The sequence below is a fragment of the Streptomyces sp. NBC_00775 genome (assembly GCF_036347135.1).
GTDB classification, from domain to species: Bacteria; Actinomycetota; Actinomycetes; order Streptomycetales; family Streptomycetaceae; genus Streptomyces; species Streptomyces lutosisoli.
In genome coordinates this window covers 1884677-2113580 of record NZ_CP108938.1, presented here as the reverse complement: position 1 = coordinate 2113580, position 228904 = coordinate 1884677, and the positions used below count along the sequence as shown (strand labels likewise).

Annotated in this window: 203 protein-coding genes and 16 pseudogenes (2 of these 219 cut by a window edge); 116 read left to right on the top strand and 103 right to left on the bottom strand. The window is 70.3% G+C overall.

The genetic code is table 11. From position 1 onward, the window contains the following. Both OIC96_RS09600 and OIC96_RS09595 read right to left on the bottom strand, forming a co-directional pair. Positions 1–98, bottom strand: partial view of an efflux RND transporter periplasmic adaptor subunit gene (locus tag OIC96_RS09600; protein ID WP_330308283.1) — the beginning only. 1054 nt of this gene lie to the left of the window's left edge; only the first 98 of its 1152 coding nucleotides appear in the window; it begins with the start codon at positions 96–98; the stop codon falls past the left edge of the window. Next, positions 95–607, bottom strand: a complete 513-nt coding sequence (locus tag OIC96_RS09595) for a hypothetical protein (protein WP_330308284.1) — start codon at positions 605–607, stop codon at positions 95–97. Before OIC96_RS09595 ends, OIC96_RS09600 begins: the two co-directional genes overlap by 4 nt. Before the next feature lie 211 nt (positions 608–818). Here OIC96_RS09595 and OIC96_RS09590 point away from each other — a divergent pair, with 211 nt between their 5' ends. Together OIC96_RS09590 and OIC96_RS09585 are read left to right on the top strand one after the other, a co-directional pair. Next, positions 819–1475: a response regulator transcription factor gene (locus tag OIC96_RS09590; protein WP_330310336.1), complete on the top strand. Its 657-nt coding sequence runs from the start codon at positions 819–821 to the stop codon at positions 1473–1475. Between the two features lie 401 nt (positions 1476–1876). Further along, positions 1877–3157, top strand: coding sequence for a sensor histidine kinase (locus OIC96_RS09585; protein WP_330308285.1), 1281 nt, complete (start codon positions 1877–1879; stop codon positions 3155–3157). On the opposite strand, the gene OIC96_RS09580 is transcribed toward OIC96_RS09585, so the two are convergent. The 4 genes from OIC96_RS09580 to OIC96_RS09565 all read right to left on the bottom strand — a co-directional run bounded on the left by OIC96_RS09580 (position 3117) and on the right by OIC96_RS09565 (position 5533). Continuing rightward, positions 3117–3539 (bottom strand): acyl-CoA thioesterase, encoded by a 423-nt coding sequence (locus tag OIC96_RS09580; protein WP_330308286.1) that lies wholly within the window; start codon positions 3537–3539, stop codon positions 3117–3119. The genes OIC96_RS09585 and OIC96_RS09580 overlap by 41 nt on opposite strands. Before the next feature lie 122 nt (positions 3540–3661). Beyond that, on the bottom strand, positions 3662–4291 hold the full coding sequence (locus OIC96_RS09575; protein WP_330308287.1) for a hypothetical protein: 630 nt from the start codon (positions 4289–4291) through the stop codon (positions 3662–3664). A gap of 42 nt (positions 4292–4333) precedes the next feature. Beyond that, positions 4334–4996 carry a histidine phosphatase family protein gene (locus tag OIC96_RS09570; RefSeq protein WP_330308288.1) on the bottom strand — a complete coding sequence of 221 codons (663 nt, stop codon included), beginning with the start codon at positions 4994–4996 and terminating at the stop codon, positions 4334–4336. Positions 4997–4999: 3 nt separating this feature from the next. Next, entirely contained in the window at positions 5000–5533 is a 534-nt protein-coding gene (locus OIC96_RS09565) for an HAD domain-containing protein (protein ID WP_330308289.1), read from the bottom strand. A gap of 161 nt (positions 5534–5694) precedes the next feature. Here OIC96_RS09565 and OIC96_RS09560 point away from each other — a divergent pair, with 161 nt between their 5' ends. Beyond that, positions 5695–6471 carry a hypothetical protein gene (locus OIC96_RS09560; RefSeq protein WP_330308290.1) on the top strand — a complete coding sequence of 259 codons (777 nt, stop codon included), beginning with the start codon at positions 5695–5697 and terminating at the stop codon, positions 6469–6471. 61 nt (positions 6472–6532) lie between these two features. Here OIC96_RS09560 and OIC96_RS09555 read toward each other — a convergent pair whose 3' ends face one another. Further along, positions 6533–7741, bottom strand: coding sequence for a pyridoxal phosphate-dependent aminotransferase (locus tag OIC96_RS09555; protein ID WP_330308291.1), 1209 nt, complete (start codon positions 7739–7741; stop codon positions 6533–6535). 85 nt (positions 7742–7826) lie between these two features. Between OIC96_RS09555 and OIC96_RS09550 the strand changes: the two genes are divergently transcribed. Further along, a complete protein-coding gene (locus OIC96_RS09550; RefSeq protein ID WP_330308292.1) occupies positions 7827–8465 on the top strand; it encodes a winged helix-turn-helix transcriptional regulator in 639 nt (212 codons plus the stop codon). A gap of 237 nt (positions 8466–8702) precedes the next feature. On the opposite strand, the gene OIC96_RS09545 is transcribed toward OIC96_RS09550, so the two are convergent. The 3 genes from OIC96_RS09545 to OIC96_RS09535 are packed head-to-tail and all read right to left on the bottom strand — an operon-like array spanning position 8703 to position 12363. Next, entirely contained in the window at positions 8703–9509 is an 807-nt protein-coding gene (locus OIC96_RS09545; protein WP_406502289.1) for a hypothetical protein, read from the bottom strand. Between the two features lie 53 nt (positions 9510–9562). Continuing rightward, complete coding sequence (locus tag OIC96_RS09540) at positions 9563–10825, bottom strand: VWA domain-containing protein (RefSeq protein WP_330308294.1); 1263 nt, start codon at positions 10823–10825, stop codon at positions 9563–9565. Positions 10826–10857: 32 nt separating this feature from the next. Beyond that, positions 10858–12363 carry an IucA/IucC family protein gene (locus OIC96_RS09535; RefSeq protein ID WP_330308295.1) on the bottom strand — a complete coding sequence of 502 codons (1506 nt, stop codon included), beginning with the start codon at positions 12361–12363 and terminating at the stop codon, positions 10858–10860. A 125-nt stretch (positions 12364–12488) separates the two neighbouring features. On the opposite strand from OIC96_RS09535, the gene OIC96_RS09530 reads away from it, so the two are divergent. The 3 genes from OIC96_RS09530 to OIC96_RS09520 all read left to right on the top strand — a co-directional run bounded on the left by OIC96_RS09530 (position 12489) and on the right by OIC96_RS09520 (position 15313). Next, positions 12489–14003, top strand: coding sequence for an IucA/IucC family protein (locus tag OIC96_RS09530; RefSeq protein WP_330308296.1), 1515 nt, complete (start codon positions 12489–12491; stop codon positions 14001–14003). 75 nt (positions 14004–14078) lie between these two features. Further along, positions 14079–14993 carry a HipA family kinase gene (locus OIC96_RS09525; RefSeq protein WP_330308297.1) on the top strand — a complete coding sequence of 305 codons (915 nt, stop codon included), beginning with the start codon at positions 14079–14081 and terminating at the stop codon, positions 14991–14993. A 38-nt stretch (positions 14994–15031) separates the two neighbouring features. Further along, the gene (locus OIC96_RS09520) at positions 15032–15313 is read left to right on the top strand and encodes a SelT/SelW/SelH family protein (protein WP_327432879.1); all 282 of its coding nucleotides are present in this window, start codon (positions 15032–15034) and stop codon (positions 15311–15313) included. A gap of 12 nt (positions 15314–15325) precedes the next feature. On the opposite strand, the gene aceB is transcribed toward OIC96_RS09520, so the two are convergent. Both aceB and OIC96_RS09510 read right to left on the bottom strand, forming a co-directional pair. Then, the gene (gene aceB, locus OIC96_RS09515) at positions 15326–16960 is read right to left on the bottom strand and encodes a malate synthase A (protein ID WP_330308298.1); all 1635 of its coding nucleotides are present in this window, start codon (positions 16958–16960) and stop codon (positions 15326–15328) included. Positions 16961–17156: 196 nt separating this feature from the next. Beyond that, the gene (locus OIC96_RS09510) at positions 17157–17756 is read right to left on the bottom strand and encodes a nucleotidyltransferase family protein (protein WP_330308299.1); all 600 of its coding nucleotides are present in this window, start codon (positions 17754–17756) and stop codon (positions 17157–17159) included. Between the two features lie 211 nt (positions 17757–17967). On the opposite strand from OIC96_RS09510, the gene OIC96_RS09505 reads away from it, so the two are divergent. Beyond that, complete coding sequence (locus OIC96_RS09505; RefSeq protein WP_330308300.1) at positions 17968–18282, top strand: DUF5955 family protein; 315 nt, start codon at positions 17968–17970, stop codon at positions 18280–18282. 10 nt (positions 18283–18292) lie between these two features. Here OIC96_RS09505 and OIC96_RS09500 read toward each other — a convergent pair whose 3' ends face one another. Both OIC96_RS09500 and OIC96_RS09495 read right to left on the bottom strand, forming a co-directional pair. After that, positions 18293–18925, bottom strand: coding sequence for a response regulator transcription factor (locus tag OIC96_RS09500; protein WP_327432883.1), 633 nt, complete (start codon positions 18923–18925; stop codon positions 18293–18295). After that, complete coding sequence (locus OIC96_RS09495) at positions 18922–20280, bottom strand: sensor histidine kinase (protein ID WP_330308301.1); 1359 nt, start codon at positions 20278–20280, stop codon at positions 18922–18924. The genes OIC96_RS09500 and OIC96_RS09495 overlap by 4 nt, the downstream gene beginning before the upstream one ends. Positions 20281–20480: 200 nt before the next feature. On the opposite strand from OIC96_RS09495, the gene OIC96_RS09490 reads away from it, so the two are divergent. Next, complete coding sequence (locus OIC96_RS09490) at positions 20481–21518, top strand: ABC transporter permease (RefSeq protein ID WP_330308302.1); 1038 nt, start codon at positions 20481–20483, stop codon at positions 21516–21518. A 31-nt stretch (positions 21519–21549) separates the two neighbouring features. Further along, positions 21550–22218 carry an ABC transporter ATP-binding protein gene (locus OIC96_RS09485; RefSeq protein WP_330310337.1) on the top strand — a complete coding sequence of 223 codons (669 nt, stop codon included), beginning with the start codon at positions 21550–21552 and terminating at the stop codon, positions 22216–22218. A 67-nt stretch (positions 22219–22285) separates the two neighbouring features. Here the strand turns inward: OIC96_RS09485 and OIC96_RS09480 are convergent, their stop codons facing one another. Beyond that, positions 22286–23089 carry an IclR family transcriptional regulator gene (locus OIC96_RS09480; protein WP_330308303.1) on the bottom strand — a complete coding sequence of 268 codons (804 nt, stop codon included), beginning with the start codon at positions 23087–23089 and terminating at the stop codon, positions 22286–22288. Positions 23090–23388: 299 nt separating this feature from the next. Between OIC96_RS09480 and allB the strand changes: the two genes are divergently transcribed. Beyond that, a complete protein-coding gene (gene allB, locus OIC96_RS09475; RefSeq protein WP_330310338.1) occupies positions 23389–24711 on the top strand; it encodes an allantoinase AllB in 1323 nt (440 codons plus the stop codon). A 72-nt stretch (positions 24712–24783) separates the two neighbouring features. Further along, positions 24784–25899 (top strand): allantoicase, encoded by a 1116-nt coding sequence (alc, locus tag OIC96_RS09470; RefSeq protein ID WP_330308304.1) that lies wholly within the window; start codon positions 24784–24786, stop codon positions 25897–25899. Positions 25900–26056: 157 nt separating this feature from the next. On the opposite strand, the gene OIC96_RS09465 is transcribed toward alc, so the two are convergent. Further along, positions 26057–26806 carry an SDR family oxidoreductase gene (locus OIC96_RS09465; RefSeq protein ID WP_330308305.1) on the bottom strand — a complete coding sequence of 250 codons (750 nt, stop codon included), beginning with the start codon at positions 26804–26806 and terminating at the stop codon, positions 26057–26059. A gap of 137 nt (positions 26807–26943) precedes the next feature. On the opposite strand from OIC96_RS09465, the gene OIC96_RS09460 reads away from it, so the two are divergent. The 3 genes from OIC96_RS09460 to OIC96_RS09450 all read left to right on the top strand — a co-directional run bounded on the left by OIC96_RS09460 (position 26944) and on the right by OIC96_RS09450 (position 29093). Next, positions 26944–27552, top strand: coding sequence for a dihydrofolate reductase family protein (locus tag OIC96_RS09460; RefSeq protein WP_330308306.1), 609 nt, complete (start codon positions 26944–26946; stop codon positions 27550–27552). Between the two features lie 156 nt (positions 27553–27708). Then, complete coding sequence (locus OIC96_RS09455) at positions 27709–28614, top strand: DMT family transporter (RefSeq protein ID WP_330308307.1); 906 nt, start codon at positions 27709–27711, stop codon at positions 28612–28614. An 86-nt stretch (positions 28615–28700) separates the two neighbouring features. Further along, positions 28701–29093 (top strand): ribonuclease, encoded by a 393-nt coding sequence (locus tag OIC96_RS09450; RefSeq protein ID WP_330308308.1) that lies wholly within the window; start codon positions 28701–28703, stop codon positions 29091–29093. A gap of 92 nt (positions 29094–29185) precedes the next feature. On the opposite strand, the pseudogene OIC96_RS09445 reads toward OIC96_RS09450, so the two are convergent. After that, positions 29186–29394 (bottom strand): annotated as a pseudogene (locus OIC96_RS09445) (hypothetical protein). Between the two features lie 226 nt (positions 29395–29620). Between OIC96_RS09445 and OIC96_RS09440 the strand changes: the two are divergent. Then, positions 29621–30877: a sensor histidine kinase gene (locus OIC96_RS09440; protein ID WP_330310339.1), complete on the top strand. Its 1257-nt coding sequence runs from the start codon at positions 29621–29623 to the stop codon at positions 30875–30877. A gap of 281 nt (positions 30878–31158) precedes the next feature. Here the strand turns inward: OIC96_RS09440 and OIC96_RS09435 are convergent, their stop codons facing one another. Next, the gene (locus OIC96_RS09435; protein ID WP_330308309.1) at positions 31159–32130 is read right to left on the bottom strand and encodes an NADPH:quinone reductase; all 972 of its coding nucleotides are present in this window, start codon (positions 32128–32130) and stop codon (positions 31159–31161) included. 212 nt (positions 32131–32342) lie between these two features. Between OIC96_RS09435 and OIC96_RS09430 the strand changes: the two genes are divergently transcribed. From OIC96_RS09430 to OIC96_RS09410, 5 genes are read left to right on the top strand one after another with little or no spacing between them, the layout of a single operon-like run. Then, on the top strand, positions 32343–32894 hold the full coding sequence (locus tag OIC96_RS09430) for an SRPBCC family protein (protein WP_330308310.1): 552 nt from the start codon (positions 32343–32345) through the stop codon (positions 32892–32894). A 40-nt stretch (positions 32895–32934) separates the two neighbouring features. Beyond that, positions 32935–34503 carry a class I adenylate-forming enzyme family protein gene (locus OIC96_RS09425; RefSeq protein ID WP_330308311.1) on the top strand — a complete coding sequence of 523 codons (1569 nt, stop codon included), beginning with the start codon at positions 32935–32937 and terminating at the stop codon, positions 34501–34503. A gap of 4 nt (positions 34504–34507) precedes the next feature. Beyond that, a complete protein-coding gene (locus tag OIC96_RS09420) occupies positions 34508–35746 on the top strand; it encodes an FAD-dependent monooxygenase (protein ID WP_330308312.1) in 1239 nt (412 codons plus the stop codon). Beyond that, positions 35743–37722 carry an FAD/NAD(P)-binding protein gene (locus tag OIC96_RS09415; RefSeq protein ID WP_330308313.1) on the top strand — a complete coding sequence of 660 codons (1980 nt, stop codon included), beginning with the start codon at positions 35743–35745 and terminating at the stop codon, positions 37720–37722. The genes OIC96_RS09420 and OIC96_RS09415 overlap by 4 nt, the downstream gene beginning before the upstream one ends. After that, a complete protein-coding gene (locus tag OIC96_RS09410) occupies positions 37719–39221 on the top strand; it encodes a class-II fumarase/aspartase family protein (RefSeq protein WP_330308314.1) in 1503 nt (500 codons plus the stop codon). The genes OIC96_RS09415 and OIC96_RS09410 overlap by 4 nt, the downstream gene beginning before the upstream one ends. Positions 39222–39647: 426 nt before the next feature. Here OIC96_RS09410 and OIC96_RS09405 read toward each other — a convergent pair whose 3' ends face one another. Genes OIC96_RS09405 through OIC96_RS09390 form a run of 4 tightly spaced genes read right to left on the bottom strand, consistent with a single transcriptional unit; the run spans position 39648 to position 44203 of the window. After that, entirely contained in the window at positions 39648–41522 is a 1875-nt protein-coding gene (locus OIC96_RS09405; RefSeq protein ID WP_330308315.1) for an anthranilate synthase family protein, read from the bottom strand. Beyond that, positions 41519–42145 (bottom strand): isochorismatase family protein, encoded by a 627-nt coding sequence (locus OIC96_RS09400; protein ID WP_327433002.1) that lies wholly within the window; start codon positions 42143–42145, stop codon positions 41519–41521. The genes OIC96_RS09405 and OIC96_RS09400 overlap by 4 nt, the downstream gene beginning before the upstream one ends. A gap of 47 nt (positions 42146–42192) precedes the next feature. After that, positions 42193–43008: a 2,3-dihydro-2,3-dihydroxybenzoate dehydrogenase gene (locus OIC96_RS09395; RefSeq protein ID WP_330308316.1), complete on the bottom strand. Its 816-nt coding sequence runs from the start codon at positions 43006–43008 to the stop codon at positions 42193–42195. A 22-nt stretch (positions 43009–43030) separates the two neighbouring features. Further along, positions 43031–44203 (bottom strand): 3-deoxy-7-phosphoheptulonate synthase, encoded by a 1173-nt coding sequence (locus OIC96_RS09390; RefSeq protein ID WP_330308317.1) that lies wholly within the window; start codon positions 44201–44203, stop codon positions 43031–43033. Positions 44204–44443: 240 nt separating this feature from the next. Between OIC96_RS09390 and OIC96_RS09385 the strand changes: the two genes are divergently transcribed. Together OIC96_RS09385 and OIC96_RS09380 are read left to right on the top strand one after the other, a co-directional pair. Further along, positions 44444–45553 (top strand): transaldolase family protein, encoded by a 1110-nt coding sequence (locus OIC96_RS09385; RefSeq protein WP_330308318.1) that lies wholly within the window; start codon positions 44444–44446, stop codon positions 45551–45553. 40 nt (positions 45554–45593) lie between these two features. After that, positions 45594–47534 carry a helix-turn-helix domain-containing protein gene (locus OIC96_RS09380; RefSeq protein ID WP_330308319.1) on the top strand — a complete coding sequence of 647 codons (1941 nt, stop codon included), beginning with the start codon at positions 45594–45596 and terminating at the stop codon, positions 47532–47534. On the opposite strand, the gene OIC96_RS09375 is transcribed toward OIC96_RS09380, so the two are convergent. Beyond that, on the bottom strand, positions 47531–48694 hold the full coding sequence (locus OIC96_RS09375) for an IS701 family transposase (RefSeq protein WP_443058532.1): 1164 nt from the start codon (positions 48692–48694) through the stop codon (positions 47531–47533). The two genes, OIC96_RS09380 and OIC96_RS09375, sit on opposite strands and share 4 nt — an antisense overlap. A gap of 404 nt (positions 48695–49098) precedes the next feature. Here OIC96_RS09375 and OIC96_RS09370 point away from each other — a divergent pair, with 404 nt between their 5' ends. The 7 genes from OIC96_RS09370 to OIC96_RS09340 all read left to right on the top strand — a co-directional run bounded on the left by OIC96_RS09370 (position 49099) and on the right by OIC96_RS09340 (position 58327). Next, complete coding sequence (locus OIC96_RS09370; RefSeq protein ID WP_330308321.1) at positions 49099–50433, top strand: sugar phosphate nucleotidyltransferase; 1335 nt, start codon at positions 49099–49101, stop codon at positions 50431–50433. 61 nt (positions 50434–50494) lie between these two features. Further along, the gene (locus OIC96_RS09365) at positions 50495–51181 is read left to right on the top strand and encodes an NAD(P)H-binding protein (protein WP_330308322.1); all 687 of its coding nucleotides are present in this window, start codon (positions 50495–50497) and stop codon (positions 51179–51181) included. A gap of 131 nt (positions 51182–51312) precedes the next feature. Beyond that, a complete protein-coding gene (locus OIC96_RS09360; RefSeq protein ID WP_330308323.1) occupies positions 51313–53472 on the top strand; it encodes an AGE family epimerase/isomerase in 2160 nt (719 codons plus the stop codon). Positions 53473–53575: 103 nt separating this feature from the next. Continuing rightward, positions 53576–54514, top strand: coding sequence for an NAD(P)/FAD-dependent oxidoreductase (locus tag OIC96_RS09355; RefSeq protein WP_330308324.1), 939 nt, complete (start codon positions 53576–53578; stop codon positions 54512–54514). Positions 54515–54604: 90 nt separating this feature from the next. Next, on the top strand, positions 54605–55555 hold the full coding sequence (locus OIC96_RS09350) for an alpha/beta hydrolase (RefSeq protein ID WP_330308325.1): 951 nt from the start codon (positions 54605–54607) through the stop codon (positions 55553–55555). Between the two features lies 1 nt (position 55556). Further along, on the top strand, positions 55557–56753 hold the full coding sequence (locus OIC96_RS09345) for a low temperature requirement protein A (protein ID WP_330308326.1): 1197 nt from the start codon (positions 55557–55559) through the stop codon (positions 56751–56753). Next, positions 56750–58327: a Na+/H+ antiporter gene (locus tag OIC96_RS09340; protein ID WP_330308327.1), complete on the top strand. Its 1578-nt coding sequence runs from the start codon at positions 56750–56752 to the stop codon at positions 58325–58327. Before OIC96_RS09345 ends, OIC96_RS09340 begins: the two co-directional genes overlap by 4 nt. 110 nt (positions 58328–58437) lie before the next feature. Here the strand turns inward: OIC96_RS09340 and OIC96_RS09335 are convergent, their stop codons facing one another. After that, on the bottom strand, positions 58438–59529 hold the full coding sequence (locus tag OIC96_RS09335) for an AMP-binding protein (protein WP_330308328.1): 1092 nt from the start codon (positions 59527–59529) through the stop codon (positions 58438–58440). Then, entirely contained in the window at positions 59526–61511 is a 1986-nt protein-coding gene (locus OIC96_RS09330; protein WP_330308329.1) for an MFS transporter, read from the bottom strand. The genes OIC96_RS09335 and OIC96_RS09330 overlap by 4 nt, the downstream gene beginning before the upstream one ends. Positions 61512–61877: 366 nt before the next feature. Here OIC96_RS09330 and OIC96_RS09325 point away from each other — a divergent pair, with 366 nt between their 5' ends. The 7 genes from OIC96_RS09325 (at position 61878) to OIC96_RS09295 (ending at position 67312) form a co-directional block, all read left to right on the top strand. Continuing rightward, the gene (locus tag OIC96_RS09325) at positions 61878–62300 is read left to right on the top strand and encodes a nuclear transport factor 2 family protein (protein WP_327433017.1); all 423 of its coding nucleotides are present in this window, start codon (positions 61878–61880) and stop codon (positions 62298–62300) included. A gap of 22 nt (positions 62301–62322) precedes the next feature. Then, a complete protein-coding gene (locus OIC96_RS09320) occupies positions 62323–62697 on the top strand; it encodes a nuclear transport factor 2 family protein (RefSeq protein ID WP_327433018.1) in 375 nt (124 codons plus the stop codon). Positions 62698–62711: 14 nt separating this feature from the next. After that, positions 62712–64304: a GMC family oxidoreductase gene (locus OIC96_RS09315; protein ID WP_330308330.1), complete on the top strand. Its 1593-nt coding sequence runs from the start codon at positions 62712–62714 to the stop codon at positions 64302–64304. Then, positions 64301–64714, top strand: a complete 414-nt coding sequence (locus tag OIC96_RS09310; RefSeq protein ID WP_327433020.1) for a VOC family protein — start codon at positions 64301–64303, stop codon at positions 64712–64714. The genes OIC96_RS09315 and OIC96_RS09310 overlap by 4 nt, the downstream gene beginning before the upstream one ends. 38 nt (positions 64715–64752) lie before the next feature. After that, on the top strand, positions 64753–65208 hold the full coding sequence (locus OIC96_RS09305; protein ID WP_330308331.1) for a nuclear transport factor 2 family protein: 456 nt from the start codon (positions 64753–64755) through the stop codon (positions 65206–65208). Between the two features lie 152 nt (positions 65209–65360). After that, positions 65361–66623, top strand: a complete 1263-nt coding sequence (locus OIC96_RS09300) for an IS701 family transposase (protein WP_330308332.1) — start codon at positions 65361–65363, stop codon at positions 66621–66623. Between the two features lie 251 nt (positions 66624–66874). Further along, positions 66875–67312 (top strand): TIGR03618 family F420-dependent PPOX class oxidoreductase, encoded by a 438-nt coding sequence (locus tag OIC96_RS09295; protein WP_330308333.1) that lies wholly within the window; start codon positions 66875–66877, stop codon positions 67310–67312. A 328-nt stretch (positions 67313–67640) separates the two neighbouring features. On the opposite strand, the gene OIC96_RS09290 is transcribed toward OIC96_RS09295, so the two are convergent. Next, positions 67641–68138 carry a cupin domain-containing protein gene (locus tag OIC96_RS09290; RefSeq protein ID WP_330308334.1) on the bottom strand — a complete coding sequence of 166 codons (498 nt, stop codon included), beginning with the start codon at positions 68136–68138 and terminating at the stop codon, positions 67641–67643. Between the two features lie 215 nt (positions 68139–68353). Between OIC96_RS09290 and OIC96_RS09285 the strand changes: the two genes are divergently transcribed. Next, on the top strand, positions 68354–69835 hold the full coding sequence (locus OIC96_RS09285; protein ID WP_330308335.1) for a flavin monoamine oxidase family protein: 1482 nt from the start codon (positions 68354–68356) through the stop codon (positions 69833–69835). 82 nt (positions 69836–69917) lie between these two features. On the opposite strand, the gene OIC96_RS09280 is transcribed toward OIC96_RS09285, so the two are convergent. Further along, the gene (locus OIC96_RS09280; RefSeq protein WP_330308336.1) at positions 69918–71366 is read right to left on the bottom strand and encodes a helix-turn-helix domain-containing protein; all 1449 of its coding nucleotides are present in this window, start codon (positions 71364–71366) and stop codon (positions 69918–69920) included. 284 nt (positions 71367–71650) lie between these two features. Between OIC96_RS09280 and OIC96_RS09275 the strand changes: the two genes are divergently transcribed. After that, positions 71651–72514, top strand: a complete 864-nt coding sequence (locus OIC96_RS09275; RefSeq protein ID WP_330308337.1) for a thioesterase II family protein — start codon at positions 71651–71653, stop codon at positions 72512–72514. 14 nt (positions 72515–72528) lie between these two features. Next, complete coding sequence (locus OIC96_RS09270) at positions 72529–73482, top strand: NAD-dependent epimerase/dehydratase family protein (protein ID WP_330308338.1); 954 nt, start codon at positions 72529–72531, stop codon at positions 73480–73482. Between the two features lie 72 nt (positions 73483–73554). Here OIC96_RS09270 and OIC96_RS09265 read toward each other — a convergent pair whose 3' ends face one another. The 8 genes from OIC96_RS09265 to OIC96_RS09230 all read right to left on the bottom strand — a co-directional run bounded on the left by OIC96_RS09265 (position 73555) and on the right by OIC96_RS09230 (position 81924). Then, complete coding sequence (locus tag OIC96_RS09265; protein ID WP_330308339.1) at positions 73555–74316, bottom strand: SDR family NAD(P)-dependent oxidoreductase; 762 nt, start codon at positions 74314–74316, stop codon at positions 73555–73557. 108 nt (positions 74317–74424) lie between these two features. Further along, a complete protein-coding gene (locus OIC96_RS09260; RefSeq protein WP_330308340.1) occupies positions 74425–75246 on the bottom strand; it encodes an enoyl-CoA hydratase/isomerase family protein in 822 nt (273 codons plus the stop codon). Between the two features lies 1 nt (position 75247). Continuing rightward, positions 75248–76285 carry a 3-oxoacyl-ACP synthase III family protein gene (locus OIC96_RS09255; RefSeq protein ID WP_330308341.1) on the bottom strand — a complete coding sequence of 346 codons (1038 nt, stop codon included), beginning with the start codon at positions 76283–76285 and terminating at the stop codon, positions 75248–75250. 310 nt (positions 76286–76595) lie between these two features. Next, the gene (locus tag OIC96_RS09250; RefSeq protein ID WP_330308342.1) at positions 76596–77240 is read right to left on the bottom strand and encodes a response regulator transcription factor; all 645 of its coding nucleotides are present in this window, start codon (positions 77238–77240) and stop codon (positions 76596–76598) included. Further along, positions 77237–77812: a flavodoxin family protein gene (locus tag OIC96_RS09245; RefSeq protein ID WP_330308343.1), complete on the bottom strand. Its 576-nt coding sequence runs from the start codon at positions 77810–77812 to the stop codon at positions 77237–77239. The genes OIC96_RS09250 and OIC96_RS09245 overlap by 4 nt, the downstream gene beginning before the upstream one ends. A 47-nt stretch (positions 77813–77859) precedes the next feature. Next, the gene (locus OIC96_RS09240) at positions 77860–79410 is read right to left on the bottom strand and encodes an FAD-dependent monooxygenase (protein ID WP_330308344.1); all 1551 of its coding nucleotides are present in this window, start codon (positions 79408–79410) and stop codon (positions 77860–77862) included. Continuing rightward, on the bottom strand, positions 79407–80969 hold the full coding sequence (locus OIC96_RS09235) for a class I adenylate-forming enzyme family protein (protein WP_330308345.1): 1563 nt from the start codon (positions 80967–80969) through the stop codon (positions 79407–79409). Before OIC96_RS09235 ends, OIC96_RS09240 begins: the two co-directional genes overlap by 4 nt. A 49-nt stretch (positions 80970–81018) precedes the next feature. Continuing rightward, on the bottom strand, positions 81019–81924 hold the full coding sequence (locus OIC96_RS09230) for an arylamine N-acetyltransferase family protein (protein WP_330308346.1): 906 nt from the start codon (positions 81922–81924) through the stop codon (positions 81019–81021). A 275-nt stretch (positions 81925–82199) separates the two neighbouring features. Between OIC96_RS09230 and OIC96_RS09225 the strand changes: the two genes are divergently transcribed. Both OIC96_RS09225 and OIC96_RS09220 read left to right on the top strand, forming a co-directional pair. Next, complete coding sequence (locus OIC96_RS09225; protein ID WP_330308347.1) at positions 82200–82871, top strand: response regulator transcription factor; 672 nt, start codon at positions 82200–82202, stop codon at positions 82869–82871. 42 nt (positions 82872–82913) lie between these two features. After that, on the top strand, positions 82914–84086 hold the full coding sequence (locus OIC96_RS09220) for a cytochrome P450 family protein (protein ID WP_330308348.1): 1173 nt from the start codon (positions 82914–82916) through the stop codon (positions 84084–84086). A gap of 143 nt (positions 84087–84229) precedes the next feature. Here OIC96_RS09220 and OIC96_RS09215 read toward each other — a convergent pair whose 3' ends face one another. Beyond that, positions 84230–85243, bottom strand: coding sequence for a Gfo/Idh/MocA family protein (locus OIC96_RS09215; protein WP_330308349.1), 1014 nt, complete (start codon positions 85241–85243; stop codon positions 84230–84232). 126 nt (positions 85244–85369) lie between these two features. On the opposite strand from OIC96_RS09215, the gene OIC96_RS09210 reads away from it, so the two are divergent. From OIC96_RS09210 to OIC96_RS09180, 7 genes are all read left to right on the top strand, one after another. Further along, entirely contained in the window at positions 85370–86107 is a 738-nt protein-coding gene (locus OIC96_RS09210) for a GntR family transcriptional regulator (protein ID WP_330310340.1), read from the top strand. A 289-nt stretch (positions 86108–86396) separates the two neighbouring features. Then, a complete protein-coding gene (locus tag OIC96_RS09205; protein WP_330308350.1) occupies positions 86397–87401 on the top strand; it encodes a sugar ABC transporter substrate-binding protein in 1005 nt (334 codons plus the stop codon). Beyond that, positions 87398–88465, top strand: coding sequence for an ABC transporter permease (locus OIC96_RS09200; RefSeq protein ID WP_330308351.1), 1068 nt, complete (start codon positions 87398–87400; stop codon positions 88463–88465). The genes OIC96_RS09205 and OIC96_RS09200 overlap by 4 nt, the downstream gene beginning before the upstream one ends. 14 nt (positions 88466–88479) lie before the next feature. After that, on the top strand, positions 88480–89280 hold the full coding sequence (locus tag OIC96_RS09195) for an ATP-binding cassette domain-containing protein (RefSeq protein ID WP_330310341.1): 801 nt from the start codon (positions 88480–88482) through the stop codon (positions 89278–89280). 169 nt (positions 89281–89449) lie between these two features. Continuing rightward, positions 89450–90592, top strand: a complete 1143-nt coding sequence (locus OIC96_RS09190) for an ROK family glucokinase (protein ID WP_330308352.1) — start codon at positions 89450–89452, stop codon at positions 90590–90592. Continuing rightward, complete coding sequence (locus OIC96_RS09185; protein ID WP_330308353.1) at positions 90589–91170, top strand: sugar kinase; 582 nt, start codon at positions 90589–90591, stop codon at positions 91168–91170. The genes OIC96_RS09190 and OIC96_RS09185 overlap by 4 nt, the downstream gene beginning before the upstream one ends. A gap of 101 nt (positions 91171–91271) precedes the next feature. After that, positions 91272–94121: a DEAD/DEAH box helicase gene (locus OIC96_RS09180; RefSeq protein ID WP_330308354.1), complete on the top strand. Its 2850-nt coding sequence runs from the start codon at positions 91272–91274 to the stop codon at positions 94119–94121. A 1070-nt stretch (positions 94122–95191) separates the two neighbouring features. On the opposite strand, the gene OIC96_RS49870 is transcribed toward OIC96_RS09180, so the two are convergent. Beyond that, positions 95192–95341, bottom strand: a complete 150-nt coding sequence (locus OIC96_RS49870) for a hypothetical protein (protein ID WP_443058606.1) — start codon at positions 95339–95341, stop codon at positions 95192–95194. 66 nt (positions 95342–95407) lie between these two features. On the opposite strand from OIC96_RS49870, the pseudogene OIC96_RS49865 reads away from it, so the two are divergent. Beyond that, positions 95408–96685, top strand: a pseudogene (locus OIC96_RS49865) (SWIM zinc finger family protein); the annotation flags it as partial. Positions 96686–96758: 73 nt separating this feature from the next. On the opposite strand, the gene OIC96_RS09170 reads toward OIC96_RS49865, so the two are convergent. From OIC96_RS09170 to OIC96_RS09150, 5 genes are all read right to left on the bottom strand, one after another. Next, positions 96759–97829: a LacI family DNA-binding transcriptional regulator gene (locus tag OIC96_RS09170; RefSeq protein WP_330308356.1), complete on the bottom strand. Its 1071-nt coding sequence runs from the start codon at positions 97827–97829 to the stop codon at positions 96759–96761. A gap of 47 nt (positions 97830–97876) precedes the next feature. Further along, the gene (locus tag OIC96_RS09165; RefSeq protein WP_330308357.1) at positions 97877–98824 is read right to left on the bottom strand and encodes a carbohydrate ABC transporter permease; all 948 of its coding nucleotides are present in this window, start codon (positions 98822–98824) and stop codon (positions 97877–97879) included. 11 nt (positions 98825–98835) lie between these two features. Beyond that, positions 98836–99744 (bottom strand): carbohydrate ABC transporter permease, encoded by a 909-nt coding sequence (locus OIC96_RS09160; protein WP_330308358.1) that lies wholly within the window; start codon positions 99742–99744, stop codon positions 98836–98838. A 96-nt stretch (positions 99745–99840) separates the two neighbouring features. Beyond that, the gene (ngcE, locus tag OIC96_RS09155) at positions 99841–101265 is read right to left on the bottom strand and encodes an N-acetylglucosamine/diacetylchitobiose ABC transporter substrate-binding protein (protein ID WP_330308359.1); all 1425 of its coding nucleotides are present in this window, start codon (positions 101263–101265) and stop codon (positions 99841–99843) included. Positions 101266–101326: 61 nt separating this feature from the next. After that, a complete protein-coding gene (locus OIC96_RS09150) occupies positions 101327–102337 on the bottom strand; it encodes a hydroxyacid dehydrogenase (protein WP_330308360.1) in 1011 nt (336 codons plus the stop codon). A 270-nt stretch (positions 102338–102607) separates the two neighbouring features. On the opposite strand from OIC96_RS09150, the gene OIC96_RS09145 reads away from it, so the two are divergent. The 4 genes from OIC96_RS09145 (at position 102608) to OIC96_RS09130 (ending at position 108936) form a co-directional block, all read left to right on the top strand. Beyond that, positions 102608–105502, top strand: a complete 2895-nt coding sequence (locus OIC96_RS09145; protein ID WP_330308361.1) for a polysaccharide lyase family 8 super-sandwich domain-containing protein — start codon at positions 102608–102610, stop codon at positions 105500–105502. A 65-nt stretch (positions 105503–105567) separates the two neighbouring features. Continuing rightward, positions 105568–107319, top strand: coding sequence for a DUF2264 domain-containing protein (locus OIC96_RS09140; protein ID WP_330308362.1), 1752 nt, complete (start codon positions 105568–105570; stop codon positions 107317–107319). 25 nt (positions 107320–107344) lie between these two features. Further along, entirely contained in the window at positions 107345–108022 is a 678-nt protein-coding gene (locus OIC96_RS09135; RefSeq protein ID WP_330308363.1) for a ThuA domain-containing protein, read from the top strand. Between the two features lie 704 nt (positions 108023–108726). Beyond that, positions 108727–108936 carry a DUF6243 family protein gene (locus OIC96_RS09130; RefSeq protein ID WP_075032920.1) on the top strand — a complete coding sequence of 70 codons (210 nt, stop codon included), beginning with the start codon at positions 108727–108729 and terminating at the stop codon, positions 108934–108936. A gap of 300 nt (positions 108937–109236) precedes the next feature. Here the strand turns inward: OIC96_RS09130 and OIC96_RS09125 are convergent, their stop codons facing one another. From OIC96_RS09125 to OIC96_RS09115, 3 genes are all read right to left on the bottom strand, one after another. Further along, positions 109237–109896 carry an NADPH-dependent F420 reductase gene (locus OIC96_RS09125; RefSeq protein WP_330310342.1) on the bottom strand — a complete coding sequence of 220 codons (660 nt, stop codon included), beginning with the start codon at positions 109894–109896 and terminating at the stop codon, positions 109237–109239. Between the two features lie 78 nt (positions 109897–109974). Beyond that, positions 109975–110910 (bottom strand): SDR family oxidoreductase, encoded by a 936-nt coding sequence (locus tag OIC96_RS09120; RefSeq protein ID WP_330308364.1) that lies wholly within the window; start codon positions 110908–110910, stop codon positions 109975–109977. Between the two features lie 91 nt (positions 110911–111001). Further along, the gene (locus tag OIC96_RS09115) at positions 111002–111634 is read right to left on the bottom strand and encodes an NADPH-dependent F420 reductase (protein ID WP_330308365.1); all 633 of its coding nucleotides are present in this window, start codon (positions 111632–111634) and stop codon (positions 111002–111004) included. Between the two features lie 180 nt (positions 111635–111814). Between OIC96_RS09115 and OIC96_RS09110 the strand changes: the two genes are divergently transcribed. Continuing rightward, positions 111815–112726 (top strand): LysR family transcriptional regulator, encoded by a 912-nt coding sequence (locus OIC96_RS09110; RefSeq protein WP_330308366.1) that lies wholly within the window; start codon positions 111815–111817, stop codon positions 112724–112726. 649 nt (positions 112727–113375) lie between these two features. On the opposite strand, the gene OIC96_RS09105 is transcribed toward OIC96_RS09110, so the two are convergent. Continuing rightward, positions 113376–113987: a TetR/AcrR family transcriptional regulator gene (locus OIC96_RS09105; protein WP_330308367.1), complete on the bottom strand. Its 612-nt coding sequence runs from the start codon at positions 113985–113987 to the stop codon at positions 113376–113378. Between the two features lie 144 nt (positions 113988–114131). Between OIC96_RS09105 and OIC96_RS09100 the strand changes: the two genes are divergently transcribed. Both OIC96_RS09100 and OIC96_RS09095 read left to right on the top strand, forming a co-directional pair. Continuing rightward, a complete protein-coding gene (locus OIC96_RS09100; RefSeq protein WP_330308368.1) occupies positions 114132–114866 on the top strand; it encodes an SDR family NAD(P)-dependent oxidoreductase in 735 nt (244 codons plus the stop codon). A 32-nt stretch (positions 114867–114898) separates the two neighbouring features. Further along, complete coding sequence (locus OIC96_RS09095) at positions 114899–115522, top strand: NADPH-dependent F420 reductase (protein ID WP_330308369.1); 624 nt, start codon at positions 114899–114901, stop codon at positions 115520–115522. A gap of 500 nt (positions 115523–116022) precedes the next feature. Here OIC96_RS09095 and OIC96_RS09090 read toward each other — a convergent pair whose 3' ends face one another. From OIC96_RS09090 to OIC96_RS09065, 6 genes are all read right to left on the bottom strand, one after another. Beyond that, on the bottom strand, positions 116023–116160 hold the full coding sequence (locus OIC96_RS09090; RefSeq protein ID WP_330308370.1) for a hypothetical protein: 138 nt from the start codon (positions 116158–116160) through the stop codon (positions 116023–116025). A 114-nt stretch (positions 116161–116274) separates the two neighbouring features. After that, positions 116275–117081: an ABC transporter permease gene (locus OIC96_RS09085; RefSeq protein ID WP_330308371.1), complete on the bottom strand. Its 807-nt coding sequence runs from the start codon at positions 117079–117081 to the stop codon at positions 116275–116277. Next, positions 117078–117818, bottom strand: coding sequence for an ABC transporter ATP-binding protein (locus OIC96_RS09080; RefSeq protein ID WP_330310343.1), 741 nt, complete (start codon positions 117816–117818; stop codon positions 117078–117080). Before OIC96_RS09080 ends, OIC96_RS09085 begins: the two co-directional genes overlap by 4 nt. A gap of 7 nt (positions 117819–117825) precedes the next feature. Next, positions 117826–119022, bottom strand: coding sequence for a hypothetical protein (locus OIC96_RS09075; protein WP_330308372.1), 1197 nt, complete (start codon positions 119020–119022; stop codon positions 117826–117828). Positions 119023–119048: 26 nt separating this feature from the next. Further along, positions 119049–119687: a flavin reductase family protein gene (locus tag OIC96_RS09070; protein WP_330308373.1), complete on the bottom strand. Its 639-nt coding sequence runs from the start codon at positions 119685–119687 to the stop codon at positions 119049–119051. A 55-nt stretch (positions 119688–119742) separates the two neighbouring features. After that, entirely contained in the window at positions 119743–120834 is a 1092-nt protein-coding gene (locus tag OIC96_RS09065) for an urea carboxylase-associated family protein (protein ID WP_330308374.1), read from the bottom strand. 196 nt (positions 120835–121030) lie between these two features. On the opposite strand from OIC96_RS09065, the gene OIC96_RS09060 reads away from it, so the two are divergent. Together OIC96_RS09060 and OIC96_RS49860 are read left to right on the top strand one after the other, a co-directional pair. After that, positions 121031–121723, top strand: a complete 693-nt coding sequence (locus OIC96_RS09060) for a GntR family transcriptional regulator (protein ID WP_330308375.1) — start codon at positions 121031–121033, stop codon at positions 121721–121723. A 183-nt stretch (positions 121724–121906) separates the two neighbouring features. Beyond that, positions 121907–122064: pseudogene (locus tag OIC96_RS49860) on the top strand (IS5/IS1182 family transposase); the annotation flags it as partial. A gap of 26 nt (positions 122065–122090) precedes the next feature. Here OIC96_RS49860 and OIC96_RS09055 read toward each other — a convergent pair. Continuing rightward, positions 122091–123095, bottom strand: a pseudogene (locus OIC96_RS09055) (IS110 family transposase); the annotation flags it as partial. 310 nt (positions 123096–123405) lie between these two features. On the opposite strand from OIC96_RS09055, the gene OIC96_RS09050 reads away from it, so the two are divergent. Continuing rightward, positions 123406–124095: a haloacid dehalogenase type II gene (locus OIC96_RS09050; RefSeq protein ID WP_330308377.1), complete on the top strand. Its 690-nt coding sequence runs from the start codon at positions 123406–123408 to the stop codon at positions 124093–124095. Between the two features lie 103 nt (positions 124096–124198). On the opposite strand, the gene OIC96_RS09045 is transcribed toward OIC96_RS09050, so the two are convergent. Continuing rightward, positions 124199–124804 carry an ArsR/SmtB family transcription factor gene (locus tag OIC96_RS09045; protein ID WP_330308378.1) on the bottom strand — a complete coding sequence of 202 codons (606 nt, stop codon included), beginning with the start codon at positions 124802–124804 and terminating at the stop codon, positions 124199–124201. Between the two features lie 56 nt (positions 124805–124860). Here OIC96_RS09045 and OIC96_RS09040 point away from each other — a divergent pair, with 56 nt between their 5' ends. Further along, a complete protein-coding gene (locus tag OIC96_RS09040; RefSeq protein ID WP_330308379.1) occupies positions 124861–125430 on the top strand; it encodes a dienelactone hydrolase family protein in 570 nt (189 codons plus the stop codon). Between the two features lie 12 nt (positions 125431–125442). On the opposite strand, the pseudogene OIC96_RS09035 reads toward OIC96_RS09040, so the two are convergent. The 5 genes and pseudogenes from OIC96_RS09035 to OIC96_RS09015 all read right to left on the bottom strand — a co-directional run. Then, a pseudogene (locus OIC96_RS09035) lies at positions 125443–125673 on the bottom strand (IS5/IS1182 family transposase); the annotation flags it as partial. Positions 125674–126054: 381 nt separating this feature from the next. Next, positions 126055–126552 (bottom strand): winged helix-turn-helix transcriptional regulator, encoded by a 498-nt coding sequence (locus OIC96_RS09030; protein WP_330308380.1) that lies wholly within the window; start codon positions 126550–126552, stop codon positions 126055–126057. A 132-nt stretch (positions 126553–126684) separates the two neighbouring features. Further along, on the bottom strand, positions 126685–127746 hold the full coding sequence (locus OIC96_RS09025; protein ID WP_330308381.1) for an LLM class flavin-dependent oxidoreductase: 1062 nt from the start codon (positions 127744–127746) through the stop codon (positions 126685–126687). After that, positions 127746–128270, bottom strand: coding sequence for an SRPBCC family protein (locus OIC96_RS09020; protein ID WP_330308382.1), 525 nt, complete (start codon positions 128268–128270; stop codon positions 127746–127748). Before OIC96_RS09020 ends, OIC96_RS09025 begins: the two co-directional genes overlap by 1 nt. 96 nt (positions 128271–128366) lie before the next feature. After that, positions 128367–129473 carry an acyl-CoA dehydrogenase family protein gene (locus OIC96_RS09015; RefSeq protein WP_330308383.1) on the bottom strand — a complete coding sequence of 369 codons (1107 nt, stop codon included), beginning with the start codon at positions 129471–129473 and terminating at the stop codon, positions 128367–128369. A 50-nt stretch (positions 129474–129523) separates the two neighbouring features. On the opposite strand from OIC96_RS09015, the pseudogene OIC96_RS09010 reads away from it, so the two are divergent. Continuing rightward, positions 129524–130588, top strand: a pseudogene (locus OIC96_RS09010) (acyl-CoA dehydrogenase family protein); the annotation flags it as partial. A gap of 99 nt (positions 130589–130687) precedes the next feature. On the opposite strand, the pseudogene OIC96_RS09005 reads toward OIC96_RS09010, so the two are convergent. The 3 genes and pseudogenes from OIC96_RS09005 to OIC96_RS08995 all read right to left on the bottom strand — a co-directional run. After that, positions 130688–130795, bottom strand: a pseudogene (locus OIC96_RS09005) (IS5 family transposase); the annotation flags it as partial. A gap of 274 nt (positions 130796–131069) precedes the next feature. Further along, positions 131070–133859 carry a GH32 C-terminal domain-containing protein gene (locus OIC96_RS09000; protein ID WP_330308384.1) on the bottom strand — a complete coding sequence of 930 codons (2790 nt, stop codon included), beginning with the start codon at positions 133857–133859 and terminating at the stop codon, positions 131070–131072. 208 nt (positions 133860–134067) lie between these two features. Continuing rightward, the gene (locus OIC96_RS08995) at positions 134068–137001 is read right to left on the bottom strand and encodes a GH32 C-terminal domain-containing protein (protein WP_330308385.1); all 2934 of its coding nucleotides are present in this window, start codon (positions 136999–137001) and stop codon (positions 134068–134070) included. A gap of 264 nt (positions 137002–137265) precedes the next feature. On the opposite strand from OIC96_RS08995, the gene OIC96_RS08990 reads away from it, so the two are divergent. The 5 genes from OIC96_RS08990 to OIC96_RS08970 all read left to right on the top strand — a co-directional run bounded on the left by OIC96_RS08990 (position 137266) and on the right by OIC96_RS08970 (position 143181). Then, positions 137266–138300: a LacI family DNA-binding transcriptional regulator gene (locus tag OIC96_RS08990; RefSeq protein ID WP_330308386.1), complete on the top strand. Its 1035-nt coding sequence runs from the start codon at positions 137266–137268 to the stop codon at positions 138298–138300. A gap of 169 nt (positions 138301–138469) precedes the next feature. Next, the gene (locus OIC96_RS08985) at positions 138470–139747 is read left to right on the top strand and encodes an extracellular solute-binding protein (protein WP_330308387.1); all 1278 of its coding nucleotides are present in this window, start codon (positions 138470–138472) and stop codon (positions 139745–139747) included. Between the two features lie 95 nt (positions 139748–139842). Further along, positions 139843–140769 (top strand): carbohydrate ABC transporter permease, encoded by a 927-nt coding sequence (locus tag OIC96_RS08980; protein ID WP_330308388.1) that lies wholly within the window; start codon positions 139843–139845, stop codon positions 140767–140769. 1 nt (position 140770) lies between these two features. Then, a complete protein-coding gene (locus tag OIC96_RS08975; RefSeq protein ID WP_330308389.1) occupies positions 140771–141643 on the top strand; it encodes a carbohydrate ABC transporter permease in 873 nt (290 codons plus the stop codon). A gap of 47 nt (positions 141644–141690) precedes the next feature. Then, the gene (locus tag OIC96_RS08970) at positions 141691–143181 is read left to right on the top strand and encodes a glycoside hydrolase family 32 protein (RefSeq protein WP_330310344.1); all 1491 of its coding nucleotides are present in this window, start codon (positions 141691–141693) and stop codon (positions 143179–143181) included. A 236-nt stretch (positions 143182–143417) separates the two neighbouring features. On the opposite strand, the pseudogene OIC96_RS49855 reads toward OIC96_RS08970, so the two are convergent. The 7 genes and pseudogenes from OIC96_RS49855 to OIC96_RS08940 all read right to left on the bottom strand — a co-directional run. Then, positions 143418–143495: pseudogene (locus tag OIC96_RS49855) on the bottom strand (hypothetical protein); the annotation flags it as partial. Positions 143496–144017: 522 nt separating this feature from the next. Beyond that, entirely contained in the window at positions 144018–144992 is a 975-nt protein-coding gene (locus OIC96_RS08965) for an NmrA family NAD(P)-binding protein (RefSeq protein ID WP_261691482.1), read from the bottom strand. 313 nt (positions 144993–145305) lie between these two features. After that, positions 145306–146340, bottom strand: coding sequence for an alpha/beta fold hydrolase (locus tag OIC96_RS08960; RefSeq protein WP_330308390.1), 1035 nt, complete (start codon positions 146338–146340; stop codon positions 145306–145308). A 30-nt stretch (positions 146341–146370) separates the two neighbouring features. Continuing rightward, positions 146371–147072, bottom strand: a complete 702-nt coding sequence (locus OIC96_RS08955) for an SDR family oxidoreductase (RefSeq protein ID WP_330308391.1) — start codon at positions 147070–147072, stop codon at positions 146371–146373. Between the two features lie 241 nt (positions 147073–147313). Then, on the bottom strand, positions 147314–148072 hold the full coding sequence (locus OIC96_RS08950) for a CocE/NonD family hydrolase (protein ID WP_330308392.1): 759 nt from the start codon (positions 148070–148072) through the stop codon (positions 147314–147316). Continuing rightward, a pseudogene (locus OIC96_RS08945) lies at positions 147970–148827 on the bottom strand (CocE/NonD family hydrolase); the annotation flags it as partial. The gene OIC96_RS08950 and the pseudogene OIC96_RS08945, both read right to left, overlap by 103 nt. A 67-nt stretch (positions 148828–148894) precedes the next feature. Next, entirely contained in the window at positions 148895–149710 is an 816-nt protein-coding gene (locus tag OIC96_RS08940; RefSeq protein ID WP_330310345.1) for an oxidoreductase, read from the bottom strand. A gap of 303 nt (positions 149711–150013) precedes the next feature. Between OIC96_RS08940 and OIC96_RS08935 the strand changes: the two genes are divergently transcribed. After that, complete coding sequence (locus tag OIC96_RS08935) at positions 150014–150547, top strand: TetR/AcrR family transcriptional regulator (protein ID WP_330308393.1); 534 nt, start codon at positions 150014–150016, stop codon at positions 150545–150547. Positions 150548–150634: 87 nt separating this feature from the next. Here the strand turns inward: OIC96_RS08935 and OIC96_RS08930 are convergent, their stop codons facing one another. From OIC96_RS08930 to OIC96_RS08920, 3 genes are all read right to left on the bottom strand, one after another. Continuing rightward, positions 150635–151204: a TetR/AcrR family transcriptional regulator gene (locus OIC96_RS08930; protein ID WP_330308394.1), complete on the bottom strand. Its 570-nt coding sequence runs from the start codon at positions 151202–151204 to the stop codon at positions 150635–150637. A gap of 233 nt (positions 151205–151437) precedes the next feature. Next, positions 151438–152736, bottom strand: coding sequence for an SNG1 family protein (locus OIC96_RS08925; RefSeq protein WP_330308395.1), 1299 nt, complete (start codon positions 152734–152736; stop codon positions 151438–151440). 165 nt (positions 152737–152901) lie between these two features. Continuing rightward, positions 152902–153234, bottom strand: a complete 333-nt coding sequence (locus OIC96_RS08920) for a hypothetical protein (RefSeq protein ID WP_330308396.1) — start codon at positions 153232–153234, stop codon at positions 152902–152904. A 92-nt stretch (positions 153235–153326) separates the two neighbouring features. On the opposite strand from OIC96_RS08920, the pseudogene OIC96_RS49850 reads away from it, so the two are divergent. Beyond that, a pseudogene (locus tag OIC96_RS49850) lies at positions 153327–153508 on the top strand (transposase); the annotation flags it as partial. Positions 153509–153564: 56 nt separating this feature from the next. On the opposite strand, the gene lipB reads toward OIC96_RS49850, so the two are convergent. From lipB to OIC96_RS08900, 4 genes are all read right to left on the bottom strand, one after another. Further along, positions 153565–154233, bottom strand: coding sequence for a lipoyl(octanoyl) transferase LipB (gene lipB, locus OIC96_RS08915; protein WP_330308397.1), 669 nt, complete (start codon positions 154231–154233; stop codon positions 153565–153567). 164 nt (positions 154234–154397) lie between these two features. Next, on the bottom strand, positions 154398–154841 hold the full coding sequence (locus tag OIC96_RS08910) for a hypothetical protein (RefSeq protein WP_330308398.1): 444 nt from the start codon (positions 154839–154841) through the stop codon (positions 154398–154400). Positions 154842–155607: 766 nt separating this feature from the next. Next, the gene (locus OIC96_RS08905) at positions 155608–156096 is read right to left on the bottom strand and encodes a DUF6114 domain-containing protein (protein WP_330308399.1); all 489 of its coding nucleotides are present in this window, start codon (positions 156094–156096) and stop codon (positions 155608–155610) included. Between the two features lie 117 nt (positions 156097–156213). Beyond that, a complete protein-coding gene (locus OIC96_RS08900) occupies positions 156214–156828 on the bottom strand; it encodes a DUF6230 family protein (protein WP_330308400.1) in 615 nt (204 codons plus the stop codon). Between the two features lie 274 nt (positions 156829–157102). Between OIC96_RS08900 and OIC96_RS08895 the strand changes: the two genes are divergently transcribed. Next, positions 157103–157807, top strand: coding sequence for a MerR family transcriptional regulator (locus OIC96_RS08895; RefSeq protein ID WP_330308401.1), 705 nt, complete (start codon positions 157103–157105; stop codon positions 157805–157807). A gap of 93 nt (positions 157808–157900) precedes the next feature. Here the strand turns inward: OIC96_RS08895 and OIC96_RS08890 are convergent, their stop codons facing one another. Beyond that, positions 157901–160078 (bottom strand): MMPL family transporter, encoded by a 2178-nt coding sequence (locus OIC96_RS08890; protein ID WP_330308402.1) that lies wholly within the window; start codon positions 160076–160078, stop codon positions 157901–157903. Between the two features lie 265 nt (positions 160079–160343). On the opposite strand from OIC96_RS08890, the gene OIC96_RS08885 reads away from it, so the two are divergent. From OIC96_RS08885 to OIC96_RS49845, 3 genes and pseudogenes are all read left to right on the top strand, one after another. Beyond that, positions 160344–160979, top strand: a complete 636-nt coding sequence (locus OIC96_RS08885) for a TetR/AcrR family transcriptional regulator (RefSeq protein WP_330308403.1) — start codon at positions 160344–160346, stop codon at positions 160977–160979. 286 nt (positions 160980–161265) lie between these two features. Further along, positions 161266–162099 (top strand): PIG-L family deacetylase, encoded by an 834-nt coding sequence (locus OIC96_RS08880; protein WP_330308404.1) that lies wholly within the window; start codon positions 161266–161268, stop codon positions 162097–162099. Positions 162100–162168: 69 nt separating this feature from the next. Further along, positions 162169–162306, top strand: a pseudogene (locus OIC96_RS49845) (tyrosine-type recombinase/integrase); the annotation flags it as partial. A 39-nt stretch (positions 162307–162345) separates the two neighbouring features. Here the strand turns inward: OIC96_RS49845 and OIC96_RS08875 are convergent. The 4 genes and pseudogenes from OIC96_RS08875 to OIC96_RS08860 form a co-directional block, all read right to left on the bottom strand. Further along, positions 162346–163017, bottom strand: a pseudogene (locus OIC96_RS08875) (reverse transcriptase/maturase family protein); the annotation flags it as partial. A 128-nt stretch (positions 163018–163145) separates the two neighbouring features. Beyond that, entirely contained in the window at positions 163146–164303 is a 1158-nt protein-coding gene (locus OIC96_RS08870) for an L-dopachrome tautomerase-related protein (RefSeq protein WP_330308405.1), read from the bottom strand. A gap of 292 nt (positions 164304–164595) precedes the next feature. Continuing rightward, positions 164596–165114, bottom strand: a complete 519-nt coding sequence (locus OIC96_RS08865; RefSeq protein WP_330308406.1) for a nuclear transport factor 2 family protein — start codon at positions 165112–165114, stop codon at positions 164596–164598. Positions 165115–165177: 63 nt separating this feature from the next. Next, positions 165178–165990: an oxidoreductase gene (locus OIC96_RS08860; protein ID WP_330308407.1), complete on the bottom strand. Its 813-nt coding sequence runs from the start codon at positions 165988–165990 to the stop codon at positions 165178–165180. Between the two features lie 260 nt (positions 165991–166250). Between OIC96_RS08860 and OIC96_RS08855 the strand changes: the two genes are divergently transcribed. After that, the gene (locus tag OIC96_RS08855; RefSeq protein WP_330310346.1) at positions 166251–166517 is read left to right on the top strand and encodes a hypothetical protein; all 267 of its coding nucleotides are present in this window, start codon (positions 166251–166253) and stop codon (positions 166515–166517) included. Between the two features lie 516 nt (positions 166518–167033). Here the strand turns inward: OIC96_RS08855 and OIC96_RS08850 are convergent. Further along, positions 167034–167675 carry a TetR/AcrR family transcriptional regulator gene (locus OIC96_RS08850; protein WP_330308408.1) on the bottom strand — a complete coding sequence of 214 codons (642 nt, stop codon included), beginning with the start codon at positions 167673–167675 and terminating at the stop codon, positions 167034–167036. Between the two features lie 152 nt (positions 167676–167827). Here OIC96_RS08850 and OIC96_RS08845 point away from each other — a divergent pair, with 152 nt between their 5' ends. From OIC96_RS08845 to OIC96_RS08820, 6 genes are all read left to right on the top strand, one after another. Continuing rightward, positions 167828–168739, top strand: coding sequence for an SDR family oxidoreductase (locus tag OIC96_RS08845; RefSeq protein ID WP_330308409.1), 912 nt, complete (start codon positions 167828–167830; stop codon positions 168737–168739). Positions 168740–168743: 4 nt separating this feature from the next. After that, a complete protein-coding gene (locus OIC96_RS08840; protein ID WP_330308410.1) occupies positions 168744–169880 on the top strand; it encodes a hypothetical protein in 1137 nt (378 codons plus the stop codon). Further along, positions 169877–170800 (top strand): alpha/beta fold hydrolase, encoded by a 924-nt coding sequence (locus OIC96_RS08835; RefSeq protein ID WP_330308411.1) that lies wholly within the window; start codon positions 169877–169879, stop codon positions 170798–170800. Before OIC96_RS08840 ends, OIC96_RS08835 begins: the two co-directional genes overlap by 4 nt. An 82-nt stretch (positions 170801–170882) precedes the next feature. Continuing rightward, positions 170883–171794 carry a metal-dependent hydrolase gene (locus tag OIC96_RS08830; protein WP_330308412.1) on the top strand — a complete coding sequence of 304 codons (912 nt, stop codon included), beginning with the start codon at positions 170883–170885 and terminating at the stop codon, positions 171792–171794. A gap of 23 nt (positions 171795–171817) precedes the next feature. Next, on the top strand, positions 171818–172918 hold the full coding sequence (locus OIC96_RS08825) for a PDR/VanB family oxidoreductase (RefSeq protein ID WP_330308413.1): 1101 nt from the start codon (positions 171818–171820) through the stop codon (positions 172916–172918). Positions 172919–173231: 313 nt separating this feature from the next. Beyond that, complete coding sequence (locus OIC96_RS08820; protein ID WP_330308414.1) at positions 173232–173915, top strand: IS5 family transposase; 684 nt, start codon at positions 173232–173234, stop codon at positions 173913–173915. A 554-nt stretch (positions 173916–174469) separates the two neighbouring features. On the opposite strand, the pseudogene OIC96_RS08815 reads toward OIC96_RS08820, so the two are convergent. Then, positions 174470–174953: pseudogene (locus OIC96_RS08815) on the bottom strand (helix-turn-helix domain-containing protein); the annotation flags it as partial. A 61-nt stretch (positions 174954–175014) separates the two neighbouring features. Then, positions 175015–175692, bottom strand: a complete 678-nt coding sequence (locus tag OIC96_RS08810) for an SDR family NAD(P)-dependent oxidoreductase (RefSeq protein WP_330308415.1) — start codon at positions 175690–175692, stop codon at positions 175015–175017. Positions 175693–175820: 128 nt separating this feature from the next. Between OIC96_RS08810 and OIC96_RS08805 the strand changes: the two genes are divergently transcribed. Continuing rightward, positions 175821–176534: a TetR/AcrR family transcriptional regulator gene (locus OIC96_RS08805; protein ID WP_330308416.1), complete on the top strand. Its 714-nt coding sequence runs from the start codon at positions 175821–175823 to the stop codon at positions 176532–176534. A gap of 14 nt (positions 176535–176548) precedes the next feature. On the opposite strand, the gene OIC96_RS08800 is transcribed toward OIC96_RS08805, so the two are convergent. From OIC96_RS08800 to OIC96_RS08790, 3 genes are all read right to left on the bottom strand, one after another. Then, positions 176549–177262, bottom strand: coding sequence for an SDR family NAD(P)-dependent oxidoreductase (locus OIC96_RS08800; RefSeq protein ID WP_143628778.1), 714 nt, complete (start codon positions 177260–177262; stop codon positions 176549–176551). 62 nt (positions 177263–177324) lie between these two features. After that, a complete protein-coding gene (locus OIC96_RS08795; protein ID WP_330308417.1) occupies positions 177325–178347 on the bottom strand; it encodes a zinc-dependent alcohol dehydrogenase family protein in 1023 nt (340 codons plus the stop codon). Between the two features lie 113 nt (positions 178348–178460). Continuing rightward, positions 178461–179729: an MFS transporter gene (locus tag OIC96_RS08790; RefSeq protein ID WP_330308418.1), complete on the bottom strand. Its 1269-nt coding sequence runs from the start codon at positions 179727–179729 to the stop codon at positions 178461–178463. A gap of 137 nt (positions 179730–179866) precedes the next feature. Between OIC96_RS08790 and OIC96_RS08785 the strand changes: the two genes are divergently transcribed. After that, complete coding sequence (locus OIC96_RS08785; protein WP_330308419.1) at positions 179867–180775, top strand: helix-turn-helix domain-containing protein; 909 nt, start codon at positions 179867–179869, stop codon at positions 180773–180775. 222 nt (positions 180776–180997) lie between these two features. On the opposite strand, the gene OIC96_RS08780 is transcribed toward OIC96_RS08785, so the two are convergent. Further along, on the bottom strand, positions 180998–181396 hold the full coding sequence (locus OIC96_RS08780) for a DDE-type integrase/transposase/recombinase (RefSeq protein WP_330308420.1): 399 nt from the start codon (positions 181394–181396) through the stop codon (positions 180998–181000). A gap of 508 nt (positions 181397–181904) precedes the next feature. Between OIC96_RS08780 and OIC96_RS08775 the strand changes: the two are divergent. Both OIC96_RS08775 and OIC96_RS08760 read left to right on the top strand, forming a co-directional pair. After that, positions 181905–182912: pseudogene (locus tag OIC96_RS08775) on the top strand (IS110 family transposase); the annotation flags it as partial. A gap of 602 nt (positions 182913–183514) precedes the next feature. Next, positions 183515–184614: pseudogene (locus tag OIC96_RS08760) on the top strand (IS110 family transposase). Positions 184615–184739: 125 nt separating this feature from the next. Here the strand turns inward: OIC96_RS08760 and OIC96_RS08755 are convergent. Continuing rightward, positions 184740–185510: pseudogene (locus tag OIC96_RS08755) on the bottom strand (metallophosphoesterase); the annotation flags it as partial. Positions 185511–187118: 1608 nt separating this feature from the next. Between OIC96_RS08755 and OIC96_RS08750 the strand changes: the two are divergent. Together OIC96_RS08750 and OIC96_RS08745 are read left to right on the top strand one after the other, a co-directional pair. Next, positions 187119–187520 (top strand): hypothetical protein, encoded by a 402-nt coding sequence (locus tag OIC96_RS08750; protein WP_330462121.1) that lies wholly within the window; start codon positions 187119–187121, stop codon positions 187518–187520. Positions 187521–187579: 59 nt separating this feature from the next. After that, positions 187580–190348 carry a Pls/PosA family non-ribosomal peptide synthetase gene (locus OIC96_RS08745; RefSeq protein ID WP_330310347.1) on the top strand — a complete coding sequence of 923 codons (2769 nt, stop codon included), beginning with the start codon at positions 187580–187582 and terminating at the stop codon, positions 190346–190348. Between the two features lie 638 nt (positions 190349–190986). Here the strand turns inward: OIC96_RS08745 and OIC96_RS08740 are convergent. Next, entirely contained in the window at positions 190987–192111 is a 1125-nt protein-coding gene (locus tag OIC96_RS08740; RefSeq protein ID WP_330308425.1) for a sensor histidine kinase, read from the bottom strand. Further along, complete coding sequence (locus OIC96_RS08735) at positions 192108–192776, bottom strand: response regulator transcription factor (protein WP_330308426.1); 669 nt, start codon at positions 192774–192776, stop codon at positions 192108–192110. The genes OIC96_RS08740 and OIC96_RS08735 overlap by 4 nt, the downstream gene beginning before the upstream one ends. A 198-nt stretch (positions 192777–192974) precedes the next feature. Here OIC96_RS08735 and OIC96_RS08730 point away from each other — a divergent pair, with 198 nt between their 5' ends. Then, positions 192975–194237, top strand: a complete 1263-nt coding sequence (locus OIC96_RS08730; RefSeq protein WP_330308427.1) for a DUF418 domain-containing protein — start codon at positions 192975–192977, stop codon at positions 194235–194237. 169 nt (positions 194238–194406) lie between these two features. Here OIC96_RS08730 and OIC96_RS08725 read toward each other — a convergent pair whose 3' ends face one another. Beyond that, the gene (locus tag OIC96_RS08725) at positions 194407–195078 is read right to left on the bottom strand and encodes a TetR/AcrR family transcriptional regulator (protein WP_330308428.1); all 672 of its coding nucleotides are present in this window, start codon (positions 195076–195078) and stop codon (positions 194407–194409) included. Between the two features lie 142 nt (positions 195079–195220). On the opposite strand from OIC96_RS08725, the gene OIC96_RS08720 reads away from it, so the two are divergent. From OIC96_RS08720 to OIC96_RS08685, 8 genes are all read left to right on the top strand, one after another. Then, a complete protein-coding gene (locus OIC96_RS08720; RefSeq protein ID WP_330308429.1) occupies positions 195221–195859 on the top strand; it encodes a class I SAM-dependent methyltransferase in 639 nt (212 codons plus the stop codon). A 282-nt stretch (positions 195860–196141) separates the two neighbouring features. Beyond that, positions 196142–197137 (top strand): permease, encoded by a 996-nt coding sequence (locus OIC96_RS08715; RefSeq protein ID WP_330310348.1) that lies wholly within the window; start codon positions 196142–196144, stop codon positions 197135–197137. Continuing rightward, positions 197134–197880, top strand: coding sequence for a TIGR03943 family putative permease subunit (locus tag OIC96_RS08710; RefSeq protein WP_330308430.1), 747 nt, complete (start codon positions 197134–197136; stop codon positions 197878–197880). Before OIC96_RS08715 ends, OIC96_RS08710 begins: the two co-directional genes overlap by 4 nt. 71 nt (positions 197881–197951) lie before the next feature. Beyond that, positions 197952–198566: a hypothetical protein gene (locus OIC96_RS08705; RefSeq protein WP_330308431.1), complete on the top strand. Its 615-nt coding sequence runs from the start codon at positions 197952–197954 to the stop codon at positions 198564–198566. Positions 198567–198670: 104 nt separating this feature from the next. Continuing rightward, complete coding sequence (locus OIC96_RS08700) at positions 198671–199846, top strand: FAD-dependent oxidoreductase (RefSeq protein WP_330308432.1); 1176 nt, start codon at positions 198671–198673, stop codon at positions 199844–199846. A 98-nt stretch (positions 199847–199944) separates the two neighbouring features. Next, the gene (locus OIC96_RS08695; RefSeq protein ID WP_330308433.1) at positions 199945–200373 is read left to right on the top strand and encodes a hypothetical protein; all 429 of its coding nucleotides are present in this window, start codon (positions 199945–199947) and stop codon (positions 200371–200373) included. 112 nt (positions 200374–200485) lie between these two features. Next, positions 200486–201622, top strand: a complete 1137-nt coding sequence (locus OIC96_RS08690) for a PLP-dependent cysteine synthase family protein (RefSeq protein WP_330308434.1) — start codon at positions 200486–200488, stop codon at positions 201620–201622. Continuing rightward, positions 201619–202872, top strand: a complete 1254-nt coding sequence (locus tag OIC96_RS08685) for an MDR family MFS transporter (RefSeq protein ID WP_330308435.1) — start codon at positions 201619–201621, stop codon at positions 202870–202872. The genes OIC96_RS08690 and OIC96_RS08685 overlap by 4 nt, the downstream gene beginning before the upstream one ends. A gap of 21 nt (positions 202873–202893) precedes the next feature. On the opposite strand, the gene OIC96_RS08680 is transcribed toward OIC96_RS08685, so the two are convergent. Then, positions 202894–203283: an ArsR/SmtB family transcription factor gene (locus tag OIC96_RS08680; RefSeq protein ID WP_330308436.1), complete on the bottom strand. Its 390-nt coding sequence runs from the start codon at positions 203281–203283 to the stop codon at positions 202894–202896. A 134-nt stretch (positions 203284–203417) separates the two neighbouring features. Between OIC96_RS08680 and OIC96_RS08675 the strand changes: the two genes are divergently transcribed. Both OIC96_RS08675 and OIC96_RS08670 read left to right on the top strand, forming a co-directional pair. Continuing rightward, entirely contained in the window at positions 203418–205397 is a 1980-nt protein-coding gene (locus OIC96_RS08675) for a heavy metal translocating P-type ATPase (RefSeq protein ID WP_330308437.1), read from the top strand. Beyond that, a complete protein-coding gene (locus tag OIC96_RS08670) occupies positions 205394–205795 on the top strand; it encodes a (2Fe-2S) ferredoxin domain-containing protein (RefSeq protein WP_330308438.1) in 402 nt (133 codons plus the stop codon). The genes OIC96_RS08675 and OIC96_RS08670 overlap by 4 nt, the downstream gene beginning before the upstream one ends. 37 nt (positions 205796–205832) lie before the next feature. Here OIC96_RS08670 and OIC96_RS08665 read toward each other — a convergent pair whose 3' ends face one another. Then, complete coding sequence (locus OIC96_RS08665; RefSeq protein WP_330308439.1) at positions 205833–207173, bottom strand: MFS transporter; 1341 nt, start codon at positions 207171–207173, stop codon at positions 205833–205835. 127 nt (positions 207174–207300) lie between these two features. Here OIC96_RS08665 and OIC96_RS08660 point away from each other — a divergent pair, with 127 nt between their 5' ends. Continuing rightward, positions 207301–207660 carry an ArsR/SmtB family transcription factor gene (locus OIC96_RS08660; protein WP_330308440.1) on the top strand — a complete coding sequence of 120 codons (360 nt, stop codon included), beginning with the start codon at positions 207301–207303 and terminating at the stop codon, positions 207658–207660. Between the two features lie 70 nt (positions 207661–207730). Here the strand turns inward: OIC96_RS08660 and OIC96_RS08655 are convergent, their stop codons facing one another. The 7 genes from OIC96_RS08655 to OIC96_RS08625 all read right to left on the bottom strand — a co-directional run bounded on the left by OIC96_RS08655 (position 207731) and on the right by OIC96_RS08625 (position 213443). Next, on the bottom strand, positions 207731–208444 hold the full coding sequence (locus tag OIC96_RS08655) for a DUF1775 domain-containing protein (RefSeq protein ID WP_330308441.1): 714 nt from the start codon (positions 208442–208444) through the stop codon (positions 207731–207733). Positions 208445–208499: 55 nt separating this feature from the next. Then, complete coding sequence (locus tag OIC96_RS08650; protein ID WP_330308442.1) at positions 208500–209156, bottom strand: hypothetical protein; 657 nt, start codon at positions 209154–209156, stop codon at positions 208500–208502. Positions 209157–209263: 107 nt separating this feature from the next. Next, positions 209264–210658 carry a chromate efflux transporter gene (chrA, locus tag OIC96_RS08645; protein ID WP_330308443.1) on the bottom strand — a complete coding sequence of 465 codons (1395 nt, stop codon included), beginning with the start codon at positions 210656–210658 and terminating at the stop codon, positions 209264–209266. After that, on the bottom strand, positions 210655–211086 hold the full coding sequence (locus OIC96_RS08640) for a chromate resistance protein ChrB domain-containing protein (RefSeq protein ID WP_330308444.1): 432 nt from the start codon (positions 211084–211086) through the stop codon (positions 210655–210657). Before OIC96_RS08640 ends, chrA begins: the two co-directional genes overlap by 4 nt. Then, on the bottom strand, positions 211083–211598 hold the full coding sequence (locus tag OIC96_RS08635; protein ID WP_330308445.1) for a Chromate resistance protein ChrB: 516 nt from the start codon (positions 211596–211598) through the stop codon (positions 211083–211085). Before OIC96_RS08635 ends, OIC96_RS08640 begins: the two co-directional genes overlap by 4 nt. A 58-nt stretch (positions 211599–211656) precedes the next feature. Further along, complete coding sequence (locus OIC96_RS08630) at positions 211657–212724, bottom strand: sensor histidine kinase (RefSeq protein ID WP_330308446.1); 1068 nt, start codon at positions 212722–212724, stop codon at positions 211657–211659. Beyond that, complete coding sequence (locus OIC96_RS08625) at positions 212721–213443, bottom strand: response regulator transcription factor (protein ID WP_330308447.1); 723 nt, start codon at positions 213441–213443, stop codon at positions 212721–212723. Before OIC96_RS08625 ends, OIC96_RS08630 begins: the two co-directional genes overlap by 4 nt. Before the next feature lie 272 nt (positions 213444–213715). Between OIC96_RS08625 and OIC96_RS08620 the strand changes: the two genes are divergently transcribed. The 13 genes from OIC96_RS08620 to OIC96_RS08560 all read left to right on the top strand — a co-directional run bounded on the left by OIC96_RS08620 (position 213716) and on the right by OIC96_RS08560 (position 223115). Further along, complete coding sequence (locus OIC96_RS08620) at positions 213716–214663, top strand: DUF1259 domain-containing protein (protein WP_330308448.1); 948 nt, start codon at positions 213716–213718, stop codon at positions 214661–214663. Next, positions 214660–215025 carry a hypothetical protein gene (locus tag OIC96_RS08615; protein ID WP_330308449.1) on the top strand — a complete coding sequence of 122 codons (366 nt, stop codon included), beginning with the start codon at positions 214660–214662 and terminating at the stop codon, positions 215023–215025. The genes OIC96_RS08620 and OIC96_RS08615 overlap by 4 nt, the downstream gene beginning before the upstream one ends. Positions 215026–215115: 90 nt before the next feature. Continuing rightward, positions 215116–216159 carry a YncE family protein gene (locus OIC96_RS08610; protein WP_330308450.1) on the top strand — a complete coding sequence of 348 codons (1044 nt, stop codon included), beginning with the start codon at positions 215116–215118 and terminating at the stop codon, positions 216157–216159. A gap of 75 nt (positions 216160–216234) precedes the next feature. Continuing rightward, positions 216235–216912 (top strand): ABC transporter ATP-binding protein, encoded by a 678-nt coding sequence (locus OIC96_RS08605; protein ID WP_330308451.1) that lies wholly within the window; start codon positions 216235–216237, stop codon positions 216910–216912. Continuing rightward, positions 216909–217694, top strand: coding sequence for an ABC transporter permease (locus OIC96_RS08600; RefSeq protein WP_330308452.1), 786 nt, complete (start codon positions 216909–216911; stop codon positions 217692–217694). The genes OIC96_RS08605 and OIC96_RS08600 overlap by 4 nt, the downstream gene beginning before the upstream one ends. An 88-nt stretch (positions 217695–217782) precedes the next feature. After that, the gene (locus OIC96_RS08595) at positions 217783–218382 is read left to right on the top strand and encodes a hypothetical protein (protein WP_330308453.1); all 600 of its coding nucleotides are present in this window, start codon (positions 217783–217785) and stop codon (positions 218380–218382) included. Between the two features lie 80 nt (positions 218383–218462). Then, on the top strand, positions 218463–218732 hold the full coding sequence (locus OIC96_RS08590) for a hypothetical protein (RefSeq protein WP_330308454.1): 270 nt from the start codon (positions 218463–218465) through the stop codon (positions 218730–218732). Positions 218733–219033: 301 nt separating this feature from the next. Further along, positions 219034–219444, top strand: a complete 411-nt coding sequence (locus OIC96_RS08585; protein ID WP_330308455.1) for an acyltransferase family protein — start codon at positions 219034–219036, stop codon at positions 219442–219444. Beyond that, positions 219339–219752 carry a hypothetical protein gene (locus OIC96_RS08580; RefSeq protein ID WP_330308456.1) on the top strand — a complete coding sequence of 138 codons (414 nt, stop codon included), beginning with the start codon at positions 219339–219341 and terminating at the stop codon, positions 219750–219752. The genes OIC96_RS08585 and OIC96_RS08580 overlap by 106 nt, the downstream gene beginning before the upstream one ends. 430 nt (positions 219753–220182) lie before the next feature. Continuing rightward, entirely contained in the window at positions 220183–220773 is a 591-nt protein-coding gene (locus OIC96_RS08575) for a hypothetical protein (protein ID WP_330308457.1), read from the top strand. Positions 220774–220902: 129 nt separating this feature from the next. Beyond that, the gene (locus OIC96_RS08570; RefSeq protein ID WP_330308458.1) at positions 220903–221247 is read left to right on the top strand and encodes an FAD-dependent oxidoreductase; all 345 of its coding nucleotides are present in this window, start codon (positions 220903–220905) and stop codon (positions 221245–221247) included. Then, the gene (locus tag OIC96_RS08565) at positions 221244–222014 is read left to right on the top strand and encodes a class I SAM-dependent methyltransferase (RefSeq protein ID WP_330308459.1); all 771 of its coding nucleotides are present in this window, start codon (positions 221244–221246) and stop codon (positions 222012–222014) included. The genes OIC96_RS08570 and OIC96_RS08565 overlap by 4 nt, the downstream gene beginning before the upstream one ends. Before the next feature lie 399 nt (positions 222015–222413). Next, positions 222414–223115: a methyltransferase domain-containing protein gene (locus tag OIC96_RS08560; protein WP_330308460.1), complete on the top strand. Its 702-nt coding sequence runs from the start codon at positions 222414–222416 to the stop codon at positions 223113–223115. A 241-nt stretch (positions 223116–223356) separates the two neighbouring features. On the opposite strand, the gene OIC96_RS08555 is transcribed toward OIC96_RS08560, so the two are convergent. Together OIC96_RS08555 and OIC96_RS08550 are read right to left on the bottom strand one after the other, a co-directional pair. Continuing rightward, positions 223357–224097: a hypothetical protein gene (locus OIC96_RS08555; RefSeq protein ID WP_330308461.1), complete on the bottom strand. Its 741-nt coding sequence runs from the start codon at positions 224095–224097 to the stop codon at positions 223357–223359. Positions 224098–224115: 18 nt separating this feature from the next. Beyond that, on the bottom strand, positions 224116–224859 hold the full coding sequence (locus OIC96_RS08550) for an ABC transporter ATP-binding protein (RefSeq protein WP_330308462.1): 744 nt from the start codon (positions 224857–224859) through the stop codon (positions 224116–224118). Between the two features lie 290 nt (positions 224860–225149). Between OIC96_RS08550 and OIC96_RS08545 the strand changes: the two genes are divergently transcribed. The 5 genes from OIC96_RS08545 to OIC96_RS08525 all read left to right on the top strand — a co-directional run. Beyond that, the gene (locus OIC96_RS08545; protein WP_330308463.1) at positions 225150–226358 is read left to right on the top strand and encodes a sensor histidine kinase; all 1209 of its coding nucleotides are present in this window, start codon (positions 225150–225152) and stop codon (positions 226356–226358) included. Then, the gene (locus tag OIC96_RS08540) at positions 226355–227029 is read left to right on the top strand and encodes a response regulator transcription factor (RefSeq protein ID WP_330308464.1); all 675 of its coding nucleotides are present in this window, start codon (positions 226355–226357) and stop codon (positions 227027–227029) included. Before OIC96_RS08545 ends, OIC96_RS08540 begins: the two co-directional genes overlap by 4 nt. Positions 227030–227153: 124 nt before the next feature. Beyond that, positions 227154–227540, top strand: a complete 387-nt coding sequence (locus OIC96_RS08535; protein ID WP_330308465.1) for a hypothetical protein — start codon at positions 227154–227156, stop codon at positions 227538–227540. 142 nt (positions 227541–227682) lie between these two features. After that, positions 227683–228297, top strand: coding sequence for a carbonic anhydrase (locus OIC96_RS08530; RefSeq protein WP_330308466.1), 615 nt, complete (start codon positions 227683–227685; stop codon positions 228295–228297). Between the two features lie 78 nt (positions 228298–228375). After that, positions 228376–228904, top strand: the 5' end (the start) of a protein-coding gene (locus OIC96_RS08525) for a SulP family inorganic anion transporter (protein ID WP_330308467.1). Its footprint extends 944 nt past the window's final position; 529 of the gene's 1473 nt are visible here — the first part of the coding sequence; the start codon lies at positions 228376–228378; its stop codon lies beyond the right edge, outside the window.

Genomic DNA, 228904 nt, shown 5'->3' with positions numbered 1-228904 from the left:
TTACGTCCGCGCCGCCGGTGGCGGCGGGGGCGGTCCGGCTCGGACGGAGGGTGAAGTTCTGTCGAGGTGTCCTCGGGCACGACCGTCGTCTCACTCATTTGCCGGCCTGGTCGTTGGCGGGGCCGCTGCCCGAAGGGGCGTACTTGTCACACTTCTTCTGGGCCTTCGCGAAGTCGGGGTCGTCGGCGATGTCCTTCGTGATCTGGATGCCGCCGTTCTCGGGGTCGGGGAAGTCCTCGACGCCGTTGTCGCGCATGCACTGGGCGAGCTTGCGTACCTTCTGCTCCATCTCGGGGTCGGCACTGGCGTCCCCGTTCTGCACGGGGTCGTACTTGCGGCAGTCCTCCATGGCCTTGTCGATCTGGCTCTTGGGCAGATGGCCGGTGATCCGGATGCCCTTTCCGGGCTCCGGGTCCTCCACGTCCACGCCGTGCTCACGCAGGCACTGCGCGAACTTGACGCCCTGGTCCTCGCGCGAGCTCTTGCTCGCCGTCGCCGCCGCACCGGTCTTCACGGTGTCGTCGCCGGAGCCGCAACCCGAAAGCGCCAGCGCCAGGGCCAGCGCGGTGGGGAGGGCGGCCAGTGTTCCGCGGGTCCGCGTCCGCATCGCGTCGTCTCCTCGTATCGGGGCCGGAGGGGCTCTCCGGCCGCACGTCAGGAGGCAACAGGAGCGGGTGTTTCCCCAGCGTTTCCACGGCACTTGAGTGCTCGTACGAGGACTGTCGGCGAGCACTGGACGATCACTAACGGAAAAGAAACACGGCTCCCGGCACTCTGGGCCCTGCTGAGCGCTCTCCCCGGAGAAAGGCGTGACCCGAATGCGGGTACTGGTGGTCGAGGACGAACCGATGCTCGCCGACGCGATCACGGAATGGCTGCGCGGTCACGCCCACGCGGTCGACACGGCGTACGACGGCGCGGCGGCACTGGAACGTGCGACGGTCGTCGACTACGACGTGGTCGTCCTCGACCGGGACCTGCCGCGCGTGCATGGCGACGACGTGTGCCGCGAGCTGGTCGCCTCCGAGTCGACCGCGCGGGTGCTGATGCTCACCGCGGCGGCCGAGGTCACCGACCGGGTCATCGGCCTCGGTCTCGGCGCCGACGACTACCTCGTCAAACCCTTCGCCTTCGCCGAACTCACCGCCCGTGTCCTGGCGTTGGGGAGACGGTCGCGGCCGGCCGCACCTCCCGTGCTGCGCCGGGCGGGGCTCACCCTCGATCCAGCCCGGGGCGAGGTGTTCCGGGGCAGCCGATACGTCCCCCTGTCGAAGAAGGAGTTCGCCGTGCTGGCCGAGCTGCTGCGCGCCGAGGGGGCCCCGGTCTCCGCCGAGCAACTCCTGGAGAAGGCCTGGGACGAACACGCCGACCCCTTCACCGGCGCCGTCCGGCTCGCGGTGCTCAAGCTGCGCCGCAAGCTCGGAGACCCGCCCGTCGTGGAGACCGTGACGGGCGTCGGATACCGGATCCCGTGAGCGGGCCCGAGCCACGCGCCGTAGCACGTGTCCGACTGACGCGGGCCACGGAGGGATCCGATCCGCCGCGGTCGGCGGATCGGTGCGGGCCGGCGCCTGCGGCGGAGTGGTCTGGATCGGCGTCTGCGGCGGAGTGGTCTGGATCGGCGTCCGCGGGGGAGCGAGCGGCAATGGCGTCTGCGGCGGAGCGGTCCGTGCTGTCGCGTGCGCGGAAACGGTCCGGAGGGTCGTCTGCGACGAAGCCACCCGGAGTGTCGCCTGCGGCGAAGCCGTCCGCGTGTTCGCCCGCGGAGGGGCGATCCGGGCCTCCGCCCGCCGCGAAGCGACCGGGATCATCGCCCGCCTCGGCGCGGACCCGGCCGTCGCGCGGGCGCCGTCGGCTCCTTCCGCGCCGGACCACCTTGCGTGCCCGTCTCACCCTGGTCTACGGCGGCCTCTTCTTCGCGGGCGGCGTCGTGCTGCTCGGCGTCACCTACGCGCTGCTCACCCAGCAGCTCGACCACTCCGGGCAGAAGGTCATCTCCCAGACGCACGCGACGGGGAGCCCACCGTCCACCGCGCCGGCCGGCGCCGGGCAGGATTCACCCGCGCCGACCACCGAACCCCACGACGAGCGGACCCTCGTCTCCGCCGACGGCAGAACCCCTCCGCCCGGCGTCAGCGACCTCGAGAAGTGGATGGACGCCGAGCGCGACAGGCTCCGGGAGGCCGCCACTTCCTCGCTCCTCACCCAGGGCGGCCTCGCGCTGCTCGTCGTCGGCGGCGCCGCGGCCGGGTTCGGCTGGCTGATCGCGGGCCGCGTCCTCGCCCCACTGCACCGGGTCACGGACACCGCGCACCGGATCGCCAGTGCCCCCGCAGCCGACCGCGGCCTGCACGAGCGCATCGCGCTGCGCGGCCCCGACGACGAGGTCAAGGATCTCGCCGACACCTTCGACACCATGGTCGAGCGGCTCCACCGCTCCTTCGACGGCCAGCGCCGCTTCGTCGCCAACGCCTCCCACGAACTGCGCACCCCGCTGACGCTGGGCCGCGCCCTGGTCGAGGTCGCCATGCACCGTGCGACGGCCTCCGAGGACGTCAGACAGCTCGGTGAGAACCTGCTGGAGATCAATACGCGGCACGAGCGACTCATCACCGGCCTCCTGCTGCTCGCCCGCTCGGAGAACGAGATCGCCGAACGGCTGCCCGTGGACCTCGCCGACGTGCTGACCCATGTGACCGGCCAGATCCAGGGGGAGGCGGAGCGCGCCGGAGTCACCGTCCAGGAGAAGGCCGAGGAGGCGCCCACGCTCGGCGACGCACTGCTCCTCGAACGCCTCGTCCACAACCTGGTCGAGAACGGCATCCGGCACAACACCGGGGACGGGGGATGGGTCGAGGTGGTCAGCCGTACGGGTGACGAGGGCCGGGTGGAGGTGGAGGTCACCAACTCCGGTCCCGCCGTGCCGCCGTACGAACTGCCAGCCCTCTTCGAACCCTTCCGCCGCCTCGGCGCCGACCGTGTGGTCACCTCGAAGGGCGCGGGCCTCGGCCTGTCCATCGTCCGCTCCATCGCCCGCGCCCACGGCGGCGAGGTCGTCGCGCACCCGCGCGAGGGTGGCGGGCTGACGGTGACGGTGTCACTTCCGGCGGAGGAGCTCAGAGCCCGAACGCCACCGGATCGGAGGCCAGCGACTTGAAGACCGCTCGGGGGTCGGCGACAAGCCTGCGCTTCTCGAGGTTCAGCAGCCCGCCGACCGCCGTCACCTCGGCGGCCACCGTGCCGTCCGTCTTCCGTATCGTCTGCTCGATCCGGAACGACTTGCCCTCACCCCAGACGAACGCGCACGTCACCTCGACCTCCTCCCCGGCGCGCAGCTCCCGTAGGTAGCGGATGGTGGTCTCCAGGGCCACTGGGCCCACGCCGCTGCCTATCAGCTCGGTCTGGCTGATGCCGGCCGCGTGCAGTAGCGACCAGCGGGCGTGCTCCGCGTACTGCAAGTAGACGCTCTGGTTCAGGTGCCCCTGCACATCGGTCTCGTACCCACGGACGGTCACTGCGACGGAGAACGGCTCTGCCACGACTTCCCCTTCTACGGCGTTCAGGACGAGCCAAGACTACTGGGAACACCTGTGCGGGCGGTGTTCAACTCCCGTGCCCTGTAGGGCATTTCAGAACGTCCGCAGCGCGCTGGAGGGAGACTTCACACCCGCCGCGGCGAAGCCAGCACATACCGCGCCCCCGTGCGCGGCTCGGTGTGCTCGCCGACCTGCCAGCCCGCCTTCTCCAGCGTGGCCGCGCAGGCGCGCAGCGCCCCGGGGTCCGGCTCGCGCACGGCGACGGCCTCCGGCTGCGGCGTGGCCCGCACCCGGTAGCCGCCGCCCTCCGCCCCCGCGGGCCGGTGCCCCGCGGCCTCCAGCGCGAGCGCGGCGGCCCGCACCAGATGCGTACGCTCCCATCCGCACGGACGGTCGACGGCACCGTCCGGGTTGGTCATCCGGCGCAGCTCCAGGAGCCCCTGCCAGGCGCCGCGCACCTCACGTATGCGCGCCGGGCCGGGGTCGGCCGTCTCCTCGCCGCCGATCCGTGCGGCGAACACACCGGCCTCGGCCACGACGGGGGCGGCCTCCACGGCGGCGACCGGCTCCGGCGTCTCCCGTATGCGATGTCCGGCGGGCGTCAGGAAGTGGTCGTGCGGCGGCCGGGGGTGCCGGAAGGCGAGTCCGCGCCTCACCAGCGCGGCGAGCTGGGCCTCCGTGCCCTTCAGCCGCCCGGTGACGGGATCGGCGGCCTCGATGACGCGCCGCTGTGCCGCGGTCGGCGGTCGTGTCACGGCGCGCTCCCTCCCGCCGCCGGTCGGGTCCCGGCGGCTCCCTCAGCCGCCCGTCAGTTGCTCCCCGGGAGTCTGTCCTGCCGAGGGGAGCGGCTCATGGGAACAGTACGTGTCGGGTCTGACATTCCAGCCGGCCACCACATGCCGCCGGTGCTCCGTGCTCAGCCGGCTCATCGTCCCGGTGCCCAGCTGGAAAAGGGCGCCGGCCCCGGCGGGCAGCCCCAGCCGCCGCGCGGTCAGCACCCGCAGGAAGTGCCCGTGCGACACGACCACCACACTGCCCTCCGCCTCCGCGAGCGCCGCGTCGATCCTGGCCAGCATCCGCTCCGCGCGCGCCCCGACCTCGTCCGGGCTCTCCCCGGGATGCTCGGGCGGGCCTGCCGCGACGCCGTCCGTGAACAGGAACCAGTCGGGCCTGCTCCGGTGGATCTCGAGGGTCGTGATCCCCTCGTACCCGCCGTAGTCCCACTCGGACAGGTCCGCGTCCACGCGCGCCCCGGCGACCCCGGCCAGCCGTGCCGTCTCCTGGGCCCGCTGCATCGGGCTGACGAACGCCGCCGCGATGTGGTGCCGGGCGATCAGCGGAGCCAGCCTGCGCGCCTGTTCCCGGCCGTTCTCGGTCAGCGGGACGTCGGTCGACCCCGTATGCCGTCCGGACATCGACCACTCGGTCTCACCGTGCCGTACGAGAAGAAGATCACCCATGCTTCACAGGCTACGAGCCCAGGCCTCCAGGCGCGCGAACTCATGCTCCCGGAGTCCCTTGCGCGGATCGACCCGCAGGAGCAGCGCCGCCGCCTCGTGGTGCTCGGCGACATGCCGTATGTCCAGGTCGGTGATCATGTCGTCGACCCAGACGAAGGGCCTCCCCGCCGCCGACGCCACGACGTGGCGGGTCTTCCAGTACAGCCCATCGGGGTCCTTGGCGAACAGCTCGGGCCACTCGATGACCGGCAGGTCGCCCGGCAGCCCGATCACCGGGGCGATCATCTCGTTGGCCTGGTGCATCCAGGTGGTGGCCCACACCAGTTCGTACGGAAGGGTGAGCAGCCGGGCCCCATGTCCCGGGTGCAACCGCACCCGCAGCCCGCGCCGGAGCCGGCGGGACCCCGTTCTCTGCCGTGCGGACCAGATCGCGGGGCGCATCCGGCGGGTCACATAGCCACGGTGACGGAGGAGCAGGGCGCGGTACGGGTTGAGGGGGCCGTCGACGTCGAGAAGCAGCAGCGGGCGATCGCTCATGCGGAAGGACTACCCGTGGGGGCGCGCGTCCATCTGCCGCGGGGGCCGCAGGGGCTGGTCCGGTTCCGGGCCCGGTCGGTACGGTCGTCATCCATTGCGGACAGGCCCCAGGGCCGTCGGCGGTGGTGGGTTCCGGTGAATGCCTGCGTGGGAGTGTCGACTTGCTCGCTTTCGTTGGGTCGCTGTGGGTCGTTGGTGTGGTGCTGCTGGTCGGAGCCGTGATCGGGCGGTCCGTGACGCTGGGCGGGACGGAGCTTCCCGCTCTCACCACGCCGAAGGTGCGGGTGGCGGTGGCCGGCATCGGAGTGTTCGCGCTGGTGCTCGGCATGTTGCTCTACGTGCCGACCCTGACGGGTACGGGGTCGGGGGCCGCCGCCACGGGGCGGGCCGGTGGTCCGCCGTCGAGCGCCTCCGCCGAGGCGCCGCAGCCGACCGGTACGGAGGGATCGTCGCGGTCCGCCACACCCAGCGCCACACCCACCCCCACACCGAGCCCGTCCCCGGACACACCGTCCCCGGAAGAGGACTCGACGCCCACCGCGTCGTCGTCCACGACGGAGCCCAAGCCCTCGGCACCCACCGTGAGAGTGCGCTGGCAAGGCACGTTGCTCCTCTACAGCAACGGGGCTCCCACCGGATGGTGGCTGGACAACGTGCCGCCCACCCCGGCGACGATCGGTGATCTCGGCCTCGAGTGCGACTGCCACCCCGGCGAAGTGGTCGCCAACGCCATCGCGGCATGGGACGGTTCTTCACCGCCGAAATACCAGCAGTGCTCCGCGCTGAGCGGCCAGTTGGCGCGGCGGGCGCTGGCCGTTCAGGAGGGGGCCATGGCCTGTCTGAAGACCTGGGACGGCCGCCTGGGCTACTTCACCGTGACGAGCATGCCGGGCCCGTCCGAACTGAACGTGGCGGCGACCATCTGGGATCGCCGGTGAAGCGGGTCCCCCGGGCGCCCCTGAAAGTCCGCCGCCGCACCGGCGGGGCCCGCGTTCGGGGCTACTGCCGATAGCCGCTCAGGAACCGCCCGATCCGGCTGATCGCCGCGTCCAGGTCGTCGGCGTGCGGAAGGGTGAGGATGCGGAAGTGGTCGGGACGGGGCCAGTTGAAGCCGGTGCCCTGGACGACCTGGATCTTCTCGCGCAGCAGCAGGTCCAGGACGAACTTCTCGTCGTCGTGGATCTTGTGCACCTCGGGGTCGATGCGCGGGAACGCGTACAGCGCGCCCTTCGGCTTCACGCACGAGACGCCGGGGATCTCGTTGAGCTTCTCCCAGGCACGGTTGCGCTGTTCGTGGAGGCGGCCGCCGGGCGCGGTCAGCTCGTGGATGGACTGGCGGCCGCCGAGCGCCGCCTGGATGGCGTACTGGGCGGGGGCGTTGGCGCACAGCCGCATGGAGGCGAGCATCGTCAGGCCCTCCAGGTAGTTGCGCGCGTGCTGCTTCGGGCCCGTGACGACCAGCCAGCCGGAGCGGAATCCGGCGACGCGGTACGTCTTCGACAGGCCGCAGAAGGTGAGGACCACCAGGTCGGGGGCGAGCGCGGCGGCCGAGTGGTGCACGGCGTCGTCGTACAGGATCTGGTCGTAGATCTCGTCCGCGAACACCATCAGGCCGTGCCGGCGGGCGAGGTCGAGGATGCCCTCGACGATCTCCTTCGGATAGACCGCGCCCGTCGGGTTGTTGGGGTTGATGATGACGACGGCACGCGTCCGGTCGGTGATCTTCGCGGCCATGTCGTCCAGGTCCGGGTTCCAGTCGGACTGTTCGTCGCAGAGGTAGTGCACCGCCTTGCCGCCCGCGAGGGTGGTCACGGCCGTCCAGAGGGGGAAGTCCGGGGCGGGGATGAGGACTTCGTCGCCGTCCTCGATGAGGGCCTGGACCGCCATCGAGACGAGCTCGGAGACGCCGTTGCCGAGGAAGACGTCGTCGACGTCGACCTTCAGGCCCAGGTCCTGGTAGCGCTGGGCGACGGCGCGGCGGGCGGAGAGGACGCCGCGCGAGTCCGTGTAGCCGTGCGCCTGGGGCAGCATCCGGATCATGTCCTGGAGGATCTCCTCCGGCGCCTCGAAGCCGAAGGCCGCGGGGTTGCCGGTGTTGAGGCGCAGCACGCTGTGGCCCGCCGCCTCCAGTGCGTCGGCGTGCTCGATCACCGGGCCGCGGATCTCGTAACAGACCTCGCTGAGCTTGCTGGACTGCCGGAACTCCATGCGCTGCGCCCTCCGGTTCGATGTGTTGCTTGGTTTTACCAAGTAGCTGCTTGGAAAGTCCAACAAGATAGCTAGACTGCGTCGCATGTCACCTCGCCGAAGCTACGACCAGTACTGTTCCGCCGCCCGGGCCCTCGACGCCGTCGGTGACCGGTGGACCCTCCTGATCGTCCGCGAGCTGCTCGGCGGACCGCGCCGCTACACCGATCTGCACGCCGACCTGCCCGGCGTGAGCACCGACGTCCTCGCCTCCCGGCTCAAGGACATGGAGCGCGACGGGCTGACCACGCGGCGGCGTCTTCCGCCGCCGGGTGCGGCGTACGTCTACGAACTCACCGGACGTGGGCGGGAGTTGCTCCCCGTGCTCCAGGCGCTCGGGGAGTGGGGTGCGCCCGCGCTGGGTGAGCGGCGGCCCACTGATGCCGTGCGGGCGCACTGGTTCGCGTTGCCGCTGCTGCGGGGACTGCGGGGGGAGGGGGCGGGGGAGGGACTTGTCGAAGTCCGGCTGGACGAGGGGACGTTCCATGTGTGGCTCGGGGCCGGGGAGGGGCCGCTCTATGGGGACGGGGCCGCTCCGGAGGAGCCGGATGCCCGGCTGGCGCTCGATACGGAGACGTGTGAGGCCGTGAGCCGGGGGGTGTTGGGGCTGCTGGACGCGGTGCGTGCGGGGCGTGTTGAGGTGGCGGGGGAGGGTGCCGTGGCCAAGGTGCTGCGGGAGGGGTGACGCAGGGGGTTCTTCGCCCCCGCCGCCCCTACCCGTCCCATCCCCAGGGGCTCTGCCCCTTCGACCCCGTTCGGTTGTGTGTCGGGTGCGGGTGGGTGGGGGCTGGTGCAAAAGATTGCGCAGTTCCCCGCGCCCCTTCTGGGGGCTGCGCCCCCAGACCCCCCTTCGGCCTGAACGGCCTCGTCCTCAAACGCCGGACGGGCTGAAAGATCAGCCCGTCCGGCGTTCACTGAAGAGTCAGGCGCCCGGCGGTATGCGCGAAGGCCTTCCCGAACCCCGTGTCAGTGCGTACCCGCCGATGCCCGCGAGTGCCGCGAGGATGCCGCCGATCGCGGTCCACACCCAGCGGTCGGACCACCAGCCGGAGGCCCAGCCGTCGTCGGGTTCGAGCGAGGACAGTGCGGCTGTCGTCGAGTCGGAGTCCGAGTCGGACTGCTCGGCGGTTGTCGCGATGCCCGGGACGAGCGGCTTGGCGAGCGAGCCGTCGACCGCCGCCGCGCCGCCGATGTCCTTGGAGTCGACCTTGACCTCGGTGCTCACCGGCAGGCCCAGGTCGGAGGAGCCAAGACCCGTGGCGGTCAGCCGGATGTAGTACGTGCCCGGCAGCGGGTCGTTGGCCCAGGTGTCCGACCAGGCGCGGACGGTGCGCAGGGTGCAGGACAGGTCCACGGAGGCCGCGTCGCTCGCCGCCGTCCGCGTCTGGGCCCCGTACTGGCACGCCTGGCGGCGCCGCAGGCCGTCGTACACGTCGATCTGCCAGGTCTCGGTGGCCTTGCGCGTCGAGGCCTCGGGCAGCTTCACCGTCGCCTTCACGGTGGGCCGCTGCCCGGCGTCCGCGGGGAACGACCAGTACAGGTAGTCACCCGTGGACCCGCTCGCGGTGGCCTGCTGGCCCTGCTCGATCTCGGTCGCCGTACGGAACGACGTACCGGCCTCGGTGGGCGCGCCGCCGTCGTCCGACGGGCTCGCCGAGGGTGAGGAGTCGGCGACGGCGGGGGAAGCGGACACCCCGAGCAGTGCGGGGGTCGCGGCGACGCCCAGCATGAGCAGCGTCTTCGCCGTCATCGTCGTCCTGGTCAACATACGTCGGACACGCATCAGTTGGTCCTCCAGACCGCGAACCGCCAGCGCGAGATCCAGCCCCACAGCACACCCGCGAGGAAGCCGGTGAGCACGAGGGCGCCGAGCAGCCACCAGCCGCGCCCGAGGCCGAACGAGGCCACGTCGCCTGCCTGGTCGGGCCCGTCGACGACGTCGACCGTCAGCTCCAGCGGCATACCGGGCGTGGTCTTCACACCACTCGCCGCCGAGAAGGAGTTGGACACTTGCAGACACACGGTCTCGGCCGCGGCGTTCTCGTCGTCGCTCTCGGCCTTCGGGTAGCGCAGACCGGTCGAGATCACATCGGTACGGCCGTTGCCCGCCGCCTCGCCCCGCACGATCTCACGACCGTGCACGGTGACCGCCCGCAGCAACACCCCGTAGTCCTGGTTGACCTGACGGTCGGCGGCGATGCTCACCGAGGCGCGCAGCTCCTGGCCCGGCTTGACGTCCACCCGGTAGTAGCGGTGCTGACCGAACTCCTCGCGGTCCGTGTACAGCCCGGACTTCAGCGTCGGGGCACTCGGGCAGGATCCGGCACCGTCCACGGCGACCGGCGTCACCACCGGATCGGCGGCCCGTTCCACCAACTGGCCGACCCGGTCGGAGAGTTCCTCCTTGTGCTGCACCGAGGTGTAGGTGCCGCCGGTCGCCTCCGCGATGCAGCTGAGCTGGTCGCGGGTCTTGGCGTCCGGTACCAGACCGAGGGTGTCGATGGTCAGGCCGATGCCCTTGGCCGCGATCTCGCGGGCCACCTCGCACGGGTCGAGCGGCTGGCAGGTGTCCTCGCCGTCGCTGATCAGCACGATGCGGCGGGTGCCGTCACCGCCGTCGAGGTCGTCGGCCGCCTTCAGCAGCGCGGGACCGATGGGCGTCCAGCCGGTGGGTGAGAGGGTCGCGACGGCGGTCTTCGCCTCGGTGCGGTCCAGGGTCCCCACCGGGTACAGCTGTGCGGTGTCCTTGCAGCCCGTCTTCCGGTCGTTGCCGCGGTAGTTGGCGCCGAGGGTGCGGATGCCGAGCTGCACCTCCTCGGGTGTCGCGTCGAGCACCTCGTTGAACGCCTGCTTGGCCGCGGCCATCCGCGACCCGCCGTCGATGTCCTTGGCCCGCATCGAACCGCTGACGTCCAGTACGAGTTCGACCTTGGGGGCGGCCGCCGCCGTTTCGTCGGCGACCGCTCCGGCCGGGAAGGCGATCCCGGCCGTCAGGGCGGCGAGCAGGGCGCAGACTCCTGCTGCCAGCCGTTGTCTTGTGATCATCGGCGGATCCTATTGATCAAACGTGCCGCGCTTCAAAACGAGCGGGTGACGAGCGGGTTGGGAAGCCGCGTCCAGATGTCGCCGGAGACGTCCGGAGACAGCCGCATCAAGGTCAGTGCCTTGGTCGGAAGCGGTTCGTGAAGGAGGGCAGCGAGGTCCGCGGTGCGCGGCAGATCGGGTACGACGGACTCCAGGGCCTCGCGCAGCCCGTCGGACGATCCCGCGGTCGCACCCAGCGTGCCGCCCACCAGGGAGCCGAACAGCTTGCGCCGCAGGGCGGTTTCCTCGTCCGTGACAGTGCGCCCGGCCAGGGGCGGGACCGGAATGCCGTGACGGGCCAGGCGGGCCGGGCTGACCCGGATGTCGGCGAGGTCGCGGTAGACGAGCCGGAGCGGGGCGCCCGTGGGGGAGAGGACGACGAGGAGGTTCTGGCCGTGCGCCTCCAGAGCCACGCCCAGATCGAGCAGGCGGAGGCAGACGGTGACGGCGAGGCGGGTGAAGTCCGCCAGCCAGGAAGGCGATCGGGGGAGTTCCGTGGTCGCCAGGGCGGCCACCGGGAGCACCCGCTCGCCCGTACGCGCGTACACGTCCGGGGACTCGCGCAGCACCGCCCCCAGACCGGGGGAGCCGGACGTGGCGGCACCCAGGGTGTGGGTGATGTGCAGCAGGCCGTCGGTCCGGGCGGCCATGTCCTGCGCGAACGCCGAGACCGTCGCCGACGTCTCGATCGAGTAGACCGAGATGTCCCGGACCGAGGACGTCAGCCGGGCGCTCAGAGCCGTCTTGACGTGCGGGCCGTCGGGGAGGGCGAGAGTGCGCAGCGACATCAGCGGATGCGCGGCGACACTTCCCTGGGACGGGGCGCCGCTCAGGACATGGGCCGCCTGCCAGGGGTGGACCGGGATCAGGACGCGCTCCTCGTCCCGGAGCCACTTGGGCCACTCGCCCTTGACGAGGCAGTCCTCCACGGGCACCAGACCCAGCTCCACCACCGGCCGGTGCTCCGGCCCGTACGCGAGCTGTTCCGCCACCGAGAACCCGGGCCGGGAACGGCAGTTGGGGTGGAACGGATGCCCGTCGACCACCCGCTGCTCCCACTCCCAGCCGCTCTCCGGCTCCGGGCCGGACGCCGGCTGACCCGCCCGGGACAGCGCCAAGGAGGCCACGCTGTGGTCGAGTTCGGCCGCGAAGGCCAGGCCGTGCGGCACCGCGAGGGCGTCGACCAGCCGGGCCGGACGGTCGTACGACCGCTCGTCGAGCCGCACTTCGGTGACGTACGCGGCGGTGGCGTACGGGTCGGCGTGCGGGCCGTGCAGCCGCCGTCCGTCGGTCAGGTGCAGCGTGAGACCGTCGCGCCCCGGCTCGCGGCGCGCGATCCACGGCAGCGGCTCATGCGCCAGCGCCCGCCACAGCCGGGTCAGCACGGCCGCCCGGGCGCCGGGCAGCGCCCGCGCGTACGGCGCCGACAGGGCGGGGCGTACGACGCTCAGTTCGTCGGCGAGCGCGGCCTCCGCCTCGGGCGGGGAGGGACGGTGCACGGTCGGGCTCCTTGGGTACGGGGACTGCGTCGCGGTCGTCCGCGACGGCAGACATACTGATCACCAGTGCGCAGACATACTGATCACCAGTGCACCGTATGGAACGAATGGATCGCGTGGACTCCATGCCCCCCAGGCTCCCCCCGCTCGACAGGGGCACCATCGAAGAGACCGCAGACGCGTACGCCGCCGCGCCGCTGCTCAATTGTCTCCTGCGGGAGGTGGCGGAGCGCGCGCAAGAGCCCGGCGTGTACCGGCTCCCGTCCGACGGCCGGCTGCTGCGGGTGCGGGGCGCCCGGCGGCCCACGGAACCCGAGCTGTACGCCGACGGCGCCTGGCACCGGCTCACCCACACCGAGCTGGTCAAACTCACCGCCGAGGAACTGCGCCGCTGCACCGGCCTGTCCAGCTCCGAACTGCCCACCGAGATGACCGACAGCCGCGACGCGGTGGCCGCGCTGCTCACCGCACGTGCCCGCACCACCCCGCCCGACGACCTGTATCTGCGCTCGGAACAGTCCCTGATCACCGGGCACCCGTACCACCCCGCCCCCAAGGCCCGCGGCGGCGGCCCGGTCACCGGCTGGCTGCCGTACGCGCCCGAGGCGTACGCCCGCTTCCCGCTGGAACTGCTCGCCGTGCGCGAGGACGCGGTCGTCGAGGAGGGCGACACGACGGCGCTCGACGTCTTCGGGGAGGCCCCGCCCGGGTACCGGCTGCTCCCCGCCCACCCCTGGCAGCTCGACCTGGTGGGCGCGCGCCCGGAGATCCTGGACGCCTTCGCGGACGGCCGGCTCGTACGGCTGGGGCGCACCGCGCGCCCCCTGTGGCCGACGGCCGCCATCCGCACGCTGTACGCCCCCGACGACGACCTGTTCGTGAAGTTCAGCCTCGATGTGCGCATCACCAACGACATTCGCCGGCTGTGGCGGCACGACCTGCTGAAGATGCGCCGCACCGACGCGGTGACCGCCTCGGCGTTCGCCGCGTCGCGAGCTCCCGCCGCCTGGCTGAGCGACCGCGGCTACCGCACCGCCGACTTCGCCTTCGAGGAGCTCGCCGTCCTCGTCCGCGACGGACTGCGCGGTCACCTGGTGCCCGGCGCGACCCCGCTCCTCGCGGCCGCCCTCGTGGAGGGCTTCGACGGCAGCCCCCTCGACGCTCTCACCGACCCGTCCGCCTGGTGGGCGGCGTATCTGCGCCAGGTCGTGCCCCCGGTGCTGGAGGCGTTCGACCGCCACGGAGTCGTCATCGAGGCACATGTGCAGAACACGCTGGTGGCGGTCGACGCCGACGGCATGCCCGTACAGGCCCTGTTCCGGGACGCGGAAGGCGTGAAGGTGCTGCCGGGGGTGACGCGCGCGGCCGGCTGGGAACGCCTCGTGTACTGCCTGATCGTCAACCACCTCGTCGAACTCGCCGCGCTCCTCGCCGAACTCCACCCGAGCGTGGACCTGTGGCCCGCCGTACGCCGGGAGTTGATCCGTTACGACGCGGACCACGGCCTCCCCGAGATCGCCGGCCTGCTCGCCTCGCCCACCCTCCCCGGCAAGACGAACCTGCTGCTGCGGTGGACGGGCGCGGACGGCGCGGACGCGCGCTATGTGCCCCTGCCCAATCCGCTCCGGACCGCACCGTGAACAGCACCGTCCTGACCCCCGCCGCCGTCGGCTCCCGCTCAGGCATTCGCTGCCCGCTGCTTTACGCTGGCCAGTGTGCTGCGCGACGTGACTGCTGTTCGATACGTGAACCCGCTGAGGGCGGGCGGCTCCGTGCCCGGAATCGTCGAGGCCGACGACCTGGGGACGTACGTCGTGAAGTTCACGGGCTCCGCGCAGGGCCGCAAGGCGCTGGTCGCCGAGATCATCGTCGGTGAGCTGGCGCGCGCTCTCGGCCTGCGGTTCCCCGAGCTGGTCCTCGTGCACTTCGACCCGGCGGTCGGCGAGCACGAGCCCCACCAGGAGGTGCAGGACCTCCTGCGGGCCAGCGCCGGACTCAACCTCGGCATGGACTATCTGCCGGGCGCGAAGGACTTCACCCCGGAGATCGCCAAGACGTTCGCCGTCGACCCGCTGGAGGCGGGCAAGGTGATCTGGCTGGACGCCCTCACGGTCAACGTGGACCGCACGGTGCACAGCTCGAACCTGATGATCTGGCCCACCTTCGGCATCGCGCCCCCGCGACTGTGGCTCATCGACCACGGCGCGGCCCTCGTCTTCCACCACCGCTGGGACGCCTCGTCGCCGGAGAAGGCGTACGACTTCCGACGCCACGCGCTGGGCGGCTACACCCCCGACACACGGGCCGCGGACGCCGTACTCGCCCCTCTGGTGACCGAGGAGCTCCTGCGCGCGGTGCTGGCCGAGGTGCCCGACGGGTGGCTCACGGAAGAGCCCGGTTTCGCGACCCCCGACGAGGTCCGCGAGGCCTACGTCGGATATCTGCACGCCCGGGTGCGGGCGTCCGCGGCCTGGCTCCCCACGGACTTCCCCAGCCGGGAGGAGCTCGCCGCCGAGGACGCCCACCGCGCGGCGAAAACCCAGGAAGGCCGGCCGGACTGGCTGAAACGGGTCCCGGACCTGCACGGCAAACCGGCGGCGGAACAGGATTGGTCGGTGCACCTCGGATGACCACGGAGAACACTCGCTCGACCACGGAGAACACTCGCTTGAGCACGGAGAACAGCCACCGCGTCCAGATCGAGTACTGCACCCAGTGCCGCTGGCTGCCCCGCGCCGCCTGGCTCGCCCAGGAGCTCCTCACCACGTTCGAGACCGAGCTGACCGAGCTGTCCCTGAAGCCCGGTACCGGTGGTGTCTTCGTCGTACGCGTCGGCGACGAGGTCGTCTGGGACCGCCGTGAACAGGGCTTCCCGGAGCCCACGGCGGTGAAGAGGCTCGTACGCGACCGAGTGGCCCCGGAAAAGTCCCTGGGCCACTCGGAGAAGTGAGACGGGCTCGGCTCAGCTGGCCAGCTGCTCGTACGCGGGCAGGGTGAGGAAGTCCGCGTAGTCCTCGTCCAGCGCCACCGTGAGCAGCAGGTCGTGCGCCTGCTGCCAGTTGCCCGCCGCGAAGGCCTCCTCGCCGATCTCGGCGCGGATGTTCGCCAGCTCCTCGGCGGCGACCTCGCGGGCCAGCTCCGGAGTGGCCGCCACGGTCTTTCCATCGTGCTCGAAGACGACACCCGCGTTGATCCACTGCCAGATCTGCGAGCGGGAGATCTCGGCGGTCGCCGCGTCCTCCATCAGGTTGAAGATGGCGACCGCGCCGAGGCCGCGCAGCCAGGCCTCGATGTAGCGGATACCGACCTGGACGGCGTTGACCAGACCGTCGTACGTGGGCCTGGCGTCGAGCGAGTCGACGGCGATCAGGTCACCGGCGGCGACCGACACGTCCTCGCGCAGCCGGTCCTTCTGGTTCGGCTTGTCGCCGAGGACGGCGTCGAAGGAGGCCATCGCGATCGGCACCAGGTCCGGGTGCGCGACCCAGGAGCCGTCGAAGCCGTCGCCCGCCTCGCGGTCCTTGTCGGCCTTGACCTTCTCGAAGGCCACCTTGTTGACCTCTTCGTCGCGCCGCGACGGGATGAACGCCGCCATGCCGCCGATCGCGTGCGCGCCGCGCTTGTGGCAGGTGCGGACGAGGAGTTCGGTGTACGCCCGCATGAACGGGGCCGTCATCGTCACCGCGTTGCGGTCCGGCAGCACGAACTTCTGCCCGCCGTCACGGAAGTTCTTGACGATGGAGAAGAGGTAGTCCCAGCGGCCCGCGTTCAGGCCGGCGGCGTGGTCGCGGAGTTCGTAGAGGATCTCCTCCATCTCGTACGCGGCCGTGATCGTCTCGATCAGGACGGTCGCGCGGACGGTGCCCTGCGGGATGCCGACGTAGTCCTGCGCGAAGACGAAGACGTCGTTCCAGAGGCGGGCCTCCAGGTGCGACTCCGTCTTCGGGAGGTAGAAGTACGGGCCCTTGCCGAGGTCGAGCAGGCGCTGCGCGTTGTGGAAGAAGTACAGGCCGAAGTCGACGAGCGCGCCCGGGACGGGCTTGCCGTCCGCGTCGACGAGGTGGCGCTCGTTCAGGTGCCAGCCGCGCGGCCGCATCACCACGGTCGCGAGCTCGTCGTTCGCCTTGAGGGCGTACGACTTGCCGGACTTCGGGTCGGTGAAGTCGATGTTCCGCGTGTACGCGTCGATCAGGTTGAGCTGGCCGGTGACCACGTTCTCCCAGGTGGGCGCCGAGGCGTCCTCGAAGTCCGCGAGCCAGACCTTCGCGCCCGAGTTGAGGGCGTTGATGGTCATCTTGCGGTCGGTGGGGCCGGTGATCTCGACACGGCGGTCGTTCAGGGCGGCCGGAGCGGGGGCCACCTTCCAGGAGTCGTCCGCGCGGATGGCGGCGGTCTCCGGGAGGAAGTCGAGCGTGGAGGTGCGGGCGATCTCGGCGCGGCGCTCCGCGCGGCGGGCGAGGAGCTCGTCACGCCGGGGCGTGAACAGCCGGTGCAGCTCGGCCACGAAGGCGAGGGCCGCGTCGGTGAGGACCTCTTCCTGCCGGGGCAGGGGCTCGGCGTCGACGATGGCCAGCGAGGACGGCGCTGGTGCGGACATGAGCTGTCACTTCCTTCAGCGAGCTGCGTACATACGGCACTGGGTGCCACGGGCACCTGAAGCGGCTGACCGAGCCTGCGAGGCGGTCCAGCCCTTCTGAGCAGTGGATACTAGTTTCCTCATGGTGGAAGTTCAATGGTTTGTTGATATCGAGATTCTCCGGGTCGAGGCAAAGTGGCGCTCGGTGCCACCATGCTTACTCAAGGTGGATCAGATCGCCCTCCGTGTCGATGTCGTACGCCTGCGCCACATCCCCGCACTCGACGAGCGTGATCGCGTCCTCGTGGGCCTTCAGATAGGCGCGTGCCCCCCGGTCGCCCGTCGCGGTCGCCGCGATCCCGGCCCAGTGACCGGCGCCGAAGAGCACCGGATGGCCGCGTTCCCCGTCGTACGCCGCCGCCACGAGCGACAGCGGAGACTCGTACGCGGCCAGGACCCGGGCCACCGCCTCCCGCCCGATCCCGGGCTGATCGACGAGCGACACCAGCGCGGCCGGCGCCCCCGTGCCCGCCAGCGAGTCGAGCCCCGCCCGCAGCGAGGAACCCATCCCCTCCTCCCACTCGGGGTTGTCCACGAGGACACACCCGGGCAGCGAGGCCCGCTGTCGTACGACTTCGGCCTGGGCGCCCAGGACCACGTGCACGCGGGTGCAGCCGCCGGCGCGCAGGACCGCGACCGCGTGTTCGACAAGGGGCCGCCCCCGGTGGGACAGCAGTGCCTTGGGGCGCCCCCCGAGGCGCCGACCGCCGCCGGCCGCCAACAACAGCCCGGCCACCTGGTCTTTGTTCTCCGTCATGTCCCCTGCATACCCGACCCGGCCCGGGCGCGCCCCGGAACCCGGGCAGGCCCTGTGGTGTCCATGGGCTGAATTTCGGTCCGCGGAGTGGCGCCCGGCGCGCAGGTAGGCGTTTACTGGCCCGCGTCCCCCGGCGCCCGACCACCGCCATGGGGCGCTGGGGCGGACGTACGAGAGATGGGCGCACAACGGCGTGCGAGGGGGGAGAGCTGTGTTGCGGAGCTTGGGGCAGAGGCCAGTGACCGGCAGCGACGAGGACCCGAGGGTGGCGGAACTGCGTACCGCCGTCTCCCGGCTGCGCCGTGAACTCGCCGCGCATCCCGCCGAGTTCCCCGACCGGGGCATCGCCGAGGACGAACTCGCGGCGCTGGCCGCCATGGCCGTCAGCGGCATCCCCGAGATCCCCCGGCTGCGCCGCTCCCTGCTCCTGATCGCGGGCGCGATCGGCTCGGTCAGCGCCCTGGCGACGAGCCTCGGCCACGTCCGCAGCGCGGTGGAACTGTTCGGGGAACCGCCGCGCCGCTGACCGCCCGGCTCTAGCCTCTCCGCCGGATGACGCCCCGCTCGGTGGCCACCGCCACCGCCGCCGTGCGCGAGTCCACGCCCAGCTTGGCGTAGATGTGCACCAGGTGGGACTTCACCGTCGCCTGGCTCAGAAACAGACGCTTGCTGATCTGCTGGTTGGACAGGCCGTCCTTGACGAGTTCGAGCACTTCCAGTTCGCGGCGGCTCAGGGCGGCGGCCGGGGTGCGCATGCGGTCCATCAGGCGGTCGGCGACCGTGGGGGCGAGGGCCGAGTGGCCCGAGGCGGCGGTGCGCACCGCCGCGGAGAGCTCCTCGGGCGGGGCGTCCTTGAGGAGGTAGCCCGCCGCGCCCGCCTCGACCGCGGCCAGGATGTCCGCGTCGGTGTCGTACGTGGTCAGCACCAGGACGCGGGGTGCGCCGGCGCGAGCCGTGATCGCCGCCGTGGCCTCCGCGCCGTGCATACCGGGACCGAACTGCAGGTCCATGAGGACGACGTCGACGCCACCCGCCCCGGCGCGTTCGACCGCGGCCTCCGCCGTCGGTGCCTCCGCGACGATCTCGAAGTCCGGCTCGGCCGACAGGACGGCGCGCAGTCCGGCGCGTACGACGGGATGGTCGTCCGCGAGCAGCAGGCGGATGGTCATGCCCGGCTCCCGGCGGCACGCACGGGCGGGAGCCGGTCCGTGCCGGCGGACCGAGGAATCCGGTCCGCGTCGGCAGGCTGAGCAGTCCGGTCCGTGTCGGCAGGCTGAGCAGTTCGGTCCGTGTCGGCCGGCTGCCGGGCAAGCCGGCTGGTGTCGGCCGGCCGAGGAACCCGCTCCCCGGCGACGGGCAGCGGGAGCGTGACCGCCACCGCCGTGCCCTGCCCGGGCGCCGACTCGACGGCGAACGTCCCGCCCAGCGACTCCGCGCGCGTGCGCATCGCGGGCAGACCGAAACCGCCGTCCTCCCGGGCCCCCTCCGGGCGTACGGCGTCGGGGGCGAAGCCGACCCCGTCGTCCACGACGTCCAGGGCGACCGCCGTGTCCATGAAGCTGAGCGTGATCTCGGCGCGGCCGGCGCGCGCGTGCCGCAGTGTGTTGCCGAGCGCCGACTGGGCGATCCGCAGGAGGGCCACCTCGTACGGGGTCGGGAGTTCGGCCGGGGGGCCGCTCACCGAGAAGCGGATCGTCGGGGCGTCGACGGCGCGCGACCGGCACAGCCGCTCCAGGGCTCCGGCGAGCGAGCCGTGTTCCAGGTCGGGCGGGGTCAGGGCGCGGACGAAGCGGCGGGCCTCGGCGAGGTTGTCCTGGGCGGTCGAGCGGGCCTGTTCGATGTGCGGGGCCGCCGGGGAGTCCGCGGGCAGCAGGCGCTGGGCGGCGCGCAGCAGGAGCTGGATGCTGGACAGGCCCTGCGCGAGGGTGTCGTGGATCTCGTGGGCGAGCCGCTCCCGCTCGGCGAGCGTGCCCGCGGTGCGCTCGGCGTCGGCCAGCTCGGCACGGGTGGCGATGAGCTCCTCGATGAGCTCGCGGCGGCGCTCGCTCTCGCGGTACAGCGCCTCGTATCCGAGCACCGTGGCGACCGCTACCGCCGCCCCGAGGAGCGGGCCGATGAACGCGCCCGGCGTGGGGTGCGAGCCGTGCGCCAGGAAGCTCGCGATGGCCGCCGCGGCCGTCAGGGCGACCGCGGGCAGGCGCCCGCGCACGGGCAGCAGGTGCAACTGCAGGAAGTAGAGGGGGAACGCCGCCCACAGGCCGTCCGGCGAGAGGGTGAGGAGCACCAGCCAGCTCGCGCTCAGGGCGGCCAGCCACACCGCCGCCGCACCCCGTGAGCGGTGCACCGCCGGGGTGCAGACGCCCGCCGCGAACACCGTGCCCATGCCCAGGACCGACAGGACGACGGCCAGGGGGTGCGCGCTGTCCCCGGCACGGACCGCGGCCAGCACGAGAAGCCCCGCGAGCAGTGCGTACAGGCACAGGCGCAGGGTGGCGACGACGGGGGAGCGGCGGAGGACGTCCATGGTCGTTCCAGGGTAGGCGGACGCGAGCGGGCCCCGGTCAACCGAAAGTTTGAAAGAGGGCCCCGTACTTCGGCGGCGCGGGGTCCGCCCATCGGTGTCCCCGACTCCCCCATGCGACGACACGGCCTCCCTCCTTCGATTCGGGTGAACCGTGCCGTGGCGCGATGCCCCGGACGCCACCCGGGCCGCAGGGTGGGGGCATGTTCGTCGCATGGAGAGACCTCCGGTTCGCCAAGGGGCGGTTCACCCTCATGGGGGCCGTGGTCGTGTTGATCACCCTGCTCGTGGGGCTGCTGTCCGGGCTGACCGCCGGGCTCGCCAAGGAGAACACCTCGGCGGTCACCGGCCTGCCCGCCGACCACCTCGCCTTCGCCGCGCCGCCGGACGGCCAGTCGGTGTCCTTCACCAACTCGGCGGTCCGCGCGCGGGCGTGGCGGACATGGGCCCAGCGGCCGGGCGTCACCTCGGCGGAGCCGATCGGCATCCGCACGCTGAACGCGGCCGCCGGGGACCGTACGGCCGCGGTGTCGACGTTCGCCGTGCGGCCGGACTCCGGGATCGCCCCGCACGGCGTCGGCCCCGGCCGGATCGTGCTCTCGGAGAAGGCCGCCGCCGAGCTCCGCGTCGGAGCCGGAGACCGGGTACGGCTCGGCGGCTCCGAGCGGACCGTCGCGGCGGTCTCCGGCGACGCCTCGTACAGCCATACGCCGGTGGTGTGGACCGCCCTGTCCGGCGAAGCCACCGTGGTCGCCCTGCGCACCGACGGCGCCGACCTCGCGGCGGGCGACCGGGCCGCGGGCACCAGGACCCTCACCAAGGACGACGCCCGCACCGCCATCGGCTCCTACCGGGCGGAGAACGGCTCGCTCCAGCTGATGCGCGGCTTCCTCTTCGTCATCTCGGCGCTCGTCATAGGGGCGTTCTTCACGGTGTGGACGATCCAGCGGTCCGGCGACATCGCCGTGCTGAAGGCGCTGGGCGCCTCCACGCCGTATCTGCTGCGGGACGCGCTCGGCCAGGCGGTGCTGATGCTCACCGCCGGGACGCTCCTAGGCACCGGACTCGCCACCGCGATCGGCGGGCTGGTGCGGGGCGGCGACGTGCCGTTCGTCCTCGACGCGCCGACCGTCCTCGGGCCCGCCGCCGTGATGATCGCCCTCGGGGCGCTCGGCGCGGGCCTGTCCATCCGGCGGATCACCGCCGTCGACCCGCTGACCGCACTGGGGAGTGCCCGATGATCACACCGGAACGTGCCCGATGAGCCTGTCCTTGTGTCTGTCCCTGGCCGACGTCACCCTCACCTATCCGGACGGCGACGGACGGCTGACCGCCCTCGACCGGGTCGGCCTCGACGTCCCGGCCGGGACCATGACGGCGATCGTCGGCCCGTCCGGCTCCGGCAAGTCCAGTCTGCTCGCGGTCGCCGCGACCCTGGTCGCGCCGGACCGCGGACGCGTCCTCGTCGGCGGTACGGAGACGGGGACGCTGAGCCCCGCCGAACGGGCCGTGCTGCGGCGGCGTGAGATCGGCATCGTCTTCCAGCAGCCGAACCTGCTGCCCTCGCTGACGGCGCTGGAGCAGCTCCAGGTGATGGGCCACCTGGACGGACGGCGCCAAGTGGCGGACCGGGCGAGGGAGTTGCTGGCGGCGGTGGGGCTCGCCGACCTGGCGCACCGGCGTCCGCACCAGCTCTCCGGCGGTCAACGGCAGCGCGTGAACATCGCCCGCGCGCTGGTCAACGAACCGTCCGTGCTCCTCGTCGACGAACCGACCAGCGCGCTCGACCACGAGCGGGGCGCGGCCGTCCTCGACCTGCTGGCCCGGCTCACCCGCGAGCGTGCCACGGCCACCGTCCTCGTCACGCACGACCGCGCCCACCTCGGGGAGGCGGACGCGGTACGGGAGATGGCGGACGGGCGGCTTCGGGTACTCGTCTGATCAGGTCCGGGGCGCTGTGAGGGACGGGTCCGGCCTGGCCCCGAGGCGCTGTGCGGTACGGGCCCGATCAGGCCCCGGTGCCCGAGCTGGCCAGTGCCACCGACAGTTCTTCCGCGACCTGCTGCAGCACGGGCACGATCTTCTCGGTGGCCGCCTCGGTGACACGGCCGGCGGGCCCGGAGATCGAGATGGCGGCGGCGGTGGGGGAGTCGGGCACGGAGACGGCCAGGCAGCGGACGCCGATCTCCTGCTCGTTGTCGTCGACCGCGTAGCCGAGCCGGCGTACCTCGTCGAGCGCGGCGAGGAAGCCGTCCGGCGTGGTGATCGTCTTCTCCGTCGCGGCGGGCATGCCGGTACGGCCCAGCAGCGCGCGCACCTCGGCGTCCGGGGTGTGGGCGAGCAGTGCCTTGCCCACACCGGTGGAGTGCGGCAGCACGCGGCGGCCCACCTCGGTGAACATGCGCATGGAGTGCTTGGACGGCACCTGTGCGACGTAGACGATCTCGTCCCCGTCGAGCAGCGCCATGTTCGCGGTCTCGCCGGTCTCCTCGACGAGGCGTGCGAGGTAGGGGCGGGCCCAGGTGCCGAGCAGCCGGGAGGCGGATTCGCCGAGCCGGATCAGCCGGGGGCCGAGCGCGTACCGCCGGTTGGGCTGCTGACGTACATAACCGCAGACCACCAGCGTGCGCATGAGCCGGTGGATGGTGGGCAGCGGCAGCCCACTGCTCGCGGAGAGCTCGCTCAGGCCGACCTCGCCACCGGCGTCCGCCATACGCTCGAGCAGGTCGAAGGCGCGCTCGAGGGACTGGACGCCGCCACTTGGGGCGGGGGTCTTGGCGGCGTCTGTGGTGCTGGCGCTGGACGGCGGCACGAGGCGGTCCTTTCACGACTGGCAGGCGGTGATGCAGCCTACCTGTGACTCGGTTGACTCCTGGGTGGTGCGTAGCTACGTTCTGCTTGCTGGAATTCTACTTCCGCTTTGTGGAAACATCCAGAGGGGGCGCGTTGGGGGGAGAGTGGAGAGGTGAGCCCTTGACGGCGCGAGGGCCGGAGTGAAGACTCCTTCAACAGAACGTTGAATTTCGTTACGTGGAAGTAAACCCGCGGTATCGGGAGTCAACAGCGGCAGAGAGAGGGGTCCGGGTGTCCGACGTCGGATTGGTCGAACTGATGCTGCGCTCGACGCGCGTCATCACTCCCGAAGGGACGCGCGCCGCATCCGTCGCGGTCGCCGCGGGGAAGATCGCGGCGGTGCTCGCGCACGACGCCGAGGTACCGGCCGGTGCCCGTCTGGAGGACTTCGGCGACGACGTCCTGCTGCCCGGCCTCGTCGACACCCACGTGCATGTGAACGACCCGGGCCGCACGGAGTGGGAGGGCTTCTGGACGGCGACGCGCGCCGCGGCGGCGGGTGGCATCACCACGCTCGTCGACATGCCGCTCAACTCCCTCCCGCCGACGACGACGGTCGACAACCTCCGTACCAAGAAGGACGTCGCCCGCTCCAAGGCGCACATCGACGTCGGCTTCTGGGGCGGCGCGCTGCCCGACAACGTCAAGGACCTGCGGCCGCTGCACGACGCGGGCGTCTTCGGCTTCAAGGCGTTCCTGTCCCCGTCGGGCGTGGACGAGTTCCCGGAGCTCGACCAGGAGCAACTCGCCCAGTCCCTCGCCGAGATCGCCGGCTTCGGCGGCCTGCTGATCGTGCACGCCGAGGACCCGCACCACCTCGCCGCCGCCCCGCAGAAGGGCGGCCAGAAGTATGCCGACTTCCTCGCCTCGCGCCCCCGTGACGCCGAGGACACCGCCATCGAGAACCTCATCGCCCAGGCCAAGCGCCTCAACGCGCGCGTGCACGTGCTGCACCTGTCGTCCAGCGACGCGCTGCCGCTGATCGCCGCCGCGAAGGCCGAGGGCGTACGGCTCACGGTGGAGACCTGCCCGCACTACCTCACGCTCACCGCGGAGGAAGTCCCGGACGGCGCCAGCGAGTTCAAGTGCTGCCCGCCCATCCGTGAGTCCGCCAACCAGGACCTGTTGTGGCAGGCGCTCGCCGACGGCACCATCGACTGCGTCGTCACCGACCACTCGCCGTCCACGGCCGACCTGAAGACCGACGACTTCGCGACCGCGTGGGGCGGCATCTCCGGCCTCCAGCTCAGCCTGTCCGCCGTCTGGACCGAGGCCCGCAAGCGTGGATACGGCCTTGAGGACGTCGTCCGCTGGATGTCCTCCCGCACGGCACGGCTGGTCGGCCTCGACGATCGCAAGGGAGCCATCGAGGCGGGCCGCGACGCCGACTTCGCGGTCCTCGCGCCCGACGAGACCTTCACCGTGGACCCCGCCGCGCTCCAGCACCGCAACCGGGTCACGGCGTACGCGGGCAAGACCCTCAGCGGCGTCGTCAAGTCCACCTGGCTGCGCGGCGAACGCATCGTGGCCGAGGGCGAGTTCGGCGAGCCGACCGGTCAACTCCTGTCCCGCCACCCGTAGTCCCTGCCCCCCCGTAGCCCCTGAATGCCCCGCACCCGCAGCGGCCGACCCTCGAAAGGCAGATCGATCATCGTGACGGCGATACCTCACTTCACCGGCGACGCGAACCCCTACGGAGGCGGCGACCCGTACGCGGACTACCGCACCGCCGACTTCCCCTTCACCCAGTACGCCAACCTCGCCGACCGGCAGCTCGGCGCCGGTGTCATCGCCGCCAACGACGAGTTCTTCGCCCAGCGCGAGAACCTTCTCCTGCCCGGGGCCGCCGAGTTCGACCCGGAGCACTTCGGCCACAAGGGCAAGATCATGGACGGCTGGGAGACCCGGCGGCGCCGTGGCGTCTCGGCCGAGCACCCGTGGCCGACGGCCGAGGACCACGACTGGGCGCTGGTCCGGCTGGGCGCGCCCGGCGTCATCCGCGGGATCGTGATCGACACGGCCCACTTCCGTGGCAACTACCCGCAGGCGGTGTCGGTCGAGGGTGTCTCGGTCGCCGGCTCCCCCTCGCCGGAGGAGCTGCACGCGGACGACGTCAAGTGGACGACGCTCGTGCCGCGCACGGCGGTCGGCGGGCACGCGGCGAACGGTTTCGCCGTCTCCGTCGAGCAGCGCTTCACGCATCTGCGTGTCAACCAGCACCCCGACGGGGGTGTCGCCCGGCTGCGCGTGTACGGCGAGGTCGTGCCCGACCCGAAGTGGCTGTCCGTGCTCGGCACCTTCGACGTGGTCGCCCTGGAGAACGGTGGCCAGGTGGAGGACGCCTCCAACCTCTTCTACTCGCCCGCCACGAACACCATTCAGCCGGGGCGCTCCCGCAAGATGGACGACGGCTGGGAGACGCGTCGGCGTCGGGACCAGGGGAACGACTGGATTCGGTACCAGCTCGTGGCGCAGTCCGAGATCCGTGCGATCGAGATCGACACGGCGTATCTGAAGGGCAACTCGGCGGGCTGGGCGTCGGTGTCCGTCAAGAACGGCGACGACGCCGACTGGACCGAGATCCTTCCCCGGACCCGCCTGCAGCCCGACACCAACCACCGCTTCACCCTCGCCGCGCCCGCCACCGCCACCCACGCGCGCGTCGACATCTTCCCGGACGGCGGCATCTCCCGACTCCACCTGTTCGGCTCCCTGACGCCGGAGGGCACGTCCCACCTGTCCTCCCGCCACCAGGAACTCGGCGGCTGACAAGCGTTCCCCGCGCCCCTTTTAGGGGCGCGGGGAACTGCGCGAGCAACCCCCACCCACCCGCAGACGACTGTGGCGCAATCTTTGAGGGGGGTCTGGGGGTGCAGCCCCCAGGGATGGGACGGGTAAGGGCGGCGGGGGCGAGAACAACCCGGCTCTACGCCGCGTGCCCCCCGTCCACCGAGAACTCCGCCCCGGTGACGTACCCCGCCTCCACCCCCGCCAGATACGCCACCAACGACGCCACGTCATCCACCGCACCGAACCGCCCCAGCGCAGTCATCGAAGCCTGACCCGCCGCATACGGCCCACCCGCCGGATTCATGTCCGTGTCGATCGGCCCGGGATGGACGATGTTCGCGGTGATCCCCCGATCCCCCAGCTCCCGCGCCAGCGCCTTCGTGAGGCCGATCAGGGCGGACTTGCTGGTCGCGTAGAGGGTTCCGCCGGGCCCGGGCACTCGCTGTGTCATGCAGGTGCCGACCGTGACGATCCGCCCGCCGCGGTCCATGCGGGAGGCAGCCGCCTGGGACGCGAGGAAGACACCGCGTACGTTCACGGCGAGGACCCGGTCGACATCGGCGAGAGAGAGGCTGTCCAGCGGGGCGAGCACACCTACGCCCACGTTGTTCACGAGGACGTCGAGGCCGCCCAGCTCCTCCGCCGCGCGCCGCACGGCACCGGCGGCCTCCTCCGGCTCCGCGGAGTCCGCCCGCAGAGCCACCCCGCGCCGCCCGAGCGCCTCGACGGCGCGCACGACGTCGTCCGCGTCCTCCTTGCCGCGCACGTACGTGACGGCCACATCCGCGCCCTCCCGGGCGAGCCGTACCGCCGTCGCCGCCCCGATACCGCGGCTCCCGCCAGTCACCAGGGCCACTTTGCCGTTCATGGTTCGTTGTGAGGTCATGCGTCCATCTCAGCCGCCGCGGCACCGAGATACTGGCGGCGAACGGACACCGCGTTCCGGTGGACCGATGAGTTGCGGGTGCCCATGGGGTCTGCCCTGATGACAGCAGACCCCACCGAAGGAAGAAGGCACCCTCCATGGGCAAGCTCATCCTCACGAGTTTCGTCACCCTCGACGGCGTCATGCAGGCCCCGGGCGGTCCCGAGGAGGACCCGAGCGGCGGCTTCGAGCACGGCGGCTGGAGCGTTCCGTACGGGGACGAGGAGTTCGGACGCTTCATCACCGGTGTCATCTCCCGCGCGGACTCCTTCCTGCTGGGCCGGCGGACGTACGAGATCTTCGCGGGCTACTGGCCGAAAGTCACCGACCCGGACAACCCGATCGCCTCCCAGCTGAACTCCCTGCCCAAGTACGTCGCTTCGTCGAGCCTCACGCACGCCGACTGGAACGGTACGACGGTGATCGCCGGCGAGCTGGGCAAGGAGGTCACCTCCCTCAAGGAGCGCATCGACGGCGAACTCCAGGTCCACGGCAGCGGTGCCCTCGCCCAGTCCCTGTTCGCGCTCGGCCTGGTCGACACCCTGCACCTGCTGACCTTCCCGGTCGTACTCGGCACCGGCCGCCGCCTCTTCGGTGAGGGCGCCGTCCCCACCGCGTTCCGGCACGCCCGGGGCAGCATCACGAGCGCGGGCGTCGCCCTCCACACGTACGAGCGGGAGGGCCGCCCCACGTACGGGAGCTACTGAGCGCTGCCGGGGAAGTGCGGGCGCGTTCGCGGAACCGCTCAGCGGAAGAAAAGGGTGTAGCCCTCATCCACCCCCGCCTGTACGGTGATCGTCCCCCGTGGGAGCGCCGACGTCTCCGCGCTGCCTGTCCTGCGACAACCGCTGGAGACCGCTCCCATGTCCTCGATCGCCGTACCCGGCGCGCTCGCGCCCCGCCGTGCCTGGCTCACCGACCTGCCCGTGCTGCTCGTGGCGGTGGTGTGGGGTGCGAGCTATCTCGCCGCCAAGGACATCACCACCGCACGGACGGTGATCGCCGTGCTGGTGCTGCGCTTCGCGATCGTGCTGCCGGTGCTGGTGACGGCGGGATGGCGGTCGCTGCGGGCCCTGACGGCAGCGCAGTGGCGCGGGGCCGGAGTGCTCGGGCTCATCCTGAGCGGGATCTTCCTCCTGGAGACGTACGGCGTCGTCCACACCTCGGCGACCAACGCCGGCCTCATCATCAGCCTCACCATGATCTTCACGCCGCTCGCCGAAGCGGCGGTGACCCGTGTCCGGCCCTCGCGCGCGTTCCTCGCCGCGGCCGGTGTCTCCGTGCTCGGCGTCGTGCTGCTCACCCAGGGCGGCGGCTTCACCCGCCCCTCGCAGGGCGATCTGCTGATGCTCCTCGCGGCCCTCGTCCGGACCGTGCACGTGCTAGCCATGTCCCGTATCAAGTCCGTCCAGGGCGCCGACGCGCTGTCGCTCACCACTGCCCAACTGGGCGCCGCCGTGGCGGTGTTCGCCGTACTGTGCACCGGCTCCGACGCCACGCCGTGGAGCACGGCCGCGGGTTTCGGCGCGCGGGAGTGGGCCGGACTGCTCTTCCTCTCGGCGTTCTGCACGCTGTTCGCCTTCTTCGTGCAGATGTGGGCGGTACGCCGGACCTCGCCGTCCCGGGTCAGCCTGCTGCTCGGCACCGAGCCTCTGTGGGCCGCCGCCGCGGGGATCGCCCTCGGCGGTGAACGCCTTGGCGCATTGGGGCTGATGGGCGGCGTACTCGTCCTCGCGGGGACCGCGTGGGGACGCCGGTCGGCAGGTTAACTCCCGGAAAACTCATCGGACTTGGCGGGAGAAAACCCTTACCTTGACATTGACATGCCAGGGTCTACGCGCGTCATTCTATGTCCATGAGATTCCCCCCACGAACCACCCGCATCGGCGCTCTTGTCGCCCTCATGTCCGCCCTGCTCATCGGCGGCACCGCCGTGGTACCGGCCAACGCGGCGGCGACTGCCGTGGGCAGCATCTGTTACAGCGCGCTGCCGTCACAGGCGTACGACACGCTGGACCTGATCGATTCGGGAGGTCCCTTCCCGTACTCGCAGGACGGGGTCGTCTTCCAGAACCGGGAGGGCGTCCTGCCCTCCCAGTCCACCGGCTACTACCACGAGTACACGGTCATCACGCCCGGCTCCTCGACGCGTGGTGCCCGTCGCATCGTGACCGGTCAGAAGACGCAGGAGGACTACTACACCTCGGACCACTACGTCACCTTCAAGCTGATCAACTTCAGCTGCTGATCCGCTGCGATCGGCTCCTGATCGGCTCCTGATCGGATGGTGACCCGCCGGTGGTCCACCGGTGACCGGTCCGCCGGAAGCCCGGTCCGCGTTCAGCCGGGCTTCCGGCTCCCGGCGGCGGCGAACAGCGCGAACGCCAGTACGAGAAGTGCGACGCTCGCGCAGCTCTCGTAGCCGTCGAGGAAACCGAGCCGCTCTGCACGAGCCCCCACCCGTGCGGTCGGCCGGTGATCCCGTGCACCAGGCCCAGGGCGCCCTGAACCAGGGCGACACAACCGAACAGCTCCAGCATCCGCTTCATGTCATGGCCCTCGCCCCGCGGCTCCCCCACGTTCATCGGCCGCGGGGTGAGGCATGTCCGGCCGAAGTCGCGGGTCGTCGCGACGGGGCGGGACGAAAGTCTGAAGTGGTGCGACTTTGGTCGGCGATCCCGGTCGCGGGGAGGTGGCGGCGGGCGCGGCTGCGTAGATTTGTCGACCGTGAGTGGTGACCATCCGGCGCGTGAGACGGCGTCTTCGGCGGAGGGACTGGCCAGGCGGCCGGTGCCCGCTGGGCAGGCCCTGCCCGGGCGGCGATGGCTGCTGCCCTCGGCCGTGGTCGCCGAGCTGGACCCCGACGCCGAACACGCGGGCCGGGGCGGGCGGCCACGGCGCACCGTGCGCGACTGGTTCGTCGACTTCGGATGCTTCCTGCTGGCCGTCGTCATCGGGCTGGCGGCCGCGAACACGCTGAACCACGACCCGAACACCCCGCACGGTCTCGCCGTCGCCGACCAGTGGCTCGGCGCGCTCGCCTGCGCGGCGGTCTGGCTGCGGCGGCGCCGGCCGCTGGGGCTCGCGGTGGCGATGGTCTCGGTCGGGCTGGTCTCGAACACCGCGGGCGGCGCGGCCATGGTGGCTCTGTTCACGCTCGCCGTGCACCGGCCCTTCAAGTACGTGGGATGGCTCGCCGGTGTCTCGCTCGCGCTGACCCCGCTGTTCTTCTGGCTGCGCCCCGACCCCGACCTGTCGTACGCCGCCGCGGTCGCCGTCACCGCGCTGCTCACCGCGACGGTGGTCGGCTGGGGCATGTTCGTACGGTCCAAGCGCCAGCTCATGCTGAGTCTGCGGGACCGGGCGCGGCGGGCCGAGACGGAGGCGGAGCTGCGGGCCGAGCAGGCGCAGCGGCTCGCCCGCGAGGCCATCGCGCGCGAGATGCACGACGTGCTCGCGCATCGGCTCACCCTGCTGAGCGTGCACGCGGGGGCGCTGGAGTTCCGGCCGGACGCGCCGCGCGAGGAGGTCGCACGGGCGGCCGGGGTGATCCGGGAGAGCGCGCACGAGGCGTTGCAGGATCTGCGGGAGATCATCGGGGTGTTGCGGGCGGGGGACTCCGACGATGCGGGGCGGCCGCAGCCGACGCTCGGCGGGCTCGACGGGCTGGTCGCCGAGTCCCGCTCGGCCGGTATGAAGGTCGTCCTCGACAACCGTGTCGCCGATCCGGCCGTCGTTCCCGCGTCCGTTGGGCGTACCGCGTACCGGATCGCTCAGGAGGGGCTGACGAACGCGCGTAAGCACGCGCCGGGGGCCGAGGTCACGGTGACGCTCCGCGGGGCGCCCGGGGACGGCCTGACGGTGTCCGTCCACAATCCCGCGCCGCCGGGGGACGTTCCCCATGTCCCCGGGTCGGGGCAGGGGCTCATTGGGCTTACGGAGCGGGCGACGTTGGCGGGGGGCTGGTTGGAGCACGGGGGTGAGGGGGACGGGGGGTTTCTGGTCCGGGCGTGGCTGCCGTGGGGTGGGTGACGGCGGGATTTTCGCCCCCGCCGCCCCTACCCGTCCCATCCCGTTCCTGGGGGCTGCGCCCCCAGACCCCCCTAAAAGATTGCGCAGTTCCCCGCGCCCCTAAAGAACTGGGGGCGGGCGGGGGATCGCGGGGCGCAGCCCCGCGCCGTTAGGGGCGCGGGGAACTGCGCGACCAGCCCCCACCCACCCGCACCCGACACGCAACCGAACGGGGTCGAAGGGGCGGAGCCCCTGGGGATGGGACGGGTAGGGGCGGCGGGGGCGAGGAACCCGGCGGCGGTTCAGGAGTTGGTGTGCAGGACGATCCGTTTGCCGTGGAGTTCACCGCGTTCCATGCGGTGGTGGACGTCCGCGGCGGTGCTGAGGGGCAGCGGCTCCATGGCGCGGGGGTGCAACAGGCCCCGGGACAGCAGGTCGTTGATGGTGGTCGCCGCCGAGGCGAGTTCCGAGGGGGTGGCGTGGGATATGGCGAAGCCCCGCACGGAGGCGTCCTTCATGTAGAGGGGGCCGACCGGGAGGACGGGTTCGTCCTTGGCGCCGGCCAGCAGGACGATGCGGCCGCGGTGGGCGAGGAGGGCGACGGCGGAGGTGAGGTCGTTGCGGCCGGAGGTGTCGACGTGGACGTCGACTCCGGCGGGGGCCAGCTCCGCGAGGCGGCGAGTGAGGTCGAGGTCGCGGTAGTCCACGATCTCGGCCGCCCCCAGACTCCGGCAGTAGTCGTGGTCGCGAGCCGCCGCCGTCGCGATCACACGGGCACCCGCGCGCACCGCGAGGACCACCAGCGCGGCGCCCACGTTGCCCGCGGCCCCGGCGACCAGGACCGTCTCGCCCGGGCACAGACCGCCGTGGGTGAACAGGGCGAGATACGCGGTGGCGGCCGGGTGGACCACGGCCACCGCGATCTCGGGAGCCACGCCCGGCGGGAGCCGGTAGAGCCGGTCCACCGGCACCACCGCCTGCTCGGCCGCCGCCCCCTGACGGCCGCCGTGGCCGAGGCTGTTGCACCACACCGCGTCGCCGACGGCGAACCCGCCCCCGGGCGACGCGACCGTGCCCACCAGGTCGCGGCCTATGACGAAGGGGAACTCCAGCGGCGTACGGAAGACCCCTGAACGGACAAAGGTGTCCACGGGGTTGACCGTGGTGGCCCGTACGTCGACGAGGACCTCGTCGGGACCCGGCACGGGTGCGGCGAGCTGTCCGTAGCGAATGACGTCGGGTGGGCCGAGCTGTTCGGCATAGGCGGCACGCATGGCCCTGGATTCTTCCACCGGGGGAGGGCACTCGCGCGAAGCCCACGCATTCTTCGTCAAGTCCCGAGCCTCAAGCTCCAAGTCCCGCAGAAACGGTGACCGTTGGACTTGACGGACCCTCACAGGCCTTTTTGCTCACGCCTTCCAGCCGGCGCAGCATTCCGGCATCAGCGGAAAACACCGGGAGTGACAAGACCGTGGGTGACAAGACCGTGAGTGAAAACGTCGTTGAGGAAAGCTCTCTGTTCAAGGTCGCGGCCGACGTGCACATCGACGCCACGCCCCTTCAGGTCTACTCCGTCGTCAGCGACCTCGGCCGCAGCGGCGACTGGAGCGAGGAGTGTGTCGGCGGGGAGTGGGTGGAGGGCGAAGCCGCCACCGTGGGTGCCGTCTTCCGCGGTGACAACCACCGTGACGAGGACGTGGTCGCGTGGGCCCCCGTCGTGCGCGGTGCGTGGAGCACCCGTTCCGAGGTGGTCGCGGCCGAGGCCGGCGTCACCTTCTCCTGGGCGATCCAGGACTCGACGGGGCGGAAGCAGGAGAGCGTCTGGACCTTCGACATCGAGGCCGAGGGCGGCGGCAGCCGACTGGTCCATCACTTCAGGATGGGCGCCCCGACGGAGGGAATCCGGGGGATCACCGCGGAGATGGACGCGGAGCGGAAGCAGGCGTTCTTCGCCGACTGGGGAGCCAAGCTGGAAAAGGATCTGGCGGCGACCGTGGAGCGCATCAAGGACGTCATCGAAAGCGAATTCAAGAGCTGAATTCCGAGCCTGTGAAGCCTGGGTAGGAGAGGGCGAGCACGTGTTGCTGCAACGGATAGGAAACCGGGGAATCCGGCTCGGGACGCTCTTCGAGCGAGCGGCCGCCCGGCACCCCGCGAACATACTGATTCTCGACCATGATCTCGACATCGCGCCCGGCCTCGGCCGCCGCGCCACGGTCGCCGAAGTCGCCGACCTGGTCGACGACTTCGCGTCCCGGCTGTGGGCGGCACGGGTCAGGCCCGGCGACCGCGTGGTCATCTACAAGTCCGACGGATTCGACATCACCCTGCTGGCGTGTGCCACGGCCCGTGTCGGCGCCGTACCGGTGCTGCTGTCACCCAAGCTCGACGGGGAGACGGTCACCGAGCTGGTGCGGCGCACCGACCGGCCGTATCTCGTGACCGACCAGGCGAAGCTGGAGCAGGAGCTGCCCGGCTCGGTGGTCGGGCTGGCGTCCGGAGTGCTGCTGACCTCCGGCAGCCACCCTGCCGCCACCGCGCTGAGCGAGTTCGAGGGAGTCGAGCGCGTCGCCGCGGTGACCATGCCGCCCGAGCACCCGGCGCTCATCACGCACACGTCGGGCACCACCGGCACACCGAAGCTCGCCGTGCACACCGGGCGGACCCTGCAGGCGCGTTACCGGCCCCAGGCCTCCGTCGTCACGCCGCTCATCCGGGGGCGCGAGACGATCGCCATGCATGTGTCGTTCGTGCACTCCCGGCTGTTCACGGCGCTCGCGATCTCACTGCATCGCGGATTTCCCATCGTCGTACTCGCCGATTCCGACCCCGCTCATGTGGGGGAACTTTTCGCGCGGCTGCGGCCGGGAATTCTGGAGGCCCATCCCAACTCCTTCATGAAATGGGAGGAGTTGGCGGACGACCCGCGCCGGCCCCTGTCCAACGTCAAGCTCTACAGCAGTACGTTCGACGCCATCCACCCGCGGACCGTACAGCGGCTGCTGGGTGCGACGGACCGCCGGGCGGCCGTCTTCGGGCAGCTGTACGGGCAGAGCGAGATCGGGCCGGCCGTCGCGCGCTCCTTCAGCAGGCGGCGGGCCGCGGAGGCCGACGGGCGCTGTGTGGGGATGCCCTTCCCCGGTATGACGGACGTACGGGTCGTCAGCCGCAACGGGCAGCCGCCGTCCAAGGACAATCCCGGGTTCATCGAGGTGAAGAGCGACGGCCGCATCGTCACCTATCTCGGCGAACAGGCGCGTTACGACAAGCAGTTGTCGGAGGGCGGCTGGTGGCGCATGGGAGACGTGGGCTACCGCACCAAGTGGGGCTGTCTGCATCTGCTGGACCGCGAGGTCGACGTCATCGAGGGCTTCGGCTCCACGCTGGCCGCCGAGGACCGGCTGTTCGCCCGGCTCGACGACCTCGCCGAGGTCATCATCATCCCCGGCGCGGACGGCAGGGCCGTACCCGTGGTGTGCACCAAGGACGACGTACCGCTGGATCTCGAAGCGTGGCGGGCCGCGGCCGAGGGGCTGCCGGCCATGGCCGATCCCGTGCAGTGGCGGCTCGCCGATCTGCCGCAGACGGCCACCACGAAGATCAAGCGCCTGGAACTGGCCCGCGTGCTCACGAACCAGGGTGGGTGACGACATGATCAGGACAGTCATCACCGGCGGAGGCATCGGCGGGCTCGCCACCGCGCTCGCCCTGGCACAGCGCGGCCACCGGGCCGTCGTCCTGGAACGGGCGCCGGAGTTCGCCGAGATCGGCGCCGGCATCCAGCTGGCGCCCAACGGAATCCACGCCCTGGACCGGCTGGGCGTCGGCGGCGCGGCGCGCGCCCTGGCCGTCCGCATGGACGAACTGCGGTTCATGGACGGCGTGAGCGGCGAGCACGTGACCAGCCTGCCGCTCACCGAGGAGTACCGGCGCAGGTTCCGCAACCCCTATGTCGTCGTGCACCGGGCCGAGCTGCACGCCCTGCTGCTCGGCGCGTGCCGGGCCTTCGACACCATCGAACTGCGCGGCGGCAGCGCCGTCACCGGCTACGAACAAGGACGTACGAGCGCCTCCGCCGTGCTGGAAAGCGGTGAACGGGTCTCGGGCGACGCGCTGATCGGCGCCGACGGCATCAACTCCGCCGTCCGCGCCCAGCTCGTCGGCGACGGCGACCCGCGCGTCTCCGGGATCACCGTGTACCGCGCGGTCATCCCCATGGAGCGGGTGCCCGAGGAACTGCGCCGCAACACCTCCGTGGTGTGGTGGACGGGCCCCGGCTGCCACTTCGTGCACTATCCGATCGCCGGCGGCAAGCACCTCAACCTCGCGGGCAGCAAGGACGACGGCGGTACCCGTGCCTTCGCGGGCGTGCCGGCCGAAAAGGCCCATGTACGACGGCAGTTCGGCGCCCTCGGGCCGGACGCGCAGCGCCTCGTCGAGCTGGGCGAGGGCTGGCGGTCCTGGATGCTCGTGGACCGCGACCCGGTCGACACCTGGACCGACGGCCGCGTCACGCTCCTCGGCGACGCCGCCCACCCGATGCTGCACTACGCGGCCCAGGGCGCCTGCCAGGCCCTCGAAGACGCCGTCCACCTCGGCGACCTGCTGGAGGAGGGCAGCGGGGACGACGTGTCCCAGCGCTTCGAGAAGTACACCGCCGACCGCCGTGAGCGCACCGCCGCGATCCAGCTCGCCGCGCGCGAGAGCACCCAACTGTGGCACCCCTCCGGCGGTGCCGCGCTCGCCAGGAACGCACTCCTGTCCAAGCTCACCCCCGGCCAACTGCACGACCAAGTGGCCTGGATGCACGGTGCCCGGGACTTCGGCGCGACCACACCCGCACCGGCCTACCTCTCGACCCACCCGAATCTGAATGGAGTTCAGGAATGAGCAGCAGCCGTCTCCAGGTCGCCATCGTGGGCGCCGGACCGCGCGGTCTGTCCGTACTGGAGCGCCTGTGCGCGGGCGAGCGCAAGCGGCCCACGCACACGGACGTCACCGTGCACGTCGTGGACCCGTCCCCGGCCGGTGCCGGAGCGGTCTGGCGCGCCCAGCAGTCCCGGCATCTGCTCACCAACACGGTGGCCTCGCAGATCACCGTCTACACGGACGACAGCGCGCAGATCGAGGGCCCCATCGAGCCCGGGCCGAGCCTGTACGAATGGGCCCAGGGCCTGTCCCTGCTCGGCCAGTTCGGCGGCTACGACAACGACACCCTTGAGGAGGCCGAACGCCTCGGCCCCGACTCGTACCCCAGCCGCGCCTTCTACGGCCGCTATCTGCACGACGCGTTCAAGCGGGTTGTCGCCCGCGCCCCGAAGCACGTCACCGTGACGGTGCACTCCTCCCGCGCGGTGGCCATGGCCGACACGCACGGCGTCCCCGGCGGTCCGCAGGGCCTGCGCCTGGAGGACGGCACCCGGCTGAACCAGCTCGACGCGATCATCCTGGCGCAGGGTCACCTGCCGGCGCGCCTCACCCCGCGCGAGGCCCGCACCGCGAGCCTGGCCCGGATCCACTACCTGACCTACATCACGCCCTGCAACCCGGCCGACGCCGACCTCAGTTCCGTCGCCCCCGGCCAGAACGTTCTGATCCGCGGACTCGGCCTCAACTTCTTCGACCACATGGCCCTCTTCACCCTGGGCCGCGGCGGCAGCTTCGCCGAGGAGGACGGCAAGCTCGTCTACCACCCCTCGGGCCGCGAGCCCAAGCTGTACGCCTTCTCGCGGCGCGGCGTCCCGTACCACGCGCGCGGCGAGAACGAGAAGGGCGCGTACGGGCGTTACTACCCGAAACTGCTCACCGGCCAGTACATCGAGGACCTGCGCAAGCGCTCAGAGGACGGCGAACGCGTCAACTTCACCGCCGACCTGTGGCCGTACATCTCCCGTGAGGTGGAGAGCGTCTACTACGGAACGCTGCTCTCCGCGAAGGGCCGCGACGCCGACCGTGAGGCACTGGTGAGCGCCTACCTCGCCCTGGGGGAGGGCGAGAGCCCGGACGCGCTGCTCGACTCGTACGGCATCGACAGCGGCGAGCGCTGGGACTGGGAGAAGCTCTCCCGGCCCTACGGCAAGCGGAAGTTCGCCGACCGCGAGGACTTCCAGGAGTGGCTGGTCGGCTATCTGCGCCAGGACGTGGTGGAGGCCCGTTCGGGCAACGTCAGCGGACCGCTCAAGGCGGCCCTCGACGTCCTGCGCGACCTGCGCAACGAGATCCGGCTCGCCGTCGACCACGGCGGCCTGGAGGGCAACTCGCACCGCGACGACCTGGAGGGCTGGTACACGCCCCTCAACGCCTTCCTCTCCATCGGCCCGCCCGCCGCCCGCATCGAGCAGATGGTCGCGCTCATCGAGGCCGGCGTCCTGGAGATCACCGGCCCTGGCACCCAGGTCCGCCTGGACACCCTCAACCAGGTCTTCGTCGCCGACTCGACCTCCGTACCCGGTAAGCCGATCCGCGCCACCGCACTGATCGAGGCGCGGCTGCCCGAGCCCGACATCCGGCGCACCGACGACCCGCTGCTCAGCCACCTGATCAACACAGAGCAGGCGGGCCCGTTCCGGATCGACGGCTCCTGCGGCACGAGTTACGAGACCGGCGGCCTCGCCGTTACCGAGCGGCCCAACCGGCTCCTCGACGCCCGGGGGCGGGCGCACCCGCGCCGGTTCGCCTACGGCGTGCCCACCGAGTCCGTGCACTGGGTGACCGCGGCCGGTATCCGGCCCGGCGTCGACTCGGTGACCCTGGGCGACTCCGACGCGATCGCCCGCGCCGTCCTCGGACTGCCCCCGGCCGCCCAAGTACCCGCCGGGGTACGGCCGGTGACCGACGACACCGATCTGACAGGAGTGATCGTGTGACCCACGCACTGGACGCACACCAGGAGACGGACGTGCTGACCGACTCGGGTCTGCTGTCCCCCGTGCGTGCCGGTACCCCCGTCGAGGCGGCCGTCTGCGACCGGGCATGGCTTCAGGCCATGCTCGACGCGGAGGCCGCCTTGGCCCGTGCCCAGGCACGGCTCGGGACGGTGCCGAAGCCCGCGGCGGACATCATCACCCGGGCGGCACGCGCCGACCGCTTCGACGCACGCGCCCTCGCGCTGGCCTCCCGGGAGACCGCCAACCCCGTGGTCGGCCTGGTGCAGGCGCTCACCCGGGCCGTCGCGGCCCAGGACGAGGGCGCGGCGGAGTACGTACACCGGGGCTCCACCAGCCAGGACGTCCTGGACACCGGGGCGATGCTGGTCACCGCCAGGGCGCTGCGGCTGCTGCGCGCCGACCTGACCCGGATCGCCGACGCGCTGGGCGCCCTGGCCCTGGAGCACCGCGACACCCTGATGGCGGGCCGGACGCTGGCCCTCCAGGCCGTGCCGACGACCTTCGGGCTCAAGGCGGCGGGGTGGCGCGAGCTGGTCCTCGACGCCGTACGGCGGGTCGAGCGGGTGCTCGACGGAGGGCTGCCGGTGTCGCTGGGGGGTGCTGCGGGGACCCTGGCGGGTTATCTGGAGTACGCGGCGATCGCCGGCGCGGAGGGTATGGGCACGGTCGGTGACGTACGCCTGAACGGTGACGACGGTGTCGTCGGTGACTTCGGCGTGGATGGTGTGGCCGGCGATGCGGGCGACTATCTCGACCGGCTCGTCGAGGCGTTCGCCGCCGAGACGGGGCTCGCGCCGGCCGTGCTGCCCTGGCACGCGCTGCGCACGCCGATCGCGGACGTCGCCTCGGTGCTGGCCTTCACGGCCGGTGCGCTGGGGAAGATCGCGGTGGACGTGCAGTCGCTGACCCGGACGGAGGTCGGCGAGGTCACCGAGCCGACGGTGGCCGGCCGTGGCAGTTCGTCGGCGATGCCGCACAAGCGCAACCCGGTGCTCGCCACGCTGATGCGTGCCGCCGCGCTCCAAGTCCCGGTGATGGCCGCCGGGTTGACGCAGTGTCTGCTCTCCGAGGACGAGCGCTCCGCCGGTGCCTGGCATGCCGAGTGGCAGCTTCTGCGGGAGTGCCTGCGGCTGGTGGGCGGCTCTGCCCATACGGCTGTGGAGCTGGCCAAGGGGCTGGTGGTCAACCCCTGGCGCATGCGGGAGAACCTTGCGCACAGTGGGGCTCAGATCGTGTCCGAGCGCATCGCCGCCGTGCTCGCGCCGTGGCTGGGCAAGGTGCGGGCGAAGCAGGTGCTGACCGATGCGGTGGGGGTTGTGCGCGAGAGTGGGCGGGGGTTGCCCGAGGTGCTTGCGGAGGAGCCGTCGGTTGCTCGGCTCCTCAGTGCCGCGGAGTTGGTGGTGCTGTGCGATCCGGCCGGGTACACGGGGGGTGCGGGCCCTCTGGTCGACCGGGCGCTGCGTTCGTGGGCCGCGTAGACCGAGTTCGTACGGAGCGATGGATCCGCTCTCCCCGGTGCGCTGGGGGAGCGGATCCTTTTTGTTCGCCCCCGCCGCCCCTACCCGTCCCATCCTCCAGGGGCTCTGCCCCTTCGACCCCGTTCGGTTGTGTGTCGGGTGTGGGTGGGTGGGGGCTGGTGCAAAAGATTGCGCAGTTCCCCGCGCCCCTTAAAGGCGCCTGGGGCGGGCCGGCGGTTGTTTAGGGGCGCGGGGAACTGCGCGAGCAACCCCCGCCGGCCCGCAGACGACTGTCTCTTCAGGGGCGCGGGGAACTGCGCAATCTTTTAGGGGGGTCTGGGGGCGCAGCCCCCAGGGATGGGACGGGTAGGGGCGGCGGGGGCGAAAGAACGGCATGGTGAAGGCCCCGGCCCCTGGGGAAGGGGGCCGGGGCCTGTGGGGACGGGGTCAGATGGTCTGGAGGGGGGCGTGGAGGTGCTGGATCAGGGAGGCGAGGACGGTCGGGCCGTTCTGGGTGAGGACCGACTCCGGGTGGAACTGCATCGACGCGAAACCGGGTCCACGCAGGGCGTGGACCTCGCGGTTGCCGGGGTCCCGGCAGATCTCCACCACGCCCACGCCCGGCACGTCGACCGCGTCCGCGGCACTGCGCGCGGCGAACGTGTTGTAGAAGCCGACCCGTTCGTGGCGGCCGAAGAGGTCGATCTCGCGCTGGACTCCTTGGTTCGGCACGGCACGGCGGTTGAGGTCGAGTCCCAGTTCCAGGCTGAGGACCTGGTGGCTGAGGCAGACCGCGAGGAACGGCTTGCGCGTGTCCAGCAGCTCACGGACGGCCGAGTGCAGATGGGCGATCTTGGGGAGGGTGAGATCGCGCGGGTCGCCCGGGCCCGGGCCCATGACGACGAGGTCGTAGTCGTCGAAGGAGTACGGCTCATCGAACCGACGGACCGTCACCAGCGGGCCCATGGAACGCAGTTGGTGGGCGATCATGGCGGTGAAGGTGTCCTCGGCGTCCACGACCAGGACCCTGCGGGCGTCCGCCACCGGCGCACGCCGGTCACCCTCGGCCAGCCAGAACCCCGCGATCGTCGCGTTCCGTGCGGCCAACGCCCCCCGCACGCTGGGGTGTTCGGCGAACCGCGTCGGCTCCTCCGTGCCGAGCGCCGCGAGCAGGCCGGCCGCCTTCGCGCGCGTCTCGGCGACCTCGGAGTCCGGGTCGGAGTGGCGTACGAGCGTGGCGCCCACGCCGATGCTCAGGCGGCCCTCGGCGGAGATGTCGGCCGTACGGATCAGAATCGAGGAGTCCAGGGTTCGCCCGCCCTGCGCGTCGTGGCCGATCAGGGCCAGGACACCGCTGTAGTAGCCGCGGCCGTGCGGCTCGTGCCGGCGGATGACGCGCGCCGCGCTCTCCAGGGGAGAGCCGGTGACCGTCGGCGCGAACAGTGTCTCGCGCAGGATCTCGCGCGGATCGCGGTCCGTCTCGCCCTCGATGAAGTACTCGGTGTGCGCGAGCCGGGCCATCTCCCGCAGATACGGGCCGACCACCCGGCCGCCCGTCTCGCAGATCCGGGCCATCATCTTGAGTTCCTCGTCGACGACCATGTACAGCTCGTCGGCCTCCTTGCGGTCGGCGAGGAAGTCCATGACGTCGGGGAGGGTCGGGCCGGCGGCGGGATAGCGGTACGTGCCGCTGATCGGGTTCATGACCGCCGTACCGCCGTGGACGCTGATGTGCCGCTCGGGGCTCGCCCCCACGAGGGTGCGGGTCCCGGTGTGCACGAGGAAGGTCCAGTACGCTCCGGACTCCTGCTCCATCAGCCGGCGGAACAGCGTCAGCGCGCTCGCCGACGAGTAGCCGGTGATGTCGGCGGTGAACGACCGCTTGATGACGAAGTTCGCGCCCTCGCCCTCGCCGATCTCCTCCTTGATGATCCGGCGGACCGTGTCCGCGTAGGTCGCGTCGTCGATGTCGAAGTGGCCGCCGGCCAGCCGGATCGGCACATCGGGGACGCGCGCCAGTACGTCCGCCACCGGCAGGGTCTGCTGCCCGGTGACCGTCATGGCGAGCAGCGGCGTCCCGTCGTCGGCGACGTCGTATGCGCGCTCCTCGATCTGCCGGTACGGGACCAGCGCCAGCACCTGGTGACCGGGCGCGGCGGCGGCGGGGAGCGGAATGCCGGCCAGGGTCCCCGGCTCGTTCACCTCGCCGACGACGACCTCCAGTGCGGAGCGGCCGGTGGCCGCGGGCCGGTGCAGCAGGGCGTACGCGGGCGTGTGCCCGGACAGCACCTGGTCGAGCAGGTCGCGCGGGGCGCCGGTCATGCGAAGACCTCCTTTGCGGGGATGACGACGGCACAGCGCTGGGCCGCGTAGTGGAGTGCGGTGCGATGGTCCTTCGCCGAGAAGTCGGCGACCGCGTCGGCGACGACGAAGGGCTGGATGTCGTGCGAGAACGCCTCGGTCGCGGTGATCAGCACGCCGACGTGCGCGTACACACCGCAGATGATCAGCTGGTCGCGGCCCGCGGAACGCATCCGCTCCAGCAGGTCCGTACGGAAGAAGGCGCTGTAGCGCCACTTGGTGAGCAGCCAGTCGCCCTCCCGGGGCGCGAGCGGCTCGACGACCTCGCGGTCGACGGGGTCCACCCGCATGCCCGGGCCCCAGAAGTCGGCGAGCAGACCGCGCTGTCCGGCGGACATCCCTCCGGGCTGGGCGGTGTACGCGACCGGCACGCCGAGTTCGGCGCAGCGGTCCCGCAACAGCGCGGCGTTGCTGACGAGTTCGTCGCCCGGCCCCTGGTCGGGCAGGGGTTTGAGGAAGTAGCGCTGCATGTCGTGGACGAGCAGCACCGCGCGCTCCGGGTCCGCCGCCCAGGCCGCCGCGTTGGGCGGCAGCTCGCCCGGCGCGGGCATCGCGTACGGCTCGATGGTGGGTATGCCGGCCATGGAAGTCCCTTCGGATATACGTGAGTTCGGGCGGCCCCTGAGTGAGGTCAGGCGCCCAGCGACGCGCCGCCGTCGACGGTGAGCATGTGCAGGGTGATGTGCGCGGCGCGGTCGGAGAGCAGGAAGATCACGGCGTCGGCGATGTGCGAGGGCTGCGCGATCCGGCCCAGCGGGATGCCCACGCGGAAGGCGTCCGCGCGGCCCTCGACGGTGCCGCGCGGGCCCGACTCGTCGTGCCACATCGAGCTGAGCATCGGGGTGTCGGTGGAGCCGGGCGCCACGATGTTGCAGCGGATGCCGTGCTTGGCCACCTCCAGGCCCAGGCTCCGGGTGAACATGGTGGCCGCCGCCTTGGACGCGGCGTACGCGGCCATCTCGGTGCGCGGGGTCGCCGCGGCGTTCGAGGAGACCGTGACGATCGCCCCGCGCCCACGCGCCGCCATCCGGTCGACGACCGCGCGGCTGACGTGGAAGACGCCGTTCACATTGACCGCGAACGTGGTCTGCCAGTCCTCGTCGGTGAAGGTCCGCACCTCGCCGAGGCGCAGCACGCCTGCCGCGTTGACCAGGTACTCCACCGGGCCGAGGCGTCGTTCGACGGCGTCGACCGTCGCCTCGACCGCCGCGCCGCTGCTGACGTCGGTGGCGAACGCCTCGGCGCGCAGCCCGTCCGCGGTGAGTTTCTCCACGGACTCGCGCAGAGCTTCGGCGTTGTGGTCGACGGCCGCGACGAGCACGCCCTGCTCGGCGAGCGCGCGGCTCACAGCGGCTCCTATGCCGCCCGCCGCGCCCGTGACGAGGGCGACCTTGTTCTCCCTTGCCTGATGGTTCTGTATGTGCTCGGTGTGCTCCGTGTGCTCCATGTGCGGGACCTCCCTGGTCCGGTTATCCGCGCCAGGCCGAGACCACGGAGGCGGCCTGGACCGGGTTGAGGCGGGGGTCGCAGAAACTCGTGTACTTGTCGCCCACGTGAGCGATGTCGGCCACGCCCGTGACGCACTCCGTGACATGGTCCGGAGTCGTCTCCAGATGCAGTCCGCCGGCGATCCCGCCGGAGGTCCGCACCGCGCACTGGAAGCCCTCGACCTCGCGGACGATGGTCTCCACGAAGCGGGTCTTGAGCCCGTCGGGGGCTGTCACGGTGTTGCCGTGCATGGGATCGGTGAGCCAGATGACCGGGTGACCGGCCGCGCGCACCGCCCACACCAGCGACGGCAGCCGCTCGGAGACCAGGTCGGCCCCCATGCGGGCGATGAGCGTCAGCCGTCCGGGCTCCCGCTCCGGGTCGAGCTTCTCGCACAGTGTCAGCAGATCGCGTACGGACATATTGGGCCCGACCTTGCAGGCCACCGGGTTGACGACCTGGGACAGCAGGGCGACATGGGCGCCGTCCGGCTGCCGGGTGCGCTCGCCGATCCACGGCCAGTGGGTCGAGGTCAGCAGCAGCCCGCCCTCCTTGTCCCGGCGGACCATGGGGAGTTCGTAGTCCAGTAGCAGGGCCTCGTGGCTGGTGAACACCGGCGGGCAGATCACGGAGGGGCGGCCGTCGTCCAGCCATCCGAGATGCCGTACGGCCTCCTGGGCGGCCGCGTAGCCGTCCAGCAGGCGACGCGGGTCGGGCCGGCGGAGCTCCGGGTCGGGCTCCGGGCTGTTGACCATGTGCCCCCGGTAGACGGGGAGTTCGGTGCCTCCGATCACTTCGGTGGGCCGGGAGCGGGGCTTGGCGAACTGGCCTGCCATGCGGCCGACCCGGACCACGGGTGTATGGGTGATCATCTTCAGGGTGCCGGCGAGCACGTCCAGCAGACCGGCCTTGCGGGCGACATAGCCCGCGGTGCATTCGGTGGGGTCCTCGGCACAGTCACCGGCCTGGACCACATGGGCCTCGCCGATGGCCACCCGCGCGAGCAGTTCGCGCAGGGCCAGTACGTCGTCGAGGCCGACGAGTGCCTGACTGTTCGTCAACTCCCCTCTGACCGAACGGATCAATTCTGTCCTGTCCCAATCCGGCTGCTGCAGGGCAGTCCGCGATCGGACACTGGGCAGATCAATGTCCACGGTTGTCTCCAAGAGTTTTTCTTCGAGCTCCTTTGTGCCAAAGAGTGCGTTGGCGGTGGGAATCGGCCAACGACGCATCGCTGAGTACGTCAGGTGGGGCACATGTCCATCAGGTCGCGACTACGTTTCAACGGGCCTTCACCACCGGCGAGTTGACATTGTGTGCGGAGAGATTCCGCGCAGTGCGCCAGGACCGCGCATGCTGGTCCGTCGTCCTCGATCGCGACGCCGGGAGGGGTTATGCGGGGCGGAATTCTGCGTCGTCTTGTTTCGGAGGGCGTTTCCCCTTGGCTGAATGGATTTCACCGGGGATTTCTGCAGGCGCGGCGGCCGGCGGAACTGGCCGCACTGGAAGGTGTGCGGGGCATGACCGCACAGCCCGCCCTGCTTGCCGCTGCCCTCTCCGTCGACACCGCCTACCACCGGCAACTGGCCCAACTCGCCGGAGAGGGCACGGGCGTTGGCGAGGCGCTGCGGGCTCTCCAGGTCCAGGACATCCGCCGGGCCTGCGACGACCTCGGTCCTTCCTACGAGGCCACGGGCCGGCACGAGGGCCTGGTCTCCATGGACCTGGATCCGGGGCTCGGCCACGACGCCGACGCCACGGTCGCCGAGGCACGCTCGCTGGTCGCGGCCGTCGCCCGGCCGAACGCGCTGGTGAAGATCCCGGCCACCGTCGAAGGGCTGGCCGCCATCAGGGACTGCGTCGGCCGGGGCATCGGCGTGCACGCCACCGAGATCTACACGGCCCGGCGCCACAGCGAGGTCATGGACGCGTACTGCGGCGGACTCGAGATCGCCCGCCGCGCCGGTCGGCCGCTGCACGGCATCGCCTCGCTGGCGTCCGCGCCGGTGAGCCGCATCGACACCGAATGCGACGCCCGACTGGCCGAGTTGGGTACCTCCGAAGCCGGCGCGCTGCGCGGCGAGACCGCCCTGGCCCTCGCCCGGCTGATGTACCAGCAGTACGACGAGCAGCTGGGCGGCGCCCGCTGGCGGGACCTCGCCGCCGCCGGCGCCCGGCCGCAGCGCCTGATGTGGACGGTGGACGGCCCGCACACCCCTGACCAGGCCGGATACGCGGCCCGGCTGGTGGGCTGGCACACCGCCCTGGCCCTGCCGCTGCGCGCGCTGCTCGCCGCCGACCGCTGGGGAACGCCGCGCGGGGACACCCTCGGGGGCCGGCAACGGGACGCCCGGCGCGTGTTGGACGAATTCGAACGGACCGGCCTACGCTTCGAGGCGGTCGCCGGGAGGCTCGCGGCACATGGCGAGAAACGGTTGGTCCGCTCGTGGGAGGCGCTCCGAGGGACGGTGGGCACCCAACTGCGGCTGCGCGCCGGCCGGTAGCGACGTACGACAGCACACGCGCGGGGGAGCGGGAGGCAGTGTGTCCCAGGAGCCGACGCGGGACGCCAGTTCCGCCGTACTCGAACTGCTGGCGGCGGGAGCCCCCGCCGACCGGCTCACCTCGCTCGTCGACGAGGCCAGACACCGCGGTGCGGACGCCGCGGAACTCGCGGAGCTGGAGCGCGCCGCCCGGCTCGGCCTGAGCATCTCCTCGCGCTGGGAGCGTCACCGGCAGCGGGAGAGCGGACTGTCCACGCTCCTTGAGGCCGCCCGCGACCTCGGCGCCGTCCACCAGCCTGAGAGCACGCTCGTCCAGGCGATCGCCCGGCGGGCGCGGCTGCTGCTCGGGCTCGACATGGCGTACGTCTGCTTTCCCGACGAGGGCGGCCAGGCCGACGAGGGCGGTCAGCTCGGCCCAGGGGGTCCGGTCGGCCGGGACGGTCAGAGTGCGGCGCAGGTCCGCGTCCGTGCCTCCGACGGGCGGATCGCGACGCTCGACGTGGGCCTGACCCTGCCGGTCTGCCAGGGCCCCGGGAGCATGGCGATGACGGACCCGGTGCCGTTCTGGACCGCCGACTACCTCACCGACGAGCGGATCGAACGCAGTGCCGTCGTCGACGAGGTGATCAGGGCCGAGGGGCTGCACACCGTGATGGCGGTGCCGCTGAACCGGCAGACCCGGCCCTTCGGCGTGCTGCACATCGCCGCGCGGAGCGTACGGCACTTCACCGCGGACGAGGTGGCGCTGATGAGCGCGTACGGCGAACTCGCCGGCGCCACCGTGGAGCGGGCCCGGCTCCTCGACCGGACAGCGGCCCTGCGGGAGTCCGGCGACGCGCACGCGAAGATGCTCCAACTGGTGCTCGGCGGCGGCGACTTGAACGAGGTGGCGGAGGAGACCAGCAAGCTCCTCGACGGCGCCGTACGGATCTGCGGCTCCGACGGCGTGGTGCTCGCCACCGCCGGCGAGGTGCCGGAGGTCGAGTGGGAGCACGCCGCGGCGGGCGCCCTGGACGCCCACGGCGCCTGTCATCCCCTGCCGCTGGACGAGGACGACATGTGGGCCGCGCCGATCTGCACCGGCACCGTCGACCTCGGCACCGTCCTGGTGCACCCCAACAGGCCGCTCACCGACAACGGTGTCCAGCTGCTCGGCTTCGCGACCCAGGCCATGGCCGTGCTGCTGCTCCTGGAGAACAGCAGGGCGGCGATCGCCGAGGGCCAGGTGCGCGACGATCTGCTCGACGAGCTGCTCACCCATCCCGACCTGTCGCCGAAGAAGATACGGACCCGGGCCCGCAGGCTGGGCGTCGAACTGGACGGCCCGCATGTGGTCGTCGTCGCCCGGCCGGAGGAGGAGACACCGGCCAGGGCCTCGGTGTGGGCGGCCTCGTACGCGTACCGCAAGAGCGGTCTGAAGAGCATGCGGCACGGAACGGCGGTGTTCCTGCTGCCGGGCACCGACCCCGGCGCGGCGGCCCGCGCGCTGTCCGGCGAGCTCGCGCCGCTGCTGGGACATCCGGTGACGGTGGCCGCCTCGGGGCCCGTCGCCGACCCCGCCGGAGTGCGGCACGGCTACCAGGAGGCGGTGCGCTGTCTGGAGGCGATGACGGCGCTCGGCGCGGTGGGCCGGGCGGGCTCGGCGGGCGAACTCGGCTTCCTCGGACTGCTGTTGTCCGAAAGCCATGACGCCGAGGGCTATATCGAGTCCGTCCTCGGACCGCTTCTCGCGTACGACGAGCAGCGGCTCTCCGAGCTGACCCAGACGCTGGAGGCGTTCTTCGAGGCGGGCGCCAGTCCCACGTACGCCGCGCGGCGGCTGCACGTCCATCCCAACACGGTCGCCCGGCGGCTGGAACGGATCAGTGAACTGGTCGGCCACGACTGGCAGCAGCCCGGGCGCGCGCTCGAAGTGCAGCTGGCGCTGCGGCTGTTCAGGATCCGGAGCCACCTGGTGGGCCGTGAGCAGCCCAAGGCCTAGGCGGCGCGCCGTATGCCGGTGCCGGTCCGCAGCTCCTCGTCGTACGTCCCGTACGTCCCGTCGAGTGCCGCGACGGCATGGGCGGCCGAGGCGAGCGTGGCGTGCCGGTGCCAGCCGTTGAAGGAGCGGCCCGCGTAGTCGCGGATGCCCACCTGCTCGGAGATCTCCGAGAAGTCACGGTCGACCCGGCCGATGAGCCGGCTCAGCCGTAGCAGGGCGACGGGGCTCAGGTCCACCAGGTCGGTCAGCCACAGCTCGCTCGGCCACGCCTTTCCGCTGTCGCCGATACCGATGAGGAGCATGTCGCCGCCGCCCCGCATACCGGGGGCGCGGGAGGCGCCACGGATCCGTACGGCGGCCACCAGGCTGGTGCGCATGGCGTGTTCGGGGCTGTGGTCGCGCCACACCGCCGGGCGGCGGAGCAGCTTGGCGGCGGCCATGATCTGCTGGGCGGGCAGCGCCTCCGGCGTCCCGCGGCCGATCTGCGCGGGGTCCGCCGGGGTCAGCCGCAGCGAGCCGCTGATCCGGATCAGGTGCCGCAGACCGGAGGACCGGAAGCGGCGCACCACGGACATGGCGTCCATGTCACGGGCGTCCATCACCACCGGCCGGGCGGGCAGCCCCCAGTCCCGTACGGCGAGCATGGCCTCGACCGCCGACTCCTCGGGGGACTCCTCGCGCACGCTGTCCGGGATGGCGGCCTGCCGCCGGCGGAGTCCGTTGTCCAGCCAGTCCTGCGGGATGTCCAGCCGCCAGTTGACCGGAACGCTGGTCTCCTGAGCGGCCGCCCACACGCCCACGGCCTGCTGCACGCCCCGGATCTGGCCGAGCTCGGGGACATAACGCCGGTACACGCCCACCGAGTTGTCGCCCGCCTTGGGGATCACCATCGTGCGGATCACATAGGCCTCCGGGGCCACGGTGCGCGCGACGTACTGGGCGAGCGCCTCACGAACCGGCATCCAGTGCCAGGTTGAACTGGAAACGAAGTGATGCAGGCTCTGCTCACGGGCCGAACCGCCGGTCGGCGCCGCCATGTTGCGTATCGACTTGCGGCCCTCGGTCGCGAGGAGGCCACGGATGTACTCCTCGCCCTTCCTGCGCTGGTCGCTGCGCGGGAAGGTGGCGAACAACGTGGACGAGAGTTCAGTGCCGCTCATCGCGAGTTCGGTGCCGGTCATCGGAATCCCACCTCGGTTCGGAGTCGCTCGGTTGAGCTGGCTCCACAGTGCGCGGCACTCAGTGCCACGCCCAGGTGGTCCCGTCACACGGTTGGGACGAGTGATGGTGGCCGCACAACCGCCGCGGCCGGAGGTGGTGGCGCGGCCACCACGAGGGCCGGCCGGGTGGTGTCCGGACCACCGCGCACGGGCCCGTCGGGGCGCTCGAAGGGGTGTCGAACGCGGTGGCAATTCCCGCCCGAATGCCTCTCACATGAGCTTCGCGGCACCCGAGTTGACGAGGTCCGACCTGAATTTACAAGGCATTTGACAGGATTCGACACCGCGGGGTTCCATCTCGAACGGAGAGGCACGGAAAGGCTTCGACTAGCGGGGAGGCCTGCATGCCTGGGGCGACGAGCGAGACCGTGGCCGTCATGTTGGCCGGCGGGCGCGGGGAACGAGCGAAGCCGATCACCTTGGAATCGGCCGACTACATCCGCAGCAAGGCGGTCATCCCGTTCCTCGGGCGCCGCCTCGTCGAATGGGTCGTGGAACTCTGCAAGGACCAGGGCATACGGCGCTTCTACGTGATCGCCCAGGGCCTGGAGAACCGCAGCCAGATCAAGCTGCTGCTCGGCCACGGCCAGCGCCACGGCGTGGAGATCAGCTACTCGCGGGCCGGCTTCGACCCGTACAACGTGGGCTCGGGCTCGGCCTTCCTGCACAACCTCGAACAGTGGAAGCTGACCGGCCGGGCCCTGGTGCTGCCGGTCGACTCGGTCCTGGACTTCTCGCTGGAAGAACTGGAGCGCACCCACCAGGAGACAGCCGCCACGGTCACCGTGGCCACGGTCGGCAGGACCCGCCGGGAGGTCGCCGGAAAGTACGGCGTGCTGCGCACCGACCCGGCCGGACGCGTCCGGGGGTTCGCGGAGAAACCCAGCGCCCAGCAGCTGCGCACCCTCTTCCCCGGCCGCGGCGACGAGCCGCTGCCGACCAGTGCGGGCATGTACCTGGTCGACTGCGACCGGCTGCGCCGCGCGGCCCGCGACCCGCAGCTGATGCGGCTCGCCCAGCAGCGGCTCGACTGGGGCGGCGACCTGCTGCCCTGGCTGGTGGAGCACGACGAACCGGTCGCCGCCCACCGCATCGCCCGCCTCGGCGACCTGGGTAACGTGCCCGACTATCTGGCCGCGCTGCGCGACGTGCTCCGCGGCGCGTACCGCCGGCTGAACCGGCTGATGGGCCCACCGACGGCCGGCGCCGCCGACTGCTGGATCGACGAGACCAGTCTGCGCACCCGCGACCCGGTGTCCGGCACCACGCTCACCGAGAAGATCGCGGACGGCCGGGTGAAGATCGGCCCCGGCGTGCACATCGGCCGCCATGTCGAGGTCGGCGACGACGTCAGCCTGGAGTACGCGGACATCGGCGACGGCGTCGAACTCGGCGAGGGCGCACGGCTCAGCGGGGTCGCCGTGGGCGACTACTCGCTCGTCGGGCCCTACGCCGAACTCAGCGACTCGTACATCGGCCCCATGGCGGTGATCCGTTCGGAGCGGGGCAGACCCGTCCGCCTGGAGTCGCACACCGCGATCGGCGACGGGGTCAGCCTCCGGCCCGGCAGCCGGCTCTCCGGCGTCAGCGTCTATCCGCGGCTGCGCATCCCCGCACACTTCCACGTGCCCTCAGGCACGTGGCTGACCTGCTCGGACGACGTCCTGCAGTGGGTCTGAACCGGACCCGTACGAGTGCCCGCACGAATTCCCGTACGAGTCCCTAGACGAGGAGGAATCGATGGACAGCCCGGTGGTGGTGATCGGAGGCTCGGGCCGACTCGGGCGTCTGGTCGTGAACAGGCTGCTGGACCTGGGCGAGCGCGTCCATGTGGTCGGCCGCGGCACGCTCCAGGAGGCGCTGCCCGACGGAGTGGGCTACACGGCGGCCGACGTACGCGAACGGGGCTCCCTGGACGAGCCGTTGGCGCACTGCTCCGCACTGGTCTACTGCGTCTCGCCCGGCACCGACGACACCGGGCCCGACCGGCCCGAGACCACCATGTACCTGGGTGTGCGCAACGCGCTGCGGTCGGCCGTGGGAGCGGGCCGCCGCCCTCATGTCGTCCTGGTCAGCCAGATCCACGCCACGCACTACGGGCACCCGCTCAACGCCTACGGCAGAGTGCTGGACTGGCGCCGGGCCGGTGAGGACGAGGTCCGCGAATCAGGGCTCTCGCACACCGTGGTGCGCCCCGGCTGGCTCCTGGACGACCAGCGGGCCGGCTCCCGGGTACGCCTGGTGCAGGGCGACCGCGGGACCGGACAGGTCTCGCGGCAGGACGCGGCGGAGGCCTGCATCCAGGCCATGTACTGCCCTTCGGCGATCGGCGTGACCTTCGAGCTGTTCAACGAGTCCGGGCCCGCGGTCACCGACTGGGAGTCGTCCTTCGCCGCACTGGAGTGGGACCGCATTCCCGTGGGCTGAGTTCCCGTGCGCTGAGTTCCCGTGCGCCGAGCCGCGGCCGGGAGACCCCCGTCCGAGGCCACACCTTTCCACCCCCCATGGAAGCAGCCTCGTGCTGCTCATGGCACCCCCGATGATGGAGGCACCCTTCGATGAGTGCACCCGAGATACGCCGTACGTACAGCGACAGCATCGCCGGATATGTCACCGCCTACGAGCCCGCGCACCAGCGATTCGGTCTGCGGACCACCGACGGACGCGAGTTCACGATCCACCTGGACGGCCTCCTCGGCTCCCAGGTCGTGCGCAATCTCGCCGAAGGGCACCGCGACACCAGCGAAGCCACCCTCGACATGCTCGCCGAGGGCCGTTACGTCTTTGTCTACGGAATCTTCTACGAATGGGACGGCGGCGCCCGCATCGAGGCCCGCAACATCACCTTCCCGGAAGAGCACCGGGGCGCCTATGTCTTCGAGGATCCCAACTGGTGGGTCCAGCAGGCCCGGGAGATAGCCGACTTCTATCTGCGCGGCCAGTTCCCGGACGACGTGTACGACTGGCGCCGGTTCCGTACGCATCTGACGCTCAGCGGCACCCATGTGCCGGAATTCGCCGGACAGGACGTACGCCAGGAGACCGACACGATCTCCCGGCTGGTCTACGGGCTCGCCACGGCCTTCCTGCTGACCGGCGAGGACCGCTTCCTGGAGGCGGCCGAGTCGGGCACGGAGTATCTGCGCGAGCACATGCAGGTGGCCGACGACCGCGAGGGGATCGTCTACTGGTACCACGGGATCGACATCACCCAGGCCGGACAGCGCAAGGTGTTCGCCTCGGAGTTCGGCGACGACTTCGACGCGATCCCCATGTACGAGCAGATCTACGCGCTCGCCGGCCCGACCCAGACGTACCGGATCACCGGCGACCCGCGGATCGCCGCCGACATCGACCGCACGGTCGAGCTGTTCCACCGCTACTTCAAGGACTACGTCCGCGGCGGCTACTTCTCGCACCTGGACCCGATCACCATGGATCCGCGCGCGGACTCCCTCGGGCGCAACCGGGCGCGCAAGAACTGGAACTCGGTGGGCGACCACGCGCCCGCGTACCTGATCAACGCCTATCTGGCGACCGGCCGGGCGGACCTGGCCGACATGCTGGAGGAGACGGCCGACACCATCGTGCGGCACTTCCCGGACGAGCCCAACAGCCCCTTCGTTCAGGAACGTTTCCACGAGGACTGGAGCCCCGACCGCACCTGGGGCTGGCAGCAGGACCGCGCGGTCGTGGGCCACAACCTGAAGATCGCGTGGAACCTGATCCGCATCAACAGCCTGGTGGACAAACCCGAGTACGTGGCGCTCGCCGAGCGGATCGCGGAGATCATGCCCGCGGTCGGCAGCGACCAGCAGCGCGGCGGCTGGTACGACGTCGTCGAGCGGCGCGCCGATCCCCGCTTCGGCGACCACCGGCTCGTCTGGCACGACCGCAAGGCCTGGTGGCAGCAGGAGCAGTCGATCCTCGCCTACCTCATCCTGGCCGGCGTGACCGGCGACCCCGACCACCGGCGGCTGGCCCGGGAGGCCGCCTCGTTCTACAACGCCTTCTTCCTCGACTACGAGGACGGCGGCGTGTACTTCAACGTCCTGGCCAACGGCATCCCGTACCTGCTCGGCACCGAGCGGCTCAAGGGCAGCCACGCGATGGCCGGTTACCACTCGCTGGAGCTGTGCTATCTGGCCGCGACCTACGGCAACCTGCTGGTCGGCGACAACGCGCTCACGCTGCACTTCCGGCCGCTGCCCGAGTCCTTCCCGGGCCGCACGCTGCGGGTGGCGCCCGACCTGCTGCCCCGGGAGGCCGTCCGGCTCGCCCGGGTGTGGATCGACGGGGAGCGGTACGAGGACTTCGACCCGAAGAACCTCACCGTGCAGCTTCCGCAGTCCACCACGCGGTTGAAGGTCCGCGTCGAGATCGAGCCGACCGAGATGCCGATGCGCATCTCCAGCAGCTTCGACGGCAGGACCGCGCGGGTCTCCTGCGAGGGCGTCCTCGGCCGGGACTCGCTGGAGAAGCTGCGGCGCACGCTGGGCGAAGCGCTGGAGGCCGGGCCCGAGCGCGTGGAGTTCCACATGTGCCGGGTCACCGAGATCTCCCGCGAGCCCATCAACGAACTGCTGTTCCAGCGTACGAAGGCGGGTCTCGACGTCGACTTCGTCATCGTCGGCGAGGTCCCCCCGGAGGTGACCCGGGCGCTGGCCGCCACGGACGCCTTCCTCACGGACCCGCACGCGCGGTGCGACGACGAGTGACCGCCTGCGCGGCACCTGTGTGAGCTCCGGTCTTCGCCCCGCCCGCCCCGGCGGGGCGAAGACCGGCCGTCAAGTCACCCGCATGTCCTAGGAGTTGCCCCTCATGGCCCCCGTAGCCCCCTCGGCGCGCGACGCCGACACGCTGGTCGTCGGCGGCGGCCCGGCCGGGCTGTCCGCCGCCCTGTGTCTGGCCCGCTACAACCGCCGGGTGCTGGTCTTCGACACCGGACACGGCCGCTCGACCCATCACCAGGTCAACCGGAACTACCTCGGATTCCCGGGCGGCATCCCGACCGTCGAGCTGCGCGAGCTGGGCCGTGCGCAGCTGGCCGGATATCCGCAGGCGCGCGTCGTCCACCACGCGGTGCTGCACGCCGAGGGCGACGCCGAACGCGGCTTCACCGTGCACGCGCAGACCGGCTCCTGGACCGGCCGGACCCTGATCATCGCCACCGGGGTGCTCGACCACTTCCCGCACTTCCACGGCTGGGAGTCGTACGTGGGCCGGTCCATGTTCTGGTGCATCGCCTGCGACGGCTACGAGAACCGGGGCAAACGCATCCTGGTGGTGGGCCACACCGACGCGACGGCCGCCGAGGCGCTCCAGATGCACAGCCTCAGCGACGACATCCAGCTGCTCACCAACAGCCGTACGGACGAGATCGGTTCGCGCTGCCGGGAACGGCTGGAGGCGGCCGGCATCCCGGTCCTGCACGACCGGATCCGCTCCGTGGAGGGCGAGGACGGCATGCTGCACACCGTCGTCACCCGCGGCGGACAGCACCTGAAGGCCGACTCGCTCTTCAGCATCCAGGGCGCGACCCCGGAGATCGCCCTGGCCCGCGCCCTTAGCCTGCGGCTCGCGCCGAGCGGGCACATCGCCGTCGACACCGAGCAGAAGACCTCGGCCGCGGGGGTCTACGCGGCCGGCGACGTCTCCTCGCTCCACTCGCACCAGGTCAGCGCCGCCGTCCACGAGGGCTCCCAGGCGGCCTCCGCGGCCAACTACTTCCTTTACCCCGCCGAGTTGAAGGCGGGCTGACACGGGTCACGGACCGTGACTACAGGCAGTACGGCCGTTCCCCACCCCGACATTTGACTCGCCGTTTTACCGCTCGTGAGGATGACAGTCATGGAACTGGACCGCCCCGAGGAGACGCCCATGGTGCGCAGCGCGCGCGTGACCTTCGAGAGCGAGGGTGAGCAACTGGTGGGCACGCTCTACCAGTTGGCGCAAGCGGACGACGCGGAGCCGCGCCCCGCGGTGGTGGTCGCCGGATCCTGGACCACCGTCAAGGAACAGATGGCCGGGCTGTATGCCAGGCGGCTCGCGCAGCTCGGATACCTGGCCCTGGCGTTCGACTTCACCGGGCACGGCGAGTCCACCGGCCACCCCAGGGACACCGAACTGGTGGGCCGCAAGGTGGGCGACATGAGCAGCGCGGTCAGCCACCTCCTGGAGAACCCGATGGTCGACCCCGAGTCGGTCGGCCTGCTCGGCGTCTGCGCGGGCGGCGGCTACGCGGCGGTGGCCGCCGCCAACGACCCCCGGGTCCGTTCGCTCGCCCTCGTCGCGCCCTGGCTCCACGACGCCTCGCTGGTGCACCAGATCTACGGCGGCCAGGACGCCGTACGCCGCAAGCTCGACGAGGCGGCGCTCGCCCGCGAGGAGTACGCGCGCACCGGAACCGTCCGCTATGTGAAGGCGGTCAGCGAGACGGACCCCGAGGCCGCCATGTACGGGCCCTACGACTACTACCTCTCGCGCGCGCGGGGCGGCGTGCCCGAGTGGCCCAACCGCTTCGCGGTCATGGGCTGGTGGGACTGGCTCACCTTCAGCCCGATCCCCTCGGCGACCCGGATAAGCGTCCCCACCATCGTGGTGCACAGCGAGCAGGCCGCGCTCCCCGACGGCGTACGACGCTTCGCGACCCTGCTGCCGACGGCGACCCGGGTGCTGTGGCTGGAGGGCACGCAGTTCGACTTCTACGACCGGGACCCGCAGGTGGGCTCCGCGGTCGAGGCGGTCGACGCGCACTTCCGGCACAGCTTCGACCGGGTGAGGCCCACAGCCGGAGGCTGACATGGCGACCAGCCGCGTCGCACCGCTCATCGAGTCCAAACGCATCAACGTGGCGGAGCACTTCTACGACCTGGTGCTCGTCTTCGCGGTCAACAAGGTCACCCACACCCTCGCGGACGACATCTCCTGGACCGGACTGGTCAACGCCTGGGCCGTGTTCACCCCCTTCTGGTGGTCGTGGGTGGGCACCGGGATCCTGTCCAACCTGACGGACCTGCACGACGTGAAGAACCGGCTGCGGCTCCTCGCCATCACCCTGATCACCTCGATGATGACCATCGCCGCGCCCACCGCCCTGCACGGCCACGGCGTCTTCTTCGCCGTCGCCTATCTGCTGCTGCGCGCCCTGCTGCTGTGGTGGGCGGTGGACGTCTTCGGCGGGCTGCGCCTGAACCCCTTCTCCGTGTCGGCGTTCTGCACCGCCCCCCTGCTGCTGCTCACCGCGGGACTTCCGCACGAGCAGCAGCGGGTGGCCTGGGCGGTGCTGATGGCCGGGGAACTGTCCAGCACCTTCGTGCTGCGCAGACGGCTGAACCACATCCACGTCGACGTCCTGCATCTGCCCGAGCGGTTCGGCCTGGTCGTCATACTGGCGCTCGGAGTGCCGTTCGTGGACGCCGGCGGGAAGATTCCGCACGACTTCTCCGTCCGGCAGGCCCTGGCGCTGGCCCTGGCCTTCCTGCTCGTCGCCTCCCTGTGGTGGATCTACTTCCACTTCAGCAACAGCCGGATCGCCCACCAGCTGCGCACGGAGGACAACCAGAGCCGTGTGGTGCGGGAGCTGCTCGCGTACGGGCACTACTGCCTGCTCGGTTCCGTCTCCGCGATCGCCGTCGGCGTCTGGCTGGCCGTGGCGCACCCGCGGGAGGCTCTGGACGACTCCGCGCTGTGGCTGATGTGCGCCGGAGCCGTCGGCTTCCACGCGGTGTTCGCCTGGCCGCGCTGGGGGCTGCCGCGTTCCGTGGTCACCCTGCGCCTCGCGGTCGCCGCCGTCGCGCTGCTCGTGCCCCTCGTCGCGCGGGACCGGTCCGGGCTCTTCGCGCTCGCCCTGCTGACCGCGCCCGTGGCGGCGGCCGCGGTCGCCGAGACGGCGCTGGTGGGGATCGCGCCCAGCTGCCACTGCGGCTGCCGCCCGAAACCGCACCGGCTGGCCGGCCTCGGCCGGCATCTGCACCCGGCACCGGGCGATGCGAGGTGACCGAGGTCCTGCTGCTCGTCGTCCCCGTGACGCTGCTCGCCGTCGTCGTACGGCGGATACAGATCTCCGCGCCGGTCAGCCTGGTCCTCGCGGGCCTGCTGACCTCCTTCGTGCCGGGTGTGCCCGACTACCACCTCGACCCGCACCTCGTGCTGTTCCTTTTCATCCCGCCGATGGTGTACTCGGAGGCCTGCGAGAGCTCGTTCCTCAGCTTCCGTGTCAACGCGCGCCCCATCGCCCTGCTGTCCGTGGGACTCGTCCTGTTCACCATGGCTCTCGTGGCGCTGGTGGCGCACACCGTCGTCCCCGGCATGTCCTGGCCCGTCGCCTTCGTGCTGGGCGCGCTCCTCGGACCGACGGACGTGGTGGCCGCCGTGTCCGTGGCCCGCAAACTCGGGCTGCCGCGCAGACTCGTACGGATCATGGTGGCGGAGTCCCTCTTCAACGACTCGACCGGCCTCACCGCGTACCGCATCACGGTGGCGATCGTGGCGGGCGGCGGCTTCTCCCTCCTCGACGGCATCCGCGACTTCGTCCTCACCTGCTCGGGCGGGCTGGTCCTGGGCCTGCTCATCGCCTGGCCGGTGCGCCGGCTCCAGTGCTGGCTCGGCGACGCCGTCGCGCACACCGCGGTCTCCCTGCTGGTGCCGTTCGTCACCTACGCGCTCGCGGAGTATCTGCACGCCTCCGGTGTGCTCGCGGTCCTCGCCGCCGGGCTCTACCTCGGCCATCACTCCAACCGCGCCTCGCACGCGGCACGGTTGCAGGAGCAGGCCTCCTGGAAGCTGATCGTCTTCCTGCTGGAGTCCGTGGTGTTCGCCCTGATAGGGCTCCAACTACGGCCCGTCGTCAGGGCGTTGGACGACACCCCGCTGTGGTCCCTGCTCTGGTACGCGGTGGCCGTCTCCCTGACCGTGATGCTCGGCCGGTTCCTCTGGGTGTTCCCGGCGACCTATCTGCCCCGCTGGATCTCACCCCGGCTGCGTGCCCGCGACCCCTCGCCACCGTGGCAGCTGCCGGCCGCGCTGTCCTGGGCGGGCATCCGCGGAGTGGTGTCGCTGGCCGCGGCGTTCGCGCTGCCCGACGACATGCCGCACCGCGAACTCGTCCTCTTCCTCACCTTCTCGGTCACGCTGAGCACGCTCTTCGTGCAGGGGCTCGGCTTCCCGGCGTTCGTCCGCCGGCTCGGGCTCGCGGGCCGCGGCGGGGAGCACGACGACCACCTCGCCGAGGCCAAGGCGCAGGAGGAGGCCGCCCGGCACGCCCAGCACCGGCTGGAGGAGCTGGTCGCCGGCGAGCACCAGCACTGCCCGCAGCATGTGGTCCTGCGGCTGCGGGAGGTCGCCGAGTACCGGCGGGTCGCCGCCTGGGAACGGCTGCGCGACGGCGGCCGGCCCGGCACCCACTCACCGGCCGCCGCCTACCAGTTGCTGCGCCGGGAGATGCTGACCGCCGAGCGCGAGGCCTTCATCGCGATGCGCGACCAAGGCCGTCTCGACGACGAGGTGGTCCGCCAGGTCGTCCATCAGCTCGACTTCGAGGAGGCGGCACTCAGCCGCGATCTGCACCTGTGACCCGTACCGTACGGACAGGCCGGTGGTGCCCCGGCACATACGGCTGAGGGTGCCCCCGCCGCCGGACGACCGGCGGGGGCACCCTCGCATCCTCACCCTGTGCTGTGCGGTCAGGCTCCCGGCAGGGGCGGTGCGATCCCCGCGAACGTCTGCCGGCCGAGGTACTCGATCGTCGGTACGCCCAGCAGGACCGCGCAGGTCTCCGCCGTGTCCGGCGTCAGCTCGGGCCCCACGCAGATGACGCGCTCAAGGGAGCCCAGTTCGCCGGTGTCCTCCGGAGCCGACGCGACCAGGCTGTAGAGCACGGTCTGCGTGACGAAGGCGGTCCGCACCCGCTGCGCGCGGATCGCGTCGAGCAGTTCGGGCGCGTGCAGCAGCTCCGGCACCACGACCACGGTGGCGCCGCTGCGCAGCGCGTGCTGCGTCAGGAAGGCGAGGCCGTCCTGCTGGGCGAACGCCACCCCGGCGAGCACCCGTTCCCCGGGCTCCAGCGGATTGTCCGAGGCCAGCACCGCGAGGTCCGCCGCGATGTCGGAGTGGGTGAGCTGGGCGCGGCGCCGGGAGCCGACCGCGTGGTGCACCACGGCGATGTCGGTGACCGGCTCGATGTCCACCACCGGTTCCGGCGCGTCGACGGCGACGAGGTCCAGGACGGAGCGATAGCCGTCCACCGGCTCCAGAGTGAAGATCTCCTCGACCGGGCGCGGCCCCGCGCCGACGATCCGCTGCGCCTTGCGCACGAGGGGCAGCAGCGCGGGCGTGGTGAACAGCCACCGCGTCCCGCTCTCGGTCAACTGGGCCGCCAGTTCGGCCTCGTCGGCCTGGCTGTCCAGTACGCAGACGACCGCGCCGGCCCGGGCACAGGCGTGCAGGACGGGAGCGAACCAGAGGGTGTTGGTGCTGAACAGCGCGATGGCGTCGCCCTGTTCGACACCCGCGTCGGCGAGTCCCGCCGCGAGCCGCCGGGTGGCGAGTTCCAGCTCCTGGTAGCCGACGGTGCGGCCGGTCACGCCGTCGATCAGCGCCGGGCTCGCGCCGCGGGCGGCGGCGTCACCGAGCACGGTCTCGTACACGGGCAGATCGATGACGAGGTTCTCGTCGAACGGGTTGACCGGGTCGAACGAGTCCAGGGGATCGAACGAGCCCAGCGGGTCGATCGAGCTGAGCGGGTCGAGCGGGTCGAAGGGATCGATGGTCGTCATTCCTGTCCTCCGGAAGATGCGCTCGCGCGCGGTAGGGACGTGATGGGCGGGCCCGCGTGCAGCAGATCTCCCAGCTGCTGGAGGAACAGCTCCCAGCGCGCGGTGAACCCGGGGTCGTCCGGGCCGAGGCCCGTCGCCATCCGGGTGATCTGCGGCAGCAGGCGCGGATAGTTGGTGAGGGCGAAGGTCAGCAGCCGCAGCAGCTCGGGATCGAGCTCGGGGCGCAGCTCCCCGCCGGTCTGGCGCTGCCGGATCTCGTCCACCTGCGACTGGATGACGGCGCGCCGCTCCGCCTCGTGGGGCACGGGTCCGCCGCCGTAGGCGAGCGCCTCGCGCGTGAGATACGTCAGCCACGCGGCGTCGTGGTGCGCGGACTCGAAGTGGTAGACGAGGAACTCCCCGGCGGCCCGCGGCGCCTCGCGGATCTCCCGCTCCCGGCGCTCCGTGACCTGGCCGAGGATCTCGTGGAACAGCCGGTCCCCGATGCGGCCGCCGGTCATCAGATACATGGAGTACGCGAACCCCGTGGCATGCCCGGGCAGCCGCTCCAGCAGGGCGTTGCCCGACGCACCCGTGCCGCGCGGCAGCCGGGTGACCATGAACGCGGCGGTCAGCGCCACGAGCGCGGCGACCGGCAGCACCTGCGAGAAGGCGCTCGCGTAGGCGGCGTGCGAGGTGCCGTCGCCGAGCACCGTGAAGAACATCAGGCTCATCAGGGCGACCCCCAGCGCGTTGCCCACCTGGAGCGTGGTGGTCACCACGCCGGCCCCGGCCCCCGCGTCGCGCGGTGCGAGCGTGCCGATGATGGTGCCGATGAGCGGGGTCATCCCGAGCCCCTGGCCCAGGCCCGCGATGAACAGCGGCAGCGCGAGTTCCCAGCCGCCGAGGCCGGCACCCTGAGCGGCGCTCGTGGCGGCGACCGAGCAGAGCCCGACGGCCGCGACGAGATAGCCGAGCGTCAGCACATGGCGTCCCAGCAGCCGGGCGATCCGTGCCGCCAGCAGCGAAGTGATCAGGAACCCCAGGGCGTTGGGCGTGTAGACCAGCGCGGCCCGCAGCGCCGAGAAGCCCAGGCCGATCTGCAGATACATGGCCAGGACCAGCATGAAGCCGACGTAGGAGAAGCTGAACATCGCGGCGATCGGCACCCCGCCGGCGAAGCCGCGGTTGCGGAACAGCGTGAGCCGGATCAAGGGGTCGAGTCCGCGCTCGGCGACCCGGCGCTCGTGCCGCAGGAACAGGGCGGCGGCGAGGGGCGCGGCCGCGAGCGACAGCAGCATCCACGCCGGCCAGCCTGCGTCGCGGCCCATCAGCAGCGGCACGATGAACAGCACCAGGGTCAGCACGGACAGCACGGAGCCGCGCCAGTCGAGGTGGGGGCGCGGCTCCAGCGGTTCGTCCGGCGGCAGCAGCCGCAGGGTCGCCACCATGGTGGCCAGACCGATCGGCACATTGATCAGGAACGCGGGCCGCCAGTCCAGCCCCAGCGGGTTCCAGGCCAGCAGCAGCCCGCCGACGATCTGCCCCGCGATCGCGGCGACCCCCACCACACAGCCGAACACGCCGAGGGCACGGGCGCGTTCGGGCCCGTCGAACGTCACCTGGATGATCGCGAGGACCTGTGGATACAGGAGCGCCCCGCCCACCCCCTGAAGGGCACGCGCCGCGACCAGTATGTGAATGCCGGGAGCCAGACCGCAGAGGGCGGAAGCCGTCGTGAATACCGCGAGACCGGTGATGAACATCCTTTTGCGGCCGACGACATCACCCAGTCGGCCACCGGTCACCAGGAAACTCGCGTAGAGAAGTGTGTAGGAGGAAACCACCAATTCGACGGCACCGAAGCTCGTATGGAGATCGCTGTGGATCGAGGGCATCGCGACATTGACGACAGCCACATCCAGAATGGCCATGAAAGCACCGGCCAGGATCACCGCGAGACTCACCCAGCCGCGCCCGCCGCCCCGCTCTGTGCTCACCATGCCGGAAGTCTCGTGCGCGGAAGGCGGGTCCGTCGCCGACCTCCGACAGTGTGGGCGACGTAATTGCATGTTGTCGCAGGGGGAGAGGCGTCGCGGCTTCACTCGTACTCGGCGGTGCACTGCGGCAGAAGCTGAATTAGGCGTCAGTTGATCCCGCACTGCGTTGATTCCGCACTGCCGGGACAAAAGAATTCACTTTCCTTCGTACGACGCTGCTTCACCCGAGCCGGCCGGACCGCAGGCGCCGATCCCCCCTTCACGGCGCGCGGCGGGTCCCGCCGAGCAGCGGCCGGGCCCGGCACCGTGAACCCCCCGCCGGGCCCGGCCGCCGCTGTGAGACAACCACCACGATCCGAGGAGAGCGCTGTGTCGAACACCGACCTCGTACTGAAGATGTACGAGTACTTCAACTCCGGCCAGCTGGACCGCATCCAGGAAGAGCTGTTCCACCCGGAGATCTCCTGGAAGATGCCCGGCCACCACCCGCTGTCCGGCGACCACCGGGGCGCGGGTCAGGTCATGGCCTTCTTCGGCGAGCTGTTCAAGGCCGGAGTCAGCGTCGACAACGTCCACTTCGGCGAACTGGACGACGGCACCGTCGTCGAGAAGCACCTCGGGCACGCGAAGGCGGACACCGAGGAGTACCTGTTCCCGACGTCGACGACGTACGGGATCCGCGACGGGCGGATCGCCGACGTCCAGGTGCACACCGCGGACCAGCACAGCGTGGACCGCTTCATGTGGACCGTCTTCCAGCTCAAGCCGATCGACGAGCGCATCGCCGTCTGATCCCTGTCCGAGGGAGACACACGTGGACACCAGGCAAGTGGTGAACAGCTACTACGAGCTGGCCAACAAGGGTGACTGGGAGGCTTGGACGGATCTGTTCGCCGAGCGCCAGACCATGGACGAGCAGCTCGCCGGGCACGTCGAGGGGCGGGAGACCCTGCGCGCCATGATGAAGGGCTTCCCCGCGATGTACGCCGCGTTCACCAACACCCCGCGGCACATCGTGATCGAGGGCGAGCAGGCCGCCGTCGTCTCGCACATCTCGGCGGCCACGCACTCCGGCGAGCCGATCGAGGCCGACGTCGTCAACTACTTCCAGGTGGTCGACGGGCGGATCTCCTACATGTCGAACCACCACGACACCGTCCCGTTCCAGCCCGTACTCGGGACCGACTAGCGGCGGGAGCCGACATGGCGGAACACGAGGACCACAGCGACTACGACTACATCATCGTGGGCGCGGGAACCGCGGGCTCCGTGCTCGCCGCCCGCCTCACCGAGGACCCCGCGGTACGGGTCCTGCTCCTGGAGGCCGGCGGCAACCACATCCCGGCCAACGTCGACCAGGCACCGCTCTGGTTCACCTTGCTGGGCTCCGAGGTCGACTGGGGCTACACGAGCGTTCCGCAGCCGGCGCTGGGCGGACGGTCGACGTACGAACCGCGGGGCAAGATCCCCGGCGGCAGCAGCAACCTGTACATCATGATGCACGTCCGCGGGCACCCCTCGGACTTCGACGCCTGGGCGTACCAGGGCGCCGCGGGCTGGTCATACGAGGACCTGCTGCCGTACTTCCGCAGGATGGAGGACCAGGAGGACCCGCACGGACCCGAGACGGGCATCGGCGGACCCCAGGTCGTCACCAACGCGGGCGCGCACCACCCCAATCCGCTCTCGCGCACCTTCATCGACGCGTGCGTGGAGCTGGGCCACACCGAGCTGGACGACTTCAACGGCTCGCGGATGATCGGCGCGGGCTGGCACCATCTCGACGCCCGCGACGGCAGGCGGCGCGGCGCGCTGGTCTCGTACCTCGAACCCGCCCTGGACCGGCCGAACCTGACACTCCGTACGGGCGCCCAGGTGGCCCGGCTGGTGATCGAGGACGGCCGCTGCACCGGTGTCACCTACGTCCAGCAGGAGATCGCCTTCACCGGCGAGGGGCGTACGGTACGCAACGCCCGGCCCGGCGAGCCCGGTGAGCACACGGTACGGGCGGGCGCCGAGGTCCTGCTGTGCGCGGGCGCGATCGAGTCGCCCAAGATCCTGCTGCTGTCCGGCGTCGGTTCCCCCGAGCAGCTGCGGCCGCTGGGCATCGAGGTCACCGCGGGGCTGCCGGGCGTGGGCGAGAACTTCCACAACCATGTGCTCACCGGACTCATCGCCGAGACCGTGGAGCCGGTCGAGCAGGGCCACCAGAACCTCTCCGAGTCGGCGCTCTTCGCCACCTCGCGGCCCGGACTGATCGCGCCCGACCTGCAAATCGCCTTCGTGCATGTGCCGTTCGACATCATCGTGGGCCAGCAGCACCCCAACGCGGTGAGCATCCTGCCCGGTGTGGTGCGCCCCCAGTCCCGCGGCACCGTGCGGCTGGCGAGCGCGGACCCGTTCGCCAAGCCGCTGGTCGACCCCAACTACCTGGGGGACCGCTCCGACGTCGAGCGGCTGGTGCAGGCGGTGAAGCTGTCCCGTGACATCTTCGCCACCTCCGCCTTCAAGGAGCACCTCAAGGGGGAGCTGCTGCCCGGCCCGGACGTGCGCACCGACGCCGACATCGAACGGTTCGTGCGCGAGCGCGCGGACAGCTACCACCACCAGGCCGGCTCGTGCCGCATGGGCATCGACGATCTCTCCGTCGTCGACCCGGACCTGAAGGTGCACGGCGTGAGCGGGCTGCGCGTCGTCGACGCGAGCGTGATGCCCGCGGTGCCCTCGGGCAACTGCAACACGGCCATCGCGGCGATCGCCGAGCGGGCCGCCGACCTCATCAAGGGGGGCACATGAGCCTGCGGTGGTCCCATGTGGGGCTCAACTGCCGTGATCTGGGCGCGACGGAGGCCTTCTACGAGCGGTGGTTCGGCTTCAGCCGGGCGCGCACGGTGGAACTGGACGACGACCGGATCGTGTTCCTGCGGCAGGGCGACGTCTATCTGGAACTGTTCCACTCCGACACCGAGCCGCTGGTGAAGCCGGCCGGGGACGGTCCCGCCCAGCCGGGCGTGGCCCGTCATCTGGCCTTCCAGACGGACGACTTGGACGCCTTCCTCACCAAGGTGGGCGACGAGGTCCCGGTGACGCTGGGCCCGCTGCACTTCGACGACTTCATCCCCGGGTGGCAGAGCGTGTGGCTGACCGACCCGGACGGGGTGATCGTGGAGGTCAGCGAGGGCTATCGGGACGCCTCCATCGACTGAAGAGACCGATCACACGCGTACGAGGAAGAAGGCTTCCCATGACCGAATCCACCCTGCTCGGCGCCTCCTTGACCGAGCAGTCCATCCGTGACGCGGTCCGCGACTGGTACATCGCCCTGGACCAGCACGTCCCGCTGGAGCAGGTGCTGCCCTATCTCGTCCAGGACGGCCTGGAGATGCGCTTCCCCGAAGCGACGCTCACGACGCTGGACGAGTTCAAGGGCTGGTACGAGGCGGTGACCAACCGCTTCTTCGACGAGGTGCACGAGCTCAAGAGCGTCGAGGTGGAGCCCACCGCCCGCGGTGAGGCGCTTGTCAAGGTGGTTGTCAACTGGCAGGCCCACATCTGGAATCCGCCCGCGGCGCGCAGCCAGTGGCTGGGCTTCGACGCCTACCAGACCTGGATTGTCGTCGCAGGTGAGGACGGTAATCCGCTGGTGAAGACGTACATCGTGGACGACCTGGACCCCATGGAGGGCTCGGCGTCGCTGTAAACAACCACCACTGCCGCAACGGGCGGAGTCTCCAGGTCGGAGACTCCGCCCTTTGGCGTATGACAGCCCCCAAAACCGCTGATTTACTGGTGACTTGACAGATTTTCACAGCCGCAGTTAACTAGCATTGACGCTTCACGCAGGGGGTCTCCATGTCTTTGAACGCTGACCTGAACGCCACGCGGGAGCGGGGCCGGGGAGACGGTCTCTCCGAATACTGCGCGTATCTCTTCTCGCCGTTCGCCCGCTCCGACCAGCGCCGCTGGGGTGAGGTCTATGTGCGCGGACTGCTCGATGCCAGTGGCCGCAAGACTCCGGCCCGTATCTCCGAGCATGTCCTCGGCCGCCGCGCCTCCCAGTCACTGCAACAGTTCGTGAGCCAGAGTCCCTGGGAGGTGACGGATGTCCGTAAACGCCTCGCCGAACAGGTCTTCCTCGCAGCCGAACCCGATGCCTGGGTGGTGGACGAGGTGGTCTTCCCGAAGAACGGCAACCACTCGGCGGGCGTGGCCCGGCAGTTCGTGCCGGCCGAGGGCCGCACCGCCAACTGCCAACTGGGCCTGGCCGTGTCCCTCGCCACCGAGGACGCCAGCATCCCGGTGAACTGGCGGCTGCTGATGCCGCCGCACTGGGACGACGACGAGCGGCGGCGCGGCGCGGCCCGGGTGCCGGACGTCGAGCGCCACCAGCCCCGCTGGCGGCATGTGCTGCACAGCCTTGACGAGATGGTGCAGGAGTGGGACCTCAGGCCCGCTCCGATACTCGCCGACTGGCGGCACGAACCCGACGTCCTCCCGTTACTCGACGGGCTGGAGGCCCGCGGGCTCGGCTATCTCGTCGAAGTCGCCGGCGGCGCACCGCTGCTGGCGGCCCCGTCGGCGAACGGATCGCCCGTCGTGCTGGGCACGGCCGCCGACATGATGCACACGGCGGGCCGCCGCAGCGCACGCGTCACCCTCGCCTGGCGCGAAGGCGTCGAGAGCCGGGTGCGGCAGTCGCAGTTCCTCGCCGCGCAGATCCCGGCGGGCCCCGGCGGCCCGGCCGTCCGGCACGGCGAGCGCCGCTTCCGCAGGCCCCGCCAGCTCCTCGTCGAATGGCCGGCCGGGCGGCCGCAGCCGCGGACCTACTGGGTCACCAACCTCGGCTCGCGCCGGCTTCCCGATCTCGTCTCCACGGCGAAGCTGCGCTGGCGCTCCCGCTACGACCTCGGGCGGCTGCGCGAGGAGTGCGGCCTCGTCGACTTCGAGGGCCGCTCCTTCCGGGGCTGGCACCACCACGTGACGCTGGCCTCCGCGGCGCACGGTTTCCAGGCCCTGGAGCGGCTCGCGGCCCGCCGGGCGGCGGGCGCGATACGCCGGCACGGGACCGTGCCCGCCGTGCCCGCCGTGCCCGCCGTGTCCAGCGTCTCCTCATGAAGAATTCCGCGCCATATGACGCAGTACCGAACCGCGAACCGCCCGGGCGGAATTCTGAAGTTCGGCTTTGCTTGACTGACTAATGCTTGACCGAGGCGAGGGAATGCATGCGATCGATTTCCCTCCCCATGAATCCCCCACAGACCGGGGACGCTTTCCGAAGCGGTGTCCCCGCACAGCTCCCGCCGCCAGGGGTCGGGCGGCGGGAGCTGTTTCCCCTTCACCGGCCGGGCAGTGAGAGAGGAACCACTGTGAGCACCACAACGCGCTACCCGCTGACCGCACCGGTGCGCCGGGCTCTCACCTCCGGACATCTCGCGCACATGGTGACCCTGAACCCGGACGGCAGCCCGCAGGTGGCCTGTGTCTGGGTGGGACTCGACGAGGAGGACCGGGTCGTCTCCGGCCACCTCTACGAGCAGCAGAAGATCCGCAATCTGCGCCGCGACCCGCGGGTCGCCCTCTCCATGGCATCGGGGGTCAAGAGCCCCGACGGCATGGAGTACCACTTCGTGGCGCACGGCACCGCGGAGGTCCTGGAGGGCGGCGCCGTCGCCCTGCTCGGCCGGATCGCCGTGCCCTACCTGGACGCCGGAGCGTCCTGGCCCGCGGCCCGCTTCGCGAACGCCACCGGCTTCGTCGTCCGCGTCACCATCGACCGGGTGACCGGCTTCGGCCCCTGGGACTGAGCGGTTCCAGGCACATGCAGGCACGGACACGGGAAAGGCCCGCGGTCGCCCGGACCGGCAGTGAAGATCACCTGCCGGTCCGGATGCCACGGGCCTTCGCTAGGCCCTGTCGTCAAATTCCCGTCTGCCGGGCGACGCCTGGCACGCTCCCCCACTGCCTTAAGGGCGTGGGAGGTGCCCCCACTCGCCGCACCGGGCGAAAGCCCAAGTACGTCCAGTACGAGGGCTTCCGCCCAGCACGCCGAGAGCACGCACCAGACGCCGCCCGGCCCGCCCTCCGGGCGGACGACGGGAATTTGACGACAGGCCCTAGCCCTCCGAGGCGCCCTCAGGCCGCCTGCGGTGAACGCGCGGCCGCCCAGATCTCGCTGTGCACCGAGTGGCTGTCGAAGCTGTCCTCGACGGCCAGCAGATCCGAGTACGGGGCCTCGCCGTTGACGATCCGGCCGAGCAGCCGGAAGTAGTCGAAGCGGTCGACGCCCGGCGTGATGGTGATCAGCAGCTCTGCCTCCGATCCCGGTACCGCGGCGAAGGCGTGCGGCATGAACGGCGGTACGACCACCAGGTCGCCGCGGCCCGCCTCGACGACCTTGTCGCCGCCCAGCAACTGCACGGCGCCGGCGACGACATAGAACAGCTCCGACGAACGGGCGTGATAGTGCGGCGCGGAGCCGTCGGCGCCCGGGGCGAGCAGTACCCGGTGGCAGCTGAGCGCCCCCGCGGTGCTGCCCGCGTCGGTGAGCAGAAACGCCGCGCCGGTGGAGTGGCTGATGGTCTCGGCCTCAGCGCCCCGAACGAGTACGGGTTCATGGCGGAATGCAGACATCCTTTTACCCTTCCGAGAATTCCGGTGACTGCTGTTGTATCCGCAACGCATATTTCTGTCCACGGAACTTGACGCAGTGCGGCGACGACACCCGGACAATTCCCCGCGTGCGTACGTGATTTCGAAACACTCGCCCCAGTCTTGATAGGACGGGCTGTGTCGCACTTTCTTCGGCAACGCGCCGCGACCCACCGCAACGCATTCGAAGGGGAATCATGAGACCGCAACTGAACCGCAGAAGCCTCCTCGGCGCCGGTGTCGCCCTGGGGGCGGGCGCCGCCACCACGGCCGCCGTCGCGAGCCCGGCCCGGGCGCAGACCACCGAGGGCGCGGACGCCGTCGTCGACACCGTGGTCGTCGGCGCGGGCCTCGCGGGGCTGACCGCGGCCCGCAAGCTGGTCGCCGCCGGCAAGAAGGTGCTGGTTCTGGAGGCCCGGGACCGGGTGGGCGGCCGGGTCCACGACATAGGTCTCGCCAACGGCGGAACCATAGAGCGCGGCGGCCAGTTCACCGGCCCCACCCAGACCCGGCTGCAGGCGCTGGCCGACGAACTCGGCGTCAAGACGTTCACCGGCTACAACACCGGCGAGAGCATCTACTACACCGCCGACGGCACCCTGATCCGCTACAGCGGCGCGCTGCCGCCCATGGACAACGACTCCTACCAGGCCCTCGGCCAGGCCATCTACCAGCTCGACACCCTCGCCTCGACCATCCCGGTGGACGCGCCCTGGACCGCGCCCAAGGCCGAGGAGCTCGACGGGCAGACCTTCGCGAGCTGGATCGAGGGCAACGTCACCAACGCCAACGCGAAGACGATCCTGCATCTGATGTCCAACGGCGCGCTGTCCGCCGAGTCCCGCGACATCTCCCTGCTGTGGATCCTGAACTACATCGCGGTCGCCGGGAACGAGACCAACCCGGGCAACCTCACCCGGCTCATCAGCACCCTGGGCGGCGCCCGCGACTCGCGCTTCGTCGGCGGCCCCTACCAGCTCGTCACGAAGATGGCCGCGGCACTCGGCAGCAAGGTGGTGCTCAAGGCCCCGGTCCGGCGGATCGTCCAGTCGGGCAGCTCGGCCCTCGTCGTCGCCGACGGCCTCGCGGTGACGGCGAGTTCGGTCGTCGTCGCCCTCCCGCCCACCCTCGCCGGCCGCATCGTCTACAGCCCCGCGCTGCCCGCCACCCGCGACCAGCTCACCCAGCGCTTCCCGCTCTCCTCCATCGGCAAGGCGATCGCCGTCTACGACAAGCCGTTCTGGCGGGACGCCGGCCTCAACGGCCAGGTGGCGGCGCTGACCGGCACCACCCGCAGCACCTTCGACAACTCGCCTCCCGACGGCTCGTACGGCGCCCTGCTCGCCTTCCTCGACGGTGACCAGATGCGCGCGGTCGAGGACAAGAGCGACGCCACCATCAAGCAGCTGATCCTCGACGACCTGGCGCGCTACTTCGGCTCCCAGGCGGCCACGCCCACCGAGTTCGTGCTGGGGCGCTGGGACGCCGAGGAGTACACCCGTGGCGGCGCCCCCGGTTTCACGCCGCCCGGCGTCCTCACCCGTTTCGGCTCCTCCATCAGGAAGACCGCCGGAGTCATCCACTGGGCGGGCGCCGAGACCGCGACCTTCTGGAACGGGCACATGGAGGGCGCCGTCCGCTCCGGCGAGCAGGCCGCCGCGGACATCCTCAAGGGGTGAGGCGGACCTCCTCGCGGGTGAATCAGCCCTGCTCCACGGCCGTGCGGGCTCATCCCGGCCGACCGGGATGAGCCCGCACGACTCAGCGCTGCCGCTCGGTCAGCACCGGCTCGATCGCGGGCGCGTGTTCCGTCGGCACCGGCTCGGCCCCGGGCAGGTGTTCCGTCGGCACCGGCTCCATCGCGGGCAGGTGTTCCATCAGCACCGGCTCGGGCGCCGGCAGCGGATGCAGCCCGACCCCCGCCAGCGCCTGCTGATAGGCGCCCAGTGCCTCGGCCGACCGCCCCTGGTGCTGCCAGAAGTCGCCGAGCCTGCGCCACAGCTTCGACGTCTTCCTGGTCGGCGTGAGCCGGCCCAACTGCCGTACGGCCTCGTGGAACGCGGACTCGCCGCGCCCGCCCTCCCCGGTCGCGAAGAGCGCCTCACCGAGGATGAACCGCGCCTCGACGACCTCCACGGTGTCCTGCGCGCTGAACAGGCCCAGCGCCCGCTCGGCGAGCGTCACCGCCTCCTCGGCGCGACCGCACCTCAACGTGGCCCAGGCGACGCCCATTTCGGCGAGCGCGCGCTCCAGGGCGGTGCCGACTTCGGCCAGATCGCGCCGCGCCTCCTTGAGGAGCCGCAGTGCCCGCGCGGGCTCCGGCGTATGGGATTCGAGCAGCAGGATGCCGTACGAACCCTTGAGCATCGCCTGGTGCCGGACGTTGTCGGTCTGCGCCATGAGCACCAGGGCTCGCTCGATGAGGGCGAGCGCCTCACTGGTCCGGCCGCGGGAGTGGGCGACCAGGCCCGCGTTCCAGTACGCCGAGCCGCGCGTCGCCCGCGAACCCGTGGAGTCCGCGGTCTCGACCAGCCGGGCGGCCAGCATATGAGCCCGGGGCAGGTTGCCGCGCAGCTGGTAGCAGCCCATCAGGGCGGTGCCGAGCTGCACATGGTCGTCCGTCATCTCGAGCCCGAGATCGTCGAGAGTGCGGGTGGCCTTCTCGCCTATCTCGATGCTCATGTCCAGGTCACCGGCGGCGCGATAGCAACGGCACAGCGCGATCGCCAGCTGGGCCCACTCGGCGGAGCCCGGTGTGGTGTCGGGTGATTCGTAGAGGGCGTGCAGGAGGTGGAGAGCGGGCTCGGTGCGGCCCAGCCGTTCCATGGTCAGGGCCTGCCCGAGCTTCGCCCTGCGCAGCGCCGGCGCGTCGAGGAGCGGGGCAGACTCGAGGACTTCGGCGTAGGACTGGAGGGCCTCGCCGTACGCCCCGTTGCGCAGCGCGATGTCCGCGAACGCGAGTTTGAGCCGGAGCTCCTTGCCGCGGTTGTCGTCGCGTCCGGTGCGCAGATACTCCACGGAGCAGCCCACGCGGTCGGCGAGCGCTTCGAGGATCGCGGGCGACGGCATTCTCTTGCCCGTCTCGATCAGGGACACATAACTGACGGATATGTCTTCGGAGGCCAGGTCCTGTTGGTTGAGGCCGCGCCGCCGGCGCTGTTCACGCAGACGCCGGCCGATGCCGCTGGACACGCTCAGTGGCGGTTTCATGTTTCTCCAGGGGCTTACTGACATGCCCTTGCACAGCATGGGGGGTGGTTGCGGGCACGGTGCGACTTCTTGTTTACCGCCATTTGTCAGTGTGTCAATGAGGCTGCCGACTCAATGGCCGAAGTCTGTTCCTCTCCTATTGCCGTCGCACCCGCTCCGACGTGCTGTGCCGCAGCTGACCGCCACACTGTGTCAGATTTGATTGACTGTCCGATGTGCATGGACTTGACTACGGAAGTCAAATTCCCTCTGGGGAAGGGGTCGAACCATGCCCAGGATGCCCGATGGCCGGCGGCACCGCTGAGCCGCCCGCGCGGCCGAGGACCGAACCCTGGCTGTCCCGTACGCCCGCGCCGGACGCCACCGCCCGCCTGTTCTGCTTTCCGTACCCGGGCCTCGGTGCCTCGACCTACCGGCACTGGCCGGACCGCGTCGGCGGCGCCGAACTCTGCCGGGTCCAGCCGCCGGGCCGCGAGGCGCGCCGGGGCGAGGAGCACTACGGCACGTACGAGGCGTTCGCCGCACGGGCCGCCGACGCGCTGCTGCCCTGGCTCGACCGGCCCTTCGCCCTCCTCGGGCACAGCACCGGAGCGCTCCAGGCCTTCGCGCTCACCGTGCGGCTGGCCCGGCGGCAACTGCCGTTACCGGCAAGGCTCTTCGTCTCCTCCCAGGTGGCGCCCCACCACGGTCCATGGGGGCCGCTGCTGCGCATGACCGACGCGCAGCTCGTCACCGAGATCGGCAGACTCACCCGGGTCATGGGCGGCGCGGAGTCGCTCGCCACCCTCACCGCGGGGCTGCGCGTACTGCGGGCCGACGTCACCGCCGCCCAGCGCTACAGCGTCCAACTCCCGGTGCCCCTGCCCGTCGGTGTGCACGCCATCGGCTGGCGCGACGACGACCAGGTGGCGCCGGAGCGGATGGCGGGCTGGGCGGCCTGCTCGGCGCAGGGCGCCTTCCGCCGCGTCACCCTGCCCGGCGGGCACCACGCCTTCCTCGACGCACCACCGCCGCTGCTCGCCGAACTCGCCCACGAGCTCGGCGAGTTCACCGATGACAGTGACCGGCATCACATCGACGAGCTGTCGCAGCGGCGCACCGTCGCCCGTCCTGAAGTCACCCATCGTTCCCGGGCAGCCGGGGCCTGATTCCTGGAGTTGTCATGCAAGTTCTCGTCGCCGGCGGGACCGGCGTCATCGGTCGGCAGCTGGTGCCGCTGCTGCGCTCGGCGGGCCACGACGTGGTCGTGCTGTCCCGTCCCGGACGCAGCGCGACGGCCGCCGACCGGCTCGGCGCGAAGGTCGTCGAGGCCGACGCCCTGGACCGCGCGGCCGTCGCCAAGGCGCTGCGCTCCGCCGCGCCGCAGGCCGTCGTCAACATGCTCACGGCCATCCCGGCCGAGATCAATCCGCGCCGCCTGGCCAAGGACTTCGAACTGACCAACCGGCTGCGCACCGAAGGCACCCGCAACCTCCTCGAAGCCGCCCGCGACATCGGCGTACAACGGGTCGTCTCGCAGGGCCTCGCCTACGCGTACGACCCGAGCGGCACGGGCGCCGCCGACGAGGAGGCGCCGCTGTGGAAGAACCCGCCCAAGCAGTTCGTGCCGGTGCTCGGCGCCCTGCGTGACCTGGAGCGGCAGACGCTGCTCGCCGAAGGCGCCGTACTGCGTCTCGGGCACCTCTACGGGCCGGGCACGATCTACGCCCCCGACGGCTCGTTCGTCCAGCAGGTGAGGGCGGGCAAGGTGCCCCTGGTCGGCGGCGGTACCGCGACGTTCTCCTTCACCCACACCCGGGACGCCGCCGCCGCGGTGGTCGCGGCGCTGAAGTCCGACTACAGCGGCGTACTGAACGTGGTGGACGACGAGCCCGCGCCGATGAACGTCTGGCTGCCCGAACTCGCCGACATCCTCGGCGCGCGCAAGCCCAAGGGCGCGCCTGCCGCGCTCGCCCGGATGGCGGTCGGCGGCTGGGGCGTCGCCTTCATGACCCAGCTGCGCGGCGCGGACAACGCCCGCGCCAAGCTGCAGCTCGACTGGACCCCGCGGTACCCCACCTGGCGTACCGGGTTCACCGCGGAGCTGCGCAACACGGCCTCGCCGGCCGCTGCTTGAGAGGCGCGCGGCCCGGACCCGGCGGCTGCCTGAGCGGCTGACCCGAGCGCGGGAAGGCGGTGGCGGTGCGTCTCACGCGACACCGAGACGTACCGCCCCGTCCAGCCGGATGACCTCACCGTTGAGCATCGGGTTCTCCACGACATGGGTGACCAGCGAGGCGAACTCGTCGGGCCTGCCCATGCGCCCGGGGTGCGGAGTCTGCGCCACCAGCGAGGCCCGCATGTCGTCGCGCAGGCCCGCGACCATCGGAGTCTCGAACAGCCCCGGTGCCACGGTCACCACCCGGATCGCGTGCTTGGCCAGATCCCGTGCGAGCGGCAGCGTCATACCGGTGACGCCCGCCTTGGACGCCGCGTAGGCCGCCTGTCCCGCCATGCCGTCGAAGGCCGCGATGGACGCCGTGCACACCACCACACCCCGGTCGCCGTCCTGCGGCTCATTGCCGGCCATCGCCCCGGCCGCCAGTCGTACGACATTGAAGGTGCCGAGCAGATTGACGCGGACGACCTCCTCGAAGTCGGCGGCCGGCAGCGGGCCTCCACGGCCCAGGACCCGGCCCGTCCGGGCGGAGCCCGCGCAGTTGACCGCGATACCGAGGCGGCCCCTGCGCACCGCCTCGGCGACCGCGGCCTCGACGTCCTCCTCGCGGGAGACGTCGCCCCGCACGAAGCCGATGTCGTGGCCGAGTTCGGCCGCCGCCTTCGCGCCCCGCTCGGCGTCGCGGCCGGTCAGCACGACCTGGGCCCCCGCGGCGAGCAGCCGCCGGGCCAGGGCGAGTCCCAGGCCCGAGGTGCCGCCCGTGATGAGGGCGACGTTCCCTTCGATGTTCATGACTCCTCGTCTCTTCCGGTACGTGTCTCGGTGCCGTGGGGTCTCGGTGGCCCGGGCCCGCCCAGGCACGGGGGCCATGGGCTGTTGACCTCAGTGGGGCCGTTGGCGTCAGTGCCCTTGGAACGCGGCGGGCCTGCGTTCGACGAACGCCGCGATGCCCTCGGCCGCGTCCGTGGTGCGCGCGGTGGCCCGCAGCGTCGTCGACTCGTCCTCCAGATGCTCGGCGAGCGCCCGGCGTGACGCCGCGCGCAGCAGCCGTGCGCTCTCGCCGAAGGCGCGGGTGGGTCCCGCGGCGAGCTGCTCGGCGATCTGCCGGGCCCGCTCGGCGAGCCGCCCGGCCGGTACGACCTCGGTGCACAGCCCCCACTCGACGGCCTCCTCGGCCTTCAGTACATGGCCGAGCAGTGTCATCCGCTGGGCCCGGCGCAATCCGACGAGCTGGGGGAGCTGATGGCTGGTGGCCGCGTCCGGGGTGAGCCCGAGCGCCGCGTACGCCGATCGGAAGGTGGCGCCCTCCTCGGTGAGCAGCACGTCCGCGAGGCAGGCGACCCCGAGCCCGGCACCCGCGACATGGCCGCCGGCCGCCACCACGAGGGGGGCGTCGTTCGCGACCAGCCGGGCGAGCGCCGCGTGCAGATGGCTGGTCACCTCCAGGAGGTGACCGGGGATGTCCGGCTGTGCGCGGAAGCTCTTCAGGTCGCCGCCGACACAGAAGTGCGCGCCGGCGCCGGAGAGCAGCACGCACCGGGCCCGGGCCACCGGCTCCAGGTGCACCGCGTCCAGCAGTTCGCGGGCGAGCGTCAGATCGATGGCGTTCCGCCGCTCGGGGCGGTCGAGGAGGATGTGCGCCACCCCGCCGCCCCAGGTGACCCGGATCGTGCTGAACTCCCTGCTCCCGACCGGGAGTTCAGCGACCATGGCGAACGTCATCTCAGGAACCCAGCAGGAAGTCGTCTTCCGCGGCCCAGCGGATGACCGTACCGCCGTGGCTCATGCCGGCCCCGAAGGAGACGAGCACGACGTTGTCGCCCGGCTTGACGCGGCCCGCGTCGATCGCGTCGCGCAGGGCCAGCGGGACACCCGCGCCCGAGGTGTTGCCGTACCGCTCGACCGTCGTGAACGTACGCTCCCAGGGCAGCCCCACCTTCTCCATCAGGGCCTCGATCATGTGGTAGTTGGCCTGGTGGAAGATGATCAGGTCGATGTCCTCGACCGTCATCCCCTCCGCCTTGACCAGCTGCTCGACGAAGCCCGGGATGTGCTCCAGAGCGAAGTCACGGACCGAACGGCCGTGCATGTACGAGTAGTTGTTGCCGAACGCCGACAGCTTGGGGGTGCCGTCCGGCCAGGTCCGCTCCTCGCGCTTCACATACGCCGTGTGGTACGAGCTGGGGTCGCTGGCCAGCAGCGCCGAACCGACCCCGGTGCCGGGAGCGGTCGGCTCCAGCAGGTAGCAGGCGGCGCCGTCACCGAAGATGACGCCCACCGTGCGGTCCTCGGGGTCGAAGAGCTTGGTGTTGACGTCGGCGAGCACGACCGCGACGCGGCGGTAGTCACCGGACTTCACGAACTTGGCGCCCACGTCGAGGGCGAAGACCCCGCCGGGGCAGCCGCCGCTGTTCACGTCGAAGCCGGGCACCCCCTGGATGCCGGCCTTGCGCATGATGCCCACGGCCGCGGCCGGGATCATGTGGTCCGGCGTGTAGGTACCGCAGATGACCAGGTCGAGCGAGTCCGGGCTGACCCCCGCGCGCTCACAGGCGTCGAGGAGGGCGGCGGCGCCGAGGTCGGAGGTCCACTCGTCCGGGGCGGACCAGCGTCGTTCCTTGATGCCGATGAACTTGCTGATCCATTCGTCGGTGGTGTCGAGCAGCTCCTCCAGTTCGGCGTTGGTGACCACCCGGTCCGGGATGCGGCCGCCGACGGCCTTGATGCCGACACCGTGCGAGGTCTTCTTGGTGAGTTCCATCGGACGCGACTCCTGTTGTCGAGTTTCCTGGGCGGGACGGTGGGGGCCGGGGGCGGCTCGCGTGGAGCCGCCTCCCCTGCCCTGCGGAACAGCCGGGGCCTTCTGGGCTTTCGGCCTTCCGGCCCGTCCTTTTGGGAGTCGGTCCGGATTTCCTTGCCGCACAAATAGAATCGCGCATTTGGGAGTCGGCGGTAATGCACTTGTGGACTGCTCGGTCGGGGTACCCGAATGGGTAGGGTGTGCACCCCTGTCGGGAAAACCGAAGAATGGCGTGCCGCGAGTGCGGCACGCCATTCGGGAGATGTGCGGATCATGCTGGCTGTGCGGCCCTGATCAGCCCTTCTTGGAGGGCAAGGGCGACCGCCAGTGTCCGGTTGGGTGAATTGAGCTTGGCCAGTAGGTTGGTGACGTGACGTTTTATTCCGTGCTCGGAAATTCCGAGTCTCCGGGCTATCTGCTTATTGCTCAGACCTTCGGCGAGCAGATGAAGCACCTCTCCTTCCCGGGGGGTGAGGGAAATTCTGCGGGCGGGCCGCCGCGTCTGTCGCGACATGAGCGTGCGGGCCATTCCGGGTGGCAGTGGAATATCTCCGGAGTGCACCCGGTCCAGCGCTTCACGGAGCTTCTCGACGGTCACGTCCGCCTGCATCAGAAACCCGTGGGCGGCGAGCAGGGTGGCTTCGTCGACGGCGTCCGGGTCCGGGCCTTCGAGCAGCAGCAGGGCCTTGGCGCCGTGCTGGACGGCTCCCCGCACCAGAGCGGGGGTGTCGGGGCCCGAGCCCAGACAGAACACGATGTCGGGCCGCTGCGCGGGCAGCAGCGCGAGCGCCTCCGCCGCCTTGCCGCAGGCCCACACCGATCCCATGGTGGGGATGCTCTTCAGCATGGAGCGGACGCCGTGGCTGAGCAGTTCGTTGTCGAGGACGACGAGCGCGGTGATGCCGGGGGCGCTCAACGTGCCACCCCCGCGAAGGCCTTGGCCACCGTGGCGACCCGCCGGCCGAGATGCCGGGCGGTCTCCGCGTCGGCCTTGGTGACCGCCTCCGGGCCCTGGTCGGTGTTGGCCTGGGCGCCGGCGCCGAGCGTGATGCCGAGCCGGTTCAGATCGTGCTCGGAGCCGGTCGAGGAGCACCAGCCCGGCGTCAGGTCCAGGTTGACCCAGTGCATGCCGTGCTGCGAGGCGAGGATGGCGAAGTACTGCAGCGTGTGCAGCTTGTCCCCGTTCATCGCGCCCGCCACGGTGAAGCCCGAGGCCACTTTGTCCTTCCAGGCCCGCGCCGCCCACCGCTTCGACGTCGACTCGGCGAAGACGTGAAAGGCGGCGGACGCGGACCCCATGTACGTCGGGGAGCCGAAGACGATCGCGTCCGCGGCGTCCAGCGCGGCCCACTCCTCCTCGGTGATGCCGTCCACCGCGATCAGCACGGCGTCGGCACCCGCGTCGGCCACCCCGTCGCGCACCGCCTCGGCGAGGACCGTGGTGTGCCCGAATCCGGAGTGGTAGGCGATGGCGACCGTGGTACCCATGTGCGTACTCCAATGAGAGGTCAGTCCGGGGCGTAGGCCGACAGGGCCTAGGGCGTGAACGCGACGGCGAGTTCGGCACGCAGCCGGTCCAGGTCCCGCGCGTGGCCGTGCGCCGCCACGTGTCCGTCCGGTCGGATCAGGTGGTAGCCCGCCCGCCGGCAGCCGGTGAGCGGCGCGGCCCGCTCCTTGCGCAGCCGCACCACCCTCAACCGCGGGTGGCCTTCGGCGAATTGCTCCGCCTCTGCGAGTACGTCAGGTCCGCTGACCGCCAGCGTCCAGGCGTTCGGGTCCACTTCGGGGCCCGCGATCCCGTACGACACGGCGAGCGGCCGCGGGAAGACGGAACCGGGCTTCAGGGCGCGCGGACCGCAGCCGCGCCGGCCGGAGGGCACCTGGCTCTCCCGCTCGGGCCGGTAGGCCAGCCTGCGCCCCGCCATCACGGGCGCGTACAGCCGGGACACCAGTCCGGTGCGGTCGAGCAGCCGGAACGCGGCGTCCCGGGCCAGCACCTTCGGGCGGCTCCCCGCCATCCACGCCCGGGTCTGCAGATCCGTGTCGCGGACGATGCGACGGGTCGCCTCGGCGCGCTCGGGGCCGTAGCTCAGGAGCAGTTCGGCCGGGGAGCTGCCGTGGACGACCGCGGCCAGCTTCCAGGCGAGGTTGTGCGCGTCCTGGAGGCCGTTGTTCATGCCCTGCCCGCCGGCCGGGCTGTGGACGTGGGCCGCGTCGCCCATCAGGAAGACCCGGCCGCGCTGGAAGTCGGTGGCGTGCCGGGCGTGCACCCGGAAGACGGTCTGCCACACCGGCTCGGTGATCCGCACCCCGCGCGGGCCCCGCTCGTCCAGGATCCGCTGCATCATCGCGACGGTGACCTCGCCGCCGCCCTTCGGCATCACCGACAGGAACCGGAAGACACCGTCCGGCATCGGCACGATCACCAGCGTGCCCGTCGGCGCCTGGTAGTACAGCACCTGGTCCGTGGGCAGTTCGCCCTCGATCCGCGTGTCGATCAGCGCGAACGCCATCTCGTACGTACTGCCGTGAAAGCCGATGCCGAGCTGGCCGCGGACCGAACTGCCCGCCCCGTCGGCGCCGATCACCCACGGCACGTGCGTGCGCTCCAGGGTGCCGTCGGGATGCTCCAGCAGGGCGGTCACCCCGTCCGTGGCGTCGATCCGCCCGGAGAAGTCCACACCGTCGAGGCACAACAGCCGCACCCCACGCTCGACTTTGCCGCCCAGCTCGTGCAGCCGGGCCGTGAGCAGGCCCTCGGTCACGGGCTGCGGGAGGGTGCGCGAGGCCAGGTCCTCGGCGAAGCCGAAGGTGGCCAGCGGGCGGCCGCCGGAGAAGTAGGAGAAGGCGTTGATCCGGTTCGAGGACCCCTTCAACTCCTCGCCGACTCCGAGGTCTTCGAGGATGTCCATGGCGCGCGGCCACAGCGACAGCGCCTTCGGCACGGTCATGGGCTCCGCGGCCCGGTCGACGATCCGCACCCGCACCCCGCGCCTGAGCAGCTCACAGGCGGCCAGCAGACCGGTGGGGCCGCCGCCGACGACGAGCACGTCGACGTCGGCCCGCACCACGGGTCGCGCGCTCACGTCTGCTCCTGGAGCCGGCGCGCGAGCTCGATCCGCTGCACCTTCATCGTGGCCGTACGCGGCAGTTCGCTCAGCGACAGCTGCACCGGGGCGGCGAGCTGCGGGTAGTCCGCGGCGGCCGCGCGCCAGCGCTCGGGGTCCAGCGGCACGTCCTTGCGGGTGCTCACCACCGGCACCGGCTCCTGCCCGGGACCCGGTACGAGGACCAGTTCGGTCAGCTCCGGCAGCTTCGCCAGGACCGCGTCCTCCACCTCCAGGGTGCTGTGCACACCCGGTATGTGGTCGACCTCGCGGTCCAGTAGATGCAGACAGCCCCACTTGCTGCGGTAGCCGATGTCCATCCCGCGCCACCAGGTGCCGATCGCCTGCTTCTCGAAACGCTCCTTCTCTCCGTAGTACGTCACCGCACGGCCCGGCGTGTAGACGTCGATGTACCCGGGGTTGGCCCTCGACGGGCGCTTGCCCCCGCGCCCCACCAGCCGGAACTTGGTGATGCCCGGCATGGCGTAGCCCAGGCAGCGGCCGTTGGCCTTGTGGGCGTTCCTGCGCGTGTAGCCGCGGCCGACCAGCGGGCCGCACTCGCTCTGCCCGTAGATCTGGAAGAACAGCGGGGCGCGCCGCTCGGAGGCCTTCAGGAGACGGTCCATCGTGCCCGGGTGGATCGCGTCGAACGTACTGCTGAAGTACTTGACGTTGGCGAACGGCCTGCGCGGGTCGTCGGCGATCTCCTCCCACTCCAGGAAGGAGTTGGGGTGGGTCTCCAGGAATCCCGGCCGGGTCCGCGCGAACAGCTCGGCGGTCTTCTCCGGATCCCCGTCCTCCATGATCACCACCGGCATGGCCCGCGGCAGCAGCACCGCCATCGCCAGGAACATCCGCGAGTGCACGAACGACACGTGTACGGCGACGGTCTCCCGCCTGCGGATCAGCGCGGCGAGCCGGTTCTGCGGGCGGAACCGGCCGCGCAGCGTGCGCGCCGAGTGCACGACGAGCTTCGGCAGTCCCGTGGTGCCGGACGTGTGGGTCATCAGCGCCGGCCGGTCGGGGTCGTTGAACACCGGCTTCTGCCGGGGCGCGCCCGCGAGTGCGGTCAGCGAGACCGCGCCCTCGCGGTGTCCGGCGGCCAGCACGACCCGCTCGGTCAGCTCCGCCAGCGGGAAGTCCGCCAGCGAGCCGTCGAGCTTCGCGACGTCCGTCACCAGATAGGGCCGCTTCAGGCGGCCGAGGAGCGCGGCGACACTGTCCCCGGGCAACGCGGGGGACAGCATCACGGGCACGGCACCGATCCGGGACGCGCCGCTGGCCAGGATGTAGATGTCGAAGTTGGACGTCTTGTGGATGGCGACATGGGCGCCGGGCCGGACGCCGGCGGCCCACAGCCGGGCCGCCATGTCGTCCACGTGCTCAGCGAGTTGACGAACGGTCAGCTCCCGGCCGGTACCGGGCAGGACGTCCAGGTCGTGGTCGAGCGTCAGCGGTGTGGCGCCGTGCTTGGCCGCCGCATGCTCGGCGACCACGCCGAGATACAGCCCACTGCGCCGTACAGGAATCCGGGGCATTGCGTCTCTCTCCTCGATTGCCTCGATTGCCGGGCGGACCGCCCCGCGACTACTTGGCGGACTTCTGGGCGGACGTCCCGGCGGCGGGGTGCGCGGCGAAGCGCTCCCGCAGGAACTCCGCGTCCGCGGGCTGGATGGTGAGCTTGAAGGCGTCCCGCAGGGTCTCGACGATCTCGTCCGCGGTCAGCTCGACGTGCTCCAGACGGCCGTCCGGGTACTGCGTGGTGAGCACCTGGTTCTTCAGGACGAGCCGGGTCTTGTCGTCGCCGCGCTGCGCGATCAGATGGCTGAGTCCGCCCGGCGGCATGAACACCGACCGCGGGTCCGCGTACGAGAAGTGGTTCACCATGTCGAAGTCGAGGAAGTAGTGCGGCTCCAACTGCCAGGCGTACACGTCGAACCAGCCGTCGGAGTGCAGGCTCTGCAGCACCCAGTCGTCCTCGTCGCGCTGCAGCCGCCAGGTCCAGTCGCCGACGGTCACGGCGGCGTCGTGCCGGAACGGCAGGGGCTCCAGGGGGCTCTCGTCGCCGAAACCGGGGTCGGCGAACCAGAGTTCACCCTCCACCTCCACCAGCAGCACGGCGTGGGAGCGGGTACGGACGGTCTGTGTGCCCCGGCGCACCCGGGCGAGGTGGCGCACCAGCGGGAAGCCGAGCCGGTCGAGCGCAGCCGCGAACAGCAGGTTGCTCTCCAGGCAGCAGCCGCCCTGACCGCGGCCCACGATCTTCTCCTGCACGCTCTCGATGTCGAGCGCGATACGCCGGCCCACGGCCGAGTCCACGATCTCCCAGCTGATGGCGTCGGCGTGCGCGCGGTGCAGCCGGCGCAGGGTCTCCAGGGTGGGGGTGCGGGGCCCGTCGTATCCGATACGGGCCAAGTAGGCGTCGAGATCGAGCAGTTCCGTCTGCCACTCCGAGTCGGAACCGGGCGGCAAGGGAAGGACGCTGCGAGCCATCGGGCAAACCTCTCTTCAAAGCACGGGAAGGCATCGGCGAGCTCACCGGGGAGCTCTTGGACGCGTTGTCGGCCGACGACGCACTGGTGAGTGTGCGGCGGCCCGGAGGGGGCGGGGAGGACGGCCGGAGCAGTCCGTCAGATGGCCGGGAAGTCCGTCAGGTCGGCGGTGCGCGCGGGCCCGCGGCGAGCTGACCGGGGACGCCCGGTACGGGGGCGGGCGTCCTGATCGGGGGCTTCCTGTACGGGGGCCGACGACCTGGTTAGGTGGGTCCCATGACTGCGATCCGACTGCTCCTCGTCGACGACGATCCCCTGGTGAGAGCCGGCCTGTCCTTCATGATGGGCGGCGCCGACGACATCGAGATCGTCGGGGAGGCCGCCGACGGCAGCGAGGTGGAGGCGCTCGTCGACCGCACCCGGCCGGACGTCGTCCTCATGGACATCCGGATGCCGACGGTCGACGGACTCACCGCCACGGAGCGGCTGCGCGGCCGTCCGGAGGCCCCCCAGGTCGTGGTCCTGACCACCTTCCACGCCGACGACCAGGTGCTGCGGGCACTGCGCGCGGGAGCCGCCGGGTTCGTGCTGAAGGACACCCCGCCCGCGGAGATCCTGGCGGCGGTACGACGTGTCGCGGCCGGTGATCCCGTGCTGTCGCCCTCCGTCACCCGCCAGTTGATCGAGCACGCGGCCGGCGGCGCGCCCGACACCCGCCGTACCACCGCCCGCGACCGCGTCGCCGCCCTCAACGACCGCGAACGCGAGGTCGCCGTCGCGGTGGGGCAGGGCAGGTCGAACGCCGAGATCGCCGCCGAGCTGTTCATGAGCGTCGCCACCGTCAAGACCCACGTCTCCCGCATCCTCGCCAAGCTCGACCTCAACAACCGTGTGCAGATCGCCCTGTTGACGTACGACGCCGGGCTCCTGGAGGAGGACGGGCACTGATCGGGGGCCGCAGGCGTTGTTCGGGGCAACGGGAGGGGAACCATGATCGATCTGGGGGAGTACGGGACGGGGTTCACGAGAGACCCGTATCCGGTGTACGCGGCGCTGCGCGAGCGAGGTCCCGTCCACTGGGTGCGGACACCGCCCCCGGGCGAGTACGAGGGCTGGCTCGTCGTCGGGTACGAGGAGGCGCGGGCCGCGCTCGCCGACCCGAGGCTGTCCAAGGACATCACCAAGAGGGGGCTGAACTCACTCGACGAGGAGCTGATGGGCCGGTATGTGCTGATCACCGACCCGCCCGAGCACACCCGGCTGCGCTCGCTCGTCGCGGGCGCGTTCACCATGCGACGCGTGGAGGCGCTGCGCCCGCGCGTCCAGCAGATCACTGACGAACTCCTGGACGAGATGCTGCCGAAGGGCGGCGCCGACCTCGTGGACTCCTTCGCCTATCCGCTGCCCATGACGGTCATCTGCGAGCTCCTGGGCATCCCGGACATCGACCGGGTCGCCTTCCGCGCCCTGTCGAGCGAGATCGTGGCACCGTCCGGCGGAGGCAGCGAACTCGCCGCCATGCAGCAACTGGCCACGTATCTGGACGAGTTGATCGAGGACAAGCGCTGCACGGCACCGGCCGACGACCTGCTCAGCGCCCTCATCCGCACCCGCGCGGAGGACGGCGACCGGCTCTCCGGCGACGAGCTGCGCGCGATGGCCTTCATCCTGCTGGTCGCGGGCCATGAGACGACGGTCAACCTGATCACCACCGGGGTGCACACCCTGCTCACCCACCCGGACCAACTCGCCGCGCTGCGCGCCGACATGACCCTCCTGGACGGCGCGGTGGAGGAAATGCTGCGCTTCGAAGGACCCGTCGAGACGGCGACGTACCGCTACGCGGCCGAGCCGATGGAGATCGGCGGGAAGTCCATCGCGGAGGGTGACCCTGTCATGATCGGCCTCGACGCGGCCAACCGCGACGCGGCGTACTGCCCTGACCCGCACCGTTTCGACATCCACCGCGCCCCACAGGGCCATCTCGCCTTCGGCCACGGCATCCACTACTGCCTGGGCGCCCCGCTGGCCCGACTCGAAGCCCGTGTCGCGCTGCGCTCGCTGCTGGAGCGGTGCCCGGATCTCGCCCTCGACGGGCCGCCCGGGGACTGGCTGTCCGGCATGCTGATGCGCGGCCTGCGCCACCTGCCGCTCCGCTGGTAACAAATGGTTCGTCGTCTGCGGGCCGGTGGGGGTTGCTCGCGCAGTTCCCCGCGCCCCTTTCAGGGGCGCGGGGAACTGCGCAATCTTTTGGATCAGCCCCCACCCACCCGCACCCGACACACAACCCGTCCCGGGGTCAGAGATCAGTCGCGCGCGCCCGCGATCTCCGCGAGCCGCACCGGCCGCCGCTCCCTCCGAGACACCACACAGGCCTCGGCGATACGCAACGCCTCCAGCGCCTCACGCCCGTCGCACGGATTGCCCCGCTCACCACGCACGACCTCGACGAACGCCGAGAGCTCGGCCTCGTACGCGGGTCCGAACCGCTCCAGGAACCCCATCCACGGCTTGTCGGCAGGCGGCGGCCCGGCCGGTTCGGTGGACGCGATCGGTGTCCGGTCGTCGAGACCGACGGCGATCTGGTCCAGTTCTCCGGCGAGCTCCATCCGGACGTCGTAACCGGCACCGTTCAGCCGAGTCGCCGTAGCCGTGGCCAGCGTCCCGTCGTCAAGGGTGAGAACGGCCGCGGCGGTGTCGATGTCACCCGCCTCGCGGAACATCGCGGGCCCGGCGTCCGACCCGGTCGCGTACACCTCGGTGACCTCGTGACCGGTGACCCAGCGCAGTATGTCGAAGTCGTGGATCAGACAGTCCCGGTAGAGCCCACCGGAGAGCGGAAGGTAGTCGGCCGGGGGCGGCGACTGGTCGGACGTCATCGCCCGGACCGTGTGCAGCCGCCCGAGCCGTCCCGACCGCACCGCCTCGCGCGCCGCCGTGTAGCCCGTGTCGAAGCGGCGCTGGAAGCCCAGCTGCAGTACCGTCCCGGCGGCGTCGACCTCGGCGAGCGCGGCCAGCGTGCCCTGCAGATCGAGGGCGATGGGCTTCTCGCAGAAGACCGGGAGCCCGGACCGTGCTGCCCGACCGATCAGTTCGGAGTGGGCCGAAGTCGCCGCGGTGATGACCACCGCGTCCACACCCCAGGTGAAGATCTCGTCCACGCTGGGCGCCGCCGTCGCGCCCAGCCGGTCCGCCAGCCGATGGGCCCGCGCGGTGTCCGCGTCGGTGACGATGAGGGAGCCGCCGACCTCACGGTGACGGCTGAGAGTGGCCGCGTGAAATGTACCGATACGACCCGCTCCGATAAGTCCGATGCGCATGGGAACAGTGTGGGCGAACCTGGCACCGTGTCAATGGTTTGTCCGGACAATCGAACTTCACAACTTCCCGTCAACATCTCCCGGGGCTACGCTCGGCCCGTGCCGAAACCAGACGTCGATCCGACCGTGTCGCTCCAGCTCAGCGTCGACCGCAGCAGTCCGGTCCCGCTCTACTTCCAGTTGTCCCAACAGCTGGAGGCCGCGATCGAGCACGGGACGCTGACTCCGGGCAGCCTCCTGGGCAACGAGATCGAGCTCGCCGGGCGGCTCGGGCTGTCCCGGCCCACGGTCCGCCAGGCCATCCAGTCCCTCGTCGACAAGGGCCTGCTCGTACGGCGCCGAGGCGTGGGCACCCAGGTCGTACACAGCCAGGTCAAGCGCCCGATGGAGCTCAGCAGCCTCTACGACGACCTGGAATCGGCGGGCCAGCGTCCGGCGACCCAGGTGGTCCTCAACACCGTCGTACCGGCGTCCGCCGAGGTCGCGGCCGCGCTGGGCGTGGCCGAGGGCAGCGACGTACACCGTGTCGAGCGGCTGCGCCTCTCCCACGGGGAGCCGATGGCGTACCTCTGCAACTATCTGCCCCCCGACCTGCTGGAGCTGGACAGCGACCAGATGGAGGCCACCGGGCTGTACCGGCTGATGCGCGCGGCGGGCATCACCCTGCACAGCGCCCGGCAGTCCGTCGGAGCCCGCGCGGCCAGCGCGGAGGAGGGCGAGCGGCTCGGCGAACCGGCCGGCGCACCGCTGCTCACCATGCAGCGCACGACCTTCGACGACACGGGCCGGGCCGTCGAGTTCGGCACCCACATCTACCGGGCCTCGCGCTACTCCTTCGAGTTCCAGCTCCTCGTCCGTCCGTGACCCCTCCCCGTACGCCGGTGACTGCCCTGGTCCGTCCGTGACCCACTGACTCGCGCCCCGCGCGGGCCTCGCCGTGCCACCGAGGCCCGCAGTCGTCACCGAGAGGGACGTGCCGCCGGGGGAGAAGTCCACCGCGCGCGGGACCCGCTGGTGGGGTGGATGATCCCGGTGATTGATACTTGGGCGTTTGGGCCGGTGTCGACACCGGCCCGCGAGGGCCTACGGAACGGCCCTCCGGCCGGCCCGCAGGGCCCGGCGCACCAAGGAGCAGCAAGAAGGGCACGGCCTCGTGGCACGCACTCGAACCTGGGTAAGCATCGCACTCGCAGGGGCGCTGGGGGTGTCCCTCGCGGGATGCAGCAGCACCGGCGGGAAGCGGGCCGAGGACGCCCGCAAGGCGGCGGCAGCCCAGGGCAAGGCCGCGGTGAACACGCCCAGGTGGACCTTCGCGATGATCACCCACTCGGGCGACGGCGACACCTTCTGGGACATCGTGCAGAACGGCGCCAAGCAGGCCGCCGTCAAGGACAACATCAACTTCCTGTACTCGCACAACGCCGAGGCACAGCAGCAGGCGCAGCTCGTGGACGCCGCGGTCGACAAGCAGGTCGACGGCATCATCGTCACGCTCGCCAAGCCCGACGCCATGAAGGCGGCCGTCGCGCGCGCCGAGAAGGCCGGCATCCCGGTGATCACGGTGAACTCGGGCTCCGAGGAGTCCAAGGCGTTCGGCGCGCTCACCCACATCGGCCAGGACGAGGCGATCGCCGGCGAGGCCGTCGGCGAGGAGCTGAACAAGCGCGGCAGGAAGAAGACCGTGTGCGTCCTGCACGAGCAGGGCAACGTCGGCCACGAGCAGCGCTGCGCGGGCATCAAGAAGACCTTCCACGGCACCGTGGAGAACCTCTACGTCCAGGGCACCAGCATGCCGGACGTACAGGCCTCCATCGGCGCGAAGCTGCAGGCCGACAAGTCCATCGACTCGGTCGTCACGCTCGGCGCCCCCTTCGCCGACACCGCGGTCAAGGCCAAGCAGGACGCGGGCAGCAAGGCCGAGATCGACACCTTCGACCTGAACGAGAAGGTGGCCGCGGAGCTCAAGAACGGCACGCTCGGCTTCGCCGTCGACCAGCAGCCGTACCTCCAGGGGTACGAGGCCGTGGACCTGCTCTGGCTGTACAAGTACAACGCCGATGCCCTCGGCGGCGGCAAGCCGGTCCTCACCGGTCCGCAGATCATCACCAAGGACCAGGCCGCCGCGCTGGAGGACTACGCCAAGCGGGGGACCCGATGAGCACCACGGCACCCGCACCCGCCCCCGCGCCGTCGCCGGACACCAAGGCCGACGAGCGCCTCCTGAAGACCTCGCGGCTGCGCAAGCTGATGAGCCGCCCCGAGCTCGGCTCCGTGGTCGGCGCGATCGCCGTCTTCGTCTTCTTCGCGCTCTTCGCCGACAGCTTCGTACGGGCCGGGAGCCTGAGCACGGTGCTGTACGCCTCGTCGACCATCGGCATCATGGCCGTCCCGGTCGCGCTGCTGATGATCGGCGGCGAGTTCGACCTCTCCGCGGGCGTCATGGTGACCAGCTCCGCGCTGATCTCCTCGATGTTCAGCTACCAGATGACCGCGAACGTCTGGGTCGGTGTCTTCGTCTCGCTGCTGGTCACCCTGTCGATCGGCGTCTTCAACGGCGTCATGCTGACCCGCACCGACCCGCCGAGCTTCATCATCACGCTCGGTACGTTTCTGATGCTGACCGGCATGAACCTCGGCTTCACCAAGCTGATCAGCGGCACGGTCTCCACGAAGTCGATCTCCGACATGGAGGGCTTCTCCTCCGCCAAGGCCGTCTTCGCCTCGACGATCACCATCGGCGGCGTCGACTTCAAGATCACCATCCTGTGGTGGCTGGCCCTGGTCGTCGTCGCCACCTGGATCCTGCTGCGCACCCGCGTCGGCAACTGGATCTACGCCGTCGGCGGCGGCGAGGAAGCGGCCCGCGCGGTCGGCGTCCCGGTCGACAAGACCAAGATCGGCCTCTACATGGGCGTCTCCCTCGGCGCCTGGATCTCCGGCCAGCACCTGCTGTTCTCGTTCGACGTCGTGCAGTCCGGCGAGGGCGTCGGCAACGAGCTGATCTACATCATCGCGGCCGTCATCGGCGGCTGTCTGATCACCGGCGGCTACGGCTCCGCGGTCGGCGCGGCGGTCGGCGCGCTGATCTTCGGCATGGTGAGCAAGGGCATCGTGTTCGCCGAGTGGAACCCGGACTGGTTCAAGTTCTTCCTGGGAGTGATGCTGCTCCTGGCGACCCTGCTCAACCACTGGGTTCGCAAGCGCGCGGAGGCGACGAAGTGACCACGGACGCGGACATGACCACCGACTCGGCCGCCACGGACCGTACGGCGCTCGTCGAGCTCGACGACGTCAGCAAGTACTACGGCAACATCCGCGCCCTCGAAGGCGTCTCGCTGGAGGTCCACGCGGGGGAGATCTCCTGCGTGCTCGGCGACAACGGCGCGGGCAAGTCCACCCTCATCAAGATCATCGCGGGGCGGCACCAGCACGACGCGGGCACGCTGCGCATCGAGGGCGAGGAGACCCGGCTGTCCTCCCCGCGCGAAGCCCTGGACCGCGGAATCGCCACGGTCTACCAGGACCTCGCCGTCGTCCCGCTGATGCCGGTCTGGCGCAACTTCTTCCTCGGCTCCGAACCGACGAAGGGCGTCGCCCCCTTCAAGCGCATGGACATCGACCTCATGCGCAGGACCACCCATGCGGAGCTGCTGCGCATGGGCATCGACCTGCGCGACGTCGACCAGCCCATCGGCACCCTCTCCGGCGGTGAGCGCCAGTGCGTGGCGATCGCCCGCGCCGTCCACTTCGGCGCCAAGGTCCTCGTCCTCGACGAGCCCACCGCGGCCCTCGGCGTGAAGCAGTCCGGTGTGGTCCTCAAATACGTGGCCGCCGCACGGGACGCCGGCCTGGGTGTTGTGTTGATCACCCACAATCCGCACCACGCGTACCTGGTGGGTGACCGTTTCGTGCTCCTGAAGAGGGGTGAAATGTTCAGCAGCAACGCGCGTGAGGACATCACCCTCGACGAGCTGACGCGCCAGATGGCGGGCGGCAGCGAGCTGGAGGACCTGCGACACGAGCTGGAACGTACGTGACGCGGGGCGCTCCGTAACTGGAGCGCCCCGTAGGGGCGCGGGGAACTGCGCGACCAGCCACAACGGACCCGCAGCTCACAGACGACCCGCAGCTTTCGGAGCCAGCCCCAAGCGCAGCGAAGGGGCTCCGCCGTGCACCATCGCGGCAGCGTGCGGCAGAATCGGCTCGATGAGCACCTACCGCGACCTCGCACACCGCGGCTCCGCGCGGGCCACCGTCCTGCGGACCGTCGGGACGCGCGAGCGCCGTTCCCACCTGACGGCGCCCCGCGTCCCCACCGTCGGCATCGACATCGGCGGTACGAAGGTGATGGCGGGCGTCGTGGACGCCGACGGCAACATCCTGGAGAAGGTCCGCGCCGAGACGCCGGACAAGTCCAAGAGCCCCAAGGTCGTCGAGGACACCATCGTCGAGCTGGTCCTGGACCTCTCCGACCGGCACGACGTGCACGCGGTCGGCATCGGCGCCGCCGGCTGGGTCGACGCGGAGCGCAACCGCATCCTGTTCGCCCCCCACCTCTCGTGGCGCAACGAGCCCCTGCGCGATCGCCTCGCGGGGCGGCTCGCCGTCCCCGTCCTGGTCGACAACGACGCCAACGCCGCGGCATGGGCCGAGTGGCGCTTCGGCGCCGGCCGCGGCGAGGACCACCTCGTCATGATCACGCTCGGCACCGGAATCGGCGGCGCGATCCTGGAGGACGGCCAGGTCAAGCGCGGCAAGTTCGGTGTCGCCGGCGAGTTCGGCCATATGCAGGTCGTGCCCGGCGGCCACCGCTGCCCGTGCGGCAACCGCGGCTGCTGGGAGCAGTACAGCTCCGGCAACGCGCTGGTCCGCGAGGCCCGCGAGCTCGCCGCCGCGGACTCCCCGGTGGCGTACGGGATCATCGAGCACGTCAAGGGCAACATCGCCGACATCACCGGCCCGATGATCACCGAGCTGGCCCGCGAGGGCGACGCCATGTGCATCGAACTGCTCCAGGACATCGGCCAGTGGCTCGGCGTCGGCATCGCGAACCTGGCCGCCGCCCTGGACCCCTCCTGCTTCGTCATCGGCGGCGGCGTCAGCGCCGCCGACGACCTGCTGATCGGCCCCGCGCGGGACGCGTTCCGCAGACACCTCACGGGCCGCGGCTACCGCCCCGAGGCCCGGATCGCCCGCGCCCAGCTCGGCCCCGAGGCCGGCATGGTCGGCGCCGCCGACCTCGCCCGCCTCGTCGCCCGCCGCTTCCGCCGTGCCAATCGCCGCCGGGTGGAGCGCTACGAGCGCTACGAGCGGTACGTGGAGTCGCGCCGCACCCCGGAGTCGCTGTGACGGCCTCCCTGCCGCGCCAGGCGTCGCCGCCGGACGAGCCGCAGCGGCCGCCGGAGGACCCACGCCGCAAGTTCCGCCGCCGTGCCCTCACCCTGCTGATCATCGTGCTGCTCATCGGCGTCCCCGCCGGCTATCTGGTGATCTCCGCCAACCAGAGCCGCAACAGCGGCAAGCAGAAGGAGGAGAAGTACTCGGCGACCGGCCTCACCGAGGGCTGGCCGTCGCGCGTCCAGCGCCGCCTCTACCAGGTGCCCATTCCGGGGAAGTCCACGGACGTCGCCTACTACGAGACGAACAACTGGAAGACCAGCCGCCTGTACGTGCAGTTCGGCACCACCAACGCGGGCCTGGACAAGTTCCTCGCCAACGTCGGCACCAGCCGTGACGCCCTGCAGAAGGGCGACATCACCATCAGCGCCCGCGACCAGAAGGTCGTCGGCTGGGAGTTCACCGGCGCCGGCCCCTGGTGGGGGCTCGTCCACAAGCAGAAGGACCCGGCACCCACCCAGGACATCGTCGTGAACTGGTCCCAGCCCCAGCACCCCATGGTCTACGTGGTCTCGCGCACGATTCCCTGACCCGGCCCCGGCCCCGCGGGGTCGCCGAGGCCGATTGTCAGACCCCGCCCGTAGAGTCGAAGACAACTGATTCGACTGAGGGGCGGGAGGTGACCGGGCGTATGGGGGACGGCGTGTATTCGGCGGGCGCGGCGGTTGCCGAGCGCGAGCCGGTGGGGGCCGACACGGCGGTGTCCGTGCGCCTCGCCGCCGTCTTCCTGCCCGCGCCACTTCCCCGCGAGGGACGGGTCGCGTTCTGGGATCCGGACGGCGAGCGGCTCCCGCCGGGCAAGCGGACCGAACTGACGGTCGTACGGCCGCACGGCCCCGGAATCCGCAGAGGCACCGTCCCCGCGCTCACCCTGCCGGTCGCCGAGGCCCTGCCGCTGCTGGCCGGGGCGCGCCGGGACCCCGCCGCGCATCCCGCCACGGCCTGCTGGGGCGCGGCCGCGCTGCACGCGCTGCGGCTCGTCGCACGCGGGCGACTGCTGCCCGGGCTTACGGCCGACGGGCTCGACGCCTGGCGCGCGGGCCCGCTGGACCAGGACGACATCGCCCACCTCAGGGCGGTGGCCGCGGCCCTTCCGTACGAGGGACACGCCGTCCCGCTGCCCGGCAAGGGCCCGCTCCGGCTGCCCGAGCCGGAAGCGCTGATGCGGTCCTTCCTGGACGCGGTCGCCGACACACTGCCGCGCACCCCGGCCGCGCCCTACACCTCGGGGAAACCCTTCGCGGCGAGCGAGCCGCAGCGGCTGCCCGGTGCCCACGACTGGGCCGCCGAGGTCGCCGCGGGCATGGACGCGGGCGTACGGATCTCACTCCGCCTGGACCTGTCCGCGTACCAGCTCTTCGACGACGGCGAGGGAGCGCGGCGGGCGGGCGCGGCCGTCGTCCAGGTGCACAGCCTCGCCGACCCCACCCTCGTCGTGGACGCGACGGCCCTGTGGGCGGGGGAGGCCGACGCGGTCTTCGGCCCCCGCGCGCGCGTCGACGCGGCCCTCGCCGTCCGCCGCGCGGCCCGCGTCTGGCCGCCCCTGGACCGGCTGTCCGAGCAGGACGTGCCGGACGTACTCGCCCTCTCCGAGGAGGAGCTGTCCGACCTGCTCGGGATCGCGGCGACCCGGCTCGGCGCGGCCGGGGTCGCCGTGCACTGGCCCCGGGACCTCGCCCACGACCTGAGCGCGGCGGCGGTGGTGCGCCCCGCGCCCGGGTCGGCGACGGACGGCACCGGGTTCTTCGAGAGCGAGGAACTGCTCCAGTTCCGCTGGCAGTTGGCCCTCGGCGGTGACCCGCTCAGCGAGGCCGAGATGGACACCCTGGCCGAGGCCCACCGCCCGGTCGTCCGGCTGCGCGACCAATGGGTGCTCGTCGACCCGGCCCTCGTCCGCAAGGCCCGCAAGCGCGAGCTGGGACTGCTCGACCCGGTCGACGCGCTGTCCGTCGCGCTCACCGGCACCGCGGAGATCGACGGCGAGACGGTCGAGGCGGTACCGGTCGGCGCGCTGGCCGCGCTGCGCGACCGCCTGACGGCGGGCGTGGCTCCGGTGGAACCACCCCCAGGCCTTGAGGCCAAGCTCCGGGACTACCAACTCCGCGGCCTCGCCTGGCTCGACCTCATGACCTCCCTCGGCCTCGGCGGCTGCCTCGCCGACGACATGGGGCTCGGCAAGACCATCACGGTCATCGCCCTGCATCTGCGCCGGGCCCGCAGCGAGCCCACCCTGGTCGTCTGCCCGGCATCGCTGCTGGGCAACTGGCAGCGGGAGATCACCCGTTTCGCGCCCGGCGTCCCCGTCCGCCGCTTCCACGGCCCCGACCGCACCCTGGAAGACCTCGACAGCGGCTTCGTCCTCACCACGTACGGGACGATGCGGTCGGCCGCGTCACGGCTCGCCCAGCAGCCGTGGGGCATGGTCGTCGCGGACGAGGCACAGCACGTCAAGAACCCCTACTCGGCGACGGCGAAGGCCCTGCGGACGATTCCGTCCCCCGCGCGCGTGGCGCTCACCGGCACCCCCGTGGAGAACAACCTCTCCGAACTCTGGGCCCTGCTCGACTGGACGACCCCCGGCCTGCTCGGCCCCCTCAAGTCCTTCCGCGCCCGGCACGCGCGCGCCGTGGAGAACGGCGAGGACGAGGAGGCGGTGGCCCGCCTGGCCCGGCTGATCCGCCCGTTCCTGCTCCGCCGCAAGAAGTCCGACCCCGGAATCGTCCCCGAGCTCCCGCCCAAGACGGAGACGGACCACCCGGTCCCCTTGACCCGCGAACAGGCCTCCCTCTACGAGGCGGTGGTCCGCGAGTCCATGCTGGCGATCGAGACCGCCGGAGGCATCGCGCGCCGCGGCCTGGTCCTGAAGCTCCTCACCGCCCTCAAGCAGATCTGCAACCACCCGGCGCTGTATCTGAAGGAGGACGCCCGAGCCGCCGCCCACGGTCCCACCGCCCGCTCCGGCAAACTGGCCCTGCTCGACGAGCTGTTGGACACCCTGCTGGCCGAGGACGGTTCGGCACTGGTCTTCACGCAGTACGTGGGGATGGCCCGGCTGATCACGTCCCACCTCGCCGCCCGCGCCGTCCCCGTGGAGCTGCTGCACGGCGGCACACCGGTCGCCGACCGCGAACACATGGTGGACCGCTTCCAGAGCGGGGCGACCCCGGTTCTGGTGCTGTCCCTCAAGGCCGCCGGCACCGGTCTGAACCTCACCCGCGCCGGCCATGTCGTCCACTTCGACCGCTGGTGGAACCCCGCCGTCGAGGAACAGGCCACCGACCGCGCCTACCGCATCGGCCAGACCCAGCCCGTCCAGGTCCACCGCCTCATCACCGAGGGCACGGTCGAGGACCGCATCGCCGAGATGCTCGAAGCGAAGCGCGCGCTCGCCGACGCGATCCTCGGCTCCGGCGAGGCGTCCCTGACGGAACTGACCGACCGTGAGCTGTCGGACCTGGTGTCCCTTCGGAGGTCGGCGTGAAGGGTTCCGAGGGTGAGGACACCGAGCGGGCCGAGGACAGCGGCCAGGCCGAGGGAAGCGGCCGGGTTGAAGGCACCGAGCGGGCCGAGGACAGTGAGCGGCCACGCCCCGAGGCAGGGGCGCGACCGGCCGACGTGGCCCGGCGGGCTCTGCGGGCGGCGCGGGAGCGCGAGGGTCGGGAGGCCGACTCGGCTGACGACCAGCAGGATTCGCCTCCTGCGCGGGGCGCCACCGGTGCGCCGTCCCAGGGGGCGTTCTCCCCGGGAACACGGCCGGGCGACGTGGCGCGTGAGGCCTTGCGGCGGGCGACCGGGGCGGGGAGAGCGTTGGGTGCCGGTGCCGGTGCCGGTGCCGGTGCCGGTGCGGGCGTAAGTGCGGGTGCGGATTCCGGTGCGGGTGCGGATGTCGGGGCTTCTCCGGTCTGCGACGAGGCTGTGGCACCCGATTCGGTCGGACCCGCTGCCGGGGCGGAGACCACTGCGGTGGGTCGTTCCGCTGAGCGGGCCTCAGGAGGGGCGCGTCCGGGTGACATCGCGCGTGAGGCCTTGCGTGCCGCACGGGACGAGGCGAGGCGGGCGCGGACGGAAGGGGCGGACGCCGTACCCGAAGGGGCGACGGACGCCGGAACCAAGGGAGTCGAGGCCAGGCGCAGGCCCGCCGAGCCGGCGCCGACCGCTTCCCGGACTCGGCGGAACCCTCGGGGCCAGGAGCGGGGAACCAGGGCCCGGGACCTGCGGGGTCTGCTCGCCGGTGCCTTCCAGTTGCCAGGCGACGCGGAATCGGGCGACGCGCCTGCCGCCGGACACCCGGCGCGCGCCGACGACGCGGTGAGCGGGCACCCGGCAGGGCTCGCGAGCGAGCCGGGTGAGGCGATCTCGGACTCGCGTCCAGTGCGGCGTGGGGGCGCGGACGAAGGGACCTCGGACTCGCACGCTCGGGGGCTCGGGGGCGCGGGTGAGGCGGCCTCGGGTTCGCATGCCGCGGGGCCCCGGGACTCGCGCGAGGTGACCTCGGATCCGTCCCCCACACAGTCCGGCGCCCTTCGCGAGGTGACCTCGGATCCGTATCCCTCACAGCCCGGTGCCGTGCGCGAGGTGACTGCGGACCTGCCGTTCGTGCAGCCCGGTGAGGAAGGTGACGCGTCCCGCCGCCCTGCGCCCGCGCCATCCGGGCCCGCGCGTGAGCACCCCGGCCAACCCCCGGTGCCCCCTGGCAGGCACCGGGCACACCTCGGCACACTCCCGGAGAGCCCCGGGTCAGCGCCCCGGACCGCGCCCCCAGCGGGCCGCCTCCCTCGGTCCATGGCATCCCCCGGCCGCGACGGGGAGTTGCGCCGTACGTTCCCCGCGTTCCCCGCGCGGGTGTCGGACGCCGACGCCTTCGCGGAGACGTGGTGGGGGAACGCGTGGGTGACGGCCTTGGAGGAGGGGGCGTTGGACGCGGCGCGGTTGGCGCGCGGGCGGGCGTACGCCGGGCACGGGTACGTCGACGCCATCACGGTCACCCCGGGGCTGGTGCTCGCGTATGTGCACGGGAGCCGGCCGCGGCCGTATCGCGTGCAGGTCAGCGTGCGGACGTTGTCCGACGGCGACTGGGACCGTTTCCTGGAAGCGGCCGCCGAGCGGCCGGGGCACATCGCCGCGCTGCTCGACAAGGAGATGCCCAAGTCGCTCGCGGAGTGCGGGGTCGCGCTGCTCCCCGGCCCTGGCGAGCTCGAACCGCACTGCAGCTGCCCCGACTTCGGCCACCCCTGCAAGCACGCGGCAGCCCTCTGCTACCAGATGGCACGTCTGCTGGACGAAGACCCCTTCGTGCTGCTCCTGTTGCGCGGCCGCGGGGAACGCGAGCTGCTGGACGCGCTGTCCCGCCGCAACGCCGCCCGCGCGGCCCGCGCCGCCCAGGAGCAGGAACCGGCGCCCCTCCCCGGCGTTCGGGCCCGTGATGCCGTCGCCCGGCGGACGCTGCCACCTCTCCCGGCGCCGTTGCCACCGCCCGCGCATCCCGAGCAGCCGCCGACCTACCCGGGCGCGCCGGGCGGCCCGGACCCGTTCGCGCTGGACCAGTTGGCCACGGACGCGGCTGCCCGCGCGCATGCGCTGCTCACCGCCGGCCGCGATCCGGTCGCCGAGCTGACGCTCTGGCAGGACGCGGTGCGCCTGGCCGCCGCCCGACCGGGTTCCGGCCTCACCGCCGCCACTCGCGCGCTGTACTCCTCGCTGGCCTCGGCGACCGGGCGTACCCCGGCCGACCTGGCGCGGGCGGTCGCCGCGTGGCGACAGGGCGGATTCGAAGCGCTCAGCGTCCTCGAAGAACCCTGGGATCCACCGGCGGGCCGTTTCGACCGGGCCCGCCCGCTCCTCCTCGCCGCCGACCTCCCCGCCTTCCGCCCCTGGCGCAACCAGCTCACCCACCCCCGGGGCCACGCCCAACTCCGCCTCGGCCACAACGGCCTCTGGTACGCCTACGAGTCTGAACCGGGCCACGACGACTGGTGGCCCCGAGGCACCCCCGACCTCGACCCGGTCGGCGCCCTCACCGGCCTCGGCGCCCCCGGCGACCTCTGACAGGCCGAAGCGAGCCGTCCGAGCCGAATCCGCCGGTCCACCGACCGGCGACTCCAGGGACGTACCTGCCTGTCTATGGCCTCGCGCGGGCCGAGCGCACGCTCTGGCGCATGACGAGGTGCGTGCCCAGCATGACGTCCTGGTCGCTGTACATCGGATCGTCGCGGTGCAGGGCCATCCGCACCGCGGTGCGGCCCAGTTCGTCGAAGGGAACGTGCACCGAGTTCAGCGGCGGGTACAGGTCGGCGCAGATCGGCTCGTCGTTGTAGCCGATGAGCGACAGGTCGTCCGGGAGGGACAGACCTCCCTCACGGGCGGCGGCCATGGCCCCGGCCGCGAGGTAGTCGTCGAAACAGAAGGCCGCGGTGTACGGCAGGCGCCCGGCGGCCAGATGGGAGCGCACGGTCGTGTAGCCGAAGGTCCGGTCGGTTCCTCCGAGGAGGAGGAGTCCCGGGTCGGGAGTGATGCCGTGGTCCTCGTGCGCGCGGCGGTAGCCGGCGACGCGCAGGTCGGTCGTGGTGTGGTGGGGCGTGCCGCCGAGGAGGGCGATGCTCCGGTGGCCCAGGGACAGCAGGTGGCTGACGGCCGCGTGGGCGCCGCCCTCGTGGTCGTAGTTCACGACCGTGATCGGCAGGTCGGGCTCCGGGGCGGGGCGACCGCAGAGCACCAGCCTGGAGCCGCTGGCGTCGAGGACCCGGGCGAAGCGGGCGATGCGCTCGGCGTAGTGGGGGGTCACGACCGTCCCGCCGATGAGCACGACCGCCTCGGTGTTGTGCTGGCGCAGCGTCTCCAGCAGCGCGATCTCCCGGTCCGGGTTGCTTCTGGTGGAACAGACGACGCAGAGCCGGTCCTCGTTGATGGCCTGTTGTTCGATGCCGCTGGCCACCCGGTTGTGGAACTGCCAGGACAGCGCCGGAAGCAGGATCGCCACGGTGCGTGAGTGCGGGGCCGACAGGGCACGCGCCTGGGCGTTGACCACGTAGTCCAGCTCTTTGATGGCCCGCTGGATGCGTGCCTGCGCCGCGGAGGACACCGGGCGGCTGCCGGTCAGCACCCGGGAGACGGTCGCTGGGGAGACTCCTGCTCTTGCGGCGACGTCACGGATGGTTGCGGCTCTCGGAGGCCCGCCCTGAGGGTCGTGCATGCGTGAAGTATACGGTTGCCTGTCTGTTTCCTCTGGGGACAACGGGCTCACTTGAGCATCCCCACGGTCAGACCGGCCTGGATGCGTCGCTGGAGTACGAGATAGAGGCCGATCACGGGGACCGCCGCGATGACGAGTCCGGCGAACAGGGCACTCCAGTCCGCCTCGTAGCCCTGCTGGCTGGCCAGGTTCGCCAGGCCCTGCGACAGCACGTACTTGTCGCGGTCGGAGTTGAGCGCGACCGGCAGCAGGTACTGGTTCCACATGCCGAGGAAGTTGAAGATGCCGACCGACAGCAGGCCCGGCTTGGCCATGGGCAGCATGATCCGGAAGAAGATGGCCTCCTGCGAGGCGCCGTCGATGAGGGCGGCCTCGGCCACCGCCGTGGGCAGTGTGCGGAAGAAGCTGGTCAGGAAGAAGACGGTGAACGGCAGCGCGTACGCCGTGTAGACGAGGATCATGCCCTGGTAGCTGCCGAGCAGGCCGAGGTTCTTGACGACGAAGAAGAGCGGGACCAGGGCCAGCACGACGGGAAACGCCATTCCGGCGACGAACGCGTAGTAGATGAGCCGGCATCCGGGGAAGGTGAACCGGGCCAGCACGTAGGCGACCATGGAGCCCAGGATCATCGTGAGGACCAGCGAACCGAACACGACGATCAGGGTGTTGACGAAGTAGTCGCCGATGCTCGCCCTGGACCAGGCGCGGGCGAAGTTGTCGGCGTGCCAAGTACTCGGCAGTTGCCAGGGGTTGCCGAACAGCTCCCGGTTGTCCTTGAACGCGCTGATCAGGGCCCAGAGCAGGGGCACGGTGGCCAGCAGGGCCCAGAAGACGAGCAGGGCGTGGGTGGCTCCGGTGGCCGCGTGAGCGCCAACGTTCTGGATGCGACTCCGAGTTGGCCGCGTGGCGGGCTCCGGGACCCGATCGTGCACTTGGTGCGCGGCGGGGCGCGGAAGGCTCGTGGCCGTGTGCGTGGGGTGGGACGAAGTCTTCATGGTGGTGGGCCTCAGAACTCGATCGTGTTCTTGCCGCGGGAGCCGCGGAAGGTGAACGCCGTCAGCAGCAGGCTCAGCAGGCACAGCATCACGCCGATCGCCGTGGCGTAGCCGAACTTGCCGTTCCCGAACGCGGACAGGTACAGGTACTGGGAGAGCACCAGGGTGGAGTTGTCCGGGCCGCCGGTGGGCGTGAGAACCATGAACAGCGCGAACGCGTCGAGCGCGTGGATGCCCAGGTAGATCCAGGCGACCTGGACGGTCTCCCGCAGGAGCGGCAGGGTGATGCGGGTCAGCGTCTGGAAGCGTCCGGCACCGTCCAGGTCAGCGGCCTCGAAGATGTCCTTCGGGATGGACTGCATCGCGGCGCTGAACAGCACGACGTAGAAACCGACGCCTGCCCAGACCATCACCGCGATCAGCGACCACAGGGCGACGGCCGGGTCGCCGAGCCAGGTGTGGGCCAGTCCGCCCAGCCCGATCGCGTCCAGTCCGCCGTTGAGCAGCCCGATCTGCGGGTTGTAGATGAACTGCCACAGGATCGCCGTGATCACCACGGGGAGGATGTGCGGAAGGAAGTAGACCCGGCGGTAGAGCGCCGAGCCCCGGACTCCCGCCACCTTGCCGCCCGAGCCGCCCACGTTGAGCATGGCGGCGAAGAACAGCCCCAGCACGATCGTGACCAGCGGAACCACCAGCAGGAGCAGCCCGTTGTGGCCCAGGGCCCGCCAGAAGACCGGGTCCTGGAAGAGGCGTTGGAAGTTGTCGAGCCCGACGAAGGGCTTGTCGGCGGTGAACCCGGACCAGCTGGTCAGCGAGATCGAGAACGCCTGTGCGTAGGGGGAGACCACCAGCACCCCGTACAAGGTGAGCGGCACCACCAGGAAGAGAAGGACGATGCGGGCTTTTCCGTGGTTCACGAACGACTCCGGGAAAGGGGAAGGCAGGGTCCGCCGCCCCGGTTTGCCGGGAGCGGCGGATCCTCGGTGTCTGCGGCGTGAGCGGCCGGACAGGGCCTAGATCTTGAACTTCGTGATGGAGGAGTCGGCGGCGACGGCGTCTGCCTTGGCCTGCATCTTGGAGAGGAACTCACTCGCGTCGATGCGTCCGGCGAGCAGGTTGGCGACCTCGGACTTCAGCGTGGTGGCCATGTCGGCGTACCAGGTCATGAACCGGTAGTTGAACAGGTCGTCCCCGGCCGCGGTGACGGCCTTCAGCACCGAGCCCAGCGCGGTGGAACCGAAGTCCTTGTCGCCGGTGGCCCCCTTGACGACGGTGAGGGCATGGGTCGTTTCGGTGAAGTTGGACGCGGCCTTCTTGGAGAGCATGGTCCGCAGGAACTCCTTGCCGCCGCGGACGTTCTTGGCCTTGGCCGGGACGACGTAGATCTCCCCGGCGGTGGCGTGCAGCGCGCTCTGCGGCAGGGCACCGTCCGCCGAGAGCGGGGGGACCGGGCCGAAGACCATGTCGAACCCGTCCGGGGTGATCGCCTTCATCTCGTTCTCGATGAACGAACCGGAGTGGTACAGCGCGGCCTTGCCCTGGACCCACGCGGTCTGCGCCTGGGTGTGGTCCAGGCCCTCGCTGCCCTTGAGGAAGTACCCGGACGAGGCCAGCCCCGCGATCGCCGCGGCGGCGGCCTTGACCGGTGCGGCGTGCCACGCGTTGGCTTCCAGGTTGTCGATCGCCTTGATCACATCGACGCCGCCCTGCTTGGCCGCGAGTGCCATGAGCGGGCTGAAGAAGTAGTCGGGCGCCGTCGTGCCGCCGTACGCGAACGGGGCGATGCCCGCCTTCTTGATCTTGGCGGCCAGCTCGGTCAGGCCGTCCCAGGTGGTCGGCCAGGTCCAGCCGTGCTTGTCGAACAGCGTCTGGGAGTACCAGAAGCCGTTGACGGTGAAGACGTACGGAAGGCCCATCACCTTGCCGTCGAACGTGGCCGCGTCCAGCGCGCCCGGCAGGATCGTGTCCGCGACGGTGGTGTCCTGGTCGTCGGCCGAGGGGGCCTTCAGCAGGTCGGCCAGCTCGGCCAGCTGGCCGTCGGCGACCAGCGTGCCCATCGCGATCTTCTTGGCGCCGCTGTTGTCGATGACGTCCGGCGGATTGCCGGCGACGAACCGCGGCTGAAGCTCGGTCTGGACCTCGGTGATGCCGGAGTGGCTGATCTTCGCCTTCGGGTACTTCTTGGCGTACAGCTTCTCGTCGAACTTGGCGTAGTCGTCGCTGTAACCGCCCTTGAAGACGACGACGTCCAGCGGGGCGCTCTCGTCGATGCCGAACGGGTTGGTGGCGCTGGCCTTGCCCTTGGCCGAGCCGGCGTCGGTGTCACCGTCGGCGGAGGCACAGGCGGCCAGCAGGCCGGAGCCGGACACGGCGAAGGCGGCGACCGCTGTGGCCCTGAACAGGGATCGTCTGGAGAACTTCGGGGGCTGGGTGTTCACGGGTGCTCCTTTGTGCGGCGGGGTTCGCTGTGCGAAGGGGGGCGGGTAGGGGAGGGCCTGCTCAGGCGAGCTGCGCCAACTGGTCGGCGCGGATGCGCCCGTGCAGGGGCTCGTCGGCGGTGAGGCGTTCGATCTCGGTGACGGCGAACTCGCCGAGCCGGCGTATCTCGGTGCCCATCGCCCCGGCCACATGGGGCGTGACCGTCACGTTGGGCAGGGACAGCAGCGGGTGTCCGGCGGGCAGTGGCTCGGGGTCGGTGACGTCCAGGACCGCGTCGATCCGGCCGTCCGCGCAGTTCCGTAGCAGTGCCTCGGTGTCGATCAGGTGTCCGCGTGCGGTGTTGATCAGGACGGCACCGTCGCGCATCAGGGCGAGCCGGCGGTCGTCGAGCAGGTGGTGGGTCTCGGGCAGGGCCGGGGCGTGCAGGCTGACGATGTCGCTGCGGCGCAGCAGGTCGTCCAGGCCGACCAGCTCCACCTGTGCGGCCGGAGGCAGTCCGGCCGCCCCGTGAGCGTCCAGGGTCGGGTCGCTGACCAGCAGTTGGAAGCCGTGCGGGGCCAGCAGTTCCAGGACGAGACGTCCGGTGCGGGAGGCGCCGACGATCCCGACGACGCGCTCATGGTTGCCGGTGTCGCCGGCGAGCTTGTTTTTGTACTGGCCGCGTGCGTAGTCGCGGGCCAGCCGGAACGCGCGCTTGCCGGCGAGCAGGATCGCGCCGACGGTGTACTGCGCGACGGGGAGGGCGTTGGCGGAGGCCGCCGAGGAGACGAGGATCCCTCGCTGCCAGACCTCGGGGGTGAGGTGGTGTTTCACCGATCCCGCGGCGTGCACGATCGCGCGCAGCCGGGGTGCCGCGTCGAGGACGGCGTCGTCGACGAGGGGGCAGCCCCAGCCGGTGAGCAGCACGTCCGCGTCCGCCAGGTTCCGGCGGGCGGCGGGGTCCGTGAAGTCGACGATGACATCGGGCTGGACCTGCGCGTTCTTGTCGAGCCGAGCGATCAGCTCTTCGGTGAGGGCGAGGGCGGCGACCTCTGGCTGCATCGCGATCGCGACGGTCATGCGACGGCTCACCGATTCACTGCTCCTTGGGGCGTGGGACGATCGGTTGCTTCATGGCGTGCAACCGGTTTCATTCGAGGTGGCCGTCAAGCTATTGAGCATTGAGGCGATCCGTCAAGGGGATCTCCGATGAAAAGGACTCCCCATGGTCAGAAGGCTGTGAGTCCCAAGTGAGTTGAGGTCCAAGGGGTTGCCTCCTTGGATGAAACCGGTTTACCGTCCCCGCCCAACTGCCCCACACGTGATCGCGCGCCCCGCACGGGGTGCAGAGGGGATCCCCTGATGCTCACTCGCCGACAGTTGCTGCACCTCGCCACCGTCACGGCCGGTGCCACCCTGGGCGTGGCCGTGATCGGCTCACGGCCCGCCTTCGCCGCCGACGCGTACGACACCCTTCGCCTGCGCTGGATCGACAGAACCCTGCTGGGCACCGGCTACGACGCCACGGAGGAACCGTTCGCCACCCTGCTCGCCCTCACGGGCAGCACCGCGTCCGGCTTTCTGTCCGACATGAACCCGTCGACCGCCTCGCTCTGGGACGACCTGCCGATCGGCGCGGTCAGCGCCAACGTCACCTCCAGCTACGTACGCCTGAAGTGGATGGCCCAGGCATGGGCCTTCGACGGCACCGGACTGACCGGGGACGCCGACCTGCTCGCCGCCGTGCTGACCGGCCTCGACTGGATGTACGCCACCGCGTACACGCCGACGACCACCACCTACGACAACTGGTGGGACTGGCAGATCGGCGCCTCGCGTCTCTCGCTCGACATCGCCTGCCTGGTGTACGCCGAACTGACCAGCACCCAACTCGCCCACTACCTCGCGGCGATCGACGCCTTCGTGCCGGACTCCGCGGTCGCCTCCTACAGCGGGGTGAGCACCGGAGCCAACCGGGTCGACCTGTGCCGCGTGCTCATCCTGCGCGGCATCCTCGCCAAGAGCTCGGCGAAGATCGCCACGGGCGTCGCCGGTCTCTCCGCCGTGTTCCCGCTGGTCCGCAGCGGCGACGGACTCTACGCCGACGGATCGTTCGTCCAGCACACCAACGTGCCCTACACCGGGTCCTACGGCTCCGTCCTGATCAGCGGACTGGCCGGGCTGTTCTCGCTCCTCGCGGGATCGGCCTGGGAGGTGACCGACGGCAACCGGCAGCTCGTCCTCGACGCCGTCACCGACGCCTTCGCCCCGTTCCTGTTCAACGGGCTGATGATGGACGGCGTGTCCGGGCGGGCGATCAGCCGCGGCGTCAAGACCGTGGACAACCCGCTGGGCATCCAGCAGGACGACCACGTACGCGGCCATCTCATCGTCGGCAGCATCCTGATGCTGGCGGACGCCGCCTCGACCGAGGAGGCCGCCACCTGGAAGGCGATGGCCAAGGGCTGGCTGGAGCGCGACTACTGGGCCCCGTTCCTGGAGGACTCCTACCAGACGCTGCCCGTGCTGGCCCTCGGCAAGTCCGTACTCGACGACACCTCGATCACCGCGACCGCCGAACCTGTCGCCTCCCGGGTCTTCGGCAGCATGGACCGGGCCACCCACCGCCGCGCCTCCTGGGCCCTCGCCGTCTCCATGTGCTCCGCGAGAACCGCGTTCTACGAGTGCATCAACGGCGAGAACCTGCGCGGCTGGCACACCGGCTCCGGCATGACCTACTGGTGGGGCGGCACCTACGGCAACGGCCAGTACTCCGACGCCTATTGGCCGACCGTCGACCCCTACCGCCTGCCCGGCACCACCGTCTCCCGCATCCCGCTGACGGACGGTCAGGGAACCCCCCGGCCCACCCCGGCGGCGGCAGCCGTCTGGGCGGGCGGCGCCACCGACGGGACGTACAGCGCACTCGGCCAGGACACCCGCGGCCTCGGCTCCACCCTGGCCGCCAAGAAGTCCTGGTTCTGCCTCGACGACCAGGTCGTCTGCCTCGGCGCCGGGATCACCGCCACCGACGGCTACACGGTCGAGACAACCGTCGACAACCGCAACCTCGGCTCCACCGCCTCCAACGCGCTGACCGTCGATGGCACCGCCCAGTCGACCACGCTGGGCTGGTCCGGCAGCTTCACCAACGCCTCCTGGGCGTCGATCACCGGGGTCGGCGGCTACGTCTTCCCCGGCGGCGCCACCGTGAAGGCGCTGCGTGAGGCCCGCACCGGCGCCTGGAGCGACATCAACACCGAGAGCTCGACGACATCCCTGACCCGCCGCTATCTGACCCTGTGGGTCGACCACGGCACCAACCCCACCGGCGCCTCCTACAGCTACGTCCTCCTGCCCGGCGCCACGCCCAGCGTGACCGCCGCCCGCGCCGCCGCCCCGACGGTCACCGTCGTGGCCAACACCTCCTCCGTGCAGGCGGTCACGGACACCGCCACCGGCGTGACCGCCGCCAACTTCTTCGCCGCCGGCAGCGCGGGCCCGATCACCGTCTCGGCCCCGTGCTCCGTCCTCGTGCGGGAGTCCGGCGGCACGCTGTCGGTCAGCGTCGCCGACCCCACCCGCGCCGCCGCGACCGTCACCGTGACCATCAACCGCAGTGGATACACCACGGCCACCGCGGACGACGGCGTCAGCGTCATCGACCTCGATCCCCTCACCCTGGTCGTGGAGGTCGGCGGCGCCCAGGGCGCCTCGCGCACCATCACGTTCGGCTCCGGCACGACTGTCACCGCCGGCACGTACACCAAACTCGCCCCCACCGCCGACGCCTACGTCCGCGACGGCTCCTACGCCGACACCAACTACGGCAGCACCACCGACCTGGTCGTCAAGAACGCGAACACCGGCTACCACCGGCGGTCCTTCCTCAAGTTCGACGTCTCCGCCCTGGCGGGCACCCCCACACGCGCGGTGCTGTGGGTGTACGGGGCCACCTCCGACTCGACCGGTACCCAGGCCACCCTCACCGGATACCCGGTGAGCAGCGACAGCTGGACGGAGACAGGCCTGACCTGGAACAACCAGCCGGCACTCGGCGACGCGCTGTCATCCGGCGCGATCGGCAGCACCAAGGACTGGATCCCGATCGAGGTCACCGGTCACGTCCGGACCCAGTACGCGGGCGACGGCACGGCGACCGTGGCCCTCGCCGAGAGCGCGGCCGGTGCCGCCGTTCTCCTGGCCAGCCGCAGCAGCTCGGCGAACCAGCCGTTCTTGCAGGTCATCACCAGTTGAGTCCAGTTTTAAGAAACAGATGAAACCGATTGCACACCCCGCAGTCGATCTCTACGATGACGGCCATGCCCACCCCGTCACAGCTCTTCGGCCCAGCCCCCACCACCCGGGAGGGCTGGGCCGGCGCACTGCTCGCCCTCGCCGCACCCGCCACGCGCACGGCGGCCGCCGGCCCCGGACGCATGCCGGTGCACGCGAGCATGAGCGATCCTCAGGCGGTCTGGTTCGAGCTCGTCGCCCGCCCCCTGTGGGGACTCGCCGCACACGCCGCAGGGGGCCTGTCCGGCGCGGACCGGCAGTGGGAGGAGGTGCGCCACGCGCTGACCCGCGCCGTCGACCCCGAACACCCGTGGTACGTCGGCCGGCCCGCCGACATGGACCAGCGCCTCGTCGAATCCGCCGCCGTCGGCTACGCGCTCGCTGTCGCCCGGCACCACCTCTGGGACCCGCTCACCGAACGGCAGCGGCAGCAACTCGCCGACTGGCTCAGGGCGGCGGCGTCGGCGACACCGTGGGACAACAACTGGTGCTTCTTCCCGGTCCTCGCCGCCGTCGGACTGCGCTCGGTGGGCGTGCCGGTGGACGAGACACGGGCGACCGCGCATCTGGACCGTATCGAGGACTTCGCCCTGTCCGACGGGTGGTACGCCGACGGGCCCGGCACGCCGGAGCGGCCCGGCTCGCGCGACCACTACGTCCCGTTCGGCTTCCACTTCTACGGGCTGCTGCTGGCCTCGCTGAAAGCGGTCGACGAGGAGCGCGGCCGGCGCTACCGGCAGCGTGCCGCCGAGTTCGCCGGGCAGTTCGAGCACTGGTTCGCCGCCGACGGAGCCGCCCTGCCCTTCGGACGCAGCCTCGGCTACCGCTTCGCGCAGGGCGCCTTCTGGTCGGCGCTCGCCGCGGCGGACCAGCCCGCCGTCGGCTGGAGCACCGCACGCACGCTGGCCCAGCGCAACCTCGCCTGGTGGTGGCAGCGGCCGGTCCTCGCCGAGGACGGCTCCCTGACCGTCGGCTACGCCTACCCGAACACCGGCGTCGTCGAGCAGTACCTGGCCGGCGGCTCCCCGTACTGGGGCACGAAGGTCTTCGCGAGCCTCGCCGCGGCCGAGGACCATCCGTTCTGGACGGCGCCGTCCGCGCCGGACCTGTCGCCGGGGATCAGCAGGCAGCCGGCCGCGGCGATGATCCTCGCGCGGGACGCGGCGGGGGACGTCGTCGCGCTCGCCGGGCAGAACGCGCCCGCCTGGAACCCCCGCGGCGGGACCGCCAAGTACGCGAAGTTCGCCTACTCCACACTCGCCGGCTTCAACGTGCCCACCGGCGAACCCTCCCTGGAACAAGGGGGCTTCGACAGCGCGCTGGCCCTGTCCGACGACGGCGAACGCTGGCGCACACGCTCCGCCGGAGAGTCCCGGATCGACGGCGAGACGCTCGTCGTGCGCTGGCGGCCCTGGCCGGACGTGACCGTCGAGACCCGGCTCCGGCACACCGACGGCGGGCACCTGCGCGAACACCGCATCACCACCGGGCGCCGGCTGCACACGGCCGAAGGCGCCTTCTCCGTCCCGAAGACGGGCCTCGGGGCGACACCCCACAACGTCACCGAGCGCCCCGGCCTGGCCCGGGCGACGGCCGACACCGCCGTCAGCGAGATCGTCTGCCTCGCCGCCGACGCGGCACGGCGCGAAGGCGTCGTCGTACTGCCCCTGCCGGGCTCGCACCTCCTGCACCCGCGCACAGCCCTGCCGACCCTGCGCGGCGTACTCGATCCCGGCGAGCACGTCCTGCGCTGCCGGGTGTCCCTCACCCGCCGCTGATTCTCTTCCTCGCACTGGAGCACGTATGTCCGCCAGCCAGATCCTCGTGTACACGGCGACCGCCGCCTACCGGCACGCGTCCATACCCGCCGGTGTGGCCGCCTTCCGCGCACTGGGTGCCGCACACGGCTTCGACGTTCACGCCACCGAGGAGCCCCTGCGCTCCTTGGACGGGTACGACGCCGTCGTGTTCCTGTCGACCAGCGGCGAGGTCCTCGACGCACCGGGCCGGTCGGCGCTGCTGGACCATGTCGCGGGCGGCGGCGGATTCCTGGGGGTCCACTCCGCCACCTGCACCGAGTACGAGTGGCCCGCCTACGGCGACCTCCTCGGCGCCCGGTTCGCCGGGCACCCGCCGGTGCAGCCGGCCGTCCTCTCGGTCGACGGCTCCCACCCCGCCACCGCACACCTCCCGCGGCGGTGGCACTGGACCGACGAGTGGTACGACTTCAGGGCACCACCGCGTGACGTCACCGTGCTGGCCACCGTGGACGAAACGACCTACACGGGCGGCGGCATGGGTGCCGATCACCCCCTGGTCTGGTACCGGCACCACGGCCGCGGGCGCGTCTTCTACACCGCACTCGGCCACGCGCCCGAGACCTACGCCGACCCGGATTTCAGGGCGCATCTCCTCGGTGCCCTCCAGTGGGCCGCCGCCCGGCCCGAGGGCGACGCTTCGGGACCTGACGAGCGGCCCTGAACCCGAGGCGCACCGTCACGTGACGGGTGTTCGTCCGGTGACCGGATTGCCGCTGTAACCACCAAGCGGGGCATGTGAAGCCCGATGCGAAAGGGTTCGTCAGCGGCGAGGTCCGCTCGGTACTGATGCGGCGTCTGCGAGCGCCTCGAGTCCCCGCAGCGAGCGGCTCCGCTGGTTGGCCACCTGCTGTGAACCGGCCCGCATGCCCACGCGTTGGTGCCCTGCCTCGTGACGCCACGGCCGTGGGAGGCCGCACCGGTCGTGAAGAAACCTGAACCAAGTGTCGACCTCCGTGCCGCATAACGATCGGCAGGGCGACGACGGGTCTGCGGAGCAGGCGGCGTGCTGGACATGGTCGATCTGGACATGCCCGTTGCCCGTTCCCCTTCCGGATCGATGACGTGTCGCGTTGCTGGTACCGGGCCGCTCTGGCGGGGATCCGTGATGTGAGGGGGCACGGTCCCTTGGCTGACTGGAAGGAAACGGCTGACCCCGGGTGCTCGCCGAAGGTCCGGCCGACTCCGGGACGGCGAATAACTTGGTGTGCGGGGTCGACGGAACCGGGTAACGTCTTGGTCATGTTCTTCCAGACGCCGATTTACGAGTGAGAGCGTGATGGGCCCTTGCTGACGTCCTTCGACGTCGCCGCGCCCATCCCCCACCGATGAATCCGTAGGTCACTTCACATCATTTCGGGAGAACCCGTGAGCAAGAACATCAACAACCCTGTGGGCATGGGCGGCGGCCAGCGCAAGAAGTTGTCCCGCGCCGAGCGGCAGAACAACGGTCCGCACCGCAACCTCGACCGCCAGGGTGCCGCCGACCAGAAGGCGGAGCTGGTGCGCAAGATGCGCGAGAAGGTAGGCGCAGCTGAGGGCGCCGGGCAGACGAGCGACGACACCGCCCAGAGTTGACGCACCGCCGCCGCAGGGCGGCACCGCATGGGGCAGGGCCCGGACCGCGACGCGCGGTCCGGGCCCTGCTGCCCTACCGGGCGCGGCCGGTCCCGCTCAGCTCTCAGCCGAGCACACGCGTCTCAGCCGACCACCCGGGGCAGCCGGGGATTCAGCAGCGCCAACACGAATCTGCGTGGGCAGTTGGCCACCCAGGGAGCAGTCCGCGACCTGACCCAGCGACGTCGAACCTGACTCCGCGCGACGAGACGCAGGGGCATGGCACGGCCGGAACACATCACGGTCCGCGATAATTGACGGTTACCGCGTTGCGGTGGCCAGTGCCGCGCGGATGGCGTCCTCGCCGACCGGCTGGCCCTTCTCGTTCGAGTACGGCCCGTACGGTGTTCCCCACACCGGCGTGCCCGTCGCCTGCCGCCAGCTGTCGGCCAGCGTTCCCGCGTCCACCACGCTGTAGCCGATGGAGTCGATGAATTCGGTCACCGCCGCCTTCGCCGGTGCGGAGTCCCCGGCGATCGGCAGGTAGGAGCGGTCGGCCGCCCCTGCCGGGCGGGCGAGTGACAGCAGGTGCTTGAAGAAGATGTTGTTGAAAGCCTTTACGAGCAGGGCGTCCGGGACGTACCGCAGAAGCAGCTCGCTCGAGGTGAGGGACTTGCTGTCGAGCTCGGGGATGTGCCCGTCACGCTCGGCGCCGTAGTTGCAGGTGTCGATGACCGTCTTCCCGGCCAGTGGCGCGGCGGGCACGTGGGGGAAGGCGCTGACCGGCACCGTGACCACGACAATGTCACCGGCCGCCGCGGCCTCTTCGCTCGTCGCCGCGGACGCCCGCGGCCCCAGTTCCTCGGCCGTGTCCACGAGTGTTTCGGGACCGCGCGAGTTGCTGAGCACCACCTGGTGCCCGGCCCCGACAGCGAGTCGCGCGAGGGTCCTGCCGATGCTTCCGCTTCCGATGAATCCCACAGTCGTCATAATCTCAACGTCCTTCAGAAGAGCCGAACTTGCCGGTTGCCGGGCTCGTTACGATCCGGGTTCCTGCCGTCAGCCGGCGGGGAAGTAATGGCCGTTGTCCAGATCGGCGAGCAGGCCGGGCTGGGCGGGTTCCCAGCCGAGGGTCCGGCGGGTGATGAGGTTGGACGCCGGGTAGCTCTGCGTGACGATATTCGTGAGGAACCCGAAGTACCCCGGCGTCATCAGGGCATCGTTGGGAACGCTCACGGCGGGCAGGCCCAGGCGGCCGGCGATGGCCTCGGCGATGTCGCGGAACGGGATGCCCCCGTCCTCGACCGCGTGCCAGTATTTGCCGGCCGGCCCCTTCTCCAGCGCCAGGCGGAACAAGGTGGCGGCATCGCGGATGTGCACGGCGTTCCACAGGTTCGCGCCGTCGCCGTGGTAGCCGACGAACCCCTTTTCCTTCGCGAGCGCGATCAGCGTGGGGAGGAAGCCGGCACGATCGGTCGTGCTGTGCGCGATGTTGGCGATCCGCACGACCGAAGACCGCACCCCCTGCTCGGCGAGGTCCACAACGGCCCTTTCCACGACGTTGCGGACCCGCAGGGTGCCCTTGTGCTCATCGCCGGCGGGGAGGGCCGGGTCCTCCTCGGTGGCCGGCCGCTCCAGGTTCCCGGGCGAGCCGATGCTTCCCGCCGTGACCAGCGGCTTTCCGGTTCCCGCGAGTGCCTCGCCGTACGCGAGCGTGATCGGGAGCTCCGCGGCGGCCACGGCGTCGAGCCCGCCGGAGGGCAGCAGATCCTGCCTGTGGGCGACGTGGATGACGCCATCGGAGCCCGAGGCTGCCTCCTTGAGGCCGTCGAGATCCTGGAGGTCGCCGCGACGCACCTTCGCGCCGAGCGCGGACAGGGCCGCCGCGGAAGCGTCCGACCGGGCCAGGCCGGTGACCTCGTGCCCGGCGGCGATGAGCTCGGGGATGATGTACGAACCGGAATGGCCGGTCCCCCCAGCGACGAAAACGCGCATTTAACTGTCCTTGTAAGAGTAGGTGCAGGGTCTTTTCGTGCCGTAAGTGAAATGTCGTAATGCGACACGAGAGGTAGTGGTAGGGGTGCGCTCAGCCGAGAAGGGTGATGCCGAGGGAGAAATTGGCGTGCTTGACGGAGTGGTTCATGAGGCCCAGCTCCAGCAGGCCGACGTTCTCCAGTGCCCGCGCCATGAACAGTTCCCCGATGTCCCAGGGGCGCAGCCCCAGGCTCTCGACGAACGCCGAGACGCGTGCCTTCGCCTGCGCGTCGTCGCCGGCGATGAACACGTCCAGAGGGCGGTCCTCGGCCGGGCCGGCCGCCAGAACGTGGGAGAACACAGTGTTGAACGCCTTGACGACATGCGCGTCGTCGGGAGCCGCCACGGCGATCTCCTGTGCGCCGGAACTGCCGTCGGGGACGACGAAGCCCTGCAGGTCGGGGGCTACGGGGTTGGTGACGTCAACGATGATCTTGCTGCTCAGTGCGTCCCCGTACTCCCTCACCACCGCCGCCGCGCCGGCGTACGGCGCGGCGAGAATCACGATGTCCCCGGTCGGGGTGGCCCCGGCCGTCCCGACCGGGGCGCCGCCGAGCGTGGCGGCCAATTCCTTGGCCTTGGCCTGGTCGCGGCCGATGATCTCGACGGCGTTACCGCCGGCGAGCGCCCGGCCGGCCAAAGCGCGGGCCATGTTTCCCAGTCCGATAATGCTGATGCTGCTCATCGGTGTTCCTGCTTTCCGGGCTTTGGCTCTGCTGTCAAATTCCAGTGTCGAATTCTTGTGCCGAATTCACTTCGACGCCCTTAAGCGCCTGTTTTTCATGCTGCCATCGGATCTGAGTGGCGTCCAAGACCTATTGAAGCCGTGGTGATACCCTGGAGGTATCACCGGGCTGGGGATTCTATGGATCTGGATCTGCGCAAACTGCGTTACTTCGTCACCGTGGCCGACCGGCTGCATTTCGGCCGCGCCGCCGATGAGCTTCACATCGCACAGCCGGTGCTCAGCCGGCAGATCCGCGCGCTCGAGCAGGATCTCGGCGCCTCGCTGTTCACCAGGGATCGCCACGGCGTAGAGCTGACAGATGCGGGCCGGCAACTGCTGGCCGACGCCGGTCCGCTGCTCGCCTCAACCCACGCGGTCCGCCGCCGGGTGTCCGCGGCCGCCCGCGGCAACCGGCGGCTGATGGTCGGTTTCCGGGCCGGCATCCCGGTCATCCCGGCGGCCCGTGCGTTCGAGGACCGGCACCCGGACGTGGTCGTGGACGTGCAGCGGATCGAAGGGGACGACCAGGCTGCGATGCTGCTCGACGGCCGCATCGACGTCGGCTATGTGCGGCTGCCCATCGACGAGGCCGGCCTGCGCGTCACCCCGCTGTACACCGAGCCGCGGGTAGCGGTACTGCCCGCCGGGCACCGGTTTGCCAGCAAGGAGGAGGTCACCGAGGCCGACCTGGCCGGCGAACCGCTGGTCTGGCACGGTGACGCGAGCACGCAGCCCACCAAGCGCCCGCTCCCCAATGCCGGGTACCGGGTGCGCGGGGTGGACGAGACGCTCGAGCATGTCGCGGCCGGACGGGGCATCTCCTTCCTGGCCCGTTCGGCGTCCGTGTTCTACTCGCATCCGGACGTCGTCTATGTGCCCATCCCGGATCTGGCGCCCGACCAGGTGTGCCTCGCGGTGGCGGCATCGCACACCTCGCCGGTAGTAGATGACTTCGTCACTGCGGCTCAGTCGACGGCCGAGATCACGGCGGAATGTGGGAACTACGAGATGTGGCAGCTTGGAGGCGATGTCGTCTCAAGGCACGCTTGAGTAGTTCGACTGACCCCCGTTCATCAGGCGCTGGAGAGTGAAATGGCCTGACGGAGTGGTGCTGTTGCGGCTGACCTCTGAGCCGGTTCCGTTCTTCGGCCAGCAGTTGTCTGAGGGGACCCCGAAGCACCTGAGACCGTCTGGAAGTACGTGCTGCGGACGCGGCTCAACTCGGCTGATCGCCGTGTCGTCGTAGCGGAGCCGTTCGCCGGCGGTCTGCCGTTCGTGGTGTCGGGAGTCGGTCCGTGGGATCCAGAACCCGACGGCGGGTTTCAGCCGGACGTGTTGGCTGCCCGCCTGTTGGCCTTCGTTTCGGGCCGGCGTGGCCCAGATGGGCCACCCGCATCTTCAGAATCTCCCAGCTGCGTACGAGTTCTTCATGCGCCACCGCGTACGGACTTATGTGATCAGCCGTCTGTTCGAACCGGCGGCGCGTCAGCGTCCTGGGCCGGGATGACGGCCTCGAACTCCCGAAGTCCTCGGGGGTCGCCGGTCTCCCCGGCGGCTTCTGCTGCGGTCTTCAGCAGGCGGGCGGCCAGTTCCGTAAAAGCCGGCAGGTCCGGGCCAGGTGCCGGGCGGCTGGTGTCGCGTACCAGCGGGTGCAGCCGCGCGACCGGCAGCGCGCCCAGCCCGGCCGCGGAGTGCCGACTTAACTTGACACTTCCTCCCGTCGCCGGTCATCGCTGGCTGTGGCGGGGATGGCGTTGTCGATGAGGACGGCGGCGATGGCGGCGGCGGTGGGGAAGGCGTCGGCGTTGAGGACCCGAGTGCGGGCCGCGGCGCCGTCGATGAGCAGCGCGAGCTGCTCGCCGAGCTGTTCAGGGTCGGCGGCGCCGGCTTCGCGGGCGGTGTCGGCGAGCCGCGCGGCGACGGCTTGCTTGTAGTCGCGTGCGTACTGGGACGCGGGGTGTTCGGGGTCGTGGAGTTCGACGGCGGCGGCGATGTAGGGGCACAGGGGGGTGGTGGGGGGGACGTCGAAGGCGGCGAGGAGCCGTTCGCGGGGCGTGAGGTCGGTGCGGTCGAACACGCCGGACAGAACGGAGGGGTCGAACCGGCGCAGGTACTCGGCGACGAGTTCGTCCTTGCCGGCGAAGTGCTGGTAGGCCGTGCGCTTGGACACCTCGGCCGCCGCGCAGAGCTGGTCCATGCCGGTGCGGTTGATGCCCTGCTCGCGGAACAGCTGCTGGGACGCGCCGAGGATGCGCTCGCGTGCGCCCCGGCCGCGGCGGCGGCCCGTGGGGCCCTTCTCCAACTCCGTCATGGGTCCATGGTACTCGAGCTGGGTAACGACCGGTGTACATAGTTTGCGTCCCGGCCATCCGCCCCGTACCGTAAGCACACAGGACGGTGTACTTAACGCCGTCGCCCCAGGTACACCCGGCACCACCGACCCAAGGGAACGACTATGGGAAAGCTCGACGGCAAGGTAGCGGTCATCACCGGCGGCACCACCGGCATGGCACTGGCAGGCGCGAAGCTGTTCGTCGACGAGGGAGCGCACGTCTTCATCACCGGCCGCCGCCAGGAAGCCCTGGACGAGGCCGTGAAGCAGATCGGCCGCAACGTCACCGGCGTCCAGGGCGACGCCGCCGACCTGGACGACCTGGACCGCCTGTACGACACCGTCAAGCGGGAGAAGGGCAGCCTCGACGTGCTGTGGGCCAGCGCCGGCGGGGGTGAGCCCGCCCCGCTCGGCGAGATCACCGAGGCCCAGTTCGACACCTGGTTCGGGCTCAACGCCCGCGGCACCCTGTTCACCGTCCAGAAGGCCCTCCCGCTCTTCAACGACGGCGGCTCCATCCTCATGACCGGCTCCAACGCCTCCCTCGGCGCCTTCCCCGGCTGGAGCGTCTACGCCGGCAGCAAGGCAGTCCAGCAGGCCTGGGCCCGCGTCTGGCTCAACGAGCTCAAGGACCGCCGCATCCGCGTCAACGTCCTGACCCCCGGCCAGGTCGCCACCGCCAAGCAGGCAGAACTCTTCGACGAGGCCACCAAGCGCCAGTTCGAGTCCCTCATCCCCCGCGGTCAGATGGGCAGCCCCGACGAGATCGCCACCGCCGCCCTCTTCCTCGCCTCCGACGACTCCAGCTACGTCAACGGCATGGAACTCGTCGCCGACGGCGGCACCACCGCCATCTGAACCGAACAACCGCAACCAGGGCAGGACATCTCATGAGCAACATCAGCATCATCGGCACCGGGAACATGGCCCGCACCATCGGCGCGCGGGCGGTAGCGGGCGGCAACACCGTCGAGGTCATGGGCCGCGATCAGTCCAAGGCCGCTGACCTGGCCAAGGCTCTCGGCGGCGGCGCCACGACGGGAGAATGGAGCACCGCCCCGGCCGGCGACATCGTCATCGTGGCCCTGTTGTACGACGGTGTCGTGCCGGTCGTCGCCCAGTACGGAGACGCTCTCGCGGGCAAGGTCATCGTCGACATCAGCAACCCCTTCAATTCCACGTTCGACGGGCTGGCCCACCGCGAGGAGACCTCGATCGCGCAGGAAGTCGCCAAGGCGGCCCCGGCCGGCGCCAGCGTGGTGAAGGCGTTCAACACCGTCTTCCGCCATGTCCTGGAGAAGGGTCGGCCCGACGTCTTCATCGCTGGTGATAGTGCGCAGGCCAAGGCAAGTGTGGAGGCGTTCATCGAGAGCCTCGGGCTGCGCCCGCTGGACGTCGGCGGCCTGAAAATGGCGCACTGGCTGGAAGGAGCGGGCGTGGTCACGGTGGGCCTCGCCAACCACGGGGTGGGGAACTTGGACTTCGCCCTCAGCATCACCGAACTTCCCGTCTGAGTAAACGGTTGACGGATCACCGAAAGGACTCGCCAAGTGAGCCCGTGGCGAGTCGGTGGGGTAGCGGTCCTGCACGTCCTTCTCGAAGGCGAAGATCACTTCCGTCAGGTCGATGACCGCTCCGTCCAGCCGTGCTTCGGCCGCCTCCAGCCCCCGGGCCGCCAGGCAGCCGTCGGTGAACTCGGCAAGCAGCCTGATCACGCGCGTGTAGGTCTGGCTGTTCGTCAAGGCCGTAGCCCGGTGGTGGGCAATCCAGGCGTGCGCCAACTGGGCGACCAACTGCGAGCACCGATAGTTCCCCGGGCGGATCACGCGCCGCATGGCCGTGCCCTTGGGATTGGTGTAGATCAGCTCACGCGTCTCGATCCGGGACACCTGCCCGCCCCGCTCAAGCGGCTTCGCCGCCTGGCGGGACCTGCGTTCTCCTCGTCTGGGCATCAGACCGCCTGCCGTTCCGCCAGACGGCTCGCGTAGTCGGCGTAGGTCTTGTTCTGGTCGTTTCACTCCGCGATCGCCCTCGCAACCAGCAGGTTCGTCCGCCGGATGTAGCGCAGAGACCGCATCGTGGAGCTGGCGTGCAGGTGTCCGAGCAGCCGCTGAACGATCAGCAGGGCGTTGAGGTCGGCGTGTTCGGCCACCTCACATCCTGAACGTTCATGAACGTGCCGGTCGCGCGAAAAGACACGCGCGTCGGGCAGTCCATCCGGAGCGCCGGCCCCCGCCAACGAGGACGCGGCCTTCCGGGTGACCCTTCACCGCGTGGCGTCGTACCACCGCCCCACGCACCGCCGGGTCAGCAGCCCGAACCCGGTGAAGACCGCCACCCCGAGCAGCGACGCCACGAGGACCGAGGCGAACAGTTCCGGGGCCTGGGCGCGGGCCTGGTAGCGGCTGATCAGGGCGCCGATCCCGGGCTCGCCCTGCCGGAAGAAGAAGTCGGCCACGATCGCGCCGACCACCGCGAGCCCCGCGGAGATCCGTACGCCCGCGAAGATCGCCGGCAGGGCCGCACGCAGTTTCAGCTGGGTGAGCACGACCCACCTCGACGCCCCCTGCAGGGCGAACAGTTCGCGCTGCGCGCGCTCCACCGACCGCAGCCCGAACAGCGTGTTGGACACCATCGGGAACAGCGCGATCAGTACGCAGACGACGACCCGCGCGAAGAAGTCGAAGCCGAACCAGAAGCCGATCAGCGGCACGAGCGCGAGCACTGGGATGCACTGCAGCATCACCGCGTACGGGAACAGCGATCGCTCCACCCACCCGGCGTGGTTCATCGCGATCGCCCACAGCACGCCGATGACGACCGCCGCCGCGAGCCCGGTGAACGCCACCTGCGCCGTGCTCAACAGCCCGTCCCCTATCTCGCGGCGCACATCGGCGTCGAGGAACGCCTCGGTGACCACGGTGTGCGGCGCGGGCATCAGGAAACGCCGGGCCGGGTCGAGTACGACGTACGTGATGAGGTACCAGACGCCGACGATCCCGGCTGCGACGAGTAGCGGCGGCCCCGCTTTGCCCAACTGCCGCCGCACCGCTGCCGATTGAGACTTCCTCATGCCGCGTACCCCTCCCGCAGTGAGGTGCTGATGCGTTCCGACAGCGCCCCGAACTCGGCCGTGAACCGCAGGCCCGGATCCCGCTCGATCCCGAACGGCACGTCGACGGTGTCGACCACCCGGCCGGGACGCCCTGACATGACGATCACTCGGGTCGACAGATAGAGCGCCTCGCTGACCGAGTGGGTGACGAACACCCCGGCGAACCGCATCTCGGCGAACAGCCGAAGGACCTCCTCGCCAAGGCGCTGCCGCGTCAACTCGTCGAGCGCGCCGAAGGGTTCGTCGAAGAGGAACAGGTCGGGTTCAAGGGTCAGCGAGCGCGCCAGCGAGACCCGCATCCGCATGCCGCCGGAGAGCTGGTGCGGCAGATGGTCCTCGAACCCGTCGAGACCGACCGTCGCCAGGGCCGCGCGCGCCCGCTCCCTGCGGGCCGGCTTACCGGCCCCCGTGAGCCGGGGGAAGAGCGCCACGTTGTCGAGCACGCTCAGCCAGGGCAGCAGGGTCGCCTCCTGGAATACGTAACCGAGGCGCTTGGCGTCGACGATCGCCTCGCCCTCGCTGGCCCGCCCGAGTCCGGAGGCGATCCGCAGCAGCGACGACTTGCCGCAGCCCGACGGTCCCACCACGGCGACGAACTCGCCGCGCCGCACTTGGAGATCGACGGACTCCAGGGCCGTGGTACCGCCGGGGTAGGTGAGCCCGACGCCGCGGAAGTCGAGCATGAGATCCGACATCGTCACGTCACCCCTTCTTGCTCTCTGCAAGCCCGATGGACGGGTCCAGGAATTGGTTGGTGGCCACGTTCTGCGCCTTCAGACCGTCGGCCGGCGCGGTGCCGTTGCGGGTCAGGATCGGGGTCGTGATGTCGAGGATCTTCCGCACCCGCGCCTGGTCGAAGTCGCCGATGGTGCGGTCGTCGCCGTTGCTGACGATGCCCTCCGCGAGCTGCCGCTTCGCGGAGTCGGCGGCCTGCCCCTTCGTGTAGACCCAGCCGGTGTCGAAGGCATCGACAGCCTTGACGATCAGCTTGTTCACCGGGGCGGGATCGGCGAAGTAGTCAACAGTCGACTGCTGCACGACGGGGATCAACTTCTTCAGGCACTTCGACTGCGCGGTCACGTCCTTGCTGCGTACGGACAGCGCCACGGCGTACAGCGGATACCCGGTGTCATTGATCAACTGGTGGGCGACCGGCTTGTCCCACTCCTTCAGGTCGTGCTCGTAGAGATACGGCTCCACGGTGGCGAAGCCCTGTTGGGCGTCCTTGCCGCCGGCCGCGAGGAAGGCCGCGGGCGAACCGTCGTAGCTGCCGTCGATCTGGTCACGGCGCAGGATGCCCTTGCCGAGGAGGTAGTCCATCCAGGTCGCGCCGTCGAAGTACCGCACGGTCGCGTCCGTCTTCCCAAGGTCCTTGATCGTTTTGACCTTTGGATACTTCTTCGGGTCCCACATGATCATCCAGGGAGCCTTGTCGAAGGTGGCGAAGACCTGGGTGACGGGCTTGTCCGCGGAGTTCTGCACGGCCTCGTCGGTGTTGACCCAGCCGAGCATGATGTCGGGGTCGGTGTACATCTGCACCGGCACCGGCTGGTTGCCGATCGCCGGGCCGCCCGCCCGTATCTCCACGTCGACACCGGTCCAGGAGCCGCCCGCGAAGAGCGGCCCCCGCACCTGCTTGGCGGAGGAGTCGATGACCGGGTCGGGCCCGAGCAGCTTGTACAGGCCACCCTGCTCGGCCTGTGGGTTCCAGTCGGTCTGGATGACCACCTTCTTCGGGCAGACACCGGACAGATCGGTGGAGCCGACCTTGTACTTGTCCGCGCTGCCGAGGCCGTCGGACCCGGCGCCCGAGCCGGAACCGCAGGCCGCGGTGAGGAACAACAGCGCGGCGGCACAGAGCGCCGCGGGAAGAGCGGGGCGAAAGGGACGAACCGTCATCCTGGTGACTCCTTCGGTGGGCCGGGTCACAGCGAGTCGATCTCGGTGCGGTGGGCGGGCGGGGCTCCGACGCCGTCGCCGTCCCGTGAACTCAGGGCGAAACGGTCGCGGCTGGTGACGTAGAAACTCGCGCCGAACCGCCCCACCGGGTAGTAGTCGGTGAGCCGTACGTGCCAACGCTCCGGGTCGATCAGCCCTTCGCGGGCCCACAGGTGCTCGATGCGGCCGAAGTAGATGTCCCGGCTCGCCGTCTGCAGGCGCTCGTGCAGGGTGCACTCCAGGGCGACCGGTGCCTCGGCGATCCGCGGCGGCGCGACCTGGGTGCTGGGGGCGGCGGTGAGGCCGACGTGGCGCAGTTCGTCGACCTCGGGCGGGTGGGCGAAACCGCAGTCGTGCATCTGCTGCGCGAGTGCCTCGTCGACGAGATGGACCACGAACTCACCGGTCGCGTCAATGTTGATCGCGGTGTCCTTGCGAGCGCCCCCCACCCGCCGGTCGAGGCTGATCATCACCAGCGGTGGCTCCTCGCCGACCATGGCGAACATGCTGAAGGGCGCCGCATTGACCACCCCGTCAACGCTGACGGTGGTGACGAAGGCGATCGGCCGCGGGACGATGAGACCGGCCATGAGCTTGTAGCGCTCGTAGGCAGTCAACTCGCCCATGACGACGTGTGTTTCACGTGTGGGAACAGATGAGGTGGGCACGGATACGGTCCGTTCAGCCATGGCTGGCCACCCACCACGACAGGAGTACGTCGCGCAGGGCCCCCGCGTCGTCGGTGTACAGATCGGACCGACGCACGGAATCCAGCGCCGCCAGCTCCCCCTCGCCGAGTTCGACCGCGAGCTCCACCGTCCGGACTGGAGTGCGCGGGAAGTCGGGCACATAGGCAGGGTCGCGCTCCAGGCTCCGCTCGGCGCGGATGTGCGGTTGCCGGAACTGGTCCGGGGTGCGCTGGGTGTCGTACGCGAGGACCTCGGGCGTCGCAAGAATCTCGGCCCGCGACGCGGTGGACAGGACGGCGAGCACCGGGGAGAGCATGTAGTTGCTGGTGCTCATGATGTCGTTGCCGCAGATGTTGGGGACGGCGAGGACGTCCATCAGGGCGAGCAGTTCGACGTGGTCGCCGGGGGCGGTTCGCTGGCGCACGATCTCGGCCTGCCCGTCGACGACCCGGGTCGCCATGAAGAGGTTGAACGAGTCGTGCACGTCGTCGGGGGTGAGCCCGTACTCGCGCTGCGCCTCGGCCTGGATGTCGGCGCAATTGGTGTGCTCGGCGAAGCCGTGCATGGAGGCGTACATGGTGGCGCTGCACCGTGGGAAGAGCGTGTCGTTCAGGTCCGCGGTGTCGGTGAGCAGGTACATCATGGCGCGCTCGCGCGGCGGCGCGGACCACAGGAAGTCGCCCTGCCCCGGGTGGAGTCCGTGCAGCGTACGAGTACGTCCTACGTGCATGGCCTCGCGATAGTCGTGCAGGTTGAACGCGTTGAGGTCGACACATTGATTGCCGTACAGCTGCTCAATGCGCAACACGTGTCCGGCCGGCACCTCGATGGCTTTGCCGGTACCGGGGGCGATCTCCCAGCGGGCCACTTCCTTGCGTTCACCCGGGGGCTCCTGGGTGAGTCCGTCGAACCAGCGCCAGGGGCGTCCGGTGATCCGGGGATGCGGCCGCTTCCGTATCCCCGCGGCCGACTCGGCCAGCGCGAGCCGCACCAAGTCGGCGCGGGAGACGGCCTCTTGGGCCGTGACGGAGGCGTCGACGAGTTCGAGCTGCTGGTCGGTCAGGCTGAGCACCACGTGCGGCATCCGGACTCCTTGCTGCGCTGTCCGCGCTGTTGCGCTGCCGGAACCGGCCGCGCTGTTTCTGTATACTGAAACTATGATTTCCGTATACGAACAGCGGAACGTTGCGCCCGAATCACCGCTTGATTTCCGCCAGGTTGCCAGTCTGCATGGGGAGTTCGGAACGCTTTTCCGTATACGCAACGGCTAGAGTCACTCCATGCATCCCTCAGCCGACCGCCCCGCGCAGCGCGCCGAAACAGCCTTCGTGAGCCTGCGTACAGCCATCGTCGAAGCGGCGCTGCCGCCCGGCATGAAGCTGCCCGAGGACACCCTGGCCGCGCAGTACGGCGTCAGCAGGACACTGGTTCGGGCCGTGCTTGCCCGGCTCGTCGCGGCCGGGCTCGTCGATTCGGGCAAGGCGAAGTCCGCGACGGTGGCGAGCCCGAGCGCCGAGGACGCCAAGGCGGTGTTCGAGATGCGACGCTGTCTGGAGCAGGAGGCGATCCGGCTCGTGGCGACGCAGTGGGACCCTGCGGCGTCATCAGCGCTGCGCGAGCACGTACGGGCCGAGCGGGACGCGACGAACCGCCGCGACCACCGCCTCTCCGGCCGCCTCGCCGCCGAATTCCACGTAAAACTGGGCGAGTTCAGCGGGAACCCGCTCCTGGAGCGCTATCTCACCGAGGTCGTCTGGCGCTGCGCCCTGATCCTTTCGATCTACGGCCATCCGCACGACCAGATCCAGTCCATCACCGAACACGAGGAACTCATCGACCTGTTGGACGAGGGGGACGCCGAGCGCGCGGGCCGGCTTGCGTTCCAGCACATCACGGCGGTGGAGGAGCGGGCACTCGCGCGGACGGCACCGACGGAGGCCCCGGATCTCAGCGCGATCCTGAGCCGGTATTGAGCCGCCTGCGATCACGGCCTCCAGGGCACCTCCGGGCGCCGAGGCGGAACTGTACCGCGGCGTCGGCTACGGGCGAGCCCTGTGGCGGGCGGCGATGCACTGCTGCTGCCGGCGCGCAAGACCATCCTCGAAGAGCTGCAGATCGAGGCCGATGCCGCCCCTCCGGACGGTGCGCCGGCCCGGGACGCTGAGCGCAGGCAGTGGGCGGTGAACATCGACTCGACCTCCTGCCGGGCACATCAGCACGCGGCCGGGGCACCGCGCCGGCCCCCGGCCGACTACCCGGAAAAGGGGGCGGGGCGCGTGAGGAAGCCGATGGCCGCGAGGCGCTGGGACGCTCGACAAGACACCCCATGCAGCTTTCGGGTCAAGCAGCTGCCGAGAGTGGAGCTGGGGCGGAGGTGCTGAAGGCGATCGCTTCGTCGAACCTCTGGCGGTTGGTAAGGCAGCGGTGGAGCTGGCCGAGCATGCGGTTGAACAGATTGCGGAGGGCCGCGTCGTAGTGGTCGCCGGTGTCCCGTCGGCGGTTGTAGTGGTCGTGTGCGCCGGGGGAGGCGGTCAGCGCGGCGAATGCCCAGTGCCGGCCAGTCGCGGCCAGTCGGTTGTTCTTGATCCGGCGGTGGGCGACGTGGCGGCTCTTGCCGGACTGGCGGGTCACGGGTGCGCTTCCGGCACAGGCCTTCAGATTGCCGGCGTGGGTGAACCGGGCGCGGTCGTCGCCGATCTCGGCGAGAATCCGTGCGCCAGTGAGCGTGGCCAGGCCGAGGAAGCTCGTGATGATCTCCGCGTCGGGATGCTGCAGGAACAGCTCTTCTGTGTCGGATGCCAGGTCGTCGCATGCCTGGCAGGCTGCGGCGAGCCGGGCAAGGAGGGCGAGTGTCTGCCGTCCCATCGCCTGCTCGACCAGGGTGGGTTGGCGAAGCCGGCTCTGGCGGAACACCTGAAGCAGCCGGTCGGTCTCGGCCTCGATGCGGCGTTGACGTCCGGCTCTGGTGACGGCGGTCCGCAGCCGTCCGCGGGACAGTCGGGCGGCCTCAGCCGGAGTGGGCGCGATCGACAGGATCGTGCGGGCCTCCCGGGACAGCAGCCGCTCGCGCTTCGTTGCGAACGCCTCAAGGATCGCGGGGTAGTACTCGCGCAGGTGTGATCGGAGCCGGTTGTGGGCGCGGGTTCGGTCCCAGACCGCGTCCTGCTGAGCCCTGGCGAGGACGGCAATTGCCCTGACCAGGTCGGAGTCGGTCGGCAGCGGGCGGTGGAACTCGGTGTCCGTCCGCAGGATGTTCGCCAGGACGACGGCGTCCTGGTGGTCGGACTTCTTCCGGGAGACGGTATGCCGGTCGCGGTATCGGGCGACGGCCATCGGGTTGATGGCACTGCGTATATCCCAGACGTCTCGCTCTGGCCCCTGCCGACCGACCCAACCGGCCAACGCACATGCCTATTAGGGCCTGTCCGGCGGATCATGGACGGAGCCACGCCGCTCTCTTCGCTGCCGGTCGCTCTCTCCGGGGTCTACTCGGAGGTGGTGCGCCGGTCGTGCGTTGTGGCTTGGCGGCCGCGGTGGTTGGCGACGTCAATGCGGTTGCCGCACAGGCCGTGTGGTTCGGGAATCAGAGTGACTTCCCGCTGCGTTCGGCTAACAGCCATTCTTACGCCCCTGCTTCGTCCAGGAGACCTCTCCCATGTCAGAGTTGGAGATCGATGCGGTCGTGTTCGACGTGCTCGGCACGCTCGTCGACGAACCCGCCGGTATCCGCGCCGGCATTCGTGAACTCGCCCCATCGCTCGACGATCTCAGGGTCGAGCGGCTTTTGTCGCTTTGGCAGCAGCACATCGAGCGCGAGCAGCGCCGCATCCTCGACGGCGTCCGGCCCTACCTCGCCAGCGACGTCCTCGACCTGGAAGCCGCCCGGCTCGTCGCGGATGCCGCCGGAGTCGACGACCCGGCCGCCGTAGCGGAGCTGGCTCTGTCAGGTCGCAGGCTCCCGCCGTGGCCCGACACCGTGGCGGGGCTCGCCCGGCTCGCCGAACGGTTTCCGCTGATCGGGCTCTCCAACGCGAGTCGGACGGCGCTGCTGGGAATCAACGCGCACGCCGGGCTGCGCTGGCACCAGGCACTGTCCGCCGAGGACGCCCGGACCTACAAGCCGGACCCGGCGGTCTACCAGCTGGCCGTCACCGTCTCCGGACGATCGCCGGAGCGGCTCCTGATGGTCGCCGCCCACGCCTGGGACCTGCGTGGAGCACAGGGCCTCGGGCTGCGCACCGCCTACGTCGCCCGCCCCGTCGGCGACCCGCCCACCTCCTCGGACGGGTTCGACCTGTACGCCGACGACCTGGCCAGTCTGGCCGGCCAACTCGACCATGCCTAGCCTGTCCGACGGATCATGCGAGTTGGCGGGTTGTTGGGGGCAGGGTGGTGAAGGTTCGGGTGCTGTAGGTGGCCTTTACGGATGCCACGATCTGCGGTACGGGTCAGTCCGCGTCCGTTGCGGCAGATTCAGCCTCCGGTAGCGCCGGATAGTCGGTCGGGTAGAGCCCGGCCGCGAAGCCGTACACCACATCGCCCGCGCGCGGGAGTTGCGCGTAGTCGTTGGCGAGCTCCAGGACCCGCATCCAGAACTCGTGGGCCTGCTCCCGCGGGATCCGCACATGCCGCACGATCGAGGAGAGCTGATCCGCCTGGTGCGCGGCGGCCGACTCGGCCGCGGCCGTGGCGAGATCGTTGTTGCAGTAGGGCGCGTCGACCCCGTCGGTGGGGCTGACCGTGCCGACGCGGAAGATGCGCGCGGTACGGCCGTAGTAGCGCTCGTCGATGGCCCGCACCCGGCGGGTCCGCACGACTTTCAGCAGCTGGGCGTCGACCAGGACGCTTACGTGGTGCGCGACCGTGCTCTTGGGGCGGCCGAGTGCGGCGGCCAACTCGCTCACCGTCGCGGCGCGTTCGAGGAGCAGCTCAAGGATGTCGTTGCGCAGGGGGTTGGCCAGCGCGCGGAGCTGGGCCGGGGCCGTCACATCGGTGACGTCGGCGAGGTCGTGGTCGGGGAGGTCGTGGTCGGTGAGACGGTGATTGTTCGACACTCTTGGATTATTCTAGAGTTCCGGATCGTTCGCTACCCACGGGCAAGGGGTTGGGCATGGCAGAGGTCGTACTGTTCCATCACTCGCAGGGACTCACGCCCGGAGTCGCGGCTTTCGCCGACGAACTCCGCGCGGTCGGCCACACCGTCCACACGCCCGACCTTTTCGACGGGCGCACGTTCAACTCCCTCGAAGAGGGCCAGGGCTACGTCGAGGAGCTCGGCTTCGGCGAGATCACCGAGCGCGGCGTCCGCGCGGCCGAACTCCTGCCGCAGGACGCCGTTTACGCCGGTTTCTCACTCGGCGTGCTGCCCGCTCAGAAGCTGGCGCAGACACGGGCGGGCGCACGGGGCGCGCTCCTGTTCCACGCCTGCATCCCCGTCTCGGAGTTCGGTGCGGCATGGCCCAACAGTGTGCCGGTGCAGGTGCATGCGAAGGAAGCCGATCCGTTCTTCGCCGAGGACATCGACGCCGCCCGCGCGCTCGTCTCCGATCGCGCCGATGCGGAGATGTTCCTGTATCCCGGAGACCAGCACCTGTTCGCGGACAGTTCGCTGGCGTCCTACGACCCGGATGCCGCCAAGCTCCTGACCCAGCGGGCGATCGAGTTCCTCGGCTCGCGCTAGGTTGTCGGCGGGTCATGCGCAAAGCCAGAGGCGCAGGGCTGCGACGGTCACGGTGCCGTAGAAGACATACGCCCTCTTGTCGAAGCGCATGGCCACTGTCCGGTTCGCCTTCAATCGGCTGATCAGCTGCTCAACTTCGTTTCTGCGGCCATATCGTGCCGCATCGAAGCCGGTGGGCCTGCCGCCGCTGCTGCCACGGCGCAGGCGGTGGGCCCGCTGATCACGGCGTTCGGGGATGGTGTGCCCTTGGAATAGATCATCTAGCGCGACGGAGGCCCCGTAGTAGTCGCCGGAGTAACGACCGGCCAGGGAGGACGGGCCGCCCACTGTTCGTCCGTCATGTCCGAGTCGTAGGCGCGGACACGGTCGGGCCGGCTTCGATTGTTGGCCGGGGTACCTCCGGGGTGCGGAGCGGTTGTCGATCCTCGGTGAGCTGATCCATGATCAGCGGTTTCGATATGCCGGATCGCCGGGATCCGCGCTCGGCAGGCTGACCATCCGCTGACGCAGCACGCGAGCCTGGCCGCTCGCGCAGGATGTGGTCGGCGTCGGTGTTGCGCTGGAGGTTCTCCGATGGCGCGGCACTGGGTGAAGTTGCTGCGGTCCCCGCGCAGCCATTGCCCCTCAGGCGGTGAAGCGGCTCTGGATGTCAGGGCGCGCGGCGAGGTGCGGGGGATAGCCCGGGCCGAGGCGTGGGTGGGTGTCCTCGGCTGTCATCGGTTCCTTGCAGGAGGCGCAGACGACCTCGGCGTCGCTCTCGTGGCCGCAGCGGTCATGGTGGAAGACCACCGGAGGTCCCTGCTCGTCGCTGAGCCAGCGATTGCCCCAGGCGTTCATGGCGGCCAGCACGCCGAAGAAGTCGCGCCCCTTCTCGGTGAGGACGTAGTCGTAGCGCACCGGCTCGTGCTGATAGGCCTGCTTCTCCATCAGGCCCTCATCGACCAGGCGGCGGAGCCGGTCGGTCAAGGTGTTGCGGGCGATGCCGAGCTCCTGCTGGAACGCGTCGAACCGCTTGATTCCGTAGAAGGCCTCCCGTAGGACCAGTGGCGTCCACCAGTCCCCGAGCATGTCCATCGTGCGCGCGACCGAACACGGCCAGTTCGCGAAAGAGGTCCGCCTCATGACCTCAGCCTATAGGTCTCACGACAGGACTTAGCATTTCGAGCCCTTTGATCCGCAACACGGCCGCGCCGGGCCGGGCCGCGCCGCGCCGGTCCGACGCCGCACCGGCGGATGGCATCTTCGGGAGTTCGGCTACCGGCCCGGTTCGCGTTCCATGTCACGGACCAGATCGAGGGCGCGCCCCAAGGTGGTGAGCCGGGCGTCCAGCGTTTCACCGGCAGGGTAGAAGCGGACGGTGTCGACGCCCGCGTCGCGCCACACCCGCAACCGGTTGCGCACCATCTCCTCGGTTCCGATGAGGGTGGTGCCCAGCACCATCTCGTCGGTGACCAGTCCGGCCGCGCCGTCACGGTCGCCCGCCTGCCAGCGTTCGTGGACCTCGGCGGCGACCTCGGCCCAGCCCTGCCGGCTGTATGCGTTGTTGTAGAAGTTGGTGCTCGCCGAGCCCATGCCGCCGAGACTGAAAGCCAGTTCCTTCTTTCGGCCGGCCACCATCGCCCGCAGCGCGTCCTCGTCCTCGGCGAAGGCCACCTCGGCGCCCTGGCAGATGTCGAAGTCTGCGCGTGCGCGGCCGGAAGCGGTGAGGCCCGCGTCGATGTGGTCGAAGTAGGCCTCTTTGGCCCCCTCGGGCACGAAGCTGGTACCGAGCCACCCGTCGGCAATCTCGCCGGTCAGCCGCAGCATCTTCGGTGAGAGGGTGGCGAGGTAGATCGGGATGTCATGCTCGGCGCGCATGGACAGGCGCATGGGTCTGGCATCCCCACCGGGCAGTGGAATCTGGAACTCCCGCCCGGCGTAGGAGACTTTCTCCCCTGAGGCGGCCTGCCGCACAATCTCGACGGTCTCCCGCATCCGTGACAGCGGCCGGTCGAAGGGCACACCGTGCAGCCCTTCGATCACCTGAGGACCGGATGGGCCAAGTCCCAGCAGGAAGCGCCCCTGGGAAATCTGCGAGAGGGTGATCGCCGCTCGGGCGATGGCTGTCGGTGTGCGGGTGGCGAGCTGGATGATCCCGGAGCCCAGCAGCATGCGCTCCGTCCGGGCCGCGAGATACCCCAGCGGCGATGGCGCCTCCGATCCCCACGCCTCCGCCACCCAGCAGATGTCCAGGCCCAGCTTCTCCGCTTCGACGACGAAGTCCACCGTCTCCGGCCAACTGCCCCCGGATGCCTCGATCGTGGTCGATGTGCGCATCACAGACTCGCCTTTCCGGACTCTTCAGCAGTCTTCTTGATCGCCGCGAGGGTGTCGCTGATGTTGGTCTCGAACTCCCGCATCCGTACGAAGACGATCTTCTGTTCCTTCTCCGGCATCCGGTCGATGGCAAACGAAAGACCGGAGCGGCCCGGTCCCATCTGCATCCACTGCCGCAGCAGCGTGCCGCCGTCCTGGGGCTCGAGCGTGAACCGCCAGATCGCCGAAGGCTGCTCGGGGTCCTCAACCGCCCAGGCGAACACCTTGGGTGCATCGCACTCCACGACGTAGGAGGTGGTGGCCCACTCACCGAGCGACTCGTGGCTGCTCCGGCCCACGAAGCGGGCCCCCGACGCGGGCTGGGTTGCCCCGTCCAGCCACTCCACCGACTGCAACTCCGCGCTCAGGCTCGGCATCAGCTCGATGTCGGATACCAGCGCCCATACCAGTTCCGGCGGAGCGGCGATCCAGATCTGCACCTCAACCGTCGGCTTGTCCGCATAGCCCGCGCCTGTCCACTCCATGGCCCGGCGACCTCCTCATTCATCAGTGGTGATCTCCGCAACGCGGGGATCCGAACAGTCAAGATGTGCAGATGGACCCGTATGCCACGGCCGACATCAGGACAGGCGCCCCGACCCGATAAGTCGGTCGGCCAGGGCGTCGAGTCGGTGCGCCGGGGAGCCGAGAAGCGAGCGCCTCGCACGGGCGCGCCTGAGCAGTACGTGGGACGTGTGCTCCCAGGTGAAGCCGATGCCCCCATGGGTCTGCAGGGCGTCGGCCGTCACCGCCTCGAGTGCGTCGGCCGCCGCCGCGAGTGCGGTACGAGCCGCCACTTCGGCGTCGGCACGCTCGCCATCGACGGCGTGGGCCGCCGCTTGGACGAGCATCCAGGCGGCGTCGAGTTGGACGGACCGGTCCGCGAGTACGTGCTTGATGGCCTGGAACGATCCGATCGGCCGGCCGAACTGCCGTCGCATCCCGGCGTATTCGACGGCGCCTTCCAGGGCGCGTCGTCCCGTGCCGATGAGCTCGGCCGCAAGCACGGTGAGCACCCGGGCGACCGTGTGCGCGCCGAGTGGTGGAAGCGGTTCGGCAGGCGCTCCGGTCAGCCGCAGGCTCGCCATTGGCTCGGTGACGTCCAGCGCCTCCACGGAGGTCCGGGCGGTGGCCGGCTCGGCGAATTCCACGAGGAACGGCCGCGCCGGGCCGTTGCCCTCATCGGCGAAAGCCAGCACCAACTGGGCGTCGAGGCCGAACGGCACCGCTGCCAGCACGCCGTCAACCGCCGTGTCGTTGAAGGTCAGTGATCCCGCCCGCCGGCCGGGAACCATGTCGGAAGGGAAGGTCTCCCAAGCCGGTACGGCGACGGTGGAGCCGTCCAGGACGCGGGCCAGCGCGGCCCGCGCGCCGGGACTGTCGGCGTGCTCGGCCAGCACCGCGGCGACCGTCGCGGTGGCGGTGAACGGCACGGTCGGCTGGGCCGACCCCACCCGCTCGGCCAGGACACACAAGTCCGCAACACCGCCACCCGAGCCGCCCAGTTGCTCGGGCACACCCAGACCGAGCAGTCCGAGTTCGGCGAGCGAGGCCCACAGCTCGGAGTCGAGGGTCCGAGGGATGGCATCCCACGGGGGAGGAAGCGGGTTTCCGCGGGCATGGTCCGCGAGCAACCGCTCTGCGGTTCGGCCCAGTTCGAGCTGTTCGCCGGTCGGCGCGAAGCGCATCGACGTCCTCCTCACGTCGGGGGGAGATCCATGGCGCCCAGCATTGACTAGTGAGTCTATCTACGCAACTGTTCTGGTCATTCGCTTACCGATCACACCAGGAGGTCTTGGTGGAACCGCAGGGCAGCGAGCCGGCCGACAGCTTCCGCGCTTCGGTGCAGGCATTCGTCGCGGACCTGGTCCCGTCGGACTGGCAGGGCATCGGCGCCCTGGACCCGATCGAGCGCGACACGTTTCAGGAGAAGACGCGGGCCGCGCTGGCCGAGCGCGGCTGGGTTGCCCCGGCATGGCCGCGGGAGTACGGCGGCGCCGGCCTCGGGCCAGCGGAACTGGCCGTCGTCATTGAGGAGTTGACTGCGGCCGGCGTCCCGTCCGGCTCGGACAACGACGATTTCGGCATCACCATGCTCGGCAACACCATGCTGCGCTGGAGCGACCCGAACCTGTTGCGCCGCTTTCTGCCGAGGATCGCGTCCGGCGAGTACGTCTTCGCGCAGGGCTTCTCCGAGCCGGGCGCCGGCTCGGACCTCGCTTCGCTCTCCCTGCGGGCCGAACGGCATGGCGACCAGTGGGTATTGAACGGGCAGAAGCTGTGGTCCTCCGGTGCACACAAGGCGAATTGGGCGTTCGTCCTGGCCCGGACCAACCCCGACGCCCCGGCACACCGCGGCATCAGCATGCTTCTCGTCCCCTTGGACCAGCCCGGCATCGACATCCGCCCGATCCGCAACCTCACCGGCGAGGCGGACTTCAACGAGATCTTCTTCGACGACGCGACCACCGAACTCGGCCTGGTCGTGGGAGAAGTCGACCGCGGCTGGGCGGTTGCGATGACGCTGCTGGGCTTCGAGCGCGGCGCGACCGCGCTCAGGGCTCCGATCCGCTTCCGCAACGAACTGGAGCGGCTGATCGAGTTGACCCGCGAGCGTGGGCTGCACCACGACCCGGACATCCGCCGCCGGATCGCCTGGTGTCACATCCAGGTCGAGCAACTGCGCTGCCACGGGCTGCGCACCGCCGCCACACTGATCGCCGGAGAGGAACCCGGTCCCGCCGCCGCCGCGTTCAAGCTGCTCTGGAGCGAGTACCACCAGCAGGCCACCGAGCTGGCCATGGACGTTCTCGGACTGGACGCGCTGACCCCGACCGGGCGTCCCTCGCCGAACTGGCATCGCCCGCCACGTGATCCCGCCCGCGATCGGATAGCGGATCGCGTACAGCAGCTGCCGGTGACAGTAGCCCTCAGGCCGGCCGCCCCGCCCCTGAAGCCAGGCCGGCACCGGCAACAACGGCCGGATGGCTGCCCACTCCGCGTCCGACATGTCCGACGGATACCGGCGCACCCGATCGGGACGATCGGCCGCGTTGCCGTACACGTGCGCGAGGCAATCACACGACGCGGCGGGCGAGTTGAAGTCAACGGGCTCGAGCGCGTACAACAACGACAACAGGGCCTCCGGGAACCGCTCGGAATGGGATCGCACCCCCGAGCTACCGTGAGGCCCTGCCTGCATACGCGTACCGTCGGAAGATCACCCGACCAGGAACTCCGTTCGATCCACACGTTCCAAGATCGGTTGAGATACGGCTTCTGAGTCAGTCGGTCAGCTTGCCCATCTTCCAGACGGTCATGGACTTGACAACAGTGCCGTCGCCGAAGAGCCGCAGGCCGAGGGAGTCCTGCCGGAAGGGGTAGGCGCGGGTGGTGATGGACTTGTGCGAGTTCGCGTATGCCTCGATCATCGAGCGGTCCAGGAACACATCCAGTGACAACTCTCCGTTGGAGAGCGTCAGCGGGCCTTTCTGGATGCCGAGGTCGGCGTCGACGCTGGAGTTGTTTCCGGATCGTGTTCGGTCGACACCCAGTTGTCCGGCTGGGGCGTCGTAGAACAGGCGGGTCCGCTCTTCGTCCCCGGGGCTGCGGAGCACATCGAGTCCGAAGGTGTCGGCGCTGCCCCGTTCCAGGGTCAGCTTGATGTGGAGCATGTCCCCCTTGATGTCGGCCAGGCGCGCATTGGCGTCGGCGACAGAGGTCTGTTCGCTGATGTCCAGGAGCGGTTCGCCCACGTGAAGCCGGGAGACCTCCTCGACGGGGCTGAATCCGAGGTCTCCGTCAGGGCGCATGGACAGTTGGATGGGGAGTCCGGCGTTGTGGGCCCAGCCGGCGTCGTAGTGGGCGCGCTCGGTGCGCCGGTCCTGCGCGATGCTGAAGACGAGGGAGCGCCCCTTGTCGTCGACCGTGCCGCTGGGCCCGGTGAAGTGATCGCCGTAGTCGAGCAGCCTGGGCTCGGTGGTGTCGGGCGTCCAGCGGCGCGCCTGGGCGTCCCAGGTACCGACCCAGTAGTAGACGTACTTGCTGCTGTACTCGCCGGGGCCGTCGGGGAAGGCCGGGTTGACGAGCAGCGCCCGTCGCTGGCGGCCCTGGGCGTCCTTGCCGATGGGCAGGAAGGTGGGAAGCTCCCAGACCTGGCCGGTCTTGGGGTGGGCCGCCACGTCACCGACCATCAGAGGCCCCGAGTAGGTCCAGTCGGTGAGGTTCTTGGAGGTGTAGAGAAGCGCCGTGCCGCCGACGTTTTGCCCCGAGGTGGTCTGGACTCCCGAGCCGACCAACTGGAACCAGGTGTCGCCCTCCTTCCACACGGACGGGTCGCGGAAGTCTCCGAAGCGGACCTTCCGTCCGGCACCGACGTCCAGATCGGCGGTCTGGCTGGTCACCAAGGTCGGGTACATCTTCCACTCGACCAGGTCCGGGTCGCTGGGGTCGACAGGGCGCGCGAGTCCGACCGCTTGGTTGGGGCGCTGGGAATCGTTGCCGGCCGTGAACAGCAGGACGGGGACGCCGTTCTCGTCGAGGGTCGAGCCACCGGACCAGACACCGTCGGGCGCCACGCTTCCTGCGGTGGGCGCGAGAGCGACGGGCAGGTCGCGCCAGTGCACCAGATCCTCGCTGACCGCATGCCCCCAACTGATGTTGTGCCAGTAGGGACCGTGGGAGTTGTGCTGGTAGAAGAGGTGGTACTTGCCGTTGACCTGGATGGGGGCGTGCGGCTCGTTCATCCAGTGGTTGGGGGCCGTGAAGTGGTAGCCCGGGCGGTAGCGGTCGCCGTCGTAGCGTGAGCGATCCATGGCCATACGGGCCTCGGGGATGCTGCCCCCGGCGAATGTCTGTACATCGTGCTCGTGGCTGGCCCTCACGGACTCCGAGGTGAGCGCGCTGGTGTGGACCTTCACCTCGTCGATCAGGCCATTGAACATGTTCACGGCAAAGGTGCCGTTGATGATCGCGGGCTGGTTGTGGCGGCCGATGAGCAGTGGAACGTCGGCCTTGGCCAGGCGGGCCGTGGTGGGGATGGCGGTCTGGGCGACCTGCGCGCCGTTCACGTACAGCGTGATCGTGCCTTCGCTCGGTGCGAAGACGCCCGCGAGGTGCGCCCACTTGCCTGCGGCCAGAGCTGCCGATTGGGGGACCGCCGTCTCGTACCAGGCGTCACCGGTGCCGATGCCGAATTGCCACACGCCGTGCCGGCCGACGCCGAGCGAGAACCCTCGGTGTGCTGCCTTGTCCTGCTGGTTGACGACCGCCGAGGGCTTGCCTTCGTCGCCCCATTCGAAGGCGCGCGGTGCGACCCAGGCTTCGACGGTCATGCCGTCCGTCGGGATCTGGGTCTGCGATGCGGCGCGGGTGACCCAGGTGGAGTACCCGTCGAAGAGAAGGGCGCCGGAGAGAACGCCGTCCTCCTGTCGCTTGGGACGCCACAGCGGGTCGCTGTTCGGCTTGTAGACCGCGTTGTTGAAGACGTAGCTGATGGGGTCCGCGCTCTGGCTGACACGCTCCGTGGTTGCGGTGCCCTGGCCCTCGGAGAAGTCCCAATAGGTGGCCAGTCCCTCGAGGCCCGGATCCGGCGCCTTGTCCAGACCGACTCTCACGTCGTCCAGGTTGATGTGTCCCCAGCCGCCGGTGGCCTGGTCGACCGCAGTGATGCGCAGCTGCTCACCCAGGTGCTCGCGCGCGTCCCAGGTGACGCGGCGGTACGCCTCGTCGTCGGTTCCGGTGGCCTTGTGCAGGATGGTGCCGTCCAGGGTCGTCAGGGCGACGTAGAGCTGGTCGTCGTTGCGGCCGCCGGAAACCAGAACGCTGACCATTCCCGTGCCGGTCAGGGTGAACGGCTCGGAGGTGACGGTACCCGTGGGGGCGTCGCCGCCGCCCGCGAATCCCCACAGGTGGTAGGTGCCCTGGTGGTTGAAGCAGCAGCCCCACCCCCAGCCCGGCTGGTCGGTGACGGATCCGTTGAAGGCCGTGCCTGTGGCGGTCCAACCGCTCAGGTCGCCTGTCTCGAAGCCGGGGTTGGACAGGGTGCTCTCACTCGCGCTGGCCGGCTGCGACATGAGGGGCGTTGTCAGGCCGAGACAGACCACGAGTGCGAGCAGTATGCGTAGCAGGCTGCCCGGGGATCCTGTCCCGGATATCGCTGGTGAGCGCGTTCGCATGCAGACCTCCGATGGGGTGTTGAGGTTTGTTGAGCAGGCTGGTTCGCGTGGTTGAGTGCGGGCCCACGACACGGCCTCGAGAGCGTGGAACAGGGTGTGCCGGTGGTCAGGGGCGTTGGACGGGCACGTTGACGTCGTCGACGTTGATGTGGCCCCAGCCGCCCGTCGCCTTGTCGACGACCTCGACGTAGATCCGCTCACCGATGTGGGCGGACAGGTCGAAGGCGACTCGGCGGTACTGCTCGCCACCACGACCGGTGGCCTTGGCCAGCACCTTGCCGTCGTCGGCTCGGACGACGGCCGCGTAGAGTCGGTCGAGGTCGTTGCCGCCGGATACGAGCAGATCGACGACGCCGTCTCCGCCGAGGGTGACGGTGTCGGAGCGGAGGACGCCGACCGCGTCGTCGCCGCCTGCGTCCGGGTTGTAGCCCCACAGGTGGTGGCCGGTCGCGTCGTCTTCGGTCTCGGCCTGGTAGAACGGTCCGCCCCAGCCCCAGTCGGTGCGGGTGGTCACGCTGGCGTCGCTGAAGGTGGTGCCCGAGACGACGGTCCATCCGGTGAGGTCCCCGGTGGCGAAGTCGTGGTTGGGGAGGGCGTCGACGTCCTTCGGACGCGGCGGGTCGTAGGCGGCGGGGGCGACAGACGTGTCGTAGGCGCCGTTCATGCGCCAGACGTCCAGGGACACGACCCGGGCGGCGCCGCCCTCACTGGTCAGCCGCAAGCCGGTGGCGTCCTTTTGCGTCGGGTAGACGCGGCTGGTCAGGCTGTTGGTGCCGTTGATGTACGCCTCCAGCATGGAGCGGTCGAGCAGGACCCTCAGCGTCAGTCGGCTGCCGTCGAGTTCCACGGTCCCTCCGTGGGCACTCTTGCGTACGTCCGGGTCGAGGCTGGAGCGGCTGCGGTCGATGGAGAAGCGCCGCTTGGTCGTGTCGTAGGAGAGCAGTGTCTGCTCGCTGCCGTCGTCGCTGGCCCGAACGGTCAGGGTGATGGTTGTGGCGTCGCGCGGCTCGATGACGGCTTCGATGTCCAGCAGGTCGCCAGAGACGTCGGCGAGTTGGCGGTTCGCGTCCTTCACCGAGGTCTGGCGAATCTTGGCGAGTCGTCGGCCCCGCAGGGTGGCCGCTTCGGCGATCGGTTCGACGCCGAGGGCGCCGTCCTGGCGAAGCGAGACGCTGACGGGCATTCCGGCGTTGTGCGCCCAGCCGGCCTGGGCGTGCTGCTGTTCGCTGCGGCGGTCCTGGGTGATGCTGAAGAGCACGGACCGGCCGTCGGGAGTGACGAAGCCGGACGGGCCGGTGAAGTGCTCGCCGAAATCGAACTCGCGGGGCTTTTCGTGGTCGGGCACGAAGCGGCACGCGTCCTTGTCGAAGGTGCCGATCCAGTAGTACGTGTGCTTGACGGCGTTGGAGTTGAACGCCTCCCACCAGGGGCTGACCAGCAGGATGTGCTTGCCGGTGCGCTTGCCCGTGGGTCCGGGGAGCGGGAGGAGGACCGGCAGTTCCCACGCCTCGCCGGGCTCGGGCACCTTGGTGAGATCGTTCCAGTGCAGGGGGCCTTGGTACGTCCAGGGGCCCTCGGGTCGGCGGGCGGTGTGGACGAGCGCGGTGCCGCCGTACTTCTTGGTGACCTGTGTGCCGTCGTAGTCGACGATTCCGCTGCCCGTCAGCTGGTACCAGACGCCGTCCTCCTCCCAGACGAACGGGTCGCGGAAGTTCTCCGCCCACGCGGTGCCGGGGCCCGCCGGGAGGGCGGCCGGGGCTTCGGTGACCGGCTCGGACTTCATGGTCCAGGTGGGCAGGTCCGTGTCGCCGTCGGTCGGGTAGGAGGACACGGCGAGCCCGGTGCGCTGGCGGTAGGGCAGCCGGTCGTCGCCGCCGGTGAAGAAGAGCACGGGGCCGCGGTCGCCGTCGACGTGGGCCGAGCCCGACCAGCAGCCGTCCGGTGCGACCGAGTCCGCGGCGGGGGCGAGGGCTATGGGCTGGTCTCGCCAGTGCACCATGTCGGTGCTGACCGCGTGCCCCCAGTGGATCTGGCCCCAGTACGGGCCGAACGGATCGTGCTGGTAGAAGATGTGGTACTTGCCCTTGAAGTACACGGGCGCGTGCGGCTCGTTCATCCAGTGCCAGGGCGGCAGCAGGTGGAACTGGGGGCGGTGGCGGTCGCCGTCGTAGCGGGCCCGCTGCTGGGCCAGGTCCGGCCGGGGCACGCGATGGCCGGGGAGAGCCGCGATGGTGTCGGCGTGCTCCTTGTGCGCCGCCGTATCGTCCAGGGTGCCCGGGCGGATCGCGAGGCTGTCCATCAGGCCGATGTACATGTTGGCGTGGAACTCGCCGTTGAGCAGCGTGGGTGTGTTGTGCAGCCCGATGAGCAGCGGCTCGTCCGAGGCCAGTACGGGGGCCTTGTCCGGGGTGGTGGCGGTGCCGATCAGCCGGCCGTCGCGGTAGAGGCGCAGTTGCCGGGCGGCCGGGTCGTAGGTGGCCGCGAGGTGCGTCCACCGGCCCTTGACGGCAGGCTGGTCCGAGGCTCCCTTGACCTCGATCAGGTCGGTTCCGAAGCCGAGTTGGAAGACGATCTGACCGAAGCGGCGCAGGCCGAGCAGGAATCCGGTCTTCGCGTCCGGGTTGTGCTGGTTGACCAGGGCCTGGGGTTTGCCGTCGATGCCTTGCTCGTAGGCGTAGGGGGCGATCCACGCGTCGAGCGTGAAGCCCCCGGCGGGGTCGAGCTTGCCGGGGCCGTCGGCGGTGACGACGGTCGAGTAGCCGTCGAAATACAGTGCCCGGCCGCGCACTCCGCGGCGCCGTACGGGATCGCCGTCGGGCTTGTAGCGGGCGTCGTCGAAGACGTAACCGATGGGGTCGGCGGTGCCGGAGACCGCCTCGCGGGTGACCGTGCCGGTGCGCTCGTCGAAGTCCCAGCGGGCGGTGGGGCTTTGAGGGCTGCGCCGCTCCTGGGCGGCTGCCGGTGCGGGAACGAACGCGAGGGGAACGATGGCGCCGCCGACGGCAGCCGATACGACACTGAGGGCTGTTCTTCTCCTCATGGCTGACTCCTGAGGGTGCGCGACAGGTCTGACGCCCTGCCAAATCGGTTTAACCGGTGGCTCGGCATCGTTCGCGCGCCGCTCCTGCTAAAGCAAGAGCTAACGCATGCCGATTTACCTGGGCGTTACCTGAAGGCCGCGCAAAACGTCACATAAGGTCGGCATATCTCTACTTGATATGTCCGAGGTGTTGACACCGGGCGAAGAGCGCATCAGTCTCGTCACACCTTGCTAATCCGATTTAACAACGGAGCTGAGCCGCTGATGCCTGAACGTCGTGTGACCATGGCCGACGTCGCCCGCAAGGCAGGCGTCTCGCCGACGACCGCGTCGTTCGCCCTGTCCGGCCGCACCGACATGCGCATCGCCGACTCCTCCCGCGCACGTGTCCTGGAGGCCGCCCGGGAGCTGGGCTATCGCCCCAACGTCACCGCGCGCAGCCTGCGGACGAAGTCGACCCAGACCATCGGGTTCGTGTCGGACCAGATCACCACGACACCGTTCGCGGGGGATGTGATCCGCGGGGCGCTGGAGGCTGCCCGGGAGCGGGACCACCTGCTGTTCATCACGGAGGCGGGCGGCGACCGCGCCGCCGAGTCGTCACTGGTCCACGCGCTGCTGGACCGCCAGGTCGACGCGGTGATCTACGCGTCCATGTTCACTCGGTATGTGACTCCGCCCAAGGAGTTGTTCGGTCGCCGGGTGGTCCTGTTGAACTGCCTGGCGCCCGGCTTCGACGCGCCGTCCGTCGTCCCGGACGAGCTCGAGGCCGGCCGGGACGCGGCCCGTGCCCTGCTCGCAGCTGGTCATACCGAGGGCATCTGGGCGATCGGCGGCCACCAGGCCATCCCGGCCACGCCCGAGGGGATCATCGCCGGCAACGAGCGCATGCGCGGCCTGGAGGAGGTCCTGCGGGCGGGCGGCGCCCGCCTGGACGGTGTCGTCGAGTGCGACTGGGACACGCGGGACGGGCACCGGGAGGTCTCCGCCCTGCTCGCGGCAGGCCACCGCCCCCGGGCGCTGGTGTGCCTGACCGACCGCGTCTCCTTCGGCGCCTACCAGGCGCTCGGCGAGGCGGGTCTGTCGGTGCCCGGCGACGCATCGGTGGTCTCGTTCGATGATCAGGACATCGCGTCCGTACTGCGCCCGGCGCTCACCACGCTGAAACTGCCGCACTACCAACTCGGCCGCCTTGCCGTGGAGTTGATCCTCGGCGAGGGACCGCTCGAAGCAGTCGTACACCGTGTGCCCATGCCGCTGCAGGAACGCGCCTCCATCGGCACCCCCGCAGCGGGCTGACACCGGGCACCCGAAAACGGCTGTCCCGCCGCCCGGAGCGAAGATCCCCGGGCGGCGGGACGACCACCAAGAACAGCGACCGTCGCAACCGGTCGCATGGGCGGGTCCGGCAAGACCCGTCTCAGTGAGATGGAGGAACCTCGTGGTGTTCAGAACCAGGCGCCTCGCAGTGGCGAGTGTAGCCCTCGCGGCGGCGACCGCGCTGGTCGCCGGATGCGCGACCGGGAGTGGCGACAGCGCGTCCGGAGCCAGCGGCAACACGCTGACACTGTGGACGCACAACGCCGGCAACTCGGCCGAGCTCGACGTCGTCAAGAAGATCATCAAGGAGTTCAACGGCTCCCAGAGCACATACAAGGTCAAGCTCCAGGCGTTCCCGCAGAGCGACTACAACAACTCCGTCGTGGCCGCCGCCTCGGCCCACAAGCTGCCCTGCCTGCTGGATGTGGACGGCCCCAACGTACCGAACTGGGCCTGGGGCGGCTATCTGTCCCCGATCGACGTCTCCGGCAGCCAGGTACCGTTGTCCGACCAACTGCCCAGCACCGTCGGCCGCTACAAGAACAAGGTCTACGGGTTCGGTTTCTACGACGTCGCCCTGACCCACTTCGCCCGCAAGTCGGTGCTGAACAAGTACGACATCCGGATCCCGACCACCGACAAGCCCTGGACGAAGGACGAATTCGACTCCGCGCTGGCCAAGCTGAAGAAGGGCGGAAAGTTCGCGTACCCGCTGGAGATGGGCACCGGCGGCAGCGGCGAGTGGTGGCCCTACGCATACTCCCCGCAGCTGGAGAGCTTCGGCGGCGACCTGATCGACCGCGACGGCTACAAGACCGCCTCGGGCACCCTCGACGGCAAGAACTCCCAGGAATGGGCGACCTGGTTCCGCTCGCTGGTGGCCAAGGGCTACATCGCGAAGAAGTCCGGAGCCGACCCGAACAAGGACTTCCTGGCCGGCAAGAGCGCCATCCAGTGGGACGGCAGCTGGAACGCGGCCAAGAACGCCGACAAGCTCGGCGACGACCTGGCGATCATCCCGCCGGTCGACTTCGGCAACGGGCCCAAGATCGGCGGCGCCTCCTGGCAGTGGGCCATGAGCTCCACGTGCTCCAACAAGGCCGGCGCGCAGGCGTGGCTGAAGTTCTCCCGCCAGACCAAGTACTTCGTCGACTACGCCAAGGCCACCGGCACCCTCCCCGGCACCGACGCCGCCGCGAAGCAGGTCGAGGGTTACCAGCCGGGCGGGAAGTTCAATGTGCTCGTCCAGTACGCGCGCAAGTACGCGGTGGTGCGCCCGGTCACGCCGGCCTACCCGTACATCTCCACCGAGTTCCAGAAGGCGGCCCAGGACATCCTGGCCGGTGCCGATCCCAAGAACGCTCTCGGCCAGGCCGCGAAGGACATCGACAACAACCTGAAGACGAACAACAACTACGCCGGCTGACCCGCCCGCCCCGCCCCGGTCCGGTTCGGGCCCCGACCGCGCCTCGCTGCGCCGCCTGAACCGGACCGGCTCCCTCTGGAGCTACCGTGACCACCATGATCGCAGCCCTTGAACGGCTGCGTCCGGTCCGGCGAACCCGAACGACGCACGCCCGTCGCCGTGAGAGCCTCACCGCCCTCGGCATGGCCACCCCGGCCGTCGTGCTGCTGATCGTCTTCCTCGTCGTACCGGTCGCCCTCGCCTTCGCCCTGGCGTTCACCGACGCGAGGCTCATCTCGCCCACTCCGGCCCGCTTCGTGGGCCTGAGGAACTTCACCCTGCTCTTCCAGGACCCGGTCTTCTACAAGTCCCTGCGCAACACGGCCTACTTCGCCGCCGTCGTCGTCCCGCTCCAGGCCGGGCTCGCGCTGGTGCTGGCGCTGTTGGTCAACGCGAAGGTGCGCGGCGTCAACTTCTTCCGCACCGTCTACTTCCTGCCGGTCGTCACCTCGATGGTGGTCGTGTCCCTCCTGTGGACCTTCCTCTACCGGCAGGACGGCCTGGTCAACCACGTGATCTCAGGACTCACCCTGGGGCATGTCCACGGCCCGGACTGGCTGGGCGACCCGGCCACCGCCATGCCCGCCATCATCCTGATGTCGGTCTGGCAGGGCGTCGGCTTCCACATGATCATCTGGCTGGCCGGCCTGCAGACCATCCCCGCCGAGCTGTACGAGGCCGCCGACCTGGACGGGGCCGCCCGCTGGCACCGCTTCCTCCATGTCACCTGGCCCGGACTGCGCGCCACCCGCACCTTCGTGCTGGTCACCATCACCATCGCGGCGTTCAGCCTCTTCACCCAGATCAGGGTGATGACGCAAGGAGGCCCGCTCGACTCCACCACCACCGTCGTCTATCAGGCGGTGCACACCGGCTACGACCAGCAGCAGACCGCGTACGCGGCAGCGATCTCGCTGGCCTTCTTCGTGCTCGTGCTGAGCGTGTCCCTCGTCCAGCGATTCCTGACCCGGGAGAAGGACTGACATGACCTCCTTCCTCAAGCATCTCGGCGGTCACGCCGGCCGTATCGTCCTGACCCTGGTCTTCGCGCTCCCACTCGTCTTCATGCTGGTCTCGTCCTTCAAACCGGACGACGAGATCTTCAGCGACTTGGGCTCCCTGCGTGCCTTCCTGCCAGTCGGCGCCCTGTCACTGGACAACTACACCGCCGTGTTCCAGCGCGTCCCGGCGGCACGGTTCCTGCTGAACTCCGTGCTGATCTCATCCATCACCGTGGTACTCGGCATCATCGTCAACAGCCTGGCCGCCTTCGCCCTGTCACGGATGCGCTGGCCCGGCCGGAAGCTCGTCCTGACCGCGATCATCGCCACCCTCATCGTGCCGTTCGAGACTTTCGCCCTGCCGCTGGTGTGGTGGGTCAACCAACTGCCGCTGCTGCGCATCAACGGCTTCCACCTGGAGTGGACCACCGGCTGGCTGGACACCTACCAGGTGCAGATCGTGCCGTTCGTCGCCAACGCCTTCTCGATCTTCTTCTTCCACCAGTACTTCCAGAGCATCCCCAAGGAACTGGACGAGGCGGCGGTCATGGAGGGCGCAGGCTGGTTCACCATCTACCGCCGCATCGTCATGCCGCTGTCCGGACCAGCCGTCGCCACCGTCGCCATCCTCACCTTCCTGCCCGCCTGGAACTCCTACCTTTGGCCGCTCATGGTCGTGCAGAGCGAGAACCTGCGACCGGTGATGGTGGGCATCTCCTACTTCTTCCAACTGAACGTGGGCTGGGGCCAGATCATGGCCTACTCCTCCATGATCACCGTGCCGATCCTGGCCCTCTTCGTGGCTTTCCAACGGTCGTTCGTCAACAGCATCGCCTCCACCGGCGTCAAGGGCTGACCACGCTCCGTCGACCTCCACACCGAAAGGACCCCTGCGTGTCCGTCATGCCCGCAGACCCCCACCTGCCCGTCGCGCACCTGCGCCCGCCCCGCAACTGGATCAACGACCCCAACGGGCTCGCCTTCCACCACGGCCACTACCACGTGTGCTTCCAGCACAACCCATACGGACCCGAGCACGCGAACATGCACTGGGGCCACTTCCGCAGCCCGGACCTGATCACCTGGGAAGAACTTCCCCTCGCTTTGACCCCCACGCCGGGCGGCGAGGACGCCGACGGCTGCTTCTCCGGCAACGCGATCTCCGACGGCGACCGCATGGTCGCCTTCTACTCCGCCTTCCGCACCGACCGCTGGGCACAGCCGGTCACCACCGCCGAGTCCCGGGACAACGGTGTCACCTGGACACCGCGCGGCAGCCTGCTCATCCCCGAACCGCCCGCGGGCGCCACCATGTACCGCGACCCGTACGTGTGGCGGGAAGCCGGCCGCTGGCGCATGCTGGTCGGCTCCGCCCAGGCGGGCGGCCGGGCGGCGGCACTGCTCTACGAGTCCGGGGACCTGGAACAGTGGAAGTACAGGGGGCTCTTCCTGGACCGGGCCCCGCAGCCGGTGGCGCCGGGCGCCGACACGGGGCTGGGCTGGGAGTGCCCCCAGTACCTGCACGCGGACGGACGCGGCGCGCTGCTCCTCGGCGCCTGGGACCCGGAGCTCGGACCGCGCCGCACCGTGGTCTACCCCGGGCGCGAACAGGCCGGCCGCTTCCTCGCCGGCGATCCCGTTCTGCTCGACCACGGGCCCGACTTCTACGCCCCGGCGCTGCTGCCCGCCCCCGACGGCCGATGGTTGCTGTGGGGCTGGTCGTGGGAGGCCCGCGACCCGAAGTGGGTACGGGAGAGCGGCTGGGCCGGGCTGCTGACAATGCCGCGCGAGGTGACACTCGCCGAGGACGGCTCCGTACGACAGCGACCGGCCGCGGAACTCCTCGCGCTGCGCGACGAGCGCGCGGTGACCGCTACCGGCGAGACCGCCGGAACGGCCGTACTGGGAACGGTGGGCCCGAGCTTCGACCTGACGGCCCGTCTGGAACCCCGCAGTGCCGGGAGTGCCGGGACGGCGGGCAGACTGCGGCTGGTGACCTCCGCCGACGGCACCGAGTACCTCGACATCAGGATCGACACTGCCGCCGGTGAGCTCGTCGTGGACCGCGACCACGCCTCCCTCGACCCGCGCGCACACGGCGGGACGTACCGCGTCCCCTGCCCCGAGGCGAGTGCGGTGTCCGGCGCCCCGGTCGAACTGCGCCTGGTGGTGGACCGCTCCGTCGCCGAGCTCTACCTGCCGTCGGGCCGGGCGTTGACCTTGCGGTTCTACCCAACCGGCGGCGCTCCCTGGCGGATCGAGGCCCATGCCGGAGGCGAGGGCAGCCTCGGTTACACGGTCGGAGCCTGGAACCTGCGGCCGTACACCATGCGGTACACGGCCGACTCCAACGCCCAGTCCGCGCTCCCGGACGCTGGCCTCGTCCGCCCCTGATTCTGTTACCGCCTCCACGGCCCTCGGGCTCGGGCTCCCGGCATCCAGTGCACGATCACTCCGGTGCACTGGGCGCTCGGCGAGATCGGGCGCCGGGGCGATTGCAGAGGGACGTCAGCTGCGCCAGCCAGCCGGGAACCCGCGGAGTCGGCTCGCACGACTCCGCCGCTGCTGGACAGGCATGGGACCTACTGTAACCGGCTGCTGCAGGCCGACCGGAAGTAGACGCTTGGGCGTCAGTGACTGGTGACGACCTTGCCGAAGTGACCGCCTTGCTCCATGTAGGACGCTGCGGTGGGGGTTTCCTCGAAGGGGAAGACGCGGTCGCAGCCCCGACTACATCCTGGGGAACCACATCCGGCATCCCGCCCCTTTCACAAGACCGCCCACCTCGGCGGGGGCCCGCCTCACACCGGGGACAGGCCCTTACGCGCCTTGACAACCCCGGCCCCCATGGGTGCGGCTTTATGGAGGATGGCGGCGGGATGGGCCCCGGCATACCGTGACGCTCGTCCTGGCGGTACATCAGATGCCTGCCGGCCCGGGTGCGGCCGGGAACGGGCGGGGCGCCCGCACACGCTGCGCGCGAGGCCGTCGATGGTATGTGGAAGCGGGTTCTCACGGCTCCGCGACCGATTCGGGCGCGAGCCCGCCGGGGCGTTGAGCACTCGGGCACAGTTTGACGGCACTTGTTCGGGCGGCACCGGGGCCTTCGGGGTATCACCAGGACTTCAGCCGGGCCGCGTCACGCTGGACCGGGGCCCGCGCCACATCGGAGTCCTCCGCATGAGGACTCCGATGTGGCGTCATGTTGCTGCTCTGGGCTGCTCAGTGGCTCAGGCAGACGCGAGCTTCTGAATGCGCGGATGGTTCTCCAGGGCCCAGCGCACGGTCTTCGGCGGGCGTCCGAGCAGGGTCTCCAGCTGGTCGGTGGTGCCGCGGTAGCCGCCGCCGCCCATAAGCCGGGTCAGGGTCTTCAGGTGCTCCGCAGTGTGCGGGATCGCGGCCAGGGCGGTGTCCACGTAGGTCTCGTTCCAGGTTTCGACGTCTTCGGGAACGTAGGTGACCGGGCGTCCCAGCACGGCCGCGAAGTCCTCCGCGAACCCGTGCATGTCCTTCGCTTCCGGACCGTTCAGTTCGTAGGACTTCGAGATGTGCGGCGCCGGGTCGGCCAGGATCTTCGCGCACACCTCCGCCACGTCGTAACCCGCGATGGGCGCGAGCCGGTGGTCGCCGAAAGGCAGACGCAGTTCACCGCGGCTCAGCGGCTCCAGCGCCAGCCAGGTCATCAGGGGGTTCTCGACGAACATGGCCGCCCGTACGTTGACGGCCGGGAGGCCGGACCACTCCAGCACCTGCTCGGCGACCCAGTGGGCCCGCTGCTGCGGCGACCAGTTCGCGACGAGTCCGCCCAGCCACGCACGCCGCTCTTCCTCCGGCGCGGTCAACTTCTCGAACGTCATGAACGACTGCTCGTACTCGGACATGTTGACGAAAACCTCGATATCGCCCTGGGCCCGCGCCGCCGCGGCCATCAGGCTGACGGCGTCCGTGTAGTACGGCGACAGGCTCATGCTGAAGTAGATGCGCCGGACGCCCTTCAGCGCGGCGCTCACGTCGGCGATGGTGAGCAGGTCCCCGACGAACACCTCGGCCCCGGCCTGGCGGAGCGAATGCGCGCGTTCGTCGTCCTGGCGCACGAACGCGCGCACCGGGTGCCCTTGTTCGAGCAGCATGTCGACCATCGTCCGGCTCACACCACCGATTTCGCCGGCGGCACCGGTGATCAGGATGGGATTGCGCTCTGGCATCAATGTGTCCTCTGTCTGGTTGTGTCTGGTTGCGTCTGGTTGGGGTGAGTCAGCGAGTCAGTGAGTCGGTTGTTCACAAAGCCGGGGCCGACAGTGGGTGTCGGCGACCGTTTTGGGCTGCTTGAGGTGCGAGGAGCGCCTTGCACGGCGTACGGAGGTCCGCTCGAAGCACTTCCTGAATGCAGGCCAGGGTCTCTAGCAGGACTCCCGGGCCGCGGAGGATTTCCAGTCGCCCAGCTCGATGGCCGCCTGCGCGTGAGCCGTGGGCTCTGCTGTGTCCGGACGGTGCCGGCCAGGCGGATTCGGCGGAGGGTCATCGGGGTGCGGGGCCGTCGATGTGGGCGAGGAAGTCGAGGAGTGCGGCGTTGACCTCGGCGGGACGTTCCTGCTGTGTCCAGTGCCCGCAGCCCGGCAGCACCACCAGGTCGTGCAGTTGAGGCGCGATAGCGGTCAGCGGGTTGTCCGACCCGCCCTCGCCACGGAACATTTCGCTCAGCGAAGGGCCCCCGTCCGGGCCGCGCAATGAGGTGACCATGTCGCGGTCTCCCACCACGTACAGCGCGGGGACGTCGATACCGCGTCCCCGGAACGGCGCGAGCAGTTCGCTGTTGCGTTCGATGTTCCGGTACCAGTTGAAGGCTCCAGTGAACGCCCGCTCGCCGTGCAGGGCGAAGTCCTCGGCGTACACCTGAATGTCCTCCTCCGTCAGCCAGTCCGGGAGAGCCGGCGACTCCGGCATGGTGTCCAGGAGGCCCAGACCGTCGGGTATGACCAACGGGCGGGGTTCGCTGCCGAGCGGGTTGTCGCCCGAGGCACCGACCAGGAGGCGGCGCAAGGCGTCCGGGATGTCCTTGGCGAACTCCGCGTCGGCGACTCCCGGTTGCTGGAAGTACACCTGGTAGAAGCCCTCGCCGTACTGGGCACGAGTGATCGAGGGCGGGACCATTCCGCCCGGCAGAATGGGCGGAATGCTGAGCCCGGCCACTGCGCGGACCTTGTCCGGGCGCAGCATCGCCGCGGTCCAGGCGACGGGTGCACCCCAGTCGTGGCCCACCACGACCGCCTGCTCCTCCCCGAGCTCCTCGATCAGGGCGATCACGTCGCCGACGAGGTGGAGCAGGGTGTACGACGCCACGTCCGGCGGCTGCTCGCTGCGGGCGTAGCCGCGCTGGTCGGGGGCGACGACCCGGTACCCGGCCGCCGCCAGCGCCCCGAACTGGTGACGCCAGGAGTACCAGCTCTCCGGCCAGCCGTGCAGCAGCAGGACCAGCGGCCCTTGCCCCTGCTCGGCGATGTGCAGCCTGACCCCGTTCACGTCGACGAAGCGGTGGGTGAGCGGACTTTCCACGAGGAGCTCCTTGAAGTGCGTGAGTGCGTGCTACTTCTTCAGCTGGGCGTACATGGCGTCCAGGTCGGCGGACAGCTGGGACTTGACCCAGCGGGTGGTGTCGTCGGCCAGGACCTCGTGCGCCCCTGCCTCGATGCCGTCGAGTGCGGCCACGGCGATGTCGCGGGGGTCGGCCTTGGGTGCGTCGACGCCCGAGGTCATGTCGGTGTCCACGTAGGCCATGTGGAGCCCGGTCACCGCTATGCCGCGCGGCTGCAGCTCCAGGCGCAGGGAGTTGGTCTGCGACCACAGGGCGGCCTTGGAGGCGCCGTAGGGCGTGCCGTCGGCCAGCCAGGACAGGGCGGAGTGGGCGTTGAGGAGGTGGCCTCCGCCGTTGCGCTCGATGACCGGCACGAAGGCCCGGGTGACCAGCAGCGGCCCGTAGAAGTTGGTCTCCAGATCCCGGCGCACGTCCTCCATCGGGGAGTCGAGGTACGAAGCGCGGACGGATGCGCCGGCGTTGTTGATCAGAATGGTGACGTCCTGGGCCTGCTCGGCGGCCGCCGCCACAGATGCCGGGTCAGTGGCCTCGAGCGCCAGCGGAACGGCATCGGGGTGGGTCACCGTGCGCGGGTCACGGGCCGTGGCGTAGACCTTGCCGGCCCCGCGCGCGTAGAGCTCCTCGACCAGCATCTTGCCGATGCCACGGCTGCCTCCGGTGACGAAGACGCTGGCGCCCTTGATTGCTGTCATGACTACCTCCACGAAGATGAAAACCGATCGGTTTTCACCACCGTAAACCGATCGGTTTCGTCATGCAAGTCGGGTTGAGCACCGGATGACTACGGCACGCGGGGTCGAGGTGGAGTCGGGCGGAGCTCAGGCTTCAGGGGCTGGCCTCGTGTCCATCGGCGAAGTCCGTACTCGCCCGTCGCAGGCCGGTGAAGCCGCGAGCCTGCCAGTGATCGACGTGGCCCGGCTGGGCCCACGGAGTTCAGCGGGGTGACGTGAGGAGTGGCGTGCCGTACGGCTCGGTATCGCCGGCGTGCCCGGCCGCCGTCCCCGGCCGGCCCGGGGTCGGCGGCCAAGGGCGGCCGACTGTCGGCGGCGCTGGGACCGGAACCACCGGCAGGACGATGCGGGAGGGTCGGGCGGGGTCGTGGAAGACCTGCTGCCGGGCCACTCGGGCCGTGGTCGCGCTCTCCTCGGGTTCGCCCGTGTTGAGATTGCGGTCCCAGCGGGGGAAGTTGCTGTAGGTGACCTGGACCCGTATCCGGTGCCCCGCCCGGAAGACGACGCTGGTCGACCACAGGTCCACGACGTGCTCGGCCGCCTCGCCCGGTGTCGCAGCGCGCACCCTTACCATGCCGTCGGCCACATTGCGGGAGACGCCCATCTCATCGACGTCGCACAGGCGTGCCACCCAGTCGGTCGAGGGGCCGTCCGTGGCAGCGAAGAGCACCGCCCGGACCCGGCCGGTCACCTCGACGTCCTCGGTGAGCAGTTCGGTGGTGAAGACCAGGACGTCCTCGCGCGCCTCGACGGCCGCGCCTGGTCGAGCGGCCCGGGACGGAACTCGTCGGTGTTCAGGAGCCCGCCGCCCATGAGGAGCGCGCCGCCGGTGGTCGGCACCGGGTCCATGGGGTCGTAGGTGAACTCCTCGGCCTGCTCGGAGGCGGACGGCGGCTCCTGCGTCAGGCGTCCGTCGGCGCGCAGGTGGAAGTCCGTATCCACGGCCCGCGGCAGGGGCCATTCCGTCTCCTCGCGCCACTGGTTGATGCCCATGACGAACAGCAGCACCGTGCCCGCGTCCGGCTCCACAGCCTCGCCGTCGCCGATCGTGCGCCGGAACCAGTCGAACTGCATGTCGTGCAGGCGTCCGCGCATGCCCATGAAGTCGGAGTTCGCGCCGAACCCGAAGTTGACGTCACCGACCACGTGCCGCAAGTTGGTGTGGGTCCACGGGCCCATGACCAGCGTGGCGGACCGGCCGGCGCGGCGCATGGCGGTGAAGTTGTCGAGCGTGCCTTGGCCGAAGATGTCGAACCAGCCGCCGACCTGGAAGGTGGGCAGATCGACCTCGCCGTGCCGGCCCGCGACAGTGCAGGACGCCGCCCACTCGGGCTCGCGCCGGGAACGCTCGTAGCCCAGCTCGGGCAGGTCGTGCCGGGCGAACGCGGGAAACCGCCCGGCGGGCAGCTTCCCGTAACCGCCGCTCGCCAGGCCGTCGAAATCCTGCACGAGCCCGGTGATGCCGTTCACGAGCCCGTCGAGGTCGGTGGAGTGACGGCGCATCAGGGTGTCGGCACCCTGCAGGAGCGACCAGGGCACGGTGAGGCCGAGCTCGATCGCGCCGCCACGCGTCCACAGCCCGTCGTCCGGGTCGGACCAGGTGATCATCGGATCGATGGCCTTCAGCTCCGGTGGCTTCGACAGCGCCGCCATCCACTGGGTGTTGCCGAAGTAGCTGCCGCCGATCATGCCGACGGAGCCGTTCGAGCCGGGCAGGGCGGCGGCCCACCGTACGGTGTCGCAACCGTCGCTCTCTTGCGGGGTGCTTGAGTGCGGGCAGGCGTCAGCCGGCCAGTTTGTTCATCTTGCGGATCTGCTTGTCGAAGACCTGGGCGGGAGCGACGCGGCGCAGTATGCGCGCGCGTCCGGCCAGGGGGCCGGCGGTGTAGCGCAGCTTCGGTTTGGCGTCGGTCGCTGCCGCGACGATCGCCTTGGCGACGACGGCGGGGGCGTCACCGTCCCTGACCGCCTCCGCCATCACGCGGTCGACGGTGAGCCGCTGCTTCGCGTAGGCGTGCAGGGGGGTGTCGGGCTTCGCGCTGTTGGCCTCGAATCCGGTCCTGGTGTAGGCGGGTTCGACGATGAGCGCCCGGATGTCGTGGTCGCGGACCTCGTGGTCCAGGGACTCGGTGTAGCCCTCGATCGCATGCTTGGAGGCGGCGTAGGCGGCCATGTACGGCTGGGGCATGAACCCGAGTACGGACGAGATGTTGATGATGCGGCCGCGTCCCTGGGCACGCATGTGCGGCAGGACCTCGTTCACCATGCGCATGACCCCGAAGACGTTGGTGTCGAAGACGCCCTGGGCCTGCGCGACGGAGGTTTCCTCGGCCGCACCCATCGAGCCGACGCCGGCGTTGTTGACCAGGACGTCGATCCGCCCGAACCGCTCGCTCACCTCCTGGACCGCTGTGGCGACCGAGGCGTCACTGGCGACGTCGAGCCCGAGGAACGTCACGCCGTCGAGCGGGGTGACGCGTGAGGTGTCGCGGCTTGTGCCGACCACGTTGAATCCGGCTGCGACCAGGGCGAGCGCGGTTTCCTTCCCGATGCCGGATGACGCACCCGTCACGAGTGCCACCGGCCGGTTCATCGTCATCATGGATTCCCGACTCGTTAGAAACTGATCAGTTTCCGACCATAGTAAACCGATCGGTTTCCATGTGCAAGCTAGGGCCAACCCGATCCGGGCCGTGCCACCTCTGCGCGCTGAGGCCGATCGGGCTGCGCGGCGGCTGCGGCGTCTCGCCCAAGGCGGGGCGGAGCACTGTTTGTGGCGCGCGGCAGACAGGAGGCCGTCTCATGGCGGTCGGCCGCCACAAGGGCGGGCCCTGCGGACCGGCGCCCGGTCAGGTGCCTTGCCGGCGGACGCAAACCGACCGGCGCCTGCCACAATGGCGGCATGGCCAGGATCAGTGCGCAAGAGAGGCGCGAAAGCGTCGTCCGCGCAGCGATCGCCGAGTTCGCGCTCAAGGGCTACTACGGCACTTCCACCGAGGTGATCGCCAAACGCGTCGGCGTCACGCAGCCGTACCTCTTCCGACTCTTCCCGGGCAAGAAGGCGATCTTCGTCGCCGCGTTGGTGCGGAGCATGGAAGACACCCGCCTGGCTTTCGAGCGGGCGGCCGACGGGGCGGAGGGCGGCGAGCAGACCCTGCATGCCATGACGGACGCGTACGCGCGGCTCATCTCGGCGCGCCCCGAAACGCTCCTGATGCAGATGCAGGGATACGCCGTCGTCGCGGCCGCTGAGGCGGAGGGCGATGACCAGACGGGCGAGCTCGTCCGGACCGGCTGGATGAGACTGTGGGAAACCGTGCACCTGTCGCTGGGTGCCGACGTCCGCGAGACCGCAAGCTTCTTTGCCTGCGGCATGCTCGGCAACACGCTTACGGCCATCGGGCTTTCCTCCGATCACCGGGAGGCAAGGGCGTGAGGCCGTGGGCGCTGCTCCGGCTGCCGGAGACTGGCATCAACCCGAAAGAGCGCTTCGGCCTCCGAGCCTGCTCGAACCCGGGGCGCGTCAGCGCATGTCTGCCGCATCGAGCAGGGTGACCACGGTGGGTGCGATGAGCCCGGTCAGGTTGTCGGCCTGGATTCCCGCGCGGGCGCTGGCGCCGTCGAAGACCAGGATGAGCTGCCGGGCCAGCAGGTCGGGGTTGCTCGCCCCGCCCTGTTCGGCCTCGGAACGGAAAAAGGCCGTCAGGTTCGCTTTGATCTGGTGGGCCACCCGGCTCGCGGGGTGGGTCTGATCCTTGAGCTCGATCTGCACAGCCAGGTACCGGCAGCCTTGGAAGTCGGGCGCACCCGCCTGCGACTCCACCCGCTCGAAGACGTACAGGATCCGCTCGCGGGGTGAGCGGCCATCGTCCGCCGCCGGCAGGAGACCGGCCGCGAAGGCAGCGGCACGCTCCTCCAGGCTCGCCGCCAGCAGTTCGTCCTTGCTCTCGAACAGCTGGTACATGGAGCGCTTCGACACCCCCGCCGCCTTGCACAGCGCCTCGACGCCGATGCCGACGCCGTCGCGGTAGGTGAGCGTGGCCGCTGCCTCCAGCAGCCGCTCCCGGGGGCTTTGCTTCACTTTGGTGGTCATACCGCGAGGTTAACTCGAATCGGACGAAAAAGAAACCGATCGGTTTACATAGGGTGCCGGGAAGACGCCCGCCGCCGCGCGGCCGCCTGAAGGCCGCTCAGAGGCTCGGCGACGATCTCGGGGGAGAGACCGTCGCCGAGCCCTGATGGTGCACGCGCCTCTCGTCCCCACAGGGGGCGACGCACACCGGGGCCACTCCGAGTAATGGCCCCGTCTTGGGTGAGCCGCCTCCGCTACGCCGGGGCAGCGGTCTTCTCGGGCTCCGTCTCGACGGGGATACGGTGGAGCCCCTTGCGGTCGTACCAGCTGGTCATGCCGAAGCCGAAGAGGGCGGCTGCCACGAGGCCGACGGCCATCATGACCCAGCCCCGGGTCAGGCCGGCGTCGGCCTGGGCGTCGTAATAGAGGATCGAGCGGATGCCGCCGGTGATCTGCCGCAGCGGTTCGAACTCCGCCAGGAAGCGGTAGAAACCGGGCAACGCCTGAAGCGGCGTGGTGGCGTTGGCCGTCGGCACCGCCATCCCGATGAAGACCAGCGTGACCACCAGCATGCCGGGCGTGCCGAAGACGGCGAGCAGGGTCAGCGCACCGATCCCGGAGACCGCGATGGCGCACACCGAGTAGAGCCACAGCAGTGGCAGATGGGCGGCGTGCATTCCCATGAGGCCGACCGCGCCCGCCATGACCAGGCTCCCCATCAGCAGGGACAGCCCGGCCATGAGAGTGCTGCTGATGGCGAGGGTCTGCGCCCGGGTCGCCCGGATCAGCGGGCGGTGCAGGCGCAGCGGGCCCATGTCGTTGTGGGTGTAGCCGAGGGCGTGGTCCACCTGGCCGCTGATGACGTTGGCGGAGAGCATGCCGCACACCACCAGGACGAGCGCGTAGTAGAACGCCGTCAGGCCCAGGCCGCTGTGCGAGTCGAGGGGATGGCCGTCCTCGACGGTGACGGCGGCCGGGTCGGCCAGCAGGACGCGTGCCGCGGCGGGCAGCTTCGCCTCCCCCGTTCCGCCCTGGGACGTGAGCTCCTTGCCCACCTGGAGCGAGGCGCTTTCGGCAGCCTGCGTCGTCGCGGTCCGGGCCAGACTGGAGCCCACACTGCCGGCGGACTGGTTGGTCAGCACCGTCAGTGTCGGACGGGTCGGGGCCCCGGTGGTCGCGGCGCTGGTGAGTGCGGTGGTGGCGGAGGTGAAGTCGGCGGGGACGACGAGCGCGCCGTACAGCTTGCCCTTGCCGAGTTCCTTCTTCATCTCCTTCTCGTCCATCACCTTCCAGTCGATCTTGTCCCCGCTCGCGGTGGACTTCTTGATCGACTCGGTGATCCGAGCCCCGAGGTTGACCTGCTTGCCACCGACAGCGGCCCCCTTGTCGGCGTTGACCAGGCCGACGGGCAGATTCTTCATGTGATCGACGGGATCGATATTGGCCCCGACATAGAACACGGTGAACAGCAGCGCGAGAACGCCCGTGATGACGCCATTGGCGATCCATAGGGGTTTGGCACGCAGGACGCGGAACGGGTGAATCCCACTCATGACTTACTCCGGTCTCGGACAACACACTCATATTCGGAGAGGGACGGACAGCTTCATTGCGGTCCGGCGACCCTCGGAACGTTCAATCCCGGCACACACGGCCGTCGACGCGGAACCGGAGATGCAGCACCCCGCCGGGACTCCGACTGATGAAACCGGTCGGTTTCAAGCCCATCGTAAACCGATCAGTTTACAATTTCCAAGTCGAGGTGCTGGCCCATATCCCAGCAGCGCCAGGAAGCCGCGTGCCGGCGCCATCCCTGTCATCGGGTCGGTGCGAGCCGCGAGTGGAGTGGTTCGCTTCCGGTCGCGCAAGCCCTCCAGGTCCGCCGCGCCGAACGCGGCCATCGGGGCCGCCCGCCCGGCAGTCGCCGTTACCGGCTCCCGGTGACCTGCCGGCTCCAGATGATGGCCTCGATCTGCCTGGGTGCGGATGAAGCCGATACCGTGCTCTACCGGCTCGATCGACACCGACTCCCTGCGGAGCTGGAAGTTCACGGCCAGGTCTCCGGTGGCGGGCCTGTGTGATGTCGTGATCAATCTTGCCGATCCGGATCTGCCTGGGAGGCGAAGCCGGTAGCAAGGCGATCGTGACGCGCAGGCAACTCACCGACAAGCAGGAGCAGTTGACCGAGCCGTTCCTGCCGATGGGCGAGCACGGTCCGTACCCTGAACGGCTGCGTGAGCAGGTCGAGGGGGGATCTGGCGGTTCCGCACCAGCAGTCGGTGGCGGGAAATGCCGGGCCGGTTCGGCCCATGGCCGACGGTCTACCGGGAGGCGGGGACTGGAAACTGAGCGGCGGCCACCGCGCAAGCGCCTGCCCCGGCTCAGGAGGGTGTGCGCGTTGGCGCCAGCTCGGCTGTTACGGCGTCGGCTACAGCATCCCTCACCTGCTCCTCCGTGGGCGTGGGCCGGCCGAGTTCGGCAGCGAGTTGAGCCAACGAGGTCATCCGGACACCGGGCAGGGCGCAGGCCGTGAACGTGGTGTAGACGTCGAGGTCCGGGTCGACGTTGAGCGCGAATCCGTGGCTGGTCACGCCTCCGCTGATGCGCATGCCGATGGAGGCGATTTTGCGGTGGCCGGGGGTCCATACGCCGACCAGGCTCTCGGCGCCTCGGGGTGTGTCCCGGCGTATCGCCTCGAACCCGAGTGATCCCAGCGCACGGATCAGGGCGTGTTCGATCCGTCGTATCAAGCCGCGCGGTCCTAGCTCGCGTACGTTCAGCACGAGATACCCGATCAGCTGCCCTGGCCCGTGATAGGTGGCGTGACCTCCCCGGTCGACTTCGACCAGGCTGATCGGTGAAGCCGGTTCTGGCAGTTGGTCGGCCGGTGTCCGCGCCGTGTAGGTGATCACGGGAGGGTGGGTGAGCAGAAACAGCCGATCCCCAGTACGCCCCTGCTTCCGCTCGGCCACCCAACCGGCCATGTCGGCCTGCGCCACCTCATACGGCACCTCACCCAGATCGACGCGCTCCATCTCCCCTGGCTGCATTGCCTCTCCCGTGTCTTCGAGGCGACGTCGCCTCGAGCCGCGCCTGCAAACTCCTGGTCTGGTGTCGCCGATGAGCAAACTGTGCATCGTTGGGGCTCGGCGTGCAGTCAGGTCAGGTGTCGTCACCCATGACCACGACCAACCACAGCCGCTTGCGGCTGGCTTCAGCGTGGCGTTCCGTACCCGTGGATCCCCGGGATGGAGAGTTTTCCGCCTGTCTGTCCGGCCTGGTCAATGTCGGCGTCGTCCAGGCCGAGTTGGAGCTTGAGGTCAAGCTTCCCGACCGTGTCGTAGAGCCACTCCGGAATGGTGTCCGGGGTGAGGTGCAGGCGGAGGACGGGCGGTACGGGAACGCCTTCGACTCCGGAGAGGGTGCCCGTCAGGCTTTCGACGTACATGGTGATGCCGTCGCCTCGCAGCGTGGACGTCGAGCCGGGCGCCCCGTCGATGTGCTGGATCTGCGGGCCGACGGGTACGGCCATCTTCAGGTCACGGATCGTGACGCTCCCCGCGGAGAACTTGAGCACCCGCTTGGGTCCGGCGGCCGTGTCCACGGTCACCACGCCGCCGAAGACGAGGTCATGCAGTTCGAGGCGGCTCCCCTTCATGTTCCATGCCTCGGCGGAGAATCGGCCGGCCTCATGTTCCTCGGGGGCCTTGAGATCACTGATGTCGCAGGTTCGGGAGGTTCCACCGGTGGACTCCGGTCGGGGCGACGGCTCGACGGCCCGGTGGCTGGGAGCAGGTGATACAGGCGTGGTGGACAGCCGGGGCTCGGGCGGTGCTCCGGACTCTGGCCTCGAAGTTGCCGATCTTGGTGAAGGGCTCGCGTGGAGTGAGGGGCTCGCGTCGGGTGACGGGCTTTGCTGCTCGGCGTCGTCGTGGAAGAGGGGATCGAGGATGTCCGCGAGGCTCGTTGTGGCGGAGGTTGCGCTGGGCGAGGGGGTGGGAGTGGCGGTCGGTGCTGGGGTCGGGCCCGCTCCCTCGTCGTCCGCGTGCGACGGCGGCTTGACGGGCTTCCCGCTCGGGTGAGCGCCGACCGTGCGGGGATCAGCGGACGGGGTGGGGTGTGCGGGAGCGTTCGTCGCAGAGGTTGAGGTGTCGTCGGGGCGGGCGCAGTCGACACCGCTGGTTCCGGGCGTGCCTGACCCCTCTTCGGAAACGGAGAGCGCCGCGGTGGCGCTCGTGTCCGCGGACTCGGGAAGGCGTTGATTTCCCAGGATGAGGGCGGTCGGCAGCGCGGTCAGCGCGAGAGCCTTCCCGAGCGGCAGGCGCAGGCGCGTCAGCGCTGACGCGCGGGGAACGGCGTGCCGGCCTCTCGACTGCCGGGCGGAGCGGGGTTCTGCGGCCTCGCCGCGGGCGTCGGGTGACGGGTCATTCATGTGCCGGACCTCCTTCGGAGCCGGCGGCGCCTGACGGCTCCTGGGTGCCGCCGCCGGACAGGTCCGCCGGGTGCCCGTCCACCGGACCCCACGCCAGGGCCAGGAGCCCGCCCGTGGCCGCGAACAGCGTGCCGACGAGGAATCCGCCGAAGTTGGAGATGGGGAGCGACAGCACACCGAGGAAGACGGCGACGCAGCCGGCGAAGAACCTGATGACCGGCTGGAACCAGAGAAGTCCGCCAAGGACGATCAGCGTCAGGCCGATGACCAGGGATCCTGCCCCCGCGGTGGTGGACATCGCCACGGACAGGGCGCCCAGGGAGAGGTTGAAGTACGGGAAGTAGATGATGGGCGCGGCAGCGAGGAGTACCAGCAGGCCCGCCCAGAAGGGGCGGGTGCGCCGCCAGGCCCGGAAGTCCCGGCGAGCGCGGGCGAAGCCGCCGTCACTGTGGGGGTGCGCGGGTGCGCCTGCACTCGTCATGTGGCAGCTCCCAAGTCGTGAGCGAGTCATGGTGTCCGTGAGGGGGTGGGGACGCCGGTGCCCCGGACCGTCGCCGGTATCGCTTCCACGCACTGGAGACGACGGGGCCGGGCGAGGTCAGAAGCAGTCGTGGCGGCCGGCCGCGATGTTCATGTGCAGGCCCGCGAGTTCGAACGTTCCCGCAGTCGTGGCCCAGACCTTCTGGTGGGCATCGATGATCTCGACCGCGTCCGCCTGCTGGGCGTAGCCGTCGGGATCGACGTGGTCCTTCGGGTTGACCTGAGCCTTGGTCATGGAACCGGTGGCGACGCCGATGTCGACGTTCGTGAAGGTGCCCTTCTTGGCCTGGAGGTCGGTCATGTCGATGTACAGGTCCTTGGCCTTGACCGGCGTACCCGACCCGCCGGCCTTGAGCGACATCGTGTAGGTCCCGAGGACGGGAATGTCCACCGGGACGGACTGGCACATGTCGGTGACCGTCGCGTTCTTGATGGACGAGACGGAGACGGGCACGTGCTTGCCGTTCTTGGCGACGTCCACCGTGGCGTAGTTGCCGAATCCGGTGCCGCTCAACTTGCCGGCCGAGACCTGGAAGTCGGAACCGGAGATGCTGAACGAAGCGGCCAACGCGCCCTGGGCCATGGAGACGGCGACAGCCGCGGTGGCGGCCACCGTCGGCACCGCACCGATGGCGAAGCGCTTCCAGTGGGTCTTGCCGATTCGCTGAGACATGGGGTGGTCCTCCGTTGTCGAGGCGTACGAGACGACCGGACCCAGGACTGACTGCCCCGGGCCCGGGGCGGGGGAAGAACTACGGCCGGGTGCGGCCGCGGCGATGCAGGCGGCTTCCGCAGGAGCATGTTGTCCACGCGCACGGGAGAAGCGGGCACACCGAAGAGGCACTCGATAGTGTTACTACCGAGTACCTGATAGTGGCACTATCGAGATCGCGAGGGCAACCCCTCGTAACGCGATACTGGTGGGACAGTTGAGCGTGAGGGAGCGCATGAGGATTTCAGAGCTCGGCCGGCGGTCCGGGGTGCCGGTGGCGACCATCAAGTACTACCGACGGGAAGGGCTGCTTCCCGAGGGACGCGCGCTGAACCCGACGGCGGTCGAGTACGGCGAGGAGCACATCCAGCGGCTCCGTCTGATCCGTTCTCTCATCCAGCTCGGCGGGCTGTCTGTCGCGCGTACCCGTGAAGTGCTCGATGCGGTGGACCGTCCACTGGATGCGTTCGAGACCCTGGGCGTCGTCCACCATGCGCTGCCCGTGCCCTCCGCGGACAAGAACGCGAAGGGCGCGAAGGACGACGACGGGCCGGACAGCGCTGTCGACGAAGCCGTGTCGGGCGAAGGAGCCGCAGCGAGCGTCGAGGCTCTCATCGGGACCATGGGCTGGCAGATCTCCGATGCGTCGCCGCACCGCCCGGCGCTCGCCGAGAGTCTCGCGGCGCTGAGCCGCCTCGGCACCGACTACACGGCCGACGACCTCATCCCCTACGCACGGCTCGCCACCTCCACCGCGGACTTGGACTTCGCGCAGTTCGACGGGATCGAGGACCGCATCGCCCTCGCGGAGCGAGCGGTGGTCCTCACCGTGCTCTTCGAGCCGGTCGTCCGGCTGCTACGGCGCCTGGCCCAGGAGGACGCGAACCACCGTCGCCATGATCGCCGTACATGCGGGCGGGGCGAGCATCCGGAGGAGTGAGTCCCCAGCAGTGCACCGCCGACACCCCCCGCTCGCGACGGCAGCGAGGGCCGAAGTGCCCCGGGTGAAGGCACTTCGGCCTCTCGGGAGGGTTCAGCCCGTGGCGACGGGGACCCGCTCGTCGGTGTCCTCCGGCACGTCGGTCTCCTTGATGCCGAACCGGTCGTAGAAGCGGGCGAGCGGGCCCGGAGCCCACCAGGCCGCCCTGCCCAGCAGCCTCATGACGGCCGTTCCCAGCAGGACGCGCACCACCAGCACGTCCACCAGGACCGCGAACACCATGCCGACGCCGAACAGCTTGATGGTCAGCACATCGCTCATCCCGATCGCCGCGAGCGGCACGCACATCAGCACCGCCGCGCTCACGACCAGGCGGCCGATGGACTGCAGCCCGGTCGCCACGGCTTCCGTGCTGTCGCCCTGCTTGTCGTACTGCTCCCGCATCCGGGACACCAGGAACACCTCGTAGTCCATGGAGAGCCCGAAGATCAGCGCGAACAGCATGATCGGCATGTTGGGCTCGATGTTGCCCGTCGGATCGAAGCCGAGCAGGTTGTGCAGATGGCCGTCCTGGAAGATCCAGACCAGGACGCCGAAGGTCGCGGACAGCGACAGCATGTTCATCGCGATCGCCTTCAACGGCAGCAGCACCGAGCCGAACGCGAGGAACAGCAGAAGGTACGTCATCACCGCGATGTAGAGCAGCATCCACGGCAGGGTCTCGCCCAGTGCGTCCAGGGTGTCGTCGTACACCGCCGACTCGCCGCCGAAGTACGCCCGGGCGCCCGGCGGTTCGGGGACGTCCTTGAGCCGGTTCACCAGGTCGCGCGCGTGGGTCGAGATGGGATTGCCGTCGTAGGTGACCGACACCCGGGCCGTGGTGCCCTGCACGCCGCTGATCCGGGCGCTCGTGGCGCCCTCGGTGGCACCGAGCCGCTCGGCGTACGCCTTCAGCGCCGCGCCCTGCTCCTTCGAGGTCCCGTCGGACTTCAGCACGAGCAGCGAGTCGATGGACTTCACCGCGTCGCCGTCGAAGTCGTGCTCCATGGCGTTGAAGACCTGGCGGCCCTCGGAGCTGCTCGGCAGCTGCTGCGCGTTGATGGAACCGAACTCGATCTTGGAGAACGGCAGGGCGAGCGTCAGCAGCAGGCCCACCGCGCCCACCACCACGACCCACCGCCGCCGCATCAGGCCGTGCCCGAACCGGTACCAGGCACCCTCGCCCGCCGCCGTCGGCCGCCCTGCCTTCTTGCGGCGCAGCGGGAAGGCATTGACCTTCGGTCCCATCACGGCGAGCAGTGCGGGCAGCGCGACCAGTGAGAAGAGCACCGCCAGCAGGACCGCTGCCACACCGCCGTACGACATCGACTTCAGGAACGTCGACGGGAAGAGGGTCAGGCCGGCCAGCGCCGCCGCGACTGTGGTGCCGGAAACCATCACGGTGCGCCCGGCCGTGGCGAGGGTGCGCCCGATCGCCGCTTCGCCGGTGTAGCCGGCCGCCAGTTCCTCGCGGTAACGGCTCACGATCAGCAGGCCGTAGTCGATGGCGACCGCGAGACCCAGGATCGTGACCAGGCTCATGGAGAACACGGACACATCGGTGATGTTCGCGATGGTCCGCAGGACGGCCATCGAACCGAGGATGGAGAGCACGCCGACAAGCAGCGGGAGGAAGGCCGCGGTCAGACCGCCGAACACGACCAGCAGGAGCAGGAAGAGCACGGGGGCCGAGATGATTTCCGCGGTTCTCAGGTCATGTTCGATCTTCTCACTCGCCTGGTGGCCGGTGGGCACCGTGCCGCCTTGCAACGTCTGAAGGCCGGGTGCCGGGATCTTGTCCTTGACGGCCTTGTACGCGTCCTCCTTGGCCTTCTCGCTGCTGCCGTGCAGGTTCAGGGCGACGTAGGTGGCGTGCCGGTCGTGGCTGACCTGCGCCGACATCTTGGTCGTCCAGAAGTCCAGGTAGCCGGTCACCTCCGACTTCGGCAGGGACTCCAACTGCTTGACGACCGCCTGCTGGAAGGACGGGTCGTCGACGGTGCGGTCCTTGTCGCGGTAGACGATCACCGCGTCAGGTGTCCGCTGCGGGAACGCCTTCTCGGCGATGTGGGCCGCGCGCACGCTGTCCGAGCCGGGGTCCTGGAAGCCGAGCGGTGTCAGGGAGCCGAAGACTCCGGCACCGTAGGCCCCGGACAGGACGGCGAACAGCATGGCCAGTATCAGCACCGGCTTTCGCCTGCGGTGCAGCAGACGCCCAAACCCCTCAAACATGACTTCTCCTAGATCGTTAGCCAGCGCCGGGCAGGACCATCTGAAAGTCGGCGCCGAACGAACCGTAACAGTGTTTTTATTGCTCGATGCAACGCTGCTGCACACCTCTCATTCGGAGAGGGGTCGAGGTCCTCTGCTCTGACCTGCTGGTATGCAAGAGAAGCTCGTTCGGAAGCGGCGGGTCCTGACGCGGGGCGGAGCGGACGACAACAAGCCAAAGCGATACCGAGAAGCATTCGTAACGGCGTTGCAATACGATGGCGCCATGGCCAGGCTCAAGACACATGACGAAGCACTCCGGCTCCGGCTCCTGCACCGCGCGGCCGCCACGGTCTTCGACCGCGGCACGGCCGCGCTGAGCCTGCGACAGCTCGCTGCGGACGTGAAGACCTCGACCACGGCGGTCTACTCGCTGTTCGGCAACAAGGCGGGCCTGCTCAGGAACCTGTACGAGGAGGCCGCGCGGCTCTTCGCCGCACGCCTGGCAGCCATCCGTCCGACGGACGACCCGGCCGGCGACGTGATCCGACTTGGGCTCGTCTATCGCGAATACGCCATCGCCAACCCGCATCTCTACGCAATCCTCTTCTCCGACCGCAGCGTCCAGTGCCCGTCCGAGTCGGAGTCGGAGAAGCCGCGTGAGGCCATCGAGACCTACCGGCCCCTCGTCGACGCCGTGCGGCGCGGACAGCAGGCAGGGCAGTTCAGTTCGGAGTCCGACCCGGAGGTCATCGCGCTGTCGGTCTGGGGAACGGCCCATGGCCTGGTGTCCCTGGTGCTGTCGGGGAACGAGCCGCCCGGGCTCGCGGTCGCCGACTGCTATGAGCGGGCACTGGGGGTATTGGTAGCGGGGTGGCGAGAGAGCGAGGGGAAGGTTCAGGGGTTCGCGGACGTGCCGTGAGCCAGGAGCCGGTACCGCTCCGGGCCTGAACGTACGGTTCAGCGAGACTCTTTCGGTCGCGTCCCGCGAGGTGGTACATGAGTCCCCGCTGCCCTGGCCGGTCTATCCGACCGGGGCCCGTTCCGAGATGATCAGTTCTGAAATGATCAGTTGAAGTACGGCAGCGGGTGAACCCAGGCCGGTCGGATCCTGTGGGACACCGGACGGACTCGGCGGGCTGCGGGCGGTCACGTACCGCTGTGCCGCAGACTGGCTTCGATCGCTTGACCGACCAGGGGTGGATTTCATGGCTGACCGGGCTTTGACTCTGATGGCAGTGCACGCCCACCCGGACGACGAAGCTACGGGAACAGGGGGTGTCCTGGCGCGTTATGCGGCGGAGGGCATCCGCACGGTGCTCGTCACGTGCACCGACGGTAGCTGCGGTGACGGTCCGGGGGGCACCAAGCCGGGCGACCCCGGGCATGATCCAGCTGCCGTTGCCGTGATGCGTCGAGGCGAACTCGAAGCCAGCTGTGACGTCCTCGGGGTCGACCGTCTTGAGCTACTCGGGTATGCCGACTCCGGGATGATGGGCTGGCCGGCCAACACCGCGCCCGGATCGTTCTGGAGTACGCCCGTGGATGAGGCAGCCGCTCGGCTGGCCGAACTGATGCTGCGTTATGAGCCTGATGTCGTCGTGACCTACGACGAGAACGGGTTCTACGGCCACCCCGATCACATCCAGGCGAATCGGATCACGATGGCAGCGCTGTCGCTGACCGGGATGGCGTCGAAGGTGTACTGGACGACGGCGCCGCGCTCGATGATGAAGGAGTTCGGGCAGATCATGCAGGAGTTCGGCGCGGACTGGGAGGAGCCGGGTCCGTCCGAGGCCGGAGAGGGGCCCGAAATCGGCCTGCCCGACGAGGAGATCACCACGTGGGTGGACACCACCGACTTCGGCGGCCAGAAGTTCGACGCGCTGGCCGCGCATGCCAGCCAGGGTGAGAACATCTTCTTCCTGCGGATGGGCAAGGAGAGGTTCACGCAGCTCATGGGAGTGGAGACGTTCGTCCGGGTCCACGACACCACCGGCGCGCCCCTGCCCGAGAACGACCTCTTCGCCGGCCTGCGCTGAGCTCCAGTCGGCGGCCGTCCCTCGGACACACGGAGAACCGCAGCCTGCACACGCTGCGGCCCGAGCCGGTTCTCCCAGGAGGACGACTCCTGGCCGCACCCCGGCAAGGTCACCGACCTCTTCGAGCGGCTCGCCGCCGCCTCCGGTCTCCCGCCCGTCCGGCCGCACGACCTCCGGCACGGCGCGGCCACCTTCATGCTCGCCGCCGACGCCGTCGGAGCCTCCTTCAAGGCGGACGACGCGCGTGCTGTCCTCGTTGAAGGCCAGTCCCCTCGGCGCCAGCCACACCGCGAGCTGCTGCTTGACCTGTCGGGCCTGTTCCTCGCTGACGCACAAGGCCACCAGATCGTCGGCATAACGGATCACCACGGGGGTGCCCGGCTTCAACCTACCGGCGTGCCTCATCCCATCAGGGAGGTACCGGCCCCCGGCGGCTTCATCCAGCCCATGCAGGGAGACGTTCAACAACGTCGAGCTGATAACCCCGCCTTGTGGAGCCCTCGCCTCGGTCGGTGCGAGCTGTTCACGCTCGACCACGCCCGGCTTCAGCCACTGCTTGAGCTGTTCCCTCGGGGATGTGCCGAGCTGACGGAGAAGATGCCCATGGTCGATGCGGTCGAACACCCCTGCCAGGTCCGCGTCGAGACTCCACCGGCGGTGCGGTTTCTTGCCCCCGACCGTATTGAAGATCGCCTCGATGGCGTCATGACAGCCACGGCCGGGCCGAAAGCCGTACGACTTCGACTCGAACCGTGCCTCCGACTCGGGTGCCAGCGCGTTGAGGGCCGCGCCCGGAGGGCCCTCTCGCCACCGAACTGCTCGAGAATCTCCCCCTGAGATCCGATCCGCCCAACCGTACGCGCCGTCGAGTTGTACGGGGACGATGGTCTGACCGATACCGACCGCATCACCGCGCACTACACCGGCAAGCCCTGCCCCGCCCGGGTCCGCGCCCGGGGCAGCGCCCGGGTCGAGGTCGCCCGCTGCACGGCTGGGGTGCGCACTGATCCATCGACCAGGCGGCCGCCTGACGCGGGCCGGCGAGGTCACACGAGCCTGACCGGCCCGGCGTCGATCGGCAGGCGGACCAGGAGATAGGGCTTGCGGCGCAGGTCCTTGCCCTCGTGGAAGGGCGACAGCCGGTCGAGCTGGTTGGCGATGGCGTACAGGTGCCGGTCCGAGGCGACGGACAGGGTGTCGACCCAGAGCAGATCGCGTCCCTGGGCGAGGGTCCGGTAGGTGCCGTTCGGGCTCCTGCGCCAGATCGCGTTGTGTTCCAGGTCGCCGCCGTAGAGCCGCCCCTTGTCGTCGCTCTCCAGGCCGTCGGCCATCGGCTTGAACCCGAGGTCCTCGACCGTTGCCGCCACCTCGGCGTCCGTGGCGTCCGGGTCGGCGAGGGCGTCGGTGGACACGCTGTGCAGTCGGCGGCTGGACAGCGGGCAGTAGTAGAGGCGCGTGCCGTCGGCGCTGAGAGCGATGCCGTCGGAGCCGGTCTCGTAGTACGTGGGCTCGCCGCCCGCGGGGCGGACCATGAAGGGCTCGCCCTCGATGACCGGAAGGAACTGCTCGTCCGCGAGCACCGAGGGGTGCCCGGCCAGTCGCCGCCAGGAGCGGCCCGTGGCGAGGTCGACCACGATCACGCCGTTCAAGCCGCCCGAGTCGGTGATGAAGGCCATGCCCTCGGCGCCGCGCCGCAGGTCGAAGCGCACGTCGTTGGGGTAGCTGTTCGCCGGCACCACCTCGGGCGGGAAGAGGATCTTCCGTACGATCCGGTCGGTGCGCAGGTCGACCGCCACCAGCTTCGGACCGCCGTAGGAGGACCCGGCGAACAGCGGGCTTCCGGTGTCGAGGATCCACAGCCGCTCGGCCGGGTCGACGACGACGCTCTGCACCGACTGGAAATGCCCGGCCAGGTCGGAGGAGTCCTCGCGGTTCACCTCGGCGTCGGGGTAGGCCACCGGCTTCCCGCCCCGCAGTTCGGCGACGGTGAACGGGACGTCGTCGCCCCAGCGGGGAAAGTTGACGAAGACCCGGCCGCGGCGCGAGACGGTGACACCCGTCGGCATCGCGCCCCAGAAGCGGGCAACGACCTCGTAGTGACCGGCTGTTGAACGGGAGGGGGAGGCGGAGGCGTAGGCGGGTCCGGCGAGTTGGGTGGCGGCCAGCGACGCGGTGGTCGCCGTAAGGAACGTACGTCGTTTCATGCGAGCGTCTCCTGGTGGGTCAAGTCGCTGGGAAGCGCGGCGAGTTGCCGCATCGCCCCGGCATGTGGGGGACCGGCCGGACGCTGCCGTGGCCGGTGGAGGACACCGCCTCCAGCAGCCGCTCTCGGGGAGTCGGTTTCGCCCGCGTGGTCATGGCGAGCCGAAGCTCACCTGGACGGCAAGTACCACCTGCGTTCCTGCGACCCGAAGCTGTCCGCCGAGGACATCGCCTGCGGCTACCGCCAACTCCTGGAAGGGGAACGGGGCCAAACGCCCAGTGGACCTGGTGCTCTCAGCTCCGCCGGGCTGCCGGCCGGGTCAGCGGGACCACCCGGCGGTCCCCGAAGGTGACCATCGCGTGCACGGGCGCGGCGCTGGCGCGCATGAGCGCCGCGACGCCCCGGCGGCCCTGCCGGCGGGCGAGCTCCGACCCCGCGCTGATCATCAGGGCGGTGAGGGCCGGCATCGGACGCCCGAAGAGCGTGATCTCCTTGATGCGTGCCTCGTCGTCGAGCCGGAGCAGTTGCGCCTCCTCGAACGGCTGGGATCCCACCCGAGCCCGGTAGAACAGCGAGTACGCGTCGCCCTCGCCGGTCTGGGTGTGGAAGCGGATGTCCTGAACGGCCGTGAACGCCGAGGTCAGGAAGGAGCGCAGCTGGTCAGGTCCCTCGAAACGGAACTGGTCGGTGAGCGGCGAGCTGAGCACGACGTCCTGGCTCAGGCAGGCGGCCGCGGCGTCGACGTCACCGCGTTCTGAGGCGGCGCGCCAGCTCGCGACGGTAGCCGCGGCGGAGTGCGGGGTCTCGGACATGGGTCTCTCCCGGTATCAACGGCGCGAGGGGATTGGCGGGTTGCAGGTGGCGGGTTGCAGGTGTCAGCCGGCCAGCTTGTTCATCGTGCGGATCTGCTTGTCCAAGACCCAGGCGGGAACGAAGCGGAGTAGGCGCGCGCGTCCGGCCATGGGGCCGGCGGCGTAGCGCAGTTTCGGCTTCGCGTCGGTCGCCGCCGTGACGATCGCCTTGGCGACCACGGCGGGGTCGTCGCCGTCCTTGATCGCCTCCGTCATCAGGCGGTCGAAGACGTGCCGCTGGTTCGCGTAGGGCTGCAGGGGCGTGTCGGGCTTCGCGCTGTTGGCCTCGAATCCGGTCCTGGTGTAGGCGGGTTCGACGAGAAGCGACCGGACGCCGTATTCCCGGACCTCGTGGTCCAGGGACTGGGAGTAGCCCTCGATCGCGTGCTTGGACGCGCCGTAGACGGCCATGTAGGGAGCGGGGATGAACCCCTGCACCGACGAGAGGTTGATGATGCGCCCGCGTCCCTGGGCACGCATGTGCGGCAGGACCTCCTTCACCATGCGCATGACCCCGAAGACGTTGATGTCGAAGACGCCCTGGGCCTGCGCGACGGAGGTTTCCTCGGCCGCGCCTATCGAGCCGATGCCGGCGTTGTTGACCAGGACGTCGATCCGCCCGAACCGGTCGATCACCTGCTGGACCACGGCGGTGACCGACTTGTCACTGACCACGTCGAGGTCGAAGAACGTCACACCCTGGAGCGGGGCGACGCGTGAGGTATCGCGGCCTGTGCCGGCCACCTCGAAACCCGCCGCGACCAGCGCGAGCGCGGTCTGCTTGCCGATGCCGGAGGACGCGCCCGTCACGAGGGCCACCGGTCGTTTTGTCGTCATCATGCACTCCCGAACTCGCCTGGGAAACCGATCGGTTTCCCCTTGCCCTCACTGTAAACCGATCGGTTTCCACTGCGCAAGCTCAAGAACGGAACTGATCTCGGGCCGCGTCACCGGCCCACTTCAGGTTGAGCTGACCGGCGCCCGCCGGCAGGGCGGCACGCGCCGGATGAGCAGGCAGGAGAGACGCGACAGCGTCATCCCCCCGCCGCGATCGCGAGTTCGCGCTCAAGGGCTGCTACGGCACCTCTGCCGAGGCGATTGCCAAGCGTGCCGGTGTCACGCAGCCGTACCTCTTCCGACCCTTCCCGGGCGAGAAGGCGATCGTCGCCGCCGCCTTGACGCGGAGCACGGAAGAACGCCCGCCTGGCGTTCGAGAGGTGGCCAAGGATGAGCGGCACGAGTGGGCCTCCCGTGCCATGAGCAGCTCAATGGCGATCGGATACATGCGGCCGATCTCGGCACACCCCGAAACGCTCCAGATGCAGATGCAGGGATACGCCGTCGCGGCAGCCACCAGGCGGTAGAAGCCCTCAGCGGCGTCCGGTGAGACGGGCACGAGCCCGATGCCGCCGACGATGATCACTGACGGGGTGCAGTACTCGATTGTGGCGAATGCGTCCACCGCACGAATACGGACAGTGACTGCGGTCGAGAGACGCCGGCACTTGGCGGGCCTGGGCATTTGCGGGCGCCCAGCAATAGCGGCAGGGTCCGTCCGGCGCGGGCCGGGCCCCCGGGCGCGGGACAGTGCGGGGGCGCAGGCGGTGGGTGATCCCTCATCGTTCAGCAGCTCCCGCGACGTAACAGTGCCGTCATGGTTCGCGGCCCCTCAGCCCGATCGCCCCCCGTCGCTTCCGGATGGATGATGGGTATGGAACCCGTCCGACAGCCGGCAGGTGCGCCGCACCTGCGTTCATTGCGCAATGTTTCCCGTCGGCCTGCCTGATCGAACCAGGGCCGCCGAGTGCGCCGGGCCGTTGAGCAGGGGGTGTGGGCTGCCGTCCGGTGCAGAAGCTCCTGAGGAATCCGGGCCCGCGGGATCAGGGCTGATCGCTGATGGCTCGGTAGGCCGCGGTGAACAGGGTGTAGCACAGGTCGATCAGTTCTTCGACGGTGGCGTTCTGGTGGCCGAGGGTCCAGTCCACGAGGAGTTCGTTGACTCCGCCGACCAGGCTCATCGCGGTCATGGTGAGCCGGTTGGAGGAGGCTTCCGGGCCAGGGAGCGGTCCGACGACGGCGGCGACCATCGCGGCGAATTCATGCAGGACCTCACGGCGACGCACTTCGAGGCGGGGGCTGGCGCCCACGACCTCGATGAGCACCAGGCGGGCCTTGCGGGCGTCGCCGGCCAGTGTGCGGATGAAGACCTCGAGGCCGGCGCGCAGCTGGGCGTCGATATCGGGTGCGGCGGCGGCTGCGGCCTGCGCGGTTTCGGCGCTGATCGTAGTGATCAGCTCGTTGTAGACCCCGGCGAGAAGGTCTTCGCGGTCGCGGAACGACTCGTAGAAGTAGCGCTCGGTCAGTCCGGCATGTGAGCACACCTGCTTGACGGAGGCCGAGGCGTATCCGACCGTGCCGAACAGGTCGAGGCCCGCCTGGATGAGGCGGGTGCGGCGCTCCTGCTGGCGTTGCGCCGCGTCGCGTCCGCCGTAGCGCCGCCCGGCGGTCTGTGTGCCGGTCATTTTTCCCCTTCGCAGAGGTGTTGACACCGGTGTGCTCCGAACTGACACTCTAGCTTGTCAGTTCATCTGACATGGCGTCGTGTCAGAAATGCGTGGGGGCCGCTTGCCGCTCGGCGGTCCGCTCGTGCTCAGGGCAAGGAAGGGGCTCGACCGTGGCAGTACCGCCCAAATCCCCGTACACGTTCAGCCGGAGAGACCGCGACAGACTCTCCCGCACACAACCGCTGACCGGCCGAGTGATCGCGGTCACCGGGGCGGGCCGCGGAATCGGGCGTGCCGTCGCAGCCCGGCTCGCCGCGGCCGGAACCGCCGTGGCGATCGGCGATCTCGACGCGGAGCTCGCCAGGGAGACGGCCGGTGCCATCGGCGCGCGTCCCGGTGGCCGACTGCTCGGGCTGTCTCTCGACGTCACCGACACACATTCCTTCGATGACTTCCTGCGCACCGTCGAGACCGAGCTGGGGCCGATCGACGTACTGATCAACAACGCCGGAATCATGTGGGTGGGCCCCTTCGAGGAGGAACCGGAGGAGGCCGCCCTGCGCCAGTTCGACGTCAACGTCCACGGCGCAGTGCGTGGGATGAAACTGGTGATCCCGGGGATGCGGAAACGCGGTCGCGGCCACGTGGTGAACATCGCCTCCGCCGCCAGCAAGGTCGCCCCGGCCGGCGAGGCGACCTACGCGGCGACGAAGCACGCCCTCCACGGCTACAGCACAGCCGTCCGCGCCGAACTGCGCGGCACCGGAGTGCACGTGTCCCTGGTGATGCCCGGCGTCGTGGACACCGAGCTGGCCGTGGGCACCGCGACCGGCCCCACCCGACGCCTGACGACGGATCAGGTGGCCGACGCGGTGCTCGACGTCGTGCTGCGCCCGCGGTTCGAGGTCTTCGTTCCACGCCAGGTAGCCGCCCTGACCCGGTTGGCCGCGGTGCTGCCGGGCCGTGCCCGCGACGCCCTGCATCACCTCCTTGTCCCCGACCAGCTCGCCGCCCTGTCCGACCGGTCGGTCCGCGCGGCCTACGAACAGCGCACCCGCACCGCCCGCCTGCCCGAAGGATGAGCCCGTGACCACCACGCCCAAGCCGACGCCCAGCGCGAAGAAGGCCCAGGACGCCGCCGCTCCGCGTCCCATCCCCGAATTCGAAGGTGTCCACGACGTATGGCCCCGTGGTGACCGGCTGCGCGCCGTGCGCGGCGCCGCGGCCACCTACCGTGAGCGGTTCGTCCAGCAGGGCCGCATCCACGCCGTCCGCAGTTTCGACATCGCCGCCGCCCCGTACCCGACCCGGTTCGGCTTCCACGGCGCCGCGCTCGCCGTCAACCCGTTCGTGAGCATCGTCAACCGGATGCTCGTCGTGCAGTTCGACGGCTTCGACGGTGAGCCGAAAACATTGGTGTGGGAGCCGACCGTCGCCGCCGGAACGGCTCAAGCACCGTTCTACGCCCAGCTCAAGCGTCTGGCGGGGGACTTTCTCACCGAGCATGTCTTCGCCCGCTTCTACCAGGACCCGAACACCGTCCTGCCCTCCTGCGGTCTGCGACCCGAGGACGTGGACTTCGTCAGCTTCGACCACCTGCACGTCCAGGACGTGCGCATGATCATGGGAAGTACCAGCACGATTCCGGGTGAACGGGCGCCCCGCGATGCGCTGTTCCCGCGCGCCAGGCTGCTGGTGCACCGCAGGGAGCTGGGCACCTTCGAATCGGTGCATCCGATGCAGTGGGCCTGGTACGTCGACGGAGGCATGGACGGGGTACCGCCCGAGCGCATCACCGCCTTCGACGGCGATGTCGAACTCGGCGTCGGCGTCAGCCTGCTGTGGACCCCCGGCCACACGGACGGCAACCACTCCCTGGTGCTGAACACCCCCGACGGGGTGTGGGTCTCCTCCGAGAACGGCATCTCGGCCGACAACTGGCAACCCGAGCTCTCCCGCATCCCCGGGGTGCGCCGCCACGCCGCGTTCTACGGCCATGAGGTGGTGCCCAACGCCAACACCCTGGAGGACTCTCTCGACCAGTACGACTCCATGGTCAAGGAGAAGACCCTCGCCGACCCCAGCCGGCGCGATCCGCGCTGGCTGCAGATCCTGCCCTCCTCGGAGCTGGCCCCCTTCAAGCGGCACTGGCCGGTGCGGCCCAGCTTCTTCCACGGCGGTCTGAACTACGGCGAACTGACCCCTGCCGGTGGTGGCCGATGACCGGCCCGGCCGCCCGCCGGATCGCTGCGGACGGCGTGGAGTTGGCCGCCTACCAATGGGGAGCGTCCACGGCTCCTCCGGTGGTGCTGGTCCACGGCTATCCCGACACCAGCGCCGTGTGGCGCCCCGTCGCCGAGCGCCTGGCCGACCGCTTCCACGTCACCGCCTTCGACGTGCGGGGAGCCGGTGCCTCCCACCGGCCCAGGGGTCTGCGCGCCTACCGGATGTCCCGCCTGGAAGCCGACCTGGAGGCGGTTCTCGACGCCGTGAGCCCCGACCGCCCGGTGCACCTGGTCGGACACGACTGGGGATCGATCCACTCCTGGGAGTCGGTCACCGGCACCCGCCTGGCCGGGCGGATCGCCTCGTTCACCTCCATCTCCGGACCCTGCCTGGACCACGTCGGCCACCTGATCCGTGCCCGCCTTCGGCCGCGGCATCCGGATCTGCCGAAGATGCTGCGGCAGGCCGCACGGTCCTGGTACATCGCCTACTTCCATCTTCCGCTCCTGCCCGCCCTGACCTGGCGAGCACTGGGACACCGCTGGCGCACCTTCCTCACCGGCTCCCAAGGCATGCCCGGGCACACCCCCTACCCCGCGCCGACGCTGGCCCGCGACGCCGTGTCCGGCACCGCGCTGTACCGCGCCAACATGCTGCCCCGCCTGCTGCGTCCCCGGGACCGGCCGACCACCGTCCCGATTCAACTCATCATCCCCACCCGCGACTTCTGCGTCACCCCGGTGCTGTCGTACGGAGTGGAGCACTGGACGGGCCAGATACAACGGCGCCCGATCGACGCCGGGCACTGGGTACAGCTCAGCCACCCCGAGGAGATCGCGTCCCGGATCGCGGAATTCGCCAACCGCATCGAAGACGGCTCCCGCCCCGCTCCGGACCACACCGCGCACCCGATCTGACAGCCCAACAGACCAGCAGTACTGGACGACTGCCTGACCGCCCTTTCGCACACACCGATCGCTGACGGAGGAGGAACCTGTCATGTTCCGAGCCGCACATACCCACCTGGAACGTCCGTCCGAGCCCATCGACCACCACGACCTGGTGCTACAACCCCGGGACGTCACCTTCGACTGGGGCACCACCCCGCTCCACTGGCTACCGGGTGAGCCCTTCGCGACCCACACCTTCGATGTGCTCCACCTCATGCTCCCCGAGCTCGAACGCTGGTTCGTGCGCACCTTCGAGCAGGCACTGCCACTGATCACCGATGACCGGCTGCGCGAGGACGTACGCGGCTTCATCGGCCAGGAAGCGATGCACGCCGAGGCGCACCAGGAGGTCCTGGAGCACCTGCTCACCAAGGGGCTGGACCCGGCTCCGTACACCCAGCAGTCCGAATGGATCTTCCGAAGGGTGCTCGGAGACCGGCCGGAGCTGACCCCGGCCGCCACACACGCGCACCTCCTCCAACGACTCGCCCTCATAGCGGCCTTCGAGCACTTCACCGCGTACATGGGTCACTGGATTCTCAGCAACGGGCACCTGGACCAGGCCGGCGCAGACCCCGCGATGCTCGATCTGTTCCGCTGGCACGGCGCGGAGGAGGTCGAACACCGTTCGGTCGCATTCGACCTGCTGGTGCACCTCGATCCCCGCTACCGGCGCCGAGTGGTCGGCATGCTCGTCACCACTCCGGTGCTGACCCGGCTGTGGATCCGCGGAGTCCGCTTCCTGATGAGCGCCGACCCTGAACTCGACGATCAGGTCAAGGTCCGCTTCCGCGACTACCTGACCGCGGCCCGCAAGCACCTGTTGCCCCCGCCGGTCTCGTTCACCCGCTCGGTGCTGCGCTACTTCCACCCCGGCTACCACCCGACCCAGGAGGGCTCGACCCAGCAGGCGGTCGCCTACCTGGCAACGTCCCCCGCTGCCCGAGCGGCTGCCCGATGACCCAGCAACCAGTGGGACATCGCATGGACATCGGCACACCCGCCACTCGGCCGCCGGACCTGTACGGCAGGCCGCGCGGCGACTCCTTCATGCAGAAGCTGGCGGCTTTCAGCGACCACGCGGTCACGCGCCTCGCGCGGCGCGGCACTCCTCCCAGGCGCCCGCCGGCCACCGAGATGCCCGTGATCCGGGAACTGGTGGTCGCCGCCAAGCACCAAGAAGCCGAGGATGTCGTCTCCCTGCGGCTGGCAGCATCTGACGGGGGAGTACTCCCGCCCTGGCAGCCCGGCGCCCACATCGAACTGCAGCTGCCCTCCGGCCGCAAGCGGCAGTACTCTCTGTGCGGCGACCCCGCCGACCGGTACCGGTACCGCATCGCGGTGCGCCGCATCGCCAACGGCCAAGGCGGTTCGGCCGAGGTACACGACGCCCTCTCAGACGGAATGCGGGTCGCCATCACCGGGCCCCGAAACGCCTTCCCCTTCGCCGCCGAAACGTCCATCCTGCTCATCGCAGGCGGCATCGGAATCACCCCGATCCTGCCGATGGCCCGGGAAGCCGCCCGACGCGGGCTTGACTGGAGGCTCGTGCACACCGGCCGCAGCCGCGGCTCGATGCCCTTCGCGGCAGAGCTGGCCGAACTCGCAGCCGCAGCCCCTGGCCGGGTCTCCATCCGTCCTGACGACGAGTCCGGCGCGCCCGAAGCAGCCGATCTACTGAGCTTGAGCCCGGCGACGGGTGCGGTGTACTGCTGCGGGCCCGCACCCATGATCGACGGCGTTCGGCGCGCGTTCGGTGACAGCCGCGCGTCCGCCCTGCACTTCGAGCGTTTCGCCCCGGCCCCGATCACGGACGGCCATCCCTTCGAACTCCAACTGGGCGACACCGGACGGGTTCTGCCAGTGCCGTACGACCGCTCCGCCCTGGATGTTCTCCACGAGGCCCTGCCGGACCTGCCGTTCTCCTGCCGCCAGGGGTTCTGCGGCACCTGCCGGGTACGGGTGGCCCATGGCCATGTCGATCACCGTGACCGTCGGCTCACGGCCACCGAACGTGCGGCCGGCGCCATGCTGCCCTGCGTCTCGCGTGCACCGGAAGGAGAGCGGTTGGTGCTGGAGGTGTGAGCGATGGCCGAGCGCCCGTAGAGCGCGGCCATCGCCGCGAGGAACCTCAACGGCAGGGTTGACACCCGACCCATGGCGCGACGCACTGCCTGGACGATGAGACGGTCCATCCGGGACACCGGCCAGATCCAGCGGCAAGTCGAGCCACCAGGCCGGCCACCGGGCGCAGCGCGAACGGTTGACGGGACATCACTTGGCTGATCTTCACCCCCATCTCTGACGCTTCCCGCGCCGGTGTCGCGCATCAGCTGGCGTGGCCGGCCGCTGCGACAGCCCCGGCAGTGCGCGGTGCTGACGCGAGGGCGACTTGGAGGTGTGGGAGCTGATCCGGCCGGTCATCACGTCCTGGAAGGGGCAGCACCGCTCGGTCAGCGGTCATGAGGGCCGGTACGAGATGCGAGAGATCGTCGACGCGATCCTGTACCAAGCCCGGGTGGGCCGCCAATGGCGCTACCTGCCGCACTACTTCCCGCCGTACACCGCGGTGTACTACTACTTCGGGAAATGGCGCGACGACGGCACCGACCAGGTGATCCACGACCTGCTGCGCCGGCAGGTGCGCGAGAGCCGCGGCCGCCGTGAGGACCCGTCCGCGATCGTGATGGACACCCAGACCGTGCACGCCTCCGTCAACGCGCCCAAGGCCACGACGGGGCTGGATCCGGGCAAGAAGAGCCGGGGCCGCAAGCGGGGCATCACCACCGACATCCTGGGCCTGCTCATCGCGGTGATCGTGGTTCCGGCGAGCGTGCACGACAACGCCATCGGCATCACGCTGCTGGACCAGGTCGCCGCGGACAACCCGTCCGTGACCAAGGGCTGGGTGAACGCCGGTTTCAAGAACGCGGTCATCGACCACGGCGCCGCCTTGGGCATCGACATCGAGGTGGTGCAGCGCGATCCGCACACGAAGGACTTCGCGCCGGCGCCGAAGCGGTGGATCGTCGAGCAGACCTTGTGCGCCACGAGGCGCTCTGGCCGCCGGAAAGACAACTGAAACCGGCGCCGTGCTCTGCTTCGGCTTCGTATGGTGTGGTCGGAGCAACTTCCGGAGTGCGGAGCGATGCCCAGCGAGGGCATTCAAGGAGATGAGTGGGACGCCTAACTCGCGCTAGAACGTACAAGCAGAAACGAACGTGGGATCGCCTACGGGATGCGAGTCCTAGGGCGACGGAGGCCCCGTAGTAGTCGCCGGATTAACGCCCGGCCGAGGCGGGCGGGAAAGCCGTCCGCAGGGCGAAGTTGCGCCGTCTGACTCGGCGTTGGATCACTCTTTCAGAGAGTAGAGGTTCGGAAGGGGAAGCCTCTGGACCACCCGCCTTACCTGGACGCGAAAGCGCGAGGGAACAACAGCATGGCGGGAAAGCGTGAAGCGCTGCGAAGGCGTTTAAGGTGCTGTCGCGCAAGGTCCGTGTGATATGGCGAAGACCAGACTGTTTGAAGCCCAGTTCCCAGTGATGGAAAGAGGAATTCGGGATTGCCTAAGGGGCGAGAGTCCTAAGGTGACGGAGTGTCAATAGTAGTCGTGAGAGTAACGCCCCACCAAGGAGAGCGGGCGCGTCCGGTCCGCAGGGCCTTGGCAAGTTCGCGACGGAGCTTCGCCCCGGCCCTGGACGTAGAGAGCCTGGTAGACCGTCTCGTGGGTCACGTGCATCTCCGACCGGTCGGGGAACTTTCTGCGGTTGCGGCGGATCTCCCGGCTGATGGTCGACGGGCTGCGGCCCAGCTCGGCTGCGATGGCCCGGATGGGGGTCTTCTCCTGCAGCCGGTCGGCTATGTGTATGCGCTCGTCCTCGCGCAGGTACCGCGACGAGGTGGACCGTGGCGTCCGCGGGGATAGCGCGGGCGCCACGGTCCGGTTGGGACTCGTCCTGCCGTTCCGCCATGCACGGCCGGTCCTCAGGTTGATCCCTACGACCTGGCAGGCTTCCTTGTTCGAGTACCCCAACTGCATGAGGCGGAAGTATTCCTCCCGCTCACGCTGCAGCCTCTCGGGCCCCTGAGCCTTGCGGACCTTGCGGACCTCGAAGTCCATCGCACCCCTTGAGCTGGGGTGTTGCGACGACCACTAGAACTCGAGCCGGCGGGGCGTGGTGTCAGCGGCTGAAGACGCGTTCGCCCTTGTCGCGGTGGGTGGTGTGCAGTTCCCAGTAGACCGGGGAGATCTCCTCGGGCTGGGCTGTCGGGAAGCCGGGGACGACCGACATGCCGATGGACACGTCGATGCCGACGTGGGCGGCCTGGATGCCGCTGTCGGCCAGCTCCTTGTGCAGGTTGACGGCCCAGTTGCGCAGGGCCGCGGCGGCGGCATTGACGTTGCCGACTTGAGGCACCGGGTCGATGGATCCGGCGCCGGTGGTGAACAGCAGGGTGCCGGCGCTGGCATGGCGCATCGCGGGCAGCACCGCCTGGGTGGCGGCGATGGCCCCGTAGAGCTGGAAGTCCATCTCGTGCTGCACATCCGCGGGTGCGGTTGCACTGGGCAGGGTCAGGACGGTCGAGTCGAATCCGCCGACCGGGGAGTACTCCAGCACGTCGATGCCGCCGAAATGCGTGGAGGCATCGCGCAGCGCCGCGGTGAGCGCATCGCGGTCGAGGACGTCGGCGGGGAAGGCGGCGGCGGTGATGCCGTCAGCGGCCAGTTGGGCGACGAGGCCGTCGAGCTTGGCGCGGTTGCGGGAGACCAGGGCGACGCTGTGGCCGTGGGAGCCGAAGGTGCGGGCGATGGCGAGGCCCAGCTGAGGGCCGGCGCCGACGATGGCGATGGTGGGCATGGGAAGCCTTCCATGGAGTGGGGTGGATAGGGCTATCCACTTTCTGATCCGGAAAGCCCTATCCGGTTCGCTGGTCGAGCGTAGCACGGGAATCGGATAGGGCTTTCCGGTTTGCTAGAGTGGTCGGCATGACCCCTCGGGACCAGCACACTGGCGGCACCGGCAGCTCGGCCGGCCCCGCCGCTCAGCCGCTGCGCAGTGACGCGGAGCGCAATCGGGCGCGGATCATCGCTGCGGCGCGCACGGTGTTCGGCCGCGACGGGCTGAGCGCGTCGATGGCCTCGGTCGCACGGGAGACGGGGGTGGGGATCGCCACGATATTCCGCCGCTTCCCCACCAAGGAGGAACTGGTCGCGGCTGTCTTCGCGGACCGGATGGACGCCTATGTGCGAGCCACCGCCGAGGCACTGGCCGAGCCCGACCCGTGGCGCGGCTTCAGCGGCTACATCGAGACGGTCTGCGCGATGCAGGCGGCCGACCGCGGCTTCGCCGATGTCCTGACGATGAGTCTGCCCGGGGCCGAGGCCCTGGAGGCGTGTCGCGCCGAGGCGTACCAGGGCTTCCTGGAGCTCATCGCCCGCGCCAAGGACAGCGGAGACCTGCGTGAGGACTTCACCAGCCGGGACCTGGTCCTGCTGCTGATGGCCAACGCCGGCGTCCTGAGCGCCACCGGTGAGGACGCGCCCGATGCCTGGCGCCGCCCGGTCGCGTGGATGATCCAGTCCTTCAAAGCGCCCGCCCGCGGCCCGCTGCCAGACCCGCCGGAGGACGCCGCCCTGTATCAGGCCATGCGCCGCGCCAGCCTGGGCCTCACCTCAACCGAAACCGGAAAGGGGCACTGACCCCCGGTCGGCGGTCAGTCGAGCCGAACCCCTGTGCGCTCTTCCAGGGCGTGCAGGAGCCGGTCCTGGAACTTGGGCTCGCGCGCGGCGGGGTGCGGGTCCTGGGTGCGCTGGTGGTACCAGTAGCCGCCGGTGGGCGGCGTGATGTCGTCGTGGGTGGCCAGCCAGACCTGGGTCTGGTGGCCGGCGGCGAGGTCGTCGGTCGCGCCGGGGCCGCCCATCCGGGTGGGCACCCAACCCGGATCGACGGCCTGGGCGGCTGTCTTCTCCCACCGGTCGGCGACAGCCATGGCCAAGGTGGTCACCCACAGCTTGCTGTCGCTGTAGGAGGCCGTGCCGTCCGCCAACCGCGCAAGGCTGGTGGAACCGCCCCGATGCATGGAGCTGCTCAGGTAGATGAGTCGGGACGGCTTGTCCATCAGGGCCGTCAGTAGGTAGGGCGCGATCACGTTGACGGTGGCCGCTTCGGGGGTGTGCATGGTGCCGGCGTTGTGGATGACCGTGTCGAAGCGGCCGAACGCGGCGGTCTGACGAACCAGGCCGGGGACCTCGCCGGTCTCGGCCAGATCCCCGGTCACCACGCCCGCCCACCGCCCCCCTCCCGCCGGCGCGGTGACGCGTGCCGGGGTGCGGGCGTGGACGACCACGTCGTGCCCCTCCTCGGCCAGCGCGGTCGCCGTCGTATAGCCGAGCCCGCTGGAGGCTCCCGTCACCAAGATCAGGACCATGTGGTCGGGTTCTCCGTCCGTGAGGTGGTGGGAGGGCGAGAGCGGGGCTGTCGGCCCGGTACTCAGAGGGTAAGCAGGACCTTCGTCGCGCGACGCTCGTCCATCGCCTTGTAGCCCTCCGGAGCCTGCTCCAGGGGGAGGGTGAGGTCGAAGACCTTGCCGGGGTCGATCTTCTTGTCCCAGATGAGCTGGATCAGCTCAGGGAGGAAGCGGCGCACGGGGGCGGGGCCACCGAGGGTGTGGATACCGGCGAAGAACAGCTGGATGCCGGGAATCTGGACGTCGTAGTTGACGCCCACGTAGCCCAGGTGGCCGCCGCCGCGGGTGGCGCCGACGGCCTGCATGAACGATTCCTGCGTGCCGACCGCCTCGACGACCGAGTGGGCGCCGAGGCCGCCGGTGAGTTCCCTGATCTTGGCGATGCCTTCCTCGCCGCGCTCCTCCACGATGTCGGTCGCGCCGTAGTAGCGGGCCAGCTTCTGCCGCTCCGGGTGGCGGGACATGGCGATGATCCGCTCCGCGCCGAGCTGTTTGGCGGCCAGGACTGCCATCAGGCCGACCGCGCCGTCGCCGACGACCGCGACGGTCTTGCCGGGCCCGGCCTCGGCGGCGACGGCCGCGTACCAGCCGGTGCCCAGCACGTCGGAGGCGGCCAGCAGGGCGGGGACCAGCTCCGGGTCGGGTTGTCCGGGCGTGGCCACCAGGGTGCCGTCGGCCAGCGGGATGCGGGCCTTCTCGGCCTGGGTGCCGATGCCCGCGTGGACGAACTCGGCGTGCACACACTTGGACTGGAACCCGGCCTGACAGATCTCGCAGGTGTTGTCGGAGATGACGAACGACCCGACCACGAAGTCCCCGGGCTTGACGGTCTTCACCTCCGCGCCTACCTCCTCAACCACGCCCACGTACTCGTGGCCCATGAGCGTGTGGTCGACGGGTTCGACACCACGGTACGGCCACAGGTCCGAGCCGCAGATGCACGTCGCGGTCAGCTTCACGATCGCGTCGGTGGGCTCGATGATCTTCGGATCCTCGCGCTCCTCCACACGGACGTCGCCGGCGGTGTACATCACTACTCCACGCATCGTGGATCTCCTTGCTTTCATCGTGCGGGCGCCTGAAGGCACCGGTTCGTTTCAGGAAGGCACGGCGCTGCCGCGGCTTCCTCGGTTTGGAGGGCTCATGCGGTCGAGCCCGCTCAAAGGGCCGAAGCGTCCGGTCCCGGGTCCGGCATCACCACCGCCGAGCGACGGCGCTGGGTGAGTGCGATGGCGATCGTGGGGATCAGTGTGAGAGCCCCGATGGCGGCGCCGACGGCGGCGGGACCGGTGGCCCGCAGGGGTGACTCCAGAGCGAGGCCCGCGAACCAGGAGCCGACGGCCGTGCCGAGATTGAATGCCGAGACGGTGAGGGCGGAGCCCAGAGTGGGGGCCCGGCCTGCGAAGCGGACGCCGAGGGAGATCAGTACCGGGTTGGCGCCGAGTCCGAACAGCCCCAGCAGGGCGACCAGCACGATTGTGGGCGCGGCGGACCGGGACAGCAGGCACAGCGCCAGGAGCAGGATCATGGTTGTCGCAGCGGCAGCGATGGTCGTCGTGTGCGGACGATGGTCTCCCAGGCGGCCGCCCACGAGAAAACCCGCCAGGGCACCGATGCCGAATCCGACCAGGACCAGCGGCACAAGGCCGGAGGCCAGCCCCGCCCGGTCGGTCAGCAGCGGCGAAATGTAGGAGTACGTCGACAGCACGCCGCCCGTCGTGGTCGCGCAGGCCGCGAGGACCAGCCACATCAGGCCCGAGCGCAGAGCGGACAGCTCGGAGCGGATCGACACCGCCGCGTGACTCACTTCGTCGGGCGCGACGTGGCGGGCGATGAGCACTATGGCGGCTGCCCCCAGGGCCGCGAGCGCCCAGAACGGGCCCCGCCAGCCCATGACCTGTCCGGCGAAAGCGCCCAGCGGCACGCCGACGACGTTGGCGAGCATCGCGCCGGCGCCCACGACGCCCAGGGCGCGGGAACTCGAGGCGGGGCCTGCAGCACGGGCGGCTACTACGTTGGCCACCGCCCAGAACGCGCCGGTCGCCAACGCGGTCAGGAACCGCGCGGCCAGCAACAGCGAGAAGCTGGAGCCGACGGCGACGATGACGTGCCCGGCCGCGAAGACCCCCAGCGCCAGGATCAGTGTCAGCCTCCGGGGAAGCCGCAACGTCAGCATCGCCATCAGCGGCGCACCGACGATCATCCCAACCGCGAAGACAGTGATCAACAGACCGGCCTGGGCCACGCTGATCTGCACGTCACCGGCGATCTCCGGCAACAGGCCCGCCACCACGAACTCAGTCGTGCCCATCAAGAACGTGCCCAGTGCCAGGATGTGGACGACGAGCGGAAGCCGGGTGGGCGGCTGCCCAGGGTCAGTGCCCTGCAGGGCGTCGGGGGCGTGGAGGGTGTCTCCTCGCGTCGTCATGCTTCATCTCCGCAGCGGGTCGAAATCGGGGGCGCATCCCACGAAACCGCTTCTGCCTCAGGCGCGGGAGGCCCGGTTTATAGGGGGTACAAGCTCAACCCCCCTCCCTCAGCGGCTCGCGCCGTAGCGTTGAGGGCATGGAACGCCTCCCCGACCGCCGCGCCGACATCCGTGACTTCCTCGCCACCCGGCGCGCCAAGATCACACCGGAGCAGGTCGGGCTGCCCACCAGCGGCCGACGCCGGGTTTCGGGGCTGCGGCGCGAGGAGGTCGCCGTCCTCGCCGGCGTGAGCACCGAGTGGTACACGCGTCTGGAGAAGGGCCACATCAACGGAGTATCCGAAGACGTCCTCGACGCGGTCGCCGGTGCGCTGCAGCTGGACGACGACGAACGCACCTACCTGTTCGACCTGGCCCGGGCAGCCCAGCCGTCCAGCCGCACCCCCCGCCGCCGCAAGGCCGTCGACGTGCCGCCCCGCGTCCAGTGGCTGCTCGACTCCATGACACTGTCCGCGGCCCTCGTCACCAACGGCCGCCTCGACATCGTCGCCGCCAACGCACTGGCCCGCGCCCTGTTCGCGCCACTGTTCGACAGCGAGACCACCGATGCTCGAGGCCGGCCGAACTTCGCCCGGTACTGGTTCCTCGACCGCGGGGCACCCGACTTCGTCGCCGACTGGGACGGCGCCCTTGGCGCCACCGTCGCCCTGCTGCGTGCCGAGGCGGGGCGCTACCCGCACGACAAAGCGCTGCGCGAACTGATCGGTGAACTGTGCACGATGAGCGCCGAGTTCCGCACTCTTTGGGCCGACCACGACGTGCGAATCCACCACGGTGGGGTCAAACAGTTCCAGCACCCTGACGCCGGGCCTCTCGAACTCGTCTACCAGCCTCTGGACCTGCCCATTTCTCCACGCGAGGTCCACTCGCTGACCATCTACACGGCCGAGCCAGGCACCCCTGACGAGGACCGGCTCAAGCTCCTCGCAAGCTGGGCAGCGACCAAGTCCAAGGAGATAAGCCCTACCGGTGACCGGGACTCTTGAACCCCGGATGTCGCCTAGAACTTCACAGCAGCGAAGCCGATGTGAGCGGGCAGACAAGACACCCAGGGCCATCAGCTCAGCAGCGGCCGCTGCTGAGCTGATGGCGGCCGGTGGCTGACGAGGCGCGCTGCTAGGAGACTGTCCATGAGAGGGCTGCATCAGTTCCGGTGTGGACGCTACGGGCGACGTTGCTGGGGATCTCCTCCTCGCGCACGGCGTGTTTCATGGCCGCGCTGTCGCCTGTCTCTCCGACCCTTCCTGTCGATCCGGCCATCCCGTGGCCGTCGAGCATCCGGACGAATGTCCGTGGCCGGAACTGGGCGGCCCGCGATCGGTATGCAGAATGCACCCGGCGACCTTCTCATGTCGGGCAACGGCGTTGTCCAGGGCCGTCACGGCGAGGCCGGACTTCATCCGCGCGTCGATGGAGTAACCGACGATCCTCCTGCGGAAGACGTCCTTGATCGCATAGAGATACAACTTCCCTTTCCCGGTGGCGTGTTCGGTGATGTCGGCGAGCCACAGGCGGTTCGGGCCATCTGCGGTGAAGTCACGGCGGACCATGTCGTCGTGTACCGGCGGACCGGCCTTCTTGGTCCTGCCGCGTCTTTTCCCGAACACGCTCCACCAGCGGTTGTCCCGGCAGATCCGCCACGCGGTCCGGTGGCCATGACCGACCTCGCGTCGCGGGCTTCATCGGCCAGGAAGCGGTAGCCGAACTCCGGATCCTCACGATGGGCGTCGAACAACACGTTCGCGCGGTAAGCCTCCTTTAGTGCGGCATCGGTCACCGGCCGGTCGAGCCAGCGGTATGAGGGCCGTCTGGCGTGCTGGGGTTCCCGGCACGTGATCGTGACGGGAACCCCGTCCACGGCCGGCTCCCTCACGAGCGGGTAGAGCTTTTTCCTGGCAGATGCGCTTGCGACAGGTAGTCGCGGTCCGGCACAGGACCTCGTTCTCCTGCTTCAGCAGCTTGATCCGCTGATGCGCGGTCCGTAGTTCCGCGTTCCTGTTGACGAGCAGATCTGCAGCAGCTCACGCGTCATTGTTGTCTCTCTGTTGCGCGCACTCTCTGTCGTCAGTGGGCGCCAGCCGACGAAAGATCCCGGCCGACGGTCAGGTTTGAACAGCCTCGGTGCTCTCCGTGACAGGGGCAGTCCTTGCCACCGACGAGTTCCCGGCCACCGCGGCGGGATACCGCGATCTGCTGAAGTGGGCCAGGAAGTCGGGAGCCGTGAGGCGGGCCGGGGTGGAGGGGACCGGCTCGTATGGGGCGTCCCTGTCCCGCCATCTGCTGGCCCAGGGCGTGGACGTGTTTGACGTGAACTGGATGGACCGGGCGGATCGTCGGCGGCGCGGCAAGTCGGATCCACTCGATGCCCAGAATGCGGCGCGAGCCGTGTTGAGCGGGCGGGCCCGCGCCCGGGCCAAAACGGGCGACGGGCCGGTGCAGGTCGCGAGAATGTACAAACTCACGAAGGCGTCGGCGGTCAAAGCCCGCACCCAGGCCATCAACCAGCTCACGGCCGTACTCGTCACTGCGGACCCCGTCTTGCGGGAGGAACTGGCCGGACTGGGCAATGCCGAACTCTTCCGTACCTGCGCACAGTTCACCGATGCGCGTGGTCACGAGGAGGTCGGCGCGGAGCCGGTGATGCAGGCCACCCGGATCACGCTGGGCCTGCTGGCTCACCGGATCGGCCAGCTCTCCGAGGAGATCCGGGACGTGGAGGCTCGTCTTGCCCGGCTCGTGGAATGCCATGCCCCGCAGCTTCTCGAGGTGGTGGGGATCGGCCCGGACACGGCGGTCACGTTGCTGATCACGGTGGGGGACAACCCGGAACGGCTGGACAGTGAGGCGTCGTTCGCCGCGCTGTGCGGGGTCAGCCCTGTCGAGCGCTCCTCGGGACGCCGGCAGTTCCGTCGCCTCAACCGCGGCGGCGACCGGCAGGCCAACGCCGCGCTCCACCGCATCGTGTTCACCCGCCTGCGGGTCGACCCGCGCACCCAGGACTACTACGAGCGCCGCGTCAAGGAGGGCAAGACCCGGCGCGAAATCGTCCGCTGCCTCAAACGCTACGCGGCCCGGGAGGTCTTCCACCTGGTCAAACAGCTACAGCCAGGACCCCGCTCATAGGGGCTGTGACACGTGATGGTCGCTGAGGCCCCCGCCGGGCAGGTGCTGGCAGGGTGCCTCAGCGTTCCTCAGCGGCGAGGTCCGCTCCTCGATCCTGCTGCGGAGTCTGCGAACGCCTCGATTGCCCGCAGCGGGCGGCGCTGCCGCTGGGCCACCCACTGCGTATCGGCCCGAATGCCCGCACGTTGGTGCCCTGCCTCGTGGCGCACGCAGCCGTGGAGAAGCCGCACCGCTCGTTGAAGCAACCTGAACCAAGATGTCGGCTTCTGTGCCGCAAAACGATCGGCCGGAGTCAGAACCAGGATGTGCCTAGGGCTGGGACTGAGCACGCTCAGTGTTTCTGGATGGGGATGCTGTGACGGGCGGGAGGATGGGTGGGTGCTGTCCCGGGTCCGAGGTCTGACTCATGACACCTTTGACCAGAGTGTCTGAATTACACAGTGTCGGCCGTTGGCTGGGGATGGTGCGTTGTCGGTGCCGGGCCGGCGGGGCGTGTCCCGATAGGGGCCTGCCGTTCGTTGTGGCGTCCTCACGATTCTGACCGCCCGACGCGGCCCGATACCGGCAACGCGACGCGCTATCAGACCGGAAGGGGAACGGGCATGTCCAGTACGCCGCCTGCTCCGCAGACCCGTCGTCGTCGCCCTGTGGGGGAGGTGGTGTTGGGAGTGGACACGCACCGGGATGCCCATGTGGCTGCGGTGCTCTCCGTGACGGGGACGGTGCTGGCCACCGGCGAGTTCCCGGCCACTGCGGCGGGATACCGCGATCTGCTGAAGTGGGCCAGGAAGTTAGAACCGTGAGGCGGGCCGGAGTGGAGGGGACCGGCTCCTACGGGGCGTCCCTGTCCCGCTCTCTGCTGGCCCAGGGCATAGACGTGTTTGACGTGAATCGGATGGACCGGGCGGATCGCCGTCAGCGCGGCAAATCGGATCCGCTCGATGCCCAGAACGCGGCGCGAGCCGTATTGAGCGGGCGGGCCCGCGCCAGGGCCAAAGCGGGTGACGGGCCGGTGCAGATCGCGAGAATGTACAAACTCACGAAGGCGTCGGCCGTCAAAGCCCGCACCCAGGCCATCAACCAGCTCAAAGCCGTCCTCATTACTGCTGACCCCGCCTTGCGGGAAGAACTGGCCGGACTGGGCAATGCCGAACTCTTCCGGACCTGTGCGCGGTTCACCGACGTGAGCGGTCTCGAGGAGGTCGGTGACGAGGCGGTGCGGCAGGCCACTCGCGTCACGCTGGGTCTGCTGGCTTGCCGGATCGGCCAGCTCTCCGAGCAGATCCGGGATGTGGACGCTCGTCTGGCCCGCCTCGTGAAATGTCATGCCCCGCAGCTTCTCGAGGTGGTGGGGATCGGTCCGGACACGGCCGTCGCCTTGCTGATCACGGTGGGGGACAACCCGGAGCGCCTGGATAGTGAGGCGTCCTTCGCTGCGCTGTGCGGGGTCAGTCCTGTCGAGCGTTCCTCGGGACGCCGGCAGTACCGTCGCCTCAACCGTGGTGGCGACCGTCAGGCCAATGCCGCGCTCCATCGCATCGTGTTCACCCGTCTGCGGGTCGACCCGCGCACCCAGGACTATTACGAGCGCCGGATCAAAGAGGGGAAGACCCGGCGCGAAATCGTCCGTTGCCTCAAGCGCTATGCAGCGCGGGAGGTCTTCCACCTGGTCGGACAGCTACAGCCAGGACCCCGCTCATAAGGGCTGCGTGATACGGGACATGGTCATTTCCGAGCCCCGGTTGTCCGCCGCGATCTCCGTCGCGTGAGCGGAGCGAGGCCGTTGAGGGGCAGCAACTCCAGGCGGAACCGCCGGCCCGCCCAGCTCTACGGTGTGGGGGGGCGCTGCGGGGAGCGGAGTATGAGCAGGGTGATCTCGCTGGGGGCGAAGACGCGGAAGGGCGGGCCCCAGAAGCCGGTGCCGCGGCTGGTGTAGAGGAGGGTGCGGGGGCCGTGGTGGCTGAGGCCGGCGAGGGCGGGCTGGTCGATGCGGACGAGGTGGTGGAAGGGCCAGATCTGGCCGCCGTGGGTGTGGCCGGAGAGTTGGCGGTCGACGCCGTCGGCTGCGGCCCGGTCGACGAACTTGGGCTGGTGGGCCAGGAGCAGGACGGGGTGGTCGGGGTCGGCGCCGTGCAGGGCTCCGGCGAGGTGGGCGCGGTGGCCGGCGAGGCCGGAGGATTCGGCGGTGACGTCATCTACGCCGGCGACGACGAGGGTGTCGCCGCCGCGTTCGAGCAGCAGATGGCGGTTGCGTAACGGCTCCCAGCCCAGTTCGTCCATGAGGTCGACCCAGCCCTGGGCCTCGCTGTAGTACTCGTGGTTGCCGGTGACGTAGACCCGGGCCCGGGTGGCTCGCACGGTGCCGAGCGGGGCGGCCTGGGCGCGGCGGCGTTGGGCCGTGCCGTCCGCGATGTCGCCGGTGTGGCAGACCAGGTCGGCCTCCAGGGTGTTCACCGTCTCGCAGACCCGCGCAGACCAGCGGGCGCGGTCGAGCGGGCCGTAGTGGGTGTCGGTGATGAGGACGACGCGCGTGCCGTCCAACCCGGCCCCCAGGCGCGGAAGTTGCACGTCCAGGCGGCGTACCACTGGTTTTTGGCGAAGGCGGTGGTGTGCGGCATGGCGGTCCCGTCCCTGAGAGCGGGGCGTCCTCGCCCCTCGTGCCGTGGTTGGAATCAGGGTGGTGAAGGTTGCGGTCACTCGGCAAGCGGGCTTCTGCCAGACGGAGGAACTTCGACAAAATGGCTGGTCAGAGCACGGATCTGTCTGCCGATGGTCACCAGTGCAGCCCACGAAGGGGCGCTGCTGTTCGGGTTGCACCCGAGGGTGCGGTAGATGGCTCCGAGGAACGCATCCACTGGCAGCGCGGCCACAATTGCTCTTTAGTATCCCTTTTGTTGTTGACTGTGACATTTTTTCGCCGGTGCGTGCTCGGTACAGCAGCAAGAATCGCTATCGCCACAGGTCAAGTGATGTTCGTTTCGGCGGGGAGAGTTCCCGGGGCGAGTCCGGGTCGAATCAGCACCGTTGGGCGCTGTTCAGTGTGCTGTCGCTGGTGAGGGCGTTGTGGAGCCAAGAAGCGCTGGATTGCCTTGCGTGCGGGTCGGCGTGGCGAGCGGTCGGACCGATGAGTCGCCGGAGGCACGCTGGGAGGCTGCGGCAGGCGACCAGGAGAGGGGACTCGCCAGCAGATTCTTGGTCTGGTGGTACAGACTCGGTACGCGGTTGACCAGCGGAGACAGCGGACGTTGAGTACGAGAAGCGGCGTTGGCCCGCGTATGGTCCGGATCTTGGGAGAGGGGAGCCGACTGCCGGTTGTGTGACGCACTGACCGTCAACGTTGACGCGGCGACGCGGATTCTCGGCACCGCCGCATGCTCACGTCGCTTGGCCATTGCATGCCGGTGCCGGGCGGTCCGCCTAGCTATGCGCACGTTGGCGAGGGTGCTGAGCGGGGCCTGAGTGCCTGGCGGCACCGAGCCAGGGAGCATGGTGAGTGAGCGAAGCGGTTCGGAGGCGGCGGTTGACCGGCCGGAACCCCGGAGGGGCGCCCCCACGCATGGGGCGCCCCTCCGGGGTTCGGCGGCTCAGTGCCTCACGTGGCGGTACGGAGGCGGCGGGCGTGTCAATCGTGCCCTATTGTTGACTTTGTGTGTGCGGCCCGGTACGTATGGTTGCGAGCGTTGATCATGTCGATGCTCGCACTGTTCTTCTGTGCGGTTGCCGGTTCGCCCTTGCACGTTCATCAGGGGCTCCACCAGGAACTGTCGTCTGAGCACCACACAGTGGCTTGTTCGCCGATGCACGTTCATCATGTGCCGCACCCTGCGGCAGCGGCTGAGCACAGCGTTGAGCCGTGTGGTGAGCCTGCGGAGCATACGCCGCATCAGCCGGGCGACCACTTCGTGGTCGAGTCGACTTCCCTTCCCTGGACGGGTGCACCACGGCTGATCTCCGTCGATTTGGCGACGACTGCCGTAGACATCCCAGCCCTGCTGCAGCCGGTGGGTTGTGTTCGCGATCCGCGGCCTCCACCGGGTAGCGCGGCTCTCCAGACTCGTCTGTGCCTCTGGCGCATTTAGAAGACCGCCTCCGGACTCCGAAGCGAGTCCTTCACCCCTGCATGCCCGTCTGTCTCCATGTCGGAGCCGCGGGTTCGGGTGAGTCGTTGTCGTACGGCGTTCTTCCCGCACCAGAAAGCACGTGATCATGCACCAGTCCTCCTTTGGCATGCCCCCTCGCGGCTTCGGCCGCTCTCTCATAGCGGCGGTCGGCAACACACCGGCCGTCTCGATCTCCGCCCCCCTCACGCCGGAAGGGCGGAACTCCTGGGCCAAGCTCGAAGCTTTCCCTCCCGGCGGCCTCAAGGACCGCTCCGCCCTCCCCAGGTTCGCCATCACCCGCGCGCGGGGCGATCTGAGGCCCGGCGTCGCAATCGTCGAGTCCAGCAGTTCCTGGTACCCCGACCACTACTCCAGCCCCGACGACGCCGGCAACGCACCGGCTCGCGAACACCTCGGACGGCAGGCCACTGCCATGCCCATGCCTGGGCGCCGGACGCCGGCCGCACGGGTCGGTTCTGACCTCTGTGTCCTCGGGGAGCGGTCGTGAGTACCCCCAGCGGCGAGAGCGTCGCTGCCGCGACAACGACGACCGAGGACGCGATGGACATGGCTACGGGAGCAGCCCGTACCGAGCGCCTGCTGGCCGAGGTGCTGGCAGCCGTCCTGCGGGTGGAGCGGGTGTCGGCCGACAGTCACTTCTTCGACGATCTGGGTGCCGACTCGCTGGTGATGGCGCAGTTCTGTGCGCGCGTGCGCAAGCGGGACGACCTGCCGACGGTGTCGATGAAGGACATCTACCGGTACCCGACAATCCAGGGGGTCGCGACTGCGGTTCCTGTCAGCGTGCCTTCGCTCGATGAGGCCGGCGCGGCTGGGGCCGGGACGGCGATCGGTGTGTCACAGGCCCTGGACGTGCGGTTGGCCGAGGTGCTGGCAGCCGTTCTGCGGGTGGAGCGTGTGTCGGTCGACAGTCACTTCTTCGACGATCTGGGTGCCGACTCGCTGGTGATGGCGCAGTTCTGTGCGCGTGCGCGCAAGCGGGACGATCTGCCGACGGTGTCGATGAGAGACATCTACCGGTACCCGACGATCGAGACTCTGGCAGCCGCGTTCGCGGTCGGCGAGCCGTCCCCGGTCCGCGGTCAGGCGCCGTCAGGAATTCCGCTGCCCAGTGAGGCCCAGGCCGTCGATGTGCCGTCAGGTGACTCGGATGAGCCGCCGCTCGGCACGCTGCCGTACGTGCTGTGCGGGGCGGCGCAGCTTCTCTTCTTCCTCGTCTTCTCGTCCGTCGGTGGCTTGGTCGCCATCGAGGGCTACGAGTGGGTCATCGAAGGTTCCAGGACCGTCGACCTCTACCGGCGCGCGGTGTCGTTCAGCGCGGCGGTCTTCTTCGGCCTGTGTGCCCTTCCCATCGTCGCCAAGTGGTTGCTCGTCGGCCGCTTCACCCACCGCAGGCTGCGGGTGTGGAGCGTTGCCTACCTGCGCTTCTGGTGCGTGAAGGCCTTCATCCGCACCAGCCCGGCACGGCTGCTCGCCGGTTCACCGCTCTATGGGCTCTATCTGAGAGCCTTGGGCGCACGCATCGGGAAGGGCGTCGTCATCCTTTCCCGTACTGTTCCGGTCTGCACCGACCTGCTCTCCATCGGTGACGGCACGCTCATTCGCAAGGACGTCCACCTGTCCTGCTACCGAGCGCACGACGGCTGGATCGAGACGGGCTCCGTCACCCTCGGCGCACAGGTGATCGTCAGCGAGCAGACCGTACTCGATATCGACACATCGATGGGCGATGGCGCCCAGCTCGGCCACGCCTCGTCCTTGCAGCGAGGCCAGAGCGTTCCGGCTGGTGAGTCCTGGCACGGCTCGCCCGCGGAGGCGACGACGACCGACTACAGCTCTGTCCCGCCCGTCGCGTGCGGCACCCTGCGCCCGGCCATCTACAGCCTGGGCCAGCTTGCGGCCATGCTGCTGGTGTATCTGCCGATGTCGGTGGCCGGCGTGAGCATTGTGCTCTCCGTCGTACCGCAGCTGAACGCGGTGCTGGGCCCAGAGTCATCGGCCCTCACGAACCCCGCCTCCGTCCTCGCCGCCCTGCTGGCTTCCCTGGTGGTCTTCATCGGTGCCGCGCCGGTGGGTCTGGTCCTGGTGGGAACCCTGCCCCGCCTGCTCCGCCTGGCGATCAAGCCGGACAGGGTTTATCCGCTGTACGGCTTCCACTACGGCGTCCAGCGAGCGATCCTGCGGCTGACCAACATCAGATTCTTCACCACTCTGTTCGGGGACAGCTCCGCGATCGTGCACTACCTGCGCTGCCTGGGCTACGACCTCCGCAACGTCCAGCAGACCGGGTCGAACTTCGGCACGATGGTCAAGCACGACACCCCGTATCTGAGCAAGGTCGGCAGCGGAACGATGGTGGCTGACGGACTGTCGATCATCAACGCCGAGTTCTCCAGCACGTCCTTCCGGTTGTCCAGGACCTCGATCGGGCCGGACAACTTCCTCGGAAACAACATCGCCTACCCCTCGGGCGGCCGCACGGGCGACAACTGCCTGCTCGCGACCAAGGTGCTGGTCCCCATCGACGGGCCCGTACGGGAAGGTGTGGGACTGCTGGGCTCGCCCAGCTTCGAGATCCCGCGCACCGTCATGCGCGACACCCAGTTCGACGGCATGGCCATCGGCGACGAACTACGGCGGCGCCTGGCGGCCAAGAACCGGCACAACGCGCTCACCGCGAGCCTTCATCTGCTGGTGCGATGGTTCCACTTCGTCGTGCTCGCCCTCATCGGCGTGGCTGCCGTCGACCTTTACGACGTCTACGGCGTACTGGTGCTGGCCCTGGCGAGCCTGGTCAGCGTGGCGTTCACCGTCATGTTGTTCACCCTGATCGAACGGGCCGTCACCGGCTTCCGCCCACTGAAGCCCCTGTACTGCTCGATCTACGACCCTGCCTTCTGGTCGCATGAACGTTTCTGGAAGCTGACGTCGCACCGCTATATGGAGGCTTTCAACGGCACCCCGTTCAAGGCCCTGGTCTGGCGGCTGCTCGGCGCGAAGGTCGGTCGCCGGGTCTTCGACGACGGCTGCACGCTGATCGAGCGCACCCTCGTGTCCATCGGAGACGACTGCACCCTCAACGCTGCGAGCGTCGTCCAGTCGCACTCCCAGGAAGACGGCGCCTTCAAGTCCGACCACGCCACGCTCGGCCGGGGCGTGACCCTCGGCGTCGGAGCGTTCGTCCACTACGGCACGGTCCTGGGCGATCAAGCGCAACTTGACGCCGACACCTTCCTGATGAAGGGCGAAGAGGTTCCGCCCCGGGCGCGATGGGGTGGCAACCCGGCCGTGGAGACCGGACGCACCCATGAGTGAGGGCAGACCGAACGGGTTTGCATCCGGCCCCATCACGAAGAACTGACGGAACGGGTCTCTGCATGCAGGTGACGGAAGTCATCGCAGGGGCCCGTTTCTCGGTTTCTCGACGGTTGCGAGGCATCGCACGGCCTGGTCAGGACATACGAGGGGCCCCGACGCGTGAGCTATCTCACGGGCGGGGCCCGTCTTCGTTGTCCTGTGTGCCGGGTGCGGCTCGATCTATGCCGCCGGTGTCAGGTGGCCGGTCGGGGCGTCCGGGTCGGTGGCGAGCTCGGGCCCGTTCGTGCGGCGGCCGCGGGAGAAAGCGCGGCGTGGGGCCGTGACCGGTCCCTGGTTCCGGTCACGGCCCCGCTGGTGCGAACGTTGGTCATCGGCGGTCAGCAGCAACCGTCCGCCTCTTGGCGCTGGTCGAGGGAAGGAACGCCGCTGGCATGGCGCTGGTCTGCACCGCGTCCCACGATCTTCCCGGGGTCGCGATCCGATTCAGGGAACTGGACGGCACGCTGGCGACAGCGGCACAGCTATGGGTGGCCGACGAAGCGCGGCTGGCCTCGAAGAAGGCGGACAGGGTCCACCGTGTCGAGCCGGCCGGCGGCCTCATGACCTGTGCCTGGGCCATCGACGGCACGTCCGTATCAGCCGATGCGGTCGCGGATCTGCTCGACGGGCAGTTCCAGGTGGAGCTCGTAGCCGCCCTGGTCCGTGGGGCCGGAGGTGACGGTGCCGCCGAGGAGCTCGGCGCGCTGGCGGAGGCCGACGAGGCCGTGGTGGGCGCTGGGCAGGGCGAGCGCGAGTCGGGTGGGGGCGGTGTTGGTGATGGTGGTGTGGATGGCGCCGTCGCGGTGGTGGATACTGACGGTCGCTGTGGCGCCGGGGGCGTGTTTGCGGGCGTTGGTCAGGGCTTCCTGGACTGTGCGGTAGACGGCACGCTGGACGGTCGGCGGAAGGTCTTCGGCCAGGTCGGTCTCCAGCTTCGCTTCGATGCCGCTGGTGTCGATCAGTTGCTCCAGGTCGGCGAGCGAAGGCTGTGGGGTGAGTTCGGTGGGGCGGCTGCCGGAGGCGCGTAGCACGCTGACCATGTGCCGCAGTTCGTCGAGCGTCTGGACGCTGAGTTCCCGGATGGTGGCCGCGGCCTTTCGTGTCTCGGCGTCCCGGCTGCCCACCTGGAGTGCTCCCGCCTGTACGGCGATGAGGCTGACCTGGTGGGAGACGACGTCGTGCATCTCCCGGGCAAGCTGTGCGCGTTCCTTTGCCAGGACGCTCTGGTCGGTCAGCAGCCGTTCGTGCTCGCGGGCCTGGGAGATGTCGGCGAGTCGCAGGGACAGCTCGCGTCGGGCCTGGACGAGCTGGCCCAGGAAGACGGGGGCGGCTGCGGTGGCGATGGTATAGCTGAGGTGGAACAGGGTGGCGGGCTGGGCGAGTTCGGAGGTCTTCCAGGACGACCAGGGCCAGGGCAGGAAGTCGGTGGCCGCGAACGTCAGGGCGCAGCCGGCCAGCAGGATGCGGTGGCGGCTGAGTGAGGAGAGCGTGTACAGCGCGATCGTGGTGGCGAGCACGGCGTCGGAGACCACAGCGGCGGCCAGGGTGAGCACGAAGGTCACCAGAGGCAGGCGGCGACGCAGCGCGAGGGCGAGAGCGGCGAGCAGCGCACAGGCCAAGGCCGGTTGCTGTTCGACGTCGACGTGGACCCATGCATCCGCCAGCGCGACCCCGACGAGGACGACGTCCAGGAGCAGAGCCGGCGGTCTTCGGGGGCTCATCGGGTGTCCCCTTCCTGCGGTGGCGCCAGCAAGCCCGCGCGTTCGGCGATCAGGGCTGCCTGGACGCGGCTGCTGACTTGCAGTTTGCTGAGGACGGCGCTGACATGGCCTTTGACGGTGCCCATGCTCAGGTGCAGACGTTCGCCGATGTCGGTGTTGGCGAGTCCCTCGGCCATGAGCACGAGAACGGCATGTTCGCGCTCGGTGAGCCGGGCGGCGAGACGGACGGCGGACGGCTCGCGCACGTCGGCGTCGAGAAAGCCGTCCACCACCGTACGGGTCACCTTGGACGACAGCACGGAGCCGCCCTCGGCCAGGGTCCGTACGAGGTGGGGGAGCTGGTTGGGGTCCGTGTCCTTGAGCAGAAACCCGGCTGCGCCCGATCGCAGCGCGTTCGTCACGTATTCGTCGGTGTCGAAGGTGGTGAGCATGGCCATCACCGGAGGGTCCGGGAGATCGCGGAGGTCGGCCAGGACCGTGAGCCCGTCGACGTCTGGCATCCGGATGTCCAGCAGGACGACGTCAGGGCGTCTCTCCCGCACCGTCCGGACTGCCTCGCCGCCGGAGACCGCCGCAACGACCTCGATGTCTTCCGCCGCATCGAGAATGTGCGTAAAGCCAGTGCGGACCAAGGCCTCGTCGTCGACCACCAATACCCGGATCACGTGTGCTCCGCTCCTCGCATGCCCACCGTCCGATCCCTACCACGCCGGAAGCCGTCCCTCGGCCGCTCGGCCGCGTTTCCCGCCGGTTGGCGCAGCCCGTCCCAGCCAGTCGGCCGGGGTGATTCCCGGCCGGTCGGCTGGGTGCCTTCGGACAGCCGCCGGGGTGGCTGGAGCGGGTGATCGGTCAATGCATAAGTCATGACCCAGAACGCATTGTCGGCCGTGCCGGTAGACGTGTCATGCGATCTTGGGGGGCAGCGCCCCTCTACCGTCGCCAGCCCGCCATCGACGGGACGACTGATCGGTATCGACCTAGCCCGCGGGCTCGCGGTCTTCGGCATGTACTCCGCCCATGTCGGCCCCGACGTGACAGTGGGCGGTCCGGTGGGGTTCCTGCTGGAGACGGCGCGGGGCCGCTCCTCGGCCCTGTTCGCGCTCCTCGCCGGCTTCTCGCTGATCCTCATCACTGGCCGTCCGCACCCCCGGACCGGGCGCTCCGGCCGTCAGGCGGTGGGCAGGATCGTGATCCGCTCCGTCGTCCTCATGGTGCTCGGCTTCGCCCTCACCGCCCTGGACACACGGGTCGACGTGATCCTCAGCTTCTACGGGCTGCTCTTCCTGGCCGCCCTCCCGCTGTACCGGTTGCCGGCACGGACGCTGGCGATCATCGCCGCCGCAGGGGCGCTGATCATGCCGCAGGCTCTTTACTCGATAAGGAAGTCGATCGAGGAGGGGAACTGGGCTGACGTCGTCGCCGCCTGGGACCCGCTGGCCCTGATCAGTGGCACGGACGGCTTCATCGAACTTCTGTTCACGGGGAAGTATCCGGTTCTCACATGGATGCCGTTCCTGGTCGCGGGCATGGCGGTGGCCCGACTCGACCTGACCCGGCCCGGCATCCGATCCCGGCTGGCACTCACCGGCGGGGCGTTCGCCCTGGTGGGCTACGGCGGCTCCTGGCTTGCTCTGCGTCTGGTTCCCCATGCGCTGTCCGCCGTCGCGGCCGCCACGGGCGGCGGCTCGGCGTCGTCTGCCTGGTGGTCCGACACCGTCGGCGAACCCGAGGACCGCACCCCGCTCGCGTGGCTGCTGGTAGCGGCACCGCACAGTCAGACGACCTTCTCCATCGTCGGCAACACAGGCGTCGCCCTCGCGGTGGTGGCCGCGTGTCTGACTGCCGCCGACCGGATGCCGGGCCTGACGCGCCTGGCCCGGCCCCTCGCGGCGGTCGGGACGACGGCGCTGACCGCGTACGTCCTCCACATCGTCACCCTCTGGTTCTTCGCCGGCGTCTGGTACGTGCCCGCGATCGAGGGTGAGACCCTGTCCGCCCTGCCGGTGCTGCTCGGCTTCATCACAGCAGCCACGCTGCTGGCTACCGTGTGGACCCGTCAGTTCCGTCGGGGCCCTCTGGAGCACCTGCTCCACGTTGTCACCCGGCCCGCCCGGCATATCAAGTGAGAGGACCGCGGCCCATGGCAAGGGCCGCGTCGGGGGCCGTCACCCCGACAGAGCCTGCGCGAACGCGCCGTCCTCCTGCTGCACCCCACTGCAGTCGGTCGATGCCCCGCTCGACGAGGGGGCGGTGCTGTCGCACTGCCGGTCGCGGAAGACGGACCGTTCGCGCCGGTCAGGGCTTCTCCGGTCTCTGCTGTGCCCTGGGCAGCAGAGACCGGAGTGTCATCTCCGTGAGTTCGGCCTCCGTGGCGGCCGGGTCGGGGACGACGGCCGCGCGGAAGGATCGGCCGGCCAGCAGGGAGATGAGTCCCCAGGCGGCGGCGTGCGGGGTGACGTCGGGGCGGATGTCTCCGGCTTGCTGGCCGCGATGGACGAGGTCGGCGAGGGCCTGGGCGAAGTGCTGGTGGACGTGGCGGGCGGCTTCACCGAGGGCGGGGTCGTGGGCGAGGGCGGCGGCGTCGGCGAAGAGGAAGCCGTGGGCGCCGCGTTGGTGGAATCGGTCCATGTGAGCCGGGTCGATGAAGGTGGCCAGGACGTCGGGGACCGGGCGTCCGGCGTCGGCGGCCTGGGCGAGGAGTGTGGTGACCGCGGTGGCCGCGTGGTCGAGGACCGCCTCGTACAGCGCGGACTTGGAACCGAAGTTCTGGAAGACGACCGGTTCGGTGACGCCGACCCGCCGGGCGATGTCGGAGACCTTGCTCCGCTGGTAGCCCGTTTCGGAGAAGACCTCGGTGGCCGCGGCCAGGATCGACGCGCGACGTTCGGCGGCGGGCATCCGGGTGCGCGGGCGGGGCTTGCCCCGCCGGTCGGCGGCCGGCTCGGCGGGCGTATCGGACTCGGTCACGTGGGACATCGTATGCGGCCTTGCCACTTTTCTTAGTCGCGACTAAGTTATGGGACGTACTTAGTCACGACTAAGTTAAGGAGGGGTTGTCATGCCCCTGGGACACCTCATGCAAGGCAAGCCACGCACCGATACTCCCGGCGTGACGATCGGGACCCCGCGCGCGTACGAACTGTGCGGCGCGGTCTGCTTCGGGGGCAGGCGGCACCGGGCCTTCGCCCGTCTTGCCGAACTCAGCGGCGCAGAAACCGGGGACCGTGTCCTGGACGTCGGCTGCGGCACCGGCTACCTGACGCGGCGCATGGCTGACCGGGTCGGGCCCGACGGAGCGGTGACCGGCGTGGACCCGTCGCCGTCCGTGCTCGCCTACGCCCGCCGCAAGAACCGCAACCGCACGGGCGCCGCCCCCTGCACCTACCGGGAGGGCATCGCCGAGAACCTCGACCTACCGGGCACCTCCTTCGACACCGTCGTCACCAGCCTGATGCTGCACCACCTGCCGGAGGAGCTACGGCCGACAGCACTGCGCGAGATGCTGCGGGTGCTGCGGCCTGGCGGGCGGCTCCTCGTCGTCGAGTTCCGGCCGCCGAAGAGCGCGATCGGCCGCCACCTGATCCACGGCGGAGTCGGTCACGCCATGGCGCACAACCGGGTCGACCTGCTGGACGGGCTCATCGGCGACGCGGGTTTCGAGGTGCGAGGGAGCGGCGACGTACGGCCGTGGCTGACCTACGTCCAGGCCGTGCGCCCGATCCCGCCGGACACGACCACCCGCCAGTGACAACCGCGTCCGTCGCCTGACAGCGAACAGTGAGGGTCCTACGGGCCGAGTCGCACTGCGCGGCGGGCGACTCCGGGTCGGCACATTTGCCGCCGGGACGTCCCCCGAGCCGAGGATGCGGGCTGGTTCACAGGTTTTCTCGCGGTCGGACACAGGTGGGGTCGTTAGCGTCCGGGCTTCAAACGCGTAGAGCCGTGGCGTGTGGCGACGGACGCGAGGCGGGGAACGAGGGGCGTGGAGAGTCAGGAGTACGCCGGGAAGCGGTGGAGCGCTGCCGATGCGGTGTGGTGGGTCGGGCGCATCCTCGTGTACGTGGTGGTCGGCGGTATCGCTCTGATCGCGATCGCCACGGTCGCCTCGTTCGTCGGGCCGATGGTTGCCCTCGATCTGTACACGCCCCCGGTGGCCGCGTGGTGGACGGTGTTCACGGCCGTGGTCGTGCAGGCAGTTCCGTTCCTGCTGCTGGGCACGCTCGTGTCGGCCGCGATCGGGGCCTTCGTGCCCGAGCGGGTCTTCAGCAAACTGCTGCCGCGCAATCCGGCGCTCGCCGTCCCCATCGCGGGCGCCGCCGGCGCCGTACTGCCGGGGTGTGAGTGCGCGTCCGTGCCGGTGGCCGACAGTCTGATGCGGCGCGGGGTCGCGCCGGCCGCCGCGCTCGCCTTTCTTCTCTCCGCGCCCGCCATCAATCCGGTGGTCCTGGTAGCGACGTCCATCGCCTTCCCCGGTCAGCCCGCCATGGTGCTCGGGCGGCTTGTCGCCTCGCTCGCCACGGCCGTGGTGATGGGCTGGCTGTGGGTCCGGTTCGGGCGGGAGGAGTGGCTGCGGCTGCCCAAACGGCGTACGGAACCCGGGTCCGGGGCGCCGAAGAGCGGGGTGGGGCGGCTGCTGGAGTTCCGCGCCGGACTGCAACACGACTTCCTGCACGCGGGCGGATTCCTCGTCCTGGGCGCGGCGGCCGCGGCGACCTTCAACATCGCCGTACCGCGCTCGGTGCTCGACGTGTTCACCGGCTCCGGGTGGCTGTCGGTGCTGCTGCTCGCCGTACTGGCCGTCGTGCTGTGCGTGTGCAGTGAGGCCGACGCGTTCGTCGCCGCCTCGCTGAGCGGGTTCTCGCCGATGGCGCGGCTCGCCTTCATGGTCGTCGGGCCGATGGTGGACCTGAAGCTGATCGCGCTTCAGGCGGGGACGTTCGGGCGGGCGTTCGCGGTCAGGTTCTCGGCGGCCACGTGGGTCGTCGCGGTGGTGAGCAGTGTGCTCGTGGGGTGGTGGCTGCTGTGAGGCGGTACGGGCCGGCGCTGTTGCTGGTCGTGTGCGGGGCCGCGGTCCTGCGGATCTCGCTCTTCAGCGAGCTGTATCTGCGGTACGTGCAGGCCGGGCTGCGGCCCTACCTGGTCGTCTCGGGGGTGCTGCTGCTCGTCCTGGGGATCGTGGGGGCAGTCGTCGCCATGAGGGTGGCCAAGGATGACCACGCCCACGAGGAACACGAGGAAAAGAACGAGGGCGACGAGCACGGTCACGACCACAGCCACGGACCGAGAGTCGCCTGGCTCCTCACCGTCCCGGCCGCCGCCCTCCTTCTCTTCCCGCCCCCCGCCCTCGGCTCGTACAGCGCCGAACGGGAGGCGGCCACGTACGCCGCCCAGGGCATCGGCAAGTTCGACGCCCTGCCGAAGGGTGACCCGGTCGACCTCACGCTCAGCCAGTTCAATTCCCGTGCCATCTACGACAGCGGCAGGACGATGAAGGGCCGGACTATCCGGATGATCGGCTTCGTCAGCAAGGACGACAACGGCACCTGGTATCTGACCCGGCTCCTCATCTCCTGCTGCGCGGCGGACGCCCGTCCGGACAAGGTGGAGATCCGCGGCGCCGACACTCCGTCCACCGACAGCTGGGTGTCCGTCACCGGCACCTGGGTGCCGAAGGGCAAGCTCGGTTCGGACGCGGCGTGGCCGCCGGTCCTCGACGCCACCGACGTCAAGCACATCAAACAGCCCGACAGCCCGTACGAGAAGCGGTAGCTACGCCGTCGATCCTGAGAACGCGTGCGGTAGTGACAGCGGGCTGTGCCACCCCTCATGATGGGCGGGTCATGACGACTTCGACCGTTGTGTCCCGCGTGCGCCGTTCCGGCAGTGTGCCGTCCACGGTGCGGGTCGCGGCTGCCCGGGCGGGCGTGTTCTCGGTGGCGGGCACGGTACTCGCAGTCGCCGGGCATCACGTGGTGTTCGACGTGTCGCCCTCGTGGGCTGCCCGCGGGATTCTGGCCGGGTTCCTCTTCGCCGTCGCCCTGCCCGGCGCGGCGCAACCGAGCAGTGCTGTCCGGCAGTTGGTGTTGGGGTTCGGGGCGCAGGGCCTTGGGGTCTGCTGGTTCACGGCGAACACCGCACCCGCGTACGAGCGGCTGTCTTCGGCGTGGCCCATGGTGCTCGCCCACGTCGCCATGACCGCACTGCTCGCCCATCTACTGCATGGCGCGCAGGATGGCCGTCTTGCGCTGTTTCGGGTGGTGGCGGCCGAACTGCGGTCGCTGTGCGCCTGGTTGTGGAGTCTGCTGTTCCCGCGCGTGGGCGCCGATGTCACTGTTGTTGAGCACGTGATCATGCCCGACCCGTCGGGCCCAGCACGCGCCTCCCCACGCGCAGTCGCGCTCGCGGACTGTCTCGTACGCCGAGGCCCCCCTTCCGGCGTACCGCTCGCTGCCTGAGGCCGTACGCGGCCGGGCTGGCGCCTGCACATCAGCGCACATACCAACGCTCACACTTCATTGGGTGGTCGCCGTGTCAACGGGGCTGCCGCAGGGGGGAATTCGTGTCCACGACGGTCGTCGTGATCGGGGCGGGCCCGTATGGCCTGTCCACCGCCGCGCATCTCAAGGCGCGCGGCCTGCACGTCAGGGTGTTTGGCTCGCCGATGGCGAGCTGGGCCGAGAACATGCCCGCGGGCATGCTACTCAAGTCGCCGCCGAGCGCGTCGATGCTGTCCGCGCCGGAGCGCGGGTTCACGCTGGACGACTACTGCCGGGGGATGGGGGAGACCCGGCTGACCGGGCACGACCAGGTGCCGGTCGAGATGTTCGTACGGTACGGACGGTGGTTCGCCGAGCAGTTGGTGCCCGAGGTCGAGAACGTCCGGGTCCTCGGCGTCGACCGGCAGGCCGACGGCTTCCACCTCAAACTCGCCTCCGGCGAGGAACTGCGGGCAAGTGCGGTGGTGGTGGCCAGTGGCATGGACGGCTTCGCCTACGTGCCCGAGCCACTGACCGGTCTGGTGCCCGAAGGGCTCGTCTCGCACAGCTCCGAGCACGCCGACCTCGTCTCCTTCACCGGACAGGACGTGGTCGTGGTCGGCGCCGGGCAGTCCGCCCAGGAGAGTGCGGCGCTGCTGCACGAGGCCGGGGCCCGGGTCCAACTGCTCGCCCGGACAGGCAACCTGGTGTTCGGTGGGGGGCCGACGCCTCCGCCGCACTGGCAGCCGGACACTCCGCTCGGCCGGTCGTGGGCGCTGTACGCGGTTGTCCACCAGGCGGCGGCCTTCCGCTTCCTGCCCGAGCGGACGCGGCTGCGGCTGGTGAAGAGGGTGCTGGGGCCGTTCGGCTCCTGGTGGCTCAAGCCCCGGCTCGACGGCGTCGTACCGGTACGGCTGGGCGAGCACATCACCGGCGCGCGGCGGGACGGCGACCGCGTCACCCTCACCACGCGGGACGGCGCCGGGCGTACGCAGACGATCGAGACCGGACACGTCCTGGCCGCCACCGGCTACCGGGTCCGGCTGGACGCGCTCGACTTCGTCGACCCCGAGGTGCGGGCCGAACTGGCGCGCACGGCCGGGTCCCCCCGTCTCGACGCCGGCCTGCAGTCGTCCGTGCCCGGTCTGTACTTCACCGGGATCCAGGCGGCGGCGACCTTCGGTCCGCTGCTGCGCTTCACCTGCGGGACGGAGTTCGCGGCGCCGCGACTGGCGACCGCCCTGGCGGCGCGTAGCTGAGGGGAGGGGACGGGGCGGGGCTGCGTCCGGGCGCCGCCCTGCATCCTCCGACGAGTCGCTGATGTGACGCACCGTGTTTGATCGAATACGGTGTGCAGGTGATCGGGCTGCGGAGCGGGGCGAGGAAGGGCGGGCGGTCGGGCCGGGTCGGCCTGTTGCTCGGTCTCGTCGTGCTGATCGCCACCCATCTCGCGGGGGCCGTCCACGGTGCCTCCTTCGGCGGGCCGCACATGAGCATCGTGGCCACCGCCTGCCCTCATCGGGACGCCGATTCACATGGCGGAACGATGGCGCCGTCCCCCGGGCACGAGCACAGGACGGACGGTCACATCGACCACGCGGCGGATCGGCCGCGTGCCGCCGCCGACGACGCGGCTGCCGACCCCGACCGCGACGCGCTCTCTCCGATCCCCTCCGAAACTCCTGGTTCCGTAGCAGGACAGGTTGCCTGGCGTCGCCCGCCCGGTGTTTCCCGCGCGCCGGACGGCTCCTCCACCCTCGCGTTCCACTGCGTCTGGCGGCAGTAGGCGCTGCCCGCGCACCCCCGGCACAGATCCACGGCCGGGGGCGTGCCCGCGCCCATCCCCACCTGCACCGCACCTCGCCGACACGAGCGGGGCGCGAAGGAGCCGTACCCCCATGAACCTCCCCCTGCTTGAATCGTTGGACCCGCTCGGGGCACACGCCCCAATCCCCGTGATCGCCCGCCGCCCCGCTCAGCTCGTGGGCAACACCCCGGTCCTGTGGATCGACGAACCCTTCGCCCCGGCCGGCCGCGGCTTCCACGCCAAGCTGGAAGGGGCCAACCCCGGCGGTATCAAGGACCGCCCGGGCCTGCACATGGTCCGCGAGGCCCGGCGCCGCGGGGACCTGGCACCGGGCGCGCCCGTCATCGAGTCGTCCAGCGGCACGCTCGGCCTCGGGCTCGCGTTGGCCGGCCTGACCTACGGGCACCCGGTCACCGTTGTCACCGATCCGGGCATGGAGCCGTCGATGGTCCGGCTGCTCACCGCCCTCGGCGCGCAGGTGGACCAGGTGATCGCCCCGCATCCCGAGGGCGGCTGGCAGGAAGCCCGCCGAGAGCGTGTCGCCGAACTGCTGACCCGCACTTCGGGCGCGTACTGCCCGGACCAGTACCACAACCCCGACAACGTCGCCGCCTACCGGTCCCTGGCCGCCGAGCTCGCTGCCCAACTCGGCCGCGTCGACGTCCTGGTGGCCGCGGTCGGCACCGGAGGTCACTCGGCCGGTACCGCCTCCGTCCTGCGCGAGTCCTTCCCCGATCTGACGCTGATCGGTGTGGACGCGGTCGGCTCGACCATCTTCGGGCAGCCCGCCGGGCCACGGCTGATGCGGGGCCTGGGCTCCAGCATCCATCCGGCGAACGTGGACTACGCGGCCTTCGCCGAGGTCCATTGGGTGGCTCCGGCCGAGGCGGTGTGGGCGTGCCGCCGGCTGGCCCGCCGTCACTACGCGTCCGGGGGCTGGAGCGTCGGTGCGGTCGCGCTCGTCGCAGGCTGGGCCGCTCGTACCTTCCCCGCCGGAACCCGGATCGCCGCGATCTTCCCCGACGGGCCGCACCGCTACCTGGAGACCGTCTACAACGACGCCTGGTGCGCCGAACAGCAACTCCTCGGCCAGGAGCCGCCGTCGGAACCGGACGAGATCGCGGAACCCGACGAGTGCGTCGTCACCGGCTGGACGAGATGCAGCAGGGTGCGCGACCCGCTGGGACGCACGACGGCTGCCGGTCGCGCCGAGGCGGGCGTGCGATGAGCGGCCTGCGGGCCCAGCTGGCCTCCTTCGACCGCCCGGCGCGGCTGCTGATGGTGAACCAGTTCGCCATCAACCTCGGCTTCTACATGCTCATGCCCTACCTCGCCGACCACCTCGCCCACGGCCTCGGCTTCGCGGCCTGGACGGTCGGGCTGGTCCTCGGCGTACGCAACCTCTCCCAGCAGGGCATGTTCCTCATCGGCGGCACCCTCGCCGACCGCTACGGCTGCAAGCCGATGATCCTCACCGGTTGCGCTCTGCGGACGGTCGCCTTCGCGCTGCTCGCGGTGGCGAGCAGCCTGCCCGTGCTGATCGTCGCCTCGGCGTTGACGGGGCTGGCGGGGGCGCTGTTCAACCCGGCGGTGCGCGCGTACCTGGCCGCTGACGCGGGTGAGGAGCGCCGCGTCGAGGCGTTCGCCGCCTTCAACGTCTTCTACCAGGCGGGCATCCTCGTCGGCCCGCTCGCCGGACTCGCCCTGCTGGCCTGGGACTTCGGTGCGGTGTGCGCGGTCTCGGCGCTCATCTTCGGAACGCTGGCCCTGCTCCAGGCGCGCGCACTGCCCGCGCGCCCGCCGGCCGGCCGGGGCGCCGAGCCCGCCTGGCGGTCGGTGGCCGCCGACTGGCGCACCATCGCGGCCAACCGCCCCTTCCTCCTCTTCGCCGCCGCGATGACCGGCTCCTATGTCCTGGCCTTCCAGGTCTATCTCGCGCTGCCGCTCCGGGCCCGTGAACTCTTCGGCGACCGGACCGGGCTGGTGACCGGCGCGATCTTCGCGATCTCGGCGCTGGCCGCGCTGTCGGGGCAGCTGAAGCTGACGGTGTGGGCGAAGCGGAACCTGTCCGGGCCGAGGGCCATTGCCTACGGCTTGGCGGTGATGGGGGTGGCGTTCCTCCCGTTGCTGCCCGGACCGTACGAGGGCGCCGTAGGCGTGGCGGAAGGTGTGCTCGCGCTTGCCCTGTGCGCGGCGCTGCTGGCCTGGGGCGGCGCGCTGCTCTATCCGTTCGAGATGGACACCGTGGTCCGTCTCTCCGGCGACCGGCTGGTGGCGACGTACTACGGCGCCTACAACACCGCCTCCGGCATCGCGATCTCGCTGGGGAACCTCGCCGTGGGGGCGCTCTTCGACACGGGTGTGCCCTGGCTGCCGTGGGCGGCTCTGGCCGCTACCGGGTTCTTGTGCGCGGGGCTGGTGGGTCGGCTGCACCGCTCCGGGTATCTGGCGCCGAGACCGGTGCCGGTACCGGTGTGAGGTGACGCACCGCTCGGTTCATCACGCCCCGGCCACGGCGGCAGTGGCTGGGGCGTCGTCGCGCAGTCCCAGGCGCAGGTGTTCCACGTGATACAGGGCCTGTTCCAGCAGTTCGGCCACGTGGTTGTCGTAGAGCGCGTAGATGACCGAGCGGCCCCGGCGTTCGCCGGTGACCAGGCCGAGGTTGCGCAGTAGGCGCAACTGGTGGGAGCAGGCGGACTGTTCCATGCCGACGGCGTCGGCGAGTTCGGTCGCCGCGCACGGCCCCTCCTGGAGCCGCGCGAGGATCCGCAGCCGGGAAGGAGTGGCCAGGGCCTGGAGGGTGGCGGCCACATCGGCGGCGCCCACGGTTTCGAGGCGTTCGCGCGCGGTGGCGGTGGTCTCGGTGTCAGCTCCAGCTCCATGGCCCATGGCGTTCATCCTACGGAGATGCACACATGAACGCATGAAGGGGTCTTCATGTGATCCTGTACGGTGAAGGACGTGGCGTCGGGAGTCCCGGCTGCCGCCATCCCGTCATACCCCCGTGAAGGACTTCCGTGCCGATGACCTCCACCCTTGCTCCGCCCTTGGCCGACCCGGCCGCGCTCCCGCGCGAAGGCGGTGCGCCCCGGCACCGTACCCGCGTCTTCGCACTGCCCGAGGCGCGCTGGGCGGCAGCGGCCACCGTCCTGTTCCTGGTTGCGCTGCCGCTGCAGCTGACCGGCGCCCCGGCGTGGGCGTGGGGTCCGCTGTACGCGCTGTCGTACGCGACCGGAGGCTGGGAGCCGGGCTGGGCCGGCCTGCGGGCACTGAAGGAGAAGACCCTCGACGTCGATCTCCTGATGATCGTCGCGGCGCTCGGGGCGGCGGCGATCGGGCAAGTCATGGACGGGGCGCTGCTGATCGTCATCTTCGCCACCTCGGGCGCGCTGGAGGCGCTGGCCACGGCCCGGACCGCCGACTCGGTGCGCGGCCTGCTCGACCTGGCACCGGCCACGGCGACCCGCCTCGGCACCGACGGCGGTGAAGCAGCCGTCTCCGTCGAGGAACTGGCCGTTGGCGACACGATCCTCGTACGGCCCGGCGAGCGCATCGGCGCCGACGGGCGGGTGCTCGACGGGGCGAGCGACGTCGACCAGGCGACCATCACCGGTGAGCCGCTGCCTGTGGCCAAGGAGAAGGATGACGAGGTCTTCGCCGGCACCCTCAACGGCACCGGCGCCCTGCGCGTGCGGGTCGAGCGTGACGCCTCCGACTCGGTAATCGCCCGGATCGTACGGATGGTGGAGGAGGCGTCCGAGACCAAGGCGCCCACCCAGCTGTTCATTGAAAAGGTCGAGCAGCGTTACTCGCTGGGCATGGTGGCGGCGGCCCTGGCCGTGTTCCTCGTCCCGATCGCCTTCGGGGCGAACCTGACCGACGCGCTGCTGCGGGCCATGACGTTCATGATCGTGGCCTCGCCGTGCGCGGTCGTGCTGGCGACGATGCCGCCGCTGCTGTCGGCGATCGCCAACGCCGGGCGACACGGTGTGCTGGTCAAGTCGGCGGTGGTCATGGAGCGGCTGGGGCAGGTCGACGCGGTGGCGCTCGACAAGACCGGCACGCTGACCGAGGGCACTCCGCGCGTCGCCGACGTCCGGTCGCTCGCCGGATCCGAAGCCGACGAGAGGGAGGTCCTGGCGTTCGCTGCGGCCGCCGAGCACCCGAGCGAGCATCCGCTGGCGCGGGCCGTCGTGGATGCGGCGCGTGAGCGCGGGCTTGCCCTGCCGGTGGCTGAGGACTTCGACTCCACGCCCGGCGTCGGGGTCACCGCCACCGTCGACGGGCGTGTGGTCGCGGTCGGAGCCCCGGCCCGGCTGCTCGACGGGGCGGCGGACGCCGATTCCGCCCGCGCGGCGGTTCTCGCGGGAGAGCTGGAGGACGGCGGGCGGACCGCGGTGCTGGTCACCGTGGACGGTACGCCGGTAGGCGTGCTCGGTATCGCCGACCGGCTGCGCCCCGATGCCGACGCGACCGTGTCGTCGCTGACGTCCCTCACCGGGACCGCGCCGCTTCTGCTGACCGGCGACAACCCGCGCGCCGCCGCCCGCCTCGCCGCCGAGGTCGGCATCGAGGACGTACGGGCCGGGCTGCTGCCGCAGGACAAGGTGAGTGTCGTCAGAGAGCTGGAGGGCGAGGGGCGCAAGGTGATGGTCGTCGGGGACGGCGTCAACGACGCCCCGGCACTGGCCGCCGCACACACCGGCGTCGCCATGGGCCGTGCGGGGTCAGACCTCGCCCTGGAGACCGCCGACGCGGTGATCGTCCGCGACGAACTCGCCACCGTCCCCGCCGTCATCGCCCTCTCTCGCCGGGCACGCAAGCTCGTCACCCAGAACCTCGTCATCGCCGGCGTGTTCATCGCCGCCCTGGCCGTCTGGGACCTGGCCGGCACCCTGCCACTGCCGCTCGGTGTCGCCGGGCACGAGGGCTCCACCGTCATCGTCGGCCTCAACGGACTGCGGCTGCTGCGCGAAGCGGCCTGGAAGCGTGGCGCCCAGTGAGCCGGCGCAAGGCACAGGCTGCCGCCCAGGCGGCGCCCCGGTGCACGGTCACCGTATGCCGGGGCAGCTGCTGCGGCACGGCCAAGGTCCCCGGAGTCGACCACGCCGCCCAACTCGCCACGCTGAAAGCCGAGCTGGGGTCCGTCGCCCAGATCCGAGGGGTGAACTGCCTCGACGCCTGCGAGCAGGCCAACGTCATCGTCGTCCAGCCTTCCCCGGCCGGACGGGCTGCGGGCGGGCGGCCGGTCTGGCTCGGACTGGTCAACACCCCGGACGCGACCGGCGACATCGTCGCCTGGGTGCGGGCCGGAGGGCCGGGGCTGGCCGAGCCGCCGGAGGTCCTCGACCTGTACGAGTTCGGGCCGTCCCGGCGGGTGCAGCGGGGCATCGGGGACTGACCCGTCAGCGGTGGGCGTGCTGCCCGTCACTGACCTGTCAGCGGTGGGCGTGCAACCCGTCGAGGAGCGGGTCGTGGCTGTGCCGCCAGCCGTTCGCGACCCGTGTGGCCCCGATGACGTGGGGGTGTGTCGCCTCGAGACCGGTGTGGTCGTGCTCGACGGCCGCCGGTTCCCGAGACGGCCACAGACGCACCGCGGCCAGGCCCGCAGCGAGGGCAATCACCCCGAGCGCGAGCACGGCCGCCTGGAGTCCCGCCGCCGCGCCGAGCCACCCGGCCAGCGGATACGTCAGCAGCCAGCAGCTGTGGGAGAGGGAGAACTGTGCGGCGAACGCCGACGTCCGGCCCTCGGCCGGGGCCGAGCGGCGGATCAGCCGCCCGGTCGGCGTGAGCACCATCGAGCACGCGGCACCGAAGGCGGCCCACACCGCGAGCAGCGCGGGCCAGCGCCAACTTCCGCTCCCGGCCGCCGTGATGACGCCGAGCCCGGCGAAGATCACGGTGAGCAGCAGGGCGCCGCGCAGCATCACCGAGCGGTCCGAGGCGCGGTCGAGGACGCGCGGCAGGAGCAGTGCGACGATCATCGAGCCGGCGCCGTACGCGCCGAGCGCGAGTGGCACATCAGCCGCGCTGCGGCCGAGCTGGTCGCGGACGTACACCACGCTGTTGACCGTGACCATCGCGCTCGCGGCGGCCACCGCGAGGTTGAGCGCGAGCAGGGCCCGCAGTTGCGGGGTGGCGAAGAAGAGGCGGGTGCCCGCCGTGGCCTTGGCGTAGGCGCTGCCCGTGCGCGGCGCGGGGGAGGCTACCGGCTTCGGCAGGACGGCGGAGACCACCAGCGTCGCCGAGGCGAAGAAGCCACACACCGTGCCCAGGAACAGCCAGTTGTACGTGATGAGCGACAGCAGGGCGGCGGCAAGGGCCGGGCTGAACAGGCTCTCCAGGTCGTACGCGAGCCGGGACAGCGACAGCGCCTGGGTGTAGTCGCGCTCGGCGGGCAGTACGTCCGGGATGACGGCCTGGAAGGTCGGCGTGAACGCGGCCGACGCGGCCTGGAGCAGGAAGATCAGGACGTACACCTGCCAGACCTGGTCCACGAACGGCAGCATCAGTGCGACCCCCGCCCGGGTCAGGTCCGCGCAGACCATCAGTGTGCGGCGCGGGAGCCGGTCCGCGATCGCGCCGATGGCGGGGGCGATCGCCACGTACGCCACCATCTTGATCGCCAGCGCGGTGCCGAGCACCGATCCGGCGTCGGCGCCCGCGATGTCGTACGCGAGCAGGCCGAGGGCGACCGTCGCCAGGCCGGTGCCGACCAGGGCGATGACCTGGGCGGTGAAGAGGTGGCGGTAGGTGCGGTTGCGCAGGACGGAGAGCATGCGGGGTCCCTCGGCCGGTCGGGGAAAGAGCTCGGCAGATCTCCACTGTACCTTCGTGTGCGCACCTGTGCACATGTTGACTTCAAGGTTGGGCTGTATCTGCCCCGCTGGGCTCTACGCTGTGTTCATGCCTGCTCGCGAGCCCCTTCCACCTGCATCTGATGCGCACCTGCGTGCTCCCGACAGCGCGCGCCTCGCGGAGGCGACCGAGGTGTTCGCGCTGCTGTCCGACGTGACGCGGCTGCATCTGCTGTGGCTGCTCGCGCAGGAGGAGTCGGACGTCGGTTCACTGGCCGATCGGTGCGAGGCGTCGCGGACGGCGGTCAGTCAGCATCTGGCGAAGTTGCGGCTCGCGGGGCTGGTGGACACCCGGCGCGAGGGGCGGCACGTCCATTACAGCCTCCGGGACGGGCATCTGCGCCGGCTGGTGATGGAGGCCCTCAGCCATGCGGACCACCGGGTGAGCGGCAAGGCTCCGCACGACTGACGGGGCCGCGGCCTGGCGGATGGTGAACGAGTGGGTCCCCTCACCCCGTGGAGTGAGGGGACCCGAACTGCTACTGCTGGGCGCCGGACCGGCGGCGTACGAGATAGACGCCCGCGCCCGCAATGACGGCTACGGCCGCGCCGATGCCGATCCAGGCGCCGGTCGACAGGCCGCCGTCGTCGTCCTTCGCCGCCTCGGCCACGGGGGTGGACGAGGGCTCGGGCTCCTCGGCCGCGGGCGAAGCGGACTCCGACGCCGTGTCGCTCGGGGTCGGGCTCGCGGACTTCGCACCGGCCGCGGCGGCCTTCAGCTTGAGCACCGGGGCGGGCTGCTCGCTGCCCTCGTCGAGCTCGATCCAGCGGTCGGTGCGGCCGTCGCTGTAGGTCTGCAGCGTCTTGAAGGCCAGCTCCTCGGCGTCCGGCAGCTGCTTCACGACGACCGAGTACTCGGCGTTCACTCCGGCCTTCACCGCCGGGCCCTTGACGGTGTAGCCGTCTTCGTTCGCGGTGAACTTCCAGCCCTTGGGGCCTTCGCCGTACGTCACGTCGGCGGGTGCGATGCCCTCGGGCAGGACGACGCGGATCTGAGTGATCCCGGCGGTGTCGGACTCCGACTCGGCGTCGAAGGAGATCTCGACGTTCTCGGCGAGGGCCTGGGCCTGCTCGGACTCGACCTCCACGTGGGCGGCGGCCGGACCGGCGGTGAGGAGGACGGCGGTGGCGGTCGCGGCAGTGGCGATCGTCAGGCGCCGGACGGTGGCACGGGTCTTGCTGAGGTGGAACATGCATGTCTCCAGGCGTGGTGGAACGCGGAGCGGCGAAGGCGCCGCTCCGGCAGGGTCAGTTGGCGAGAACGAACCCCGCCGGCGGAGGACCCCGCCGTACCACCACGTGCGCGAGTACCGCCCCCTCGGGCGGCGGACGTTCCGTCCATTCGAGGGCGAGCGTCGGCAGCTCGCCCTCCGCCTGGGTCGGGCGGTCGCTCAGCAGCGCCCAGACCGTGGCGAGCCGCGCCTGAACACCGTCCGCCACCGCAGTCAGACCGCGCGCCAGCGACCAGCACGCCGCGTCCGCGCGGTGCAACAGCACGGCGACGAGCACGGCCGCGACGGCGTGGACGGCGGTCATCGCGAGTGAACCGTGCAGCCGCTCGTGCCAGGCACCGTGGGTATCCATGGTGTGGTGGCCATGCATGGGCATAGGCATGGCCATGGTCGGCGCGGCGTGCGCGTGTGCGGTCGACAGCCACAGATGCAGGCCCACCTGCGCGCCGGCGCTCGTCGCCATCACCGCGCCCAGCGTGCGCGGACGCCGGGCACCGGCGAGCCCGATACCGAAGAGGACAGCAGCAGCCCAGGCGCTCTGCCGCCACGGCGCCGAACCCTCGGCGATCAGATGATGGGCGCTCACGCCCAGCACCGTCCCGACGGCGGCGAACACCGCGGCCCGCAGAACGGGCAGTGGCGCACGGTGCGTCGACGTACGGAGCATGGTCATGGCCTGACCATCATCGGGCATGGCCCCGCGCGGCCGGAGGCGGGTTCCGGAAAGAGGCCGCTCGCCCGTATTTCCGTGTTCCCCGCACTTCCTTGTGGTTGATCACGTCACCAGAGCGCGGTGACCCCGGCCGTGGCCAGACCGAGCGCGGCACAGAGACCGAGGGTGCGCGGGACGCTCCACTTGAGCCTGAAGATCACGACGAGGGCGGCGAGCGTGATGGCCAGGGCGGTGGGCCGCACGGTGGCAAGGTCGGGGAGCTGGAGGTGCAGCGGGCCCCACGAGGCGTCGTGGACCGCCGTGAACAGGGTGTGGAGCGCGAAGTAGAGGGCGAGGTTGGCGATGACGCCGACGACGGCAGCGGTGATACCGGTCAGGGCGGCGGAGACGGAGCGGTTGCCACGCAGGCGCTCGATGTAGGGGGCGCCGAGGAAGATGAACAGGAAGCACGGCACGAAGGTCACCCAGGTGGTGAGCAGCGCACCGAGCAGGGCGGCGGCCCACGGGTTGAGAGTGCCGGGGTCGCGGTAGGCGCCGAGGAACGCGACGAACTGCACGACCATGATCAGTGGCCCGGGCGTGGTCTCGGCCAGGGCGAGCCCGCGGACCATCTCGCCCGCGCCGAGCCAGCCGTAGTGCTGTACGGCCTGCTGGGCGACGTAGGCGAGGACGGCGTACGCGCCGCCGAAGGTGACCAGCGCGGTGCCGGAGAAGAACACGCCCTGGGTGGTGAAGACGCTGCCGGTGCCGGTGAGGACGGCGACGGCGGCCAGGGGCGCGGCCCACAGCAGCAGGCCGATGAGCAGGATGCGCAACGCCCGGCGGCGGCTGGGGCGTTCGGCGTGAAGGGCGTCGTCGGGGATGAGTGGTGGCGGGCCGTCGTCGGTGGTGTGCGCGGCGGGCGGGCGCAGGGTGTGCGGGGCGAGGCGTGCGAGCAGCCACCCGACGAGTGCCGCGCCGGCGATCACCAGGGGGAAGGGGACGGCGAACAGTGCCAGGGCCGCGAAGGAGGCGACCGCGAGGGCGATCAGGGCGGGGTGGGTCAGCGAGCGGCGGCCAACCCGCCACACCGCCTGGGCGACGATGGCGACCACGGCCGAGGCGAGCCCGGCGAACAGCCCGGTGACGGCGGCGGTCGTGCCGAAGGCGACGTACAGGCCGGACAGGGCCAGCAGCGCGAGTATGCCCGGCAGCACGAACAGTGAGCCCGCGGCCAGGCCGCCCCGCGTTCCGTTGAGCAACCAGCCGATGTAGATGGCCAGTTGCTGGGCCTCGGGGCCCGGTAGCAGCATGCAGTAGCTCAGTGCGTGGTTGAACCGCTGCTGTCCGATCCAGCGTTTCTCCTCCACCAGGGCGCGCTGCATGACCGCGATCTGTCCGGCCGGTCCGCCGAAGGTCTGCAGGGATATCGCGAACCAGGTACGGACCGCCGTACGCAGCGGTACGACATCGCGGACGGGGGCGGCGGACTCCGCCATGGCCTCGCCGACGTCGGCGCTCATGCGGGGTCCCGTCCGATCAGCGTGGCACGCCGGTGGTACTCGTACAGGCCGTCGAAGAGCGGTCCGGTCAGCTCCAGGATCCGCTCGTCGTCGCAGATCATCGACAGCCCGCGCAACACGACGTCGACCCCCGGCGCTTCGGGGGCGTCGTAGCGTTCGTCGTCGAGGTCGGCCTCGTGGACGATCTCGGCGAGCTTCCACAGCACCGGGTCGGTGAGGTCGTAGCGGCGCAGGATCGTCTCGAAGGAGCAGTCCCCGCCGTGGTGGCCGAGGTCAACGCCGCGCATGTCGAACGGTGTCGCGTCGGCGGGGACTTGGGCGGGGTCGGAGACGAAGACGAACTCCGCCTCCTTGTCGACGTGCCGGCTGATCAGCCAGGCACAGGCGGCCCGGTCGATGTGGATCCCGGCGCGGGTCGCCCACTTCATGCGTTCTCCTCCTGGTGGTGCACGGTCTTCGGCGGTACGCCGTCGGTGGCGTCGTCCGGTTCGTCGGCGAGCGCGCGTACGGCGGCGTGCGCCCGGTCGCGTTCGGGCGGCGGGAAGAAGTCGCGGCGGCCGACGCGCCGCAGTTCCGCACGCAGTTTGCGTACGACGGCCGCGGTGCTGGCGCCGCCTGCCGCCTGGGCGGCCTGGTCGATCACGGCCTGGTACTCGGCGGCGCGCGCCTCGGCCATGCCGGTGGCCAGCTCCCGCTCCTGGGCGAGCGTCGCGGGCCGGGCGAGCCAGATCGACGCGGTGCCGCCCGCCTCGATCGCCTCGTCCGCGATCCACTCCAGTTGCTCGCGGGTGCGTGCGTCGGCGGGCAGGGCGACCAGCCCGTCGGAGATCTGGGCGACACCCAGCCGCTTCAGCTTGCGCCAGACCGCGATGCGGGGTGTGGACGGTTCGCGGGGCACCCGGTAGGAGAGCAGGACCCACTCGCCCGGCCCACGGTTCATCGGCGCTCCCCACGGTCCGCTCGGTAGTTGATGCAACCATGGTTACATGCAATCGCGGTTACATCAACGTGGGAGGGATGGTGATCCACGCGACCGCGCCTCCGTCGGGGTGGTTGGCGGCGCCGTAGTCGCCGCTGCAGGAGCGGGCGATGGCTGCGGTGATGGCCAGGCCGAGCCCGGTGCCGGTGGTGGCGCGGGCGAGGTCGGCCTGGGTGAAGCGGTCGAAGGCGTGCGGCAGGAAGTCGGGCGGGAAGCCGGGGCCGTGGTCGCGGACCTCGATGCGGATCTGGCGGTCGTGGGCGCGGGCGGTGACCGCGATGGGGCCCTGGCCGTGTTGCTGGGCGTTGTGGATCAGGTTCGTCACGGCGCGTGCCAGGCGGTCCTCGGGGAGCGCGGCGGTCAGGCCGTCGGGACAGTCGACGGTGACTGGTCGGTCGGTCGCGCCGTTGCGCAGGCGTGCGGCCACGTGGTGGAGGACCGGCCCGACGTCAGGCACCGCTGACCCGGCCGGGGCGGCGGGGTCCTCGTGGTGGTCGGTGCGGGCGAGCAGCAGCAGGTCCTCGGTGAGCTGGATCAGCCGTACGGTCTCCTCAAGGGCGGAGACCAGGGCGGCGTGCAGTTCGGTGGCGTCGCGGGGGTGGCGCAGGGCGAGTTCGATCTCGGTGCGCAGCAGGCTGAGCGGGGTGCGCAGCTCGTGGCCCGCGTCGGCGACGAAGAGCCGTTCGCGGTCCAGGGCGGCCTGCAGCCGGGCCAGCATGTCGTTGAGGGTGGCGGCGAGGCGGGCGATCTCGTCGCGGCTGGGCGGCACTTCGAGGCGGCGGCCGGGGTCGGTGACGGAGGCGGCCTGGGTGCGCATGCGTTCGACCGGCCGCAGGGCGGCGGCGGCCAGCAGGTAGGCGCCGACGGTCGCCAGCACGAACACGATGGGCAGCGCGGTGACCAGTTCGCGCAACAGGTCGTCCAGGGCTTCCTGTTGGGCTTCGCGGCCGACGCCGGTGGCCGTGCCGTACTCGGTCTGCGCCTCGCGGAAGCGGCTGAGGGTGACGTAGCCGGCCCCGGCCAGGACGAGGGCCATCACCAGGGCGAAGATCGCGGTGAGGCGGATGCGCAGCGGGATGCGGTTCATGGCGTACGGGTGTTGGTGTGGGCGTCGGTACTGGTGGCGGTGCGTCCGCCGTCGCGCCGCAGCCGGTAGCCGGCGCCGCGCACGGTCTCGACGGCGTGCGTGCCGTAGGGGCGGTCGATCTTGCCGCGGAGGGCCTTGATGTGGGCGTCGACCACGTTGGAGCCGGGGCTGGTGCCCAGGTCCCAGCAGTGTTCCACCAGCATCGCGCGGGTCAGCACGGTGCCGGGGCGGCGCAGCAGTGCCTCCAGCAGTGCGTACTCCTTGGCGGTCAGGGTGAGCTCCTCGGTGCCGCGGCGTATGGTGCGGGTGGCCGGGTCCAGGCTCAGGTCACCGGCGGTGAGGACCGCGGGGCGTTCGACGGGGCCGCGGCGGATCAGGGCCCGCAGTCTGGCGAGCAGTTCCTCCAGGCTGAACGGCTTGGTGAGGTAGTCGTCCGCCCCGCCGTCCAGGCCCTGCACACGGTCGGCGACCGCGTCCCGCGCCGTCAGCATCAGGACCGGTAGCCAATTGCCCTGCCGCCGAAGGGCGGCGCAGACCTCGAAGCCGTCCTGGCCGGGCAGCATCACGTCCAGCACCATCGCGTCGAACGCCGCGACGCCGGTCAGGGCGAGCGCCTGCGGCCCGTCGGGTGCGGCATCGACGGCGTACCCCTCCTCGGACAGGGCCCGGCGCAGCAGACCCCGCATCTTGGGCTCGTCCTCGACCACCAGGATCCGCATCGCGCCTTCCTCGTCCGTGACTCGTGCCGCTCAGCCGTGTGTGCACTTCACGGTGAGTGTCCTTGATGAAGGAGGGATGAAGCCGGGCCCGCTCGGTGTGTCCTGGCGCGCCGGGGCGTGTCTTCACGTCAACTTCATGGATGGCGGCTTCGCTGATCCCCACGGGCACCTTCGACACCTGACAACGATCCCGACGAGGAGCAGTCATGTCACCCCGTTCGCCCCGATCGCGTATGAAACCGGTCGCAGGGACAGTGGCCACGCTTCTCCTGGTGGCCGGTTCCGGCCTGCTGGCAGGCTGCGGCAGCCAGACGAGAAACGACGCTGCAGGCGGCACGAATGTGGTCGCGGCCCAGGCATCGGCCCGGCACGGCCACCTTGAGCAGCCCGAGCAGACCACCGAGGCGGACTGGAAACCGGTCGCCGACACCCTCGGCCGCACCGGCACTCTGATGAACGGCACCGTCTACCGCGTTCCGCTGCCCCGCAAGGACCTCACCGTCACCACCCAGGGCGTGACCGTGAAGCCGGGCCTCTCCCTCGGCGGATACGCGGCCTTCGCCCAGTACCGGCACGAGACCATGCTCATGGGCGACCTGGTCGTCACCGAGGACGAACTGCCGAAGGTCACCGACGCGTTGCAGGCCGCCGGGATCGAGCAGACCGCGCTGCACAAGCACTTGCTCCAGCAGTCCCCGGCGATCTGGTGGACCCACGTCCACGCCATGGGGGACCCGGCCACGCTCGCCATGGGTCTGAAGTCCGCGCTGGACGCCACCGCCATCCCGCCCGCCTCGCCGCCCCCGGCCACCCAGCCGCCCATCGCCCTGGACACCGCCGGCATCGACCAGGCGCTCGGCCGCAAGGGCACCGCGGATGGAGGCATCTACAAGTTCTCCATCGCCCGCGCGCACACCGTCGACGACGGCGAACACGTCCTGCCGCCCGCGCTCGGCATCACCACCGCCGTCAACTTCCAGCCGCTCGGTGCGGGCAAGGCCGCCATCAACGGCGACTTCGTCATGACCGCCTCCGAGGTACAGAAGGTCATCCAGGCACTGCGAAGGGGCGGCATCGACATCGTCGAGCTCCACAACCACTCCCTGAGCGACCGCCCCCGCCTGTTCTACCTGCACTTCTGGGCCACCGGCGACGGCGTCACGCTGGCCAAGGCGCTGCGCCCTGCCCTGGATGCGACCGGACTGGTTTCTGCGTCATGATCGGCTGGGCTCAGATCGGCTACGGCGCGGTGCTGTCGGCGGTGTTCGCCGCCGGCCTCATCGTCGTCGCCCGGGGCCGCACCCGTGCGGTGGTGATGACCGGTGCGCTCGCCGCGGCAGTCGGGCCCCTCGCCTGGAACGCCGTCCTGCGGGCCGCGCACGGAGATCAGTTCTTCACCGACGCGCCCGTGATCGTCTTTCCGGTCAGCTGGCAGGACACCGGCTCGGGTGTCTTCACGCTCGCCGCCGCGGCCCTCGGCTACGGGCTCGGTCCGCTGGCAGCGCAGCCCACCCGCACCAGCATCCGCTATGCGCTCCTTGCCGCCGGTGCGGCCCTGCTGGTCGATGTCTACCTGTACTGAACGGCCTGGTTGCCTCGCCGTTGCTCGCCACCCACGGGCAGCGGCGGGCCGCTCTCGCCGCTTCACCGCCGACTCCGGGAAAGCCCGCATATGAACCGTCGTCTCAGCCCCCGCGCCCTGCTGGCCCTCGCCGCCGGTCTGGTCCTCGCCCTCGCCGCCGCCGTGGCCGGCGTGCTGCTCACCCGTGGCACCGACCAACCGCCCAAGGTGGCGCTTCCGCTTCGTCCCGTGACCCAGGTCGCCCTGCCGGGCAACGGCTCCCGCTTCGACTACGCCAGCCTTGACCCCGGCCGTGGCCTGCTGTTCATCGCCCACCTCGGCGCGAGCCAGGTCATCGAGGTCGACGTCCGCGCGAACCGCGTCGTACGCGTCATCGACGGCCTGCCCGGCGTCCACGGCGTCCTGGTCGTCCCCGCCCGCAACCGGGTGTACGTCACGGCCACCGACAGCAACACGGTCGCCGCCATCGACGAGACCACTGGCACCGTCCTGCATCGCAGCCCCACCGGCGACTACCCCGACGGACTGGCCTACGACCCCGTGCACGGCACGGTGTGGACCACCAACGAGTCCGGCGGCTCGGAGACCGTCGTCGACGCCGACACCGGAGCGGTCCGCGGCACCGTCCCCCTCGGCGGCGACGCGGGCAACGTCGCCTACGACCCCACCACCCGGCAGATGCTCGTCGCCGTACAGAGCCGCGACGAACTTGCCGTCATCGACCCAGGCACCCTCCGCATCACCCGCCGCGTCCCCCTGCCCGGCTGCGACCACGACCACGGCCTCACCCTCGCCCCCGCCGACCGGCTGGCCTTCGTCGCCTGCGACGGCAACGCCCGCCTGCTCACCGTCGACCTGACCACCTGGCACATCATCAGCACCGACCAGGTCGGCCAGGACCCCGACGTCCTCGCCTACGACCCCGCCGCCCGCCACCTCTATGTCGCCGCCGAATCCGGCTGGGTCACCACCGCCGACATCCGTGACCGGCACCTGAACGTCACCGGCCGCGCCCATCTCGCCGACGGCGCCCACGTCGTCGCCGTCGACTCCACCACCCACCGCAGCTACTACCCCGTCCCGAACGGCTCCGGAGGACACCCCGCCCTCCTCGTCTACCGGCCCGGTCCGTGACTCCGCGCCTCACCTGATCCAGCACGGCAGTGCAACCATGGTTGCACCAATCGCTCGTCGGTGGAGGTGGCACGGGTGGAGACAAGCGCGTTCGCCCTGGAACAGGTCACGGTCCGGCGCGGCGACGCGGCCCTGCTCAACGAGATCACCTGCCGCATCCCCGCATCGGCCTGCACCGCGCTCGTCGGACCGAGCGGCGCCGGCAAGACCACCCTCCTGCGCCTGCTCAACAGGCTCGAAGAACCCACGACCGGAAGCGTCGCCTTCCAGGACCGCCCCCTGCCCGACTGGAACGTCCTCACCCTGCGCCGCCACGTCACCCTCGTCGGCCAGCAGCCCGTCCTGCTCACCGACACCGTCCTGGACGACCTGCGCGTCGGCCGCCCCGACCTTGACCGGCCCGAAGCGGCAGCCCTGCTCGACCGGGCCCACCTGCCCACCGCGTACCTCGACCGCGCCACCACGAACCTCTCCGGCGGCGAGACCCAACGCGTCTGCCTGGCACGGGCCCTCGCCGTCAGCCCCCAGGTGCTGCTGCTGGACGAACCCACCTCCGCCCTCGACGCGGTCGGCACCGCGGCCGTCGAAGGCGTCGTACGAGAACTGGTCGCCGACGGCCTGGCCGTGGTCCTGGTCAGCCACAACACCGCCCAGGCCCGCCGCGTGTCCGACCACGTCCTCGTCCTCGACCACGGCTGTCTCGTCGAACAGGGCGAAGCCCACCACGTCGACTACCTCAAGGAGCACGCGTGAACCCCGCCGTCCCCACCTGGGCGGGGGTCGCCGCCTCCGCCGTCCTGGTCGCGCTCACCGTCGCCGCGGCCTGGCACGGACGCCTGCGCCTGGCCCGCGACATCACCCTCGCCGCCGTCCGCGCCGCACTCCAACTCGCCGCCGTCGGCGCGCTCCTGCTCCTGGTCTTCCACCACACCGGACTCGCCGGAGCCATCGGCTGGCTCGCCCTCATGGTGCTCATCGCCGGACGGGTCGCCGCCCGCCGCACCCCAGCCCTGCCTAGAGCCCTGCCCACCGCGACCGTCGCGATCACCATCGGCACGGCCGCGACCATGGGCACCCTGCTCGCCCTCGGCGTGATCGCCACCCAGGCCCGCGTCGTCATCCCCGTCGGCGGCATGGTCGTCTCCGGCGCCATGCAGGCCACCGCCCTCGCCCTCACCCGCCTCTACGACGAGGTCCGCACCGCCCGCCCCGCCATCGAGGCCCGCCTCAGCCTCGGCCTCGCCGCCACCGACGCCTTCGCCCCACACCAGCGCACCATCGTGCGCACCGCCCTCATCCCCGCCCTCGACTCCACCAAGACCGTCGGCATCATCAGCCTCCCCGGCGCCATGACCGGCCTCATCCTCGCCGGAGTCGACCCCCTCACCGCCATCCGCTACCAGATCGTCGTGATGTACATGCTGCTCGCCGCCGCCGCACTCGCCGCCCTCACGGCCGTACGCCTCGCCGAACGTGCCCTGTTCGACGACGCCCACCGCCTGCGCCCACTCGCCGGACAGCCGTCACCCCACTGACTCCCACACCTCGGCCGTACTCCCGCACCGGATGAAAACACCGCATTCGCACCGCCGTTCGCCCGCGGCGCGCCATGATGGACCGGACATGTCGGCCCACCTAGACCTCGACCGCACCGCGGGCCATACCGCCGCCCGCGCGATCGGGCTTGCCCTGGCGGCCGTGATCCTGGCTGCCGGCCTGCACCACACGACGACGGACTCGTCCCTGTCCTGGCCGGCCCTCGCGATAGCCGCGGCGGTGCTGGCAGCCTGCGCCTATCCCGTGCTGCGCACCGGGGCGAGCCGCAGGAACACGCTCGTCCTGGGCGCCGCACAGGCGCTGTTACCCGCCTGGCTGGAGATCACGGACACCGAGATCCCGGCGCCGGCGCTCGACGACCACCTGAGACTGCCGGCCGCCTGGCACCACAACCCGTTCGCGATGGCGGCGTTGAACTTCCTCGCGGCACTCGCCCTGGTCTACGTCTTCCGCAGCGCCTCCGGCCTGCCCGCCCGACTGTCGTACGCCGTCGCCGCCACCGCACGCCGCGCCTGGGACCGCCTGCTGCACGTCATCGGGCTGGTCCTGCGTCTGACCGGCACATTGCTTCCCCGGCCGCCGCGCCCACCGCTGCCCGCCGTGGCCCTGCCACGGCCACGCGCGCTCACTGTGCTGCTGTACCGCGTACAGCCCTGCGCCCCGTAACCCCGCGGCACTCCGCCGACCCACGTCATCCCGCACGCCAGTGACCTCGGCGTGCTCCGATCGACACCGGAGTGTCTGCTGTGTCCGCATATCCGATCACGAAGTGCTGGGCGGCTCAGGGCTGCCCGGCAACCGCCCCGGACAGGGTTCCGCGAGCCGACCCGAGCCGCGAATCCGACCACTATGTCCCACCCGCCGACGACGGTGGACTCATCGGCTTCCTGACGTCCACCCAGATGGTTCTCGCCTTTGTCGTCGGGCTGATCACCGTGTTCCTGTTGGTGTCGCTGCTCTGGGCGGAGCGCCGCGGGAAGACGGTGAAGGAGGGGGAACACGAGGAGAGCGGGTAGTCCGGCCACCGTCTGCGCATCTGGGTTTCCCGTCTCCCGTGCATGCTCCGCAGACAGCCCTGACTACGCAGCGCGGCCAATCAACGCCTGCTGCTCCAGGGTCCGAGACCCCTGCGCCGCCCTCCGTCCGAAGCCCGCGCCGCCGCCTCGACTGGCTGGACAACTTACGCATCGCGCTGACCGTGCTGGTTGTCGTCCATCACGCAGCCCAGGCGTACGGGCCCCCGATTGGTGGTACGTCGAGGGTCAGCCGCGAACTGGAGCCCTCGCCACACTCTCCGCGGTCGACGGCGCTTTCTTCATGAGCCTGTTCTTCTTCGTCTCGGCCGTCTTCGTGCCCGGCTCGTACGAGCGGCGCGGCGGATGGCCGTTCCTGAAGGGCCGGCTGGTCCGGCTCGGCATCCCGGTCATCGTCGGCGCGCTGACGATCGTGCCGGGTTTGATGTACGCGTACTACGTCCGCTTCCGCGGCTGTCCGCCGATCTCCTTCCCCCGCTACTTCACCGACGTGTACCTGGGGCTGGGGGACAAGCCCGCCGACTGGAGCGGCTCGTCCTGGCCGGACCTGCAGTTCGCGCATCTGTGGTTCATCCAGAACCTGCTCGCGTGCAGCGTGTTGTATGGGCTGTGCCGTCAGACGGGCAGGCTGCTGCGACCGCGCCACCGCCGAACCACCCCAACGGCGGCGGCCACCGCGCGCTGGTCCTGCTGACCGTCGGCATCGCCGCAGCCACCTTCCTCGTACGGCTGAGGTATCCGCTGGACCAGTGGATTCCGGTGCTGGACTTCCTCCAGGTGGAGCCGGCGCGGCTGCCGCAGTACGCGACGACCAGCGGGAAGCGCCGAAGAGTCGACCTGGCCTGTGCCATCGTGACGACCGACATAGACGCCAACTGGTTTGCGGCCTACGGCATCCAGCACACCAGCTTTCTGACCGAGCACGGCCTGCATCGCCTCACGGTATTCACTCTCATCGTCCTCGGCACAGCACCGATTCTCCGCAAGCGCCCCACCAGTTGAGACGACCCCTTATGGCGCTGAGCAGGGTTGTTGGTCCACGAGGGCGGAGCGGCCCGGCCGGTTCCTCGTCTACTAGTGGTACGTGCCGACCGCTCCGTCTTGCCTGCCGCGATGGCCTGAGGGTCGCGTAAGACGGAGAGATCCTAGACGGCGGGATCTCACTGCGTCGTCGACGATCCGGCAGTGTGGCGCCGAGCCATCGACTGCCGGTACGGAGCGCTCGTCAGCGGCTTCGGCGGTAGGGCTGACCAGGGTGAACTCCCCGGACGGTTCCGGCGATCAGGCGTCGTAGAGACGCCCTTGAAGGTGTGAGGGGCTCAGGCTGAAGGTTCGCAATGGTGACATGCCGCGCCGTAAGCCTCATTATGGGTGGGTGATGGGGGGAACATCGCGCGCTTCCGCTGTGCGCCGCCGTGGCCATGTGCCGCCTGTGGCGGTGGTGGCCGCTGCCCGCGCGGGGTTGTTTTCCGTGCTGGGGACCGTTGTCACGGTGATTGTTCATGATCTGGCCTTCGAGTCGAGCCCGTCCCGGCTCGTGAAGGTGCTGGCGGCGTGTTTCCTGTTCGCCGTAGCGCTGCCTGGTGCCGGGGGCGACAAGTCGCTTGGTATGCAGGTGGTGTTGGCGTTCGGCTGCCAGGCCGCCGTCGGGTACTGGTTTGTCCTTGCCGACAGCTCTGTCACGTTCCGCGTACACGCACTGCTGCCGTCTGCTGTTCTTGCCGGGTGGCGTGTGGTGGTCGGCCACATCGTGCTGGCCCTGCTGTGCGCGGTCCTGTTGCACGGGCTCGACAACAGTTGGCGTCGCGTGCTGTACGCAGCCGAGGAGGAGTGGTGCGCGTTGCGCGCGCTGCTGCGCCGACTCCTGGCTCCTTGCTGCACCCCATATGAGGTAACAGAGTTCGGCGCTGCCTGGCGCGTGAGCTCCGGGCCGACGCGGGCTCCCCCGGCGTCGGTTCTGCTGGCCGGCGCGGTGGTGCGCCGCGGCCCGCCGTGTCTTCCCCTGCCGTACGCCGCCGCCTGACCTGTCACCACGGTACCCGTACGGCTTCCGGTGTCTTCACCCGTCCCTGTCGAGGACGGTTCTGTTCGCCATTTCCGGTACGCGGGCTCCGCGCGAGTCCCGCGTCAGGGGGGAAGTCTTTTGACTCGCATGTCTCGTGCGACGCGCGCGCTCGCGCCCGTCGTGGTGATCGGGGCGGGCCCGCACGGCCTGTCCACTGCAGTGCACCTGAAGGGGCGCGGCCTGAAGGTCCGCGCCTTCGGCCCACCCAAGGTGGACTGGGACCGAAACATGCCCAAGGGCATGCTGCCCAAGTCCTCGCCGAGCACGTCCGTGCTCGTTCAGGGCCGTACGTACACGCTGTGCACCGAGCACGTCCTGGCGGCCGCCGTCTGTCCCCGCCTGGACGCCGGTTTCGGCATCTCGGTTCCGGGGCTCTACTACACCAGGTCCCAGACGGAGGCGCTGGCGGCCCGGGAAGGGCGGAACCGATGACGGCAGCAGGCAAGGCAAGGTCAGCGGTGAAGTCCGGGGTGAAGCGGCTCCTGGAGCGCGCTGGGTTCGACATCGTGCGCAGCACCAACAACCGGGGTGGAGTGGACGATTTCATCCCGTTCGAGCCGACGATGCGGGCCGCGCGGGCAGCCGGTCTGTCGGTCGGTGACTACATCGACGAGGTCATGAACGGGACGCCTGGCGCCACCCGGTCCACCGTCGACGAACTACGGACCCTCGGCGTCTTCGCCGCGAAGCCGGAGACGGTGCTTGAGATCGGCCCCGGTTCCGGTCGGTACCTGGAGAAGACGCTGGAGGAGTGTTCGCCGGACCGCTACGAGATCTATGAGACGGCAGCGCCCTGGGCCGACTACCTGGTGGACACATTCGGCGTGGTCGCCCAGCCGGTGACAGGATTCAGCCTCGACGCGACACCGGACAACAGTGTCGACCTCGTCCAGGCCCACAAGGTCTTCAACACCCTGGCCTTCCTCGGCGCTGCCCGCTACTTCTTCGAGATGGCCCGTGTCACGCGGCCCGGTGGCCGGATCGTCTTCGACGTCATGACGGAGACTTGCCTGGACCCCGCCGCGATGCGCACCTGGGCGACGAAGGGCGGCGCGGGGCACGACTCCTTCCCGGCCGCCGTGCCCCGCCGGACGTGCGTGGACCTCTTCGCGGACCTCGGCTGCAGCCTTGAGGCCAGCTTCCTGGCGCCCCTCGGCGTCGCCTACACGGAGGTGCTCGTCTTCAGAAAGACGGCCTGACCCTCAGCAGGCTTCCGCTTGCCAACCGGCGGGGGACTTGTCACGTGGAGCATCTGAGGCTCGGCGTACATGTCCCCGCCGGTCCCCATCAGCGCCGCTGACCCGTCACGCGCCAACGTCAAAGCAAATCCTCGACAAGGCCCGTGACGGAGCATGCGCCCAGTAACGCCTCTCGACTCGCACGCAGTTGGCTTGCGGCGTCATTGCGAAGTCGCGCGCGGGGGTTTGTTGGTGCGTTGCAAGGGGCTTCCAGGTGCGGGGTGGCGTGAAGTTCCCGGCTCAGCGGTACGGGCCGGCTCACGTCCCCGCTCTCCCTGCGTGGCCCCGCAAAAATCGACGAACTTCGTAATGGAGGTACATATGTCTGTACTGGCCACAGCTCGCGGGGGAGTGAACCGTGTGTTGCGTCCCTTTGGGGTGCAGATGGTCCGTGGGCACAGCGATGACCCGGCGATCCAGCCGTTCCTGTCCGCCCGCAAGACATTAGCCGCGGCCCGTCGGGCGGGAATGTCCGTCGAGGACTACATCGACCACTACAGCGCCGCTCCCGGCGCGACCGTGGAGACCGTGGACGCCCTACTAAGGCTGGCGGATTTCCGCGAGAAGGTGGAGCGCGTATGTGAGATCGGCGCGGGGTCGGGCCGGTACGCGGCCCGGATGATCATCTCCACCTACCCGGACACCTACGAGATCTACGAGACAGCGGAGGACTGGCTGCCCCGTCTGAGGTCGCTGCCGAACGTGGTCCTGCAACCCGCCGATGGGCACACACTGAGCGCCACCCCCACCGGGTCGGTGGATCTCGCGCACGCCCACAAGGTCTTCGTCTACCTCCCGTTGGTCGTGACCATCGGCTACCTCGACGAAATGGCCCGGGTCGTGCGCCCGGGCGGGATCGTCGCGTTCGACGTGGTGAACGAGGACTGCCTCGATGACGAGATGACCGAGAACTGGGTCACCAGCGGGGCAACCCTCTACAGCATGATCTCGCGCTCATGGCTTATCGAGCGCCTGGCTCAGCGGGGCCTGTCCTTATTGGGCGGCCATTTCGTACCGCTCAGCGGCGGGCGGACCGAACTGCTCGTGTTCCGGCGGGCGTAAGCACGGCGGTATTCCGGGACGATCGGGCCCCGGGACGTCTGCCTCCGCGAGTGGTTGGCCGAGCTTCCCCCGGGAACCGGCCAACCACTGGCCGGCCGGTCCATCGCCCCTGGGCCGCACATACGTCGCCGACCATGAGACACCCACATCCCGCAGCAGCGGCGGGACAGCTTCGGCATGCCGGACACGATCGCAGTGCCGGGAGCCGGGCGGTGCCGCCGCCGTGCGGCTCCCGCGCGGGTCAGGACACATCGCGTCGCATGCTCGTGGTGACGGCGAGCACCGCGAACACGAGCGTGTAGAGCGCCAGGGCTCCGGCGCCGCCCCATCGGGGCAGCAGGTCGTTGCTCATCATGGGTTCGGCGGCGGCGCCTAGGGCCTGGCCCGCGTTGAAGGGCAGCCAGCGGGCGAGGTCGCCAAGGAGTTGGCCGACGATGCCCTCGACCAGAGCGACCCACGCCAGGGCGGCGGCGATCGCGCCGATGAGGTTGCGGACCAGCGCGCCGACGCCGACACCGATGGCGGCGAACGCCGCGCTCCAGGCGATGCCGCCGCCGATCGTCGTCCACATCTGCGCGTCCGCCCAGCCGAAGGAGGCGCCCTTGCCCGCCCACCACACCGCCGCGACAACGACGCCCACCAGCGCCGCGGCCACCCCGGCCAGGGCGCCGAGGACCGCGTACACCAGGAGCTTCGCTCCGATGACGGGCCCGCGTGCGGGAGTGCTCAGATAGGTGTCGGTGATCGTCTGATGCCGGTACTCGCCGGCGACCGCGAGAATCCCGAACACCAGGGTGAACAGCGAGGCCAGGCCGACGTGGGCGAGCGCCTGGCTCTGCGCGGTCGCGTCGAGCGGCTTGCTGCCGGAGACGACCAGGCCGCTGGTGCCCGCGACAACCAGCAGGGGTGAGGCGGCGAGGAGCAGCCAGGGGCTGCGGACCGTGCGCAGTTTCAGTGCCTCGGTACGGATCAGGGTGTACATGTCGCTTGCTCCTTGTACTCAGCTGCGGGCCGACGCTGCCGCGGCACCGGAGTCCGAGGCCGACGTGAGCCGGAGGAACGCGGCTTCGAGTGTTTCTCCCTGCGCGTGCGTCAGGTCGGTCAGCGGGCCCGCGTAGCGCAGCGTCCCGTCGGCGACGATGACGACGCGGTCGACGGTCTGAGCCACCTCGCTCAGTACGTGGCTGGACATCAGGACCGTGCGGCTCTCGGCAGCCAACTCCCGCAGCAAGTCCCGGAGTTCGGCCATACCTGCCGGGTCGAGGCCGTTGGCCGGTTCGTCGAGGACGAGCACGCGCGGGTCGCCCAGCAGAGCGGAGGCCAGGCCGAGGCGCTGGCGCATGCCCAGCGAGTAGCCGCCCACCCGCCGGTCGGCGGCGTCGGCCAGACCGACCCGCTCCAGGACCTCGTCGACCCGCGTGTACGGGATTCCGGCCGCGCTCGCGAGGATCCGCAGGTGGTCGCGGCCGCGGCGGCCGGGGTGGAAGCCGGTCGCCTCCAGGACCGCGCCGACGGTTCGGCGCGGCTCACTCAGCTCGGCGTAAAGACGCCCGTCGATCAGGGCCCTGCCCGCGGTGGGTGTCACCAGGCCGAGCAGCATGCGCAGCGTCGTCGTCTTCCCTGCGCCGTTCGGTCCGAGGAACCCGGTGACCGTGCCGGGCTCGACCTCGAAGGTCAGGCCGTCGACCGCGGTCACCGTGCCGTACCGCTTGGTCAGGCCGGTGACGGTGATGCCGCTGCTCATCGTGCCCTCCGGGGCGTGCGGAACGTACGGCGATCCGGAAGCCGAGCAGGTGGTGAAGTGGTGTGCATCGGGGGTCGCCCCTTCGTCGTGTCACGGATGTCGCTCGGGCGCCCGGCACCGGGCGCCGCGTCACCACCCTCTCGGGACGGTCGCCGTGCGTCGTCGGACAGGCACGGTAAGAGCGGCTACCGCGTTCGCGGTGCGCGGGCGGTCGGCTACCGCGTCCGTGGTAGCCCCGATTGCCGCGCACGGCGGACGGCACACGCGGTGCGGCCTCCTATCGTTGAGGCATGACCACCGCCCTCGCCCACTTGTGCCGTGCCGTCGGCCGGCATGCGCACGTGGCGGACGCGGTGGTGGCTCTGGCCGTGTTCGCCGCCACCCTGGTGACCGCGTTCACGGGCCGCTCGGCCGGAGGCGACTGGTCCGTCGCGACCGTCGCCGCGGCGCTGGGCTGTGGGGCGCTGGCCGTGCGGCGGCTGCGCCCTCTGGTGGCCCTCGCGGTCAGCGCGCCGGCCGCGGAGGTGTTCCTCGTGGAGAGCGGCAGTGACAGCGGGGTACTGATCCTGCTCGCGCCGCTGATCGCCCTGTACACCGTCGCCGACATGGTCGAGCGCAGACGGGCTCTGTTCCTCGGCAGCGGGGCGGTGGCCGCGCTGGCCCTCGTGCACGCTGTGCACAGACCGGCGCTGCTCGGCCCGCAGAACCTGGCGTTCATCGCGCTGGGCGGCCTGGCGATCGCCGCCGGTGACTCCTCCCGCAACCGACGGGCCTACCTGGCCGAGGCCGAGGGCCGTGCGTCCCGCGCCGAACGTGAGCGGGAGCAGGACGCCCGACGCCGGATCGCCGAGGAGCGGCTGCGCATCGCCCGCGACCTGCACGACGCCGTGGGACACCAACTCGCCCTCATCAGCGTGCAGTCCAATGTCGCCGGGCAGGCGCTGGACCAGGACACCGCATCGGCGCGCGAGGCGATCGGCCACGTGAAGTCCGCCAGTCGCAGGGCGCTGGGCGAACTGCGGGACACCGTCAGCCTGTTGCGGCAGCCCGGCGACGCCATCGCCCCCACCGCCATCCCCGCACCCGGTCTCGACGGACTCGCGGACCTGCTCGCCTCACTGACCGCTTCGGGCCTCGACATCGACCGCCGCATCGAGGGGGCCGTCGTTCCGCTCGCCCCCGCCGCCGATCTCACTGCGTACCGGGTGATCCAGGAGTCGCTGACCAACGTCTACAAGCACTCCGACACGCGCCGGGCCCGACTGACCCTCACCTACGACAGCGACCGACTGCGGATCACCGTCGACGATCTGGGCGGCCCGGGCGATGTCCCGCGGCCCGTCGGCTCCGCCGGCCGGCACGGCATCGTCGGCATGCGCGAACGGGTGCTGGCCCTCGGCGGGCACTTCAGTGCCGGCCCGCGTGCGGACGGTGCGTTCCAGGTGGCCGCGGCCCTGCCCTACCAGCCTCTCGACCTCGCTGCGGAGAACCGCCCGTGACCATCCGCGTAGTCATCGCCGACGACCAGCCCCTGGTACGCACCGGCTTCAAAGCCCTGATCGAACCGGCACCGGACCTGGAGGTGGTCGGCGAGGCCGGCGACGGGCGCGAGGCGGTGCGCCTGGCCAAGGCCACCCGCGCGGACCTGGTCCTGATGGACATCCGCATGCCGGTCCTCGACGGCCTCGCGGCGACCCGCCTGATCACCGGGGACGAGGACCTCGCCGGGGTGAAAGTCCTGATCCTCACCACCTTCGAGATTGACGAATACGTCTTCGAGGCGCTGCGCGCCGGAGCCAGCGGCTTCCTGGGCAAGAGCGCCGACGCGGAAGAGCTGCTGCACGCGATCCGCACGGTCAACCGCGGCGACGCGCTGCTGTCCCCTGCCGCCACCAGAAGCCTCATCAGCCGCTTCCTCGCCACCCCCGCCACGCCACAGCCCATGGATGAGACGGCCCGCCGCGGACTGGAGGCGCTCACCGACCGGGAACGGCAGATCACCACGCTCGTGGCGACCGGCCTGTCCAACGACGAGATCGCCGCTCAGCTCGTGCTCAGCCCCGCCACCGTCAAGACGCACGTGAACCGCGCCATGATCAAGGTTGGCGCCCGCGACCGCGCCCAACTCGTCGTCTTCGCCCACCACAGCGGCCTCGCCACATCGGCGTAGCTCGCCCGAACGGGTCACTCGTGACGGTGATCCTTTGACTTTTTGCTTACGCTGGGCCGGGCAGGATGACAATCCGGCTGCAGACAACGATTCGATCACCCTCTGGAGAGGGCGAGGTTTCCTGATGGTGCGACGACTGACCGCGGCGGCCGTGCTGTTGGCCGCGGTGATGCTGTTGCACTTCGGCGTGCTGCACCACGGCGTGGCACGGGTGGTGTTCGCCGCTGCGCCGGTCGCCGCCGAGTACGACTCCAGGAAGCTCACCGTGACGGCGTCCGGGGTCCGGTCGCAGCAGGCACCGACCGCTCATGAACAGAGCGGTGACCCGGCAGCGATGCGGCCCTCCAGGGATCTCTGTCCTGCGGCTCCCCCGGCGTCTGCCGACGCCACGGCGGGCGTCGGCCTCGGCACACTCGACGGACCGTCATGTTCGGGGACCGCGAGAGAGTCCCACGCCCCTTCCTCAGGGATGACACCCGCTCTGAGCACGCTGCAGATATTCCGCTGCTGATCGGCAGCGTGCCGCCTTCCCGACGCCTCACCCTCCGCATTCCACCGGTGTCTTCGCCACCGCTCGCGGTGGTGTGCCCGTCGGGCCGCCCCGGCACGCCCTCTTCGCGCCGTCACCTCCACGAAGAGACACGAGGCCGATCATGCAGACCCTCATCGAGCATGCCCGTACGTTCCCCGCCAAGGCCGCCGAGAACCGGCACGCCTTCGCCCGGCTGGCCGACGGCCAGCAGCCGCAGGCCCTGTTCATCGCCTGCTCCGACTCCCGGGTGATCCCCGCCCTGTTCACCGGCGCCCGCCCGGGCGAGATCTTCGAACTGCGCACCGCCGGGAACATCGTTCCTCCCCACCGGCCCCAGGCCGCCTGCGCCGTGGCGGGCACCATCGAGTTCGCCGTCATGGCCCTCGGCGTGCCAGACATCGTGGTGTGCGGGCACTCGCACTGCGGCGCCGTCAAGGGGCTGCTGGACGAGCGAAGCGTGCAGACCATGCCGCTCGTACGGCACTGGCTGACCCAGGCACGGCACCGTGCCGACGGTGACGGTGACGGAGCATGGCAGGGCCGTGGGCTCGGCGAAGACTCCACGACCGCGGCCCAACGCCATCTGCTCACCCAGCTCGGCAATCTGCGCAGCCACCCCGCCGTCGCCCGTCGCCTCGCGGCCGGACGACTGCGCCTGCACGCCTGGTACTACACCGTGGAGACCGGCGAGGTCCTGACCTGCCCGGCAGGCGGCGACACCTTCAAGCCCCTGTGAACCGACCGGAGAGACCCCACACCCCTCCACTCCGGTCGTGCTCCGCGCGACGTTCCTTCTCTGACGCGAAAGAACGCCATGAACCCCCACATCTCCGCTCTCCGGCGCGCCCTGCGCACCGACCTGACCTCGTCCCTCGTGGTCTTCCTCGTCGCCCTGCCCCTGTGCGTGGGCGTCGCCGTCGCCTCCGGCGTCCCGGCCGAACTCGGCCTGATCACGGGCATCGTCGGCGGTCTGGTCACCGGCCTGCTGCCCGGCAGCAGCCTCCAGGTCAGCGGCCCGGCGGCCGGCCTGACCGTCCTCGTGTACGCCGCCGTGATCGACTACGGCCTCGCCGCCCTCGGTGTCATCGTGCTGGCCAGTGGGCTCCTGCAACTACTCCTGGGCGCACTGCATTTGGGACGCTGGTTCCGGGCCATCTCGCTGTCCGTGGTGCAGGGCATGCTGGCGGGCATCGGCCTCGTCCTGATCGCCGGACAGCTGTACGCCCTGGCCGACCGCAAGGCACCCGGCAGCGGCACGGCCAACCTCACCGGACTGCCCGGGCTTGCGGCGGACACCCTCGGCTCGGATTCCGGGCTCATCGCGCTGACCGTGGGCGTCGCCG

Coding starts and splice junctions, on each gene's coding strand:
- OIC96_RS09230 (WP_330308346.1), bottom strand. CDS start 81,924: ATGGCTCGCAGCGTCCTTCCCTTGCCGCCCGGTTCCGACTCGGAGTGG.
- OIC96_RS09105 (WP_330308367.1), bottom strand. CDS start 113,987: ATGACGGAGTTGGAGAAGGGCCCCACGGGCCGCCGCCGCGGCCGGGGC.
- OIC96_RS08935 (WP_330308393.1), top strand. CDS start 150,014: ATGGCCAGGATCAGTGCGCAAGAGAGGCGCGAAAGCGTCGTCCGCGCA.
- OIC96_RS08640 (WP_330308444.1), bottom strand. CDS start 211,086: ATGAAGTGGGCGACCCGCGCCGGGATCCACATCGACCGGGCCGCCTGT.
- OIC96_RS09165 (WP_330308357.1), bottom strand. CDS start 98,824: ATGAAGACTTCGTCCCACCCCACGCACACGGCCACGAGCCTTCCGCGC.
- OIC96_RS09265 (WP_330308339.1), bottom strand. CDS start 74,316: ATGAACATCGAAGGGAACGTCGCCCTCATCACGGGCGGCACCTCGGGC.
- OIC96_RS08730 (WP_330308427.1), top strand. CDS start 192,975: ATGACCCAGAACGCATTGTCGGCCGTGCCGGTAGACGTGTCATGCGAT.
- OIC96_RS09510 (WP_330308299.1), bottom strand. CDS start 17,756: ATGACGGAGAACAAAGACCAGGTGGCCGGGCTGTTGTTGGCGGCCGGC.
- aceB (WP_330308298.1), bottom strand. CDS start 16,960: ATGTCCGCACCAGCGCCGTCCTCGCTGGCCATCGTCGACGCCGAGCCC.
- OIC96_RS09400 (WP_327433002.1), bottom strand. CDS start 42,145: ATGGCCGGCATACCCACCATCGAGCCGTACGCGATGCCCGCGCCGGGC.
- OIC96_RS09300 (WP_330308332.1), top strand. CDS start 65,361: ATGTCTTTGAACGCTGACCTGAACGCCACGCGGGAGCGGGGCCGGGGA.
- OIC96_RS09170 (WP_330308356.1), bottom strand. CDS start 97,829: ATGCACGACCCTCAGGGCGGGCCTCCGAGAGCCGCAACCATCCGTGAC.
- OIC96_RS09545 (WP_406502289.1), bottom strand. CDS start 9,509: ATGCTGGGCGTCGCCGCGACCCCCGCACTGCTCGGGGTGTCCGCTTCC.
- OIC96_RS09540 (WP_330308294.1), bottom strand. CDS start 10,825: ATGATCACAAGACAACGGCTGGCAGCAGGAGTCTGCGCCCTGCTCGCC.
- OIC96_RS08675 (WP_330308437.1), top strand. CDS start 203,418: ATGACCTCCACCCTTGCTCCGCCCTTGGCCGACCCGGCCGCGCTCCCG.
- OIC96_RS09070 (WP_330308373.1), bottom strand. CDS start 119,687: ATGGGCGAGTTGACTGCCTACGAGCGCTACAAGCTCATGGCCGGTCTC.
- OIC96_RS08890 (WP_330308402.1), bottom strand. CDS start 160,078: ATGTTTGAGGGGTTTGGGCGTCTGCTGCACCGCAGGCGAAAGCCGGTG.
- OIC96_RS08975 (WP_330308389.1), top strand. CDS start 140,771: ATGACCTCCTTCCTCAAGCATCTCGGCGGTCACGCCGGCCGTATCGTC.
- OIC96_RS09225 (WP_330308347.1), top strand. CDS start 82,200: ATGACTGCGATCCGACTGCTCCTCGTCGACGACGATCCCCTGGTGAGA.
- OIC96_RS08570 (WP_330308458.1), top strand. CDS start 220,903: ATGTCTCGTGCGACGCGCGCGCTCGCGCCCGTCGTGGTGATCGGGGCG.
- OIC96_RS09145 (WP_330308361.1), top strand. CDS start 102,608: ATGCTCACTCGCCGACAGTTGCTGCACCTCGCCACCGTCACGGCCGGT.
- OIC96_RS08805 (WP_330308416.1), top strand. CDS start 175,821: ATGACCCCTCGGGACCAGCACACTGGCGGCACCGGCAGCTCGGCCGGC.
- OIC96_RS08665 (WP_330308439.1), bottom strand. CDS start 207,173: ATGCTCTCCGTCCTGCGCAACCGCACCTACCGCCACCTCTTCACCGCC.
- OIC96_RS08610 (WP_330308450.1), top strand. CDS start 215,116: ATGAACCGTCGTCTCAGCCCCCGCGCCCTGCTGGCCCTCGCCGCCGGT.
- OIC96_RS09315 (WP_330308330.1), top strand. CDS start 62,712: ATGGCGGAACACGAGGACCACAGCGACTACGACTACATCATCGTGGGC.
- OIC96_RS09080 (WP_330310343.1), bottom strand. CDS start 117,818: ATGTCGGATCTCATGCTCGACTTCCGCGGCGTCGGGCTCACCTACCCC.
- OIC96_RS08885 (WP_330308403.1), top strand. CDS start 160,344: ATGGCCAGGCTCAAGACACATGACGAAGCACTCCGGCTCCGGCTCCTG.
- OIC96_RS08795 (WP_330308417.1), bottom strand. CDS start 178,347: ATGCGTGGAGTAGTGATGTACACCGCCGGCGACGTCCGTGTGGAGGAG.
- OIC96_RS08800 (WP_143628778.1), bottom strand. CDS start 177,262: ATGGTCCTGATCTTGGTGACGGGAGCCTCCAGCGGGCTCGGCTATACG.
- OIC96_RS08630 (WP_330308446.1), bottom strand. CDS start 212,724: ATGAACCGCATCCCGCTGCGCATCCGCCTCACCGCGATCTTCGCCCTG.
- OIC96_RS08530 (WP_330308466.1), top strand. CDS start 227,683: ATGCAGACCCTCATCGAGCATGCCCGTACGTTCCCCGCCAAGGCCGCC.
- OIC96_RS08660 (WP_330308440.1), top strand. CDS start 207,301: ATGCCTGCTCGCGAGCCCCTTCCACCTGCATCTGATGCGCACCTGCGT.
- OIC96_RS09420 (WP_330308312.1), top strand. CDS start 34,508: ATGATCAGGACAGTCATCACCGGCGGAGGCATCGGCGGGCTCGCCACC.
- OIC96_RS09140 (WP_330308362.1), top strand. CDS start 105,568: ATGCCCACCCCGTCACAGCTCTTCGGCCCAGCCCCCACCACCCGGGAG.
- OIC96_RS09360 (WP_330308323.1), top strand. CDS start 51,313: ATGAGTGCACCCGAGATACGCCGTACGTACAGCGACAGCATCGCCGGA.
- OIC96_RS09490 (WP_330308302.1), top strand. CDS start 20,481: ATGTTCGTCGCATGGAGAGACCTCCGGTTCGCCAAGGGGCGGTTCACC.
- OIC96_RS09060 (WP_330308375.1), top strand. CDS start 121,031: ATGCATCCCTCAGCCGACCGCCCCGCGCAGCGCGCCGAAACAGCCTTC.
- OIC96_RS08680 (WP_330308436.1), bottom strand. CDS start 203,283: ATGGGCCATGGAGCTGGAGCTGACACCGAGACCACCGCCACCGCGCGC.
- OIC96_RS09115 (WP_330308365.1), bottom strand. CDS start 111,634: ATGAGCAGCATCAGCATTATCGGACTGGGAAACATGGCCCGCGCTTTG.
- OIC96_RS09375 (WP_443058532.1), bottom strand. CDS start 48,694: ATGAGCGGCACTGAACTCTCGTCCACGTTGTTCGCCACCTTCCCGCGC.
- OIC96_RS08865 (WP_330308406.1), bottom strand. CDS start 165,114: ATGTCCGAGACCCCGCACTCCGCCGCGGCTACCGTCGCGAGCTGGCGC.
- OIC96_RS08825 (WP_330308413.1), top strand. CDS start 171,818: ATGGACATCGGCACACCCGCCACTCGGCCGCCGGACCTGTACGGCAGG.
- OIC96_RS08745 (WP_330310347.1), top strand. CDS start 187,580: ATGGCTACGGGAGCAGCCCGTACCGAGCGCCTGCTGGCCGAGGTGCTG.
- OIC96_RS09595 (WP_330308284.1), bottom strand. CDS start 607: ATGCGGACGCGGACCCGCGGAACACTGGCCGCCCTCCCCACCGCGCTG.
- OIC96_RS08535 (WP_330308465.1), top strand. CDS start 227,154: ATGGTGCGACGACTGACCGCGGCGGCCGTGCTGTTGGCCGCGGTGATG.
- OIC96_RS08990 (WP_330308386.1), top strand. CDS start 137,266: ATGCCTGAACGTCGTGTGACCATGGCCGACGTCGCCCGCAAGGCAGGC.
- OIC96_RS09565 (WP_330308289.1), bottom strand. CDS start 5,533: ATGAGCGATCGCCCGCTGCTGCTTCTCGACGTCGACGGCCCCCTCAAC.
- OIC96_RS08635 (WP_330308445.1), bottom strand. CDS start 211,598: ATGAACCGTGGGCCGGGCGAGTGGGTCCTGCTCTCCTACCGGGTGCCC.
- OIC96_RS08835 (WP_330308411.1), top strand. CDS start 169,877: ATGACCGGCCCGGCCGCCCGCCGGATCGCTGCGGACGGCGTGGAGTTG.
- OIC96_RS08650 (WP_330308442.1), bottom strand. CDS start 209,156: ATGACCATGCTCCGTACGTCGACGCACCGTGCGCCACTGCCCGTTCTG.
- OIC96_RS08565 (WP_330308459.1), top strand. CDS start 221,244: ATGACGGCAGCAGGCAAGGCAAGGTCAGCGGTGAAGTCCGGGGTGAAG.
- OIC96_RS08750 (WP_330462121.1), top strand. CDS start 187,119: ATGCACCAGTCCTCCTTTGGCATGCCCCCTCGCGGCTTCGGCCGCTCT.
- OIC96_RS08595 (WP_330308453.1), top strand. CDS start 217,783: ATGTCGGCCCACCTAGACCTCGACCGCACCGCGGGCCATACCGCCGCC.
- OIC96_RS08970 (WP_330310344.1), top strand. CDS start 141,691: ATGCCCGCAGACCCCCACCTGCCCGTCGCGCACCTGCGCCCGCCCCGC.
- OIC96_RS08930 (WP_330308394.1), bottom strand. CDS start 151,204: ATGACCACCAAAGTGAAGCAAAGCCCCCGGGAGCGGCTGCTGGAGGCA.
- lipB (WP_330308397.1), bottom strand. CDS start 154,233: ATGCAGCCAGGGGAGATGGAGCGCGTCGATCTGGGTGAGGTGCCGTAT.
- OIC96_RS08550 (WP_330308462.1), bottom strand. CDS start 224,859: ATGAGCAGCGGCATCACCGTCACCGGCCTGACCAAGCGGTACGGCACG.
- chrA (WP_330308443.1), bottom strand. CDS start 210,658: ATGAGCGCCGACGTCGGCGAGGCCATGGCGGAGTCCGCCGCCCCCGTC.
- OIC96_RS09025 (WP_330308381.1), bottom strand. CDS start 127,746: ATGCGCACATCGACCACGATCGAGGCATCCGGGGGCAGTTGGCCGGAG.
- OIC96_RS09065 (WP_330308374.1), bottom strand. CDS start 120,834: ATGCCGCACGTGGTGCTCAGCCTGACCGACCAGCAGCTCGAACTCGTC.
- OIC96_RS08655 (WP_330308441.1), bottom strand. CDS start 208,444: ATGTTCCACCTCAGCAAGACCCGTGCCACCGTCCGGCGCCTGACGATC.
- OIC96_RS09075 (WP_330308372.1), bottom strand. CDS start 119,022: ATGACGGTTCGTCCCTTTCGCCCCGCTCTTCCCGCGGCGCTCTGTGCC.
- OIC96_RS09180 (WP_330308354.1), top strand. CDS start 91,272: ATGGGGGACGGCGTGTATTCGGCGGGCGCGGCGGTTGCCGAGCGCGAG.
- OIC96_RS09530 (WP_330308296.1), top strand. CDS start 12,489: ATGCCCCCCAGGCTCCCCCCGCTCGACAGGGGCACCATCGAAGAGACC.
- OIC96_RS09085 (WP_330308371.1), bottom strand. CDS start 117,081: ATGAGGAAGTCTCAATCGGCAGCGGTGCGGCGGCAGTTGGGCAAAGCG.
- OIC96_RS09370 (WP_330308321.1), top strand. CDS start 49,099: ATGCCTGGGGCGACGAGCGAGACCGTGGCCGTCATGTTGGCCGGCGGG.
- OIC96_RS09460 (WP_330308306.1), top strand. CDS start 26,944: ATGGGCAAGCTCATCCTCACGAGTTTCGTCACCCTCGACGGCGTCATG.
- OIC96_RS09455 (WP_330308307.1), top strand. CDS start 27,709: ATGTCCTCGATCGCCGTACCCGGCGCGCTCGCGCCCCGCCGTGCCTGG.
- OIC96_RS09310 (WP_327433020.1), top strand. CDS start 64,301: ATGAGCCTGCGGTGGTCCCATGTGGGGCTCAACTGCCGTGATCTGGGC.
- OIC96_RS09450 (WP_330308308.1), top strand. CDS start 28,701: ATGAGATTCCCCCCACGAACCACCCGCATCGGCGCTCTTGTCGCCCTC.
- OIC96_RS09220 (WP_330308348.1), top strand. CDS start 82,914: ATGATCGATCTGGGGGAGTACGGGACGGGGTTCACGAGAGACCCGTAT.
- OIC96_RS09345 (WP_330308326.1), top strand. CDS start 55,557: ATGGCGACCAGCCGCGTCGCACCGCTCATCGAGTCCAAACGCATCAAC.
- OIC96_RS09135 (WP_330308363.1), top strand. CDS start 107,345: ATGTCCGCCAGCCAGATCCTCGTGTACACGGCGACCGCCGCCTACCGG.
- OIC96_RS08870 (WP_330308405.1), bottom strand. CDS start 164,303: ATGAAACGACGTACGTTCCTTACGGCGACCACCGCGTCGCTGGCCGCC.
- OIC96_RS08940 (WP_330310345.1), bottom strand. CDS start 149,710: ATGACGATGAACCGGCCGGTGGCACTCGTGACGGGTGCGTCATCCGGC.
- OIC96_RS09260 (WP_330308340.1), bottom strand. CDS start 75,246: ATGACGTTCGCCATGGTCGCTGAACTCCCGGTCGGGAGCAGGGAGTTC.
- OIC96_RS08955 (WP_330308391.1), bottom strand. CDS start 147,072: ATGACAGCAATCAAGGGCGCCAGCGTCTTCGTCACCGGAGGCAGCCGT.
- OIC96_RS09570 (WP_330308288.1), bottom strand. CDS start 4,996: ATGGGTGATCTTCTTCTCGTACGGCACGGTGAGACCGAGTGGTCGATG.
- OIC96_RS08950 (WP_330308392.1), bottom strand. CDS start 148,072: ATGGCCCCTGCCGCGGGCCGTGGATACGGACTTCCACCTGCGCGCCGA.
- OIC96_RS09200 (WP_330308351.1), top strand. CDS start 87,398: ATGAGCACCACGGCACCCGCACCCGCCCCCGCGCCGTCGCCGGACACC.
- OIC96_RS09275 (WP_330308337.1), top strand. CDS start 71,651: ATGGCCGGCGGCACCGCTGAGCCGCCCGCGCGGCCGAGGACCGAACCC.
- OIC96_RS09095 (WP_330308369.1), top strand. CDS start 114,899: ATGAGCAACATCAGCATCATCGGCACCGGGAACATGGCCCGCACCATC.
- OIC96_RS09415 (WP_330308313.1), top strand. CDS start 35,743: ATGAGCAGCAGCCGTCTCCAGGTCGCCATCGTGGGCGCCGGACCGCGC.
- OIC96_RS08980 (WP_330308388.1), top strand. CDS start 139,843: ATGATCGCAGCCCTTGAACGGCTGCGTCCGGTCCGGCGAACCCGAACG.
- OIC96_RS08850 (WP_330308408.1), bottom strand. CDS start 167,675: ATGACCGGCACACAGACCGCCGGGCGGCGCTACGGCGGACGCGACGCG.
- OIC96_RS09030 (WP_330308380.1), bottom strand. CDS start 126,552: ATGAGGCGGACCTCTTTCGCGAACTGGCCGTGTTCGGTCGCGCGCACG.
- OIC96_RS09385 (WP_330308318.1), top strand. CDS start 44,444: ATGCGGGGCGGAATTCTGCGTCGTCTTGTTTCGGAGGGCGTTTCCCCT.
- OIC96_RS09270 (WP_330308338.1), top strand. CDS start 72,529: ATGCAAGTTCTCGTCGCCGGCGGGACCGGCGTCATCGGTCGGCAGCTG.
- OIC96_RS09330 (WP_330308329.1), bottom strand. CDS start 61,511: ATGGTGAGCACAGAGCGGGGCGGCGGGCGCGGCTGGGTGAGTCTCGCG.
- OIC96_RS09500 (WP_327432883.1), bottom strand. CDS start 18,925: ATGACCATCCGCCTGCTGCTCGCGGACGACCATCCCGTCGTACGCGCC.
- OIC96_RS09110 (WP_330308366.1), top strand. CDS start 111,815: ATGGATCTGGATCTGCGCAAACTGCGTTACTTCGTCACCGTGGCCGAC.
- OIC96_RS08860 (WP_330308407.1), bottom strand. CDS start 165,990: ATGACGACAAAACGACCGGTGGCCCTCGTGACGGGCGCGTCCTCCGGC.
- OIC96_RS09040 (WP_330308379.1), top strand. CDS start 124,861: ATGGCAGAGGTCGTACTGTTCCATCACTCGCAGGGACTCACGCCCGGA.
- OIC96_RS09215 (WP_330308349.1), bottom strand. CDS start 85,243: ATGCGCATCGGACTTATCGGAGCGGGTCGTATCGGTACATTTCACGCG.
- OIC96_RS09235 (WP_330308345.1), bottom strand. CDS start 80,969: ATGCCCCGGATTCCTGTACGGCGCAGTGGGCTGTATCTCGGCGTGGTC.
- OIC96_RS09550 (WP_330308292.1), top strand. CDS start 7,827: ATGTCACCTCGCCGAAGCTACGACCAGTACTGTTCCGCCGCCCGGGCC.
- OIC96_RS09350 (WP_330308325.1), top strand. CDS start 54,605: ATGGAACTGGACCGCCCCGAGGAGACGCCCATGGTGCGCAGCGCGCGC.
- OIC96_RS09190 (WP_330308352.1), top strand. CDS start 89,450: ATGAGCACCTACCGCGACCTCGCACACCGCGGCTCCGCGCGGGCCACC.
- OIC96_RS09395 (WP_330308316.1), bottom strand. CDS start 43,008: ATGGAGCACACGGAGCACACCGAGCACATACAGAACCATCAGGCAAGG.
- OIC96_RS09435 (WP_330308309.1), bottom strand. CDS start 32,130: ATGCGTGCCGCCTATGCCGAACAGCTCGGCCCACCCGACGTCATTCGC.
- OIC96_RS08555 (WP_330308461.1), bottom strand. CDS start 224,097: ATGTACACCCTGATCCGTACCGAGGCACTGAAACTGCGCACGGTCCGC.
- OIC96_RS09465 (WP_330308305.1), bottom strand. CDS start 26,806: ATGACCTCACAACGAACCATGAACGGCAAAGTGGCCCTGGTGACTGGC.
- OIC96_RS08705 (WP_330308431.1), top strand. CDS start 197,952: ATGACGACTTCGACCGTTGTGTCCCGCGTGCGCCGTTCCGGCAGTGTG.
- OIC96_RS09285 (WP_330308335.1), top strand. CDS start 68,354: ATGAGACCGCAACTGAACCGCAGAAGCCTCCTCGGCGCCGGTGTCGCC.
- OIC96_RS08910 (WP_330308398.1), bottom strand. CDS start 154,841: ATGAAGGGGAGCCGCCTCGAACTGCATGACCTCGTCTTCGGCGGCGTG.
- OIC96_RS09335 (WP_330308328.1), bottom strand. CDS start 59,529: ATGACGACCATCGATCCCTTCGACCCGCTCGACCCGCTCAGCTCGATC.
- OIC96_RS09305 (WP_330308331.1), top strand. CDS start 64,753: ATGACCGAATCCACCCTGCTCGGCGCCTCCTTGACCGAGCAGTCCATC.
- OIC96_RS09495 (WP_330308301.1), bottom strand. CDS start 20,280: ATGGACGTCCTCCGCCGCTCCCCCGTCGTCGCCACCCTGCGCCTGTGC.
- OIC96_RS08830 (WP_330308412.1), top strand. CDS start 170,883: ATGTTCCGAGCCGCACATACCCACCTGGAACGTCCGTCCGAGCCCATC.
- OIC96_RS09195 (WP_330310341.1), top strand. CDS start 88,480: ATGACCACCGACTCGGCCGCCACGGACCGTACGGCGCTCGTCGAGCTC.
- OIC96_RS08810 (WP_330308415.1), bottom strand. CDS start 175,692: ATGCCCACCATCGCCATCGTCGGCGCCGGCCCTCAGCTGGGCCTCGCC.
- OIC96_RS09245 (WP_330308343.1), bottom strand. CDS start 77,812: ATGGGTACCACGGTCGCCATCGCCTACCACTCCGGATTCGGGCACACC.
- OIC96_RS08690 (WP_330308434.1), top strand. CDS start 200,486: ATGAACCTCCCCCTGCTTGAATCGTTGGACCCGCTCGGGGCACACGCC.
- OIC96_RS08545 (WP_330308463.1), top strand. CDS start 225,150: ATGACCACCGCCCTCGCCCACTTGTGCCGTGCCGTCGGCCGGCATGCG.
- OIC96_RS09590 (WP_330310336.1), top strand. CDS start 819: ATGCGGGTACTGGTGGTCGAGGACGAACCGATGCTCGCCGACGCGATC.
- OIC96_RS08895 (WP_330308401.1), top strand. CDS start 157,103: ATGAGGATTTCAGAGCTCGGCCGGCGGTCCGGGGTGCCGGTGGCGACC.
- OIC96_RS09365 (WP_330308322.1), top strand. CDS start 50,495: ATGGACAGCCCGGTGGTGGTGATCGGAGGCTCGGGCCGACTCGGGCGT.
- OIC96_RS09280 (WP_330308336.1), bottom strand. CDS start 71,366: ATGAAACCGCCACTGAGCGTGTCCAGCGGCATCGGCCGGCGTCTGCGT.
- OIC96_RS09120 (WP_330308364.1), bottom strand. CDS start 110,910: ATGCGCGTTTTCGTCGCTGGGGGGACCGGCCATTCCGGTTCGTACATC.
- OIC96_RS09000 (WP_330308384.1), bottom strand. CDS start 133,859: ATGTCGCAGCCGGCCAGCGCGAGTGAGAGCACCCTGTCCAACCCCGGC.
- OIC96_RS09015 (WP_330308383.1), bottom strand. CDS start 129,473: ATGCGCTTCGCGCCGACCGGCGAACAGCTCGAACTGGGCCGAACCGCA.
- allB (WP_330310338.1), top strand. CDS start 23,389: ATGCTGCGCTCGACGCGCGTCATCACTCCCGAAGGGACGCGCGCCGCA.
- OIC96_RS09405 (WP_330308315.1), bottom strand. CDS start 41,522: ATGACCGGCGCCCCGCGCGACCTGCTCGACCAGGTGCTGTCCGGGCAC.
- OIC96_RS08790 (WP_330308418.1), bottom strand. CDS start 179,729: ATGACGACGCGAGGAGACACCCTCCACGCCCCCGACGCCCTGCAGGGC.
- OIC96_RS09255 (WP_330308341.1), bottom strand. CDS start 76,285: ATGGAACTCACCAAGAAGACCTCGCACGGTGTCGGCATCAAGGCCGTC.
- OIC96_RS08900 (WP_330308400.1), bottom strand. CDS start 156,828: ATGTCTCAGCGAATCGGCAAGACCCACTGGAAGCGCTTCGCCATCGGT.
- OIC96_RS08615 (WP_330308449.1), top strand. CDS start 214,660: ATGATCGGCTGGGCTCAGATCGGCTACGGCGCGGTGCTGTCGGCGGTG.
- OIC96_RS08785 (WP_330308419.1), top strand. CDS start 179,867: ATGGAACGCCTCCCCGACCGCCGCGCCGACATCCGTGACTTCCTCGCC.
- OIC96_RS09290 (WP_330308334.1), bottom strand. CDS start 68,138: ATGTCTGCATTCCGCCATGAACCCGTACTCGTTCGGGGCGCTGAGGCC.
- OIC96_RS09555 (WP_330308291.1), bottom strand. CDS start 7,741: ATGGAGTTCCGGCAGTCCAGCAAGCTCAGCGAGGTCTGTTACGAGATC.
- OIC96_RS09020 (WP_330308382.1), bottom strand. CDS start 128,270: ATGGAGTGGACAGGCGCGGGCTATGCGGACAAGCCGACGGTTGAGGTG.
- OIC96_RS08880 (WP_330308404.1), top strand. CDS start 161,266: ATGGCTGACCGGGCTTTGACTCTGATGGCAGTGCACGCCCACCCGGAC.
- OIC96_RS09050 (WP_330308377.1), top strand. CDS start 123,406: ATGTCAGAGTTGGAGATCGATGCGGTCGTGTTCGACGTGCTCGGCACG.
- OIC96_RS08905 (WP_330308399.1), bottom strand. CDS start 156,096: ATGACGAGTGCAGGCGCACCCGCGCACCCCCACAGTGACGGCGGCTTC.
- OIC96_RS09355 (WP_330308324.1), top strand. CDS start 53,576: ATGGCCCCCGTAGCCCCCTCGGCGCGCGACGCCGACACGCTGGTCGTC.
- OIC96_RS09100 (WP_330308368.1), top strand. CDS start 114,132: ATGGGAAAGCTCGACGGCAAGGTAGCGGTCATCACCGGCGGCACCACC.
- OIC96_RS08995 (WP_330308385.1), bottom strand. CDS start 137,001: ATGAGGAGAAGAACAGCCCTCAGTGTCGTATCGGCTGCCGTCGGCGGC.
- OIC96_RS08585 (WP_330308455.1), top strand. CDS start 219,034: ATGAGCCTGTTCTTCTTCGTCTCGGCCGTCTTCGTGCCCGGCTCGTAC.
- OIC96_RS08685 (WP_330308435.1), top strand. CDS start 201,619: ATGAGCGGCCTGCGGGCCCAGCTGGCCTCCTTCGACCGCCCGGCGCGG.
- OIC96_RS08625 (WP_330308447.1), bottom strand. CDS start 213,443: ATGCGGATCCTGGTGGTCGAGGACGAGCCCAAGATGCGGGGTCTGCTG.
- OIC96_RS08925 (WP_330308395.1), bottom strand. CDS start 152,736: ATGAGTGGGATTCACCCGTTCCGCGTCCTGCGTGCCAAACCCCTATGG.
- OIC96_RS08740 (WP_330308425.1), bottom strand. CDS start 192,111: ATGAGCCCCCGAAGACCGCCGGCTCTGCTCCTGGACGTCGTCCTCGTC.
- OIC96_RS08965 (WP_261691482.1), bottom strand. CDS start 144,992: ATGCCAGAGCGCAATCCCATCCTGATCACCGGTGCCGCCGGCGAAATC.